The sequence below is a fragment of the Variovorax sp. J31P207 genome, assembly GCF_030316965.1.
Taxonomy (GTDB): domain Bacteria; phylum Pseudomonadota; class Gammaproteobacteria; order Burkholderiales; family Burkholderiaceae_C; genus Variovorax; species Variovorax ginsengisoli_B.
The window spans coordinates 1-194,247 of sequence record NZ_JASZYN010000012.1; the positions used below are offsets into that span (position 1 = coordinate 1).

Sequence of the window (194,247 nt, forward strand, 5' to 3'; positions counted from 1 at the left end):
TTCACCCACGGCACCAGCGCCCAGCGGCAGCGCTGGTTCGGCGCCGGTTTCAAGTCGGGGAACATGCAGGATTGCGACACTTTCGCAGCCAAATCGCTCTAGGGCCTGTTCGGGGGCCTGAAACGGCCGGTCACCGCGCTGTCACTGCCGTTTTTCGCCAAAGTGCGACAATAGAAGGCTTAATGACAAGCTCCTTCTCCAATCTTTCCCTGGCCGAACCCCTCGCGCGTGCCGTCGCCGAAATGGGCTACGAGACCATGACGCCGATCCAGGAACAGGCCATTCCGGTGGTCCTGTCGGGTCAGGACGTGATGGGTGCGGCGCAGACCGGCACCGGCAAGACGGCGGCCTTTTCGCTCCCGTTGCTGCAGCGGATGCTCAAGCACGAGAACAGCTCGACCTCGCCGGCGCGCCATCCGGTGCGGGCGCTGGTGCTGCTGCCCACGCGCGAACTCGCCGACCAGGTGGCGCAGCAGGTCGCGCTCTATGCCAAGTACACCAACCTGCGCAGCGCGGTGGTTTTCGGCGGCATCGACATGAAGCCCCAGACGCTCGAGCTCAAGAAGGGCGTCGAGGTGCTGGTCGCCACGCCGGGCCGGCTGCTGGACCACATCGAGGCCAAGAACGCGGTGCTGAACCAGGTCGAGTACGTCGTGCTCGACGAAGCCGACCGGATGCTCGACATCGGCTTCCTGCCCGACCTGCAGCGGATCCTGTCGTACCTGCCCAAGCAGCGCACCACGCTGCTGTTCTCGGCCACCTTCTCGCCCGAGATCAAGCGGCTGGCCGGCAGCTATCTGCAGAATCCGGTCACGATCGAGGTGGCGCGGCCCAACGAGACCGCCTCCACCGTCGAGCAGCGCTTCTACAGCGTCAGCGACGACGACAAGCGCCGCGCGCTCAAGCAGATCATCCGCCAGCGTGGCCTCACGCAGGCCTTCGTCTTCGTCAACAGCAAGCTGGGCTGCGCCCGGCTGGCCCGTTCGCTCGAGCGCGAAGGTCTCAAGACCACCGCCCTGCACGGCGACAAGAGCCAGGACGAGCGCCTGAAGGCGCTGGCCGCCTTCAAGGCCGGCGAGGTCGACCTGCTGGTGGCGACCGACGTCGCCGCCCGCGGCCTGGACATCAAGGACGTGCCGGCGGTGTTCAACTTCGACATCCCGTTCAACGCCGAGGACTACGTGCACCGCATCGGCCGCACCGGCCGCGCCGGCGCCTCGGGCCTGGCCGTGAGCTTCGCCAGCGGCGGCAACGACGTCCGCCTGGTGGCCGACATCGAGAAGCTGATCAAGAAGAAGATCGAGCTCGAGCCGGTCGAATTCGAGGAAGACCGCCCGCGCGGCCGCATCAACGACGGCCGCCGCCATTGGCGCGAAGAGGGCGAGGCGGGCGATGCCCGCGACGTGCTTGACACCCTCGACCGGCCGCGCGAGCGCGCCGAAGGCCGCCCGGTGCGCAGCACCCGTCCGCACCGCGCGCCGTCGGCGCCGCGCGATCCGTTCTTCGAGCAGCCCTACGAGGCGCCGGTCGAGCGCGAGGGCGCGCCGGCCTGGGAGGCCGCCGCCAAGGCCGCGCCGTCGCGCGGCATCTCGGCCAACATCAAGACCAAGCGCAAGGTGCCAGCGCTTTTCAAGGCCGCCGAACCCAGCTGATCCAGCGGATGCCCGGCGGCTCAGCCGGGTTTCTGGGACTGCGGGCAATCGACCTGGATCAATTCGCGGTCCTGCAGCGTGGGCCCGATGCGCACCGCGCTGAGGCAGCCGCCCCAGACGCAGCCGGTGTCGATCGACAGCAGGTCGGGCCGTGACTTCCAGCCCAGAGTCGACCAGTGGCCGAAAGCCACCGTCGCGACCGCAGTGGCCCGGCCGGGCACGTCGAACCAGGGCATGAAGCCCGCCGGCGGCGCCGCCGCGCCGTCCTTGCTGTCGAACTCCATCACGCCTTCGGCGCTGCAGAAGCGCAGCCGCGTCAGCGCGTTGACGATCACCCGCAGCCGGGCGCTGCCCGAGAGGGTGTCGTTCCATTGGGCCGGCGCGTTGCCGTACATGGTCTGCAGGAAATCGCCCAGCGACGGCCCGCGCAGCACCGATTCGAGCTCGGCCGCCGCCGCCAGCGTGTCGGCGACGCTCCATTGCGGCAGCACGCCGGCATGCACCATCAGCAGGTCGCCGCCGCCGAGGCGCCGGTGCAGCGCCATCGGCTGGTGGCGCAGCCAGTCGAGCAGCGCGCCGCGGTCGGGCGCATCGAGCACGTCGCGCAGCGTGTCCTTGCGGCCCGCCTTGCGTGCACCGTGGGCCACCCCCAGCAGGTGCAGGTCGTGGTTGCCCAGCAGGCTTTGCGCGGCGGCGCCGTAGCCCTGCACCCGCCGCAGCACCGCGAGCGATGCCGGTCCGCGGTTGACCAGGTCACCGAGCATGACCAGCGTGTCGCGGCTGGGGGAGAAGGCGATGTCGTCCAGCAGGCGCCGCAGGGGGTCGTCGCAGCCCTGCACGTCACCGATCAAGTAAAGTGCCATGATCCCCATTCTCACCCGCCTTCATGGATGTTTTTCTCCTGGCCTTGCTGACCACGCTCAACGCGTTGTTCGCAATGTCCGAAATGGCCCTGTCCACCAGCCGCCGCGCCCGCCTCGCGGCACTGGCCGAGACCGGCGATGCGGGCGCCGCGGCGGCGCTCAAGCTGATGGAGGATCCGACGCAGTTCCTGTCCAGCGTGCAGATCGGCATCACCTCGATCGGCATGCTGAGCGGCATCGTGGGGGAGGCGGCCTTCGCGGAGCCGCTGTCGGGGCAGATGCAGGCCTGGGGCCTGGGCGCCGGCACGGCCAGCGTCGCGTCGACCGCGGTGGTGGTGACCTGCATCACCTTCTTCACTATCATCTTCGGCGAACTGGTGCCCAAGCGCATCGGCCAGCTCTACCCCGAGCCGGTGGCGCGCTTCGTGGCCCGGCCGATGCGCGGACTGGCCACCGGCGCCAAGCCCTTCGTGCTGTTGCTGTCGGGCGCCACCGCCGCCACGTTGAAGCTGCTTCGCATCGACTCGAACGCCGCCCGGGTGGTGACCGAGGAAGAGATCTCCGCCAGCCTCGAGGAGGGCGTCGACGCCGGCGTGATCGAGATGCACGAGCACCAGATGGTGCGCAACGTGTTCCACCTCGACGACCGGCGGCTGGCCTCGCTGATGATCCCGCGGGCCGACATCGAATGGCTGGATGCCTCCTGGAGCGTCGCCCAGAGCCTGCAGAAGGTGTCGGCCGCCGGGGCGCTGAACCTGGTCCATTCCTGGTATCCGGTGTGCCGCAACTCGCTCGACGACGTGGTCGGCGTGATCAGCGTGGCCCACCTGCTGCGGCTCGGCCCGGACCACGAGGGATCGATCGAGCAGGCGGCCCAGCCCGCCGTGTTCGTGCCCGAGACCCTGACCGGCATGGAACTGCTCGAACAGTTCCGCTCGCACGCCGGCCGGCTGGTGTTCGTGGTCGACGAATACGGCGTGGTGCAGGGGTTGATGACGCCGCGCGACCTGCTGGAGGCGATCACCGGCGAGCTGCAGGTGGCCACCCATGCTGAAGCCTGGGCCCGCGAGCGGCCCGACGGTGTCTGGGAACTCGACGGCCTGATGCCGGTGTCGGAGCTGCGCGCCCGCCTGGGCATCCGCGAGCTGCCCGAGGAGGATCGCGGGCGCTACAACACGGTCGCCGGGCTGCTGATGTTCGTCTCGGGCCAGCTGCCCGAGGTGGGCGAGCGCATCGACTGCGCCGGCTGGTGCTTCGAGGTGGCGGCGCTCGAGGGCAAGCGGATCGATCGCGTGCTGGCCTATCCAGACGCCGGCGCCGCCGACCTGGCGCCCTGAGAGCCTGGGCGCGCGCCGGCCGCGGCTCCTATACTGGCCGCCCAGCCCGGAGACCCCCATGACACTGCCCGCCACCACCCTGCAGATCCGCTCGCTCGTCAGCCGCGACGGCCAACTCACCCTGTCGCTGGCCGAGGAGGCGATCGCCCAGCCGGCCGCCCACGAAGTGATCGTCCGCGTCGAGGCCGCGCCGATGAATCCGTCGGACCTCGGCCTGCTGTTCGGGGCCGCCGACCTGCGCACCGCCAAGGCGTCGGGTACGGCGTCCCGGCCGGTCATCACCGCCGACATCCCCGAAGCCGCGCTGAAGAGCATGGCCGGTCGCCTGGACCAGTCGATGCAGGTCGGCAACGAAGGCGCCGGCGTGGTCGTCGCCGCGGGTGCCTCGCCCGAGGCCCAGGCCCTGCTGGGCAAGACCGTGGCGGCCCTCGGCGGCGCGATGTACACGCAGTACCGCACGATCGCCGCCGCTCAATGCATGCCGCTGGCCGAAGGCCAGACGCCGGCCGAGGGCGCGTCCGCCTTCGTCAACCCGCTGACCGCGCTCGGCATGGTCGAGACCATGCGGCGCGAGGGCCACAAGGCGCTGGTGCACACCGCCGCCGCGTCCAATCTGGGGCAGATGCTGAACCGGATCTGCCTGCAGGACGGCATCCCGCTCGTCAACATCGTGCGCAAGAAGGAGCAGGAAGACATCCTTCGCGGCCTCGGCGCGAAGTACGTCTGCAACGCCACCTCGCCGACTTTCATGCAGGACCTGACCGACGCGCTGGTCGCCACCGGCGCCACCCTGGCTTTCGACGCCATCGGCGGCGGCAAGCTGGCCGGGCAGATCCTGACTTGCATGGAAGCGGCGCTGAACAAGACCGCCACCGAATACAGCCGCTACGGCTCCAGCACCCACAAGCAGGTCTACATCTACGGCGGCCTCGACCGTGGGCCGACCGAGTTCACGCGCGGTTTCGGCATGACCTGGGGCATGGGGGGCTGGCTGCTGTTCCCGTTCCTGCAGAAGATCGGGCCCGAGGGCGCCGCGAAGCTCAAGGCGCGGGTGGCGGCCGAACTCAAGACCACCTTCGCCAGCCACTACACGGCGGAACTCTCGCTGGTCGAGGCGCTGGACCTGGCGCAGATCGCCGTCTATTCGCGCCACGCGACCGGCGAGAAGGCCCTGCTCAACCCCAACAAGTGAATCGGCGCCCGCAGGGGGCGCCGAAAGGCTTCAGCCGAGGGCGAGCCGGTTGCCGCCGCCGGCGGTCTTGCGCACGCCATCGGGGCCGTAGAACAGCTGCACGCTCGATTGCAGGAAATGCAGCGCGCGCTGGGTGAAGTCGAGGTGCGTGTGGACCATCGAGCCGTTGCGCATGTTGCGCGCCTTGGCGTCCTCGGCCAGTGCCAGCAGGGCGGTCCAGGCCTGGCGCGTGGCTTCGCCGGCGGCCGCCGCTGCGGCTTCGGCGCCGGCGGGGCCGGGTTCGAAGCCCAGTGCGACCTGCGCGGTTTCGCGCTGGCGGTCCAGCGTGGCCATCCGGTCCAGCAGGGCGATCTTCTCGTCGGTGATCGCGGTCAGCTCGCTGAAGCGGGCGTTGGCCATGGCCTGTTCTTCCTGGTCGAGCACGGCGAGGAATTCCTCGACGCAGGTCTTCTCGGCATGCAGGTAGAGCAACATCGTGTTCATGGCTTGGCTTCCGGATCGAGCAGGTCGCGCACGCTGGCCAGCAGGCCGTCGGCGATGCGGTCGGGGTGGATTTGATAGCGGCCGGCGCGGATGTCCTCGCGGATCGCCGCGACCCGGGCTGCGTCGAAGTCGCCGCCCGGCGTGCCGGGCAGGGTGCGGACCTGGCCCATGGGCTGGGCACCGTCCGTGGCGGGCGCCGCAGCGCCATCGACACCGCTCGCGGCGGCGGCTTGCGCCTTGGTCGGGCGGCTCTGGGGCGTGGCCGGGAGGCCGGATGGATCGATTTTCAAGATGGTTCCTCAAAGGGCTGACCCGTATATCGGCGGACGCAGCCAGAACTTTAGGTCGGAGTTTGCACAATTCGCGAGCGGGCGCGCAGATGGAAAACCATGGGGGGCGGCAGCCCGGTGGCCCTATTGGGCGAGCCGGATCTGGCCGTCCTCGGTCGCAACGCCGGTCAGCAGGCGGCCGTCGCGGGTCTTGGCCTGGACGGTGGCGCCGACCTCGGCCCGGGTCAGGGCCTTGCCCTCGGTGCTGATCGTGAATCCGGGGCCCTGGGCCACCAGTTGCACGGTCTGGCCCTGCTGGATCGCGACCACGCCGCGCATCGACTCCTTGCGCAGCGGCGCGCCGGCGGCGATCCGGTTGGTGGCCACCACGCCCTGCAGCGCCGAAGCCTCCGTGACCACCGAGCGCGGCAGGTCGCCGAGATCGCCGCTGCGCTCGGCGACGTCGGCCTCGCCCAGGGTCTGGCCGGCCTCGATCGCGCGCGCCGCGATGTAGTAGCGGCCCTCGATGGCCACCTGGGCCGGCACGAAGCGGGTCCAGGGCTTGTCACCGCGGCAGCGCAGGCCGATGGAGATCCGGCCGCGGGGCGTCGCTCCGTTGGGCAGGAAGGCCTCGTAGTCGTCGCAGGGCGGCAGTGCGGCGGTGGCCTTGGTGCTGAAGCTGAGCTTGCCGGGCAGTCCGTTGGATTGCCTCTGCAGCAGGCCTTCGATCGCGACCCGGGCCGCTTCCGGCAACTGCTGCGCCGCGGCGCCGGTGGCGACCGCCATGGCCACCAGGGCGGGGAGTGCGATGCGCAGCAAGCGGGTGCTGGAGGAGCGGTGTTGCATTGGGGAGGCCTCGGCAAGCGCGGGTGGAAGACAGGAAGGGGGACGGACACCGGCGCCAGGAGATTCTAGGAATCGAGCCCACACCGCGAAGTCGCGAAGTGCTGGCGAAAACCCCCTTTGTTCAGCCCATTGCGAACGCGATGCATGCATAGACTCGCTTTCCATCTGTCGCCATGCCGTCTTGTGCGGACGCGACGTCAACCGATGGAACCCCATGATCGACAAGCTCGATGCGGCGCTCGCCTTCAACCGCGAAGCCCTCAATCTCCGGGCCCAGCGCCAGGAAGTGCTGGCGGCCAATATCGCCCACGCCGACACGCCGAACTACAAGGCGCGTGACTTCGACTTCGCCAGCCGGCTGACGCAGGCGGTGGAGCAGGGCCGGCAGTCGCAGTCCTTCGCGCTCGCCACGACCTCGTCGCGCCACCTGGCCGGCGAGTCGAAATCGATGCCCGACCAGGACCTGCTCTACCGAGTGCCGAGCCAGTCGAGCATCGACGGCAACACGGTCGAGATGGATGCCGAGCGCATCAACTTCGCCGACAACGCGCTGCGCTACGAGTCGAACCTCACGGTGATCAACGCCAAGATCAAGTCGCTGTTGTCGGCCGTGCAGCAGTAAACGGCAGCCACAAGAAAGAACCACATGCCGCTTCCCAGCGCTTCCATGAACATCTTCAACGTGGCGGGTTCCGCCATGGCCGCGCAATCGCAGCGCATGAACGTGACCGCCAGCAACCTCGCCAACGCCGAGAGCGTGGCCGGCCCCGACGGCCAGCCCTACCGCGCCAAGCAGGTGGTGTTCGAGGTCGCGGGCTCGGGCCGGCAGGACATCGGCGGCGTCAAGGTCGCCGGCGTGATCGAGGACGCCTCGCCCGCCAAGATGGTCTTCGACCCCAAGAACCCGCATGCCAACGCCGACGGCTATGTCGCGATGCCGAACGTCAACGTGGTCGAGGAGATGACCAACATGATCTCGGCCTCGCGCAGCTACCAGGCCAATGTCGAGGTCCTCAACACCGCCAAGACGCTGATGGTCAAGACACTGACCATCGGCCAGTAACAACACAGCAGAAAGATCCCATGGCCATCACCGACACCTCCTCGATCTCCGGCGCCAACGCGGCCAGCGCAGCGGCCAGCACCGCCAGCGTTTCCAACTCCGACAGCGAACAGCGCTTCCTGAAGCTGCTGGTGACTCAGCTCAACAACCAGGACCCGCTCAATCCGATGGAGAACGCCGAGCTGACCTCGCAGCTGGCGCAGATGAGCACGGTGAGCGGCATCGAGAAGCTCAACAGCACGCTGTCGGGCCTGGTCAGCCAGACCGGCTCCAACCAGGTGCTGCAGGCGGCATCGCTGATTGGCTACAACGTGCTGTCGCCCGGCAACACGCTCGCGACCAAGGCTGCGGAAGAGGGCAAGGACCCGGCCGTCCAGGCGTTCGCGGTGCAGCTGCCGGGGACGGCTGCCGATGTCGAGATCAAGATCGTCGACGCTTCGGGCAAGACCGTGCGCACGATCGAGGCCGGCGGCATGACCGAAGGCGTCAACGCCGTCACCTGGGATGGCAAGGACGACGCCGGCAACGTGGTGCCCGCGGGCAGCTACAAGTTCACTGTGGCCGCCAGCAACGGCGGCACGGCCGTGGAAGCCACGGCACTGACCTTCGCGCAGGTCGCGGCGGTCAAGCAGGGTGCGACCGGCGTCACGCTCGAACTGGCATCGGGCCAGAGCATCGCGCTGTCCGACGTGCGCATGTTCCTCTGAGGCGCAGCGCGCTTCTTTTCTTCATTGCTTCGAAACAAGGATTCATCATGAGCTTTTCCCAGGGCGTCAGCGGGCTCGGCGTGGCCGCCGCGAACCTCGATGTGATCGGCAACAACATCGCCAACTCCGGCACCATCGGCTTCAAGTCGGCGGCCGCGACTTTCCAGGACATCTATGCCGGCTCGCGCATCGGGCTCGGCGCCTCGGTGTCGGGCGTGGTGCAGAACTTCACGCAGGGCGTGACCCAGAGCAGCAGCCGTCCGCTGGATGTCGCGATCCTGAGCGGCGACGGCTTCTTCCGCATGGCCAGCACCAGCGGCGAGATCATGTACACCCGCAACGGCCAGTTCACCAAGGACAAGGACGGCTACATCGTCAACGCCAACGGCCTGCGACTGACCGGCTACGGCGTCAATGCCAGCGGCGGCATCAACGGCGGCACGCCGTCGGCGATCCAGATCCCGACCCAGGCCATGACGCCGAACGCGACCTCCGGCGTCGACGCCGAGTTCAATCTCGACGCGCGCCTCAAGGTGCCGACCAAGACGCCGTTCAACCCGACCGATTCGGACACCTTCAACTATTCCAACGCCGCCGGTCCGATCTACGACTCGCTGGGCAACGCGCACGACCTGTCGGTCTACTTCGTGAAGACCGGTGCCAACGCATGGGACGTCTACGCCACGGCCGACGGCGTGCCGCTCAATGGCGGCGCCCCGGTCTCGGGTGCCACGCCCGGCATGACCTTCGACACCAACGGCAACCTCACGGCGCCCGTGGGCGGCGCGATCACCCTGCCGGCCATGAACTTCGCGAACGGGTCGTCGCCGGTCAACGTCAAGGTCGACCTCTCGGGCACCACGCAGTTCGGCACCGCCAACGGCATGAGCAAGCTGAGCCAGGACGGCTACGCCTCCGGCGTGCTGACCTCGTTCTCGGTCAACCCGGACGGCACGATCACCGGCAAGTTCTCCAACGAGCAGTCCAAGCTGCTGGGCCAGGTGGTGCTTTCTTCCTTCGCGAACCCGAACGGCCTCGAGCCCAAGGGCGACAACATGTACGCCGAGACCCAGGCCTCGGGCGCGGCCCTTACCAGCACGCCGGGCGAAGGCACCAAGCAGGGCTCGCTGGCCGCGGGTGCGCTGGAGTCCTCCAACGTCGACCTGACCGCCGAGCTGGTCAACCTGATCGTCGCGCAGCGCAACTATCAGGCCAACGCACAGACCGTGAAGACGCAGGACCAGGTCATGCAGACGCTGATGAACATCCGCTGACGCGGGGTTCCGAGCAGACGCAGCCCTTCAACACCAGGAGCACACAGTGGATCGAATGTTGTATGTCGCCATGAGCGGCGCCAAGCAGGCCATGGAGCAGCAGGCCTCGGTCGCCAACAACATGGCGAACGTCTCGACCCCGGGTTTCCGGGCGCAGATCAACACCTTCCGCGCGGTGCCGGTGGTGGGCGAGGAGGCGCCGACGCGGGCCTTCGTCACCGCGACCACGCCCGGCGCCGACTTCTCGCACGGGCCCCTGACCGAGACCGGCCGCGACCTCGACGTCGCGGTGCGCGGCGAAGGCTGGCTGGTGGTCCAGGCGCCGGGCGGCGGCGAGGCCTACACCCGCGTCGGCAACCTGCAGGTCGGTGCCGACGGCCAGGTGACGACGATGGGCGCGCGGCCGGTGGTCGGCGACGGCGGCGCGCTGGTGATCCCGCCCGGCTCGACGGTGACGATCGCCTCCGACGGAACGATCGCCGCGCGCGGCGCCGGGGATCCGAACGTCGGCGTGGCCAACGTCGGCAAGCTGAAGCTGGTCAATCCGGACACCCGCGACCTGGTGCGCGGCGAGGACGGCCTGTTTCGCATGCGCGACGGCGTGCGCCCGCCCGAGGCCGACGCCAACGTGGTGGTCGCCGCCGGCATGGTCGAAGGAAGCAACGTCAATCCGGTCGAGGCCATGGTGGCCATGATCGCCAACGGCCGCAGCTTCGAGATGCAGATGAAGTCGATCCAGACCGCCGACACCAACGCCCAGTCGGCCAACAAGCTGCTGGCCTACGGCTGAGCCGCAAACCCTTCGCAGGAGTAATTCAATGATTCGTTCCCTCTACGTGGCCAAGACCGGCCTCGAAGCCCAGCAGACGCAGCTCGACGTCGTGTCCAACAACCTGGCCAACGTCGGCACCACCGGCTTCAAGCGCAGCCGCGCCGTGTTCGAGGACCTGATGTACCAGAACCTGCGCCAGGTCGGCGGCCAGACCTCCGACCAGACCCGCCTGCCTTCGGGCCTGCAGGTCGGCACCGGCGTGCACGTGGTCGCGACCGAACGCATCCATGCCCAGGGCAACATGACGAAGACCGACAACCCGAAGGATGTCGCGATCAACGGCTCGGGCTTCTTCCAGGTGCTGATGCCCGACGGCACCACCTCCTACACCCGCGACGGTTCGTTCCAGACCGACCGCGATGGCCAGCTGGTGACCGCCAGCGGCTTCACGATCCAGCCGCCGATCACGATCCCGCAGAACGCCACCAGCATGACGGTCGGCCGCGACGGCATCGTCTCGGTGACCCAGGCCGGCAGCACGGCCACGGTGCAGGTCGGCCAGCTGCAGCTGGCCACCTTCCTGAATCCGGCCGGCCTCGAGAGCAAGGGCGAGAACCTCTACACCGAGACCGACTCGTCCGGCGCGCCGAACCTGCTGAACCCGGGCCTCGACGGCGCCGGCATCCTGAGCCAGGGCTACACCGAGGCCTCGAACGTCAACGTGGTCGAGGAGCTGGTCAACATGATCGCGACGCAGCGCGCCTACGAGATCAACAGCAAGGCGATCCAGAGCTCCGACCAGATGCTGCAAAGGCTGGCCCAGCTGTGATCTCGTTCACGCGTCTTCTTCTGGCGGGGCTCGGCATCGCGCTGACCACGGGCTGTGCGCTGGTGCCGCGCGAGCCGCTGGTGCACCAGCCGATGACGGCGCGCGCCGATTCGATGAGCCCGCTGCAGCCGCGCGTGCCCACCGGCGCGATCTGGCAGGACAGCGCGCGCGGCGTCGCGCTGTTCGAGGACCGCCGCCCGCGCAACGTCGGCGACATCCTGACCATCGTCATCAGCGAGAAGGTCAACGCCAGCAAGAACTCCGGCGCCAACGCCAGCCGCGACGGCAGCACCGCGACGGCCTTCGCGACCATTCCGAAGTTCCTCGGCGGTCTGCTCGACGGCCAGGCCGCCAAGCTCTCGGGCCAGAACGCGCTCACCGCCAAGGGTGGCGCCAACGCCGCCAACACCTTCAACGGCGTGATCACCGTCACGGTGGTGGACGTGCTGGGCAACGGCAATCTGCTGGTCAGCGGCGAGAAGCAGATGGGCATCAACCAGGGCACCGAGTTCATTCGCTTCTCGGGCGTGGTGAACCCCCGCACCGTGACCGGCAACAACACCGTGCTGTCGACCCAGGTCGCCGATGCGCGCATCGAGTACACGGCCAAGGGCTACATCGACGAGGCCCAGCAGATGGGCTGGATGCAGCGAATCTTCCTGAACGTGATGCCGTTCTAGCATGAAAAACACCCCCTCTTCGCGCACTTCGTGGCGCTTCGCCAAGCCCCTTGCAGCGCTCGCCGCGGTTGGCGCGTTGCTGTCGGCCGTGCCTGTCCATGCCGAGCGGCTCAAGGAGCTCGCCAGCGTCCAGGGCGTGCGCGACAACCCGCTGATCGGCTATGGCCTGATGGTGGGCCTCGACGGCACCGGCGACCAGACGATGCAGACGCCGTTCACGACGCAGAGCCTGAACAACATGCTGCAGCAGCTCGGCATCACGGTGCCGCAAGTGGGCATCATGCAGCTCAAGAACGTGGCGGCCGTGATGGTGACGGCGCAGCTGCCCGCCTTCGCGCGGCCCGGCCAGACCATCGACGTCACGGTGTCCTCGATGGGCAATGCCAAGAGCCTGCGCGGCGGCACCCTGCTGATGACGCCGCTCAAGGGCTCCGACGGCGGGGTGTATGCCATCGCGCAGGGCAACATGGTGGTCGGCGGCGCGGGTGCCTCGGCCAACGGCAGCAAGGTCCAGATCAACCAGCTGAGCTCGGGCCGCATTCCGGCCGGCGGGACGGTCGAGCGCGCGGTCGAGGCCGCGGTCGGTGGCGAGGGCGCCGTCACGCTCGAACTCATGCGCTCGGATTTCGGCACCGCCCAGCGGGCGGTCGAGGCGATCAACCGGCAGTTCGGCAGCGGCCTGGCGGAGGCGGTCGACGGCCGCGTGATCCGCGTCCGGGCGCCCGAATCGCCGCAGGAGCGGGTCGGATTCCTGGCCCGGCTCGAAGGCCTGGAGATCACGCCGACACAGGCGGTGGCCAAGGTGGTCATCAATGCCCGCACCGGTTCGGTGGTGATGAACCAGGCGGTCCGGGTGAACGACTGCGCGGTCGCGCACGGCAGCCTGTCGGTGGTCATCAACACCGACCCGCTGGTGAGCCAGCCCGGCCCGTTCGCGAACGGCCGCACGGTGACCGCAGCGACTTCCGAGATCTCGATCAACCAGCCGGGCGGCGCGCTGCAGATGATCCGCGGCGGCGCCTCGCTGGCCGACGTGGTCAAGGGCCTCAACACGCTGGGTGCCAATCCGACGGACCTGGTGTCGATCCTCCAGGCCATGAAGACCGCCGGCGCCCTGCGCGCCGAGCTCGAGATCATCTGAGGCCCGGCATGGCGATTTCCGCAGCCAACACAGGGGCCGATCGCGCCGGTGCGCTCGACCAGCGCTTCGCGCTCGACGTCCAGGGCGTCGACGCCCTGCGGCGCACCGTGCGCGCCTCGCCCGAAGAAGGCCTCAAGCAGGTCTCGCGTCAGTTCGAGGCCATGTTCATGAACATGGTGCTGAAGAGCATGCGGGAGGCGACGCCTTCCAGCGGCCTGCTCGACGGCCAGAACGAGAAGATCTACACCTCGATGCTGGACCAGCAGCTGGCGCAGAACCTCTCCGGCCGGGGCCTGGGGCTGGCCGAGGCCATGCTGGCGCAGTTGCAGCGCTCGGCGGCTGCCGGCACCGACGAACGCGAGCCGAACCCGGCGGGCATGTCGCTGGCGCCGCGCGGCGGCCTTCCGCTGTCGCCGCAGGCGGGCATCCCGCTCGGCTCGGCGCCTTCCAGCCGCGTCGACCTCCGCGCCTACCAGGTCAACAACGACCGTTCGGGCGGCGCGGCGGGCGCCGTGGCCAACCTGCAGGGCCATGTCGACAGCTTCGTCAACCGCATGGGTGCCTCGGCGCAGGCCGCGAGCGCCGCCAGCGGCGTGCCGGCGCCGCTGATCCTGGCCCAGGCGGCACTCGAATCGGGCTGGGGCAAGCGCGAGATCCGCGCCGACGACGGCACCCAGAGCTTCAACCTGTTCGGCATCAAGGCCGACCGCAGCTGGCAGGGGCCGGTGGTCGAGACCACCACCACCGAGTACGTGGACGGCGAGCCGCAGCGCATCCGCGCCAAGTTCAGGGCCTACGGCTCCTATGAAGAGGCCTTCACCGACTACGCGCGCTTCATGACGCGCAACCCGCGCTACGCCAACGTGCTGGCGACGGACGACCCGACCGAAGCCGCGCACGGACTGCAGCGCGCGGGCTACGCCACCGATCCGCAATACGGACAAAAACTGGTCCGCATCATGCAGAAATTCGGCTGACTGCCGATATCCATCCGAACAACCTTCCCATCCGACTCCAAGGAACCCCATGGCAGAGATCTCGAGCCCTCCATCCCATGCGGCCGGCACTGCCGCCGCGAATGCGAACGCGAACCGCCTGGAGGTCGTCACCTTCACCCTGGGCGCGGAGGAATACGGCATCGACATCCAGAAGGTGCAGGAGCTGCGCGGCTACGACGCGGTGACGCGGATCGCGAACGCGCCGGACTACATCAAGGGGGTGGTGAACCTGCGCGGGATCATCGTTCCGATCATCGACATGCGGATCAAGTTCGCGCTGGGCACGCCGAGCTACGACGAGTTCACGGTGGTGATCGTGCTGAACATCGGCGGCCGGGTGGTCGGGATGGTGGTCGACAGCGTGTCGGACGTGATCACCTTGACGCCGGAGCAGATCAAGCCGGCGCCGGCGATGGGTTCGGTGCTGGACACCGACTACCTGATCGGGCTGGGCACGCTCGAAGAGCGGATGCTGATCCTGGTCGACATCGATCGCCTGATGTCCAGCGACGACATGGGGCTGATCGAGAAGTTGGCGGCCTGAAGCGGTCATCTGGAACAACGAAGCAATCGGAGACGCAATGAAAGACTGGAAGATCGGCACCCGGTTGGGTGGCGGGTTCGCGGTGATCCTGGCCCTGGTGGCCGCCATCGCCGGCATCGGCGTGCTGCGGCTGCAGGCGGTCGGCGATGCGACCCACGAGATGGCGAAGCGTTCGCTCGCCAAGGAGCGCCTGGCGGCGGGCTGGCTGCTGGGCACCAGCACCAACAGCGTGCGGACCTATGCGCTGTTGAACACCGATGACCCGCAGGTGCAGGACTACCTGCAGAAGGGCATGAGCAAGATCAGCGTCACGATCTCCGAGACCCAGAAGCAACTCGAGGAAATGCTGGACTCGCCGGAAGAAACCGCGCTGGTCGCCGACATCAAGAAGAAGCGCGCCGACTACATCGAGCTGCGCAGCATGCTTCTCAAGCTCAAGGCCGGGGGCCAGCATGACGAGGCGATGCGCATCGCCAGGGACAAGCTGGTGCCGACGCTCGACAGCTACGACGCCAGCATCCGCGCCATCCTGGCGCATGAACAGGCGCAGATCGACAAGTCGGCCGACGCGATCGATGCGCTCTACCGCTCGGGCCGCGTCAACCTGTTGGTGCTGGCGGCGATCGCGCTGGCGCTCGGATCGGTCCTGGCCTGGCTGCTGACGCGCAGCATCGTGCAGCCGATCGACGAGGCGCTGCTGATCGCCGACACCGTGGCCTCGGGCGATCTCAGCCAGGAGTTCGAGACCGATCGCGGCGGCGACTTCGGCCGGCTGCTGCGCGGCATGGGCGAGATGGAAGACACCTTGACCGATCTGGTCGGGCGCATCAAGACCGCGACCGATTCGATCGTGACCGCCTCGGGGCAGATCGCCGTGGGCAACCAGGACCTGTCCTCGCGCACCGAGCAGCAGGCCAGCTCGCTGGAGCAAACGGCCGCCTCGATGGAGGAACTCACCAGCACCGTCAAGCAGAACGCGGACAACGCGCGCCAGGCGAATCAACTCGCGGCTTCGGCCTCGGAAGTGGCAGTGAAGGGTGGCGAGGTCGTGAGCCAGGTGGTGGACACGATGGCGTCGATCAACGCATCGTCGAAGAAGATCGTGGACATCATCGGCGTGATCGACGGCATCGCGTTCCAGACCAACATCCTGGCGTTGAATGCGGCGGTGGAAGCCGCACGCGCCGGCGAGCAGGGCCGGGGCTTCGCGGTGGTGGCGTCTGAAGTGCGCAGCCTGGCGCAGCGCTCGGCAGCGGCGGCCAAGGAGATCAAGGGCCTGATCGACGACTCGGTGGGCAAGGTGGGCGCGGGCAGCGCGCTGGTGGCCGAGGCGGGCCACACGATGGAAGAGATCGTGGGCAGCGTGAAGCGGGTGACCGACATCATGGGCGAGATCACGGCGGCGAGCCAGGAGCAGACCTCCGGCATCGAGCAGATCAACCAGGCGATCACGCAGATGGACCAGGTGACGCAGCAGAACGCGGCGCTGGTCGAAGAGGCCGCGGCGGCCGCCGCATCGCTGCAGGAGCAGGCCGGCAACCTGTCGCAGATCGTCGGCACCTTCAAGCTCGACGACGGCGGACCGGCAGCGGTTGCTCCGCCGGCTCGTACGCCTGTCGCGGCAGCTGCGCCGAGCCGGGCGCCATCCAGGCCATCGCCGGCCCCGGCCCCAGCCCGATCGAAGCCGGCGCCCGCGTTGGCGACGGCCAGCGCGGCCGCGGGCGACTGGACCGAATTCTGAAACCCTCCCATCCACTCCTCGACGCCTTGTTGCCACCACCATGAACGCGCTTTCCAATCTGAAAATCGGCACCCGCCTGGGCATGGGCTTCGCCGTCGTGCTGCTGTTCCTGGCGGCGATCGTCGCACTCGGCCTGAACTCCCTCGGCGGCATCCAGGCGCGCCTCGACAGCATGGTCCATGACAACAACGTCAAGGTGGCGCTGGCCAACAAGATGCTCGATTCGATTCGTGACATCGCCGGCTTCGGGACTGAACTGGTGCTGCTGACCGACGAGGCGTCGATGCGCGAACAGATGAAGAAGATCGCGTCGGCGCGCGAGCTGTTCACCGAGACCAAGACCGCGCTCGCCAAGATCGTCGTGCGCCCGGAAGGCAAGGCCTTTCTGGCCAGGATCGACGAGACGCTGGCGGTGGCCGCGCCCCTGAACGCCCAGCTGATCGAACTGGCGCAGCAGAACAAGAACGTCGAAGCGACCGAACTCCTGATGAAGAAGTTCGCTCCCGCCGTGCGCGCCACGCTGGCCTCGGTGGACGAGATGATCCGCTACCAGACCCAGCGGGCCGAGGAGGCGAATGCCGCCGCGGCCGCCGAGTACCAACGTGCACGCGGCCTGATGCTGGGCCTCGGCCTGACGGCCGTGCTGCTGGGCGCTGCGATTGCCTGGTTCATCACGCGATCGATCACGCGGCCGATCGGTGAAGCCGTGAAGGTGGCCGAGACCGTCGCCGCAGGCGACATCAGCTCGCGCATCCACGTGGCCTCGAAGGACGAAACCGGCCAGCTGATGCAGGCGCTCAAGGAGATGAACAACAGCCTGGTGAAGATCGTGGGCGAAGTCCGCACCGGCACCGACACGATCGCGACGGCCTCGGGCCAGATCGCGACCGGCAACCAGGACTTGTCGTCGCGCACCGAAGAACAGGCGAGCTCGCTGGAAGAGACCGCTGCCTCGATGGAAGAGCTGACTTCGACGGTCAAGCAGAACGCCGACAACGCGCGCCAGGCCAATCAACTCGCGGTCTCGGCTTCCGAAGTGGCCGTCAAGGGTGGCAGCGTGGTGAGCCAGGTGGTCGACACCATGGGCTCGATCAATGCCTCGTCGCGCAAGATCGTGGACATCATCGGCGTGATCGACGGCATCGCGTTCCAGACCAACATCCTGGCGTTGAACGCGGCGGTGGAAGCCGCGCGCGCCGGTGAACAGGGCCGCGGCTTCGCGGTGGTGGCGTCCGAAGTGCGCAGCCTGGCGCAGCGCTCGGCAGCGGCGGCCAAGGAGATCAAGACCTTGATCGGCGACTCGGTGGAGAAGGTCGAGGAAGGCAGCAAGCAGGTCGCGGAAGCCGGCAAGACGATGGAAGAGATCGTCGACAGCGTCAAGCGGGTGACCGACATCATGGGCGAGATCACGGCGGCCAGCCAGGAGCAGACCTCGGGGATCGAGCAGATCAACCAGGCGATCACGCAGATGGACCAGGTGACGCAGCAGAACGCGGCACTGGTCGAAGAGGCCTCGGCAGCGGCGCAGTCGCTTCAGGAGCAGGCCGGCAACCTGTCGCAGGTGGTGAGCGTCTTCAAGATGAATCCGTCCGACGGGCGGGCGAGCTGAGCCGGCATACGACAAGACCCGCGGCGTTTCGGCGCCGATCCAATCGTTCGATGAAGTGAGGAAGTGTGTGATGAGTATGAAGAATCTGAAGATCGGCACCCGCCTGGGCATCGGCTTCGCCGCCATGCTGGTGCTGATGGCCCTTCTTTCGGCCACCGGCATGCTGCGGCTGGCCAACGTGGGCAACGCCACCGAAGAGATGGTCGAGAAGACCTTGGTCAAGGAGCGCATGGTCGGCGAATGGTCGACCTTGCTGGCGGCCAACATCGTGCGGACTTTTGCAATCGTGAAGGCCAGCGATGCCGCCACCGAAGCCTATTTCAAGAAGGAACTCGGCGGCGGCCAGGCACTCATCAATCCGCTGCAGAAGAAGCTCGAGGCGCTGCTGGTCTCGCCCGAGGAAAAGAAGCTCTACGGCGACGTGGCCGAGGCACGCCGCGTGGTGCTCGAACTGCTCGCAGCGCTCAACAAGCTCAAGGCGGCGAACGATGCGGACGGTGCCAACAAACTGGCCGACAACCAGTTCACGGTGGCGCTGGCGAACTATGGAAAGGCCGTCGATGCGCTGTCGGTGCATGAACGCGGGCTGATCGACGCGTCGGCCCACGCGATCGCGAAAGAGCACGACACCGGCCGGATGTCGCTGATCGTGCTGTCGATCGTTGCGTTGGCGGTCGGCGGGTTGTTCGCCTGGCGGCTGACGGTCGGCATCGTCCACCCGTTGGGCGAGGCCGTGAAGGTGGCGGAGACCGTGGCGGACGGCAATCTCGCCAGCCACATCGAGGTCGGGAGCCGCGACGAGACCGGCCAGCTGATGCAGGCGCTGAAGAACATGAACGACAGCCTCGCGAAGGTGGTGGGCGAAGTCCGCACCGGCACCGACACGATCGCGACGGCCTCGGGCCAGATCGCCACGGGCAACCAGGACCTGTCCTCGCGCACCGAGGAGCAGGCCAGCTCGCTGGAAGAAACGGCTGCCTCGATGGAAGAGCTGACTTCGACGGTGAAGCAGAACGCCGATAACGCACGCCAGGCCAATCAACTCGCGGTCTCGGCTTCCGAAGTGGCCGTCAAGGGCGGCAGCGTGGTGAGCCAGGTGGTCGGCACCATGGGCTCGATCAACGCCTCCTCGCGCAAGATCGTGGACATCATCGGTGTCATCGACGGCATCGCCTTCCAGACCAACATCCTGGCATTGAACGCGGCGGTGGAAGCCGCGCGCGCCGGTGAACAGGGCCGCGGCTTCGCGGTGGTGGCGTCCGAAGTGCGCAGCCTGGCGCAGCGCTCGGCAGCGGCGGCCAAGGAGATCAAGACCCTGATCGGCGACTCGGTGGAGAAGGTCGAGGAGGGCAGCAAGCAGGTGGCGGAAGCCGGCAAGACGATGGAAGAGATCGTCGACAGCGTGAAGCGGGTGACCGACATCATGGGCGAGATCACGGCGGCCAGCCAGGAACAGACCTCGGGGATCGAGCAGATCAACCAGGCGATCACGCAGATGGACCAGGTGACGCAGCAGAACGCGGCGCTGGTCGAAGAGGCCGCGGCCGCTGCCGGGTCGCTGCAGGAGCAGGCGTCGAGCCTGGTGAATTCGGTGAGCGTCTTCAGGCTCGGCGCCGGCCGCTGAGCGGAATTTCTCGCCAACCCTTCAGGACCCGACTCTGGCTGCCGATAGCAGGGTGGTCCATCCAACCCGCAGGCCCGCATGTCCCAGTTCCTGAACTTCCGCTCCATGACCATCGCGAGACGGCTCGGCATGCTCGTCTGCGCCGCGGTCCTCGGCGTATTCGCGTTGACCGGGCTCTTCCTGTATTCCGAGCAGAAACTCATCATGGAGGAGCGCGAGGCCAGCGTGCGGCAGGCCGTCGAGACCGCGCACGGCATCCTGGTGTACTACCACGGCCTGGCGCAGAAGGGCGTCCTGGGCGAGCCGCAAGCCAAGGAGCAGGCCATGCAGGTGCTGCGCAGCCTGCGCTACAGCGGGAACGAATATTTCTGGCTGAACGACATGACGCCGCAGATGCTGATGCACCCGATCAGCGCGGCGCTCGAGGGCAAGGACCTGTCGGACAACAAGGACAGCACCGGCAAGGCGATCTTCGCCGAGTTCGTGAAGACGGTGCAGGCCAGCGGTGCCGGCTTCGTTTCCTACGAGTGGGCCAAGCCGGGCAGCGAGACACCGGTGCCCAAGGTGTCCTACGTCAAGGGGTTCAAGCCCTGGGGATGGATCATCGGATCCGGAGTCTATGTGGACACGGTGCATGCCAGGATCGCCGGGCGGCTGCTCGGATTCTCGGCCTGCGCCCTGGGCCTGGCGGCCGTGCTCTTCGCAATCGGCTGGACCATTTCGCGCGGCCTGCTGAAGCAGCTCGGCGGCGAGCCGGCTGCCGCGACTGCCGTGGCCCGTCGAATTGCGCAGGGCGACCTGGCAGCGAGCGTGACGTTGAAGGCCGGCGACGCATCGAGCCTGATGCACGCGATCGAGCACATGCGCGGCAGCCTCTCCAAGGTGGTCGATGAAGTCCGCACCGGCACCGACACGATTGCGACGGCCTCGAGCCAGATCGCCACGGGCAACCAGGACCTGTCGTCGCGCACCGAAGAGCAGGCCAGCTCGCTGGAAGAAACGGCTGCCTCGATGGAGGAACTGACTTCGACGGTGAAGCAGAACGCCGACAACGCTCGCCAGGCCAATCAACTCGCGGTCTCGGCTTCCGAAGTGGCCGTCAAGGGTGGCAGCGTGGTGAGCCAGGTGGTCGACACCATGGGCTCGATCAATGCCTCGTCGCGCAAGATCGTGGACATCATCGGCGTGATCGACGGCATCGCCTTCCAGACCAACATCCTGGCGTTGAATGCGGCGGTGGAAGCCGCGCGCGCCGGTGAACAGGGCCGCGGCTTCGCGGTGGTGGCGTCGGAAGTGCGCAGCCTGGCGCAGCGCTCGGCGGCGGCGGCCAAGGAGATCAAGACCTTGATCGGCGACTCGGTGGAGAAGGTCGAAGAGGGCAGCAAGCAGGTGGCGGAAGCCGGCAAGACGATGGAAGAGATCGTCGACAGCGTCAAGCGGGTGACCGACATCATGGGCGAGATCACGGCAGCCAGCCAGGAGCAGACCTCGGGGATCGAGCAGATCAACCAGGCGATCACGCAGATGGACCAAGTGACGCAACAGAACGCGGCGCTGGTCGAAGAGGCCGCGGCCGCTGCCGGGTCGCTGCAGGAGCAGGCCGGGAGCCTGTCGCAAGTCGTGAGCATGTTCAGGCTTGAATCCGAATCCGAAAAGCACTGAGAGAGCATGCGAGTCAATCTACCCATCACCGTCCAGGAATACCCACTGCGGCAAGACGCGGCGCTGGTGTCGCGCACCGATCTGAAGGGGCGCATCACCTACGTCAACCCGACCTTCGTGGAGGTCAGCGGCTACACGCTCGAGGAGCTGATGGGCAAGGCCCACAACATCGTCCGGCATCCGGACATGCCGCCCGAGGCTTTCGCTGACATGTGGGACACGCTGGGACGCGGCCTGCCCTGGACCGGACTCGTCAAGAACCGCCGCAAGAACGGCGACTTCTACTGGGTGCAGGCGAACGTGACGCCGATCCACCGCAACGGAGTGGCCGAAGGCTACATGTCGGTCCGCAGCAAGCCCGAACGGTCGGATGTCGACGAGGCCGACGCGCTCTATCGAAGAATGCGCGAGGGCCTGGCCCGGGGCGTGTCGATCCGCCAGGGCGAGGTGGTCCGCAACGGGTGGTCCGACCCGATGGGCGGCCTGCGTCGCCTGCCGATCCGCGGCCGCGTGATCGCGGCGACGTTGACAGCCGCCGCGCTCTCGCTGGGCGTCGGCGCCGTCGGCTGGGTCGAGGCCACGCGGCTCGTGTCCGCGTCGGCCTCGCCCAGCTGGCTCCCCGGCCTGCTGGCCGCCGCCACCGTAGGCAGCGCACTCGCATGGATCGGCTTCGGGTGGTTCATGAGCCGCACCCTCTTCCGGCCGCTGGAGCAGGCGGTGGGCGTGGCGCAGGCGATCGCGGGCGGCGCACTGCTCAAGTTCGAGATCCGGCCGCAGGACGAGACCAAGAGCCTGCTGCGCGCGTTGAACCAGATGAGCGCCAACTTTCTCGCGATCGTCGCCGACGTCGGCAGCAACGTCACCGGCGTGATGACGACTTCCGGCCAGATCGCCAGCGGCAACCAGGATCTGTCGTCGCGCACCGAGCAGCAGGCCAGCTCGCTGGAGCAGACCGCGGCGTCGATGGAGGAACTCACCAGCACCGTCAAGCAAAACGCGGACAACGCGCGGCAAGCGAACCAGCTGGCGGTCTCGGCCTCCGAGGTCGCGGTGAAGGGCGGAGAAGTCGTCGGCCAGGTCGTCGACACCATGGCCTCCATCAACGCTTCTTCCCGCAAGATCGTCGACATCATCGGCGTGATCGACGGCATTGCCTTCCAGACCAACATCCTGGCGTTGAACGCGGCGGTGGAAGCCGCACGGGCCGGAGAACAGGGCAAGGGCTTCGCCGTCGTCGCCGCCGAAGTGCGCGGCCTCGCGCAGCGCTCCGCCTCGGCTGCCAAGGAGATCAAGGGCCTCATCGACGACTCGGTGGGCAAGGTCGATGCCGGCAGCGCGCTGGTCGGTGAAGCCGGCAAGACGATGGAGGAGATCGTCGGCAGCGTCAAGCGGGTGACCGACATCATGGGCGAGATCACGACCGCCAGCCAGGAACAGACCTCGGGCATCGAGCAGATCAACCAGGCCATCACGCAGATGGACCAGGTCACTCAACAAAACGCGGCGCTGGTGGAGGAAGCCTCCGCCGCGGCGCAGTCGCTGCAGGAGCAGGCCGAAAGCCTGGTCCACGCAGTGAGTGTTTTCAAGTCTTAAACAGGAGTCGACAAGATGAGCACAGTTCAATCGAAGCCCGCCGCCGATGGCGTGGCGAACCCGGCACGCGCGGACAAGCCGCTCGAGTTCCTCTCCTTCACGCTGGGCGCGGAGGAATACGGCATCGACATCCAGAAGGTGCAGGAGCTGCGCGGCTACGACGCGGTGACGCGGATCGCGAACGCGCCGGACTACATCAAGGGGGTGGTGAACCTGCGCGGGATCATCGTTCCGATCATCGACATGCGGATCAAGTTCGCGCTGGGCACGCCGAGCTACGACCAGTTCACGGTGGTGATCGTGCTGAGCATCGGCGGCCGGGTGGTCGGGATGGTGGTCGACAGCGTGTCGGACGTGATCACCTTGACGCCGGAGCAGATCAAGCCGGCGCCGGCGATGGGCTCGGTGCTGGACACCGACTACCTGATCGGTCTGGGCACGCTCGAAGAGCGGATGCTGATCCTGGTCGACATCGACCGCCTGATGTCCAGCGACGAGATGGGCCTGATCGAAGCCGTCGCGGCCTGAAACCAACCTCTTTTTGCGTCGAGTACCACCATGACCCTCCTGCCCAACGTCCGTATCGGAACACGCCTCGCCATCGGCTTCGCCATCGTTCTGGGCCTGACGATCGTCTCGACCGCCGCGGCCCTGGTCAGCGCGCGGAACAACGCCGAAGCCACCCGCCGCATGATGCAGAGTCCGTTGGCCAAGGAGCGATTGATCTCCGACTGGTACGTGCTGACCTATTCGGCCATCGCGCGTACGTCGATGATCGCCAAGACCACCGACGAGACGCTGCCCGTGACCTTTGCCGAAGTGATCGCCGACAGCGTCAAGCGGGGCAGCGAGACCATGGCGAAGGTCGAGGCGCTGCTGGTCACCGACGGCGAGAAGCAGACCTACAAGTCGATCGTCGAGCTGCGTGCGAAGTACCAGGCAGCGAAGGACGTCGTGGGCAAGGCGAAGGCCGGCGGCAATGCGGCGGAGACCGAGCGCGTCTTCAAGGACGCTTTCCTGCCGGCCGCGAAGGCCTATGAAAGCCGGGTGCTCGACCTGCTGTCGATGGAACGCCAGGCGATCGACGACATGAGCCGCGCCATCGATGCCGCCAACGCCCGCAGCTTCTCGCTGACGCTGGCCCTAGGCGTGCTGACGGTGCTCATCGGCAGTCTCTTCGCGTGGCTGATCTCGCGCAGCATCACGAGGCCGATCGACAAGGCGGTCAAGGTGGCGCAGACGGTGGCTTCCGGCGACCTCAGCGCGCGCATCGAGATCGAGAGCCGCGACGAGACCGGCCAGCTGATGCGGGCGCTGAAGGACATGAACGACAGCCTCGCGAAGGTGGTGGGCGAAGTCCGCACCGGCACCGACACGATCGCGACGGCCTCGGGCCAGATCGCCACGGGCAACCAGGACCTGTCGTCGCGCACCGAAGAGCAGGCGAGCTCGCTGGAAGAAACGGCTGCCTCGATGGAAGAGCTCACCTCCACAGTCAAGCAGAACGCGGACAACGCCCGCCAGGCCAATCAACTCGCGGTCTCGGCTTCCGAGGTGGCAGTCAAGGGCGGCAGCGTGGTGAGCCAGGTGGTCGACACCATGGGCTCGATCAATGCCTCGTCGCGCAAGATCGTGGACATCATCGGCGTGATCGACGGCATCGCCTTCCAGACCAACATCCTGGCGTTGAACGCGGCGGTGGAAGCCGCACGCGCCGGCGAGCAGGGTCGCGGCTTCGCGGTGGTGGCGTCGGAAGTGCGCAGCCTGGCGCAGCGCTCGGCGGCTGCGGCCAAGGAGATCAAGACCCTGATCGGCGACTCGGTGGAGAAGGTCGAGGAGGGCAGCAAACAGGTGGCGGAAGCCGGCAAGACGATGGAAGAGATCGTCGACAGCGTGAAGCGGGTGACCGACATCATGGGCGAGATCACGGCGGCCAGCCAGGAGCAGACCTCCGGCATCGAGCAGATCAACCAGGCGATCACGCAGATGGACCAGGTGACGCAGCAGAACGCGGCGCTGGTGGAAGAGGCCGCGGCCGCTGCCGGGTCGCTGCAGGAGCAGGCATCGAGCCTGGTGAAGGCCGTGGGTGTCTTCAAGCTGGATGCGGCCACCGGCGGACGCAGCGAACCGGCCTTCGGCCGACCCGCTGCCGTCGCGGCAGTGGCGCCCAAGGCCGTCCGAAGGACCCCTGCGCCGGCCATCGAAAAGAAGGGCGCCGGCGCGCCGCAGCTCGCCTCGGCCGCCAGTGCCGCGGGTGACTGGACCGAATTCTGAACTGGAAACACATGACTGGCCTCAAGGCCTCAACAGGGAATCAACATGAATGCGTTCTACAACCTCAGGATCGCGAGCAAGCTCCTGATCTCGTTCATCATCGTTCTCGCGCTGACAGTCTTCGTCGGCGTCTTTTCGGTGATGCAGCTGGCGAAGGTCAACCAGATGTCGACCGACATCACGACCAACTGGATGCCCGCCACGCGCTCGTTGCTCGAAATGAAGGGCCTGATGGCGCGCTATCGCTCGATGGAGCTGCAGCACATCCTGTCGAGCACCGAGGCCGACATGGCCGGCTACGAGAAGTCGATGACCGACGCCTGGGCCAGCCTGCAGAAGAGCCGCGGCGCCTACGAGAAGCTGATCTCCGAGCCGGAAGAAAAGAAGGTCTACCCGGAATTCGTCAAGGCGATGGGCCAGTACGCGCTGGAGCATGACAAGGTCATCGCCTTGTCCCGCGCCCAGAAGAACGAAGAGGCGGTCGCCATGGTCCGCGGCGAATCGCTGCGCCTGAATCTCGAACTGAGCAAGATGCTCGACACCCTGGCCGAAGTCAACGAGGTGGGTGCCCGGAAGGCGGACGAGACCGGCAACGCGGTCTATCAGGATGCCCGGCTCTGGGTCATCGGCAGCCTGCTGAGCAGCGTGGCGCTGGGCCTGTTGCTCGCGCTCTGGATCGCCCGCATCGTCGCCAAGCCGCTGGCCGAAGCCGTGAAGGTGGCGCAGTCCGTGGCCGCCGGCGACCTGACCAGCCGCGTCGAGGCACGCACGACGGACGAAACCGGCCAGCTCATGCAGGCGCTCAAGGAGATGAACAACAGCCTGGTGAAGATCGTGGGCGAAGTCCGCACCGGCACCGACACGATCGCGACGGCCTCGGGCCAGATCGCGACCGGCAACCAGGACTTGTCGTCGCGCACCGAAGAACAGGCGAGCTCGCTGGAAGAGACCGCTGCCTCGATGGAAGAACTGACTTCGACGGTCAAGCAGAACGCCGACAACGCGCGCCAGGCCAATCAACTCGCGGTCTCGGCTTCCGAAGTCGCCGTCAAGGGTGGCAGCGTGGTGAGCCAGGTGGTCGACACCATGGGCTCGATCAACGCCTCCTCGCGCAAGATCGTGGACATCATCGGTGTCATCGACGGCATCGCCTTCCAGACCAACATCCTGGCGTTGAACGCGGCGGTGGAAGCCGCACGCGCCGGTGAACAGGGCCGGGGCTTCGCGGTGGTGGCGTCTGAAGTGCGCAGCCTGGCGCAGCGCTCGGCGGCGGCGGCCAAGGAGATCAAGACCCTGATCGGCGACTCGGTGGAGAAGGTCGAGGAGGGCAGCAAGCAGGTGGCCGAGGCGGGTCGCACCATGGAAGAGATCGTCGACAGCGTGAAGCGGGTGACCGACATCATGGGCGAGATCACGGCGGCCAGCCAGGAGCAGACCTCCGGCATCGAGCAGATCAACCAGGCGATCACGCAGATGGACCAGGTGACGCAGCAGAACGCGGCGCTGGTCGAAGAGGCCGCGGCCGCTGCCGGGTCGCTGCAGGAGCAGGCGTCGAGCCTGGTGCAGGCGGTCAGCGTGTTCAAGATGGCCAGCGACGGCGAGGCCGCGCGGGTGATCGCGCAGGCGAAGTCGAAAGCGAAGGCGCAGCAGGTCGCCCGCAAGCCGGGCGCTTCGGCGCCGGCGCCGAAGCGCCCGGCGGAGTCGGCGGCTCGCAGCGAGCCGAAGCTGGCCTCGTCCGGCGACTGGACCGAGTTCTAACAGCCCGTGCGGCGTACGGCCGCCATCCTAGGAGCAGCAATGCAGTGGTTTCAAAATCTTCGCGTCACCGTCAAGCTGGTCTTGAGTTTCCTCGTGGTCGCGGCCCTTGGCGCGCTCGTCAGCGCGCTCGGCATCTTCCACATGGGGCGCATCAGCGCGTCGACCGAGAGGCTCTACACCCACGAGCTGAGCGCCCTGCAGGCCGTACAGCAGGCCAATATCGCGCTGCTCTATGCCAGCCGCTCGCAGATGACGCTGCTGTCGGCGGCCACCCGCGGTGAGCGCAACACCGGATCCAACGCGATCCGCCAATCGCTCGAGGGCCTCGAGGCGCGCACCGCCGAGGCCAAGCCGTTGTTCCTGGACAGCGAGGCCGGCACCAAGCTGTTCCGGCAATACGAGGCCTTGATGGCGCCGTTGAAGCTGCGCATGGCCGATTTCGTCACGCTGGTGGGCAAGCAATCGCTCGACAGTTCGCAATTCGACGGCCGGGTCGGTGACGACAGCACGCAGCTGCTGAAGGACTCGCGCGCGCTCGAGGAGGTCCTGGAGGCCATGGTGGCCCACGCCAACACGCTCGCCAAAGCCAGCGCCGAGCGGGCCGCAGAGACCTACCAGGGCTCGCGCTGGATGATGCTGGTGATTGCGGCTGTCGGCCTGCTGGCCAGCCTGGGCCTGGGCGCCGGAGTGGCTCGCTCGCTCGGGCGCCAGCTGGGCGGAGAGCCGGCCTACGCGGCCGAGGTGGTCGGCCGCATCGCGGCCGGCGACCTGGCGGTCGAGGTGGACACCGGCGCAGCCCGGCCCGGCAGCCTGCTGCATTCGATCCGGCTGATGCAGATCGAACTGACCGAGGTGGTCGGCAAGATCAAGGCCTCCAGCGACACGATCGCGACGGCCTCGAACCAGATCGCGGCGGGCAACCAGGACCTGTCCTCGCGCACCGAGCAGCAGGCCAGCTCGCTGGAGCAAACGGCCGCCTCGATGGAGGAACTCACCAGCACCGTCAAGCAGAACGCGGACAACGCGCGCCAGGCGAATCAACTCGCGGCTTCGGCCTCGGAAGTGGCAGTGAAGGGTGGCGAGGTCGTGAGCCAGGTGGTGGACACGATGGCGTCGATCAACGCATCGTCGAAGAAGATCGTGGACATCATCGGCGTGATCGACGGCATCGCGTTCCAGACCAACATCCTGGCGTTGAATGCGGCGGTGGAAGCCGCACGCGCCGGCGAGCAGGGCCGGGGCTTCGCGGTGGTGGCGTCTGAAGTGCGCAGCCTGGCGCAGCGCTCGGCAGCGGCGGCCAAGGAGATCAAGGGGCTGATCGACGACTCGGTGGGCAAGGTGGGCGCGGGCAGCGCGCTGGTGGCCGAGGCGGGTCACACGATGGAAGAGATCGTGGGCAGCGTCAAGCGGGTGACCGACATCATGGGCGAGATCACGGCGGCGAGCCAGGAGCAGACCTCCGGCATCGAGCAGATCAACCAGGCGATCACACAGATGGACCAGGTGACGCAGCAGAACGCGGCGCTGGTGGAAGAGGCCGCGGCGGCCGCTGCATCGCTGCAGGGCCAGGCCGGCGACCTGTCCGAGGTGGTGGGGGTGTTCAAGCTGCGGGAGTCAGGCGCCGTTCAGCCTTCAACTTTCGGCTGAAGCTGCCGATATAGACCCTGAAGGCATTGCAGCGGCGATGCCGCAAGCAACACCCACCCACACCCAACCAGGTAATCGATCCCATGTCAGGAAACTTGTTCTTCACGGGTCTGAGCGGCCTCAATGTCGCGCGAACCTCGCTGATGACGACGGCCCACAACACGGCCAACGTCTACACCACCGGCTACAGCCGGCAGGTCGCGGAAGTCGCCACCAACGCGGCGATCGCCACCGGCTCGGGCTATGTCGGCACCGGCGCCGGTGTCACCACGATCAGCCGCAGTTACGACCGCTACCTGACCGCGCAGCTCGCCACGGCCCAATCCTCCTCGGCGGCCTTGAATTCCTACGGCACCGAGATCAACCGCATCGACTCACTGCTGGCCGACAAGACCTCCGGCATCAGCGTGCTGATGCAGACCTTCTTCACCGCGGTGCAGGGCGTCGCCAACACCCCGGCCGACCCGGCCGCGCGGCAGCAACTCATCAGCTCGGCGCAGTCGCTGTCGAACAAGTTCCGCTCGACCGACCAGTACCTGAGCGACTTGAACGGGTCGGTCAACGACCAGATCTCGGGCAGCGTCTCGCAGATCAACACCTACTCGAGCAAGATCGCCAGCCTCAACCAGCAGATCAGCATGATGACCGCCGTCGCCGGCGGCCAGCCACCGAACGACTTGCTGGACCAGCGCGACCAGCTGGTCAGCGACCTGAGCCAGATCGTCGACGTCAAGGTGCTCGAGCAGGACAACGGCAAGTACAACGTGTTCATGGGCAATGGCCAGTCACTGGTGACCGGCGACCAGGCCGCGACCATGAAGGCGGTGCCCTCGGCCGCCGACCCGACCCGCACCACGGTGGCGCTGGTGGGCGTCGCCGGCAACGTGTCGGAGCTCGGCAGCGACGTCATCACCGGCGGCTCGCTGGGCGGCCTGATGAACTTCCGCACCCAGACCCTGATCCCGGCCCAGAACGCCATCGGCCGGCTGGCGATGGCGGTCTCGGGCGCCTTCAACGAGCAGCACGGCCTGGGCGTCGACCTCAACGGCGCGCTGGGCACCGACTTCTTCACCACCGCCACGCCCGGCGTGTTCTCGAATGCGAAGAACACCGGCAGCATGGTGCTGTCGGGTGTCGTGACCGACACCAACAAGCTCAGCACCAGCGACTACTCGGTGCAGGTCAGCAATGTGGCGGGCACGCTGAACTACTCGGTGACCCGGCTGTCGGACAAGCAGTCGATGGGCACCTTCACGAGCTTCCCGATCAGCTTCGACGGCGTGAGCCTGGCGCAGGCGAGCGGCACGGCGCAGGCCGGCGACTCCTTCCTGGTGCAGCCGACCCGCACCGGTGCGCGCGACATGGACGTGCTGGTGCTCGACCCGGCCAAGGTGGCGGCGGCCTCGCCGATCGTGACCGGCAACAGCGCCGGCAACCAGGGCAGCGGCAAGCTGGGCAAGGCGACCGTCGATCCGACCTACCCGGCGACGCCGCTGGCTGCCAATCTGACGCTGAGCTACGACTCCGCGACCGGTACGCTGTCGGGCTTTCCCGCCACCTCCGCCGTCACAGTGACGCTGGCCAACGGCACCGCGACCACCTACGCAGCCGGCGCCCCGGTGCCCTACACGGCGGGTGCCCAGATCAGCTTCGACGGCCTCAGCATGGCGATGACCGGCACGCCGGCCAACGGCGACACCTTCACCATCGGCAAGAACTCGGGCGGCGTGTCGGACGGCAGCAACGCGCTGCTGCTCGGCGCCCTGCAGCGCCAGAGCACGATGGGCAACGGCACCACCACCTTCAATGGCGCCTACTCGCAGCTGGTCAGCGAGGTCGGCAACAAGGCGATGGAGATCAAGGTCGCGACCAAGACGCAGGAGAGCGTGACCAGCCAGATCAAGGCCAGCCAGCAGTCGATCTCCGGCGTCAACCAGGACGAGGAAACCGCCAACCTGCTGATGTTCCAGCAGATGTACCAGGCCAATGCGAAGGTCATCCAGACCGCCTCGACCATCTTCGACGCGATCCTCGGCATCAGCAGCTGATCGCCCCGACCCCACCCAGATCCAAGGAGCCGTGATGCGTATCAGCACCAGTTCGTTCTACGAGCAGAACACCCTCGCGATGGGCCTGCAGCAGCAGAATCTCTTCAACGTCCAGCAGCGCCTGTCGGCGGGCACCAAGTTCCTGACCGCCGGCGACGACCCGGTGGGCGCGGCGCGGGTACTCGGCGTCGCCCAGACGCTGGCCGAGTCGGCCCAGTACGCCACCAGCCGCGAGCGCGCGACCCTGTCCCTCAAGCGCGAGGAAACCGCGCTCGACAGCACCACCGTCATCCTGCAGAACATCAAGACCCTGACCGTGCAGGCCGGCAACGGCACCTTGTCGGACGCCGACCGCGCTTCGCTGGCGACCGCGATCCAGAGCAATCTCGACCAGCTGGTGGGCATCGCGAACTCCGACGACGGCAACGGCCAGTTCCTGTTCGCCGGCTACAAGAGCTCCAGCCCGCCCTTCGCGGCCCAGGCCGGCGGCGGCGTGCAGTACATCGGCGACCAGGGGCAGCGCCTGATGCAGGTCGACGTGGCGCGCCAGCTGTCGACCTCCGACGACGGCCGCACCGTGTTCCAGTCGGTGCAGGGCGGCGCGGGCTACGTCACCTCGGGCGCCGCGGCCAACACCGGCACCGCCGTCTTCGGCGCGGTCAGCGTGGTCGATGCCACCGCGGCCAACTACGGCAAGGACTTCACGATCAGCTTCGCGGCCGGCAACTACACCGTGTCGACCAACGACACGCCCCCGGTGGTCGCCGCCAGCGGCGCCTTCACGGCCGGCTCGCCGATCGCCTTCGGCGGTCTGCAGATCAGCATGACGGGCACGCCGGCGGACGGCGACACCTTCAACGTCACGACCGCCAAGAACGCAGGCACCGACGTCTTCGCGACCATCGGCGAACTGGTCACGGCGCTGCGCACCCCGCTGACAGGCGGCGGCGCAGTGGCGCAGGCGAAGCTTCAGAACGCGCTGAGCACCGCCAACGTCAAGGTCACGAACGCGCACGACAACGTGCTCACCGTTCTGTCCTCGGTGGGCTCGCGCATGAACGAGGTCGACGCCCTCGACGACGGCGGCGCTTCGCGCGTGTTGATGGACAAGAGCTACATGTCCTCGATCGAGGACCTGGACCCGGCCAGCGCGATCTCGGAGTTCTACCAGCGGCAGACCTCGCTGCAGGCGACCCAGATGACCTTCGCCAAGCTGGCGTCGATCTCGCTGTTCAACTACCTTTGATCGACAACGGCCTGGGCGGCGGACGCGCCCGGGTCTCGTCCCCTCGGGGGCGGCCCGCTCCAACGGGCTTGGTTCGGCGTTAAAGTAGGTACAAAATCATTACATCGCTCAATTCTGGCGCGAGCATGAAACTTGTCCCGAACCATGGCGAACCTGGCCGATCTGGATCCATCGTTCTCGGTGCCCTGCAGGCGTTGTGCTGCCATGCTGCAGAAGGGGAACCGGTTTTGCCCCTTTTGTTTCGAGGATCAGCTGGCGCCGGACGATACCGGCGATGCCGAACCGCCGGCCGCGCCCGGGCGCGGGCTCTCCGTGGCCAAGGAGGTGCCGGCCCCGATGGTCATCGACTTCAGGGACACGGTGCAGCCGGATGCGGACGAAGTCATCCACATTCCCGGCCCCACCGGCACGGCCGGGCAGGAGGCCGACGCCGAGATCGGCATGGTCCGGCCGGGCGTCTTCTGGCAGACGGAAGTGCTCGGCGGCGGCGGCAAGTCGAACTGGCTGACTCGCTTCGCGACCCCCCAGCGCATGGTGGCGGGCATTGCGCTCGCGCTGGTCGTGGCCGGGCTCGCCGTCGTGGGGCTCGAACGGGTCTATGTCGGCGGTGAGAACGAGGCCAGCAGGGAACGCGCGTTCAGGGACGACGTCGAGCGGGTCCAGGGCGCCCTGAAGCGCGGCGACCTGGGCACTGCCGAGCAGGTGCTCGAGAGCCTGGACGCCGACCATTCGGACGATCCGGCGGTGCAGGCCCTGTGGCAGGCCTTCGACAAGCGAGCGCAGGCGCAGGCCGCCGACGGGGAGCCCCTTCCTGACGTTTCGCTGAAGGCGTCCAGGGCGATCCGGCTGGAGCAGGCCGCTGCGCCGCCGGCCGCCGCGCCCCCGGCCCCGGCCCCGGCGCGGCCGGAAGCGCCGGTTGCGTCCCCGCCTGCGCCGACCGCCGGTGCCGCCGGACCGCAGGACAAGGAGTGCAGCGAGGCGCTGGCGGCGCTGGCCCTGTGCTCGAAGAAATAGAGAGTGCGCGCAAGAATGAGCCAGGCATCTCCTGGCAGTGTCAGCAACCTTCGACGGAGCCAACATGCCAACAAGATTCCTGTCCATCGGGCTGTTGTGGATGGCCTTCCTCGCGTGCGCGGCCGCGGCGCCCCGGGCGGAGTACAAGATCGTCACCGCATCGAAAACCGGCACCTACATCCAGATCGGCCGGGACCTCGCGACCTGGATCGCGGACCCGGCCGACATCGATCTCGAAGTCCTCGAGTCGAAGGGGTCGGCCGAGAACGTCCAGCGCATGCGCTTCGAGCCGGGCGTCAAGCTGGCGCTGGTGCAGTCCGACGTCTACCAGGCCTTCCTGGACGAGGCGAAGGCGGGCAACGCCGACGCCGGCAACATCATCCGTCCGCTGCGCCTGATCATGCCGCTCTACGACGAGGAGATCTACTTCGTCGCCCGTGCCGACTCGCCGCTCAACAGCATCCACGAGATCAAGAACCAGAAGATCGGCGTCGGCCCGCTGGGCAGCGGCACCGCGCTGACCTCGCGCACGCTCTACCAGCTGATGTTCGGCGAGCCGCTGCCGCCTGCCAACGCGCAGTACCTGACCAATGAAGAGGCGCTGGCCAGGCTCACGGTCGACAAGTCGATCGATGTCGCGATCATCGTCGCCGGACAGCCGGCCAAGCTCTTCACGGACATGAAGGCCGAGGCGCGCAACTACATCAAGATCCTGAAGCTCGACGAGGCGGCGCCGGAGACGGCACAGGCGAAGAAGACCTACTTCCCGGCGGTGATCCGCGCCTCCAGCTACTCGACATGGCTCAAGGCCGACGTGCCCACGCTGACCGTGAAGGCCTACCTGGTCACCTACGACTACGGCCTGCAGTCGACGGTCGGCGCGCTGAGCCGCTTTGCCGATTCCCTCTGCACCAACTTCGACAAGCTGCAGGCCAATGGCCATCCCAAGTGGAAGCAGGTGCGCCTGGAACTGCCGCCCCTGAGCCAGGGGTGGCGCTACTACGGGCCGATGGAAAAGCGCCTGCGCAATTGCATCGCCCGCCGGACCGCCGTCGGCGCTACCGCGGCGGCGCCGCCGCCGCTGCCGCGCAACTGCACCGAGCAGGAGCTGGTGCTGGGCATCTGCAGGCGCTGAGCCCGGCCCGGCCAGTTGCCGGATCAGAGGGGTTGTTTCCCTTCTGATCTGCGCTTTGCTTCCTGGCGCCACCGCGAACAATCCAGGCAAGCGGGCGCCCCCATGGCGTTCTCGAAAACTCTCTCTTCATCGATGAACGCATTTCCTGCATCTCAGCAACCTGACGGCCCGAGCGACACGCCGGTGCTCGACGCCTTGGCTCACGCGCTGGACGAATCGCTGCGAATGGCCACGGATTTCCATCGGGGCGGGCAGTTGGAACATGCCGAGACGCTCTACCGCGGCATCCTGGACGCGCTACCGCAGCATGCCCAGGCGAATTACGGCCTGGGCCGGTTGGCGGTGCGTGCAGGCCAGGCGAGCGCAGCCCTGCCGCATTTCGTCGCGGCGCTGAAGGCGCAACCGGACAACCCGAAGTACCAGCTTGGCTGCATCGATGCCCTGATGCAGGCCGACCAGATCGACGCCGCACGGGACATGCTGGAATCGGCCCTGCAGGACGGCTTGCAGGGGGAGCTCGCGGAGGCACTGGCCCGGCAGCTGGAAGTCCGCACGCGCATCGCCCGCTCGATTCGCGATACCCAGGCGCCCGCCACGCTGGCGCCGGCGCCGCGGGTCCCGGCAGCGCCCGGCCTCGTCAGCCGCACGGCGCAACCGAGCCCCCGGGAACTTGGCCAGCTGACGACCCATTTCGCCCGGAAGCGCTATGAGAAGGTCAAGACGCTGGCGCGCTCGCTGACCCAGCGCTTCCCACGGCACCCGGCCGCCTGGAAGGCATGGGGTGTGGCGCTCTGCGCCGAAGGAGACCCTCGAGGCGCGTTGCAGCCATTGGAGAAGGCGGCAAGCCTGCTGCCACAGGATGCCGAGGCGCAATTCAACCTGGGCGTCACCCTGGCCGCCGTCGGACGCTACGACGAGGCCGAGCCGACCCTGCGCCGGGTCCTGGAGATCGATCCGATGCACGCCAAGGCACACAGCACCCTGGGGTGGATGCTGCAGGGGCAGACCCGGCTGTTCGAGGCCGAACTGCATTGCCGGCGCGCCTTGGAGATCGACCCCGCCTATGTCGATGCCCACCTGGAGCTGGGGGGCGTTCTCAAGCACATGCGGCGGCTGGGGGAGGCCGAGGCGAGCTACCGAAAGGCACTCGACATCGATCCGGCCAAGGCCACCGGCCACAACCAGCTGGGCCTGCTGCTGCTGGAGCAGGACCGATCGGCGGACGCCGAAGCCGCGTTCCGGCGTGCCGTGGCGGCGAATCCGGCGTTGGGCTATCTCTTTGCCAACCTTGGCGCGTCGCTCAGTGCCCAAGGTCGGCAAGCCGAAGCCGAAGCCAGTTTCCGTCGCGCCCTGCAGATCCAGCCGGACGAGACCAATTCGCACAGCGCGCTGCTGTTCAGCCTGACCCATGGCCAGACCCTGGATGCAGACGCCGTGTTCGCCGAGCACCGCCGCTTCGGCGAGCGCTTCGAGATGCCGCTGCGGGCCGCGTGGCGGCCGCATGACAGGTCGCGCGAACCCGGGCGGCCGCTGCAGATCGGTTTCGTCTCGGGCGACTTGTACAACCATGCCGTCGCTTCGTTCCTCGAGCCGGTGCTCGCGCATCTGGCGGGCGAACCCTCCCTGGTGCTGCACGCCTACTCGACCCGGCGCGCTGCGGAAGACCACGTGAGCCAACGCCTGCGCGGGCATGTGAATTCCTGGCACACGGTCGGGGGGCTCGGCGATGCCGAGTTGGCCGAGAAGATCCGCGCCGACGGGATCGACATCCTGATCGACCTCTCGGGCCACACCGCCGACAACCGGCTGCCGGTCTTCGCGCGCCGGCCAGCGCCGGTGCAGGTCACCTGGATGGGCTACCCCGGGACGACCGGCCTCGAAAGCATGGACTACTACCTGGCCGATCCCTTCATCCTGCCGCCCGGACGCTTCGACGGCCAGTTCACGGAGAAGCTCGCGTACCTGCCGGCGAATGCACCCTTCCAGCCGTCGGCCGAGGCGCCGCCGGTCAACGATCTGCCGGCACTCCGCGCGGGGCACCTGACCTTCGGCAGCTTCAACCGGCTGAACAAGATCAGCCGCGAGGTCGTCGCCCTGTGGTCGCGGCTGCTGCGCGCCGTGCCCATGTCGCGCATGCTGTTGGCCGGCCTGCCGCGCCATGGGGAGTACGAAGCGCTGATCGGCTGGTTCGACGGCGAAGGCATCGAGCGCAGCCGGCTGGACTTCCATCAGCGCAGCGCCATGTCGCACTATCTGGCGCTGCACCACCAGGTCGACGTGTGCCTGGACACCTTCCCCTACAACGGAGGGACCACGTCCCTGCACGCGGTGTGGATGGGGGTGCCCACGCTGACGCTCGCCGGCGCCACGATGGCCGGCCGCGCCGGTGCCAGCTTGCTCGGGCATGTGGGCCTGGATGAGTTTGTCGTGCAGGACGCCTCGGCGTTCGAGGCGCAGGGCGCGTCGTTGGCGCAACGCCTGCCCGAGCTGGCGCAACTGCGCGCCAGCCTGCGCGGTCGCCTGGCAGACTCGGCCATCGGCCAGCCGTCGCTGATCGCAGCCGCACTGGAACGTGCCCTGCGCACGATGTGGCGGCGCTGGTGCGCGGGCCTGCCCGCTGCATCCTTCGACGCCGGTCGCGGCCTGGGAGGCCGCGCATGACGGCATCGCGCACCGATCCGGTCTATGTGACGCAGCCTTACCTACCGCCGCTGGAGGAGTTCATCCCCTACCTGGAAAAGATCTGGGCCAACAAGACGCTGACCAACGGCGGTCCGTTCCACCATCAGCTCGAGCAGGCCCTGTGCGACTACCTGGGTGTCAAGCACCTGGCCCTCTTCACCAACGGCACCATCGCTCTGGTTACGGCGTTGCAGGCCTTGCGCATCACGGGCGAGGTCATCACCACGCCATATTCGTTCGTGGCGACTTCGCATTCGCTGCTGTGGAATGGCATCAAGCCGGTGTTCGCGGACGTCGACCCGGTGACCCTCAATCTCGATCCGGCCAGGATCGAGGCGGCCATCACTCCGCAGACGACCGCGATCATGCCGGTGCACGTGTACGGCCATCCATGCGACGTCGAGGCGATCCAAACGATCGCCGACAACTACAACCTCAAGGTCATCTACGACGCGGCGCACGCCTTCGGCGTCCAGGACGCCGGCGGCAGCATCTTGAGGCACGGTGATCTCTCGGTGCTGAGCTTTCATGCGACCAAGGTGTTCAACACCTTCGAAGGCGGCGCGATCATCTGTCCGGACGCCAAGACCAAGGTACGGATCGACCAGCTGAAGAACTTCGGCCATGTGGGCGAGGTCACGGTCGTCGCGCCCGGAATCAACGGCAAGATGAGCGAGGTCAATGCCGCGTTCGGGCTGCTGCAGTTGAAGTTCATCGACCAGGCGCTGGCGCGGCGCGCGCAGATCGATGCGCTCTACCGCAATCTGCTCGGGAACGTCGAGGGCATCCGCTGCCTCGGGGATGCCGGCGAACGGGTCGCCAACCACGCCTACTTCCCGATCCTGGTTGGGCCCGAGTACGCGCTCAGCCGCGACGCGCTCTACCAGAAGCTGCGCGACCACCAGATCTATGCCCGCCGCTACTTCTACCCACTGATCTCGGAGTTTCCGATGTACCGCGCCTTGCCCTCGGCGCATCGCGACAACCTGTCCGTGGCATCCGCCGCCGCGCAGCAGGTGCTTTGCCTGCCGATCTATCCCGACCTGCAGGACGCGCAGGTCGAAGCGATCGCCATGTTGATCGGCACGTGGGCCGCGACGGAAGCAATGCCGGAGGAATCGATCAAGGCACCTCTTGGGATGCTGATCGAGGCATTTGCATGAAGGTGGCCATCATGCAGCCGTATTTCATGCCCTACATCGGCTATTTCCATCTGATCAGATCGGCCGACCTGTTCATCGTCTACGACAACATCAAGTACACGAAGAAGGGCTGGATCAACCGCAACCGCATGCTGCAGAACGGCAAGGATGCGATGTTCTCGCTGCCGTTGAAAAGCGATTCCGACTTTCTGGACGTGCGCGATCGGATGCTGGCGACGGACTTCGACCGCGACAAGCTGCTCAACCAGTTCAAAGGCGCGTATCGGCATGCGCCGTACTTTTCGCAGGCGTTTCCGTTGGTCGAGCAGATCGTGTGCAACGAGGCCTCGAACCTGTTCGGCTTTCTGCACCATTCGATCGTCAGGACCTGCGAGTACCTGGGCGTTTCGACCGAGATCAGGGTCGCTTCAAGCATTGCCGCGGACCACGCGCTGAAGAGCCAGGACAAGGTGCTGGCCTTGTGCGCCGCAGTGGGCGCGAGCACCTACGTGAACGCCATCGGAGGCCTGGAGCTGTACTCCACTGAGGCCTTCCGCGAGCAGGGCATCGACTTGAAATTCATCAAGTCGATGCCATTCGAATATGCCCAATTCGAGAATGATTTCGTTCCCTGGTTGTCGATCATCGACGTCATGATGTTCAACCCCAGAGAGAGGATCGTTTCGGAGCTGATCGACAATTTTGAATTGGCTTGAGAGAAGAAATATCTCTGATGATCTACAGATAGATGAACATGGAAAACACCCTCGACAATCACGTCAAAGCCTATCAAGGCTCGAACATCTACGACTTCGACAACGTCATTCAGTTGAAATGGTATCCGAGGCGCGTGGTGCAGTCTGCCGAAGGCGCGAGCTCCCTGCTCGAGCTCGGACTCGGCCACGGGATCACGTCGAGCGTCTTTGAGCAGCACTTCAAGCGCCATGTCGTCATCGATGCGTCCCCGGCCGTCATCGCGAACTTTCGCCGGCAGTTTCCCGAGTCGAAGGTGGAAATTGCCGAATCGTATTTCGAGGAATTCGACACGTCGGAGCGTTTCGACGTGATCATGTTCGGCTACATCCTGGAGCACGTGGACGATCCTGTCGGCATCCTGCGGCACTTCCGGCAGTTCCTGGCGCCGGGCGGCAAGATGTTCGTCACCGTGCCCAATGCCGAGGTGTTGAACCGTAAGCTCGGCCACCTGGCCGGACTGCTTCCCGATATGCAGCAGCTGTCCGAGCATGACTTTCTCCTGGGACACAAGCGCTACTACACAGTCGATTCCCTGCGCGACGATATCCTCCAAGCGGGCTATTCCATCAAGCGCGTGGAAGGAATCTACCTGAAGCCGTTGACCACCCGGCAGATGATCGCGCTGAATCTGGACGAATCGATTATCGATGCGCTTTGCCAGGTCGCCATCGACTATCCCGAGCTGTCGTGCGGCATCCTCGCGGAGTTGACCCCGACGAACGACATTTGATTGCGTCATGGACATCGCCAAAAGGCATCGCGTGCTGGTATTTCCGGCCGGCTCGGAAATAGGACTCGAGATCCACGGCTCCCTGAAATACAGCCACCATGTGGAAATCTTCGGCGCTTCGGGCAAGAGCGACCACGCTTCGTTCATCTACGACGCGGACCACTACGTGGAGGACGATCTCTATGTTGATCGACCCGATTTCATCGGCCGCTTCAATCGCCTGCTCGACGCGCTGAGGATCGACTTCGTCTATCCGACGCACGACACCATCGCGAATTTCCTGGCAGCGCATCAGGATGAGATCAATGCCCGGGTCATGACTTCGTGCGCCGAGACGAATCGCGTCGCACGAATGAAAAGAGAGACCTACGAGCTGTTCCGGGCTTTCGATTTCTGCCCGACGGTGTTTTCGGAGCCCCATCGCGACATGCATTTTCCCGTGTTCCTGAAGCCGAACGACGGCCAGGGCGGAAAAGGAACGCACGTGGCAGAAAGCCAGGAGGACCTGGACTTCTATCTGAAGAAGGACCCCGGACTGCTGGTGACGGAGTTTCTTCCGGGCGAGGAGCTCAGCGTCGACTGCTTCACCACGCATGACGGCAAGCTCCTGTTCATCGGCCCGAGAACCCGCGAACGGATCCAGATGGGCATCTCGTTCCGCTCCACCGCGGTCGAAACCACGGTCGAAATCAAGCGGATGGCGCATTGCATCAACGAAACAGTGGCTCTGGATGGTGCCTGGTTCTTTCAGGTCAAGAAGGACCGTCACGGAAGGTTCAAGCTCATGGAATTCGCGCCGCGCCAGTCCAGCACCATGGGCCTGTTCAGGCACACCGGTGTGAACTTCGCGTTGCTCAGTCTCTTCAATGCACTCGGGATGCCCGTCGAAATTCTGCAGAACGACTACGCCGTCCAACTCGACCGATGCCTGCGCAATCGATTCAAGGCCGACCTGACCTTCCGTCGCGTGTACATCGATTTCGACGAAACGCTGGTGATCGGAAGGCACGTTCATGAATTTGCCATGGCTTTCCTGTACCAGTGCCGCAACCGCGGGATACAGGTGGTGCTGCTCACCAAGCATCGGTACGACCTGAGGGCGACGCTGCACGCCTGCGGCATCTCCGAGCACTTGTTCGCGGAGATCATCCAGATCTCGGACACCGAGGACAAGACGACGTTCATCGACCCGGAGGGATCGATCTTCATCGACAACTACTGGTTCGACCGGCGCGCGGTAAAGGCGAAACTGGGCGTCCCCGTTTTCGACGTGGACGGTATCGAGTGTCTGCTTCGTTGAAGCAACGAGTTGGAACTTCAGGGAATCAAACTATGCTCGAGTGGAAAAAATTAGGCAGGTTGTTCGATCCGCGAGATGTGTCAGGCGAATGCTGGATGAAGGAATTCGCGCAATCTCCGTCGGTGCTGGTGTACGAGAATTTCGTGAGGGTGTACTTCTGCTCTCGCCAGGCGCCCACGGCGGATGGCCAGTACCGGAGCTTCCTGTCCTTCATCGATCTCGACAGAGTCGATCTACTCAGGATTCTGGATGTCTGCAGCGCTCCTGTCCTGGGGCTTGGTGCCTGCGGGACGTTCGATGAATTCGGCACTAACCCGATCTCCGTGATCCGCGACGTCGAAGAAGTGCGGGTGTACTACGCGGGCTGGACCCGATGCGAGTCCGTCCCGTTCAATGGGGCCATCGGGGTCGCGACGAGTCGGGACGATGGCCGCACTTTCGTTCGAGTGGGTGCGGGTCCTGTTCTTCCGTACAGCCCGGACGAGCCATTCTTGCTGGGCAGCCCGCGAATCAGGAAGTTCGACGGGAGATGGCACCTGTGGTACGTGGCCGGAAAGAAGTGGCTGAAGACCGGCGACAAGCCGGAGCCCGTCTACAAGATTCGAATGGCGTCTTCCGATGACGGATTCAACTGGGTCAAACTGGGTGTCGACCTGATCGAAGACGTGCTGGGCGTGCATGAATGTCAGGCCTGTCCCGACGTGGTCTTCCGCGATGGCAAGTACCACATGTTCTTCTCGTACCGCCATAGCCATAACTACAAGGGCAAGGCAGGCGGTTACCGGATCGGCTACGCCTCTTCGTACGACATGGTCAACTGGACCAGAAAAGACGAGGTTGCCGGAATGCATGTCTCGGAAGATGGCTGGGATTCAGAAATGGTGAACTACCCGCATGTCTTTGAGGTGGATGGCGAGACCTACATGCTGTACCAGGGCAACGAGATGGGGCGATCGGGTATCGGCCTCGCGAAACTTCACAGTCTTCAGGATTGGGCCGAGCTATGAAATGGACGAAGCTGGGCAAGATATTCGACCCGACGGAGCATGCGCTGGCGAACAATTGTCTTGGGTTCGCGCAGGCGCCACAAGCATTGGTCATGGACGACCGTGTGCGCGTGTATTTTTCGACCAGGGAACGCGACAGCGTTGGCAAATACCTGAGCCATGTCGCCTTTGTCGACTTCGACAAGACCATGCGGAACGTCCTCGACGTCTCGCGCCACACCGTCATTGCGTTGGGCGACCTCGGGTGCTTCGACGAGCACGGGATCTTCCCGGTCCATGTGGTGAGGGATGGAGACAGGATTCTGGCCTATACGACGGGCTGGAACCGAAAAGTCTCTGTTTCCGCCGATGCCTCGATCGGCCTGGCCGTCAGCAACGACAACGGCTTGACCTTTCAAAAGCATGGACAGGGTCCGGTGCTGTCGGCTTCGCTGCACGAACCGTTCCTGATCGGCGACGCATTCGTGATGTTGCGCGAAGGGCTCTATCACATGTGGTACATCTACGGCACCGAGTGGAGGAAATTCTCGGACACCGAGCCACCCGATCGCGTGTACAAGATCGCGCATGCATGGTCCACCGATGCGATCAATTGGCATCGGGACGGCCGGCCGATCATCGCCGACAAGCTGAACGCGCATGAATGCCAGGCATTGCCGACGGTTTTTCAACTGAACGGCAGATACCACATGTATTTTTGCTACAGGCAAGCGCATGGTTTCAGGAAGCAGAGCGATAGCGCCTACAGGCTCGGCTATGCCTTTTCCAAGGACCTGGTCAATTGGGAACGCGACGACAGCCAGGCAGGTATCGATGTCTCCGACGATGGCTGGGATTCGCAGATGCAATGCTATCCGCATACCTTTCAGCTGGATGGAAAGGTCTACATGCTCTACAACGGCAACGAATTCGGCCGACTCGGATTCGGTCTTGCGGTGCTGAATGACTAGCGCAAGCAACCACAGAATGGACGGATGAATGACTGCGACTACAGCACGGAACTACAACGACGAACTGGATGACTCGAAGAACTCCAGCCATGAAAAATATGTCTATGGCTTCGACCTGGATGTGCTGCATCCCTACATGGTGAGGTCGTTCGAGCCGTTCCTGAACAAGGGGAGCCTGCTGGAACTGGGAAGCTACAAGGGCGACTTCACGAGTCGCTTGCTGCCCCATTTCGAAGACGTCACCTGCGTCGAGGCGTCAGAGATCGCCATCGAGGAGGCCCGCAGGAGACTGGGCGGCGGCGTGAAGTTCGTCAACTCGCTGTTCGAGACGGCTGTGTTGCCGAGGCGCTACGACAACATCGTCATGACGCACGTGCTGGAGCATCTGGACGATCCCGTGCGAGTGCTGAGACGCATCAATGAAGAATGGCTGGCGGAGAACGGGAGGTTTTTCCTGGTGTGCCCGAATGCCCATGCGCCTTCGAGACAGATCGCAGTCAAGATGGGGTTGATTTCCCACAATGCAGCCGTCACGCCGGCCGAGGCCGAACATGGGCATCGGCGCACCTACGCGCTCGACACGCTGGAGCGCGATGTTGCGGCGGCAGGGTTGAAGGTGGTGCATCGCTCGGGCATTTTCTTCAAGGCGCTGGCCAACTTTCAATGGGACCGACTGCTCTCGACGGACATCATCTCCAAGGAGTATCTGGAGGGGTGCTACCAGCTCGGGCAGCAGTACCCGGATCTGTGTGCCAGCATCTTCCTGATGTGCGAGGCGGGTCCGGCGGGGCGGCATCGACCCGCTTGATGTCGACCCTGGATGGCGGCCGGGATCGATCACATCGAGCCCGATCCGTCCAACTACTTCCTGCTGTCGTGGAACGCCTTTCTCAATCGCGGCATCGAGGTCGACATCTCGGCATTCAACGTCGCGGTGTCGGATCGGTTCTCGGCCGACAAGCTCTACATTCACAAGATGGATCTGGGGAGTCACGAGAAGATCGTCGGCGCGCCTGTTGCGGTGTTCGGTGACACCTTTGCGCCGCAGCACGTCCACGCGATCCAGCTGGTGCATTTCGACAGGTGGATCGAACAGATGGGTCTGCCGAGGCCCGAGTACGTCAAGATCGACGTCGACGGGCACGAGATGGCCGCGATCAGGGGCGCCATGGAATCGCTGCGCGGCTGCAAGGAGGTCTTCATCGAGATCGACGATGCGAAGCTCGACGAGATCGCCGGCACGTTGCGCCAACTCGGCTTCGCCATGATCGAGAAGCACCAGGTCCAGAAGTACGAGGGACTCTGGAACTGCATCTTCGCCCGCTGAGTCGTCGCGGCGAAAGGTCCGCCTCGGCCGTCACCGGGGCTGACGGCTTCAGGGACGCAGCATCCGGGCCATCCGGACCATCGCTTCCAGCCCCTGCGCGAATCGGGGCTCCAGGAACACCGCGAGGTGCGGCGTCAGCAGTTGCAGCATCCCGATCCCGGCCAGCAGCGTCAGCGGGAAGCCCACGGCGAAGATGCTGAACTGGGGCGAGGCGCGGTTCAGGATGCCCATCGCCAGGTTCAGGATCAGCAGGGCCGCCACCAGCGGCAGCGAGAGCATCATGCCGTTGGCGAAGATCTGGCTCGCGCCCGAGACCAGGAACATCCAGCCCTGCGCGGCCAGCGGCGCATCGGCGATCGGCAGGGCCTGGAAGCTCTCGGCCAGCGCGGCGATCATCAGCAGGTGGCCGTCGACCGCGATGAAGATCAGCATCGCCAGCATGTTCAGCAGCCGCGCCACCACCATCGTGGCGCCGCCGTTCATGGGGTCGAAGAAGGAGGCGAAGGACAGGCCCATCTGCAGGCCGATGTACTCGCCCGCTGCGAGCACGGCGGTGAACACCATGCGCATCGTGAAGCCCATGGCGACCCCGACCAGCACCTGCTGCATGATGATCCAGACGCCGCCGGCGGAGACCACCGGCACGTCGGGCATCGGGCCCAAGGTCGGCGCGAGCACCAGCGTGAGCATCGCCGCGATCGCCACCTTGACCCGGCGCGCCACCCACGTTTCGCCGAAGATCGGCGCCGTGCTGACCAGCGCCAGCATCCGCACGAACGGCCACAGGAAACCCACCAGCCAGGCGGTGAGCTGCGCCGAGGTGACTTCGAAGACGGGTGGCATCAGGCCGCCGCCGGGCCGCCCCAAGGCGGCCTGCGGCCCCCTCGGGGGGCAGTGACACACGAAGTGAGGAGCGTGGGGGTCATGTTCAGGCCGCCGCCGGGCCGCCCCAAGGCGGCCTGCGGCCCCCTCGGGGGGCAGTGACACACGAAGTGAGGAGCGTGGGGGTCATGTTCAGGCCGCCGCCGGGCCGCCCCAAGGCGGCCTGCGGCCCCCTCGGGGGGCAGTGACACACGAAGTGAGGAGCGTGGGGGTCACGTTCAGCCGATCAGTTGCGGGATGCTCATGAACAGGGCGCGGATGTAGTCCAGCATCTGGCCGAGCATCCAGGGACCGGCGATGACCATCGTCGCGAACACCGCCAGCAGCTTCGGGATGAAGGACAGCGTGGCCTCGTTGATCTGGGTCGCCGCCTGGAAGATGCTGATGACCAGGCCGACGACCAGCGCCACCAGCAGCAGCGGGGCGCCGAGCGCGAGCGACACCTGGATCGCCTGGTTGCCCATCGACATGATGGTTTCGGGGGTCATGACGGTTCCTTAGGTGTAGAAGCTCTGCGCCAGCGCGCCGATCAGCAGTTGCCAGCCATCGGCCAGCACGAACAGCATCAGCTTGAAGGGCAGGGCGATGCTGGCCGGCGGCACCATCATCATGCCCATCGACATCAGCACGCTCGCCACCACCAGGTCGATGATCAGGAACGGGATGAAGATGGTGAAGCCGATCTGGAAGGCGGTCTTCAGTTCGCTGATCACGAAGGAGGGCAGCAGGATGCGCAGCGGCACTTCCTCGGGGCCCTGCATGTCTGGCACCTTGGCCAGCTTCGCGAACAGCGCCAGGTCGTTCTCGCGGGTCTGGCGCAGCATGAAGGCCTTGAAGGGCTCGATGCCGCGTTCCAGGGCCTTGTCGGTGCTGATCTTGTTCTCGGAAAAGGGCTTGTAGGCCTCGGTGTAGACCTTGTCGAAGACCGGCGACATGACGAAGAAGGTCAGGAACAGCGACAGCCCGACCAGGATCTGGTTCGGCGGCGACGACTGGGTGCCGATCGCGGTGCGCAGCAGGCCCAGCACGATCAGGATCCGCGTGAAGCTGGTCATGCACAGCAGCAGGGCCGGCAGGAAGGACAGCGAGGTCAGCAGCACCAGCGTCTGGACGCTGAGCGACCAGGTCTGGCTGCCGCCGGGGCCGGGCGTGCTGATCAGCCCGGGCAGGCCCTGGGTCCAGGCGGCCATCGGCAGCGCAGCCGCGAGCAGCACCAGGCCGGCCTGCAGCCCCCGGCGAAGAGGCTTGTTCACCATGACGCGGGACGGGCCTTGCCGGTCAGCGATTCACGCAGCTTCTGCGCGAACAGGTCGACCGGGTTGCGGGCCATCGAAACCGGCTCGGCGGCGGCGCTGGCCACCGCCTGCGCGGGCAGCGAATGCAAGGTGTTGACCTGGCTCGCCGTGACGCCCAGCACCAGCCAGGTGCCCGCGACCTCGACCACCACCACCCGTTCGCGCTGGCCGACGCTGGCACTGGACACGACCTTGACCACCTGGCCGCCGCCGCCGAAGCGCTGCAGCCCGAAGCGGCGCGCCAGCCAGGCGCACCCGAAGATCAGGCCGAGCACCACCAGCATGCCGAGGCCGGCCTGCAGCAGGCCCGAGGCGCCGACTGCCGGCGCCATCTCGACCGCGTGGGAAGGCACCGTTGGAAGCGTCATGAGCGCGCCAGCTTCTGCATCCGCTCCGACGGCGTGATGATGTCGGTCAGCCGGATGCCGTACTTGTCGTTGACGACCACCACTTCGCCCTGGGCGATCAGGTAGCCGTTGATCAGCACGTCGAGCGGCTGGCCGGCCAGGCCGTCGAGCTCGACCACCGAGCCCTGCGACAGCTGCAGCAGGCTCTTGATGGTGATGCGGGTGCGGCCGATCTCGGCGGTCAGCTGCACCGGCACGTCCATCACGCGCGCGATGTCCACGGCGGAGACGCTGGCGGTGGCGGCCGGCTCCTGGATCTGCTGGAAGACCTGTGCCGTGGCGGGCGCCGGCACGGGTTCGGCTGCTGGTGCGGCAGGCGCGGCGGCGGTCTGCTCGGCCAGCGCGCTGGCCCAGTCGTCCGCGTCGCTGGCGGAGGAAATGTTGTCAGTCATGGTCGTTCTTCACATCGCTGTCTTGGTGGGAGATCATGTTTTGCACGCGCAGGGCGTAGCGGTCGTTCGAGGTGCCGAAGCCGCACTCCATCACCGGCACGCCGTCCACCCGGGCGATGACGGAGGACGGCAGCTCGATCGGCAGCACGTCGCCGACCTGGAGCTTGAGGACCTCGCCGATGGTCGAGGACATCTTCACGAAGTCCGCGGTCAGCTCGACGTCGGCGGCCTGCATCTGCCTGGACATCTGCTTGACCCAGCGCTTGTCGATCTCGACTTCGTCCTGGATCGGATTCGACAGCAGGTCGCGGATCGGCTCGATCATCGAGTAGGGGATGCACACGTGCAGGAAGCCGCCGATGGGGCCGAACTCGATCTGCAGCGTGGTGTTGATCACCACCTCGTTGGGCGCCACGATGTTGGCCAGCTTGCCGTGCATCTCGGCCCGCACGTAGTCGAAGTCGAGCGGGTAGACCGGCTGCCAGGCCTCGCCGTAGCACTGCAGCGAGAGGTCGAGCAGGCGCTTGATGATGCGCTGCTCGGTGCGCGTGAAATCGCGGCCCTCGACCCGCACGTGGTAGCGGCCGTCGCTGCCGAAGAGGTTGTCGACCACCAGGAAGACCAGCTTCGGATCGAACACGAAGAGCGCGGTGCCCCGCAGCGGCTTCATGTGCATCATGTTGATGTTCGCCGGCACCGGCAGGTGGCGCACGAACTCGCCGTACTGCTGGATCTGCACCGGCCCGACCGAGATGTCGGGGCTGCGGCGCATGAAGTTCAGCAGCGCGCTGCGCAGGCCGCGCGCGAAGCGGTCGTTGATGACCTCCAGCGTGTGCATGCGGCTGCGCACGACCCGGTCGGGCGCGCCGAGGTCGTAGGCCGGCAGACCGTCGGCAGGCGCGCGCGGCGTGGGCGTCTGGTCGACGCTGCCGCCGGTGACGCCTTGCAGCAGGGCATCGACCTCGTCCTGCGAGAGGACTTGTTCATAGGCCATGGGTGACTCGCCTGCTGGGGGTCACTGCACCACGAAGGTGTTGAAGGCGACGCTGGTGATGCCCTGCTCGGGCAGATCGGCGTTGAGCGGCCGGTTCAGCTCGGTGCGGATCTCCTCGGCCAGCTTGGCCTTGTCGTCGGGCGAGACCAGCGAGTCGGCGGTCCGGTTCGACAGCAGCATCAGGGCCCGGCTGCGCAGCTCGGGCATGAACTCGGTGATCTGCGCCTTCGACGGTTCGCCGCGCACCTTGAGCGCCATGCCGACGTGCAGGAACTTGGCGCGGCCTTCGCCCTGCAGGTTGACGGTGAACGGTTCCAGTGCCACGAAGATCGGCTTTTCGGGCGCCGGCTTGGCGGCTTCGGCCTGGTGCGCCGCGGCGGCCTTGGGGCCGAGGAAGACGTAGGCGACCGCGCCGGCGGCCAGCAGGCTGACCCCGATCAGGAGGCCGATCAGCAGCTTCGAGGAGCGAGGCGCGGCGGCGGTGGGAGCGTTGGGTGAGGTGGCCATGGTGAAGTTCGATTAACTTGTTCGGTCTATTCTTTGCGAACTGAAGGCTTGGCGAACGGTCGATCAGGGACGGAAAAGCGCCTCAGATCCGTTCATTGCCTTCTGATCGGTTGAGGACAGAGCAAAAACTGCTGCGCAGTTTGTTGGTCTGTCCCGCAAGGTCTCAGGAGGTCTCAGGCAAAGGTGTCCAGGCCGGCATTGGCCGCCCGCGAGGCACGGGCCGGGGCCACGGGCTGCGGCGCGGCCGAGGCGGCGTCGACGCCCTGTCCGGCACCGGGGTACGCCGGCTGGCCGGACGACCGTCCCGGGTTCTGCTGGGCGAACCCGCCTTGCGGCGAGGGCTGGCGGCTTTCGGCGCCGACCGAGGTATGGCCCAGGCTGATGCCCTGGTCCGCCAGGGTCGCGCGCAGCTGGGGCAGGGCGGCCTCGACCGCCTTGCGCACGCCTTCGTGCGCCGAGACGAACATCGCCTGGGCCTGGTTGTCGCCCATCGTCAGCGTGACCTTGAGCGGGCCGAGGCCGGCCGGGTTGAGGTTGAGCTCGGCCACCTGGTGGCCGCTGGCGCTCATCCGGATCATCTGCTCGCCGATCGCGGGACCCCATTCGTGGCTGCCCACGGGCGGGGCGACCGACAGCACGGGCGTGGCGTTCGAGGTGGCAGCGGCACGGTCGGCCGCGGCCGGCAGCGCCGAGGCGACCGGCTGCAGCGTCGGCGCGCTCGAAGCAGCGTCGGCGTCGAGCGGATCGGCGGCCTTGGGCTCGGCCGCGACGGCGGTCGAGGTCGCGGCGCTGGCGGCGGCCTGGACCGCGGCGGTCCTGGGCGTGTCGGTGGGCGCCGCGGCGGCTGCAGTCGCGGCCTCGCCGGCGCCCGGCGTCGCGGCCTTGGCGCCAGCCACCGGCGGCACGAACGAGGAGGTCACCGGGGTGGTGGCCGGCGGCGCGGCAGCCTCCGCTGCATCGGTGGCAGGCGGCGACAGGGCGGTCCGGTCGGCCGGATCGATCGCGCCGGCGGTCTTCGCCGCATGGCCGGCGGGCGGGGCATCGGCCTTCGCCTGCGCGTCAGCGGCCGGGGCCAGTGCCGCCGCTTCGGTGCCTTCGGCCTGCGAGGCGGCCGCGGCGTCAGCGGCGGTCAATGGGCTGGCCGACGCGGTCGTTGCGGCGCCGTCCGGCAGAACGCCGGCGAGGGCGCTGCCGGCGGCGGACGCCGCGTTGCCGGCGACCGGGCGGCCATCGGCCGGGCTGCCGACGATTGGCGCCGCAATCGGCGCGGCCAGCGGTGCCAGCATGGCCAGCACGTCGGCGGCGCTGAGTTCGCTCTTGCGCTCGCCGTCGCGGCCCGGCCGCCGCGTTGCGGTCGCCTCGGGTGCGGCATCGGCATCGGCCGCCGACCGGGTGCCGCCGGCGGCGCGCGAGCGGTCGAGCATGGCGCCGAAGCTGCGTCCGTCGGGCTCCTCGGCACCGCGGCCACGGGGCCCGGCCTGCGAGGCTTGGGGGCTGGCGAGATTGACGGAGGGCGAAATGAGTGTGGGCATGGGCGAATCCGGTCGGGATTTCAAAGGGTCGGATGGGCGGCGCGGTCGAAGAACTTCCGGGCTGCGCGTTCGTCGCTGTCGCGCTGCTCGCGCTTGGCCTGCAACAGCATTTCCTGGCGTCGCACACGCTCCGCCAGGGTGTCGAAGGAGTTGAGGCGGCGCTTGTGGTGCTGCCAGTCGCTGCGGCCGTGGTCCAGCCGGCTCTCGGCCTGGGCCACGATCGCGCGCTGCTGCTCGATGGCGCCGTCGAGGGTGCCGAGGAAGGCCTGGAAGTTGCGCCACTGCGCGGTCGGCAGGCCCTTGTTCATGAGCTGGTGCAGCTGGTCGTAGTAGTCCTGGCGGTACTGCAGCAGCAGCTCGAGCTTCTGGCCGGCCCCGAGCCGGGCGCCCTGCAAGGCGCCGAGGCGGCGCGCGGCGTCGTCGGTCTGGGTCCGTGCGAGATCGGTCAGCGTGTCGAGCGGGAGTTTCTGGGCCATCGGTGTCCTTCCTCAGGTGGGTTCGAACAGCTTCGTCATGCGCGCGATCGACGCCGGATAGTCGGTGGGCTCTTCCATCGACTGCTGCAGGAAGGCCTCGATGCGCGGGTACATCGCGATCGCCTGGTCCAGCTGAAGGTCGTGGCCTGGGGCGTAGGCGCCGACGCTGATCAGGTCGCGGTTGCGCTGGTAGCGCGACAGCATCTGCTTGAAGCGGCGCACGGTGTCGAACTGCGAGGGCGGGATCAGCGCCGTCATCGCGCGGCTGATCGAGGCCTCGATGTCGATCGCCGGATAGTGCCCGGCTTCGGCCAGCGTGCGCGACAGCACCACGTGACCGTCGAGGATGGCGCGGGCCGAGTCGGCGATCGGGTCCTGCTGGTCGTCGCCTTCCGAGAGCACCGTGTAGAAGGCGGTGATCGAGCCGCCGCGCCCGTCGGCATCCCGGGCACCGTTGCCGGCGCGCTCGACCAGCGCCGGCAGCTTCGCGAACACCGAGGGCGGATAGCCCTTGGTGGCCGGCGGCTCGCCGACCGCCAGCGCGATCTCGCGCTGCGCCATCGCATAGCGGGTCAGCGAGTCCATGATCAGCAGCACATCCTTGCCGAGGTCGCGGAAGTACTCGGCCAGGCAGGTCGCGTAGGCGGCACCCTGCAGCCGCAGCAGCGGCGAGTTGTCGGCCGGCGCGGCGACCACCACCGCCCGCGCCAGCCCTTCCTCGCCGAGTGTGTTCTCGATGAAGTCCTTGACTTCGCGGCCGCGCTCGCCGATCAGGCCGACCACGATCACCTCGGCGCTGGTGTAGCGGGCCATCATGCCCAGCAGCACGCTCTTGCCGACGCCCGAGCCGGCGAACAGGCCCATGCGCTGGCCGCGGCCGACCGTGAGCATCGAGTTGATGGCGCGCACGCCGACGTCCAGCACCGAATCGATCGGCGCCCGCGTGAGCGGATTGATCGGCGGCGACGACAGCGGCACCTTGCGGCTGATGTCGAGCGGACCCAGGCCGTCGAGCGGCCGGCCCACGGCATCGACCACGCGGCCGAGCATGCCCTCGCCGACCGGCAGCCGCTTGGTGTGGGCCTCGCCGGCCAGGCCCGAGCCGGGCGCGCCGCTGCGTGGAAACACCTTGGCCCCGGGCACCAGCCCGGCCACTTCGGTCTGCGGCATCAGGAACAGCCGGTCGCCCGCGAAGCCGACCACTTCGGCTTCGGCATGACGTTGCGGATGGCCGGGCGGCAGTTCGATCAGGCAGTCGCTGCCGACCGGCAGCTGCAGGCCGACGGCCTCCAGCACCAGGCCGACGGCGCGCGTCAGGCGGCCCGAATGGGCCGTCATCGCGCACTGGCTGACGTCGCTGCGGGCCTGCGCGAGCGTGCTCAGCCAGGACTTCAGGTGGGGATTGGCGGCCGCGGGTGCGTCGTCTTGCAGAAGGGGTGACATCCTAGTTGCTCCATCGCGCAGTGCGCGGCCCACGACCCACGAAACTGGCGCAGCCAAGTGCCAGGGATACCGCGGAACCGGCTTTGCCGGGCCGCTGGTATCGCCCCCCTCGAGGGGGGAGGCGCCGCAGGCGCTTCGGGGGGTGTTTCATTTCAGACGTCCTGGGCGTCGACGTCGCGGTGCAGGGCCGCGGTGACGCTCTTCCAGCGGGTTTCGAGGCTGGCGTCCATCTCGCCGGTGGCCGATTGCACGCGGCAGCCGCCGCGGGTCATCGTCTCGTCGGGCCGGACCTGCCAGCCGGCGGCCTGCAGCTCATTGCCCAGGCTGTTGCGCACCAGCGCCACGTCGTCCGGATGCAGCAGCAGGCGCGGCTCGCCCTGCAGCGCCGGTTCGGCGTGCAGCAGGTCCTGCACCATCGGCAGCACCCATTCGGGTTCGGCGCGCAGGGTGCGATGCACCACCTGGCGCGCGACGTCGAGCGCCAGCGTGAGCACCGCGTCGGCCAGCTCGCTGTCGGCGCGCCGCAGCGCGGCGGGCAGGCTGGCGGCCAGCGCGCGCAGTTGCTCGGCATGCGCGCTGGCCGCGGCCAGGCCGGCCGCCAGCCCTTCGGTGCGGCCCTGCGCGTAGCCTTCGGCATGGCCCTTGGCGTGGCCTTCGCGCCGGCCTTCGGCGTCGCCGGCGCTGCGCGCCTCGCGCCGCAGGCTCACCAGCTCGGCGGCATGCAGCAGCGCCACCGACGGCGGCGCTTCGACGGCCGGCGGGACGGTGCCGCGGCCGGCGGGGCCGGGGGCGGGGCGCGGGGCCGGGTCGTCCAGCGTGTCCATCTCCCAGCGCTGCCAGGCGGACAGCACCGGCTTGGCCGGCTTCGCGCTCGCGCTGCTGCGCACCGGCGGCGCGTAGGCGGTGGCCATGCGTGCCCGTGTGCCGAAGGGCGAAGGGGCCGCGGTGGAGGGGTACTTAGACGAAGTCATCGGTGCCTGGCGCAGCAATCACGATTTCGCCCGCTTCCGCGAGGCGGCGCGCGACCTGCAGGATCGCCTTCTGTTCGGTCTCGACCTGCGAGACGCGCACCGGTCCGCTGAGCTCCATGTCCTCGCGCAGCGTCTCGGCGGCGCGCTGCGACATGTTGGCCAGGAACTTGTCGCGCAGCTCCTGCGGTGCGCCCTTGAGCGCGATGATGAGCGAGTCGGATTCGATGTCCTTGAGCAGGCGCTGGATGCTGCGGTCTTCCAGGCTCAGCAGGTTCTCGAACACGAACATCTCGTCGATGATCCGCTGCGCCAGCGCCTCGTCGTGCTCGCGCACATGGGCGATCGCTTCCTCTTCCTGGGTGCTGTTCATCAGGTTGACGATCTCGGCCGCGGTCCGCACCCCGCCCAGGCGGCTGCGCTTCAGGCCCTGGCCCGAGAGCATCTCGGTCAACACGTCGGTCAGCTCGTGGAGCGCCGAGGGCTGCACGCCGCCGAAGGTGGCCACCCGCATGATGACGTCGTGGCGCAGTCGCGTCGGCAGCTTCTCGAGCACCTCCGATGCCTTCATGCGGTCCAGGTGGATCAGCACGGTCGCCAGGATCTGCGGATGCTCGTCGCGGATCAGCTCGGCCACTTCGCTGGCCTCGAGCTGGTTCAGCCGCTCGATGCCGCTGTGCGGCTCGTCGTTCTGCAGGATGTCTTCCAGCAGGTTGCTGGCGCGGTCGTCGCCGAGCGCCTTCTTGAGCACGGCGCGGATGTAGCTGCTCGAGCCCAGGTGCAGCGCCGACAGCTGCTCGGTCTCGTGGCGGAACTCGGACAGCACCGTGTTCAGCTCGTTCTTCGAGACCGAGGCGAGCTTCGCCATCGCGAGGCCGAGGGTCTGCACCTCGCTGGTGGCGAGGTGCGCCAGCGCCGCGGCGGCGCGGTCTTCACCGAGGGCCATCAACAGGATGGCGCTCTTGCGGGTTCCGGTTTCACTGATCATGGGTGTTCATCCAGTGCTGGATCAGCGTGGCGACCAGCTTGGGATCCTGCTCGGCGAGTTGATGGGCATAGTCGAGGTCGACCTTCTGGCGCAGCGCCTCGCGCTGGCGCAGGGCCTCTTCGGCGGAGATCGCCGGTTCGTCGGACTCGGCTGGCGGGTCGCCGGCGGCTTCGCCGTCGGCGCCGGGTTCGACCATGGCCGGTGCCGGAGCGGCTGGCGGCGCCAGGTGCTTGCGCAGCAGGGGCCGCAGCACCGCGAACCAGGCGAACAGGGCCAGGAAGGCGAGCAGCAGGTACTGGCCGAGGGTCTTGCCGAGATCGAGGTTGTCGCGGTCGCGCCAGAACGGCAGCGCGGCAGCGGTCGGCTCCTTGTTGTCGTCCGCGAAGGCGCTGTTCACCACGTTGAGCGAATCGCCGCGGTCCTGGCTGAAGCCCATCGCCTCGCGCGCCAGGTTGAGGATCTGTTCGATCTCGACCGGGGTCAGCGCCCGCGGGCTGCTCTTGCCGGCGCCGTCGGTCGCGTCCTTGTAGTTCACCACCACCGCCACCGACAGCCGCTTGATGCCGCCGGCACCCTGCTGCACGTGGCGGATCGAGCGGTCGAGCTCGTAGTTGGTCGTGACGTCCTTGCGCGTGTTGCTCGGCCCGGTGGCCACCGAGGTGGTCGTGCTCGCCGCGTTCGCGCCGCCTGGCGCCGCCGCCGGGGCGCCGGGCGTTCCGGGCCGGGGGGCGGTGGTGATCGGCGCGCTCGGGGTGCCCGGCGGCTGGTTCGACAGCGCCCCGGGGACGCCGCCGGGCGGCGTGCCGCCCTGCTGGTTCGACTCGCTCGACTGCTGGCTGCGCATCGCGGCCTTGCCGGGCTCCTGGTTGGGCTTGTACTTCTCGTCGGTGTGCTCCATCACCGAGAAATCGATGTCGGCCGCGACCTGGGCGCGCACGTTGTTGGCGCCGACGATCGGCTGCAGGATGGCCTCGATGCGGCGGATGTAGCCCTGCTCGATCTCCTGCACGTACTTGAGCTGGCTCACGTCCAGGCCACGGGCGCTGCTGTTGGCCGCCGACAGCAGGTTGCCGCGCTGGTCGACCACCGTGACGCTCTTGGGGTCGAGTTCCGGCACGCTGCTGGAGATCATGTGGACGATGGCGCTGACCTGGCCCTCGTCGATGCTGCGGCCGCGCTGCAAGGTCAGCACCACCGAGGCCGAGGGCTTCTTCTGCTCGCGCACGAACAGCGAGGGCTTGGGCAGCGCCAGGTGGACCCGCGCCGACTCCACCGTGCCGACCGATTCGATCGAGCGCGCGAGCTCGCCTTCGAGCGCGCGCTGGTAGTTGACCTGCTCGGCGAACTGGCTGGTGCCGAACTTCTGGTTGTCCATCAGCTCGAAGCCGACGCCGCCGGCCTTGGGCAGGCCCTGGGCCGCGAGCTTGAGCCGGACCTCGGGCACCTTGTCGCCGGCGATCAGGATCGCGCCGCCGCCCTCGGCGAACTTGTAGGGCACGTTCATCTGCTGCAGCGACGCGATGATCGCGCCGCCGTCGCGGTCCGAGACGTTGGTGTAGAGCACCTTGTAGTCGGGGCCGCGGTTCATCAGCGTGAACGCGGCCACGGCGGTCACCAGCACGGCGGCGCCGATGACGATCGGCAGCTTGGGCTGGGCCCGCAGGCGCTCGAGCATCGGCGGCAGCGAGGAGGCTTCGGGCGCGGGGATCGCGGGGGCGGTCGCACTCATTGTCGGATCCCCGCCATGGCCGGTGCGCCGGGACGGTGCTTGGTCATGCAGAGAGAGAAGATTTGTTGTTCAGAGGTCATGCCGTAGGCCGTGAAGTCGTCAGCGGGCTTGTCGTTTCGCGGTTGATTGTGAGCAGCCGTAACAAATTCGATGGACCGAACAGCGGTGGGTTTAGCCGTCTGTTGGCCGCTTTTATCGGGGTCTTCCCTTGCTACGCTGAAAGGACGACGGAGCGCCTGGGCGCTTCTATAGCAACACCAAAGTAAACAAAGGAAAGCCATGTCGATCACCGCCATCGAATCCGTCCTGCAGCAGATGCGGGCCACCGCCGTGCAGGCCGGGTTCTCGCCCGCCGCCGCCGCGCCCACCGAGGGCGGCGGCTTCGCGGCCGAACTCAAGCGCTCGCTGGACAACATCAGCGGCGCCCAGACCAAGGCCTACGGCCAAGCCGAATCCTTCGAACTGGGCAAGCCGGGCATCGCCCTGAACGACGTCATGGTCGACCTGCAGAAGGCCAACGTCGCGTTCCAGACCGGGCTGCAGATGCGCAACCGTTTGGTGAGCGCCTATCAGGAAGTGATGAACCTGCCGGCTTGAGCCGCGGGGTCGTGAACGGGGGTGGCGATTATTTGTGCCGGTCCCCTAAATGTTTCAAAGGGTGTGCCGATAACTGAACCAACGGTGGCCTGAGTCTCACGGCGAGAGAAGGTCCAACGTTACGGCCAGAGGCCGGAAGTAGTCCACAACCTTTGTAAACAGGAGTCGAGCATGACGTCAGTCATCAATACCAACAGTCTCTCGCTGCTCACGCAGAACAACCTCAACAAGTCGCAATCGTCGCTGAACACCGCGATCGAGCGTCTGTCGTCCGGCATGCGCATCAACAGCGCGAAGGACGACGCCGCTGGCCAGGCCATCGCGAACCGCTTCACGGCCAACATCAAGGGCCTGACGCAAGCATCGCGCAACGCCAACGACGGCATCTCGATCGCTCAAACGACCGAAGGCGCGCTGACCGAAGTGAACAACAACCTGCAGCGCGTTCGCGAACTGTCGGTGCAAGCCGCCACCGGCACGAACTCGCAGAGCGACCTGGACTCGATCCAGGGCGAAATCACGCAGCGCCTCGACGAAATCAACCGCGTCTCGGAACAGACCCAGTTCAACGGCGTGAAGGTGCTCTCGGCCGACGCCGGCAAGCTGACCGTGCAAGTCGGTGCCAACGATGGCGAAACCATCGACATCGACCTGCAAGAGATCAGCGCGAAGACGCTCGGCCTCGACGGCTTCAACATCAACGGCAAAGGCTCCGCCAACAAGACCGCGACCGAGTCGGACCTCCTGGTCGCAGGCTGGAACAAGGGCGCGACGACCAACGGCGCCACGGCCTACACGAAGGGCACCACCGCTGCGACGGCCAACGACGTGCTCGGCAAGATGCAGGACGGCGGTACTGTCGCGGTCGGCTCCGCCACCTACACCTACAGCGCCGCATCGAAGAGCTATACGGTCGCCGAAACGGGCCGCAGCGGCGCCGCGCTGACGAATTCGCTGAAGCCGCCGGCCGGCCAGAGCTACTCGGCCACCGTGACCCTCGGCGGCAAGTCCACCGACATCAAGATCGACAGCTCCGGCGGCATCACCGCGGCTGACGGCTCTGCGCTGTTCGTCGACGCCACCAACGGCAACCTGACGCCGACCGACAACGGCGGCACGGCCGCCGCTGCCACCGTCGCGTCGTTGACCGCCAAGATGGCGACTGCCGGCGACACGATCAAGCTGAACAACACGGGCACCGTGTTCACGGCCACGGCCGCGGCCGGCACGATGAACGTCAAGGGCGAGCCTGCAGCTGCCTCGACGGTCAACGCGCTGGTCAACACCTTCGCGGCAGCCGCCACGATCGATATCGACGGTGCTGGCACCACCACGGCCTACACCGTGGCCGCGAGCACGGGTGCCGTCACGAACGGTGCCGCGCAATTCGTCGACATCAGCGGCACGCTCACTGCCGCCACGTCCGAAACCATCACGATGCAGCAGAACGGCGTCGTGACCGACAGCAAGGCGAACACCGTCTACGCGGACTCGGCCAAGGTCGGCAAGCTGACCACCAACGCCGTCAGCAACACCACCGCGACGGTCGATCCGCTCAAGGCCATCGACGCCGCCCTGTCGAAGGTCGACAAGCTGCGCTCTTCGCTGGGTGCGGTGCAGAACCGTTTCGACTCGACGATCGCCAACCTCGGCACCACCATCACCAACCTGTCGTCGTCGCGCTCGCGCATCGAAGACGCGGACTACGCGGTGGAAGTGTCGAACATGACGCGCGCCCAGATCCTGCAGCAAGCCGGTACCTCGGTGCTGTCGCAGGCCAACCAGACCACGCAAGGCGTGCTGTCCCTCCTGCGTTGATCAACTAACGAATAACGAAAGGAATGCCAGGTCCCTCCCGCAAGGGATGGTCCTGGCGGCGCCAGGCCTCGCGGCCTGCGCTGTGCTCTGCGGCCATGCGCGATGGCAAGGCCGCAGAGCACAGCGAACCCCGCAACCAAGGTGGAAAAGATGTCGAACCCGCTTGCCCCGATTCCCGCGAAGGACAGCCCATGGACGCAACTGCTCGTCGGTCGCGCCGTGGGTGCTGCGGCCGCGGACGAGGCGGCGGAGCCGGTCGAGGAGGCGACGCCGGCGCAGGTCGAGACCGCGGTGCAGGCCGTCAACGCCTCGCTCGAAATGCGTTCGGTCAGCCTGCAGTTTGAGATCGACAAGGACACCGACAAGGTCATCGTCAAGGTGGTCGACCAGACCAACGGCGTGGTGATCCGCCAGATCCCGACCGAAGAAGTGGTTCGCATCGCGAAGGTCATGGGCAAGGCGCCCGGGATGCTGGTGAGCCAGCAGGCCTGAGCCGGGTCCTTTCTCTTCAAACGTAATTCAGGAAAGCAACAAGATGGCAACGATCACCAGCCTGGGCGTCGGCTCCAACCTCGATTTGGCGACCCTTCTCACCCAGCTCCAGACGGCCGAAAGCCAGCCGCTGGTGGCCCTCGATGCGAAGGCGAAGAGCTACACCAGCAAGCTGTCGGCCTACGGCACGGTGCAAAGCGCGCTCGGCGTGCTGCAGTCCGCGGCCAAGAAGCTTTCGGACCCGGCGCTGTTCCAGTCGGTCACCGGCACCCCGACCGTGAGCGGCATCCTGGCCGCCTCGTCCACCGATGCCAGCTCGGCCGGCAACTACAGCATCACGGTGTCGCAGCTGGCGCAGTCGCAATCGGCGATCGCGGCCGGGCAGGCGAGCACCACGACCGCGATCGGCAGCGGCAAGATCACGATCGACTTCGGCACCATCACCGGCGGCACGCTGGACCCGGCGACCGGCAAGTACAGCGGCGCCACCTTCGCCGCCGACGCCACCCGCGTCGCCAAGCCGATCACGATCGACGCCAGCAACAACACGCTGGCCGGCATCCGCGACGCGATCAACGGGGCCGATGCCGGTGTCACGGCCAGCATCGTCAACGACGGCAGCGGCACGCCCAATCGGCTGGTGCTGGTGTCGACCCAGACCGGTGAGGCGTCGAGCATGCGGATCTCGGTGGACGGCGACGCGGCCTTGCAGAACCTGCTGGGCAACGACCCCGCCGGTACCCAGAACCTGAAGCAGACCGTGGCGGCGCAGAACGCCAAGCTCACGGTCAACGGGATCGCGATCACCAGCGCCAGCAACACGGTCAAGGAAGCGATCCAGGGCAGCACGCTGACGCTGGTGAACACCGGCACCACCGGCCTGTCGATGAAGGCCAACACCAGTTCGGTGACGAGCGCGATCAACGATTTCGTCAAGGCCTACAACAGCCTGCAGAGCACGGCGACCACCCTGACCGCTTATGACGCCGACACCAAGACCGGTGCCGCGCTGATGGGCGACTCGACCCTGCGCAACCTGCAGACCCGCATCCGCCAGGCGCTCACGACGCCGCAGGCCGGCGGCACCGACGGCTTCAAGGTGCTGACCGAGATCGGCGTCAGCTTCCAGAAGGACGGCACGCTGGCGGTCGACTCGACCAAGCTCGACAAGGCGCTCGGCAGCAAGCTGGAAGGCGTCGCGAACCTGTTCGCCAGCGCCACCGGAAGCACCGCGGGCTACGGCAAGCAGATCGATGCCCTGGTGACCGACCTCAACAGCACCGGCGGCTCGCTGAAGGTGGCCTCGGACGGCGTCACGGCGACGATTAAGCAGCTCGACAAGCAGTACGACGCGATGCAGACCCGGGTCGACGACACGGTGGAGCGCTACCGCAAACAGTTCAACCAGCTCGACGTGCTGGTCAACAGCATGAACAGCACCTTGAGCTACCTGAAGCAGCAGTTCGATGCAATGAGCAGCTCCAGCAAGTAGAGCCCTTCACGGAAAGCCGACGATGTACACACCGCACACCTTCAGGACCGGCGCCGGCGCGTATGCGCGCGTCGGGGTGGAAACCGGCGCCATGAGCGCCTCGCCGCACCAGCTGATCTGCATGCTGTTCGATGGCGCCAGGTCGACCATCGGCATGGCCCGCCACCACATGTCGACCGGCGACATCGGCCCCAAGGGCCAGGCGATCTCCAAGGCGGTCGACATCGTGGACAACGGCCTCCGGGCGGTGCTCGACGCCAAGGCCGCGGGCCCCGAAGGCGAGGCCCTGGTGGCCAACCTGTCGGCCCTCTACGGCTACATCATCCAGCGGCTGCTCCAAGCCAATCTGCGCAACGACACGCAGGCGCTCGACGAAGCCGACGCGCTGCTCGAAAGCATCGCATCGGCATGGCGCGAGATCGACGCCGGCCCGGCGCACGCCTGACCGGCATCAAAAGAACCAAAGGGGAACACCATGGCAACCAGGAGTGAAGTTGTGCATTGCTACGGGCAACTGGCCTCGGGCGTTGCGCTCATGGCGGAACTGGCCCGCTCCAAGGAGTGGGGCCGGCTGCCGGCGCTCGAGGAGCAATGCGCCGCGATCGTCGAACGACTCAAGGTGCTGGTGCCGCTCGAAACGCTGGAGCCGAGCCAGTTAGAGGAGGCGCTGCGCCTGATCGAGCGCATCCGCCTCGACCAGGACGAGGTCTGCGGGCTGGTCAAGCCGCAGATCGATGAGCTGCTCTCCCGCATGGGTTACCTGCATCAGCAGCGCAACCTGGGCAAGGCCTACGGGCCGCCGCACTGAGACGCGAGGGAACTGGCCATGAGCGGACTCACCGGACTCATCGATGCGCTGCTGGCCGTCAAGGCTTCGCCGCGTCTGGATGTGCTCGCGATCAAGGCCGAGACCCGGATCGGTGCGCCCGGCGCGGTGGCGGAGGTGCTGAAGGTCGAGAACGATGTTCGCCTGCCTTCGAAGGCGGCGCTCGACCGGGTGCTGCCGGGCGGACCGTCGAGCCTGCCGCCGGCCGCCTCGGCGCGGCCAGCGCCCGAGGCGGAGCTGTCGGTGGCGGCGCGGGTCATCAGCGCGGTGCTGGCCGACCTCGAATCGGATGCCGGTCCGGTGCGTGGCGCCGCACCCGCATGGCCCTCGCGGCAGGCGCCCTCGGCACCGGCGCTGGCCGGCGCGCTGGCCCAGACCGTGGCCCAGAGCGGCTTGTTCTACGAATCCCACCTGCTCGAGTTCGCCGCCGGCGCGCGTCCGCTGGTCCAGCTGATGCAGGAGCCGCAGGCGCGCTGGGCGACGCCGCTGGCGGCGCAGCGCGCCGCCGAGTCGGCGCCTGCCGCCGCGGCCACTGCGTCCGGCGAGGGCGCACCCACCGCCGAAGAAGTCGTGCGTGCTGTCGCCGAGCCGACGCTGGACGAAGCCGGCGCCTTGCCGCGCAACGCCCAGCCCGCGGTCGCCGCGGCTGCCGGCAACGGCGCCGCGCCAGCGGCCGGCCCCGCGCCCTTGGGCGCAGCCGCCGCCGTCGACAACACCGCGCCGGACGCCGGCCCGGCGCCGACGCCCGACGCCGCCCGGCTGCAGGCGGCCTATGGACGCGGCGAGGCGACAGTCTCGGTGCCGGCAGCGGATGCACCGGCGGCCGAGCGCGTGGAGGAAGCCGGTGCCTCACACCACGCGGCCGCGTTCGCTCCCAAGGCCGCGGTCCCGCTGGCCGAAGTGATTCACCCCCAGGCCGTGAACCTGGTGCATCAGCAACTCGACTTGCTCGCCACGGCGGTGTTCCGCTGGAGCGGCGAGGCCTGGCCGGGCGTGGCGATGAACTGGACGGTCGAGAAGGAAGCCGCCGACCCGTCGGACGAAGAATCGGGCGACGACCCGCCGCAGCGATGGTCGACCACGGTCGCCATGAGCCTGCCGCGGCTCGGCCAGGTCGACCTTCGGCTGAGCCTGGCGGGCCCTGGCGTGCAGGCCCGGCTGGCGGCCAGCGAGGCCGGCACGGTGGCGACCCTGCGTGCCGACGGTGGCACGCTGGTGCAGCGGATGGAAGCCGCCGGCCTGCGCTTGCAGGATCTGCAGGTGGCGCCGATGGCGCCGGCAGGAGGTGCGTCGTGAGCACGCCCTTGGACGACCGGCACAGCGCGGTGGCGCTGTCGCATGCCGACAAGAACCGGGCACCGGTGGTCGTGGCCAAAGGCTATGGCGTGGTGGCCGAATCGATCATGCGCGAAGCCCGGCGGAACGGCCTTTATGTCCATGCCTCGGCGGGGCTGGTCAAGCTGCTGATGCAGGTCGACCTCGACCAGCAGATCCCGCCGCAGCTCTATCGCGCCGTGGCCGAGGTCATGGCCTGGATTCACGAACTCGAAGCCCGGGCGGATGTCGCCGGGGCCCCGCAGGCATGACGATGGCATCGCCGATGTTTTCTAAATGATACGTTTTGTTTCATCATCAATGAATATTCATTGGATTTTCGCGAACTTTAATGGTTAGTACTTTGTAGTTCAATTGAATTTTTAATACTTTTTAATCACCCAATTGCACGCGGCTGCCCATTTCTTCGTAAGTAGTTTGGACTACTTTTCATTGGACAAACCGACCGCTTGCAAGCCCGCTCCGACAGTACGTCAGAAAAGTCTCACTTTTCGGAATGAGTATCTTTAGGGTGGTGAAATTGTTAGAAATTGTGTATAGACTGCAGACTTGATTGAATGGAGTGCAGAGTGGAAATGGATATCGATGGCGGCGTAAATAATGGCGACATCTCGAAAGAGATCGGCGACATTAACCTGGCCTATATGCTGCTCGCTCAAAAGCTGGCCAAGCAGGATCGCGCCGCGGCAATGTACCGCCTCGGCGTCGGTCGTGAATTGGCAGATTTGCTGGCCAACATGTCCTTGACGCAGATTGTCAAATTGGCGACATCCAATTTCCTGCTCTGCAGCTTCCGGCTCGACGACCACCCGATGTTCGCGGTGTTCGGCGAAGGCAAGGACACCACGCTCCAGCAGGCCCACATGTCGATCCTGATGGCTGCCCGGCAGCTCCAGCCGCGCGACACGGATGCACTGGCATGAGCTCGAAAAGCGTCCTCGGCGAAGTCCGGCAGGTCCGGCTGGCGGTCGAATTGATCGAGCTCGGTGCCCGCCTTCAATTCCTGGAAGCGGAAGTCGAATTGAGCCGCGAACGGCTAATTCGCCTGTACAAGGAACTCAAGGGCGTCTCGCCGCCAAAAGGGCTGTTGCCGTTTTCGACCGACTGGTACATGACATGGCTGGCCAACATCCATTCGTCGATGTTCTACAACATGTACCGCTTCATGCTGCACGAAGCCAATGAGCCCAGGCTGCAGGCGCTGATCAAGGCCTATCGCCTTTATTCGGAGCAGATCGAGGCCCATGGTGGCGAAATCGTGCTGGATTTCACGCGCGCCTACACGATGGTCCGTTTTTTCGACAGCGACATGCTGCAACTCAGTGCCTGCAGCCGTTGCGGCGGGAATTTCGTCGCGCACGCGCATGACCACAAGCATGGCTATGTCTGCGTGCTGTGCCGCCCGCCGTCGCGCGCCGGCAAGGTGCGCGGTCCGAAACGCGTCGACGAGGCGGTCAAGGCGCCTCAAGTTGCGGCGGCTCCGATTCTGGCAGTGCATTCCGCGTTGGGCGCCAACGGAGTCCATTGAAAACGGCAATTTTTCGCTTATTCGGCAATTTCTTGATTTGATGCCTGCGGGCAAAAGGGGACGCGCGTGCTCGTGCTGGTTGGATACCTGGTAGTCATAGGGGCCGTTTTCGGCGGCTACGCCCTCATGGGCGGGCATTTCGGCGTCCTGTTCCAGCCGGTCGAGTTGCTGATGATCGGCGGCTCCGCGCTCGGCGCCTTCATCGCCGGCAACAACGGCAAGACGATCAAGGCGACGATGAAGGAGCTGCCGCTGCTGCTGCGTTCGTCCAAGCACAACCGGCAGCTCTACATGGACCTGCTGGCCCTGCTGTACGAGCTGCTCGCCAAGGCCCGCAAGGACGGCATGATGAAGCTCGAGAACGACGTCGAGAATCCGGCCGAGAGCGAGATCTTCGGGCGCTACCCCGCGCTCATGGCCGACCACGAGCTGATGGAGTTCCTCTGCGACTACCTGCGCCTGGTCATCAGCGGCAACACCGACCCGTTCGAGATCGAGGCCCTGATGGACCACGAGATCGAGACCATCCGCCATGAGGCCGCGGTGCCCCAGCACAGCCTGGCCGGCGTGGCCGATGCGCTGCCCGCGCTGGGCATCGTGGCCGCCGTGATGGGCGTGGTCCATGCGCTGGCCTCGGCCAACCTGCCGCCCGACGAAATGGGCGCGCTGATCGCGCACGCGCTGGTCGGCACCTTCCTGGGCGTGCTGCTGGCCTACGGCTTCGTGGCGCCGCTGGCTTCGCTGATCGGCCAGAAGGTCGAGGAAGCCATGAAGATCTACCAGTGCGCCAAGGTCACGCTGCTGGCCAGCCTGAACGGCTACGCACCCCAGCTGGCCGTCGAGTTCGGCCGCAAGGTGCTGTTCTCGACCGAACGTCCTTCCTTCACCGAACTGGATGACCATGTTCGGGAAGTCAAGGCCCGCTGAGTGCCGGGACCGCAACCATGAGCGCTGAAAAGCACCGCGTCGTCATCAAGCGGGTCGCCGCCCATGGAGGCGGCCACCACGGCGGCGCCTGGAAGATCGCCTACGCCGACTTCATGACCGCCATGATGGCCTTCTTCCTGGTCATGTGGCTGCTGGCGATCTCGACCCCGAAGCAGCGCGCCGGCATCGCCGAGCACTTCCGCATGCCGCTCAAGGTGGCGCTTACGGGCGGCGAGAAAAGCAGCCTCAGCAGCAGCATGATCCCGGGCGGCGGCGCTGACGTCATGGCGACCGAGGGCGAGGTCAAGAAGGCCGACCCGAGCGAGGAAGAGCTCGACGCCCAGCGGCTGGCCGACATGAAGCAGAAGCTCGACACGCTGATCGAGAACAGCCCGGTCTTCAAGCAGTTCCGCTCGCAGATCCTGATCGACATCACCACCGAAGGCCTGCGGCTGCAGCTGGTCGACAGCGACAACCGCCCGATGTTCGACCTCGCCAGCGCGCGCGTGGTGCCTCACATGCGCGCCATCCTGCGCGAGCTCGGACCGAAGCTCAACGAACTGCCGAACAAGATGACCTTGTCGGGCCACACCGATGCCATCGTCTACACCAATGGCGACAAGGCCTACGGCAACTGGGAGCTGTCGGCCGACCGCGCCAACGCCTCGCGGCGCGAACTGGTGACCGGCGGCATGTCGGAGTCGAAGGTGCTGCGCGTGGTTGGCCTGTCCGACAGCATGCACCTGGACAACGCCGATCCGCGCAATCCGATCAATCGCCGCATCAGCATCATCCTGCTGAATCGCCAGACCCAGGAACGCATCGAGCGCGAGAACAGCGGCGACGGTGCCGCGGTACGCGCCAGCGCGCTGAAGACCGGTGCCCCGGGCGCCACTGGCACCTCCGGCGCCAGCAGCGAGATGAAGCCGACATCCTTCAAGCCCACCAGCCCGACGCAGTAACCAACGACAGACCCAACGCCGGTGTTTGCAGCGCCGGCACCGGAACACACAGATGGACCTCAGCCAGTTTTCCCAAGCCTTCTTTGTCGAAGCGATCGAGCTTCTGGCGCAGATGGAGCAACTGCTCCTCGAGCTCGACGTCGACTCGCCGGACAGCGAGCAGCTCAACGCGATCTTTCGTGCGGCCCATTCGATCAAGGGCGGTGCGGCCACTTTCGGCTTCACCGCGCTGACCGAGACGACGCACGTGCTGGAAACCCTTTTGGACCGGGCACGCCATGGCCAGTTGCGCCTGAGCGGTCCGATGATCGATGCCTTTTTGGAAACGAAGGACGCCTTGCAAGAACAACTCACTGCCTACCAGGCGGGCAAAGAGCCTGAAGCCGAACGTGTCGCGCACATCTGTGGCGTGCTGCAGCAACTCGCGCGGGAGAACGGAGAGGGCGCCGCGGCGCCCGCACCCGCTGCGGCGCCGGTCGCGGTGGCCGTCGCCGCGCCCGCGCCTGCCGCCGCCACCCCATCGACCGGCGCCCTGCGCATCCGCTTCGCCCGCCTGTCGGACAGCGAATGCGAACTGCTCGCCGGCGAACTCGCCAACCTCGGCACGCTGAGCTCCCGCACCCGCAGCAACGACCAGCTCACGGTGATGCTGGAAACCACCTGCGACCCGGACGACATCATCGCCGTCTGCTGCTTCGTGATCGACGAGTCGCAGATCGACATCTCGCGCGAAATGCCCGAGGCGCAAGCCGCGGCCACGCCGGCAGCCGCACCGGCCGCAGCCCCCGCAGCCGAGCCGGCCGCCAAGGCCGCCGGGCCGGCCTCCGCGGCACCGGCCGCGGCGCCCGCGGCCGCCGCCAAGGAGTCGAGCTCGATCCGCGTCGATGTCGAGAAGGTCGACCAGCTCATCAACCTGGTGGGCGAACTGGTGATCACGCAGTCGATGCTGACCCAGGCCGCCACGATGCTCGACCCGGTCGTCTACGAGCGCTTCCTGAGCGGCCTCGGCCACCTGGAGCGCAACGCGCGCGACATGCAGGAGTCGGTGATGTCGATCCGCATGATGCCGATGGACTATGTGTTCAGCCGCTTCCCGCGGGTGATCCGCGACGTCAGCGCCAAGCTCGGCAAGCAGGTCCGGCTCGATACCTTCGGCAAGGAGACCGAGCTCGACAAGGGCCTGATCGAACGGATCATCGACCCGCTCACGCACCTGGTGCGCAACAGCCTCGACCACGGCATCGAGACGCCCGACATCCGGCTCGCCAAGGGCAAGGAAGCCACCGGCCAGCTGCTGCTGTCGGCGCAGCACCATGGCGGCAACATCGTGATCGAGGTCAGCGACGACGGCGCCGGCCTGAACCGCGAGAAGATCCTGGCCAAGGCGATGCAGCAGGGCCTGGCGGTGAGCGAGACCATGCCCGACGAGGAAGTCTGGCAGCTCATCTTCGCGCCGGGCTTCTCGACCGCGGAACAGGTCACCGACATCTCGGGCCGCGGCGTCGGCATGGACGTGGTCAAGCGCAACATCCAGGAGATGGGCGGCCACGTCGAGATCCAGTCGCGCGGCGGCCATGGCACGACCACCCGCATCGTGCTGCCGCTGACCCTGGCGATCTTGAACGGCATGTCGGTCAAGGTCGGCAGCGAGGCCTACATCCTGCCGCTGAGCTATGTGATCGAGTCGCTGCAGCCGCTCGCCGAGCATCTGCATTCGATCACCAGCGACGGCCACGTGATCAAGGTGCGCGGCGAATACCTGCCGCTGATCGAGCTGCACCGGGTCTTCGACGTGGCGGGCGCGCAGGTCGACCCGACCCAGGGCATCCTGGTGATCGTCCAGGCCGACGATGCGCGCTTCGCGCTGCTGGTCGACGAACTGCTGGGCCAGCACCAGGTGGTGGTGAAGAACCTCGAGACCAACTACCGCAAGGTGCCGGGCATCTCGGCCGCGACGATCCTGGGCGACGGCAGCGTGGCTTTCATCATCGACGTCGCCGCCATGCCGCGCATCCAGCGCGCACAGGCGGCCAGCACCGCGGCGCTGGCGGGCGCCGCCAGGCCCGCGGCGGTTGCCGCTTGAGCCCTGGGCACGCCATGCCGCGGACATTGCGTCGCGCTGAACGCTTGACCCGACCCTCAGACGGAGCCATCTGCTATGCGCTTTGACTTCTTTCGAACCTCGGGCGCCAGCGCCGCGAAAGGCAAGGGCGACGCCGGCATGCCGGCGCAATCCCGCGAGGAGCCGGTGGACGAGCTCGGCGGGCCGGGCGAGGCAAGCGGCTACGTGCGCCATGCGCTCCAGCTCGACCCGCAGCAGCGGGTCAAGGGCTATCGCATGGCCTGGCTCGCGACGCCGGGCGCCGCGCCGGTGCCCGATGCGTCCAGCCAGTTCATCGCGCTGCTCGACAACATCACCCGGCACCTGAATCCGCCGCGCACGGGCTGGCGGCTCGGGCGGCTGGTGCTGTTCCTCGACGTCACGGTCGACGGGCTGTTCCTGGCCGAGCTGCAGTCGCTGCCGCCGGAGAACGTGGTGCTGTGCATGGGCCTGGGCGATCTGAGCGATGTCGACACGCGCTCGATGCTGCTCTTCCTGCGCGAGCAGGGCTTCGGCTTCATGCTGAAAGATGCCGACGGCCTGCCGGCCGATCCGGAGCTGCGCGAGATCATCACGCACCTCGACGTCGGCGACGGCGACCCCGAGCGCGTGGCGCGGGTGCGCGCCGAGGAGCAGCCGGGCCGGGCGCCGGTGCAGCTGATGGCCTCGCGCATCGACACCTGGGCGCAGGCCGGGGCCTGCGCCGACCTGCGGCTGGACATCTTCGTCGACGGCACGCTCGCACACCCGCCGGTGAAGGAGGGCGGCGATGCACTGCAGCCCGAGTCGGTGATGATCGTGCGGCTGATGCACATGATCCAGCGCAACGAGAACGTGCGCAGCATCGAGTCGGCGCTCAAGCGCGACGCGGCCCTGACCTACCGGCTGCTGCGTCACATCAATTCGCCCGCCATCGGCGCGGGTGTCGAGATCCATTCCCTTCGCCACGCGGTGGCGATGCTGGGCTACGCGCCGCTGTTGCGCTGGCTGTCCGTGCTGCTGGCCACCAGCAACCGGGCCGCGGCGCCGTTCATGACCAAGAAGGCCATCACGCGCGGCCGCTTCGTCGAGCTGATGGGCCAGGGGATGCTGCCGCCCGGCGAGGCCGACAACCTCTTCGTGGTCGGCATGTTCTCTCTGATCGACCAGTTGCTCGGCGTGCCGATGACGGAGGTTCTCGCCAAGGTGCAGCTCGCGGGGTCGGTGCAGCAGGCGATCCTGGCGCGCGAAGGCGTCTACGCGCCCTTCCTCGCACTGGCGGAAGCCTGCGAGACCGACGCCGCCCAGGCCGCCCGGCTGTCGGAGGCCCTGTTCGTGGGATCGGGCCAGGTCAACGCAGCGCACCTGGCGGCGATGGTCTGGTCCCAGGAAGCCGACGCCCACGACGCAAGCTGATGCGGCGCGAGCAGCAAGGTATTTGTCCCGTTGATCGAACCATTGGAAAAGAGGCTCGCTATGTACATTGAGACCCAGGCACCGACGTCCACCGTGAGCACTGAATTTCTCTTCACCGACAGCGATTTCTCGAAGGTCCGCACGATGATCCATCGGCGGGCCGGGATCGCGCTGGGCGAGCAGAAGCGGCAGATGGTCTACAGCCGCCTGTCGCGCCGGCTGCGCGAACTGCGGATGCCGGAGTTCTCCTCCTACCTCGAGTTGCTGGAGTCGCGCCAGGACGGCGACGAGTGGCAGTCGTTCATCAATTCGCTGACCACCAACCTGACTTCGTTCTTCCGCGAGGCGCACCACTTTCCGGTGCTGGCCGAGCACGTGCGCAAGGCCAAGGAGCCGGTCACGATCTGGTGCTCGGCGGCCTCGACCGGCGAGGAGCCCTATTCGATCGCGATCACGCTGATCGAGGCGCTTGGCGACAAGGCCAACGCGGCCCGGGTGATCTCGACCGACATCGACACCGCGGTGCTGGCCAAGGCCCAGGCGGGTGTCTTCACCGCAGACCAGGTCAAGGCGCTGTCGCCCGAGCGGCTGCGCCGCTTCTTCAACAAGGGCACCGGGTCGAATGCCGGCAAGGTGCGCATCCGCCCCGAGGTTGCGCAGCTGGTGAAGTTCTCGCGCCTCAACCTGCTCGATCCGTCCTGGTCGGTCAAGGAGCCGTTGGATGCGATCTTCTGCCGCAACGTGATGATCTATTTCGACAAGCCGACGCAGAAGAAGGTGCTCGACCGCTTCGCGCCCCTGCTGAAGACCAACGGCCTGCTGTTCGCGGGCCATTCGGAGAACGCCTCGCTGGTCAACCAGACCTTCAGGCCGCTCGGGCAGACGGTGTACGAGCTGGCGCGCGCGAAGGGCAAGGCAGGGGTGCCATGAATGCTGTCGTGCCGGGGTCGCTGGCCAACCATCACTATTTCGACCGCGACGTCGGCAGCATGGCAGTCAAGCTGCTGCCTTCCGAGTACTTCGTGACCACCACCGACACGGTGCTGACCACGGTGCTGGGGTCGTGCGTGTCGGCCTGCATCCTCGACACCGACAACGGCGTCGCCGGCATGAACCATTTCATGCTGCCGGAAGAGGGCGATTCGGTCGCCCGCGACGCCACCGAGTCGATGCGCTACGGCGCCTACGCGATGGACGTGCTGATCCGCGAGCTGATCCGTTCCGGCGCCCGGCGCGAACGGCTGCAGGCCAAGGTGTTCGGCGGCGCCGCGGTGCTGGCCAACATGACGACCCTCAACATCGGCGACCGCAATGCCGATTTCGTGCTGCGCTACCTGAAGTCCGAACGCATCAGCGTCGCGGCCCAGGATCTGCGCGGCCAGCATGCGCGCCGCGTCTGCTTCATGCCGGCAAGCGGCAAGGCGGTGGTGCGCAAGCTGCGGGGACAGAACGACGTGCAGGCGATCCAGCGCGAGGAGGGCGAGCTGCTGCGCATGGCCCTGCCGCGACCGGCGATCGACCTGCGCAAACCCAACGGCCCGGTCGGCGAGAGCCCGCTGTGGGCCAGAAGCAAAGGAAGCTGGTGAGCGCAAACAAGATCAAGGTGCTGTGCGTCGACGACTCGGCGTTGATACGCAGCGTGATGACCGAAATCATCAACAGCCAGCCGGACATGACGGTGGTGGGAACGGCCGCCGATCCGCTGGTGGGGCGCGACCTCATCAAGGTCACCAACCCCGACGTGCTGACGCTGGACGTCGAGATGCCGCGCATGGACGGCCTCGAATTCCTCGAGAAGCTGATGCGGCTGCGGCCGATGCCGGTGGTGATGGTGTCGTCGCTGACCGAGCGCGGGTCGGAGATCGCGCTGCGCGCGCTCGAACTGGGCGCGATCGACTTCGTGACCAAGCCGCGGCTGGGCGTGCGCGACGGCCTGCTCAACTACACCGAGCTGATCGCCGCCAAGATCCGCACCGCTGCCAGTGCGCGGCTGCTGCCGTCGCGGCATGCCGCGTCGGCCCGGCCGGCGGGCGAACACGCGCCCGAGGCTCTGCTGCGCAGCCCGTTGCTGAGCACCGAGAAGCTGATCATCATCGGCGCCTCCACCGGCGGCACCGAGGCGATCCGCGAGGTGCTGACCCCGCTGCCGCCGGACAGTCCCGCGATCCTGATCGCGCAGCACATGCCCTCGGGCTTCACCAAGTCATTCGCCCAGCGGCTCGACGGCCTGTGCCGCATCACGGTCAAGGAAGCCGAGCACGGCGAGCGGGTGTTGCCGGGCTATGCCTACATCGCGCCGGGTGGCTTCCACCTGTCGCTCGGCCGCAGCGGCGCCAACTACGTGGCGCACCTCGACCAGGAGCCGCCGGTGAACCGGCACCGCCCCTCGATCGACGTGCTGTTCGACTCGGCGGCCAAGCACGCCGGCAAGAACGCGATCGGAATGATCCTCACCGGCATGGGCAAGGACGGCGCCGAGGGGCTGCTGCGCATGAAGCGCGCCGGCGCCCACACCTTTGCCCAGGACGAGGCGAGCTGCGTCGTCTTCGGCATGCCGAAGGAAGCCATCGCGATCGGCGCGGCCGACGAGGTGGCTCCGCTGGGCGAAATGGCGCGCCGCGTGCTGGCGCACCTGCGCACCTTCGGTGCGCGCACGAATCGGGTTTGACAACGAACTGTTTGAGTGGAGAGAAACGTGATTGACAAGAGCATCAAGATCCTGGTCGTGGATGACTTCCCGACCATGCGCCGCATCGTGCGCAACCTGTTGAAGGAGCTCGAGTTCCTCAACGTCGACGAGGCTGAGGACGGCGCCGCCGGTCTCGAGAAGCTGCGTGGCGGCAGCTTCGGCTTCGTGGTGTCGGACTGGAACATGCCCAACATGGACGGCCTGACCATGCTGCAGAACATCCGCGCCGATCCCGAGCTGGGCAAGCTGCCGGTGCTGATGGTCACGGCCGAAGCCAAGAAGGAAAACATCGTCGCGGCGGCCCAGGCCGGCGCGAACGGCTATGTGGTCAAGCCTTTCACGGCGGCCACGCTCGAAGAGAAGATCACCAAGATCTTCGAAAAACTGGCGAAGGGGTAAGGCCATGAGCAAGAACGCGTTCGACGCCGAACAAGGGAACACCGCTGAAGAGTTGCTGGGCCGCATCGGGCAGTTGACGCGTCAGTTGCGCGAAGGACTGCGCGAGCTGGGCCTCGACAAGGAAGTCGCCAAGGCGGCCCAGGCCATTCCCGATGCGCGCGACCGGCTGGCCTACGTGGCTGCGACCACCGAACGGGCGGCCCATCGCGCGCTCAACGCCATCGATGTCGCGCAGCCGCTGCAGGAAGGGCTGGCGAGCGACGCCAAGGGCCTGAGCAAGCGCTGGGACGAATGGTTCGCCGACCCGATCGAGCTCGACCATGCGCGCGAGCTCGTGATGGACACGCGCGGCTTCCTGCAGGACGTGCCGCAGAAGGCCAATGCCATCAACTCGCAGCTGATGGAGATCCTGATGGCGCAGGACTTCCAGGACCTGACCGGCCAGGTCATCAAGAAGATGATGGAAGTGGTCAACGATGTCGAGACGCAGCTGCTGCAGGTGCTGATCGACAACTCGCCGGCCGAGAAGCGGCAGGAGATCGTCAGCAACAGCCTGCAGAACGGCCCCCAGATCGTGCCCGGCAATCCGGATGCGGTGGCCGACCAGTCGCAGGTCGACGATCTGCTGGAGAGCCTCGGCTTCTGAGGCTTCGATCGAGCGAGAAGGAGGGCGATTGCGCTCTTGATCGGGCGATTGTTCCGGCCCTCCGAATCGAATAATCAGTCATGTGCAGGCGTTCCTCGCCTGCTGCTCCAGGAGCATGAATGGCTGAGGAAAGCGATCTCGAAAAAACGGAACCCGCCTCCGAGCGGCGCCTCGAAAAGGCGCGCGAGGAAGGCAATGTGGCCCGCTCCCGCGAGCTGACCACGCTGGTGATGCTGTCGACGGCCATCGGTGGGCTCTGGTTCACCGCCGAGTCGCTCGGCGGCACCCTCAGCGCCGCCTTGCGCCGCGGCCTGCAGTTCGAGCGCGGCATCGCATACGAGCCCCAGCAGATGCTGGCGCGCACCGCCTGGATGGTGATGCAGACGCTGCTGGCGATGGCCCCCCTGTTCGCCATGATGGTGGTGGCCGCGGTGGTGGCGCCGATGATGCTCGGCGGCTGGCTGCTGTCGGGCAAGGCGGTCTCGCCGAACTTCGGCAAGCTCGATCCGCTGGCCGGCATCGCGCGGATGTTCTCGACCCAGTCGCTGGCCGAACTGATCAAGGCGCTCGCCAAGTCGCTGCTGATCGGCGGCGTCGCCTATCTGGTCATCATGGACGACCTCGAGCATGTCATGGCGCTGCTCGGCCAACCCGAGTCGACCGCCCTGCCGCACACCATCATGCTGGTCGGGCGCAGCTGCGCCCTGATCGCGGCAGCGCTGGTGCTGGTGGCGCTGGTCGACGTGCCCTGGCAGCTCTGGACCTACTACAAGAAGCTGCGCATGTCGCGCGAGGACGTGCGCCAGGAGCACAAGGAGAGCGAAGGCGACCCGCACATCAAGGCCCAGATCCGCCGCCAGCAGCAGGCGATCGCCAAGCGCCGGATGATGGCCGAGGTGCCGAAGGCGGACATCGTGGTCACCAACCCGACCCATTTCGCGGTCGCGCTCAAGTACATCGACGGCGACATGCGCGCCCCGCGCGTGGTGGCCAAGGGCACCGACCTGGTGGCGCAGCGCATCCGTGAGATCGCGGCCGACAACAAGGTCGCGATCCTCGAGGCGCCGCCGCTCACGCGGGCGCTCTACAAGCACACCCGCCTGGGCGACGAGATTCCCTCGGGCCTCTACACCGCCGTGGCCGAGGTGCTGGCCTGGGTCTACCAGCTCAAGCGCTGGAAATCCGAAGGCGGCGAGGCGCCGCGCACGCCGACCGACGTCGCGGTTCCTGACGAACTTCAATACACCGTGCCTGCATGAACGCGATGACCAACCTGATGCGTCTGCCGACGCAGTTCTTCTCCGGCAACCAGTTCAAGGGACTGGCCGGGCCGATTCTCATCATCATGATCCTGAGCATGATGGTGCTGCCGCTGCCGGCCTTCCTGCTCGACCTGCTGTTCACCTTCAACATCGCACTGTCGGTGATGGTGCTGCTGGTCAGCATGTACACCATGAAGGCGCTCGACTTCGCCGCCTTCCCCGCCGTGCTGCTGTTCTCGACCCTGCTGCGGCTGTCGCTCAACGTGGCCTCCACCCGCGTGGTGCTGATGCACGGCCACACCGGCCCCGATGCCGCCGGCAAGGTGATCGAGGCTTTCGGCCACTTCCTGGTCGGCGGCAACTTCGCGGTCGGCGTGATGGTCTTCATCATCCTGGTGCTGATCAACTTCATGGTGATCACCAAGGGTGCGGGCCGGATCGCCGAAGTCGGCGCGCGCTTCATGCTCGACGCCATGCCCGGCAAGCAGATGGCGATCGACGCCGACCTCAACGCCGGGCTGATCGGCGAGGACATCGCCCGCAAGCGCCGCACCGAAGTCGCGCAGGAGGCCGACTTCTACGGCTCGATGGACGGCGCCAGCAAGTTCGTGCGCGGCGACGCGGTGGCCGGCCTCCTGATCATGGTCATCAACATCATCGGCGGCCTGGTGGTCGGCGTGGCGCAGCACGGGCTCGACTTCTCGACCGCCGGCAAGACCTACACGCTGCTGGCGATCGGCGACGGCCTGGTGGCGCAGATCCCGGCGCTGGTGATCTCGACCGCCGCCGGCGTGATCGTCTCGCGCGTGACCACCGACGAGGACGTCGGCAGCCAGCTCACGGGCCAGCTGTTCTCCAACCCGCAGGTGCTGTTCCTGACCGCCGGCATCATCGGCCTGATGGGCCTGATCCCGGGCATGCCGAACCTGGCCTTCCTGCTGATCGCCGGCGGCCTCGCCTGGCTCGGCCACAACCTGCTCAAGCGCAAGCCGAAGCAGGCGGCCGAGAAGGCCGCCGCCGCCGCCCAAGCTGCGCTGCCGGCGGCGCCCGAGGCGGCCGAAGCCAGCTGGGACGACATCGCGCTGGTCGATCCGCTCGGCATGGAGGTCGGCTACCGGCTGATCCCGCTGGTCGACCAGTCGCAGCAGGGCGAGCTGCTCGGCCGCATCAAGAGCATCCGCAAGAAGATCGCGCAGGAGATCGGCTTCCTGGTGCCGGTGGTCCACATCCGCGACAACCTCGAGATCAAGCCGAACACCTATGTCATCAGCCTGAAGGGCGTGGAGATCGGACGCGGCGAGGCCTTCCCGAACCAGTGGATGGCAATCAACCCGGGCCAGGTCACGGGCAGCCTGCCCGGCACGCCGACCCAGGACCCGGCGTTCGGCCTGCCGGCGGTGTGGATCGACGGCAACCTGCGCCAGCAGGCGCAGATCCACGGCTACACGGTGGTCGATGCCTGCACCGTGATGGCGACCCACCTCAACCACCTGATCCAGACCCATGCCGCCGAGCTGCTGGGCCGCCAGGAAGTGCAGCAGCTGCTCGACCAGATCGCCAAGACGGCGCCGAAGCTGACCGAGGACCTGGTGCCGAAGCTGATCTCGCTGAGCACGCTGCACAAGGTGCTGCAGAACCTGCTCGAGGAAGAGGTGCCGATCCGCGACATGCGCACCATCCTCGACGTGCTGGCCGAGCATGCGCCGACCGTCAAGGACGCGACCGAACTCACGACGCTGGTCCGCCTGGCCCTGGGCCGCGCGATCACCCAGCAGCTGTTCCCGGGCGATGCCGAGCTGCAGGTGATCGGGCTCGACGGCTCGCTCGACAGCGTGCTGCAGCAGGCCATGACCAGCAGCAGCGGCATCGAGCCCGGCCTGGCCGACAACCTGCTGCGCCAGGCGCAGGCCGCCATCGTGCGCCAGGAGCAGATGGGCCTGGCGCCGGTGCTGGTCGTCCAACACGCATTGCGCGTGCTGCTGTCGCGCTTCCTGCGCCGCAGCCTGCCGCAACTCAAGGTGCTCTCCCATGCGGAGATCCCTGACTCTCGCAACATCAAGATCACCGCCACCATCGGAGGAAGAGTTTGAACATGTCTACAGACGTGCGGACCACGGCCCGCAAATTCGTCGCGGCGACCAGCCGCGAAGCCCTGCGCATGGTCCGCGAGGCACTCGGTGCCGAAGCCATCGTGCTGAACCATCGCGCGACACCCGAGGGCGTCGAGATCGTCGCGATGGTCGAGGGCGAGATGACGCAGGCGGTGGCGAGTGCCGCGCCGGTCGTGCCTGTCAGGGCGCCGCTGCCGGCAGCGCCGGTTGCGCCGCTGATGCCGGTCGCCCCGGTGATGCCGGCGGTTCCGGCAATGGCAATGCCTGTGGCCGCCCCGGCCGTCGCGCCGGCGCCCGCCGCCCCGGTGGCCCGCGCGCCCGCCGCTGCGCCCGCACCGGCCGCGCCGCCCGCACCCGCCGACATGGTCATGAACGAACTCCATTCGATGCGCGGCATGCTCGAGGAGCAGCTCGCCAGCGTGGTCTGGAACGACCGCCAGCGCCAGGACCCGGTGCGCGGCCGCCTGCTGCGCACGCTGCTAGGTGCCGGCTTCAGCGCCAAGCTGTCGAAGGCCATGCTCGAGAAGCTCCCGACCGGCCAGAGCTATGCCGAAGGCATGGCCTTCGCGCGTGCCGAACTGATTCGCGCGGTGCCGGTGCACGAGGACGAGGACGCCCTGCTCGCGCAAGGCGGCGTGTATGCGCTCATGGGACCGACCGGGGTCGGCAAGACCACCACCACCGCCAAGCTGGCGGCGCGCTGCGTGATGCGCTTCGGCGCGGACAAGCTGGCCCTGGTGACCACCGACAGCTACCGCATCGGCGCCTACGAGCAGCTGCGCATCTACGGCCAGATCCTCGACGTGCCGGTGTTCGCGGTCAAGGATGCGGCCGACCTGCACCTGGTGCTGCAGGACCTGCGGGACAAGCACATGGTGCTGATCGACACGGTCGGCATGAGCCAGCGCGACCGTTCGGTGTCGGACCAGATCGCGATGCTGTGCAACAGCCACCGTCCGGTCAAGCGGCTGCTGCTGCTCAACGCCACCAGCCACGGCGACACCCTCAACGAGGTGGTGCATGCCTATCGCAACGGCGGTGGCGGCAACGAGCTGGCGGGCTGCATCTTCACCAAGGTCGACGAGGCCACCCATCCCGGCGCGCTGATCGACACCGTCATCCGCCACCGGCTGCCGGTGCACTACATCTCCAGCGGCCAGAAGGTGCCCGAGAACCTGATGCTGGCGGACCGCGCGCAGCTGGTCGACAGCGTGTTCCAGCCGCGCCGCCACAACCCCCTGTTCGTGCCGGCCGAGGTCGACATGCAGGACGAAGCCGCGGGCGCGGCGCCGTCGGCCCAGGTCGTGCAGGCCCAGGCCGAGGCCGAGCGGCTGCGGCTCCAGTACCAGAACCTGATCCGCGCCATGGCGCACGATGCCCAGGAACTGGCGACCGCGGCCGGCGCGCTGGCCGGTGCGCAGATCGGCTTCGAGGGCGCACGCCGGCTGTGGCGCAACGCGGGTGACGAGGCGGTCGGCCAGAAGGCCGTGCTGGAGGACCTGATGGTGCAGGCGCGCAGCGAGGTCGCGGCCGGCTGCGAGACGCATGTGCTGGCGCTTTCGGGCCAGGTCGGCCTGCGTTCCAACGAGGGCGGCGACGCCTACGAATGCCAGGGCAGCCTGCTGCTGTCGGACCGCAGCGGCCTGCCGCTGGCGGCGCCCAACCAGTGGCTGTCGACGGCGGCGGTGGCCGGGGGCGCGGAGACGCGGCGCAAGCCGGGGCTGCGCCAGGTCCAGTGGCTGCGCCAGCAGTCGCTCGGCCGCACGCTGGTGCACGTGCTGCCGCGCCTGCCGATGCCCGAGGCGATGGTCGAGTGGCAGGCCCAGGGCCAGCGCTGGCTGGCGCGCGCGCCCGGCTCGACCGCGGTGCTCGACCCCGTGACCGAAGCGCCGGGCAAGCTGGCGCGGCTCGGCCTCGAATTCGGCCCGGCGCGTCCCGTGAGCTTTCGCGGCAAGCCGGCGCTGCAGTGCGAGGCACAGGCCGAGGTGCGCTTGCGCCTCGGTGCCTCGGCGACGATCGACCGGCACGCGCTGCCGGTGCTGCGCTGCGTCGTCACCCGCGTCCTCGATGCACGCGGCCAGAAGATCCTGGCCCAGAGCTACCTGCTGTCGAATCTCGGCAGCGAGGTGAGCGCGCAGCAGCTCGCGCAATGGCAGGGCTGGGCGGCCGAGGCCGACCCCTGCTTCCGCCTGCTGCGCCAGGGCGTGCAGCTGATCGGCGGCATGGGCGAACTGGGCGATCCGGACATGATGAAGCGGCTGCTGATCGCCGGCCAGGTGGGCACCACCGTGTGGCGGCTGCTGCAGGCCAGGGGCGAGTGGGCCGACCGCACGCGGGTGCTGCTGAACCAGCTCTCGGGCCGCCCGGCGCGCTCGAGCCGGCCGCTGACCGGCAACGCGCTGTATGTCGGCGTGGGCAAGCTCTTCATGCTGCTCGAGGCCCTGGGCACCGAGTCCACCGCGCCGACGCAGCCGGCCCGGGCGCTGGAGCCGCAAGGTTGAGGAGCCGCACATGACCAAGCTGATTGCAGATCAGGCCGACGGATTGCGGCGCCTGCTGGCCCATACGCCCACGCGAGTCGTCGCGGTCGCGGCCATGGGCCCCGGCGGCGGCGCCACGGAGGCCGCCATGAACCTCGGCGCGGCCCTTGTCCAGCAGGGCAGGGACGTGCTGGTGCTCGACGAACACGGCGGGACGGCAGCGGCGATCTGCGCCGCCTGGGCCATCGATCCGCTCGGCGACCTGGCCGACGTGGCCGACCGGCGGCTGACCTGCGAGGGCGCGATCGCCCGGGCCGGCTGCGGTGTCGGCGTGCTGCCGGCGCCGCTCGGCGACCGGCATGCCGAGATCGATCCGCGCCTGCTGTGCCGCGGCGGCGTGGTGCTGATCGCCGCCCGGATCGACGGCGAAGGCCGGCTGTCGGCGCTGGCCCAGGCGGCCGACGAGCTGCTGCTGGTGCTGCAGCCGAACGCCGCGTCGATCACTTCGGCGTACGCGGGCATCAAGCGCCTGCACTATGCGCATGGACTGAAGCAGCTGCGCTTCCTGGTCGACGGCGTGGCCGGGCCCGAGGAGGCCCAGCAGATCACCACCAACCTCGCGAGCACCGGCAGCCGCTACCTCGCCGTGTCGCTGGAAGCGGCCGGGTGGGTGCGCGCCGATCCGCACCTGGCGGACGCCCGGCGGCTGCGCCAGAGCGTGGTCGAGGCCTTCCCGGCCAGCGCGGCGGCTGTCGACTTCCGCCGCGTCGCGGTCGACATGGGCGGCTGGCCCTGGCGCACGCGTGCGCCCGCGGCCCGTCCCGCCCGCGCCGTGGCGCCGTCATCGCACGGGCCGCGGGTCGAGCTGCCGCGGGCCCGTGCGCTGGCCGCGGCGCGCTCCGCCATCGCCTGAGCCGGCGAACCGAACAACCGACATGCAACGAAGGAGCGCACGTGTACACCGCACAGGGCACCATTGAGAAGTCTCACCTGCTGGAGCAGCATCAACCGCTGGTCCGGCGCATCGCGCTGCAGATGATCGCCAAGCTGCCCGCGAGCGTCGAGCTCGACGACCTGATCCAGGCCGGCATGCTGGGTCTGCTGGACGCATCCAGCCGCTACCAGGACAACAAGGGCGCGCAGTTCGAGACCTTCGTGAGCCAGCGCATTCGCGGCGCCATGCTCGACGAGCTGCGCGCGAGCGACTGGGGCTCGCGCGGGCTGCGCCAGTCGGCGCGGGCGGTCGAGAAGGCGGTCCATGCGCTCGAGCACCGGCTCGGCCGGGCGCCCACCGAAGGGGAGATCGCGAAGGAGATGAAGATCGAGCTCGAGGCCTACCAGTCGCTGCTGCAGGAGATCCAGGGCTGCCAGCTGGTCTATGTCGAGGACTTCGCCAAAGGCGAGGCCGAGAACCCCTTCCTCGACCTGCATGCGCAACAGGCGCGCAAGGGCCAGGGCGCGAGCGACGACCCGCTCGAACAGCTGATGGAGAGCGGCTTCCGCCACCAGCTGATCGATGCCATCTCGGCGCTGCCCGAGCGCGACCAGCTGCTGCTCAACCTGTACTACGAGGAGGAGCTGAACCTGCGCGAGATCGGCGCCATCCTCGAAGTGAGCCAGAGCCGGGTCTGCCAGCTGCACAGCCAGGCGATCAGCCGGCTGCGGGCCCGCCTGAAGGACATTCTCTAGGCCACGGGCCCGCATCCCTCGTCTATCATCGCCGCCGGAGTGGGTGCGCAATGCGCAGAGGAGCAGCCCAATGAAGAGAGCCAGTCTTGCGGCCATCGCGGGGAGTGCCTTGTGCGCCTCGGGAGCGGCCTTCGCCCAGGCCAGCCAGGTGCAGGGCCCGGTCACCGGCAGCAGCGTCACGCTGTTCGGCGTGGCCGACGCGGCGGTGGCCTACGGCAGCGGCAGCATCGCCACCAAGACCCAGCTGATCAGCAGCGGCAACACCGCCTCGCGCATCGGCTTTCGCGGCATCGAGGATCTGGGCGGCGGCCTGGGCGCGGGCTTCTGGCTCGAATCGGGCGTCAGCGTGGACACCGGCACCGGCGTCGCGGGCAACACCAACAACCAGGCGAGCGGTGCCACCTCGGCCGACGCCTTGAGCTTCAACCGGCGCTCCACGGTCAGCCTGATCGATCTCTGGGGCGAGCTGCGGCTGGGCCGCGATTTCACGGCCCACTACCGCAACCGCACCGACGTCGATCCCTTCGACAACAACGGCGTCGGCACGATCCAGCCGCAGGCCGGCTCGATCGCCGGGCCGACTTCGCCCCGGGCCTCGAACATGGTCGGCTATTTCCTGCCGCCGGGCCTGGGCGGCTTCTTCGGCGAAGTGCAGTACTTCATGGGCGAGAACCAGAAGCACACGCCGGCCGCCGACGACGGCACCGGCGTCAGCGGCCGCGTGGGCTGGCGCTCGGGCCCTTTCGGGATCGCGGTCGCGACGGCCCGCACCGACTACCAGCAGACCGCGACCAACGGCGACATCCGATCGACCAATGTCGGCGCCAGCTACGACTTCCAGATCGTCGAAGTCTCGGCCGGCTACTACCGCGACAAGGTCGAGAGTTTCCAGCCCGTCACCGCGACCGGCTATGCGGTCGGCGTCATCGTGCCGGTCGGCTTCGACCAGATCAAGTTCGCCTGGTCGCGCTACGGCACCGACGCCATCGGCGATCCGGCGGCGCGCAAGCTGTCGCTGGGCTATGTCTACAGTTTCTCGAAGCGCTCGGTGGCCTATGCGACCTACTCCTACCTGAGCAACAGCGGCGGCTCGGCGGTCGGCCTGAACGGCTCGATCACGGCGCCCGATCGCAGTTCGTACGGCTACGACCTCGGGTTCCGCCACAGCTTCTGATCGGCGCTGGTTGCGTCCGGGCCGCGGGGAGCCGCCAGCCAGTTGCTGTCACTAGGAAGTTTGTTACGATATGTTGCATTTAGCAACATAACAACACAACTTGGTGGAGACCAGCGAATGAGAAAGTGGAACCTTGCCGCAGGCATTCTGGCTGCGGTGGCTTTGGCATCGTGTGGCGGCGGTGGAGGCGGCGGCGGCCTGGCGGGCGTTGCCGCCAAGCCGGCCTTGACCACCTCGGTGAAGATCAACGGGCAGGCCGCGACGGCCCAGAGCGCGGACCTGTACGCCGTGAAGCCCGGCGACAAGGTGGAGATCACGCCCAGCCAGAACGTCTCCTGGACCAGCAGCAGTGCGCCGGCCGGCATCACCGCCAACGCCCTGGCCAGCACGCCCACCCAGTGGAGCGCGCAGTTGGTCAACGAGACCGCCTCGGCGGCCACCTACACGGTGACCGCGTCGGCAAGCGCCGATGCGGCAAGCACCAGGTCGCTGCAGTTCGCCGTGTCGGGCGGCGATGCGCGCAACGGAAGCTACAAGGCCTTCGCCACCAACGGCACCCGGCAGACCCTCGCGCTCAACTTCGACACCGGCGCCTACAACTGGACCGACAGCAACAACGCCGTCCTCAGCGGGAGCTTTGCCGCGGATGCGAATGAGGCTGGCACCTATGTGTTCCAGTCCGCCCGGATCGCCACGGCGGCGAACACCGCGCGCTTTCATCTCAACCAGGACACCGTGATCGGCGCATTTCCTTTCGCCGTGACCCAGTCGGCGAACGAGGCCTTCGCGATCCAGCCCTTCGTGGCTTCGCGGGCGCTCGAAACGCAGCAGGCGGCGCTGGACGGCGTCTACAACCGCTTCGGCATCGACGTCGGCCCGACGACCCAGACCTCCGACATCTCGCAGTTCGAGATCTCGGCAGGGGGAACGAAGCTGGTGCGCTGCAACGACGCCAGCATCTCCCGGATCGAGCTCTGCCAGCCCGCTGACCAGCAGACCTGGCTGATCTCCCCCGGCAGCGCGAGTGGCATGTGGACCATGACCGAAGCGGCTTCGCCTTCGAACACCGCCAACATCGCGCTCGCGCGCATCGGCAACCAGAAGATCTTCCTGATCGCGGGCAAGTCCGCGAGCGATCCGCGTACTGCCGTGTTCCGGATCGGCGTGCCCGAGGGCACGGCCTGGCCTGCCGGCACCGGCTATGGTTCTGCCACGCCGGGCTCGTGGGGCCGCGTACAGGTCGCGGCCAACAACACGTCGACGCGCAACGGCGTGGCGACCGATGGCAGCGCGGTGCAGACCTTCAACACCTTCTATCCGATGAGCGCCAGCCAACCGAATGGAATGCGCCTGCTGCCCAACACGACCACCGGCGCGACCTACTTCGCCATGCAGGGCGCCAAGCTCTTCGCCATCATCGGCGCCAACAATCCCGCGCATGGCACCAATGGCTATCTGCAGCTCAGCTTGATGGACTGAGGCCGCGCGAGCGGCTGCTTCAGCGCATTCGCCGTGCCCGATCGCTTCGCACGCCGCGGCCTGGCCTGGCCTCCAGGCGCGCGAGCTCGCCGGCCGCATTCGCAAAGCTCGCGCGGATGAAGTCGAACGCCCGCGCAGCTGCCGGCACCAGCGTGCGGCCGGCGCGATGGACGATCCCGAGCGTCAAGTCCAGATCGAGCCGCGGCGTCACGTCGATCGGCACCACGACGCCGGCCCTCAGCGGATCGAGCACGGCGATGGCGGTCGATGGCGTGACCGCATCGCTGGATGCCAGCAGCGCGTGGACGGTACCGAGATCGCTGGTGCTGAGCGCGAAGTGGTTGCCGATCGGCATGCCGAGGCCATACAGGTCCGCGATCCTGCGTTCGACGGACGCGTCGGCATAGCCCGCGGCAATGAGCGGATAGGCAGAAAGATCGGCCATCGTGACGTTGCGCCTGGCCGAGAGCGGATGCGCCGCGCGCGCGAACCAGCCGAAGGTGCACGGGTAGATCGGCTCGGTCACCATGTCGCGCTCGCGCCCGGCGATGCGGACGTCGCCGATGAAGAAATCGAGTTGCTCCTTGCGCAAGGCCTCGTGCAGCACGTCGGTGCTCTGGACCATGGCGCTGACACGCAGCCCCGGCGCCTTGTCGAGCATCTCCAGCATCAGTGGCGCGAGCAGGAACCTGGCGATCGACGAGCCCATGCCGAGCGCCAGCGATCCGAGTTCTCCTTCGCGCATGAGCGCCAGGGAGCGCGCCCCCTCGGTGTCGTCGAACACGATCCGCCGCGCGCGCTCCACGTAGGCGAGGGCATAGGGCGTCGGGCGCAAGCGCCGGTCCTGCCGGTCGAACAGCGGCACCCGCAGGACGTTCTCGAGCGCGCGCAGGCTGCGCGACAGCGCAGGTTGGCTCAGGTGCACCGCCTCGGCGGCGGCGCTCAGGGAGCCGAGGTCGATGACGGCCAGGAAATGCCTCAGTTGCCGGATGTTCATTTCAGCCTTGGCTTGCAGATTCTGCAAGTTGAAGCTGAATATTATGCAATTTACGCAAGCTCGGTGAATTCCTAGACTGCCTTCCGCAGCCCAGCCATTCGCCATGAAAAACCTCCCACATCCGTCCGCCAGCCTGCGACCCGTCGTCGTCATCACGTCCGACCGGGTCGAGCGCCACGGCCATCCGGCGCATGCCGCCCTGCACGGCTACGTTCACGCCGTCGGCGAAGTCTCGCGCGCGCTCCCGCTGGTGCTGCCCGCCGTGGCGGGCGGACAGCTGGCCGCCACGCTGGCGGCGACGATCGACGGCATCGTCCTCACCGGCAGCCCTTCCAATGTGGCGCCGGCGCGCTATGGCCTGCCGCTGCCCCACCGCGAGATGCTGCTCGACCATGACCGCGATGCCGCCATCCTGCCGCTGCTGCCGGCGCTGGTCTCGGCCGGCGTGCCCGTGCTGGCCGTGTGCCGCGGCTTCCAGGAGATCAATGTCGCCTGGGGCGGCACGCTGGAGCCCGCCGTGCACGAGCAGATCGGCAGGCTCGACCACCGCGAAGGCGATCACGATCGCCCGATCGAGCGCTGGTACGACGACAGCCACGACCTGCACCTGGTCGAAGGCGGCCTGCTGGCCCGCTTGGCCGGCAGTACCCGGACCCGGGTGAATTCGCTGCACCACCAGGGCATCGACCGCCTGGGCGCCGGCTTGCGTGTCGAGGCCAGGGCGCCGGACGGACTGGTCGAAGCCTTCTCCATTGCAGGCGCTGCCCAGTTCACGCTCGCCGTCCAATGGCATCCCGAGATGCGCGTCGGCGACAGCGCGTTCGCGCGCGCCATCTTCGAGGCCTTCGGCGACGCCTGCCGGCTGCGACAGCAGCAGCGCTTGGCCCCTTCCCCCTGACCCCCACACAAACCGACGGAGACATATGAAAAACGACGCCTGGATCGACGGGCTCTTCAGCCACAGCTATGCCGAAGCACGGCAGAAATTCCTGACCGCCGCAGCGCGGCGCGGCCTGCAGGTCGAGTCCCATGAACTGGAGTTGGCCGGCGCCGACGGCGAAACGCTGGCCACGGACGTCGTCCTGGACGGCCCGGCCGATGCATCGAGGATGCTGCTGGTGATCAGCGGCGTCCATGGCGTCGAGGGCTTCTGCGGCTCGGCCGTCCAGACCGGGATGCTGCTGCGCGCCCGCGAAGGCGTCGATGCCTTGCGCGACACGGCGGTGCTGCACGTCCATGCGATCAATCCCTTCGGCTTCTCGCATCTGCGTCGGGTCACGCAGGAGAACGTCGACCTCAACCGGAACTTCGTCGACTTCGCCAAGCCCTTGCCGGTCAATCCCGGCTATGCGGAGATCCACGAACTCCTGCTGCCGGCCGTGTGGCCGCCGGAGGCCGACGTCGAATCCGCGCTCGCGGCCTACCGCGACCGGCATGGCGCGCGTGGCCTGCAACGCGCCATGAGCCTGGGCCAGCACACCTGCGCCGACGGCATGTTCTTCGGCGGCCATCGGCCGACCTGGAGCAACGACACCTTCCGCCGCATCCTGAAGCGTCATGCGCCGAAGGTGCGCCAGCTGGCCTCGATCGACATCCATACCGGGCTCGGCGCCTACGGCGTCGGCGAGCGCATCTTCGCGAGTTTCGACGAAGACCCGGCCGTGCTCGCGCGGGCCGAGCGGTGGTGGGGCGAACTGACCTCGGTCACGACCGGCACCTCGACCAGCATCCCGCTGACCGGACCGATCCAGACCGCGATCACCGAAGAGTGCCGCGGCGCGCAGCATGTGGGCATCTGCCTGGAGTACGGCACCTGGCCGAGCGAGCGTGTCACCGGCGCATTGCGTGCCGAGCACTGGCTGCACCGGCACGGCGACACCGATGCGGCGCGGTCCGCCGCCATCAGGCAGGCGCTCAAGGATGCGTTCTATCCCGATGCCGCCGACTGGAAGCTCGCCGTATGGCAACAGGCTTCGCAAGCCTGCCTGCGCGCGCTCGAAGGCTTGCAGGAAGACGCGTCCCAGGCCATGCTGGCCTGACGCGCGTCCGTTCTCGATCCCGACCCCGAACGAACCACGGAACACCCCATGAACGCGTCCACCCTGAATCCCGCCGGCCTGCCCCAGGCCGCGACGGCTGCGCGCAGCGCGCACCCTGCCCCCAAGACCGCCATCAGCCGCAAGGCGGTCGCTGCCGCCGTCGCGGGCAATGCCCTCGAGTTCTACGACTTCGTCATCTACGCCTACTTCGCCGTCTACATCGGCCGCACCTTCTTCCCGGTCAGCGGGGAGTTCGGCAGCTTGCTGGTGGCGGTGGCCACGTTCGGCGTCGGATTCTTCACGCGGCCGCTGGGCGGCGTGTTGATCGGCGCCTTCGCCGACCGGGCCGGGCGCAAGCCGGCCATGATCCTGACGGTGGCGCTGATCACCGTCGGCACGCTGGGCCTGGCCGCGACGCCCAGCTATGCGAGCATCGGCATCGCCGCACCGGTGATCGTCGTGTTCTGCCGCCTGCTGCAGGGCCTGGCGCTCGGTGGCGAGGTCGGGCCGGCCACCGCGCTGCTGCTCGAAGCGGCGCCGCCCGGACGGCGCGGCTTCTATTCGAGCTGGCAGATCGCCAGCCAGGGGCTCGCCGTCGCGGTGGGCGGGACCTTCGGCGTGGCGCTGTCGCTCGTGCTCACGCAGGAGCAGCTCTCGTCGTGGGGCTGGCGCGTGCCGTTCCTGTTCAGCCTGGTGCTCATTCCCATCGCGCTCTACATCCGCCGCAGCCTTCCCGAAACCCACGAAGGCAGCGGCGATCGCACCGGCGCGCAGATCGTCGGCTCGGTGTTCAGCAAGCACCGCCGCGTGCTGGTGCTGGGCGTGCTGCTCACGGCAGCGACGGCGGTGGCGTCGCAGGTCGGCAACTACATGGTCACCTACGCGGTCCAGGTGCTGAAGCTGCCGCCGGCGCTGGCGCAGGGCAGCGTGCTGATGGGCGGCGTCATGACCTTCGCCTTCGCCCTGGTCGGTGGCCTCCTGTGCGACCGCTACGGCAGAAAGGTCACCAACCAGCTGCCCCGCATCGTGCTGATGTTGTCGATCGTGCCGCTGTTCATGTGGCTGTCGGGTGCACCCGGCGCCACCACGCTGCTGGTGGTGTCCGCGATCCTGGCCGCGCTGACGGCGATGTTCGGCGCCGCGGGGCTGGTGACCGTTCCGGAACTCCTGCCCATTGCGGTGCGAAGCACGGGCCTGTCGCTGGTCTACGCGATCGGCACCTCGGTGTTCGGCGGCACCACCCAGTTCGTCGTGACGTGGCTGATCGCCGTGACGCGAAATCCGATGGCCCCGGCCTACTACGTGGTTGCGATGTGCGCGATCAGCGTGGTCGCCATGTGGATGCTGCCCGAGTCGCGCGATGTCGATGTGACGAAGTAGCGGCTGTCGGTCTGGCGCCTTCGTCAGGCCGCCAGGAAGCGCTCGGTCAGCAGCGCCCAGTAGGCCGAGCCGATCGCCACGTTGTCGTCGTTGAAGTCATAGCCCGGGTTGTGCACCATGCAGGCGCCGGCACTGTCGCCGTCGCCGTTGCCGATGAACAGGTAGCTGCCCGGCAGCTTCTCGAGCATGAAGGCGAAGTCCTCGCTGCCCGGCAGGGCCGGGCCCTGCAGCGTGACCTGGTCGGCCCCCACCAGTTCCAGCGCCACCTCGCGCGCGAAGGCGGTCTCTTCGGGCGTGTTGACGAGCACCGCATAGCCCGGCCGCCAATCGACTTGCGCCCTGACGCCGAAGCTCTCGGCCTGCGCGGCGATCAGTGCCTTCACGCGCCGTTCGAGCGTGGCGCGCACCTCGCGGTCGAGCGCGCGGATGCTGATCTCCAGCGTGGCCTGCTGCGGGATCACGTTGTTGGCCTTGCCGGCGTGGATCGCGCCGACCGTGACCACCGCCATCTGCAGCGGATCGACGTTGCGCGACACCACGGTCTGCAGAGCCATCACGATGCTGGCCGCGGCGACCACGGGGTCGGCCGCCCGGTGCGGCATCGCGCCATGGCCGCCGACGCCCGTGAGGGTGACCGTGGCGTAGTCCGACGAGGCCATCGTCGGGCCCTCGCGCAGCACCAGGCGGCCCTGCGGCATGCCCGGCATGTTGTGCATCGCGAAGATGGCGTCGCACGGGTATTTGTCGAACAGGCCGTCTTCCATCATCTTGACCGCGCCGCCGCCGCCTTCCTCGGCCGGCTGGAAGATCAGGTTCAGGGTGCCCGAGAATCGGCCCCGCTCGGCGAGATGGCGCGCCGCGGCCAGCAGCATCGCGGTATGGCCGTCGTGGCCGCACGCATGCATCACGCCGGCATTGCAGCTGGCATAGCCGAGCCCGGTGGCCTCGTCGATCGGCAGGGCGTCCATGTCGGCGCGCAGGCCGAGGCGGCGCCGTCCGTCGCCGCGCACCAGGCGGCCGACGACGCCGGTGCCGCCGAGCCCGCGCTCGACCTCGTAGCCCCAGGCCTGCAGCTTCTCGGCCACCAGGGCCGAGGTGCGGTGCTCGTCGAAGGCGAGCTCGGGGTGGTGGTGGATGTCGCGCCGCAGCCCGATGAATTCATCCGACTGGCTGTGCATGTGATCGAGGAGTGCGCTCATCGGGGCCTCATTGCGGTTGCAGGTTGATCGACTTGGCGATCGCACGATAGCGCGCGGTCTCGGCTTCGTAGAACTTGGCCGCTTCGGCCAGCGTCATCGGCGGCGCTGCCAGCTGGGTCTGGGCCGCCAGCTGCGCGCGCACGCCCGGGTCCTTCAGGGTGGCGCCGATGGCCTTGTGCAGGCGCTGCACCACGTCTTCGGGCGTGTTCTTCGGCACCATGAAGCCGCTCCAGATCTGGAACGCGAAATCCTTCAGTTCCTTGCCTTCGCTGACCGTGGGCACGTTCTTCAAGAGCTCCGAGCGCTGGGCGCCGAGCTGGCCGATCACCTTGAGCCGGCCCTGGTCGGCCATCGCGCCCATGCCGGCACTGTAGACCAGCACCGCGAAGTCGACCTGGCCGCCGCCGATGTCGGTCAAGAGCGGCGCGTTGCCCTTGTACGGCGCATGGATCAGCTGGATGCCGGTGCGTTTCTGGACATCCTCGAGGATCAGGTGGTAGAGCGAGCCGATGCCCACGCTGCCGTAGGTCAGCGGCTTGTCGGCGTTCTTGCGCGCCAGCGCGATCAGCTCGTCGATGTTGTTGGCCGGCAGGTCCTTGCGCGCGACCACCACCATCACGGCGTCGGTCACCGGATGGACCAGGCGGAAGTCCTCGGCCTTGAGCTTGACCGCGGCGTTGGCCAGCGGTGCCAGGATGACCTCGTTGGGGGAGCCCTGGAACAGGTAGTAGCCGTCGGCGGGCGCCGCGAGCACCTTCTGCGCCGCCAGCGCGCCGGACACGCCGCCGAGGTTGTCGACGATCACCTGCTGGCCCAGCTCCTTGCCCAGCGGCGCGGTGAAGATCCGGGCGGCGGCATCCGAAGGGCCACCCGCGGGGTACGGCACCATCAGGCTGATCGGCTTGCTCGGGTAGTTCTGGGAGAACGCGGCGCCTGCGGCCAGCAGCAACAGGCCGGCGATCGAACGTTGGAAGAAGGTCTTCATGGGGTTCCTGTTGACGATGGGCTGTGGGGCCGTCCCTCGGAGCGGGGACGCGCTTGCATCGTAGGAGCGCCGCGTGAGAACATCCAATGCATTGTTGTCCGCCAAATGATTACTTCAATGCATGCATCCCGCGGGGCCGCCCGATGACATTGGTCCAGCTCAGGCACCTGCTCGTGCTGGCCGAGAGCGGTTCGTTCAGCAAGTCGGCGCAGGCGATGTGCATCACGCAGCCGGCCTTCAGCCGCAGCATCCGCGCGCTCGAGGACGAACTCGGCATGCCGCTGTTCGACCGGATCGGCCGCCGCAGCGAGCTCACGCCTTTCGGCCGCGACGTGGTGCTGCGGGCCCGCCAGCTGGTGTCCGAGGCCGGCGAGCTGCGCGACAGCGGCCGGCAGATGCGCGAGGGGCAGGGCGGTGCGATCCGCATCGGCATGGGTTCGGGGCCGGGCGCCATGCTGATGACGCCGCTGCTGATGCACATGGCGACTCACCATCCGAAGGTGCGGGTGGTGGTGGCGCGCGGCGGCACCGAGCTGCTGGCGCAGGCATTGCGTGCCCGCACGCTCGACGCGCTGGTGCTCGATGCGCGCTCGCTGGCGCCCGGTGCCGACCTCGAGGTCAGCATGCTGCGCGAGATGCGCGGGGTCTTCATGTGCCGGCGCGGCCATCCGCTGGCGCACAGGCGCAACGGCGTGGATTTCGAGGCGGTGCAGCGCTATCCGATCGCCTCGACGCCGCTGAGCGACGAGGTGGCGCGCAGCCTGATCGAGACCTACGGGCCCGAGGCCCATCCGGCGCAGTGCGTGACCTTGCAATGCGAGGAGGTCGCCAGCCTGGTCGAGGTGGCGCGCCAGACCGATGCGGTGCTGCTGGCGATCCGTGCTGCGGCGCCCGACCTGGTCGAACTCAAGATGAACCCGCCGATGGAGCGCAGCGCGCGCTTTGGCCTGGTCACGCTGCGCCGGCGCACGGAGGCGCCGGGGCTGGCGATCGTGCGCGCGCTCATGCAGGAGCTGCTGCACGACTGAACGGCGCGGCACCCGGGGCCGCCGCGCCGTCTCGGTCGATCAGGGAGGGCAGGCGCCGCCGGGGCTGTTGACGATGAGGTTGCGCAGGGCGGCGGTGCTCGCCGTCGTGTCGTCGATGCCGATCGTGTTGTTCGTGAAGGCACAGCCATAGGTCGTCGCGGCCACGGTCGCCGGCGTGACCACATCGTCGCCTGCGGGCTTGGGTCCGCCGCCTTCCCACTTGATCATGGCGTCGAAGGCGGCGACCTGCTCGGCCACCGTGAAGTCGCAGTGGGTGGCGCCGCGGATGGCGCGCTGCACCAGCCAGTTGCCGTTGCCCTTGGCGGCCACGCGCTTCTGGTAGATCTGCTCCATGCTGAAGGGCACGTAGAGATCGCCCAGCGTGTGCAGCGTCACGACCGGGATCTTGAACTCGCCGTTGGCCTTGGGGATCCAGCGCAGGCCGTCGGTGCGCAGCCGGTTGGCATCGGCCACGGCCGTGAGCTTGAGCACCGAGGCGTTGATCTGGTTCGACGTCGCCGCATCGCCGTCGACGGTGTAGGTGAAGCGGTTGGTATCGATCACGCTCTTGTTGAGGATGCCGGTGATCGTGCCGTCGCCGCCGAACACGCCCCACACGGCCGAGAACGAGCCGCCGTAGGCAAGGCCGAGGTTGAAGATCGGCCGCGGGCCGCCGGTGAGGTTCTGGATCACCGAGGCGTATTTGACGCCGGTCGGCGTCAGGGTGACCGGCGTGGCCATGCTGGTGAACAGCGCGCCCGTCACCTGCGCCGAAATGTCCGACCAGTTGATGAACGGATACTTCGGCACCCCGGCCAGTGCCTGCGCCGTGACCTGCGCGGCGGCGAAGTAGTCGAACAGCTCGGTGTCGCCGACCACGCCGCACATCGGCACCGCGCCGTTGTACCGGACCTTGTGGTTGGCGGTGGCGTAGGCCTCGTCCTCGATCGCCGCGGCCGTGATGTGGCCGCCCATCGAGTGGCCGGTGATGAAGATCTTGCTGGGCGCTGCCAGCGTGCGGCCGGCGGCGGCGGCGATCTTGTTGAACTCCAGCGCCAGCGCGTTGGTGTCCTCGACACCGACCCGTACGTCGTAGTAGTTCTTGCTGTAGCTGGATGCGGCCCAGGCGTAGCCGTTCTGGATCAGGTAGCGGCGGATCGACGGATTGCTGACGCCCAGCGCGTTGCCGGTGCCGGCGTAGCCGTGGGCGTACATGACGAGCTTGCCGTTCCAGTTGGCGGGCACTTCGACCCGGTACGCGGCACCGCCCAGCACGCCGGCCCAGCGGCTGGTCGTGGCAGGGTCGTACGCCGGGGTGGCCGGGTCGGCCGCCATCGCCGCGAAGGTGGTCGCGCTCGGGTCCGCGGGCACGAAGCTGTTGCGGTTGTCCTGCTCGCGCTTTTCTTCCGCCACGGGCGCGGGCGCCGGGGCGGGTGCAGCGGCAGGCGCCGCCGCCGGCGCGGGCGCCGCGGCGATGAACGGGACGGAATTGCCGCCACCGCCGCAAGCGGCGAGGCTCAAGGTGGTGGCCAAGGCCAGGAACTGGACACGACTGGGTTGCATGGGGATTTGTCTCCGGGATTTCTTGGTTGATTTGTTGGCAAACACGGGGGACACGAAACGCCGGCGCGCCTTCGACCTGGACCGAGCGACATCACCGGCGGTCGCAGCGTAGGGGCGCGCGCCGGCACGGCGCTGCGGAGTTACCCGCGACCGCTATCACATTGGCGACAGGCGCATCCGGGTCAGAATCCGATGGCGCCATGGTCGGCGCGGAGGCTCCAGGTGGCGATATTCATTGACCAGTGCAAGCGGCTGGAGGCGGCGACGGAGATGGCGTCCGGCGGCTCCATGCTGTCGACCTTGATGGCTTGGCTCCAGTTCGTCTTCTTCCTGCCCGCCAAGCTGGCGATGCTGATTCCCGACGGCAACAGCGCCCTGGGGCGCTACTTCGAGCTCGACTGCAGCAGCGGCACGCACTGGGGCGGCGCGCTGTTCTCGGGCGTGGTCTGGGTCGCTTTGCTGGTCGGCGTTTCGTTCGCCTGGGACGGGCGGGGGGCGAGGCGCTGACCCCGTGGGGCGCCCGCACAAGCAGATTGATATTGACGCGGTAAGGAAATTTCCTTACCATCGAGCATTCCTCATTCCTATCTGGAGTGCCCTCATGCCCGAAATCCATGAAGTCGCAACGCTGACCTCCAAGGGTCAGATCACGCTGCCCAAAGCCATCCGGCAGGCGCTTGGCGTGGACACCGGCGGCAAAGTGGCATTCGACCTTCGTGGCGGCGAGGTCGTCGTGAGCCGAGCCGAAGGCGGCGTCCACGATGACCCGGCCATTGGTGCCTTCCTGGAACTCTTGGAGTCCGACATTCGGGCCGGGCTGCATGTCAGATCCCTGCCGGAGGACTTGGCACGTGCCATGCTGGCGAATGCGCGGCATGCGGTGAACGTCGATGAGGACATCGACGGCGACGTGGCGCTCTGATGCAACGCAACGGTTGGGCGCTCCTGTTTCACGAGGGAGTGATCGCGCAGTTGCGCAAGCTGCACGCAGCTGCGCAACGGGCCGAGCGCAACGACCTGCAAGGGTTCGAGAGCAACGCCAACGTCAAGCTGTTCCGGGCATTGAGTCAGTTGATCATGGACATCGTGCCGAGCGATCCTTCGCGCGACGAGTTCCGCCAGGGCAACACCTTGGGGCCGGCCTATAGGCATTGGCGGCGCGCGAAGATCGGACGTCGGTTTCGTCTGTTCTTCCGCTATGACTCCAGAGCCAAGGCGATCGTGTACGCCTGGGTCAACGACGAGCAGACCTTGCGGTCGGCAGGCGGCCACTCAGATCCCTACGCGGTGTTCCAGAAGATGTTGGTTCGGGGCAATCCTCCGGACGACTGGGCCGCATTGTTGGCGGCCTGCAAGAGAGATTGGTCGACAGACGATCCTTGAGTTCCCATCCCGGTGCGACATGAAAGGCCATCCCGGGGCGCGCAGGCGCCGTGCTCGGCGGCCTCAGTTCGATGCCGCCAACGGGTCGTTGACCAGCGCCTGGGCCCGGGCCGCCAGCTGGGTCCGGTTCTCGACCCGCAGCTTGCGGAAGGCGTTGGCCAGATGGAAGCGCACAGTCGGCAGCCCGACCGCCATGCGCTTGGCGATCAGCTTGTCGGGGCAGCCCGAGAGCACCAGCGCAGCGGCTTCGGCTTCGCGCTGGCTCAGGGCCGAGCGTCGCTGCAGTAGCTCGGTGACGCTCTCGCGGGCCTGCGGCGACAGCAGCGGGTCGGCCTCCCACTGGAAGCGCGCCAGCGCCGCCGCGAAGGCGGGCTCGACCAGGCGCAGCGCCTCGATCTCGTTGTTGTCGAAGTTGCCGCGCTCGCGCCGCCGCCAGATCCGCATGTCGCCGGTGCATTCGCCATGGGCGAAGACATAGACGTTGACGCCCCAGTGCATGTGGTCGCGGGCCAGGAAGTCGTTGAAGAACTCGGTCCGCGCCAGGTCGCTCTGGCACAGGATCTGGGTCGCGAGCGTCGGATGGCGGCGCTCCATCATCGGGAAGGTGAGCGGATCGACGAAGCGGTAGTACTCGTCCCAGCTGCGCAGGTTCTCGAGCGACATGTTGAGCGCCTTCACGCGGTCGAAGCGCTGGGCGATCCGGTCCCAGGTGAAGGAGACGTAGGTGTCGGCCCGCAGCAGGTCGAGCATGGGCAGCGCGAGGTCGCCGCGCAGGGCATCGGGGTCGGTGGCCTCGGCCAGCAGACGCATGACGTCACCGAGCGCGCGGGTCTGTGCCGTGGCGAGATACATGGCGTGGGTAAAGCAAAGACCGTGCAAAGGGGGCGGACGGCGATGCTAGCCCGCCGTGCGCCGGCCGGTATATCGGTGCCGACCCGTAGGGCCCCTATCAATCGTGATAGGTGTGCGTGCCGCCTGCGCTTCCTAGCATTCGCTGACTCGACCAAGGAACAGGCCATGAAGCTCACACAACTCGGTGTCGCCGAACTGCGGCGCCAACTCCAGGCGGGCGCCGTCACCAGCGTGGCGGTCGCCGACGCCCTGATCGCCCGCACCGAAGCCCATGCCGCGCTCAACGGCTACGTCGCCTTCGACGCCGAGGCGCTGCGGGCCCAGGCCCGGGCCGCCGATGCCCGCATCGCGGCGGGCGAAGACCTTCCGCTGCTCGGCGTGCCGGTGGCGCTCAAGGACAACATCGACGCCGTCGGGCTGCCCAGCGGCGCCGGCACCGGCGCCCTGCACGGCCTGCATCCGGCCCGCGACGCCGAAGTGGTGCGCCGCCTGCGCGCTGCCGGTGCGCTGGTGGCCGGCAAGACCAGCATGCACGAGCTGGCCTTCGGCATCACGACCAACAACAGCGTGACGGGCGCGGCGCGCAATCCCTGGGACCCGTCGCGGATTCCGGGCGGCAGCAGCGGCGGCTCGGGCGTGGTGGTGGCCGCCGGCCTGGTGCCGGCCGCGATCGGCACCGACACCGGCGGATCGGTGCGGGTGCCGGCCGCCCTGTGCGGCGTGGTCGGCCTGCGGCCGACGGTGGGGCGGGTGCCGGGGCAGGGGATCGCGCCGATCTCCGCCACCCGCGACACCGCCGGCCCGATCGCCCGCAGCGTCGCCGATTGCGCGCTGCTCGACGGCGTGCTGGCCGATGGCGGCGCGCCGCTGGACCCGGTGGCGCTCGCGGGGCTGCGGCTGGGCCTGCCGCGCGCGCCGTTCTGGGAGACGCTCGAGCCCGGCGTGCAGGCCGTGGCGGACGCCGCCGTCGAACGCCTGCGCGCCGCCGGCGTGCAGTTGGTCGAGGTGGCGCTGCCGGGGCTGACTGAACTCAACGGGGCGGCCGGATTCCCGATCGCGCTGTTCGAATTCGTGCGCGACATGGGCCGCTATTTGCGCGACGCCGGCCGCGGCATCGACCTCCAGCAGCTCGTCGACGGTATCGGCAGCCCGGACGTCGCCGCCATTGCGCGGCCCCTGCTGGCCGGCGGCGCGGTGCCCGAGGCCGCCTACCGCGAAGCCCTGCTGGCGCGCGTGAAACTGCAGGCGCTCTATGCCGATGCCTTCGCCGCCTCTGGCGTGCACGCCCTGCTGCTGCCGACCACGCCCCTGACCGCGGCGCCGGTGGGCGACGACGAGACGGTGCTGTTCAACGGCCAGCGCTGCCCGACCTTTCCGACCTTCATCCGCAACACCGACCCGGGCAGCAACGCCGGCATCCCGGGCGTCACGCTGCCGGCGGGGCTGGCGGCGGGCCTGCCGGTCGGGCTGGCGCTCGACGGCCCGGCCGGCAGCGACCGCCGGCTGCTGGCGGTCGCCGCGGCGATCGAGGCCATCCTGCCCACCGAGCCCTCCGCCCCCTGGCTGCGCTGAAGACGCGGCAGGCACCACCCCCGATCACAACAGAGGAGTTCTCATGGATCGTCGTACCTTTCTTCATGGCGCCGCGGCTGCCGCGGCCCTGGGCAGCGCGGGCGTGCGCGCGCAGTCGGCACTGAACGTGGCCGTGATGCTGCCGCTGAGCGGACCCGCGGGCCTGTTCGGCCCTTCGGCCAAGGCCTGCGCCGAGCTCGCGGTGCAGACCCTGAATGCGAAAGGCGGGGTGCTGGGCCGCAACATCAACCTGCTGGTCGGCGACGCCGGGCTGCCGCCCGCCGAGGCCTCGCAGGCGGCGCTGAAGCTCTGGAAGGGCTCGGGCGCGCAGGTGGTGATCGGCATGCACGACAGCGCGGTGCGCGGCGCGCTGGTGGGGCTCTTCAAGGGCCAGGTGCCGTACTTCTACACACCGGTCTACGAGGGCGGCGAATGCGCCAAGGGCACCTACGTCAACGGCGAGACGCCGGCCCAGCAGCTGGCGCCCGTGATCCCGTGGCTGGCCTCGGAACGCAAGCCGAAGAAGTGGTACATGATCGGCAACGACTACATCTGGGGCCGCAACACCAATGCCGCGGCCAAGGGCTACATCACCCAGACCGGCGCCCAGGTGGTGGGCGACGAATACCTGCCGTTCACGGTCGACAATTTCGATTCGAGCCTGGCCCGGATCCGCGACAGCGGCGCCGACGCGGTGCTGGTGTCGCTGGTGGGCGGGGCCTCGGTCGGCTTCAACAAGGCCTTCGCGAGCTTCGGACTGGCGGACAAGGCGATCCGCCTCGGCACGCTGATCGAGGAGAACACGCTGGCCGGCATCGGCGCGGCGAACGCGCGCAACCTCTATTCGAGCGCGGGCTATTTCGCCAACATCCAGACCCCGGCGGCCAAGGCTTTCTCGGAGGCCTACTTCAAGAAGTTCGGTGCCCAGGCGCCGGCCCTCAACGGCCTGGCCGAATCGGTGTACGAGGGCTTCCTGATGCTGGACGCAATCAGCGCCAAGGCCAAGTCGCTCGAGGTCGCGAAGATGGACCCGGCCAGCGAGGGCGCGAGCTACAACGGCCCGCGCGGCGCGGTCACGATGCATGCGCGGCACGTCGAGCAGGACATCTACCTGGCCGACGTCGACGACAAGGGCTTCCGGGTCGTCAAGACCTTCCCCCGCATCGCGTCGGGCCAGACCTGCAAGGTGTAGCGCCGAGATGGACACCAGCTGGCTGCTGCATGCGCTGAACCTGGCCTACGAACTCTCGACCTTGGCGCTCACGACGCTGGGCCTGGCGGTGGTGTTCGGTCTGCTCGGCGTGATGAACATGGCGCATGGCGAGTTCGTGATGCTGGGCGCCTACGCGGTGGTCACGGTGCAGGCCTGGGGCTGGCCGATCGCCACCGCGATGCCGCTGGCGATCGTTGTCTGCGGCTTGCTGGGCTGGGTGGTCGAGCGCTGGCTGATCCGCCCGCTCTATGCCCGGCCCTTCGACACCCTGCTGGCGACCTGGGGCCTGGCGATGGTGCTGCGCAAGCTGGTCGAGGCGATCTACGGCCGCGGCTACCGCAACGTCGAGAGCAGCCTGGCGACGCCGGTCACGCTGGCCGGCGTGCAGTACCCCGGGTACCGGCTGGCGCTGATCGCCTTCGCGGTCCTGCTGATGATCGGCCTGGCCTTCTGGTACCGGCGCAGCGTCATGGGCCTGCGCGTGCGGGCGATGACCGGCAACCCGATGCTGGCCCAGGCGCTGGGCATCGACACCCGCCGCCTGGCCTCGCAGACCTTCGTCATCGGCGTGGTGCTGGCGGGCGCAGCGGGCGTGCTGCTGGCGCCGCTGGTGCGCATCGAGCCCGGCATCGGCGTCGACTACCTGCTCGACGCCTTCTTCGTGCTGGTGGTGGGCGGCCTCGGCACGCTGGGCGGCTTCGCCGGCGGTGTCGGCGTGATCGGCGGCAGCCAGGCGGTCGTCAGCAGCCTCGCCGGCCAGACCAGCGGCTACGCGGTGGTGCTGATCCTTTCGATCCTCTTTCTCTGGCTGAAGCCGAATGGACTCCTTGGACGCCGTTGAACACCCTCCCTGCGCGGCCCTGCGCCGGCCGGCCCGACGCTGGCGCCTGCCGGGCAGCGAAGCGCTGTGGCTGGGCGCCGCCCTGGTGGTGCTGCCCTTCGCCAGCAACGACTTCGTCGCCTACCAGATCGCGCTGTTCCTGATCTACGGCATCGCGACCCAGGGCGTGGCGCTGTGCTGGGGCCGGCTGGGCTTCCTGCCGCTCGGGCATGCGCTGTTCTTCGGCCTCGGCGCCTACCTGGCGGGCGGCACGCTGAAGGCGGCGCAGCAGCAGCCGCTCTGGTATTTGGCGCTGCCGCTGGCGCTGCTGCTGCCCGCGGCCGTCGCCTATGTCACGGCGCGGCTGGTGTTCGCGCGCAGCCATCGCAGCGGCCCCTTCTTCTCGCTCATCACGCTGGCGATGACGATGCTGGGCTTCCTGGCGGCGCAGCAATGGAGCGCGGTCACCGGCGGCTTCAACGGCATGGCCGACATCCCCGAGCTGCCGGGCACCGAGCGCTACAGCAGCTTCTACTGGGTGGTCGCCGCCTGCGCGGTCGGCAGCACCGCCTTGCTGGGCCTGGTGCTGCGGCGGCCGTTGGGCATGCTGTGGAGCGCGGTGGCGCAGAACGAAGACCGGCTGCAGCTCTTCGGCTATGCGACCGACCGCATCAAGGCCTTCGCCTTCGGCTTCTCGGCGCTGCTGGCCGCCGCCGCGGGTGCGCTGTTCGCGCTGCACCAGGGCATCGTGACGCCGCTCACCATGGGCTTCGTGCTGTCGACCGAATTCGTGATCTGGGCGGCGGTCGGCGGCAAGGCCAGCCCGCTCGGGGCGCTGCTCGGCGCCGTGTTCATCGGCTATGCCTCGTCGGAGCTGCGTGACCATTTCGCCTATTGGGAGGTCGCGGTGGGTGCGATCTTCATCGTGGTGGTGCGCTTCCTGCCCGAAGGTCTGGCGGGGCTGGGCCGGCCCTTGTGGCGGCGCGGGCCCGCCGCGGCGCCTGGCGTGCCGGCCACCGACGCGCCTGCGCGGCACGCACCGGACGGGCGCATCGGCCTGGCCTTGGAGCAGGTCCATGCCGCGCAGGGCGGCGTGCGGATCCTCGATGGCCTGGCGCTGGCGCTCGACGGCCCCGGGCTGCGCTGCGTGATCGGCCCGAACGGCGCCGGCAAGACCTCGGCCTTCAACGTCATGACCGGCCGGCTGCCGCTGCGTTCGGGGCGCATCCTGCTCGACCGTGCGGACATCTCGGGCGCGACCGCCTGGCGGGTGGCGCGGCGCGGCGTCGGGCGCAAGCTGCAGATTCCGTCGGTATTTTCCGAGCTCAGCGTGAGCCAGAACCTGGACGTGGCGCTGTGGGCCGGGCGGCTCGGCCCGGCGATGTCGCTGGCGCGGGCGCCGCTGGGATGGCGCAGTCCGCTGCGGGACGAACTGCTCGACCTGTTCCCGGCGCTGCGCGAGCAGCTCGCCACCCGTGCGGGCAGCCTCTCGCAGGGCCACCGCCAGGCGCTGGAGTTCGTGATGACCGTGCTGCCGCAACCCCGCCTGGTGCTGCTCGACGAGCCCTGCGCCGGCCTGTCCCCCGCCGAGACCCACCACATGATCGATGCCATCAAGACCGTCATCGACCGGCTGGGCGCGGCCGCGCTGGTGATCGAGCACGACATCAGCGCCGTGGCCGCGATCGGCGGCGACGTCTACGTGCTGCACCAGGGCCGGCTGCTGGCCCAGGGGACGCTGGCCGAGATCCAGGGCGATCCGGCGGTGCGGGCGGTGTATGCGGGGGCGCGCAAATGAACGGCTCGTTGAAGTTTGATGCCTTGGTGTGCGGCTACGGCGACACCATGGTGCTGCGCGGCCTGAGCGGCAGCGCGGGCCCCGGCCGGGTGCTCGGCGTGCTCGGCCGCAATGGCGTCGGCAAGACCACGCTGATGCGCGCGCTGGCCGGCTTCCTGCCGCTGCGCGAAGGCACGATGACGCTCGGCGGGCATGACCTTTCGCAGGTGGCGCCGCACCAGCGGCTGGCGCGCGGCATGGCCTACGCGCCGCAGGAGGACGTGGTGTTCGGCGACCTCAGCGTGAAGGAGAACCTGTGGCTGCACCTCGACGACCGCGACCCGCAGCGCTACGCGGCCTGCCTGCAGGCCTTCCCGCGCCTGGGCGAGCGCATGGCGCAGCGCGCCGGCTCGCTGAGCGGCGGCGAGCGCAAGCTGCTGTCCTTCACGCGCACCATGGGCCTGCGCGCCGCGCTCAGCCTCCTCGACGAGCCGACCGAAGGCGTCCAGCCCGAGAACATCGAGCGCATGGCGGCGCTGTTGCGGGCCCGCAAGGCCGAAGGCGCCGGGTTCGTGATCGTCGAGCAGAATCTGGAGTTCCTGCTCGCGGTGGCCGACGACCTGATGGCGATCGACCACGGCGAATGCCTGCTGAAAGGGGCGGCATCGGAGTTCGGTCGCGCGGCGCTGGAGGCCCACCTGATGGTCTGATGCTGCGCGCCGTTCCAGGCAAAAGAACACAGAAGACATGACCCACCTGGACCTCAACCTCATCCGCGTCTTCGTCGCCATCTACGAGACCCGCAGCGTCACGCAGGCGGCCGAGCGGCTCGACGTCACGCAGCCGACCATCAGCTACGGCCTGGCCAAGATGCGCGAGGTCTATGCCGACCGGTTGTTCTCGCGCGGCGCAGCGGGGCTGGTGCCGACCGGCCTGGCCGAGCAGTTGTTCGAGCGCTTCCGCGACGCGCTGGCCACGGTCGAGAGCACGCTGGAGCAGCAGCGCCTGTTCGACCCGGCGCTGTCGACCCGGCGCTTCCGGCTCGCGATGTCCGACATCGGCGTGCTGTACTTCGTGCCGCCGCTGTTGCGCCGCTTCCAGGAGTCGGCGCCGCGCATCGAGATCGACATCGTGCAGATCGCCGAAGCCGTCGGCGAAGACCTCGCAGCCGGACGGATCGACCTCGCCATCGGCCACATTCCCGCGCTGTCGCCGCAGATCCGCAGCGCGCTGCTCTTTCGCGAGCACTACGTGTGCCTGATGTCGTCCGCCCATCCCACCATTGGCAGCACGATGAGCCTGAAGGAGTTCGCCGCGGCGCGGCACGTGATGGTGTCGTCGCCGCGCACCGGCCACTTCCTGGTCGACGAGGCGCTGGCCCAGCGCGGCGTCAACCGCAACATCGTCGCCCGGGTGCCGCAGTTCACGGTGCTGCCGCCGCTGCTGTCGCAGAGCGACCTGCTGGTGCTGCTGCCCTCGCGCGTGGCCGAGCTCTATGTCTCGCAGGGCGGCCTGAAGGCGCTCGACCTGCCGGTCGAACTGCCGGACTTCCAGGTCCAGGCGTACTGGCATGTGCGGCACGAGTACGGCGCCGCGAACCGCTGGCTGATCGACGAGACCGTCCAGACCCTCAGCAAGCTCTGACTTCGAAGCGGCGCACCGCCTTCTCGTTCCAGGCGATGCCGGTGCCCGGCTGCGGCGGCGCGATGGCGCCGCCGTTCTCGAAGGCCAGCGGCTCGGCCAGCACCGGGCCCGCCAGGTCCATGCGTTCGAGCAGGTGGCAGGTCGGCGTGACCGCCAGCAGGTGCACGCTGACCTCCTGGAAGATGTGGCTGGACATCGGCAGGCCGCGGGCTTGTGCCAGCGTCGCTGCGCGCAGCCAGCCGGTCACGCCGCCGATCTTCATCGCGTCGGGCATCACCAGGTCGCAGGCGCCGGCCTCGAGCGCCTTGGCCATCTCGTCGGGCCCGCACCAGTTCTCGCCCATCTGGATTGGCAGCCGCACCTGCGCCCGGATGCGCGCGTGGCCCGCGTAGTCTTCCTGCAAGGTCGGTTCTTCGACCCAGCCGATGCCTTCGCCTTCGAGCGCGTGGATGCGGCGCACCGCCTCGGGCCCGGCCAGGCCCTGGTTGTAGTCGACCAGCAGCTGGGTGTCGTCGCCGATGGCCTGGCGCAGGGCGCGCACCACGCGCAGGTCTTCGGCCAGCGTGGCGTAGCCAACCTTGGTCTTGATGGCGCCGAAGCCCTGCGCCACGGCGCGCTCGGCGCGCTGCACGCCCAGTTCGACACCGTCCAGGCTGTGGCTGTCGTAGGCCGCAATCGGCCGGCGTCGGCCACCCAGCAGTTCGACCAGCGGCAGGCCGCGCGCCACGGCCAGCGCGTCCCAGGCGGCCATGTCGAGGCCGGCGCAGGCCATTCCCGCGAGGCCGGTGCGGCCGAGCAGCCGCAGGCGCTGGGCCAGCAGCCGGTCGAGGTCGAAGGGCGCCAGCGGCTGGCCCTTCAAGACCTCGCCGAGCGCCGTCACCATCTGCCGGGTGGCTTCGAGCGCCAGCGGCGTGTAGGTGAAGAGGTAGGCGCGACCGATGCTGCCGTCGCTGGCGTGGAGGTCGATCAGCACCAGCGGCGCGGTGGCGACCACGCCGACGCTGGTGCGAACCGGGAATTCGAGGGGGACGTTGACGGCGCGGGCTTGGACGGCGGCGATCAGGATCGAGGGGTCTGTCGGGTGGTTCATGGCATGCCTTTAGTCAGTTGAGGACAGAGCAAAAACTGCTGCGCAGTTTGTTGGTCTGTCCCGCAAGGTCTCAGGAAGTCGAGGACAGAGCAAAAACTGCTGCGCAGTTTCTTGGTCTGTCCCGCAAGGTCTTCATATGTCTCCTCACAGTCCCAGATACGCGGCCTTGATCCGCTCGTCCCGCAGCAGTTCGCCGGCCGGCCCGCCGAGCGCGATGCGTCCGGTCTCCAGCACGTAGCCGACATCGGCCACCGACAGCGCCGCATGCGCATTCTGTTCCACCAGCAGGATCGGGATGCCCTCGGCCTTGAGCCGCGCGATGACCGCGAAGATCTCGCGCACCAGCAGCGGCGCCAGGCCCATCGATGGCTCGTCGAGCAGCAGCACCTTGGGTTCGCTCATCAGGGCGCGGGCGATCGCCAGCATCTGCTGCTGGCCGCCGGAGAGCGTGCCGGCGGCCAGCAGGCGCTTTTCCTTCAGCACCGGGAACAGCGCGTACATGGCGGCTAGCCTTTCGTCGCGGCGCTCGGGGCGGGTGTAGCTGCCCAGCAGCAGGTTGTCCTGCACCGACATCGGGCCGAATACCTGCCGGCCCTCGAGCACCTGCGACAGCCCGGCCCGCACGCGCGCGTCCGCGCTGTCGCGCACGATCTCGCGGCCGAACAGGCAGACGCTGCCGCTGGCCTTGATGAGGCCCGAGACCGCGCGCAGCAGCGTGGTCTTGCCGGCGCCGTTGGCGCCGACCAGCGCCACCAGCTGGCCCCTGCCGACGGCCAGGTCGATGCCGTGCAGGGCCTCGATGCGCCCGTAGCCGGCGACCAGGCCGCGCACCTCCAGCACGTTGACTTCTTCGCTGCTGCTCATGCCAAAGCCTCCTCGGCCACTGCCTCGGTGCCCAGGTAGGCCGCGATCACCTGCGGATTGGCCCGCACCTCGGCGGCGCTGCCCTCGGCCAGCTTGCGGCCGTAGTCGAGCACCAGAATGTGGTCGGAGATGTTCATCACCAGCTTCATGTCGTGTTCCACCAGCAGCACCGTGATGCCCGAGGCCGCGATGCTGCGGATGAGTTCGGTGATCTCGTGGGTCTCGGTGTCGTTGAGACCGGCCGCGGGCTCGTCCAGCAGCAGGATGCGCGGCTTGCTGGCGAGCGCCCGCGCGATCTCGAGCCGCTTGAGCAGTCCGAAAGAGAGCTGGGTCGCGTGGGCATGCGCATGGTGGCCGACGCCGACGTAGTCGATCAGCCGCAGCGCCTCCTCGCGCAGCGCCGCATCGGCGCGGCGGGTGGCGCCCAGCATGCCGCCCAGCAGCGAACTGCGGCTGTGCAGGTGGGCGCCGAGCATGACGTTCTCGCAGGCCGTCATGTTCATGCAGACCTGCAGGTTCTGGAAGGTCCGGCTCATGCCGCGGCGCGCCAAGGCGTCGGGCGAACGGCCGCCGACGCTTTCGCCGTCGAGCAGGATCTCGCCGCGCGTGGGTTCGTAGACGCCGCTGATCAGGTTGAACAGCGTGGTCTTGCCGGCGCCGTTGGGGCCGATCACGGAGTGCACCGAGCCGCCGCGCACCGTGAAGCTCACGCCCTGCATCGCATGCACGCCGCCGAAGGACTTCGAGAGGTTCTTGACTTCTAGCATGTCAGGTCTTGTTGGGGTGCGGGGGCGGGGTCGGGGTCATGTTCGGGGCGCGTGCCGAGGGCACCGGGTGGCCCCCTCCGCTCATGTCCCCCGCCTTCGGCTCCTCCTTTACTTCGCTGCGGGGGCCACCCGGCGCCCTCGGCACGGGTAGCAGGAGGTGGATCCAGCCGATGAACGATGGCCGTGATGGCGCACGCCGATGGCGTGCTCTGCGCAGCGAAATAAAGGAGGAGGCCGAAGGCCGGGGGACATTCGCGGAGCAGAGTACGCCGTCGGCGTGAGCCCGCCCCACCTCGCATCGAAGAAGCTTCATCTCAGCCCTTCCTTCTCAACTTGAGTGCGATCGACGGCACCAGCCCCTTCGGCAGGAAGATCATCGTCAACATCAGCACCAGTCCGAAGAACACCATCTCGTAGCCGTGCAGCCCGCCCAGCAATTGGGGTAGCGCAGTCATCAGCGCCGCGCCCAGCACCGCGCCGAAGGTCGAGGCCATGCCGCCGAGCACCACCATCGTCGCCAGTTCCACCGAATGCGTGAAGGCCGCGATCGAGGGGCTGATGAAGCCGAGGTAGTGCGCCGTCAGGCTGCCCGAGGCCGCCGCGAACACGGCCGAGGCGACGAAGGCCCGGACCTTGAAGCGCGCCACGTCCACACCCATCACGCGGGCCGCGACCTCGGAGCCGTTGAGCCCGCGCAGCGCGCGGCCGGCTGGCGATTGGTACAGGTTGAGCGACAGCAGCACCGCCAGCCACAGCAGCACCGCCGCCAGCGCATACCAGTGCCGCACCTTGGCGAAGGCGAAGCCGGCCACCTCCAGCGGCGGCACCGGCATGCCGTCGGGCCCGCCGGTCCAGTCGACCTCGTTGATCAGCACGATGTTGACGATCACGCCCAGGCCCAGCGTGGCCATGGTCAGCGAGTGGCCCTTGAGGCGCAGGATGGGCTTGGCGATCAGCCAGGCCACCACGGCGGCGCCGACCGCGGCGCCAACGATGGCGGCCAGCGGCGGCCAGCCGAAGCGCGCGGTGACGATGCCGCTGACATAGGCGCCGATGGCGACGAAGGCCGCATGGCCGATGCTGATCTGGCCGGCGAAGCCCATCAGCAGGTTGAGCCCGATGGCCGCGATCGCGGCCAGCGCGATGCGCACGGCGATGTCGACCACGTAGTTGTTCGGCAAGGCGAAAGGGAGCAGCGCCAGCACCAGGGCCAGCGCCAGCAGGGAAGGGCGGAACAGGGCCTTCATACGCGGTCCGAGGTCTTGGCGCCGAACAGCCCGTGCGGCATGACCAGCAGGATCACGACGATCATCACGAAGGGCACGGCGTCCTTGTAGGCCGACGAGATGTAGCCGGCCACCAGCGCCTCGAGCAGGCCGACGATCAGGCCGCCGACCACCGCGCCGAGCCCGCTGCCGAGGCCGCCCAGCGTGGCCGCGACGAAGCCCTTCATGCCAAGCATCAGGCCGAGGTCGTAGACCGTGGTGGTGACCGGTGCCGCCACCACGCCGGCCACCGCGCCGAGCAGCGCCGACAGGCCGAAGGACAGCTGCAGCACCCGCGCCGTCGGAATGCCGACCGCGCGCGCCGCCAGCGCGTTGGCGGCCACGGCCAGCATCGCCTTGCCGATCATCGTGAAGCGGAAGAAGCCGAAGCACAGCGCCACCAGCACGGCGGCCGTGCCGAGCACCCACAGGCTCTGCGGCAGCACGTAGGCGCCCATGATCTGCAGCGCGCGGTCGCCGCTGAAGGGCGGGAGGGTCTGCTGGTTCTTGCCGAGCACGATCTGCACCACGCCCTGTATGAAGATCGAGGCGCCGATCGTGATGATGATCAGCGACACAACGCTGGCCTCGCCGGCCGGCTGGATCGCCAGCCGGTACAGCAGCAGGCCGACGATGACCGTGGCGGCCACGCCGCCGACCATCGCCAGGCCGTAGGGCATCTGGTGGGCCAGCAGCGCGGCCGTGACCATGCCGCCCAGCATCAGGAAGTCGCCCTGGGCGAAATTGATGACGCCGCTGGCGTTGTAGATCAGCGAAAAGCCCAGGGCCGCCAGCGCGTAGATCGCGCCGGTGGTCAGCCCCGAGAAGACGAACTGCATGAAGTCAGACAAGGCTGCCTCCTGGAAGGATGGAACGCGCCGCCAGGTGGTCGGCGCAGACGTCGGCGGCGCTGTCGGCGCCGATCAGGATCTGGGTGCGCGCGACCTCGTCGCGCAGGGTCGCGAGCACGCTGCGGCAGCCGGCCTCGGCGCCGCTGGCCATGCCCCAGACCGCGGCCCGTCCGACGAAGGCCGCGGTGGCGCCGCAGGCCAGCGCCTTGACGACGTCGCTGCCGCGGCGGAAGCCACTGTCGACCAACACCGGCATGCGGCCTGCCACGGCATCGACGATGCGCGGCAGCACCGAGATGGTGGAGGGCGCCGCGTCGAGCTGCCGGCCGCCGTGGTTCGACACCACGATGCCGTCGATGCCGCTGCGCGCCGCGCGCTCGGCATCGGTCGGATGCAACACGCCCTTGAGCAGCAGCGGACCGTCCCACAGACGGCGCAGCCAGTCCAGCTGTTCCCAGGCCAGTGTGCGGTCCATCGCGCGCGACAGCAGCGCGGCCTGCAGCTGCGCCGATTGGCCGCCGCCTTCCGTTTCGCTCAGGTTCACGAAGGAGGGCGAACGGCCCTGCCGCGCCATCGACAGCGACCAGGCCGGATGGCGCGCCAGGTCGAGCAGGGTCGAGGGCGTGAACCGGAACGGCAGCTTGAAGCCGTTGCGCACGTCGCGCTCGCGCATCCCGCTGACCGCCACGTCGACCGTCAGCACCAGCGCGCCGAAGCCGGCGCTGCGGGCGCGCCGCACCAGCTGCTCGGCGATCGCGCGATCGGACATCACGTAGAGCTGCAGCCACTGCTGGGCCTGCGGGTTGCGTTCGAGCCCGGCCGCGCGCACCGCTTCGAGCCGGTCGTTGGAGGCAGTCGACAGCACGAAGGGCACGCCTTCGGCCGCCGCCGCACGCGCCAGCAGCAGGTCGCCGTGCGGCCGCACCAGGCCTGAGAAGCCGATCGGCGCGATGCCCGCCGGCATGGACCAGCGCTGGCCGAAGACCATGATCGAAGTGTCGGCGTTGCGCGTGTCGCGCAGCACCTGGGGCAGCAGGTGCAGCGTGGCCAGGTCGTCGCCGTTGCGGCGCAGGCAGCGTTCGTCTTCCGCGCCGCCATCGACATAGTCGTAGACGAAGCGCGGCAGGCGCCGGGCGGCGTGGCGCCGGTGGTCGTGGGTGTTCAGGTTCATGCGTTCCTCCGGGGCCGGGGCGGCCGCCGGCTCAACGCACTTCCTTGAAGGCGCCTCCCTGGACTTCCACCATCCGGAAGGCCGACACGTCCAGGCCCATGTGGTCGGTCGGCGACATCTTGTAGATGCCGCTCACGCCGACGAAGCCGCTGGTCGCCTCGATGGCGTCGCGCAGCTTCTGCTTGTCGGTGCCGCCGGCGCGCTTGACCGCGTCGACCACCATGAACAGCGCGTCGTGCGCATAGCCGCCGAAGGTCGACACGTCCATCTTGGCCAGGGTCTCGAACTCCTTGGCGTAGTCGACGCTGACCTTCTTCTGCGGATCGGCAGCCGGCAGCGCGGACGCGATCAGCAGTGCGGGCGAAGGCATGCGGATGCCCTCCGAGGACTTGCCGGCGATCCGGATGAACTCGGTCGAGGCCTGCCCGTGGGTGGTGTAGAGCGGCTGCTTCATCGCCAGCTGCTGGTAGTTGCGCGCCACGATCGCCGGCGCCTGGCCGGTGCCGAAGACCAGGATCGCCTGTGCCGGCGAGGACTTGATCTTGGTCAGCTGCGGCGTGATGTCGGTGTCCTTCTCGCCGTAGGTCTGGTCCTCGACCGCCTTCATGCCCATGGCCTCGGCCAGCTTGAGGGTCTCGGTGCGGCCCGACTTGCCGAAGCCGCCGGTGTCCGACAGCAGCGCGAACTGCGTGAAGCCGCGCGCCTTCATCTCGGCGAGCACCTTCTGCGCCGCCATGCGGTCGGAGTGCGGCATCTTGAACACGTAGGGCTTGACCGGCTCGACGATCACCGAGGCGGCGGCCAGCGAGACCAGCGGCACCTTGGCCGTCTCGGCCTGCGGCGCCATCGCCATCGTGGAGCCGGTGGTCGATGCGCCGAGGATCACGTCGACTTCGTCCTGCATGATCAGGCGGCGCGTGAAGGCGTTGGCCTTGTTGGCGTCGCTGGCGTCGTCGTAGAGCACCAGTTCGATCTTGCGGCCGAGCACGCCGCCGCCGTCGTTGATCTTCTTCACGTACATCTCGAGCGTCTTCTGCTGCGGGTCGCCCAGGAACGAGGCCGGGCCGGTGGCCGAGACCACCGCGCCGATCTTGATCGGGTCGGCGGCCAGCGCGCCGCTTGCCAAGGGCAGCAGCGCGGCGCCGGCCAGCCAGGCGGTGGCGGCGCGGCGGCCGATACGGAAGCGGGAAGTGCTTTGGGCTTCGAGTTTCATCTTGTCTCCTGTGGTTCTTGCTTGAGTGAAAACTGGGGCGTTCAGCCGGCGGGCTTGCGTCGGACGATGCGGATCGGATGGGACTTCGGCTCCGGTGGCGCGAGCCCCAGCGCGCGTGCCAGCGTGCGGCCTTCGGGGTCGTCCAGGGCTGCCGCGCGGGCCGAGCGCACACGCGCCGCCGCGTCGTCGAGCGAAGGGTCTTGCGGTGCGCGTGCGAGCGCCGGCTGGATGTCGTCGAGCAGGGCCGCCAGGTTGCGGTGACCGCGTTCGCTGGTCTCGCCGTAGCCCTTCACGAGATTGCCGCACAGCGCGAGCTCGTAGCCCAGGCGCGGGCTGATCGCGAGCGCGCGGCGGACCGCATCGAGCCAGCGCTCGATCATGGCCTGCTCGGCCGTGAAGCGCGAGGTGCGCCGGCGCAGCGGCCGCAGTGCGCGCAGGCCGCACAGCATGGCGAAGCCCAGCACGGTGTCGGTCCGCATGTGCAGGCCGACATTGAGCTTGTGCGCCTTGTGGCCCAGGCGGCGGCGCAGCCAGTGCGCGGCCGGCGTCGGCAGCACCGAGCAGATCTCGTCGAGGCCCGGCTTGAGGTATTCGGTCAGCCGCAGCGGCTCGCCGGCCTTGGCGCCGACTTCCTGGCGCACGCGCTGCAGGCGGTCGCTGCGGGTCTTGAGGTCGGCCACGCGAATCACGTCCTCATAGCTCATCCAGAGTGCGAGGTAGCGCGCGGTCTCGCGCGTCACCGGGAAGTCGCCCTCGGTTGCGCGCTCGATGTCGTGCAATGCAATGACCCGCGACAGGAACAGCTCGGCGTAGCGCGCGTCCTGGTAGTCGGCCACCTGCCGCAGTCCGCTGCCGACGATCGCGCGCAGCGGCTCGGGCAGCGCCCGCACGCGGGCGTCGGCCGACGCCTTGGCTTCGGCGTCCCGCGGATGTGCTGCCGGCGCGCCCTGGCCCGCCACATGCTCGAAGCCGGCCGCGAAGCCCTTCAGGCTGGCCTCGACCGCCTTGCCCGATGCGCGGATCGCCTGCTCGCAGGCTTCGCGCGAGAAGGGCAGCGCGCCGCTTGCGGCCATGGCGCCGAACATCACGGTGTTGATCACGGTGCCGTGCTTCCAGGCCAGCGAGCGCATGTCGAACAGGAAGGCGTGCCGGGCGAGTTGCTGCGCCGCTTCGACGACCCGCTGGCCTTCGTAGCGGCCGTCGCCCATCGCGGTCTTCTCGGACACCGCGTACTCGCGGTGCAGCGAGGCCACCAGCGTGGTACGGCGCGGATGCACGAAGCCGCCTTGCAGCACGCGCCCCGCTTCCACCAGTTCGGAGGCCGCGACGATGTCGACGTCGCCCGGGTTCGGCGTCAGCGAGAACACCGGCTGCGCGCCGGCCAGCTCCGCACGCGCCACCGGATAGATCTCGATGTAGTAGTTGGTCGCGCCAGTGCGCTGCGCCACGCCCGGCACCGAGGTGCTCTGCACCGGGAAGTCCTGCGCGGCCGCGGCCGAGATCAGCCAGTCGGCCAGCACGCCGCCCCCTTCGCCGCCCATCGCGGCCACCAGCACGGTGACGATGCGCGGGCCCTGGCCGGCGCCGGCGGAAGTCGAATCGCTCATGCCGCCACCGCCTCGAAGTCGTTGCGTGCCTTGCCGGCCATCATCCCGATCACGCCGTTGCGCAGCCGGTGCAGCAGCCGCTCCCAGGTGCCGGCGTTCTGCACGATCTCGGCCTTGTAGAACGAGGGGCAGAGGATCGCGGCATGGGCGTTCTCGCCGCACAGGCCGCAGCCGACGCAGCCCTGGTTGACCGTCGCCACCGGGTCGGTGCGCAGCGGGCTCGGGTTCGGCTTGACTGTCAGCGACGGGCAGCCCGACAAGCGGATGCACGAGTGGTCGCCGGTGCAGACATCGTCGTCGATGCCGAAGCGGGTGCGCACCACGCGCTCGCCGCGCTTGAGTTTCGCGGCATTGACCGGCTTGATGCGGCGCTGGCGCTCGAGCTGGCATTCGCCGTCGGCGATGATGACCTTGAGCCCGCCTTCGGCAGTCGTCATCGCCTCGTTGAGCGTCTCGCGCATGCGGCCGACGTTGTAGCTCGGCACCTTGCGCATCCAGCCCACGCCGACGCCCTTGAGCGCGGCCTCGATGTCCAGCGTCAGCGGCTTGGCCGCGGGCTGGGTCGGCGACGACGGGATCGCCTGCGTGCCGGTGGCCGAGGTGTAGCCGTTCTGGAGGATCACCAGCACCGAATCCTGCGCGTTGTAGACCGCGTTCACGATGCCGCTGGTGAAGCCGTTGTGCCAGAAGCCGCCGTCGCCCATGATGCTGACGACCCGGTTGCCCATCAGCGGCCCGACGCCCGACGAGCTCGCGAGCCCGAGGCCGTATCCCAGCACCGTGCTGCCGACGTTGAAGGGCGGCAGGGTGCCGAAGGTGTGGCAGCCGATGTCGGCGCTGACGTGGATCGCGCCCAGGTCCTTCTGGATCAGCTTGATGGCGGCGAAAACCGGCCGTTCGGGGCAGCCGATGCAGAAGCCCGGCGGCCGGTTGGGGACCGGCATGCCGAGGGCTTCGATCGCCTGCGGCTTGAGCGCGGCCAGTGGCGCCGCGGCCTTGCCGACCTGGGCCACGCCCTCGGCCGCGAGCGCCGCGGGCGCCGCGCGCCGCACGAACTCGGCCAGCGCGCGCACCAGCACTTCACCGGTGTATTCGCCGGCCATCGGGAAGATGTCCTTGCCGTGCAGCGTGGTGTCGCTGCCGGCGCGCCGCAGGATCGCGTGCAGCGCGTCCTCGATGTAGTTGGGCTGGCCTTCCTCGATCAGCAGCACCGCGCGCTTGCCGGCGCAGAAGTCCACCAGCTCGTCGGGCACCAGCGGGTACACCACGTTGAGCACCTGCAGCGGGATGCGGCTGTTGCCGAAGGCGTCGGCAAGGCCCAGCTGCTGCAGCGCCCGCAAGGTGCCGTTGTAGAGGCCGCCCGGCAGCACCAGGCCGATGTCGCTGCAGTCGCCGTCGAAGCGCTCGTTGAGGCCCTCGCGGCGGATGAATTCGAGCGCCGCCGGCCAGCGCGATTCGATCTTCATGCGCTCCTGGGCGTAGATCGAGGGCGGCAGGTTGATGGTGCCGAAGTCGAACACGGGCCGCTCGATGAGGTCGCGGGTCGACACCGCAGGCGCGCGGTTGTCCTTGCACACGAAGCTGCCGTGCACGTGGCAGGCGCGGATGCGCAACTGCAGCATCACGGGCGTCTGGCTGGCCTCCGACAGCTCGAAGCTGCGCTCCACCGCGTCGACGATCGATGTCAGGTTGGGCCGTGGGTCCATCAGCCACATCTGCGACTTCATCGCGAAGGCGTGGGTGCGCTCCTGGATGATGCTGGAGCCTTCGCCGTAGTCTTCGCCGAGGATCACCAGCGCGCCGCCCTTGACACCGGCCGAGGCCAGGTTCGACAGCGCATCGGAGGCGACGTTGGTGCCGACGGTGGACTTCCAGGTCACGGCACCGCGCACCGGGTAGTTGATCGAGGCGCCGAGCATCGCGGCCGCGCCGGCCTCGGAGGCGCTGTTCTCGAAGTAGATGCCCAGCTCGTCGAGCAGGCCACGGGCATCGCCCAGCACGTCGATCAGGTGCGAGACCGGGGCGCCCTGGTAGCCGCCGATGTAGCTGACGCCCGACTGCAGCAGCGCCTTGGTGACGGCGAGGATGCCCTCGCCGTGGAATACCTCGTCGGCGCCCAGCGAAAGGCGTTTGACTTCTTCGGCGAATGATCGCTCCATCTCTTCGTGTCTCCGTGGCTGGCTTGTTGGCTGGCGGACGAAGAATAGGAGCGGAGTCTTAGTTATCCAATCGATGCAGCCTGCGTTACATATAGATGGATTCGATGGCGCCTGACCTGCGGCGGGCCGCCCGGGGAGAACGGCGGACGACCGTCGCCAGCAGCGAGGCGGCGACGATCAGTGCGCCGCCGGCCCAGGCCGCCGCGGAGATCCGCTCGCCCAGCCACAGGCAGGCGAACAGGGCGCCGAAGGCCGGCTCGCTGCCCATCAGCAGCGAGACACGCGTCGGGCTGCTGCGTCGGACCGCGTGGTTCTGGGCGAAGAAGGCGAACAGGGTGCAGGCCAGCACCAGGTAGAGCACGCAGGCCCAGAACGCGGCATGGCCTGCCGGCGATGGCAGCGGCGGCCAGGCCGGCGGCGCGGCCGCCCAGGCCAGTGCCGCGCAGCCCGCGGCGACCACGCCCGACTGCGCGGCGGTCAGGGCCAGCGGCGACAGGCCCGGGCGCTGCATGAGGCGCCGGGTCGCGCAGACGTTGACCGCACGCAGCAGCGCGGCGAGCAGGATCAGGCCGTCGCCGGCATTGAAGGCCAGCCTGCCGCCGCCGGCCAGCAGCCAGGCGCCGGCCAGCGAGAGCAGCACGGCGGCGCCCTCGACCCTGGTGGGCCGGCGCCCCAGCCAGAGCCACTCGACCCAGGGCGTGAGCATCACGCAGAGGCTGATGAGGAAGGCCGCGTTCGCGGCGCTGGTCAGCAGCACGCCGTAGGTCTCGCACACGAAGATGCCCAGCAGCAGCACGCCGGTGCCGAACACGCCGCCCAGCGTGCGCGCGCCGGCGCCGCCCAGCGAGCGCAAGGCCGGCGCGAGCAGCACGAAGGTGAGGCCGAAGCGCAGCGTCAGCAGCCCCAGCACCGGATAGAACGCCAGGGCGCTCTTGACCACGCCGTAGCTGCTGCCCCAGACCGCCGCGACGGCGAGCAGCATCAGGTCGGACAGCAGGAGCAGACGGGCGGGGCTGGACATGGCAGCGATCTTCGGGCTTTGCGTTCACATCGATAATGCGGTCGACTTGCAAAGCATTCATGTCGTAGATGCACTAATAAATTCATGAGCCCCATCGACCTCTTCGCGCTGCTGCCGGACATGGCCGTGTTCGCGCGGGTGGTCGATACCGGCAATTTCTCGCTCGCCGCGCGCCAGCTCGGCAGCACGCCGTCGACGGTCAGCCGCCAGATCAAGCGCCTCGAGGAGGCCCTGGGCACCCGGCTGCTCGAGCGCTCGACACGCAAGGTCCGCGTGACCGAGTCGGGCGCGCAACTGCTGCGCCACTGCCGCGACGCGGTCGCCGCGGCGTCGGGTGCGGTGGACGCGGCGGGCCGCTCGATCGGCAAGCCGCAGGGCAAGGTCAGGCTCAGCGCGCCGACGGACTTCGCCATGGCCGAGATCCATCCGCTGGTGCCGGGCTTCCTGCGGGCCTTTCCGGAGGTCGACCTGCAGCTGCTTTTCACCGACGACGAGGTCGACCCGCTCGCGCAGGACCTCGACCTCGTGATCCGGCTGACCGACGCGCCGCCGCCGGGCCTGGCGGGGCGGCGGATCGGCGCGGCGCGCTGGGTGCTGGCGGCGTCGCCCGCCTACCTGCAGCAGCGCGGCGTGCCCGAGAGCCCGGCCGACCTGGCGCAGCACGACTGCCTGTACCTCGGCGAGACCGTCGACGACAACCGCTGGCGCTTCCACGACGGCGCCCGGACCCAGACCGTCGCGGTGCGCGGCCGCTACATCGCCAATCACGCGGGCGCGCGCCTGGAGGCCGCACTGCAGGGTCTGGGCATCGCCACGCTGCCCGACTTCGCGGCCGTCGATGCGCTGCGCAACGGGGCGCTGGTGCAGGTGCTCGCCGGCTGGGAGCTGGAGGCCCGGGCCTACCGGGGCGGCGTCTGGCTGCTGTATCCGCCGAACCGCTTCCTGCCGCCCAAGGTCAGGGCCTTGATCGACTACCTGGTGGAAAACAGCCGTCAGGGTCCGGAGAAGAAATCGGCCACCACCTGATCGACAGCCGGCCTCACCGCGCCGCCCGCGCCGCCTCCGCCACGCGCCGCGGCACCCGCACCGTCGCATCCAGCAGCATCTGCGCCATGCCCTTGCCCAGCGGGTCCATGCGCATCGACGACGGGCCGCCGCCATCGAGCGCATCGTGCAGCAGCAGGTTCATCGATGCGATGCCGGGCAGGTGGAAGCGTTCGACCTTGCCGTGCACCAGGTGGGCGAAGTAGTCCCCCACGAACTGCGGCGTGACGCGCGACCACAGCAGCGGCAGCCACTCCGGCCGGCGCGCGATCAGGCCGATGTTCGACAGGTTGCCCTTGTCGCCGCTGCGGGCCCAGGCGAGCTCGATGAGGCGAACCTCGACCTGCTCGCCGCCGTCCTCCTCGAAGGGCGGCGGCTCGGTGGCCGGCGAGGCCGCCGCGCCGTCGACATCGGCAGGGATCTCCACCGCATGCCGTTCGCCCCCGAGCACGAAGGCCACCGGCACCGCGGCCTTGGCCAGCGTGAACGAGAAGGGCTTGATCAGTGGCGACACCGCCGGTCGTCCGCCGCCGGGACTGGTCGTGCCCGGTGCCCACGAGGTGCCCGACGGCGCGATCTCGCGCGCGAACATCGCCAGCGCCGCCTTCTGCGGATGGTTGGCGACCACCCGCATCGTGACCTCGCGCACTTGCCGCGTGCGCGAGTGCGGGCCGTACAGCCATTCGGAGCCGATCACTTCGATGTAGGTCGAGGTGAAGGGTGGCAGGCCCATCTGCTGCAGGATCTCGCCGGTGCGCTCGATGATCGCTTCGGCCGTGCGCACCGCCTTCTTCTCGGCGTCGATGCCGACGAAGACCATGCTGCCGGCGCAGCGGAAGCCGTCGAGCTGCGTGGCCGAGACCTTGTAGCTGGGGGAGGGCGCGCGTCCGCGCGCCGGGCCCACCCGCACGCGGTCGGCGCCGAGCTGCTCGATCACGACCTCGCGGAAATCGCAGCTGACGTCGGGCAGCAGGTAGGCCCCGGGGTCGCCGATTTCGTAGAGCAGCTGCTCGGCCACATTGGCGCGGATCACCTTGCCGCCGGTGCCCTCGGGCTTGGTGACGACGAAACTGCCGTCGGCATGGCATTCGACGATCGGATAGCCCATGTGGGCCCAGTCGGGGATGTCTTCCCAGTCGGTGTGCAGGCCGCCAGTGGCCTGGCAGCCGCATTCGATGATGTGGCCTGCGAGGCTGCCCGAGGCCAGCAGGTCGTGGTCGCCGGGCTGCCAGCCGAACTCGTGCATCAGGGGCCCGAGCGTGACCGCGCTGTCGACGCAGCGCCCGGTGATGACGACGTCGGCGCCGGCCGCCAGCGCAGCTGCGATCGGCAGGGCGCCCAGGTAGGCGTTGGCGCTCAGCACCTTCTCGGGCAACGCCTCGTCGGTGAACATGTCGCGGGTGCCGGCCTCGCGCAGCTGCGGCATCTGCGCGCTGACATCGTCGCCCTCGACCACCGCGATGCGCAGCGCCACGCCTTCGGCCTCGGCCAACGCCTGCAGCGCGGCGGCGCAGCCGTGCGGGTTGATGCCGCCGGCATTGCTCACCACCTTGATGCCCTGGCGCTTGACCTCGGCCAGCACGGATTTCATCGCGATGTCGACGAAGTCGGTGGCATAGCCGAGTTCGGGTTTCTTGGCCCGGGCCGAGGCCAGGATCGACATCGTGGTCTCGGCCAGGAAGTCGAACACCAGGTAGTCGAGCCGGCCGAGCTTCACGAGCTGCGGCGCCGCCACCATGCTGTCGCCCCAGAAGCCGGAGGCGCCTCCGATGCTGACGGTTTTCTGCGGGGTCGGTGGGGTGGTCATGGCGGTCTCGCTCCTCGGTGTCGACGGGGTGTCGCTGGAGCAGGGAGCTTAGCCAGCCGCTGCGCCCGAGGCTTGCGCCAACTCGCTGACGAGGCGCAGCCATTGCGCGCAAGACGGGCGCTTCCCGTCGATGGCATCATCGACGCACCTGCCATGCCATTGCCGCCTTCTTCCGCCGAACGTACCGAGGTGCACGCCCGCACCATCACCATCCGAGGCCATCGCCGTGCCGATGGCCTCTGGGACGTCGAAGGCCACCTCGAGGACGTGCGCGCCCACGACTTTCGCTTTCCGGGCGGGGAGCGTCGTGGCGGGGCGCCGATCCATTCGATGTGGTTGCGGCTCACGGTCGATGCCACCGCGCTGATCGTCGATGCGGTGGCCGCCACCGACGCGGCGCCGTTCGAGGAGGTCTGCGGCAGGATCGCGCCCGACTATGCGGCGCTGGTCGGGCTGCGTGTGGGGCCAGGCTTCAACCGCGCCGCGGTGCGGCTGTTCGGCGGCGTGCGCGGCTGCACCCACATGTCGGAGCTGCTGCGGACCATGGCCACCGGCGTGCTGCAGACGCTGGCGGGCGCCGACCTCGCGGTCTCGCAGACCCAGAAGCCCTTCCAGCTCGACGGCTGCCACGCATTGGCCACCGATGGGCCGCAGGTGGCCCGGTTCTATCCGACCTGGTACCGGGCCAAGGACGAGGACGGGCAGCCGTCCTGAGTCGGGTCAGGCCCGCACGAAGGTGAGTCGCGCCTCGTGCGCCAGGCCGTCGCGAACGATGTCGCGGGCCTCGTCGTCGGCGAAGTCGAAGAGGGCGTCGGGAATCTCGTCTTCCTCGAGCGCGAAGAGGATCTCGATCGCCTCCTGCTGGGCTTCGGAAAAGGTCTTGCCCTGGGCCAGACGATCGAACTTCGCGGCGGTCTCCTTCGGTGCCAGCTGCCGCAGCTCGAGCAGCTCGAGCACGAGCTTGATCTGCGACGGCGTCAGGGGCTTGGGGGCGGCGGCGGAAGGCTTCATGGCGTTCGATCCTTTTCGGTGGGGCAAGGGACTTTTCCTTTGCCTCGGAACCAGTCTCTTCGTCGATCCTTAAGCGTGGCTGAAAAGGGTGCCGAAGTGCATTCCCGCGCGCCAAAACATCGCCTGCGCGTGAGGAAAGTCTCGGGTTGTCCGATCGGCCGTCGTCATGGATGCGACACCTGCGGGGCCGGCACCGGGCTGCCCGCTGGATGGATATCGGCGGCGGGCGCGCGTTTTGTAGGGCGAACAGCGTCCTAGGCCGCGGCCTCCGGCGGGGCCAGCAGGCCGGCCACCTTGGTGGGTACATCGCGGATCAGGTCCAGCGCCTCCTGGTTGCAGCTGCGCAGCCGGTCCTCGGCGTCGAGGTCCTTCTCCATCGACGCCCGCAACGCCGCATAGGTGTTGCCGCCCAGGGCGATCACCTGCCCGATGTAGGGTGTGACCCGGGCGTAGAGCGCGTGGTCGAGCGCCGCGAGCTGCATCTGGGCGCTGACCAGGGTCGCCACCTCGCCGTGGAACTCGACCTCGAAGGAGGCCAGCGCCTCGCGGCTGGCCTTGCCCGAGGTCAGAACCTTGAAGGTGGCCCACATCATCGAATGGGCGGTGGAGGCCAGCGTGCGGGCCACGGTCGCCACCGCCTCCCGCGTGTCGCTGCGATGCTGGTCTTCGCGCGAGCGCGACCATTTCTCCAGCGCCAGCTTCGACTGGCGCCAGGCCGCGAGCGCGCCGCCCACGATGCCGGCGAGGGCGCCGACGGCCACGCCGAGGACGACGGCAAGGGAGGCGTCGAGCGTCATGACTCGCTCCGGGGCGAGGTCGGCTTGCGGGAGGCCGGCGCAAACGTGGCCGGCCGGGAATTGCGGGTTCTTGCCATCACGGGAATTTAAAGGAGGTTGTGTCTGCTTGTATCCCGATTCTGACGGAAGAGCGGGCTGCACACGGCAGCGGTGCAGCCAGTCGGCGCAAGACCATACCCGTCCGCGCCGCTAGCCTCGTGGCAGACAGGAGACACCATGGAATTCCTCGAGGCACCGCCGCTGCCCTTCTATTTCACGCCCGAACACGAACAGTTTCGCGCCACCCTGCGCGAATTCATCTCGCGCGAGATCACGCCCTTCGTCGCCGAGTGGGACGAGGCCGAGACCTTCCCGCGCGAACTGTACGCGCGCGCCGCTGAGCTCGGCGTGCAGGGCCTGGGCTACCCGGAGGCCTACGGCGGCACGCCGGCCGACGTCTTCTTCCAGCTGATCGTGGCCGAGGAGTTCGCGCGCTGCGGCGGCGGCGGGCTGCAGGCCTCCCTGAACTCGCACAGCATCGCACTACCGCCGATCCTGCACGCGGGCAGCGACGCGCTCAAGCAGCGGGTCATTCCGCCGGTGCTGGCCGGCGAGAAGATCGCGGCGCTGGCGGTCACCGAGCCCTCGGGCGGCTCTGACGTGGCGGCGCTCAAGACCACCGCGGTGCGCGATGGCGACCACTATGTCGTCAACGGCGAGAAGACCTTCATCACCTCGGGCATGCGTGCCGACTTCATCACCACCGCGGTGCGCACCGATCCGGCCATCAAGGGTGCGGGCGGCATCTCGGTGCTGCTGATCGACGGCGACACGCCCGGCCTCACGCGCACCGCGCTCAAGAAGATGGGGTGGTGGAGCTCCGACACCGCGCACCTGCGCTTCGACAACTGCCGGGTGCCGGTCGCCAACCTGGTCGGGATCGAGAACAAGGGCTTCAAGACCTTCATGAACAACTTCAACACCGAGCGGCTGTTCATGTCGGCGCTGGCCTGCGGCTTTGCCGAGGTCTGCCTGAAGGAAGCGGTCGACTGGACGCGCCAGCGCGTCTCCTTCGGCATGCCCCTGTCCGAGCGCCAGGTGGTGCGCCACAAGCTGATGGACATGACCATGCGCATCGATGCATCGCGCACGCTGGTCTACGACCTGGCCTACCGCATCGAGCACAAGCTGGCCGATCCGGCGCGCCTGGTGGCGCGCGTCTGCCTGGCCAAGGTGCAGGCCACGCAGGCGATGCAGTTCTGCGCCGACCAGGCGGTGCAGCTGCTTGGCGGCATGGGCTTCATGCGCGGCACGCAGAGCGAGCGCATCTACCGCGAGGTCAAGGTGATGATGATCGGCGGCGGCTCCGAGGAGGTCATGAAGGACCTCGCGGCGCGGCAGCTGGGCCTTTGAGACCACGAAGCAGGAAGCACGATGAAAGACACCGCCGACGACCTGCGCGCCGAGTACCGCGAACTCGCCGACCTCTGCCGCAGCCTCACGCCCGCGCAATGGCGCCTGAAGAGCGACTTCTACGGCTGGACGCCCTGGGACGAGGTGGCGCACCTGTGCTACTTCGACCAGACGGCGACCCTCTCCGCAACCGACGCCGAGGCCTTCGCGCGCGACACCGCGGCGCTGACCGAGGTGCTGGCCACCGGCAAGGAGATCAGCGCCATTGCACGCGAGAAGTACGGCCACCTCGACGGCGCCGCGCTGCTCGCGCACTGGGAGCCGATCGCGATGCGGCTCACCGACCTGCTCGCCGCGCTCGATCCGAAGGCGCGGCTGCCCTGGTACGGGCCGACCATGAGTGCGCGCTCGTTCGCGTCGGCGCGGCTGATGGAGACCTGGGCGCATGGGCAGGACGTGTGGGACGTGGTCGGCCGCGAGCGCGCCGGCACGCCGAGGCTCAAGCACATCGCCCACATCGGCGTCACCACCTTCGGCTGGAGCTTCGTCAACCGCAAGCTGCCGGTGCCGCCGGTGGTTCCGTTCATCTCGCTCGATGCGCCCGGCAATGACAGCTGGCACTGGGGCGATCCCGCCTCGCCCGAATTCGTGCGCGGCAGCGCGCTCGATTTCTGCCTGCTCGTCACGCAGCGGCGCAACCTGGCCGACACCGGGCTGCGCTACAGCCAGGGCTCGGCCCGCGAGTGGCTCTCGATCGCCCAGTGCTTCGCGGGGCCCCCGGCGGATGCGCCCGCGCCGGGCGTGCGCAAGGTGGCTCGCGCGCCTGCATGAGCGGGTTGCCGCTCACGCTGGCGCTGCGGGAACCGATCGAAGAGGCGCTGCTTCGGCTGCGCGAAGGCAGCGCCGAGCATTGCCTGTCGGACCATGCCTTCGCCAACCTCTATCTTTTTCGGGACGCGCACGACTACCGCTACCTGCCCGGCGACTGGCCCTGCATCTCGGGCCGAGCCTACGACGGCACGCGGCACCTGATGCCGCTGTTCGCCTTGCACGACGCGCCGCTCGACGTGCTGCTCCAGTTGCTCGACGGCCACGACTGCCTGTACCCGATCGCGCAGCGTCACGTCGAAAGGCTCTCGCCGTCGCAGTTCCGCCACTGGACTTCGGCCGACGATGCCGACTACCTGTTCGAGGCCCGGCAGTTCAGCGACTATCCGGGCCGCGCTCTCGCCAGGAAGCGCAACCAGGTCCGGCAACTGCTGGCGACCTGCGTGCCGCGCAGCGTTCCATTCGAGATGGCAGCGGCCGAGGCGGCGCAGCAGGTGCTGCGGGGCTGGATGGCGCAGAAGGGCAAGGCCCACGGCGAGGCCGACGAGTCCGCCTGCCTCGAGGCCATTGCCGAGGCCTCGACCTTCGGCCTCGAAGGCTTCATCCATTTCGCGGGCGACCAGCCGCTGGGCTTCGTGTTGGCGCAAGAACTCCAGCCCGGTGTCTTCGTGATGCGCTTCGCCAAGGGGCTGGACAGCCACGTCGGCATCTATCCCTTCATGTTCCAGCACTTCTGCCGCAGCTTCGCGCGCCCGGTGCGATGGCTAAACTTCGAGCAGGACATGGGGCTGGCAGGGTTCCGGCGCAGCAAGCGCTCGTATGGGCCCGCGGGGCTGATTCCGAAGCTGCGGGTGGCGTTGCGGGCGTGAGGCGCGGGCCGGTCAGCTCAGCGCAGGCCGCCCGCCGCCGCACACCGTGCGCCAGACGTTCGGGAGCGAGGCGGCGCTGTCCGACAGCTAGCCCCGCTTGTTCCGTATCGGCAGCTTGATCTCCGACGCCGGAATCTCCCGCACCAGTTCGAGGATGTCCCACTCGTCCCCCTGCTGCGCCCGCTTCTTCATCTTGAAGTGGTACATCGGCATCATCGCCTGGTGGTCTTCCGCACGGAAGGTCATCGTGCCCTTGGGGGTCTCGAAGTCCATGCCCTCCATCGCCGCGATCAGCTTCTCGGTGTCGGTCGAGCGGGCCTTGCGGATCGCGGTCACGACCGCGCTGGCGGCCGAGAAGCCGCCGCAGACGAAGAAGTCCGGCGGCATCTTGTAGCGCTTCATGTGCTCGGTCACCAGCCAGTCGTTGGCCTTGTTGCGCGGGAACTTGTAGTGGTAGTAGGTGCCGCCCTCCAGGCCCTCGAACTCGCGCCAGGTCTGCATCACGCTCAGCAGCGAGCCGCCGGGCGACAGCTCGATGCCGAAGCGCTCGGGATTCATGCCGGCCAGCTTGCGGATCGGGTGCTCGCCGCCCCACGGGATCACCAGCACCTTGCGCCCGGTCGCGCCCTTGAGCGAGTCGGCAATGCGCTGGAACGGCGCCGTGAAGTCGGTCGTGCCCTGCGGCACGAATTCCTCGTGGCCCATCCTGGCCTGCGGATTGAGCCGCGCGAAGGCCTCCTTGTAGGCCGTGACGTTGTCGCGGCCGAAGACGTTGTCCTGGGCCAGGAAGGCTACCGTCACCGGTCCGCCGAAGGCCGACACCGAGGCGGTGGCGTCCAGGCTGGTGGTGCGCGCGACGCGGAACACGTAGCGGTTCCACTTGTCGCCGGTGATCGAGTCGGCCGCAGACGGCTCGACGATCAGGATCTTCTTGTACTCCTCGGCGATCGGCAGCGCCGCGACCGTACCCGACGATCCGCCGGCGCCGACCGCGATGTCGACCTTGTCGTCGGCATAGGCCTCGGCCAGCAGCGCCTTCGACAGGTCGGGCCGCAGCTGGTCGTCCTTGACGATGATCTGCACCTTGCGGCCGTCGATCGCCATGCTGCCGCTGGTGAGGTATTCGAGCCCCATGCGGAAGCCCAGCTCGTCCTGCTTGGCGTAGGCCTCGAAGGGGCCGGTCTTGGCGACGATCAGCGCCACCTTGATGTCGCCGGTCTGGGCGAGCAGGGTGCCGCCCGCGGACAGCAGCAGGCCGGCGGCGGTCGCCTGGCTGAATCTTCTTCTCGAAATCATGCGTGTTGTCTCCTGGTGAATGAGCGGTCAGCCGACCGTGCTGCGCACCTGCAGCGCGAGGCCGGCGCAAAGTTCGGCCACGCGGGCGCGTGCGGCCTCGTCGGCCACCCCCACCACGGCGACGACGCCGTGCGTGCGGTCGTCGCGCACCTCGATACCGGCGTGCTGCAGATCCCCTTCGGCAAACAGCTCGCGCAGAGTGCGCGCAATCGCTTGCTTGCGCAGCGTCGGCTTGAAGATCTTGCCGACGGCCGTGACCGGCATGGTGTCGATGCACTCGACCCAGCTGGGCGCGGCGGCGCGCTCGGTGACATGCGCCTTGGCAAAGGCCTTGAGTTCTTCCGCATCGGCGCGTGCGCCGTCGCGCAGCTTGACGTAGGCGACCGGCAGCTCGCCCGCATAGGCATCGGGGCGGCCGACCGCGGCCACCAGCTCGACCTCGGGGTGCCTGGCCAGGGCTTCTTCGATCATCGACGGATCGATGTTGTGGCCGCCGCGGATGATCAGGTCCTTGGCCCGCCCCACCAGCCAGAAGTAGCCGTCGGCATCGCGCCGGCCGAGGTCGCCCGAATTGAGCCAGCCGCCCGGCAGCCACAGGCCGGCGTCGTGCCGCGGGTCGCGGTAGCCCGGCGTCAGGTGCGGCCCCAGGATCGCGACCACGCCGATCTCGTCGGTGGCGGCTTCGCGCACATAGGCGCCGCGCTCGTCGAGGATCACGGTCTTCATGCGGCCATAGGGCACCGGCAGGCCGATCGAGCCGACCCGGCGCTCGCCGTCGCGCGGGTTCACCGAGGCGCAGGCGGTGGTCTCGGTCATGCCGAAGCCTTCGAGCAGCCGGATTCCGGTGGCGCTCTCGAAGCGCCGGGACAGCTCGACCGGCATCGGCGCCGCGCCGCAGATGCCGAAGCGCAGCGAAGAGACGTCGGCGCCCGCGAGCGGCACGTTGAGCAGCGCCGCGTAGACGGTCGGCACGCCCGAGAAGGTGGTGACGCCGAAGCGCTCCACCAGCCGCCAGAAGCCGGCCACCAGTTTCGGGTTGCGAAACCCCTCCCGGCCCGCGAGCAGCACGCGCGCGCCGTGCATGAAGGGCGCGAGCCCGGTGACGACCACGCCGTTGACATGGAACAGCGGCAGGCCGCAGACGATCACGTCGCTGGGCCGGATGTCGAACATCTCGCCCAGCATCCAGCTGTTGACCACCAGCGCGCGGTGCGAGAGCTGGGCGATCTTCGGCGTGCCGGTGGTGCCGCCCGTGTGGAAGCAGGCGGCCAGGGCGGCCGGGTCGCGCAGGGGCTCGAACACGGGCTCGGCGGGTTGCGCGGCGAGGGCGTCGTCGAAGCGGCGCACGCCCGGCGGCAGGGCGGCCGGATCGGCGGCGCCGACCCACAGCGTCTCGCGCAGGCCCGGCAGTCCGGCCAGCACCGGCCCGAGCTTGGCCCACAGCGCCGGCGCTTCGGCGGGCGAGGCGGTGACCACCACCCGGGCGTCCAGCGCCCGGAGCAGGTCGGCGATCTGCGCCGGCTCCAGGAAATGGTTGACTGCCGCCACCCGGCAGACGGCCTGGGCGCCCCAGATGCAGAAATGCGCCTCGGGCAGGTTCGGCAGCAGGTAGGCGACGCAGTCGTCGCGCCGCAGCCCGAGGGAGGCCAGGTGGTTGGCGGTGCGGACGATGCGCTCGTGCAGCCGGGCGTAGCTGACGTCGACCGACGCGGCCTCGGCGCTGCCGTCGGGAACGAAAGTCAGCGCCGGGCGATCGGGCCAGGCTGCGGCGGCGAGGCGAAAGACGTCGAGGGTCGAGTCGATGCCGGCGAAACGCGCGTCGAGTCCGACCGACTCGCGCGCCAGCAGGTCGGCGCCGTCGCGTACCGGCATGCGCGTCGGCCGTTGGTCGGAGGGGTGGGGAAGGATGGACATGGCTTTCGATTCGGGCCCGCGGGGGTGCCGGTGAAGGCTAGCGGGCGGGGGCGCGGAACGCTTGCGTCCAGGCGCTGAATGACGGTTCGGGGCAGGCCGCGTGCGCAGCGAGTTTGCGCAAGACCTCGCCGTGGCCGATGCCTAAGCTTGCCGGACATACACCATCGACCCGCTCCAGCGCGGCGGGCAAAGCGCACATGGCAACCATCGAATCGACCATTTCCCCCGGCAGCGAGGCCTTCCAGGCCAACCGCGACGGCATGCTCGCGCTGATCGAGCGCGTCCACGGCTACGAGCGGCGCAGCGTCGCCACCTCGGCCAGGTCGCGCGAGCGCTTCGAGAAGCGCGGCCAGCTGCTGCCGCGCGAGCGCCTGTCGCTGCTGCTCGACCCGGGCACGCCGTTCCTCGAGATCTCTTCGCTGGCGGGTCTGGGCCTCGACAACCCCGACCTCGAGAAGAGCGTGCCGGGCGGCGGCGTGATCGGCGGCATCGGCTGGGTCTCGGGGGTGCGCGTGATGATCAACGCCTCCGACTCGGGCATCGACGCCGGGGCGCTGCAGCCGATGGGCATCCCCAAGCAGCTGCGCATGCAGGAACTGGCGCTGGAGAACAAGCTGCCCTACATCCAGCTGGTCGAGAGCGCCGGCGCCAACCTCATGACTTACAAGGTCGAGGAGTTCGTGACCGGCGGCAACCTGTTCCGCAACATCGCGCGCATCTCGGCGGCCGGCCTGCCGGTGCTCACGGTCACGCACGGATCGTCCACCGCGGGTGGGGCCTACCAGACCGGGCTGTCGGACTACATCGTGATGGTGCGGGGCCGCTCGCGGGCCTTCCTGGCCGGCCCGCCGCTGCTCAAGGCCGCGACCGGCGAGATCGCCACCGAGGAGGAACTCGGCGGCGCCGTGATGCACACCTCGATCTCGGGCCTGGGCGACTACCTGGCCGAGGACGACCGCGACGCGATCCGCATCGCCCGCGAGATCATGGCCAACATCGACTGGAACCGCGATCTGCCGGCCGAGGCGCCGCGCCGCTTCAAGCCGCCGCGCTACGACGCCGAGGAGTTGCTGGGCATCATGCCGATGGATCACAAGCGCCCGGTCGACATGAAGCAGGTCATCGCCCGCATCGCCGACGACTCCGAGTTCCTCGAATTCGGCGAGAACTACGGTGGGGCCACCGTGGTCGGCCACATCAAGATCGAAGGGCTGCCGCTGGGCATCGTCACCAACAACGGCCCGATCGACCCGGCCGGCGCCACCAAGGCGACCCACTTCATCCAGGCCTGCTGCCAGTCGAAGACGCCGATCCTCTATCTCAACAACACGACCGGCTTCATGGTCGGGCGCGACTACGAAGAGGCCGGCATCATCAAGCACGGCTCCAAGATGATCCAGGCCGTGACCAACGCCACGGTGCCACAGATCACCATCTATTGCGGCGCCTCCTTCGGCGCCGGCAACTACGGCATGTGCGGCCGCGGCTTCCATCCGCGCTTCTGCTTCTCGTGGCCGAATGCCAAGACCGCGGTGATGGGCGGCGAGCAGGCTGCCAAGACCATGGTCATCGTCACCGAGGCCGCAATGAAACGAAAGGGCGAGGTCGACCAGGCCAAGCTCGATGATCTGGAGCGCCGCATCATCGACCGCTTCGACAGCCAGATGAGCGTTTTCACGACCAGCGCGCGCCTGCTCGACGACGGCGTGATCGACCCGCGCGACACCCGTGCCGTGCTGTCCAAGGTGCTGTCGATCTGCCGCGAGGCCGAGCTGCGCGAGCCGCAGAAGATGCAGTTCTCGGTCGCCCGCCCCTGAGGTCCACGGCATGCAACTCACCCCCGAACACGAGGCCCTGCGCGACACGCTCAACCGCTTCATCGACAAGGAGATCAATCCCCATGTCGACGAATGGGAGCGCGAGGAGATCTTCCCGGCCCACCAGGTCTTCCGGCAGCTCGGCGCGCTCGGCCTGCTCGGCCTGACCAAGCCGGTCGAGAACGGCGGCTCGGGCCTCGACCATTCCTACGGCGCCGTGCTGGCCGAGGGCCTGGCGCGGATGAACTGCGGCGGCATCCCGATGGCCATCGGCGTGCAGACCGACATGGCGACGCCGGCGCTCGCGCACCGCGGCAGCAAGGAACTGCGCGACGAATTCCTGGCGCCGGCGATCAGCGGCGAGTACGTGGCCTGCCTCGGCGTCTCGGAAGTCGGCAGCGGCTCCGACGTGGCCTCGATCAAGACCACGGCGCGCAAGGACGGTGGCGACTACGTCATCAACGGCGGCAAGATGTGGACCACCAACGGCACCCAGGCCGACTTCTGCTGCGTGCTCGCCAACACCTCCGACGGCGCAGCCCACCGCAACAAGTCGCTGATCATCGTGCCGATGAAGACCCGGGGCGTGACGGTGGCGCGCAAGCTGCGCAAGATGGGCATGCATGCATCGGACACCGCCCAGCTGCACTTCGACGACGTGCGCGTGCCGCAGCGCCACCGCATCGGCGAGGAGGGCATGGGCTTCATCTACCAGATGGAGCAGTTCCAGCTCGAGCGGCTGTGGGGTGCGTTCAACACCGCCGGCATGGCGCAGCGCGCGATCGACACCACCATCGACTACACCCGCGACCGCCAGGCCTTCGGCCGCTCGGTGCTCGACAACCAGTGGGTGCACTACCGGCTGGCCGAGCTGCAGACCGAGGTCGCCTGCCTGCGCGCGATCTGCTGGCAGGGCGTGGACGAGGTCACGGCCGGCCAGGACGCGACCCGCACCGCCACCATGGCCAAGCTCAAGGCCGGCCGGGTGATCCGCGAAGTGGCCGACAGCTGCCTGCAGTTCTGGGGCGGCATGGGCTTCATGGACGAGAGCCCGATCTCGCGCATCTTCCGCGATGGCCGGCTGACCTCGATCGGCGGCGGCGCCGACGAGGTGATGCTGCAGATCCTCAGCAAGTTCATGGGCATCTTTCCCCAGCCGGCCTGAACGCAGGCCTTCATCCGGATCCACTCTCATGACTGCCAAGACTGTTTCTACCCCTTCCGCCACGCCTTTCCACAAGGTGCTGGTCGCCAACCGCGGCGAGATCGCGCTGCGCGTGATCCGCAGCGCGCGCGCCATGGGCTACCGCACGGTGGCCGTGTATTCCACCGCCGATGCCGGCGCCCGCCATGTGCAGGAGGCCGACCAGGCGGTCTGCATCGGCGAGCCGCTGCCGGCCCAGTCCTACCTGCGCATCCCGGCGATCGTCGAAGCCGCGAAGCTCAGCGGCGCCGACGCGGTGCACCCGGGCTACGGCTTCCTGGCCGAGAACGAGGATTTCGCGCAGGCCTGCAAAGACGCGGGGCTGGTCTTCATCGGCCCTTCGGCTGAAGCCATCGTGTCGATGGGCAACAAGGCCGGCGCCAAGACCTTGATGCAGGCGGCCGGCGTGCCTTGCATCCCGGGCTACCAGGGCGAAGACCAGAGCGAGAGCCGACTGGCCGAGGAGGCCGCTCGCATCGGCTTCCCCGTGATGATCAAGGCCACCGCCGGCGGCGGCGGCCGCGGCATGCGGCTGGTGCCTTCGGCGAAGGAGTTTCCCGAGTTGCTGCGCAGCGCGAGGTCCGAGGCGCAGAGTGCCTTCGGCGACCCGGAGGTGATCCTCGAGCGCGCCATCGTCGAGCCGCGCCACATCGAGATCCAGATCTTCGCCGACCGCCATGGCAACGCGATCCATCTTGGCGAGCGCGACTGCTCGGTGCAACGCCGGCACCAGAAGCTGATCGAGGAGGCGCCGTCGCCCGCGGTCGATGCCGCCCTGCGCGAACGCATGGGCGCGACCGCGGTGGCGGCCGTGAAGGCGATCCGCTACGAAGGCGCCGGCACGCTCGAATTCCTGCTCGACCGCGAAGGCAATTTCTACTTCATGGAGATGAACACCCGCCTGCAGGTCGAGCACCCGGTGACCGAGGCCGTGACCGGCCTCGACCTGGTCGAACTGCAGCTGCGGGTGGCGGCCGGCGAGGCCTTGCCGCTGACCCAGGCGCAGGTGCGCTTCGAGGGCCATGCGATCGAGGTGCGGCTGTGCGCCGAGGATGCCGACCAGGGCTTCATGCCGCAGAGCGGCACGGTGGCGCTGTGGAAGATGCCGGCCCAGCTGCGGGTCGAGGACGCGCTGCGTTCGGGCGCCGAGATCCCGCCGTACTACGACTCGATGATCGCCAAGATCATCAGCCATGGCCGCACCCGCGACGAGGCGCGGCGCAAGCTCGCGGCCGGCCTGGAAGACGCGGTGGCGCTCGGCGTCACGACCAACCAGGCCTTCCTGCGCAGCTGCCTCGCGCATCCGGTGTTCGCCGCTGGCGGCGCCACGACCGCGTTCATCGGCCAGCATCAGGAAGCCTTGCTGGCGCCCGATGAGGCCGTGCAGGCGCGTGCCGCGGCGCTGGCGGCCGTGCTGCTCTACGAGACCACGGGCGAGCGCCGGCAGCGCGCGGCGGGCCGGCGCCTGTCGCACAACCTGCCGATCTCGCTGCGCTTCGACATCGGCGGCAAGACGCAGAACGCGAGCGTGACCTTGCCGCGCCAGCACCACTTCGAGGTCGCGCTCGGGGAGCGCAGTTTCGCGATCGATGTGGTGGCACTCGGCTCCGACACGGTCCGCTTCGTCTGCGATGGCCTGCAGGAGCACGCGACCTGGTTCCGCGACGGGGCGACCCTGCTGCTGCAGTACCGCGGCCTGGCGCTGCGCGTCGAGGACAAGACCCGCGCCGCCTCGGCACGGCAAGGCGAATCGGGTGGCGACGGAAAACTGCGCGCCTCGATGAACGGCCGCGTCGTCGCGGTGCTCGCGGCGGTCGGCGACATGGTGGAGGCGGGGCAGCCGATCGTCACCCTGGAGGCGATGAAGATGGAGCACGTGCATGCGGCGCCCGTCGCCGGGCGGTTGACGGCTGTGCATGTGTCGAACGGGGAGCAGGTGGCGGCCAGCCGCGTGGTGGCTGAGATCGAAGTGGTCGTGGCTGGGCTTGCGTGATCCGATGGTGATGCTGTTCTCCCATGGAAAGGCGCCCGGCAAGCGGTGCGGGCCGAGCGACCCCACTGCGCCGGCCCCTCGGGCTGCCTTCCGGTGCTCGCTCCAGGCGGGGTCCACGCGAAACTCGCTTCGCTCAAACACGCGCGGCCCTTATCCGCCTGAAGCTGCGCTCCTCAGCGGCGCAGAGGGGATCGCCCGACCCGCACCGCATGCCGGGCTCAGGGGTGTGCGAGCCATCCCGGCGTCTCCAACGTCGATGCGACCCCATCGCCGCCAACGTCCGCAACAAGAATCAAGGAGACATCAATGACCGAACCCAATACGTCCGTGCTGCACGAGAAGCGCGACAGAGCCTTCTGGATCACCATCAACCGCCCCGACAAGCGCAACGCGATCAACAAGGACGTGATCGAAGGCATTCGCGAGGGCTACCGCCGTGCCCATGCCGACCCGGAGGTGCGCGTGATCGTGCTCACGGCCGCCGGCGACAAGGCCTTCTGCGCCGGTGGCGACCTGCAGCCCGGCGCGGGCTTCGCCTTCGACCTGTCGCGGCCCAACATCGACTACGCCGACATGCTGCGCGAGGCGCAGGATTCGACCTTGCCGAGCATCGCGCGGATCAATGGCGTCTGCATGGCCGGCGGACTCGGCCTGCTCTGCATGACCGACATGGCGATCGCCGCCGATCATGTGCAGTTCGGCCTGCCCGAGGTCAAGATCGGGCTGTTCCCGATGCAGGTGCTGAGCCTGCTGCAGCGTATCGCGCCGCGCCGCACGGTGCGCGAATGGTGCCTGTCGGGCGAACCCTTCGACGCGGCCGAAGCCCAGGCCAATGGCCTGCTGAACCATGTGGTGCCGGCCGCCGAACTCGACGCCAAGACCCAGTGGCTGATCGACCGTCTCGCCAACAAGTCCCCGACCGCGATCCGCCGCGGCAAATACGCGATGCGCGCCCTCGAAGCCATGTCCTTCGACGAAGGCATCGCCTACACCGAGAGCCAGATCGCGCTGCTCGCAATGACCGAGGACGCCAAGGAAGGCCTGGCCTCCTTCAACGAAAAGCGGAGGCCGACGTGGACAGGGCGCTGACCGGCGCGCCCACCGACCGCAGCGCCCATGCGGTCGGCCTGCACGAATGGCTCTCGCGCCGCGCGGGGAGGGTGCCTGATCGGCCGGCGCTCAGCTGCGGCGAGGTGCGCTGGAGCTACGGCGAACTGCAACGGCGCATCGAAGCCATGTCGGCGGTGCTGGCAGGCGGCGGCGTCGCGGCGGGCGACCGGGTCGGCTACCTGGGCCTGAACGACCCGATGTTCGTGGTCGTGATGTTCGCGACCTCGCGGCTGGGCGGCGTCTTCGTGCCGCTCAACTTTCGCCTGAGCGGCCCCGAGCTGGCCTGGATCATCGGCGACGCCGGCATCCACACGCTGGTCGCGGGCGAGGAGCACGTGCCGGTGATCGACGGCGTGCGCGCCACGCTGGCCTGCCAGAGGTTCATCCACCGGGCGGCCGGCGCGCCGGGCTGGGAGCCCGCCGATGCGTTGATGGCCCAGCCCGGCACGGTGCCGGCCGCGGTGCCGGCCACCGCCGATGCGCTGGCCGTCATCATGTACACCTCGGGCACCACCGGCCACCCGAAAGGCGCGATGCTCACGCACGGCAACTTCTGGGCCAACAACCTCAACGAGATGCTGTTGTGGGACATGGTCTCGACCGACGTCACGCTCAATTTCGCACCGATGTTCCATGTCGGCGGCCTGCTGTGCGGCAGCCTCTCGACGCTGCTGGCGGGCGGCCACCTGGTGCTGCAGCGCGCCTTCGACGTCGCCGCGGTGCTGCAGGCGGTGCGCGAACACCGCATCACCGTCAGCTTCGCGGTGCCTGCGATGCTGCTGTTCATCAGCCAGCACCCCGACTTCGCCGAGGCCGACCTGAGTTCGCTGCGGTTGATCGCCGTCGGCGGCGCGCCGATGCCCGAGCCCCTGCTGCGACTCTATGCGGCCCGCGGCATTCCGGTGCACCAGGGCTACGGCATGACGGAGACCGCCTCGATGATCACCTTCCTGAGTCCCGACCGGGCGACCGACAAGCTCGGATCCAGTGGTACGCCGCCTCTCTTGACCGAGATCCGGTTGATCGACGCAGTGGGCGATGCGATCACCGAGCCCGGTGTCGCCGGCGAGGTCTGCGTGCGTGGCGCCAACGTCATGGCCGGCTACTGGAGGCAGCCCGAGGCCACGGCCGCGGTGTTCACGCGCGACGGCTGGTTCCGCAGCGGCGACGTCGGCTATCGCGACGCCGAGGGCTTCCTCTACATCTGCGACCGGCTCAAGGACATGGTCATCAGCGGCGGCGAGAACATCTACCCGGCCGAGGTCGAGAGCGTGCTCTACGACCACCCCGACATCGCCGAGGTGGCGGTGATCGGTGCGCCCGACGAACGCTGGGGCGAACGCGTGGTGGCGGTGGTCGCCGCCAAGCCGGGCAGGGCGATCACGCTCGAAGCCTTGCAGGCCTTCGCCGAGACGCGACTCGCGCGCTACAAGCTGCCGCGGGAACTGAGGATCGTGGATGCGCTGCCGCGCAATCCGACCGGCAAGGTGCTCAAGGCCAAGCTGCGGGCTCCCAAGGAGGGCACCTGACATGGCCGGCCCCGACGCAGCCTTCTGGCAAACCCGCTTCGAGACCGGCACCACGCCGTGGGACCGCGGCGCCGCCAGCCCGCAACTGCTGCGCTGGCGCGACGAGGGTGTCTTCATGGCGGGCAGCACCGTGCTGGTGCCTGGCTGCGGCAGCGGCTGGGAAGTGGCCGAACTGGCGGCGGCCGGTGTAGCCGTCACCGGCCTGGACTACGCTGCGGCGGCGGTCGATCGCAGCAAGCAGCATCTGGCCGAGCGCGGCCTGCAGGCCCGGGTGCTGCAGGCCGACGTGCTGCAGTGGTCGCCGGAGGCGCCGGTCGATGCGGTCTACGAGCAGACCTGCCTGTGTGCGCTGCATCCCGACCACTGGACCGCCTATGCGGCGCAACTGCATGCCTGGCTGAAGCCCGGCGGCCAGCTGCTGGCGCTCTTCATGCAGGCCGCCGCGGCGGGTGCGCCCGACGGCTTCGTGACCGGGCCGCCGTACCACTGCGACATCCACGCCATGCGGGCGCTGTTTCCGTCATCGCGCTGGTCATGGCCCAAGCCGCCCTACGCGCGCGTCAACCACCCGCTGGGCGCACACGAACTCGCGCTGGCTCTGACACGCCTCTGAGCAAGGACACCCGATGGACTTCACCCATTCCGAGCGCTCGCTGGCGCTCCAGCGGCGCGTCGAAGACTTCATGCAGCAGCATGTCTACCCGGTCGAGAACGCCTACTACGACGAGGTGCGCGAGAGCAGCCATCCGTACCGCACGCCGCAGGTGCTGCAGGCGTTGAAGGCCAAGGCGCGCGATGCCGGGTTGTGGAACCTGTTCCTTTCGGGCGCGCACGGCAGCGGCCTCAGCAACCTGGAATACGCGCCGGTCAAGGAGCTCATGGGCCGGGTGCTGTGGGCGCCCGAGATCTTCAACTGCTCGGCGCCCGACACCGGCAACATGGAGGTGCTGGCCAACTACGGCACCGAGGCCCAGCAGGCACAGTGGCTGGCGCCGCTGATGGCCGGCACGATCCGCTCGGCCTTCTCGATGACCGAGCCGGCGGTGGCGTCGAGCGACGCGACCAACATCCAGTGCGAGATCCGGCGCGACGGCGACGACTACGTCATCAACGGCCGCAAGTGGTTCACCTCGGGCGCGCTCAACGAGGACTGCACCTTGCTGATCGTGATGGGCAAGTCGGCGCCCGACCATCCCGAGCGGCACAAGCAGCAGTCGATGATCCTGGTGCCCAAGGCCACGCCGGGGGTGCGCATCGTGCGCGACATCACGGCCTTCGGCTACGACGACGCGCCGGTCGGCCACCCCGAGATCGTCTACGACAACGTGCGCGTTCCGGCCTCGAATATCCTGCTCGGCGAAGGCCGGGGCTTCGAGATCGCGCAGGGCCGGCTCGGGCCCGGGCGCATCCACCACTGCATGCGGCTGATCGGCTGCGCGCAGCGCGCGCTCGAGCTGATGTGCCAGCGCGCCAGCACGCGCGTGGCCTTCGGCAGGACCCTGGGCGAGCAGGGCTCGGTGCGCGAGGACATCGCGCATTCGTTCTGCGAGATCGAGCAGGCCCGGCTGCTGACGCTGAAGGCGGCCGACAAGATGGACCGCGAGGGGAACAAGGCGGCGCGCGACCTCATCGCCGCGGCCAAGATCGTGGTTCCGAGCATGGCGGCGCGCGTGATCGACCGCGCGATCCAGGTCTTCGGCGGCGCCGGCGTGTCGCAGGATACCTTCCTGCCGCGGGCCTACGTCTATGCGCGCTTCATCCGCATCGGCGACGGGCCGGACCAGGTGCATCTATCGGCGGTGGGCAAGCAGATGCTGCAGCGGCACGGCGCGCAGCGATGACCCACGCCGTCGTCAGCGCACCGCCGCTGGACCTGGATCGGCTGGGCGCCTGGCTGCAGGCCCAGGTGCCCACCTTCCACGGCCTGCGGAACGCGCAGCGCCTGGTCGGCGGCAACTCGAATCCGATCTGGCAGCTGCGCGCCGACAGCGGCCGCTACATCCTGCGCACCCAACCGGCCGGCGAGTTGCTGAAGTCGGCGCATGCGCTGGACCGTGAATTCCGGCTGCTGACGGCGCTGCATGGCGGCGCGGTGCCGGTGCCGAAGATCCATGTGCTGTGCAATGACCTCGAGGTGGTCGGCGTGCAGTTCTACCTGATGGACTTCATCGAGGGCGTGGTGCATCGGCACGTGGCACTGCCCGAACTGCCGATCGGGTGTCGCCGTGCGGTCTATGGCGCGGCCATCGATGCGCTGGCTGCGATTCACTGCAGCGATATCGATGCCCTCGGCCTGGCCGACTTCGGCCGGCCCGGCAACTATTTCGAGCGCCAGTTCCATCGCTGGCGCCAGCAGTACCGCACCGCCATGCCAGAAGGCGACGCCGAGATGGAGCGGTTGATCGCCGCGCTCGAGCGCACGATGCCGCACGGCGGGCATCCTGTGGTGCTGCTCCATGGCGACTCGCGGCTCGACAACCTGATGTTTGCTGCCGACGTCGAGGCCGCGCCGCGCGTGATCGCGGTGCTCGACTGGGAACTGTCGACCCTGGGCCATCCGCTGGCGGACCTGGGCCAGTTCCTCGCGGTTCAGGAACTGCCGGCCGACTACCTGCTGCCCGGCCTGGCCGGCGTGGACCGTGCGGGGCAGGGCCTGCCGAGCGAGGCCGAACTGCGCGAGCGCTACTTCCGGGCCATGGGCGAGAGCCCGGTGGCCGACCTGCGCTTCTTCAAGGCCTTCGCGATGTTCCGCCAGGCCGCGATGTCGGCCGGCCTGCGCCGTCGCGCTGCGCTGGGCACCGCGGTGGCCGAGAGCGCGCTGCACTTCGGCAACACGATGGCGGTGTTTGCGCGCGTCGGGCTCGACATCCTGGACCGCCCGGACTGAATCACAAGCAAGGAAACGCGAATGCCCGCTCCCGCCACTCCTTTCGACCTGCACGGCAAGGTCGCGCTGGTCACCGGCTCCACGCACGGCATCGGTGCCGCCACGGCCCGCGTGCTGGCCCAGGCCGGCGCCCACGTGCTGGTCAGCAGCCGCAAGCCCGACGAATGCGAGCAGGTGGCCCAGGCCCTGCGCGACGAGGGCCTGAGCGCCGAGGCGCGGGCCTGCCACATCGGCCGCATGGAGGATATCGCGGCGATGTCGGCGCACTTGCTGGCCTCCCATGGAGGCCTCGACATCCTGGTCAACAACGCGGTGCTGAGCCCCTGGCGCAGCATCGACGACACCGACCCCGCGCTGTTCATGAAGACCGTCGAAGTCAACCTGCGCGGCTACTGGTACCTGTCGGTGGAAGCGACCCGGCTCATGAAACCGCTCGGCGGCGGCAGCATCGTCAACATCTCGTCGCTGTCGGCCTGGCATCCGGAGAAGATGCTGGGCTTGTACGGCACGCTCAAGACCGCGCTGCTCGGCATGAGCCGGGTTTTCGCGCTCGAATACGGCGAGTTCGGCATCCGTGCCAACACCGTGCTGCCGGGCGTCATCGACACCCGGCTGGCGCAGGCCTTCGACGGCGAGGCGCGCGAGCGCATCCTGAAGAAGACGCCGGTGCACCGGCTCGGCCTCCCAGAGGAGATCGGCTACGCCGTGCTGTACCTGAGCTCGCCGGCCGGCGCCTTCGTCACCGGCGCCAGCCTGGCGGTCGACGGCGGCATGTCGATCTCGATGATCTGAACCCACCTCCTCCAAGGAATCCCGCCATGAAAGCAGTGCTCGCAAAGCGTCACGGGCCGCCCGAATCGCTCGTGTTCGAAGAAGTCGCCTCGCCGGTGCCCGGCCCCGGGGAGGTCCTGGTGTCGGTGCATGCCAGCGCGGTCAATTTCCCCGACACGCTGATCATCGAGAACAAGTACCAGTTCAAGCCGGCGCTGCCGTTCTCTCCGGGCGGCGAGGTGGCTGGCACGGTCAAGGCGGTCGGCTCGGGGGTCGAGGGCTACGCGCCCGGCGACCGCGTGATCGCCGTCTGCGGCTGGGGCGGCTACGCCGAGGAGGTGCTGACCGACGCCCGCAAGCTGGTGCGGCTGCCGGCCGGCATCGCGATGGAAGCGGCCGCGGCGCTGGTCATCACCTACGGCACCTCGCACTACGCGCTCAAGGAGCGCGCCGACATCCGGCCCGGCGAGACGCTGCTGGTGCTCGGCGCGGCCGGTGGCACCGGCATCTCGGCGATCGAACTCGGCAAGCTGATGGGCGCGCGCGTGATCGCGGCGGCCTCTTCCGACGAGAAGCTCGCCCTGTGCCGGCAGGCCGGCGCCGACGAGACGATCAACTACGCCAGCGAAGACCTGCGCGAGCGGCTCAAGGCGATCACGGGCGGACGCGGCGTCGACGTCGTCTACGACCCCGTGGGCGGCCAGTACACCGAGCCGGCGCTGCGCAGCATGGCCTGGAAGGGCCGCTACCTGGTGATCGGCTTCACCACCGGCGAGATCCCGCGGCCGCCGCTCAACCTGGCGCTGCTCAAGGGCTGCGCGATCGTCGGCGTGTTCTATGGCGGTTTCGCACAGGCCGAGCCGAAGCGCTACGACGAGTTGATGCAGGAGCTGCTGGGCTGGCTGGCCGAAGGCCGCATCCGGCCGGTGATCACCGGGCGCTATCCGCTGGAGCGCGCGGCCGAGGCGCTGCGGCTGGTGGCCGACCGGCGGGCGACCGGGAAGATCATGCTGACGACGGCGCTGGGGCGGGCGTCTTCACAAGCCTGAGGAAGGAAGCGATTTGTCTAAAACTAGACTATAATGTGTCTCTTTATAGACGAAGGATCTGCCATGTCCGCTCCCAGTGTTCTCGTCTATCGCAGTGCCGATGGCGTCGATGCCTACGTGCGCGCCGTCTCCAGTGCCACGCCGATGGAAATCGTCGAGATCGAGCGCCTGGGCGTGCAGGGCAGCTTCATCAAGGACCTGTCCAAGCGGATGGATGTGGCGACCTCGCGGTTCTTCACGATCCTGGGCGTGCCCAAGGCCACGGCCGAGAAGAAGGCCGCGGCCGGCGAACGTGTGACCGGACGTGGTGGACAGGCGGCGGTCGGCATGATCAAGCTGCTTGGCATCGCGCAAGCCATTGCCGACAACAGCATGGCGCCGGAAGCCAAGGGCTTCGATGCCGCGCACTGGCTGGGCCAATGGATCGAACGGCCGCAGCCGGCCCTCGGAGGCCGCAAGCCCGCGGACCTGATCGACACGCCCACCGGCGTGGAAGTCGTTGCTCGCCTGTTGGGTTCCATCGAGAGCGGCGCCTACCAGTGAAGCTGTGGCGCATCGCGGCCGACACGCGCAACTACCGTGCAGATGATCTCAGCGGCGCCGGAGCCGCGAAGAACCCCGGGCGCTGGAACGACGCTGGCGAGCCGGTGCTTTACACGGCACCCACCATCTCCCTTGCCGTGCTCGAAACCGCCGCGCACATCGACGACGGCGGACTGCCGTTGAACCGATATCTTCTCGAGCTCGATGTGCCGGGCGATGTCTGGGCTCGCCACGAAGAAATCGACATCGCCACGCTGCCGCCCACTTGGTCGGCCATCCCGGCAGGGCGCGCGAGCGTGAAGCTGGGCTCGGCCTGGCTGGCATCGCTGCGCTCGCCGATCCTGCTGGTGCCTTCGGTGGTGGTGCCGGAGGAGCGGGCGGCGCTCGTCAACCCTTCGCATCCGCAGTGCCATCGGATCACCTGCCGCGTGATCCGGGCCTTCGAATACAACCGGCTCTTCAGGTCGTAGTCGAAGAGCTCGTCACGATCAGCCTTCCATTCAGTCCAACGCACCCTGCCAGCGCCGCATCCCCCGCAGCCAGCGCTCGGGATCGGCCGCCTTGCGCTGCATCTGCTCGCGGATGAAGTCCTGCGGCAGGATCAGGAAGCGCTCCTCGCGCAGGCCATCGACCACTGCTTGGGCCACCGCCTCGGCGCTCACGATGCCTTCGGCCATCAGCGCGCGGCGTTCCGGCGTCTCGGCGTCGAGCAGCGGCGTGTCGACGCCGCCCGGGCACAGGCAGCTGACGCCAATGCCGCGCCCGCCGTAGCTGATCGACAGCCATTCGGCGAAGGCCACCGCCGCGTGCTTGCTGACCGCATAGGGCGCATCGAACTGCGACAGCAGCCCGGCTGCCGAGGCGGTCTGCAGCAGGTAGCCGTCGCCGCGCGCGAGCATGCGCGGCAGCAGCGCGCGGGCGGCGTGCACATGGGCCATCAGGTTGACGTCCATCACGCGCAGCCAGTCGGCGTCCGGCAGTTCGGGGCCGCCGCGCGCCGTGATGCCGGCGTTGGAACAGAACAGGTCGATAGCGCCGTGCCGGGCCTCGGTCTGGTCGATCAGGCGCAGCAGCTCGGCCTCGACCGTGACGTCGACTTCGGCCGACTGGCCGCCGATGGCGGTGGCCAGCGCGGCGGCCTGCGCACCATGACGGTCCGCCACCACCACGGCGCGGGCGCCTTCCTGCACGAAGCGCCGCGCCATCGCCGCGCCGATGCCGCTGGCGCCGCCGGTGACGACCACCACCTTGTCCTTCAGTTCCATCCGCCGAGCCTAGGCGGGGCAGGGTGGCCTCGTCTTGCGTCCAGCGGCTGCACGTCAGCGGCTGGACGCAAGAAAGTTACCGCCGGCGCCACCAGACTGCGGCCATGTCCGACCGCTTCGAAAACCCCGCCGCATGAAAGCCGCCGTCTTCCGCGGCACCGATCGCCTGCTGGCGATCGAGGACCTGCCGCTGCCCCAGGCCGGCCCCGGCGAACTGGTGCTGCGCGTGCACTACTGCGGCGTCTGCGGCTCCGACCTGCACGCCACCCATCCGGGCCTGTTCACAGTGAAGGAAGGCACGGTGCTGGGCCATGAGTTCGCCGGCGAGGTGGTGGAAAGCGGCGCCACCGCCTGGAAGGTCGGCGAGCGCGTCACGGCGCTCCCCAACAACGCCTGCCGCGCCTGCACCGACGAGGGTTTTCACGAATGCCGCGACGGCCTCGGCATGATCTGCCCGAACAACCGCCTGACCGGCTTCAGTCCGAACCGCCCCGGCGCCCTGGCCGAATACGTCAAGGTGCCGGCCGGCCAGGCGATCCGCCTGCCGGGCGCGGTGAATGCCCGCGAAGGCGCCATGATCGAGCCGCTGGCCGTCGGGCTGCACGCGGTGCAGTCGGGCCAGGTCGGCCTCGGCAGCAAGGTGCTGGTGATCGGCTCCGGGCCCATCGGCCTGGCCGTGACCGCTTTCGCGCGCCAGGCTGGCGCCACCCGGGTGGCGGTCAGCGAACGGGCACCCGGCCGGCGCGAGGTCGCCGCACGCTTCGGCGCCACGGCGCTGATCGATCCGGCGGCGGAGGAGGTCGGCCCGGCCTTCGCGCGCCACGCCGGCGGGCCGCCGGACGTCATCTTCGAATGCGTGGGCGTGGCCGGCCTGATCCAGCAGTGCATCGAACTGGCGCCGCCGCGCGGGCGCATCGTGGTGGTGGGCGTCTGCGCCACGGAGGACCGGGTCGTGCCGCAGCGCGCCATGGCCAAGGAATTGAACCTCCAGTTCGTCATGGGCTACGCCAAGGCCGACTGGCGGCGGGTGCTGGACCTGCTCGACGCCGGCCGGGTCGACCCGTCAGCGATGCTGACCGACGTCGTGGGCCTGGCACAGCTGCCCGCCGCCTTCGAGGCGCTGCGGCGTCCCACCACGCAGATCAAGCTGCTGGTGGCGCCGGGCGGCGACCTCCCGGTCAGCCTGTAGACGCAAGAGATTTGAATGCCCCTTTGCTACCTTCGGCTGACTCCTCGACCCTCCCGAACGCACCACCAGACGCCATGAACTCCCCCGTGACTTTGAACCGCCATGGCGACATCGCGCTGCTGCGCATCGACAACCCGCCGGTCAACGCGCTGTCGCCTGCGGTCGTGGCCGGCCTGGTGGCCGCCATCGACGCCTTCGAGGCCGACGCCAGCTGCAAGGCCCTGCTGCTGCATGGCGAGGGCCGCACCTTCGTCGCCGGCGGCGACATCTCCTCTTTCGACCTGCCGGACTTCACGACCCAGCCCTTCAACGGCACGCTGGCACGGATCGAGGCGCTGGGCCGACCAGTGGTGGCGGCGCTGCACGGCACGGTGCTCGGTGGCGGCCTGGAACTGGCGCTCGCCTGCCATTGGCGCGTCGCCCATCCCAAGACCCAGCTGGGCCTGCCCGAGGTCAAGCTCGGCATCCTGCCGGGTTCGCTGGGCACGCAGCGCCTGCCGCGCGTGGTCGGCGCCGAACTGGCACTGGACATGATCGCCAGCGGCCGCAGCATCGGCGCCGCCGAGGCGCGGGAACTCGGGCTGGTCGACGAACTGAGCGATGCCGCGCCGTTGGAGGCCGGCATCGCCTTCACCGAGGCGTTGCTCGCGCGCGGCGCCGGCCCGCGCCGCATCAGCGAGCGCGCGGTCGCGACCGAATTGCTGGCACCGGACTTCTTCGATCGCGCGCTGGCCGACGCGGCACGCCGCAAGCCCTTCCATCCGTCGGCGCGAAACATCGTGCGCGCGGTGCAGGCCTCGTTGCTGCCTTTTGCCGAGGGCGAGGCGGCCGAGGCACGCCTCTTCGAGGAACTGCGCGTCTCGCCCGAATCGAAGGCGATGCGTCACCTGTTCTTCGCCGAGCGGCTGGCCTCCAAGATTCCCGGGCTGCCGCGCGACACGACGCTCAGGCCGGTGCGCACGGTCGGCGTGCTCGGCGCCGGCACCATGGGCGGTGGCATCGCGATGAACTTCGCCAATGCCGGCATCCCGACCGTGCTGGTCGAGACCTCGCAGGCGGCGCTCGATCGCGGCCTGGGCATCATCCGCGCCAACTACGAGGCCAGCGCCGCCAAGGGCCGGCTCACGACCGAGCAGGTCGAGGCGCGCATGGCGCTGCTGCGCGGCTCGCTGGACGACGCGGCATTGGCCGATTGCGACCTCGTGATCGAGGCGGTGTTCGAGAACATGGACCTCAAGAAGCAGGTCTGCGCCCGGCTCGGCGCGGTCTGCAAGCCCGGCGCCATCATCGCGACCAACACCTCGACCCTCGACGTTGACGTGCTGGCCGAGGCCACGGGCCGGCCAGCCGACGTGGTCGGCATGCATTTCTTCAGCCCCGCCAACGTGATGCGCCTGCTCGAAGTGGTGCGCGGCGCGAAGACCGCGCCCGAGGTGCTGGCCACCGTGATGCAGCTGGCCCGCACCATCCGGAAGGTGGCGGTGGTCTCGGGCGTCTGCTATGGCTTCATCGGCAACCGCATGGCCGAGGTCTACATGCGCGAGGCCGAGTTCCTGATGATGGAAGGCGCCAGCCCGGCGCAGATCGACGGCGCGGTCGAGGCGCTCGGCATGGCGATGGGCCCCTGCCGCATGCTCGACATGGCCGGCATCGACGTCGGCGCCAAGACCGTCATCGAGTACGGCAAGGCCGGCGGCCTGCCGCCCGACGACAGCTACCGCGCGGTGGTGCGCAAGATGTTCGAGCTCGGCCGCTTCGGCCAGAAGACCGGCGCCGGCTATTACCGCTACGACGGCCGCAAGCCGGTCGACGATCCCGAGACCGCGCGCATCGCCGCCGAACTCGCGGCGCAGCACGGCATCGCGCGGCGCGACGACATCCCGCCGCAGGAGATCGTCGAGCGCCTGCTGTATCCGCTGATCAACGAGGGCGCGCGCATTCTCGAGGAGGGCATCGCCTACCGGCCCGGCGACATCGACATGGTGTGGGTCGCGGGCTACGGCTTTCCCGACCATCGCGGCGGCCCGATCCACATGGCCGATGCGATCGGCCTGCCGCAGATCGCCGCGCGCTTGGCGCACTACGCGAAGACGCGCGGCAATCCGCACGGCTACTGGACCATTTCGCCGCTGCTGGCCTCGCTGGCCGTGCAGGGCAAGCGCCTGTCCGACTGGCAAGCCGCCTGAACCCTCTCACTGGACACCCCATGAAAGAAGCCGTCATCGTCTCCACCGCCCGCACGGGCATCGGCCGCGCCTACAAGGGCGCGCTCAACCACACCAAGTCGCCGACCCTGCTGGCGCACGCGATCGCCCATGCGGTGCAGCGCGCCGGCGTCGACGGCGCCGAGATCGAGGACGCGGTGATCGGCTGCGTGCTCTCGGCCGGCACCGCCGGCATGAACCTGGCGCGCAACGCGGTGCTGGCCGCGGGCCTGCCCGACACCGTCTCGGGCCAGACGATGGACCGGCAATGCGCCTCGGGCCTGATGGCGATCGCCACCGCGGCCAAGCAGGTGATGGTCGACGGCATGGACGTCGTGATCGCCGGCGGGCACGACAACATCACGGCGGTGCAGGAGGCCTACATGGGCTGGGTCGCGAAGGAGAAAGACCCGAACGTGATCGCGCGCGCTGCCCACGCCTACATGCCGATGCTGCAGACCGCCGAGTTCGTGGCGAAGAAGTACGGCATCAGCCGCGAAGCGCAGGACCGCTATTCGCTGGCCTCGCAGCAGCGCACAGCCGATGCCCAGCAGGCCGGCCGTTTCGACGCCGAGATCGTGGCCTTCGAGACCACCATGGCGGTGGTCGACAAGAACACCAAGGAGGTCTCGTTCAAGGACGTGACGCTGACGCGCGACGAAGGCAACCGCCCCGAGACCACGCTCGAAGGCCTGGCCTCGCTCAAGCCCGTGATCGAAGGCGGCATGGTCACCGCCGGCAACGCGAGCCAGTTGTCGGACGGCGCCTCGGCCTGCGTGATCATGGAACGGGGCCTGGCCGAACGCCGCGGCCTGGCGCCGCTGGGCATCTACCGCGGCATGGCGGTGGCCGGCTGCGCGCCCGAGGAGATGGGCATCGGCCCGGTCTATGCGATTCCCAAGCTGCTGAAGCAGCATGGCCTGAAGGTCTCGGACATCGGCCTGTGGGAACTCAACGAGGCCTTCGCCTGCCAGGCGATCTATTGCCGCGACCACCTGGGCATCGATCCGGCGATCTACAACGTCGACGGCGGCGGCATCTCGATCGGCCATCCCTACGGCATGACCGGCGCCCGCGTGGTCGGCCATGCGCTCATCGAAGGCAAGCGCCGCGGCGTGAAATACGTGGTGGCGACGATGTGCGTCGGCGGCGGCATGGGGGCCGCGGCTTTGTTCGAAGTGGCATGAACATGGACGACCGCACACTGATCGACAGCCTGCGACGCCAGCTGCGCGAGCGCCCCGACGCGCTGGCCTACCGCCGCGGCGGGCGCAAGCTCACGTTCGCCGACGTGGAGCGCGCCACCAACCGCATCGCCAACGCACTGGCCGCGATGGGCGTGGGCCGCGACAGCCGTGTCGCGGTGCTCACCAAGCACCACATCGAGACCTTACTGCTGACCCTGGCCGCCTGCAAGCTCGGCGCGGTCTGCATGCCGGTCAACTGGCGGCTGGCGGCGCCCGAGATCGCCTACATCCTCACGAACGGCGAAGCGCCTTTCCTGATGGCCGACCAGGCCTTCATCGCCACCGTGCGGGCCGCGGGACTCGACAGCGTCCGCACGCTGGTCTGCACCGAGCAGGCGCACGATGGCCTGGAGTCCTTCGAAGACTGGTACGCGGGCCACGACGACAGCTTCAGGCCGGTCGAGGCCGACACCCACGACGCCGCGCTGCAGCTCTATTCATCCGGCACCACCGGCCTGCCCAAGGGCATCGTGCTGAGCCATGCCGGGCTGCTGTCGACCTCGCGCGTGGTGTCGAAAGAGTGGGCGTTCGACCAGCGCCACGTGCTGGGCAACCCGCTGCCGGTGTTCCACGTCGCCGGCATGACGATGCTGCTGCTGACGCTCTATACCGGCGGCCAGACCAGCGCGTACTCCGAATTCGATCCGGCCGGCTACATCCGCGCCATCGGCGAGCACGGCATCACCCACACCTTCATCGTGCCGGCGATGATCCTCTTCATGCTGCAGTCGCCCGAGGTGAAGCGCGGCGACTACAGCCGCCTGCAGCTGATCGCCTACGGCGGCTCGCCGGTCAGCGAAACCACCCTGCAGCAGGCCTTCGAGACCTTCGGCTGCCAATTCCTGCAGGTCTACGGCCTGACCGAGGTCTCGGGCCCGGCCACCTTCCTGATGCCCGCGGACCATCGCGCAGGCGATGCCGAACTGCTGCGCTCGGCCGGCCGGCCGATCGGCGGCGGTCGTCTGCGCATCGTCGACCCGGTGACGCTGCAGGACCTGCCCGAGGGCGAGGTCGGCGAGATCTGGATCGAATCCGACCGCAACCTGAAAGAGTACTGGCGCAACCCCGAAGCCACGGCCGCGGCCTATCCGGAGGGGCGCAACGCCAACGGCGGCTGGTTCCGCTCGGGCGACGGCGGCTACCTCAAGAACGGCTATCTCTACATCAACGACCGCATCAAGGACATGATCCTCTCGGGCGGCGAGAACATCTACCCGGCCGAGGTCGAGAACGTCCTGATGAAGCACCCGGCCGTGGCCGACGGCGCCATCATCGGCGTGCCCGACGCCACCTGGGGCGAGGCGGTCAAGGCCTGCGTGGTGCCGCGCCCCGGCATGGCCATCACCGAGCGCGAGATCATCGATTTCATGCGCGCCAACCTGGCGCACTACAAGTGCCCGAAGTCGGTCGACCTCGTCGCCGAGCTGCCGCGCAACCCGAGCGGCAAGGTGCTCAAGCGCCTGCTGCGCGAACCCTACTGGCGTGGCCGCACGCGCGCCATCGCCTGAATTTTCGAAACCGAGAAACGACCCGGCGAGGTCGTCCCGCCCCATCCACCTGGAGACATGACATGCCTTTGAAGAAACTGATCGCCGCCGCCTTCGGCGCCCTCGCATTGCTGGGAGTGGTGTCCGCCGTGCAGGCGCAGGACAAGCCCATCAAGATCGCGCTGATCGCGAGCAAGACCGGGCCGTCGGAAGCCTATGCGCGCGATACCGAGCGCGGCCTGCGGCTGGGCCTCGAATACCTCACGCAAGGCTCGATGACCGTGCTCGGCCGCAAGATCGAGGTGATCGTCAAGGACGACCAGATGAAGCCCGAGCTGTCGAAGGCGATGCTCACCGAGGCCCTGTCCGACGACAAGGCCGACATCGCGGTCGGCACCTCGTGGTCGGGCGGCGCGCTGTCGATGGCGCCGGTGGCCGAGGAATACAAGAAGCTGCTGATGGTCGAGCCCGCCATCGCCGACTCGCTCACCGGCTCGGCCTGGAACCGCTACCTGTTCCGCGCCAGCCGCAACTCCTTCCAGGACGCGCTGGCCAGCGCGGCCGGCCTGAAGGAGGGCGACAACCTGGCCTTCCTGGCACCCGACTATGTCTACGGGCGCGACGGCGTCAAGGCCTTCAAGGACGCGATGGCCGCGACCCAGAGCAAGGCCAAGATCCTGCACGAGGAGTTCATCCCGCTCTCGACCACCGACTTCACGGCGCCGATGCAGCGCATCTTCGACGGCATGAAGAACGCCACCGGCCGCAAGTACCTGGTCGTGATCTGGGGCGCGCCGAACCCGATCCGCAAGATCTCCGAGCTGAACCCGGGCCGCTACGGCATCGAGTTCCTGTCGATCGGCGGCGCCAACCTCGAGAACACCAAGCCCTGGAAGGGCCTGGACGTGACCGGCGGCACCTTCTACTACTACGGCTTCCCGAAGAACCCGATGAACGACTGGCTGGTGACCGAGCACCAGAAGCGCTTCAAGATGCCGCCGGACCTGTTCACCGCGGGCGGCTTCGTGACCGCCAGCGCGATCATCGCGGGCCTCAAGAAGGCCGGCTCGGCCGACTCCGAGAAGCTGATCGCCGCGATGGAGGGCATGGAGTTCGACACCCCCAAGGGCAAGATGACCTTCCGCAAGGAGGACCACCAGGCGATGCAGGCCCAATACCAGTTCAAGATGAAGAAGGCGCCCGCCAGCGAGTGGGACCTGCTCGAACTGGTGCGCGAGATCCCGGCGTCGGAGATGCCGGTGCCGATCACCGTAAAGCAGTGAACATGGCGGCGACCCGCGCGCCGGTGCTGTCGAGCACCGGGCTCAGCATCCAGTTCGGCGGCCACGTGGCGGTCAACGCGGTGACGACGCAGTTCGACGCCGGCAGCTTGACGGCCATCGTCGGCCCCAACGGCGCCGGCAAGACGACCTACTTCAACCTGCTGTCGGGCCAGCTGCGCGCCAGCGCCGGCAGCGTGCACTTCAAGGGCGAGGACATCACGCGGCTGAGCGCGCCGCAGCGCACCAGCAAGGGCATCGGCCGCGCCTTCCAGCTGACCAACCTGTTCCCGAAGCTCTCGGTGCTCGAGAACGTGCGCCTGGCGGTGCAGAGCCGCCACAGCGCTGGTTTCAACATGCTGGCCGTGTGGCGCAGCCGCCGCGACCTGATCGACCAGGCCGCGCACTACGTGACGCAGGTCGGGCTGGCGGCACGCGCCGGCGACCTCGCGGCCAAGCTGCCGCACGGCGACAAGCGCAAGCTCGAGGTCGCGATCCTGATGGCGCTGGAGCCCGAGATCCTGATGTTCGACGAGCCCACCGCGGGCATGAGCGTGGACGAGGTGCCGGTCATCCTCGAACTGATCGGCCGACTCAAGAAGCAGGGCGACAAGACGATCCTGCTGGTGGAGCACAAGATGGACGTGATTCATTCCCTGGCCGACCGCATCATCGTGCTGCACAACGGCCGGCTGGTGGCCGACGGCCTGCCGGTCGAGGTGATGGCCTCGCCGATCGTCCAGGAGGCCTACCTGGGCAAGCGCAGCGCGCCGCGGGCGGCGAAGGCGGTGGCCCATGCCTGAGCCAGCACGCAACGATGCCGGCGGCATGCTGCTGACGCTCGCCGGCGTCCACACCCACATCGGCGAATACCACATCCTGCAGGGTGTCGACCTGCAGGTGCCGCGCTCGGGACTCACGGTGCTGCTGGGCCGCAACGGTGCCGGCAAGAGCACCACGCTGCGCACCATCATGGGCCTGTGGCATGCGAGCGCCGGGCGCATCGTGTTCGATGGCCATGACATCACGGCGGCCGAGACGCCGGCGATCTCGCGCAGCGGCATCGCCTTCGTGCCCGAGGACATGGGCATCTTCTCGGGCCTCACGGTGCAGGAGAACCTGCGCCTGGCGGCCATCGGCGGCGCCTTCGACGAGAAGCGGCTCGAATGGATCTTCTCGCTGTTCCCGGCCCTCAAGCGCTTCTGGCTGCGGCCGGGCGGCACGCTGTCGGGCGGCCAGAAGCAGATGGTCGCGATCGCCCGCGCCATCATCGAGCCGCGCAAGCTGCTCCTGATCGACGAGCCGACCAAGGGCCTCGCGCCCTCGATCGTCGACAACCTGGCGCAGGCCTTCGAAGAACTCAAGGCGCGCGACACCACCATCCTGCTGGTCGAACAGAACTTCAACTTCGTGCGCTCGCTCGGCGACCACGTGGCGGTGATGGACGACGGGCGCATGGTGCACAGCGGGTCGATGGAAGAACTGTCCGAGGACGAGGGCCTGCAGGCGCGCCTGCTCGGCCTGCATGCAGGAGCCGTGCATTGAACGCCGCCACCCATCCCATCCCCCCGCCGGCGGCCGAAGGCACGCCGGCTCCCGAAGCGCTGGAGGCGCTGCCGGGCCGCCGGCGCGACCTCGTGCCCGGCTTGCTGATCCTCGCCTTCATCGGCCTGGCGCTGCCGGTCATCGGCAGCTTCCCGACCTGGGTCACGCTGACCGTGGCCGCGCTGGCCATGGGCATGATGCTGTTCATCATGGCCAGCGGCCTGACGCTGGTGTTCGGCCTGATGGACGTCATGAACCTCGGCCACGCCGCCTTCGTGGCGGTCGGCGCCTACACCGCCACCTTGCTGGTCGGTCCGCTCAAGGGACTGCTCGAATCCGAATCGGTGTGGGCCAGCCTGGCGGCCATCACGGCGGTCATCGCGCTCTCGATGGCCGTCACGGCCGCGCTCGGCTGGGTCTACGAGCGGCTGTTCGTGCGGCCGGTCTACGGCGACCACCTCAAGCAGATCCTGATCACCATCGGGGCGATGATCATCATCGAGCAGATCGTGCTGGTGCTGTTCGGGGCCAACCAGATGATGCTGCCCATGCCCGAGGCGCTGCGCGGCTCGCTGCTGCTCGGCGACGTCGCGATCGAGCGCTACCGGCTGGTGGCGGTGGCGGTGGGCCTCGTGGTGTATGCCGGGCTCACGCTGCTGCTGACGCGCACGCGGGTCGGCCTCTTGATCCGCGCCGGCGTCGAGAACCGCTCGATGGTCGAGGCCCTGGGCTACCGCATCCGCAACATCTTCGTCGCGGTCTTCGTCGGCGGCTCGGCGCTGGCCGGCCTGGGCGGCGTGATGTGGGGCTTCTACCGCGAGCAGTTCACGGTCGCCATCGGCGCCGAGGTGCTGGTGCAGATGCTGATCATCGTCATCATCGGCGGGCTCGGCTCGGTCACCGGCTGCTTCGCCGGCGCGATGCTGATCGCGCTCAGCACCAACTACGTGAGCTTCCTGCTGCCCGACATGGCGCTGGTCTCCAACATCCTCGTGATGATGGCGGTGCTGCTGTGGCGGCCGCAGGGCCTCTATCCGGTCAACAAGCACTAGGCGGGCGCGATGTTCAATTCGATTCTCTCGGGCGACCTGCCGCGCAGCCGATGGCTCACGGCGCTGCTGGTGCTGGTGGTGGCCTACCTCGCCACCGCGCCCTTCCTGTTCTCGGGCGCCCGCTCGCTCAACGTGGCGGCGACCATCTGCGTCTTCGTGGTGCTGGTGGCTTCGTTCGATCTGCTGCTGGGCTACTGCGGGGTGGTGTCCTTCGCGCACGCGATGTTCTACGGCATCGGCGCCTACGGCATCGCGATCGCGATGTACAAGCTCGGGCCGACCTGGACCGCGATGCTGGTCGGCGCCCTGTCGGGACTGGGCCTCTCGCTGGTGCTGTCGCTGCTGATCGCGCTGGTGTCGCTGCGCGTGAAGGCCATCTTCTACACCATGATGACGCTGGCGGTGGCGGCCGCCTTCGGCGCGCTGGTGACCCGCATGAGCGGCCTCACCGGCGGCGACGACGGCCGCACCTTCAAGCTGCCAGAATCGCTGTCGCCGGGCTTCCGCCTGTTCGAGAACGACATCCTCGGCACCACGGTCAACGGCAAGGTGCTGGCCTACTACCTGGTCTTCGCGAGTGCCGTGCTGCTGTTCCTGCTGATGCTGCGGGTGGTCAACTCGCGCTTCGGCCGCGTGCTGGAAGCCATCCGCGAGAACGAATTCCGTGCCGAGGCGATCGGCTACCGCACGCTCTACTACCGGGTCGCGATCAACTGCCTGTCGGCCGCGCTGGCCACCTGCGCGGGCATCCTGATGGCGCTGTGGTTGCGCTACGTCGGGCCGCAGACCACGGTCGGCTTCAATGTGATGCTCAACATCCTGCTGATGGCGGTGATCGGCGGCCTCGGCACGGTCTACGGCTCGGTGGTCGGGGTGGCGCTGTTCGTGGTCGCCGAGAACTACCTGCAGAGCCTGATGGGCGGCATGAGCGGTTCGCTCGGCGGGGTGCCGCTGCTCGCCGCGCTGTTCCATCCCGACCGCTGGCTGCTGTGGTTCGGCATGGTCTTCGTGCTGTCGGTCTATTTCTTTCCGAGCGGCATCGTCGGCAAGCTGCGGGCGTCCACCAGGGAGGCGGCGTGAATCCGCCGGTGGTGCTCGTCAGCGTGCAGGGGGCGGTCCAGGTCATCACGATCAACCGGCCGGCCGTGCGCAACTCGATCAACAAGGAGGTCGCGGTCGCGCTGGCGGCGGCGCTGATCGAACTCGATGCGCGGGCCGAACTGCATGTCGGCATCATCTCGGGCGCCGGAGGCAACTTCTGCGCGGGCATGGACCTGAAGGCCTTCGCGGCCGGCGGCGACGAGCCGATCGTCCAGGGCAGGGGCTTCGCCGGCCTGTGCGAAGCGCCGCCGCGCAAGCCGCTGATCGCGGCCGTGGAGGGCCATGCGGTGGCCGGCGGTTTCGAGATCGCGCTGGCCTGCGACCTGATCGTGGCGGCGCGCGGGGCGAGCTTCGGCCTGCCCGAGGTCAAGCGCGGCCTGGTTGCGTCGTCGGGTGGCCTGATGCGGTTGCCGCATCGCGTGTCGCGCAATCTCGCGATGGAGATGGCGATCCTCGGCGACCCGATCTCCGCCGAGCATGCGGCGGCTTGCGGCCTGGTCAACCGGCTGGTCGAGAACGGCGGCGCGCTCGATGCGGCGCTGGAACTCGCCCGCCGCATCGACGCCAATGCGCCGCTCGCGGTCGCGGCCAGCAAGCAGATCGTGGATGCCTCGCGCACCTGGACCGACGACGATATGTTCGAGCGCCAGCGGCCGCTGGCGCGGGCGGTCAACGGTTCGGCGGATGCGCGCGAAGGCGCGACGGCCTTTGCGCAGAAGCGCGCGGCGGTCTGGCAGGGGCGCTGACGGGCCGCCTTCAGAGCAGCGAGAAACTGCTCATCCGCGGCAGCGTGCGTTCGCCGCTCTTCTGCAGATGGCGCCGCATGCGGCTCTCCGCCTTGGCCTCGTCGCCTTCGAGGATGGCCTCGGTGATCGCGCGGTATTCGGCCACCATCGCCTTCAGGTCGGCCGTGGTCAGCGAGTGATAGAACTGGGCGCGGAACAGATGCGCCCGCGCCTGCGGCAGCACGCGGTTCAGCTCGCTGCTGTCGGCGATCTCGAACATCACCTTGTAGTAATTGGCCCGCTCGTCGAGCACGCGGTCCAGCGCCTCGGGCGTACGCGCGCTGACCAGCTTCTGCGCCGCCGCCTCGAAGCGCTTCGCATTGCCCTCGCGGTGGATGTTGGCGGCCGCCAGCCGCGCGGCCAGGCCCGACAGCACCTCCAGCACCCCGAGCAGGCTGGCCGCGTCCTCGCGCGTCAGCGAGCGGATCACGGCGCCGCGGTGCGGCGTGAGGTCGACCACACCACTCGACGCCAGGATGCGCAGCGCCTCGCGCACCGTGCTGCGGCTGACGCCGAGGTCGCGCGTGAGGTCGGCCTCAATCAGCCGCTGGCCCACCGTGAAGCGGCGCATCAGGATGCCCTTGCTGATGGCGTCGGCCACGCGGTCGGGCGTGCTGCGCGGGTGGCGCGTTTCCGGCGTTTTCGACGCAACGGTCTTGGTGGTGGTCATGCGGGTTCGCGCGCTCGGGAAGGGCCCGGAATTGTTGACGTTATTGTCAGGCAATTTTGCAGTCCCGAAACGCTCCGGCATCGGGTTCAACCCTTGAAAGCCCAAAGTCGCAGCTTGTTGGCACAAGACGATCGGCGGGACCTTGCCTACGCTCGGCCATCGTCGCAACAAGGTTCCGAATGTCCGACTCCGTACTGCTGGAGCGCGCAGGCGCCGTCGCGCTGCTCACGCTCAACCGTCCCGACAGGGCCAATGTGCTCGACCTCGAGACCGGCCATGCGCTGGTCGGCTGCATCGAGCGGCTGGCCGCCGACACCGGCGTGCGTGCGGTGCTGCTGCGGGCCCGCGGCCGGCAGTTCTGCGCCGGCGGCAACATCGCCGACTTCGTCGAATCGCGCGCCGACCTGGCCGGGCTGCTCGACCGCACGATCCCGCCGCTGCACCGGGCGATCCAGACGCTGGCCACCTTGCCGGTGCCGGTGGTCAGCGCGCTCAACGGGCCGATCGGCGGCGGCGGCATCGGCCTCGCGCTCTGTGCCGACATCGTGCTGGCGGCCGAGTCGATGAAGCTGCGCGGCGGCTATTCGGCCATCGGGCTGACGCCGGACGCCGGCTCGTCCTGGCTGCTGGCGCGCCGGGTCGGCGCGGCGCGCGCCAAGGAGATCTTCCTGACCAACGAGCCGCTGAGCGCGCGCGAATGCCTGGCGATCGGCGCGGTGTCGCGCGTCGTCGCGGACGACGCACTCCAGGCCCACGCCCTATCGCTGGTGGAGGCGCTGGCCGCGGGCGCCTCCGCCGCGCTGGGCCGCACCAAGGCACTGCTCGACGGCGTGGCCGGCCGTTCGCTCGAAGCCCAACTGGAATTCGAGCATCGCGGCATGGTCGCCTCGGGGGCGACCGCCGACGCGGTCGAGGGCGTCACGGCTTTCCTCGAGAAGCGGAAACCCATATTTATCGGGCGATAGTGTCGGACAAACCCTGATGTATTGTCAGACAATGTGGCCTACGATGGGCCGCATGCAAGGACTTGTCCCGTGAGTGCAGCGCTTCCCGAAACCGCCCCGCCGCCCCTGGACACGGGTCGCCTTTCCGAGTGGCTTCAGGGCCGGATTCCCGGCCTCCGCGGCCCTCTGTCCGCCCTCCGGTTCCAGGGCGGGCAGTCCAATCCGACCTATCAGCTGACCGACGCCGGCGGTGAGCGCTACGTGTTGCGCAAGCAGCCCGACGGCGCGCTGTTGCCCTCGGCGCATGCGGTCGACCGCGAGTACCGCGTGCTGCACGCCCTGGGCGGCACCGAGGTGCCGGTCGCGCAGGTGCATTGCTTCTGCGACGACCCGCAGGTCATCGGCACGCCGTTCTACGTGATGGCCTTCGTCGAGGGCCGCGTCCTGTGGGACCCGGCGCTGCCCGGCATGCAGGTGCCTGAACGCACGGCCGTCTACGAGGAGATGAACCGCGTCGTCGCCGCGCTGCACGGCGTCGACTTCCGCGCCGTCGGCCTGGCCGACTACGGCCGGCCCGGCGCCTTCTTCGAGCGCCAGATCGCGCGCTGGACCCGCCAGTACCAGGCAACGGTGGCCGGGCCCGACGGCGTCGCGCCGATCGCCGCGATGGAGCGCCTGATCGAATGGCTGCCGGCGAACGTTCCGGCCGGGGACGAGACCTGCCTCTTCCACGGCGACCTGCGCATCGACAACATGATCTTCCACCCGAGCGAGCCGCGCGTGCTGGCGCTGCTCGACTGGGAACTGTCCACGCTGGGCCATCCGCTGGCCGACTTCGCCTACCACGCGCTGCCCTGGCGCCTGGGGGCGCAGCAGTTCCGCGGCATGGCCGGCGCCGACTTCGCGGCACTCGGCATTCCCGGCGAGCGCGCCTACCTCGATGCCTATTGCCGCCGCGTCGGCCGGGCGCCGGTGGACCCGTCGCACTGGGAGTTCTACCTGGCCTATGCGATGTTCCGGCTCGCCGCCATCCTGCAGGGCATCCTGAAGCGCTCGCACGACGGCACGGCATCGAGTGCGCAGGCGCGCGAGACCGGCGCCCGCGCGAAGCCGATCGCGGAGGCCGCGTGGCGCCAGGTCGAAGCCCACTTCCCCAGGACCGCGCGCTAGTTGCGGCTCTCATCCATTCCAACCGAAAGTCACCCGTGTTCGAGTTCTCCCCCAAGGTCCAGGACCTCCAGCAACGCCTCGCCGCCTTCATGGACGAGCACATCTACCCGAACGAGAAGCGCTACTACCGCGAAGCCGAGGAACTCGGCCCGTGGAAGGTGGCGCCGGTGCTCGAAGAGCTCAAGCCCAAGGCGCGGGCGGCCGGCCTGTGGAACCTGTTCCTGCCCGAGTCCTCGCACGGCGCCGGCCTGACCAACTTCGAGTACGCGCCGCTGTGCGAGATCATGGGCCGCTCGCACCTCGCGCCCGAGGTCTTCAACTGCTCGGCGCCCGACACCGGCAACATGGAGGTGCTGGCCCGCTACGGCACGCCCGAGCAGCAGGCCCGCTGGCTGGTGCCGCTGCTGGCCGGCGAGATCCGTTCCTGCTTCGCGATGACCGAACCCGACGTGGCGTCCAGCGATGCGACCAACATCGCGTCGAGCATCGTGCGCGACGGCGACGACTACGTCATCAACGGCCGCAAGTGGTACACCACCAACGCCACCGACCCGCGCTGCAAGATCTGCATCTTCATGGGCAAGTCCGATCCCGACAATCCCGACCGCCACAAGCAGCAGTCGATGATCCTGGTGCCGCTCGACACGCCGGGCGTCACGGTGGTGCGGCCGATCGCGGTGTTCGGCTTCTACGGCGTGCCCGACCGGGCATCGGAAGTCACCTTCGAGAACGTGCGCGTGCCGGCCTCGAACATGCTGCTCGGCGAGGGCCGCGGCTTCGAGATCGCCCAGGGCCGGCTCGGCCCGGGGCGCATCCACCACTGCATGCGGCTGGTGGGCCTGGCCGAGAAGATGCTCGAGCTGATGTGTCAGCGCAGCCTCTCGCGCGTGGCTTTCGGCAAGACGGTGGCGCAGCAGGGCGTGACGGTCGAGCGCATCGCCGAGTCGCGCATCCTGATCGAGCAGGCCCGGCTGCTGACCTTGAACGCGGCGCATCGCATGGACACCGTGGGCAACAAGGTCGCCAAGGCCGAGATCGCGATGATCAAGGTGGCGGCGCCGAAGATGGCCTGCCAGGTGATCGACTGGACCATCCAGGCCTTCGGCGGCGGCGGCACCAACAACGACCACGGCATCGCCTCGGCCTATGCCACGGCGCGCCTGCTGCGGCTGGCCGACGGCCCGGACGAGGTGCACCGCAACCAGATCGGCCAGCTGGAGCTCAAGAAGTACCGCTAGGCAGGACACGAACCGCCGCCGCCCAGGGGGCATCCCGGAATCGACAGAACAGACGCAAGGAGACAACCGTGCACATCGAACTCGACCCTTCCGCATCTTCCATCGCCTTGCCCGCCCAGGCGCCGGTCCGGCACGAGCCGCTGATGTGGCTCAACGCCGATCGCGTGCTGTACGTCGGCTTGCTCGGCGCGCCCTCGGTGCGCACCTTCGGCGCCTATTCCATCTACCTGTCGCTCAGCAAGCCGCACCGCATCAGCGTGGCCGGCGGTGCCTGGCAGGAGGCCGAGGTGTCGGTGGTGCCGCCCAGCGTGCCGCACCGCATCGCGGCCGGCGAACGCATGATCTGCAACATCCTGATCGAGGCCGACAGCGTGGCGCCCGGCCGGCTGCCGGACTACCTCGCCCGGGGTTGCGGCGAGGTGCGCGACGAGGCAGTGCTGCGGGGCCTGCGCGCCGCGCTCGACCGCTTCCGCTGCAGCGGCACCCGGCAGTTTCCGCAGACCACCGACTTCGACCGCAGCTTCTTCGGCGAGCCCCTGGTGCCGCGGGCCATCGACCGCCGCATCCGTGCCAGCCTGGCGCGCATCAAGGACGATCCCAACAGCCACACCTCGGCCCAGGATTGCGCCGACGCGTCACACCTGTCGGTGTCGCGCTTCCTGCATCTGTTCAAGGCCGAGGTGGGCACGCCGTTCCGCAGCTTCCGCACCTGGCAGCGAGCCCGCAGCGTGCTCTATTACGTGACGCAGAACGCCAACCTCGCGAACATCGCGCTCGACGTCGGCTACCCCGACTCGACCCACTTCAGCCATTCGATCCGGCAGGTCTATGGCCTGACGCCGAAGTCGATCTTCGCCGGCAGCCGCAGGCTCGAGCTCTACGGCCGGGCGGCCGCGGGCTCGCCGCGCTATCAGTTCGCCTGATTCTTTCTCGAGGACCCATGCAAGTAGATTTCGATTTCACAGGCAAGCACGTGGTGGTGTTCGGCGGCACCACGGGCATCAACTTCGGCATTGCGCAGGCCTTCGCGCGGCAGGGTGCGAAGCTCACGGTGGCCAGCCGCAAGCTTGAGAACGTCGAGGCGGCCGTGGCCGAACTGCACCGCCACGGCGGCGAGGTGCATGGCGTCTGCGCCGATGTGCGCGACTTCGACGCGGTGGGCCGCGCCCTGCAGGCATCGGTCGAGCGCTTCGGCGCCATCGACGTGCTGGTGTCGGGCGCCGCCGGCAACTTTCTCTGCGAGGCCGCGGACATGTCCTCCAACGGCTTCAAGGTGGTGGTCGACATCGACCTGGTCGGCAGTTTCCACGTGCTGCGCCACGCCCATGCGCACCTGCGCAAGCCGGGCGCTTCGGTGATCAGCATCACGGCGCCGCAGTCCTTCGTTCCGATGCGCTACCAGGCCCATGCCTGCGCAGCCAAGGCCGGCGTCGACCAGCTCACGCGGGTGCTGGCGCTCGAATGGGGCGGCGAGGGCGTGCGCATCAACTCGATCTCGCCCGGGCCGATCGACGGCACCGAAGGCTTCCGCAAGCTGATGGCGCCTTCGGCCGCCGAACGCGCATCCGCGCAGGACGCGGTGCCGCTGAAGCGCTTCGGCAGCCTGGACGACATCGCCAACCTGGCGCTGTTCCTGGCCTCGCCCTATGCGGGCTACATCTCGGGCGCGCTGATCCCCTGCGACGGCGGCGGCGCGTTCGAGAGCGTCAAGCCGGCGCTGGAAGCGGCCGGGCAGGCCATGGCGGCGGCAGGCGCCAGCTAGCGCCGCGCGGGGCGCCGCCCGCGCAGCGGCTTCGCCCGCAGCTCCTCCGGGCGCAGGAAGTAGCGGTCGTTGCCGGTCAGCCGCTCGGCTGCGAGGTCGATGAAGGCCCGCACGCGCGCCGGCTGGGCGACCCGGCTGCCGTAGTACACGTAGAGCCCGAGGTGATCGGCGACGTGCTCGGTCAGCAGCGGCACCAGCTGGCCCGAGCGCACCAGCGGCGCGGCGGTGGCGCCCACCAGCTGGCCGACGGCCTGCCCGGCCACCACGGCCAGCGCCTCGAGGTCGACATCGTTGGTGCACAGCGCCGGTGCGAAGGCACGCGAGACGATCTCCTGGCCGCGCTTGAATTCCCAGGGCATCACCTTGCCCGAGGTCGGGTGCCGGAAGCAGCTGCAGCGGTGGTTCGACAGGTCGTCGATGCTCGACGGCACGCCGAAGCGCGCCAGGTAGGCCGGCGCCGCGCACACCACCAGCTGGACCGGCATCAGCCGGCGTGCAATCAGCCCTTCCTCGGGCGCCGCGCCGACGCGGAAGCCGACGTCGACCCGATCCTCGACCCAGTTGCCGATGCGGTCGTCGAGTTGCACGTCGGGCTCGACCTGCGGATGCAGGCGGCAGAATTCTTCGAGCACCGGCCACAGCACCTGCAGCATCGTGGCCCGCGGCGCGACGATGCGCAGCGGGCCGGCGATCTCCTCGCGCCCGCGGCGCGCGCCCTGCAGTGCGCGCTGCAGCGTGGCCAGGCCCGGCTGCGCGGCCTCGAGGAACTGGCTGCCTTCCTCGGTGAGGCTCAGGCGCCGGGTGGTCCGGTGGAACAGCCGCACGCCCAGGTGCGCTTCGAGCTGACCCAGCGCCTGGCTCGCGGCCTGCGGGGTGATCGCCTGGGCGGCGGCGGCCTGGCGCAGGCTGCCGAGCTCGGCCGCCTGGATGAAGGTGGAGATCGCGCGCAACTGGTTGAAGGCCATGCGCGGATTATCACGAATAACTTGTGAATGAATAAGGCGATTGTTGGCTAGTGCAATGCCGGTGCAAAACCTACATTGCATCCACCGCAAGGCATTCATCCACTTCCATTCAAAGGAGCAGCACCATGACTCAACCCCACGACTTCAAGCGCGTCTGGTTCATCACGGGCGCATCGCGCGGCATCGGCGCGCGCATCGCCGAGGCGGCCCTGGCCCAGGGCGACGCGGTCGTCGCCACCGCCCGCGATCCGGCCTCGCTGGCGCAGCGCCTCGGCGACACGCCGGCGCTCCTGGCCGTGGCGCTCGACGTCACCAGCGAAGCCCAGGCCGCCGCCGCGGTCGAGGCGGCGCTCCAGCGCTTCGGACGCATCGACGTTCTCGTCAACAACGCCGGCTTCGGTCTGCTCGGCGCCATCGAGGAGGCCACGGGCGACGAAGTGCGCAGGCTCTACGAGACCAACGTCTTCGGCCTGCTCAACGTCACGCGCGCGGTGCTGCCATCGATGCGGGAACGGCGCCGGGGCCATGTGATCAACGTCTCGTCGCTGGGCGGCTACCAGTCGGGTGCCGGCTTCGGCGTCTACTGCTCGACCAAGTTCGCCGTCGAGGGCCTCACCGAGGGCCTGCATGCCGAACTCGCGCCGCTCGGCATCCATGCGACGGTGGTCGAGCCCGGCTATTTCCGCACCGACTTCCTGGACGGCGCATCGCTCGGCATCTCGCCGCGCGTGATCGAGGACTACGCCCCCACTGCGGGCCGCGTGCGCGAAGCCGCGAAGCAGATCAGCCACAACCAGCCCGGCGATCCGCGACGCCTGGCGCAGGCCGTGATGGCGCTGGTCGAAGCGCCGCGGCCGCCGCTGCGGCTGCCGCTGGGCACCGACACGCTGGCGGTGATCCGCAACAAGCACGTCTTCGTCGAGCAGGAGACGGCGGCCTGGCAGGCGCTGGCCGCGTCGACCGATTTCCCGCCGGGCGAATGAAGCCCTGTCGATGCGGCCGCCGCGGATTGTCGAGACAACCGGGAGAAGTTGCATTTCCCGCCTGACGGAGTAGAAGAGCTCTCCGGACCGGACGGGGCGCTGGTTCGCCCGGCCGTTCCGACCGGTTTCGCTTCCGCCTCGATTTCAAGGAAATGGAGACGCGTATGCCGACCTACATGACGTGCTTCAGCTACAACACCGAAGGCTGGCAGAAGCTGGCGAAGAACCCCGAGGACCGCAGCGTGCCGGTCAAGGCGCTGATGGAAAAGCTGGGCGGAAAACTGGTCTGCATGTACTACATGGCGGGCGACTACGACGGCTTCATCGTCTACGAGGCGCCCGACGCCAAGGTGGCGGCCACCGCCATCGTCGCGGTCGAGCTCGCGGGCCATATCCGCACCCTCAAGACCTCGCAGCTCTTCACCGTGGCCGAGACGATGGAGGTGCTGGGCAGCGCCGGCAAGCTGGCCTATCCCGCGCCCAAGGGCTGAGCCCGGCGGTCAAGCCGCCGTCTTGCCCCGGGCGGCCTTCCTGGGGCTCTCCGGCACCGCCGTGGCAGCGCCGGCGCCCGCCTGGTCGAGCCACAGCAGGGTGTCGACATACGCCATGAACCGGTTGAGGTACTCGGGCGACAGGTCGCGCATCAGGGTCAGCGATCGATGCACGAGGTGGTGCGAGTTGAGGGGGCCGGCGTTTTCCGGCATCTTGGCCAGTGACTGCGTCAGCCGCCGCTCGGCGCTGAGCTTCGCCCAGGTGCTGCGGAAGTAGCCGAGCGTCTTCAGCTCGCCGGCCGCCGGGCCGTCGCCCGTGGACGTTGTCTGCCGGGCCACCTGCTCGACCAGCAGCGCGAGCGGGCCACGACCTGCCGGCAGCTTCCCGGTCGGCAGCGCCGCGTCGCCGTTGGCACCCTGGGCGGCTGCCAGCGCCGCGCCATAGTCCGCTACCAGCCTGGCGACACGGTCGTCGAGGAGGCGGCGCGCCTCGCCGTCGTGGGCGGCCGAGCGTCCGGCCAGCGCCTCGATGAAATGGAAGTGCACGGGATCGAAGCGGTGGTCGCCGCTTTCGCGCCAGGCGGCGATCCGGGCGCCGGCTTCGCTGTCGCTAGCCACGGGGTCGGGCCTGCGCGTTGGACGGCCTCGGCGTGGGCGACATCTCGACGCGGCGGTTCTTCGATCGGCCATCGGCATCGGCGTTCGACGCCACTGCCTGCTCGGAGCCGAAGGCCGCGGCGAACACCGACGAAGAGGGCAGGCCTTCTTCGATCAGCGCCCGCGTCACCGTCAGGGAGCGCTGGGCCGACAGCTCCCAGTTGTCGGCGAAGCGGCGCGCACCGTCGCGCATCTGGCGGTCGTCGGTGAAGCCGCTCACCATCAGGATCTCGTCGCGGGCCCGCAGGTAGGCGGCCAGCGGGGCGGTCAGGCTGCGCAGCAGCTGCCGGCCCTCGGGCTGCAGCTCGGCCGAGTTGAAGGCGAACAGCACGCTGCCGCTGATGCCGATGCGCCCGTTGTTCAGGGTCACGCGGCCGGCGGCCAGGGGACCGGCCAGGGCCTGTTCGAGCGTCTGCAGCCGTTGCGCGGCTTCCTGCCGCTGCTTGACCTCGGCTTCGAGCTGGCTCGCGAGATCGATCTGCATGCCGAGCACGCAGACCAGGATCAGCACGAAGGCGCCCAGCAGCCCCGACATCAGGTCGCCGAACACGGCCCACACCGGCACCGTCGGCTCCATGCCGCCGTCGAGCTCTTCGGTCGTCACGCTTCGCTGCCTTCGGTGGCGCGCTGGCTGGCGATGCGCTGCAGGTCTTCGACGATCTGCTTCTGCGACATGATGCTCAGGTCGATGACCTCACGCGCCTGTGCCACGTAGTACTCCAGCTGCTCGTCGCTGCGTGCGATCGACTTGCTGAGCGCGCCTTCGACGCGCTGCAGGTGGGCCGCCAGCTTGTCGTTCGACTGGCTGAACAGCTGCACGCCGGCGCCGAAGGCCTCGCCCAGGCTCGCGACCTCGACCGCACTGCCGGTGACCTGGGCGGCGATGCCGGCCATCTTGCCGGCTTCGGCGTCGACCGTTTCGGTGAAGCGCGTGCCGACGCGCTCCAGCAGGTCGGCCGAGGTGGCGACCAGGGCGTCGATCGCGCCGCGCTGTTCGGTGGACGCATGGTTCACGGCGCCCAGCAGCGTGTCGAGCGTCGCCAGGATGCGGCTGCGTTCGTCGAGCATCGCGTTGTCGCGCGCCATGCTGTCGGACAGCTTCTGGCGCAGCTCGGCGATCACTTCGGCGGCGGCGCGAGGGGCTTCGGCGGCGGTCTGCATGAGCCCGGCGATCTCGGCGATCGTGCCCTTCGCGTGTGCTTCGGTCTGCGCCGAGATCTCGCGCGCGGTCTCGGCCAGGGTCCGGCAGATCGCCTGCTGCTGCTGCTCGCTGCGGGCGCCGGCCTGCTGCCATTCCTGCTGCAGCGCGGCGGCCATGGCCTCCAGCGCCTGGGTCCAGGCCGACAGCCGCTGCTGGTCGCGCGAGGCGATCTCGGCCTGCAGCCCCGCATGCGCCTGGGCGACCGTGCCCAGCAGCGAAGCGGCGTGATGCTCGAAGGTGGCGGCCGCCGCTGCGAGCGCGCCCTGCGTGTCGTCCGACAGCTTTTCGCTCACGCGCTGCTGTTGCGCCAGGGCGCCGCTCCAGCCCTCCGATAACTGGCCGACCGTGCTTTCCAGCCGGCCGGCGACGCCGTCGACGAGCGCGGCCGATCGTTGTTCGAAGGTCTGGGCGAACCGGTCGAGCGCAGCGCGTAGGTCATCGGACTGCGCCTCGCTGGCGCGCTGCTGTCCGGCGAGCGCGCCCTGCCAGAGTTCGGCCACGGTGGCGGTGCTGGCCTCGAAGCGGCTCGACAGCCCGTCGAGCTGCCGCTGCACGCCGTGCTCGACCGTCTGGTGCAGCGCGGCCGCCTCGCGGGCGATCCCGGCCATGGTGGCCTCGACCACCGGCTGGATCGTGGCGCTGGCGGCGCGGGCGCTTTCGATCAGGCTCTGCTCCAGCGAGCGGCCGACCGTGGCGGCGAGGCCGGCATAGGCGGTCTCGGCCTTGCCGTGGAATGTGTCCTGGCCGGCGGCCAGCCGTTCGTGCAGGGCCTGGCTCTGGCGCTCCATCGTCGCCATCATGGCCTGCAGCCGGTCGACCAGCTGGGGCATCGCCTCGCTCTGGCGCTGCAGCAGCTGGAAGGATTGCTCGCGCTGATGAGCCTGCGAGAAGACCCGCAGGCTGGTCGCGATCCGTGTGTCGAGCCGCTGGCCGGCCTGCAGCCGGTCGCGGCGACACAAGGCCGACAGGAGGCCCAGCATCGCCGACGCCGCCACACCCGCGAGCGAGGTGCCGAACGCCAGTCCCAGGCCCTTCACCGGGGCCGCCAGCGAAGAGCGGATCGCCTGCAGGTCCGATGCGCTTTCCAGCGCCGTGCCGGTGCCGCTCAAGGTCACCACCATGCCGAGGAAGGTGCCGAGCATGCCGAGCAGCACCAGCAGGCCCGTGAGGTAGGGCGTCAGGGCCGGGCCGGGCAGGGCGACGCGTTCGCCTTCGACCCGCAGGCGCACCGCGTTCTGCAGCGAAGGGTGGAGCGTGTCCAGCCACGGCCCCAGGCTCGCCGGCGGCGCCGACAGGCCCGCCACGGCGCTCGCCAGGGTGGCGGTGGCCTGGTGGTAGCGGCGCAGTTCCAGCGCGCCCATCAGATAGAAGGCGCCGATCAGCAGCGTGATCGCCAGCGCCAGCGGGTTCGAGCCGATGTAGCCGGCACCCACCCAGCACACGGCGGCGAGGCCGACGAAGAAGGCGGCGTAGTGAAGAAATCTGGTCATGAAGGCCTGTCAGCGGTCAGCTCTTGCGAAGGGCGTCGAGCAGCCCTTCGATCGGTTGCAATCGAATATCCAGTTCGGCCAGCAGCACGCCCTGCATGTCGCGGCAGAAAACATCCAGCCAGGCGCCGGGTGCGGCGCCGCCGTCGCTCGCGTCGGCCGGCCGCTCGGCCGCCTGGCGCAGGCGCTCGAAGTGCTTTTCGAGCAGCCCGGGCACGGTCGCGAGCAGGCGGTGCTCCTGCGACCCGAGCACCTGCTCCATGACCACGTCCACCGCGGCCAGCCGGGCCATCTCGGGCGACGCGGCCGCGAGCTTCGCGCGCAACCGGCCGCGCAGGGGACCGATGGCGGTCTCCATGGCCTGTTGCCGGGCGAGGTAGCGTCGACGGTGCGATGCGAAGTCGGACGCAAAGGCGCCGCGTTCGGCGATGGCTTTCGCCAATGCCGCCCGCACGCCATCGACTTCGCGTCGTTCGGCGTCGGCCGGGCCGCGCGCGCGCCTGGGCGCCGCCGCCGGACTGCCATCCAGCGCCGCCGAGAGCGAAATGGCGTCGGTCCAGCCGCACCACTGACTCAAGCGGTCCGCGAAGCCCTGGCGGGATTCGGGAACGGTGATGTCGGTCAGTCGAGCGAGCAAGCGAACCAGCGCCGAGTCGGTGAAACCTGTGCGCCTTGACACTTGCACCTACTGGAAAAACCGTCGATTTTACATCGGTGCCCGCAAAGCGGATCCCCACATCAGCCCGCCATGAGCCCGATGACGACGGCGTTGACCAGGTCGATGAAGAAGCCGCAGACCAGCGGCACCACGATGAAGGCGCGCGGCGCGGCACCGTGTTCGCGCGTGACGGCGCTCATGTTGGCGATGGCCGTGGCGGTCGAGCCGAGCGCGATGCCGCCGAAGCCGGCCGAGACCACCGCCGCCTCGTAGTCGCGGCCCATGCAGATATAGACCACGAACACGGCGAAGGCGATCGCCATCAGGATCTGCAGCGACACGGCCGTCAGCACGAAGACCGCCACGCCATGCATCTGCCACAGCTGCAGCCCCATCAGGGCCATGGTCAGGAAGACGCCGAGGCAGATGTCCGAGAGCAGTGCCACGCCGGCCTGCATGCGCTCCCAATGCCACAGCTGGCCCTTCTGCTTGGTGAACAGCGCGCTGACGTTGCGCAGCACGATGCCGGCGATCAGGGCGCCGACGAATCCCGGCAGGCGCAGGCGGGTCAGCGCGATGGCGTCGCTGACGACCCGGCCCAGGATCAGCGCCAGGTTGAGCCAGAGCAGCGCCAGCAGCACGCTGTTGTAGTCCAGGCGGCTGCGGTTCTCGTCCTCGTAGTGGGCGCCGGCCGGGAGCGCCGCTTCGGCCGACGACTTGAGCCGGTGCCGGCGCATCAGGTAGGCGGCGATCGGGCCGCCGATCGCGCAGGCCGAGATCAGGCCCGCCATGTTGCTGGCCAGGCCGATGGCCTCGGCGTTGGCGATGCCCAGCTGCACGAAATGCGGCGCCCAGGCCAGCGTCGTGCCGACCCCGCCGGTGAGCGAGACCGAGCCGGTCAGCAGCCCGGCGCGGCGGTCGAGACCGAAGCCGCTGGCCACCGCCATGCCGGCCAGGTTCTGCAGCACCATGAAGCCGGTGGCCAGCGCGACTAGGATCACCAGCGGCCGGCCGCCCTGACGCAGCGTCCGGACGTCGGAGCCGAGCCCGATGGCGGCGAAGAAATAGAGCAGCAGCACGTCGCGCACACCGAGCTGGAAGTCCACCTTGAGCCCGAACACCAGGTAGAGCGTGCTGACCACCACGATGCTGACCAGCCCGCCGATGACCGGCTCGGGAATGCTGTAGCGGCGCAGCAGCTCGAAGCGGCGGGTACAGGCCTTGCCGACGAACAACAGCAGGATCGCCAGCGTGAAACTGACGTAGGCGTCGAGGTGCAGGTCGTGTTGCATCAAGGCGGTGGTTCCGGTGGAGGGGAGGGGGCGCCGGCCAGAGCATAACGGTCCGGTTACGTAATTCCCCTCACCCGGGCGTCAGATTCCGATCAGCGAGCAGGAAACAACATCGGGTTGTCCCAGCAACCCTGCATGGGGCGGAAGGCGGTCCGGCAGCGGGCCGCTTTCACGACCGGAAACAAACCATCTTGCGCGTATGAATAGAAATCTAGTCCGAGGCCTGTTCCTCGTGGCGATCTCGCTGGCCTTCGGCCTGCAGGCGCTGCGATATCCCATTGGTGACTTCAGCCGCGCGGGGCCGGGATTGTTTCCCGCCATGGTGAGCGGCATCCTGCTCGTGATCGGCGCCGCGACCGTGGTCCGCTCGTTCTTCGTCGAGCGCGTGCGGCTCAGCATCAACTTCCGGAACATCGCGATCATCCTGGGCAGCCTCTGCGGCCTGGCGCTGATCTCGACCTACGTGAACATGATCGCCGGGATCGTCTTCATGGTGTTCTTCTCCGCCTTGGCCAGCAGTTCCGGTTATTCGTGGGTGCGCAACGTCAAGGTGTCCCTCGGGCTGGTCGCGATGGCCCTGGCTCTTCAGAAACTTCTCGGCCTGAACCTGCCGCTCTACTGACCATGGATGCCTTGAACAACCTGGCGTTTGGGTTTTCCCACGCCCTGACCCTCTCGAACCTGATGTACTGCGCCATCGGCTGCACGGTGGGCACGCTGGTCGGCCTGCTGCCCGGCCTGGGGCCGCTGGCCACCATCAGCCTGCTGCTGCCGCTGACCTATTCGATCCCGACCACCGGTGCGCTCATCATGCTGGCCGGCATCTACTACGGCGCGCAGTACGGCGACAGTGTGAGCGCGATCACGATGAAGATCCCGCACGCCAGCAGTATCGTGGCCTGTATCGACGGCTATGCGATGACGCTCAAGGGCCAGACCGGCCTGGCGCTGTTCACGGCGGGCTTCTCCAGCTTCATCGGCGGCACGGTCGCCATCCTGGTGCTGACCTTCCTGGCGCCCATGCTGGGCGAGGTGGCCTTCCTGTTCGGGCCCGCCGACTACGTCGCCATGATGCTGGTCGGCTTCGTGTGCGTGAGCTTCGTCACCACCGGCAGCCTGCTCAACGGGCTGGCCATGTGCATGATCGGCGTGCTGCTCGGCACCATCGGCACCGACGTCAACAGCGGCGCGCAGCGCTTCACGATGGACATGCCCTTCCTGGTCGACGGCGTCGGCATCGTCAGCATCGCGCTGGGCTGCTTCGGCATCGCCGAAATCACCAAGAACCTCGATTCGCGTGAAGAGCGTTCGCCCTTCAACGGCAAGATCAACCTGATCCCGACCTGGTCGGAGTTCAAGCGGATCATCCCGAGCGCCCTGCGTGGCAGCGTGGTCGGCTCCTTCCTCGGCATCCTGCCGGGCGGCGGGCCGACCATCGCGCAGTTCGCGGCCTACGCGATCGACAAGAAGGTCAGCAAGTACAAGAACGAGATCGGCACCGGCTGCATCGAGGGTGTGGCCGGCCAGGCCGCGGCCGACGAAGCGGCAGCGCGCACCAGCTTCATCCCGCTGATGAGCATCGGCATCCCCGAGAACGCCGTCATGGCGCTGATGCTGGCGGCCTTCATCATCAAGGGCATCCAGCCGGGCCCGAACATGATCGCCAGCCACCCCGAACTGTTCTGGGGCCTGGTGGCCAGCATGTGGATCGGCAACGTCTTCCTGCTGGTGCTGAACGTGCCGCTGGTGCGCTACTGGCTGTCGGTGTTCAAGATTCCGTACGCCGTGCTGTTCCCGTCGATCCTGTTCTTCTGCTGCATCGGCACCTACAGCGTCAACAACAACCTCGAGGACATCTACATCACGGCGGCCTTCGGCTTCCTGGGCTACATGTTCATGCGGCTGGAGCTCGATGCGGCGCCCTTGATGCTCGGCTTCATCCTCGGGCCGATGCTGGAAGAGAACTTCCGCCGCGCGCTGCTGATCAGCCGGGGCAGCTTCGGCACCTTCGTCACGCGGCCGATCAGCGGCACCCTGCTGAGCCTGATCGCGGTGTTCATCGTCTGGCAGCTGCTGGCCTTCGGCCTCAAGGTCTGGAGGCGCAACGCGCCGCAGGCGCAGGCGGCCTGAGCCAGCTGCACGGCGGCCCGGTGCGCTGCCTTTTTGGCAGGCACCGTGTCGCAGGCCGCGCCAGTCAACGATTCCGCTCGCAATCCGGGCGGTTTTCCCCAAGGTTGTCCCCCGTCGACAGGGAGAACTTCGGGGCTTTGGCGTTTCTGGCGCTTTAGTCCAAAGAGATGTTGCGGTACTCGGCCAGCATCGTGCGGCGGAACTCGGTCACCGGGATGACGCGCTCGCCCAGATCCGGAAAAAGGGCGCGGACATAGGATTTCTCGCGAATCCAGCAGCCATTCGAAGTGCCGCCATCCCTGAAGGTCAGGTAGCACACGCGCCGAGGGGCCGGACAGCCCTGCTCGGCGTCGGTCAGCTGCAGCATCTGGAACGGGTTGCTTTCGGTCACGAACAGCACGTCTGGTTGCACGTCGCAGCCAAGAAGAGGGGTGCAGAGGGTGACGACTGCCATGATGGACAACGTCTTCATGCCTGCCTTCCTGGACGCTTTCGGGAGCTTCAATTGAGCTCTTTAGTATTACCTGCGTCAACTCCCAAAGAGGGGGTGACGGGCCCATCGTCGAGGCGCACGACGGGCCGCGGCAGGTGAGTTGCCGCTCGCATCGCGCTGTGGAAAAGATCGAGACGACGCACCAAGCTGGCGTGCCGCGTTTTTCGGGCCGGACGCACCGAAGGTGTGCTGTTCCCAATGAGCGAGGCCGTTGTGCACTGCACCAAAACACGAAAGTCAAGGCCCTGTTTTCCCCTTGGGCGGTGCATGACTCTGTGGATAACCGAGTGGGCAACCGGTCGGAGCCGCATCCTGCTTGGGCTCCATTGCGATGCTCATGGAACGGGCAGTCGGTCATGGCCGCCAGGTTTATTTGCCGGCTCGGCGGCCGGCTCGCCGACTCAATGGCTGGCGTCGCTGGTTGGGCTTTCGCCCTTGCGCATGGTGATCACATGGAAGGGACAGGCGACGGCGCAGTCGCTGCAGCCCGTGCACCGAAGTGCGTCGTGCAGCACGGCGTGCTTCTTCCATTGCGCGACCTCGAGGCTGAGCAGGTGGGAGTCGCAGGCGGCGACGCACCAGCCGCAGCCGGTGCAGCGCGAGATGTCGATGGCGGGCGTCCAGCCGGGGCGGGGGCGCCCGGTGGGCCGGAGCGGCGTCACCAGAATCGCCACCACGGCCGACGGCGCAGGCGCAACGCCAGCGGGCGGGTGTCGAGCCGGTCGAGGATGCTGGCGGCCGCGCCGAATCGGCTCTCGGGGTCGGCGGGCGAGCACGTCGCCGTCCGGGCCCGGTCGTCCGCAGGCATGCCGTCGCGCGGCTGGCGGGTCGGCGCGGGGGCATTGCTGGCAGGGAGGGCGCCATAGTCGGTCATGGGGCTGATTCTGGCGGTATTCGGGCTTGGGGTGCGCGGCGGCGGGAAAAGCCCGTCGGCGGCGTGGGCGGGATTTTGCTGTCGGACGGAGGCACCGTGATCGGCCGGCGCCGATCGAATTGAGGAATTCGATCAGGCGCCAGTGCCTGGCCACAGGCGAGCGAAGTCGAACGAAAGCTGGCGATGGTGGCGGATCGACAGCAGGTACACCGTGGCGTCGGCCTCCGCGGCCGCGTAGAGCATCAGGTAGTCGCCATGCAGGTATTCGCGCAGCGCGTGCGGAGCACCGGCCGGAAGTGCGGCCAACTGGGCCAGTGCTTCGGCGGACTGTGGGGGGGTGGCCAGGTAGCGCCGGCCGATGCGGGGGAAGCGCTTCAGGTTGGGAATGACCGTGGACCGCAACTCCGACAGCAGAGCGTCGAAGGCGAAGCCCGCATCGGCTTCCACCAGGAACGTTTCGATGGCGTCGAGGCGTTCCAGGAAGCTCAGGGTCAGCTCGACTCGGTACAGCTTGTCAGCCACGCTTCTGGGCTGGCTTCCCGGGGCGGACTGCCTTGGTGGATGCGGTGCGACGATGCTGAAGCCGGGCGATCGCGGCATCGGCCTCGAAGGTGCGGCCGGCGGCGATGTCGGCCAGACCGCGCTGTGCATCGGCGATGAGCATCAGGTGAATCCGCTCGCGCTCCAGCTGGTGGTAGTAGTCCAGACGGTCGGCGTCGATCAGAGCGACGTAGCTCTCGCCGTTCTTCGTGATGATCTTCTCGGCGCCCGCCTTGGCCTGATCGGCCAGCTCGGAGAGGTTGGCGCGCGCCTGCGTGAACGGCACTACATCTCTGACTGAAAAGCCCATGGCCGACTCCTCGATCGGGGTGACAGAATTCTGTACAGTCTACTTCGGTCGTCGGTAGTAGTGTCTGTTGAGCCTCGGATGCCAATGCGACGGTCGCCGTTCAAAGCAAAAAAGCCCGCCGTCTTTCGACAGCGGGCTTCTTCACGTTTGGTGCCGGAGAGATGAATCGAACACCCGACCTTCTCATTACGAATGAGCTGCTCTACCGACTGAGCTACACCGGCTAAGCCTTCGATTATAGCGGATCGTGATAGCTGGTCAGCCGCTCGACCTCGTTTTTCGACCCCAACACAACAGCCACGCGCTCATGCAGCTTGGTCGGCTGCAGGTCCATGATGCGCTGGCGCCCGTTGGTCGACGCGCCGCCGGCCTGCTCGACCAGCCAGCTCATCGGGTTGGCCTCGTACATCAGGCGCAGCTTGCCGGCCTTCTCGGGCTCGCGCTTGTCCCAGGGGTACATGAAGACGCCGCCGCGCATCAGGATGCGGTGCACGTCGGCCACCATGCTGGCGATCCAGCGCATGTTGAAGTCCTTGCCGCGCGGACCCTCTTTCCCGGCCAGGCATTCGTCGATGTAGCGCTTCACCGGGGCGTCCCAGTGGCGCATGTTGCTCATGTTGATCGCGAACTCCTTGGTGTCGGCCGGGATCTGGATGTCCTCCTGCGTCAGCATGAAGGAACCCTGCTCGCGGTCGAGCGTGAACATCGCGACGCCGGCGCCCACGGTCAGCACGAGCGTGGTCTGCGGGCCGTAGATGCAGTAGCCCGCCGCCACCTGCTTGGCGCCGGCCTGCAGGAAGTCGGCCTCCTGCACGCCGGGCGTGTCGTCGGGCTTCTTCAACACGCTGAAGATGGTGCCGATGCTGACGTTGACGTCGATGTTGCTCGAGCCGTCGAGCGGGTCGAAAAGCAGCAGGTATTCGCCCTGCGGGTAGCGGTTGGGCACCACATGGATGCTTTCCATCTCCTCGCTGGCCATGGCCGCCAGGTGGCCGCCCCATTCGTTGGCCTCGATCAGCACCTCGTTGGCGATGATGTCGAGCTTCTTCTGGATCTCGCCCTGCACGTTCTCGCTCTCGGCCGTGCCGAGAACGCCGCCGAGCGCGCCCTTGTTGACGGCCTGGCTGATGCTCTTGCAGGCGCGCGCGACCACTTCGAGCAACAGGCGCAGCTGGCCGGGGATCAGGCCGTCGGCGCGTTGCTGCTCCACCAGGTAGCGGGTGAGGGATATCTTGGGTTGGGCCATGAAGTTCGGGGTCCTTGCGGGTTCAGATCGACAGCGCGCGGGTGACCACCTCGTGCGTGTCCTTGCTCAGGTCGGGCCGCGCGGCGACGCGGGCGATCGCCTCGCGGGCGGCGCTGCGGTAGGGCTCGGCCAGCTTGCTCCAGCGGTCGAGCGCGCGCGCCAGGCGGGCCGCGACCTGCGGGTTGATGGCGTCGAGCTCGATCACGCGGTCGCTCCAGTACACGTAGCCGGCGGCGTCGGGGCGGTGCAGGGCGCCGGGGTTGGCGCTGCAGTAGCTGAAGATCACGCTGCGGGCGCGGTTCGGGTTCTTGATCGAGAAGTCCGGGTGCTTCATGAGCTGCTTCACCAGCGGCAGGATGTCGCCGCCGCGGTCCGGCGCGCCGGCCTGCAGCGAGAACCACTTGTCGATCACCAGCGCTTCGTTCTTGAAGATCTCGTGGAAGCGCGCCAGCGCCTGCGCCGCCAGCGCATGGCCCGACGACACCAGCGCGCTGAGCGCATTGAAGCGGTCGGTCATGTTGCCCGCGTCCTTGAAGCGCTGCAGCGTCTTGCCCGGCCACACGGTGTCGCCCGAAGCCCGCGCCGCCAGGCACAGGTGGGTGAGGGCGATGCCCGCCAGCGCCCGGCGGCCCGAGGAGACCGGGTCGGGCGTGTAGGCGCCGGTGTCGCGGTTCTGCTCGTAGGCCTGCTCCCAGTCGGCGAACAGCGCGGTCGCGAGCTGCGCCCGCATGGTCTCGCGCACCGCGTGCACGCGCTGCGGGTCGACCACCTCGAGCTGCTCCGCGATGTAGGTCTCGGAGGGCAGGGTGAGCACCAGTTCCTTGAAGGCGGCGTCGAGCTGCGGATGGCGCAGCACGCTGCGCATCGCGTCGACGAAGGCCTGGTCCAGCGGCTGCTCGCCGGCCAGGGCGGGCTCGGTGATCGCGCGGATGGCCGCCCGCAGCGCCAGGCGCTGGCCGGCTTCCCAGCGGTTGAACGGGTCGGGGTCGCTGGCCAGCAGGGTGAGCAGCTGGGCGTCCGAATAGGCGTAGTCGAGGATCACCGGCGCGCTGAAGCCGCGCAGGATTGACGGCACGGGCTCGGCGTCGAGGCCGACAAAGGTGTACTGCTCACCGGCGCGCGTGAGCACCAGGGTGCGGGTGCCTGGCGTGCCCTCGGCCTCGCCTTCGAGCTGCACCGGCAGCTCGCGGCCGTCGGCGCCGAGCAGGCCCAGGTTGACCGGGATCACGAACGGATCCTTGGTCGCCTGGCCCGGGGTGGGCGGGCAGCTCTGCACGAAGCTCAGGGTGTAGCTGCGCGATGCCGCGTCGTACACGCCGTGGGCCGCGAGGCGCGGCGTGCCGGCCTGGCTGTACCAGCGCTTGAACTGCGGCAGCAGGCGTGCCAGCTCGGTGTCGGGGTTGGCATCGGCGATGGCCTGGGCGAAGTCGTCGCAGGTCACGGCCTGGCCGTCATGGCGCTCGAAGTACAGCGTGATGCCGCGCTCGAAGCCCTTGCGGCCGACCAGCGTCTGCATCATGCGCACCACCTCGGCACCCTTCTCGTAGATGGTGACGGTGTAGAAATTGCTGATCTCGATGTAGCTGTCGGGCCGCACCGGATGCGCCATCGGGCCGGCATCTTCCGGGAACTGGGCGGTGCGCAGCACGCGCACGTCCTCGATGCGCTTGACCGCGCGCGCCGACGCATCGGCGCACAGGTCCTGGCTGAACTCCTGGTCGCGGAAGACCGTCAGGCCTTCCTTGAGCGACAGCTGGAACCAGTCGCGGCAGGTGACGCGGTCGCCGCTCCAGTTGTGGAAGTACTCGTGGCCGACCACGCTCTCGATGTTGCTGTAGTCGGCATCGGTCGCGGTGGCCTGGTTGGCCAGGACGTACTTCGTGTTGAAGATGTTCAGGCCCTTGTTCTCCATCGCGCCCATGTTGAAGTCGCTGGTGGCGACGATCATGAAGCGGTCGAGGTCGAGCGGCAGGCCGAAGCGGGCCTCGTCCCACAGCACCGAGTTGATCAGCGAGTTCATCGCATGCTCGGTCTTGTCGAGGTCGCCGGCGCGCACATACACCTGCAGCAAGTGTTCGCGGCCGTTGCGGGCCTTGATGTGCTGTTCGCGCGCCACCAGCTTGCCCGCGACCAGCGCGAACAGGTAGCTGGGCTTGCGGAACGGGTCGACCCACTTGGCGAAGTGGCGGCCCTCGGGCAGGTCGCCGTGCTCGACCAGGTTGCCGTTCGACAGCAGCACCGGGTAGGCTGCCTTGGTGGCGCGCAAGGTCACCGTGTAGCTGGCCATCACGTCCGGGCGGTCGAGGAAGTAGGTGATGCGGCGGAAGCCCTCGGCCTCGCACTGCGTGAAGAAGGTGTCCTCGCTCACGAACAGGCCCATGAGCTTGGTGTTCTTGACCGGGCAGCAGGTGGTGAAGATCTCCAGCTCGAAGGCGTCGGGCAGGCTGTCGATCACCAGCTGGTCGCCCTCCATGCGGAACGACGCGCCCTGGCCGTCGACCAGCACGCGGGCCAGGTTGAGTTCGTCGCCGTCCAGGCGCAGCGGCTCGGGCGCGACTTCGGGATTGCGGCGCAGCCGCATGCGGTTGAGGACCCGGGTCTTGGCCGGGTCGAGGTCGAAGGTCAGCTCGACCGTGTCGATCCAGTAGGCCGGCGCGCTGTAGTCCTCGCGACGGATCGCGATCGGTTGGCCTTGGGCATCACGCAGCAGCATCGAGTGTCTCCAGGAAGTTTGAGTTGGCTAGTTCGTTGTAGTCACGCACGGCCGCGATCACGTGCGGCCCCGCGAGTTCGCTGGCGCTGTGGGTGGTGCAGACCGCCACCGCCAGCATGCCGCCGCGGCGGGCAGCCTCGATGCCGAATGGCGCGTCCTCGAACACGATGCAGCGCGATGGCGCGACGCCGATGCGGCGTGCGGCTTCGAGGAAGATGGCCGGCTGCGGCTTTCCGGGCAGGCCCTCGTCGCCGCCGACGATCGCCAGCGGCGCGGGGTCCGGACGCAGATGGGACATCGTGAAGGCGATGTTGTGCTTGTCGCCGGCGGTGCCGACCGCGACCTTCAGCCCGCGCGCGACCGCGGCCCGGTTGAAGGCGCCGAAGCCCGGCACTTCGCGGAAATGGGCGCCGAAGAGCTCGCGGTAGATCGATTCCTTGTGGTGGGTGATCTCGGCGCTCTCGGCCTCGCTCACCTCGCGGCCCATGAGCTCGCAGGCGCACTCGAAGGCCGTGCGGCCGGTGGTCTGCCGCATGAACTTCGGGATGTCGATCTCGACCCCGTGGCGGATGCCGTACTCGATCCATGCCTTGGCGTGCCAGGGCATGGAGTCGACCATGGTGCCGTCCATGTCGAAGATCAGGGCTTCCACCTTGCGGGTCGCGGCCTGCATCAGACGCCCTGCTTCAAGGACGCTTCGATGAAGGCATCGAGATCGCCGTCGAGCACCTTCTGCGTCGCCGAGATTTCGACGTTGGTGCGCAGGTCCTTGATGCGGCTGTTGTCCAGCACGTAGCTGCGGATCTGGTGGCCCCAGCCGACGTCGGTCTTGCTGTCTTCCAGCTTCTGCTGCTCTTCCTGGCGCTTACGCATCTCGTGGTCGTACAGGCGCGAGCGCAGCCGTTTCCAGGCGACGTCGCGGTTGCTGTGCTGGCTGCGGCCGTCCTGGCACTGCACCACGATGCCGGTCGGGATGTGCGTCAGCCGCACCGCCGAGTCGGTCTTGTTGATGTGCTGGCCGCCGGCGCCGCTGGCGCGGAAGGTGTCGGTGCGCACGTCCGACGGATTGATGTCGATCTCGATCGAGTCGTCGATTTCCGGGTAGACGAAGATGCTCGCGAAGCTGGTGTGGCGACCGCCCGAGGAGTCGAAGGGCGACTTGCGCACCAGCCGGTGCACGCCGGTCTCGGTGCGCAGCAGGCCGAAGGCGTAGTCGCCCTCGACCTTGATGGTCGCGCCCTTGATGCCCGCGGTATCGCCCGGGGTCTCGTCCTCGATCTGGGTCTTGAAGCCCTTGCGCTCGGCGTACTTCAGGTACTGGCGCAGCAGCATGCTGGCCCAGTCGCAGGCCTCGGTGCCGCCGGCGCCGGCCTGGATGTCGACGAAGGCGTTCAGCGGATCGGCCGGGTTGTTGAACATCCGGCGGAACTCGAGCTGCTTGATGTCGGCTTCGAGCTTGGCGGCGTCATCGGCGATGGCCTGCAGGCCGTCCATGTCGCCGTCTTCCTTCGACATCTCGAACAGCTCGGTGTTGTCCGACAGGCCGCTGGTGAGCCGGTCGAGCGTGACCACGACGTCGTCTAGCGCCTTCTTTTCCTTGCCCAGCTCCTGGGCTTTCTTGGGGTCGTTCCAGACGTTCGGGTCTTCGAGCGACGCGTTGACTGTCCTCAGTCGTTCAGCTTTGGCATCGTAGTCAAAGATACCTCCGTAAATCGACCGTGCGGGCGCTCAGGTCCGCGAGAGTTGCGCCGATTTGGTTGATTTGCTCTGCATCCATGGGGTGTCCTGACGGTGTTCGGGGGAAACCGCGTATTTTCTCATGCCCGGCATGGCCGGGTCCGGGGCAGGGGGAGCGCGCTCAGCCGGCGGTGAATTCCTCGATCAGGCGGGCCACGGCGGCCGGCTGGTCGTGGTGCAGCATGTGGCCGGCGTCCTCGACCCGGGCGATGCGCGCATCGGGGACGCTTTTCAGGCGCTCGTGGTACTCGTCCAGCGTGTAGCGGCCCTTCCACCATCGGCCGAGGCTGTCGTCCGACGCCTCGACCGCCAGCAGCGGCGCCCGGATGGCGGCGTACAGCGCCAGCATCTCGTCGACCCGGAACAGGTTGGCGTTGATGATCTTGTGGGCCGGGTCGCCGAGGATTTCCCAGCGCTGCTCGCCCTCGGCGGTCGGCCGCGCCGCCGACCAGTGGGCGGCCAGCCAGTCGGCCTTGTCCTGGCTGAGGCGGGGGTTGGTCTTCATGAGCCGGCGCGCCACGCCGTCGACCGCCGGGTAGGCGGCCAGCGCCATCTCGCCCCGGTGCAGGCGCTTGATCTCGTCGATCCACTTGCCGAAGCGCTCGGGCGCCTGCTCGGGCTTCAGGACCGGCATGCCGAAGCCTTCGAGGTTGACCAGCCGACGCACGCGCTGCGGCCGGACGCCGGCGTACTGCATGACCGCGTTGCCGCCCATGCTGTGCCCGACCAGGTCGACCGGGGTGTCGCCGGCGTAGTGGTCCAGCAGCCAGTCGAGATCGGCCAGGTAGTCCGGCATCCAGTAGTTGTCGACCGTCCCGCCGTCGGTGAGTCCGAAGCCGCGCCAGTCGGCCGCGACCACGAAGCGGTCTTCGGACAGGGCGTCGACCACGAACTGCCAGGAGGCGGCGACGTCCATCCAGCCGTGCATCATGACCAGCGGCGGCCGGTCGGCCGAGGGCTGGCCCCACAGGCGCACGTGGTAGCTCAGGTGGCGGACCGGGACGAATTCGCTGCGGGAGGGGCGGAGGGCTTGGTACATCGAATCCGATGATAAGGACCCCGGGCGGGCGGCGCAGTCGACTGCAAGACAGGCGTTGCATCCACCCTGTAGCATTTCGGCCATGCAAAAAATCCAACTCGGTCAAAGCGACCTCCATGTCACGCCGATCTGCCTCGGCACCATGACCTTCGGCGAGCAGGTGGACGAGCCCACCGCCCACGCGATCCTCGATCGTTCCCTGGAGCGCGGCGTCGACTTCATCGACACCGCCGAGATGTACGCCGTGCCGGCGCGCAAGGAAACCTTCGGCGCCACCGAAACCATCATCGGGAACTGGTTCGAGAAAAACCCCGGCGCGCGCCAGAAGCTCGTGCTGGCCACCAAGGTCGCGGGCCCGTCGCGCGGCATGCCGTGGGTGCGCGAGGGCAGCGGCATGACGCCGGCCGACATCGCCGCCTCCTGCGAGGCCAGCCTCAAGCGCCTGAAGACCGACGTCATCGACCTCTACCAGATCCACTGGCCCGAGCGCCATGTGCCGGCCTTCGGCCAGCTCTACTACGACCCCAAGCGCGAGACCTCGACCACCCCGATCCACGACCAGCTCGAAGCGCTGGGCAAGCTGGTCAAGGCCGGCAAGGTGCGCGCGATCGGTCTGTCGAACGAGACGCCCTACGGCGTGCACGAATTCGTGCGGCTGGCCGAGCAGCACGGCCTGCCGCGCGTGGCGACGGTGCAGAACGTCTATTGCCTGATCAGCCGCGCGGCCGAGAACGGGCTCGACGAGACCATGCACCGCCTGGGCGTGTCGCTGCTGGCCTATTCGCCGCTGGCTTTCGGCCTCCTGACCGGCAAGTACGACCTGGGCGGCACCGAAGGGCCGGACGCGCCCAGGGGCGCCCGCATCTCGAGCTACGAATCGGTGCGCAAGCAGCGCTGGGGCCGTCCCGATGCGCTGAAGGCGGCACGCCGCTACAACGCGCTGGCCCGCGAGCACGGCCTGACGCCCGCGCAGATGGCGCTGGCCTTCTGCTACACCAAATGGCAGGTCGCGAGCACCATCATCGGCGTCACCTCGGTGGCCCAGCTGAACGAAGACCTGGACGCCTGGGGCACTACGCTGTCGCCGGAGCTGCTGGCCGAGATCGACAAGATTCGGTGGGAAATGCGGGATCCCGCTGCGTAAGCGTGTGAGCAAGAAGACGCACGTCTCCGAAACCCCCGCCACCCAGCTGCTGCGGGCGAACGGCATCGCCTTCACCGAGCATCCCTACGAGTACCTCGAGCACGGCGGCGCCCAGCACAGTGCCGAGGTGCTCGGCCTCGACCCCTTCACGGTGGTCAAGACGCTGGTCATGCAGGACCAGGACGCCAAGCCGCTGATCGTGCTGATGCACGGCAACCGCACGGTGTCGACCAAGAACCTGGCGCGCCAGATCGGCGCCAAGTCGGTCGAGCCCTGCAAGCCCGAGGTCGCGAACCGCCACAGCGGCTTCCTGGTCGGCGGCACCTCGCCCTTCGGCACGCGGCGCGCGATGCCGGTCTACATCGAGTCGACCATCCTCGACTTGCCGCGCATCGCGATCAACGGCGGACGGCGCGGCTATCTCGTGGGCATCGACCCGCAGGTGTGCCTCCAGCTGCTCGGCGCCCGGCCGGTGCAGTGCGCGCTGGCAGAATAGCCGGCTGCCTCGAACGGAGGCGCCCGGAGAAACCGTGAGTTCCTACATCCCCTCGTTGATCGCGATCGTCCTGTCCTACCTGGTCGGCTCGCTCTCGTTTGCCGTGATCGTCAGCAAGTCGCTCGGCATGGCCGACCCGCGCAGCTATGGCAGCAAGAACCCGGGCGCGACCAACGTGCTGCGCTCGGGCAACAAGGGTGCCGCGCTCGCGACCCTTCTGCTCGACGCGCTCAAGGGCTGGCTGCCGGTGTTCCTGATCCACCACTTCGGCGCCGGCCTGGGCCTCGGCGCGGGCACCGCCGCGGTGGCCGGCCTGGCGGCCTTCCTGGGCCACCTCTATCCGGTGTTCTTCGGTTTCCAGGGCGGCAAGGGGGTGGCGACCGCCGCCGGTGCGCTGGTCGGCATCGAGCCGCTGCTGGGCCTGGCGACCGGCGTCACCTGGCTGATCATCGCGGTCTTCTTCCGCTACTCGTCGCTGGCTTCCATCGTGGCCGCGTTCTTCGCGCCGGCCTACTACCTGATCGGCGGCCAGATCGCCTGGCCGCTCGACCTCGCGGTGCTGCTGGTGCTGGTGTCGATCAGCCTGCTGCTGGTCTGGCGCCACCGAGAGAACATCCGCCGACTGGCGGCCGGTACCGAGTCCAGGCTCGGTTCAAAGAAAACATAGCAACAAGGACACATCCCATGGCGACCCTCCAGCGCTTTCACGTCGGTCCGCGCCTCAGCGAGACCGCGGTCCACAACGGCACGGTCTACCTCGCCGGCCAGGTGGCCGACGACCTGTCGCAGGACATCCGCGGCCAGACCGCGCAGGTGCTGGCGATGGTCGACCGCCTGCTGGCCGAGGCCGGCAGCGACAAGTCGCGTCTCCTCATGGTGCAGATCTTTCTTTCGGACATCACCGACATCGTTTCGATGAACGAAGTCTGGGACGCCTGGATCCCGGCCGGAAACACGCCGCCGCGCGCCACCGTGCAGGCCGCGATGGCCAAGCAGGGCTACAAGATTGAAATCGTGGTGACGGCAGCCGTGAACTGAGCCCGGCTTGGGGGCCGCGCTAGAAGCGTTTCTCGAGCACCATCTGGTCGGCATCGCGCCGCATCGAGAAGCGGCTGATGAAGCTGTTGCCGAGCAGGATGTAGGGCATGGGCTCCGGCGAGACGATGGCGTCGACGTCGTAGACCTCGACGTCGCCAACCCGGACCGAACCGAGCTTCACCCGATAGCCCTGTGACACGCCGTTGGCCGTGTTCATGCGCACCGGCTGGCCCTTGCTGAAATCGAGCCCGATGCGCTGCGCGTCGGCGGCCGAGAGTGCGATGGTGGTGGCGCCGGTGTCGAGCATGAAGTTGACGGACTTGCCGTTGATGGCGCCCTGGGCCATGAAGTGCCCGCCGCTCGACGCCGGCAGCACGATGCGGGTGCCGCCGCCTGCAGACCCGCCGCCGCCGATGCTCACCGGCGTGTCCATGCGCAGCGCGACCCGCTTGCCCTCGGCCTCGACCGTGGCCTGTTCGCCCTGCAGCGAGACCAGCTTGACGCCCTGGAAAGTCTCGCCGACAGCCAGCGTCTTCGGTGCGCCGCCGTTCACGATCAGGATCGCGCGGCTGCCGATGGTGCCGGTCAGCGTGACCGACTGGGCCTGCGCCAGGGCGCAGGCTGCCGCGAACAAGAGCGCGAGGAGCGGCTTTTTCATGGCGAGCGCGTCAGTCTCTGAAGTTGTTGAAGCTGAGCGGCATGTCGGGCACGTCCTTCTTGATCAGTGCCATCGCGGCCTGCAGGTCGTCGCGCTTGGCGCCCGTGACGCGCACCGCGTCGCCCTGGATCGAGGCCTGCACCTTGAGCTTGCTGTCCTTGATCAGGCGCTGGATCTTCTTGGAGGTCTCGGTCTCGATGCCGCTCTTGACCTTGATGACCTGCTTGACCTTGTCGCCGCCGATCTTCTGGACGTCGCCCTTGTCGAGGAAGCGGACGTCGACGCTGCGCTTCGTCAGCTTGGCGCGCAGGATGTCTTCCACCTGCACCAGCTGGAACTCGGCGTCGCCGATCATGGTGATTTCCTTGTCCTTGAGCTCGACCGAGGCCGCCGTGCCCTTGAAGTCGAAGCGCGTGCCGATTTCTTTCGCGGTGTTCTCGACCGCATTCTTGACCTCGGGCAAGTTGGGTTCACAAACGGTGTCGAAGGACGGCATGGATGAAAGGCTCCGGCAGCAACAAAAAAGAAGGAAAGGGGGCCGCGCACGGGTTCGCGCGGTGTGCGAATGCGACAATTCTCCCATGATCGTGGAGCACAACGTACCGCTGCAGCAGCACAACAGCTTCGGCATCGTCGCGCGCGCCCAGCACCTGGTGCGCATCAGCGGCGAAGCCGACGTCGCGGCGCTGCTGGCCGACGCGCAGTGGCGCGACGCGCCCAAGTTCGTGCTCGGCGGCGGCAGCAACATCGTGCTGACCGGCGACGTCAAGCCGCTGGTGCTGAAGGTCGAGATCAAGGGCCTGCGGCTGGTCGACGAGACACCCCGGGCCTGGATCGTCGAGGCCGGCGCCGGCGAGGTCTGGCACGACACGGTGCGCTGGACCCTCGAGCAGGGCTTCCCCGGCCTCGAGAACCTGGCGCTGATCCCCGGCACGGTCGGCGGCTCGCCGGTGCAGAACATCGGCGCCTACGGGGTCGAGCTGCAAGACCGCTTCGAGTCGCTCGACGCCATCGACCTGCAAACCGGCCGCGTCTTCACGCTCGATGCCGCGCAGTGCGCCTTCGGCTACCGCGATTCGGTGTTCAAGCACGCCGCCAGCGGCGGCAACGATTTCGGGCTGGCGGGCAGGGCGCTGATCACGCGGGTGCGGTTCCGGTTGCCACGGCCCTGGAAGCCGGTGCTGGGCTACCTGGACCTCGAGCGAAAGATGGACGAGACCGGCAATTTCCAGCCCGAGGCGATCGAGGTCTTCGACTGGATCTGCGCCATCCGCCGCGCCAAGCTGCCCGACTGGCGGGTGCTCGGCAATGCCGGCAGCTTCTTCAAGAACCCGACCGTGACGCCCGAGCAGTGCGCCGACATCATCGCCCGCGACCCGAAGATCGTGCACTACCCGATGGCCGACGGCAGCATCAAGCTGGCGGCCGGCTGGCTGATCGATGCCTGCGGCTGGAAGGGCAAGTCGGTCGGCAATGCCGGCGTCTACGAGCGCCAGGCGCTGGTGCTGGTCAACCGCGGCGGCAGCGCCAACCCGGTGACCGGCGGCGAGGTCATGACGCTGGCCAAGGCGATCCAGACCAGCGTCTACGAGCGTTTCGGCATCCGGCTGGAACCGGAGCCGGTCGTGGTCTGACGACCACGACGGCCCGACTCACTTCGTTTCGTCGTTCTTCAGTTGGGGCAGCGACGCACCTTGCGTCGACGACAGCAGCCCGGTCTGCGTGTAGATCGCCAGCTTGGCGCGGGTGTCGACGATGTCCAGGTTGCGCATCGTCAGCTGGCCGATGCGGTCCAGCGGGCTGAACGGCGCGTCCTCGACCTTTTCCATCGACAGGCGCTCGGGCGCGTAGGTCAGGTTGGGGCTCACGGTGTCGAGGATCGAGTAGTCGTTGCCGCGGCGCAGCTCGACCGTGACCTCGCCCGTGACCGCGCGCGCGACCCAGCGCTGGGCCGTCTCGCGCAGCATGATGGCCTGCGGGTCGAACCAGCGGCCCTGGTAGAGCAGGCGGCCGAGGCGGCGGCCGTGGTCGCGGTACTGCTCGATCGTGTCCTCGTTGTGGATGCCGGTCACCAGCCGCTCGTAGGCGATGAACAGCAGCGCCAGGCCGGGCGCCTCGTAGATGCCGCGGCTCTTGGCTTCGATGATGCGGTTCTCGATCTGGTCGCTCATGCCCAGGCCGTGGCGGCCGCCGATGCGGTTGGCTTCGAGCAGCAGGTCGACCAGGCTGGCGTACTCGACGCCGTTGAGGGCGACCGGACGGCCTTCCTCGAAGCGGATGCGGACCTCTTCGCGCTTGACTTCCACCTCGTCCTTCCAGAAGGCGACGCCCATGATCGGCTGCACGATCTTCATGCCGCTGTTCAGGAACTCGAGGTCCTTGGCCTCGTGCGTGGCGCCCAGCATGTTCGAGTCGGTCGAATAGGCCTTCTCGGTCGACATCTTGTAGGCGAAGCCGGCCTTCTGCATGAACTCCGACATCTCCTTGCGGCCGCCGAGCTCGTCGATGAAGGTCTGGTCGAGCCAGGGCTTGTAGATCTTCAGCGCCGGGTTGGTCAAGAGGCCGTAGCGGTAGAAGCGCTCGATGTCGTTGCCCTTGAAGGTGCTGCCGTCGCCCCAGATGTGGACGTCGTCTTCCTTCATGGCCGACACCAGCATGGTGCCGGTGACCGCGCGGCCCAGCGGCGTGGTGTTGAAGTAGGTCAGGCCGGCCGTCGTGACGTGGAAGGCGCCGGCCTGCAGCGCGGCGATCCCTTCGGCGGCCAGCTGGGTGCGGCAGTCGACCAGGCGCGCCTTCTCGGCGCCATAGAGCATCGCCTTGCGCGGGATCTCGTCGTAGTCGGGCTCGTCGGGCTGGCCGAGGTTGGCGGTGTAGGCGTAGGGAATCGCGCCCTTGTTGCGCATCCAGTGCAGCGCGGCGCTGGTGTCGAGGCCGCCGGAGAAGGCGATGCCGACCTTCTGGCCGGCGGGAACGTTCTGGAGGATGGTGGAGGACATGCGCTGGATTCCGTTCAGCCGAAGTGGCAGATGTAGCTGTAGGGCTCGCCGCTGACGCGGATCTGGAAGCTGGAGTTGCCCGGCACGCTGAACTTCTGGCCGGCGCCCGAGGCCACCCATTCCGTGCTGCCCGCGAGCAGGTACTCGCACTGGCCGCCGGCACCTTCCATGGTTTCGGGCGCGCCGGTGTTGAAGGTCAGGGTCGACGGCAGGATCACGCCGACCGACTTCTTGCTGCCGTCGGCGAGCGTGAGGTTGTGGCTCACGCATTTGCCGTCGAAGTACACGTTGGCCTTGGTCGAGACCGTGGCGCTCAGGAGGGATTCGGTAGTGCTCATGGGTAGAAGGGCCTGGCATTGCCTGCGTCGCGGCAAGCAAAAGGCGCGTTCTGAGGAAACGCGCCCGGTTGGGTTGGCAAAGCCGTTGATTTTAGGCTTGCCGGCCGGCCTTCCGGCCCAAGGCAGGGATCAGCGCCAGCGGCCGCCCCAGCCGCGCGAGTAGCCGAAGCCCAGCGAGATGCCGATCGGCGGGTAGGCGTAGGCGGGTGCCGGGTAGTACGCCGGAGCCGGGTAGTACACCGGTGCCGGCTGCACGTAGACCGGTGCCGGCGCATAGACCGGGGCCCCCTGGGCGTAGAGCGGGGCCGGGGCGGGCGCGCCGCCGCCCGACACCACCAGGCCCGGTTCGGGCACGACGTTGCTCCAGTCCTGCGGTTGCTGTTGCTGCTGTAGCCCGTACTGTTGCTGCCCGTACTGCTGCGGCGCCTCGAGCGGACCGGCCGCCATCTGCGGCTGCGGCGCCACCGGCGAAGGGGTGGCGATGCCATAGGCGCTCGAATCGACCCAGATGCTGGCGCCGGGCGGGTTGCTGACGCGGGTGTTGTACTGGCGGCCTGCGTATTCGTAGGTCACGTTGTAGCGGATGACACCGTTCGATTCGGTCACCGGCGAGCTCGTGATCACCCGTGCCTGCACCTGTTCGGCCTGGGCCAGCGTGCCGAAGCCGGCCAGTGCGGCCAGCAGCGACAGGGCGGTTGCGGTGCGTGCGCTTGTCTTGTTCATTTCAAATCTCCTGGATTCCCGGGGGGCGGGGCGCCCTCGCCAAAACGTTGGAGGCGTTCGGGCCTCCGCGGTTCCAACCCTTTACAAAGCGTGGCTTTTCCACTGGGCGGCGTCGAATCCGGTTGTAACGTCGCGGCCCGATCCCCAGTTGACCACCGGTCGCTTGATCAGGCTCGGGTTGGCCAGCAGCACCGCGCGGGCCGAGGCGGCGTCGACCACCGCGGTGCGGGTGGCGTCGTCCAGCCGCCGCCAGGTGGTGCCGCGGCGGTTGACCAGCGCCTCCCAGCCCGGCGCGGCCAGCCAGCGGTCGAGCTCGGCCTCGGGCACGCCGGCCTTCTTGAAGTCGTGGAAATCGTAGGCGATGCCATGTTCGTCGAGCCAGGCGCGGGCGCGCTTGACGGTGTCGCAATTCGGGATGCCGTAGAGGGTTGTCATGCGGCGATGATGCCCGCGGCGCCGGTCGGCGACAATTCCGGGCTCCATGAAAACCCTAGAAGACTGGTTGGCGCACGCCGAGCGCCTGCATCCCAAGAACATCGAGCTCGGCCTCGACCGGGTCCGCGCGGTCGCGCAGCGCCTGGGCCTGGCCTTCGACTGCCCGGTCATCACCGTGGCCGGCACCAACGGCAAGGGCTCGACCTGCGCCATGCTCGAGTCGATCCTGACCCATGCCGGCTACCGCACCGCAGTGTTCACCTCGCCGCACCTGGTGCGCTTCGAAGAGCGGCTGCGGCTGGTCGGCGAAGCGGTCGATGCCGGCGTGCTGGCGCCGTTCTTCGAGCAGGTGGAGCAAGGCCGGGGCGACGTCGCGCTGACCTACTTCGAATTCACCACGCTGGCGATCCTGCTGTGCATCGCCGCCAGCAAGCCCGATGTCGCGATCCTCGAGGTCGGGCTCGGCGGGCGGCTCGACGCGGTCAACATCGTCGATGCCGATTGCGCGGTCATCACCAGCATCGACCTCGACCACATGGAATTCCTCGGCAACGACCGCGAAGCCATCGGCTTCGAGAAGGCCGGCGTGATGCGCCCGGGCCGGCCGGCGATCGTCAGCGATCCGGTGCCGCCCCAGAGCGTTGTCGACCATGCCGAGGCGATCGGCGCCGACCTCTGGCGCGTCGGCCGCGACTTCAACGTCATGGGCGACCAGCAGCAATGGGGCTGGAGCGGCCGCGGCCGGCGCTACAGCGGGCTGGCCTACCCGGCGCTGCGCGGCGCCAACCAGCTGGTCAACGCGGCCGGGGTGCTGGCGGCGCTCGAGTCGCTGCGCCAGCGGCTGCCGATCACGGCCCAGGCGGTGCGCAACGGGCTGGCGATGGTCGAGCTGCCGGGCCGCTTCCAGATCGTCCCGGGCGAGCCGGCGTTGGTGCTCGACGTTGCCCACAACCCGCATGCGGTGGCGGCACTGGCCGAGAACCTCGACGCGATGGGCTTCTATCCGACGACCCATGCGGTGTTCGGCGTCATGGCCGACAAGGACCTGGCGCCGATGTTCGCGCGCATCGGGCCGATGATCGACCGCTGGTACTTCACCGACCTGCCGACCGCGCGGGCCGCCAAGGCCGACGACCTGATCGTGCGCTGGCAGGCCCAGAACAAGCGCAGCGACGTCTCGGCCAGCGTCCACGGCGCACCCATGGAGGCGCTGCAGGCGGCCATCGATCGCGCGGACCCCGCTGATAGAATCGTGGTCTTCGGATCGTTCTTCACCGTGGGTGGTGTGCTCGAGCACGGAACACCCCGTCTGGGCGCCAGGCACCTGGCTCCCGGCTCCTGAAACAGCCTGATTTCCGGCGCCTCCTGCTTCCGATTCTTCTCGTTTCAACCGCACGCTGCACCCCTCAGGAAAACGAATTTCATGGCGTTCTTCAAGTTCCGCACCCGCGGTCCTCAAGGCAACGAAGGGCGAAACACCGTCGCCGCCGCGCCGGCTGAGAGCATCGAGGCGATGCGCCGCCGGGCACGCCACCGGCTGCTGGGCGCGGCCGTCCTGGTGCTGATTGGCGTGGTCGGTTTCCCGCTGCTGTTCGACACCCAGCCGCGCCCGATCTCGGTCGACATCCCGATCGACATTCCCGATCGCAACAAGGTCAAGCCGCTGGCCCTGCCGACGCCCGCGACCACCGCCGCACCGGGCACCGACAAGCCGGTCGCCGCCGCGCCCGCCACCGCGGGCTCCGGCGGCATGATCACCGAGGCGGCCGACGGCAGCGAGATCCCGCCGGGCAAGCTGGCTGCGGCGACGCCGGCCGCCGAAGCCGCGCCGGAGCCCAAGACGGCCCCCAAGGCCGAGGCTCGGCCGGACCCGAAGCCCGAACCCAAGCCGAGGCCTGAAGCCAAAGCCGAGCCCAAGCCCGAGCCGAAACCCGAACCCAAGCCCGCCGCGCCGAAGCCGGCCGCCGCTGCCGACGACGCTGCCCGGGCCCGGGCGCTGCTCGAAGGCAAGCCGTCCACCGTGGCCGCGGCCGCCGCCGCGGCCACCAAGCCCGCCGACGACAACGGCCGCTTCGTGGTCCAGGTCGGCGCCTTCGCCGATGCGGACAAGGCCCGTGAAGTGCGCCAGAAGCTCGAAAAATCCGGCCTCAAGACCTACACCAGCGTCGCGAAGACGGCCGATGGCGAACGCACGCGTGTGCGTGTCGGCCCCTTCGCCAGCCGCGCCGAGGCCGACCGGGCCGCGGCCAAGGTCAAGGGCTTGTCTTTGTCGGCCGCCGTCCTCAGCTTGTAGGCTCGCGCAGCGACGTGGCCACGCTCGACTGGATCGCCGTCGCGCTGCTCCTGGTGTCGATGCTGCTGGGCCTGGTGCGCGGATTGGTGTTCGAGGTGATTTCGCTGGCCGGCTGGGTCGTGGCCTTCGTGGCGGCGCAATGGCTGGCCGAGGACGTCGGGCGCTGGCTGCCCTTCGGCGATCCGGCCGCGAGCTGGCGCTATGCGGCCGGCTTCGTGCTGGTGTTCGTCGGCGTGGCGTTCAGCGTCGGCTTGCTGGCGGCGCTCACGCGCAAGCTGGTCGCCGCGATCGGCTTGCGGCCGGTGGACCGGATCCTCGGCGGCGTGTTCGGCGTGGCGCGCGGCGCGGTGGCGATGCTCGCCGTCGCGGTGGTTGTTCATTTGTTGGCGTTGAGCGACAGTGCCTGGTGGCACGGATCGCGCAGCGCCATTGTTCTCGATGCGGCATTGCAGGGCCTGAAACCCGCCTTGCCAGATAAGTTGGCAAGCTACCTGCCCTGAGAGGATCGCTTCATGTGTGGAATCGTCGGCGTTGTCAGCAACGCTCCCGTCAATCAACTGCTCTACGACGCCTTGCTGCTGCTGCAGCACCGCGGCCAGGATGCCGCCGGCATCGTGACGCTGCTCGAGCGCAAGTTCTTCATGCACAAGGCCAAGGGCATGGTGCGCGACGTCTTCCGCACCCGCAACATGCGCGGCCTGCCGGGCGACGTCGGCCTGGGCCAGGTGCGCTACCCGACCGCCGGCAACGCCTACAGCGAGGAAGAGGCCCAGCCCTTCTATGTCAACGCGCCCTTCGGCATCGTGCTGGTGCACAACGGCAACCTGACCAACGCCCATGCGCTGCGGACCGAGCTGTTCTCCACCGACCACCGCCACACCAACACCGAGAGCGACTCCGAAGTGCTGCTCAACGTGCTGGCGCACGAACTCGACCGCGCCACCCGTGGCGGCCTGCTCAACTCGGCCACCGTGTTCGAGGCGGTGCGCAACACGCAGCGCCGCCTGCGCGGCTCCTACGCGGTGGTGGCGCTGATCGCCGGCCACGGCCTGCTGGCCTTCCGCGACCCCTACGGCATCCGGCCGCTGGCCATGGGCCGCGGCGCCGACGGCACGATCATGGTGGCCAGCGAATCGGTCGCGCTCGAGGGCTCGGGCCATGTGTTCGAGCGCAACATCGCGCCGGGCGAGGCGGTCTTCGTCGACCTGCAGGGCCAGGTGCATTCCGAACAATGCGCCGACTCGCCGACGCTCAATCCCTGCATCTTCGAGTTCGTCTACCTGGCGCGCCCGGATTCGGTGCTCGACGGGATCTCGGTCTACCAGGCGCGCCTGAACCTTGGCGAGACGCTGGCCAAGCGCGTGGTCTCGACCGTGCCGCCGAGCGAGATCGACGTCATCATCCCGATCCCCGAATCGAGCCGGCCCAGCGCGACGCAGTTGGCGCACCTGCTGGGCGTTCCTTACCGCGAAGGCTTCGTCAAGAACCGCTATGTCGGCCGCACCTTCATCATGCCGGGGCAGGGCGTGCGCAAGAAGTCGGTGCGCCAGAAGCTCAACGTGATCGCCAGCGAATTCAAGGGCCGCAACGTGCTGCTGGTCGACGACTCGATCGTGCGCGGCACCACCAGCCGCGAGATCGTCCAGATGGCGCGCGACGCCGGTGCCCGCAAGGTCTACCTCGCGAGCGCGGCGCCGCCGGTGCGCTACCCCAACGTCTACGGCATCGACATGCCGACCAAGGACGAACTGGTCGCGCACGACCGCACGGTCGAGCAGATCCGCGAACTGATCGGCTGCGACGCGCTGATCTACCAGGACGTCGACGCCATGAAGCGCGCCATCGGCTCGCTGAATCCGAAACTCGACGGCTTCGATGCCTCCTGCTTCGACGGCGTGTACGTCACCGGCGATATCGACACCGAAGCCATCTCGCGCATGAACGGCAACCGGCCGCGCATCGAGGAGACCGGCGAAGACTCGTCGCGCCTCGCGCTGCCCAACCTCGCCGAGTGAACCCGTGACGACCGATCGATCCCTGCCCCCCGGACTGCACCGCGACACGCTGGCGGTCCGCACCGCGCTCGAGCGCAGCCAGTACGGCGAGAACTCCGAGGCGCTGTTCCTCACCAGCAGCTTCGTGCAGCCCGACGCCGAGACCTCGGCGCGCCGCTTCGCCGGCACCGAGGAAGGCTTCACCTACACGCGCACCTCGAACCCGACCGTGGCCAGCTTCGAGCAGCGCTTGGCCGCGCTCGAAGGCACCGAGGCCGCGATCGGCGCCTCGAGCGGCATGGGCGCGATCCTCATGATGTGCATGGGCCTGCTGCGTGCCGGCGATCACGTCGTGTGCTCGCGCTCGGTGTTCGGCTCCACCTTGAACCTGATCGGCCGCGAGTTCGGCAAGTTCGGCGTCGAGACCACCTTCGTCTCGCAGACCGATGTCGCCGAATGGAAGGCGGCGATCCGCCCGACCACCAAGCTGCTGTTCGCCGAGACGCCGACCAATCCGCTGACCGACGTCTGCGACATCCGCGCGCTGGCCGACCTAGCGCATGGCGCGGGCGCGCTGCTGGCGGTCGACAACTGCTTCTGCTCGCCGGCCCTGCAGCGGCCGACCGAACTCGGCGCCGACCTGGTCATCCACTCGGGCACCAAGTACCTCGAAGGGCAGGGCCGCGTGCTGGCCGGCGCGATCTGCGGCTCGGCCAAGCTGATCAACGAAGTGTTCGGGCCGGTGGTGCGCACCGCCGGCATGGCGCTGTCGCCGTTCAACGCCTGGGTCGTGCTCAAGGGCCTGGAGACGCTGGGCATCCGCATGCAGGCGCATTGCGCCGGTGCATTGGCGCTGGCGCAGTGGCTCGAGACGCAGCCCGGCGTGGCACGCGTGTACTACCCCGGCCTGGCCTCGCATCCGCAGCACGAACTGGCGATGCGCCAGCAGTCGGGGCTGGGCGGCGCGGTGGTGTCCTTCGACGTCGAAGGCAGCGGCCCGGAGGCTTCGCGCACCAACGCATTCCACGTGATCGACAGCACGCGCGTGCTGAGCATCACGGCCAACCTCGGCGACACCAAGACCACCATCACCCATCCGGCCACCACCTCGCACGGGCGCCTCACTGAAGCGCAGCGGCAGGCGGCCGGCATCGGCCAGGGCCTGATCCGCGTGGCGGTGGGCCTGGACCATATCGACGACATCAAGGCCGACCTCCTGCGCGGCCTGAGCACCCTCGCATGACACAGAAGACCCGCACCCGTTTCGCACCGTCCCCGACCGGATTCATCCACCTCGGCAACATCCGCTCGGCCCTCTATCCGTGGGCCTTCGCGCGCTCGACCGGCGGCGACTTCATCCTGCGCATCGAGGACACCGACGTCGAGCGTTCGACGCAGGCCGCGGTCGACGTGATCCTCGAAGGCATGCAGTGGCTGGGCCTGGACCACGACGAGGGCCCGTTCTATCAGATGCAGCGCATGGACCGCTACAAGGCGGTGCTGGCCGAGATGCAGGCAGCGAACCTGGTCTACCCCTGCTACATGAGCATGGCCGAGCTCGACGCGCTGCGCGAGAAGCAGATGGCCGCGAAGGAGAAGCCGCGCTACGACGGCACCTGGCGGCCCGAGACGGGCAAGACGCTGCCTCCGGTTCCCGAGGGCGTGCAGCCGGTGCTGCGCTTCCGCAATCCGCAGGGCGGCGCGGTGGCCTGGGACGACAAGGTCAAGGGCCGCATCGAGATCGGCAACGACGAACTCGACGACCTCGTGATCGCGCGCCCCGACGGTACGCCGACCTACAACTTCTGCGTCGTCGTCGACGACATCGACATGGCGATCACGCACGTGATCCGCGGCGACGACCACGTCAACAACACGCCGCGCCAGATCAACATCTTCCGCGCGCTCGGCAAGGAGCCGCCGGTGTATGCGCACCTGCCCACCGTGCTCAACGAGCAGGGCGAGAAGATGAGCAAGCGCAACGGCGCCAAGCCCGTGACGCAGTTCCGCGACGAGGGCTTCCTGCCCGAGGCGATGGTGAACTACCTCGCGCGCCTGGGCTGGAGCCATGGCGACGACGAGATCTTTTCGCGCGCGCAGTTCGTCGAGTGGTTCAACCTCGACCACCTGGGCCGCAGTGCGGCGCAGTTCGACGAGACCAAGCTGCGTTGGGTCAACGCGCAGCACCTGAAGGCGATGGCCGACGATGCGCTGGCACCGCTGGTGGCCGCCCAGCTGCACCAGCGCGGCATCACGGCCGACGAGCGCCTGCCGGCGATCTGCGGACTGTTCAAGGACCGCTGCGACACGACCGTTGCGCTGGCCGGATGGGCTGCTGCGTTCTATGCCGACGTGACCGTGAGCGATGCCGATCGCGAACAGCATATTTCTGCTGCGGTGCGCCCGGCAATCGCCGAACTTGCGGATAAACTATCGGGCGTCGCTTGGGACAAGGCAGCGATCGCATCAGCCATCAAGGAAGTGCTGGTTGCGCAAGGTCTCAAGATGCCGGCATTAGCCATGCCGGTGCGAGTGCTCGTGATGGGCACGCCGCAGACGCCTTCTCTCGATTCGGTCCTCGCGCTCTTTTCTCGCGAAACTATTTTGAAGAGATTGAAGGAGGCCTGATTTTCAGGCTATAATTTGAGGCTCGACACCCAGGGGGGTATAGCTCAGCTGGGAGAGCGCTTGCATGGCATGCAAGAGGTCAGCGGTTCGATCCCGCTTACCTCCACCAACATGGTGTCGAGTTGAAAGTTTTGAAGTAAGTAACAAGCGCTGATCGCAGCGCGGTTCCTAAGGTTTTGACCCTATCGTCTAGAGGCCTAGGACACCACCCTTTCACGGTGGCTACCGGGGTTCGAATCCCCGTAGGGTCGCCAGTTTCACTGCAAGGTGAAGCAGGCACAAGTCGCAGCACTTGGCTCCTGTTTGGAGTGAACGTTGTCTACCAGGAGTGGTAGTTCAGTTGGTTAGAATACCGGCCTGTCACGCCGGGGGTCGCGGGTTCGAGTCCCGTCCACTCCGCCAGAAAGCAGAGAAGCCGTTGCAAGTCATTGATTTGCAACGGCTTTTTTCATTTTTGCCATGAAGTTGAAGTACAAAAAGGTACAAAGACAGGGTACGAGCAGCCTCGGTCCAACTGGACAGAACATGCCTCAGTACCTCGCCCGCAAGGGCAACACCTACTATTTCCGCCAAGCCGTTCCGGCCGAGCTCCGCCACATCATCGGCAAGCGCGAGGTCAAGAAGACGCTCGGGAGTGACTTCGATGCGGCCAAGCGCGCCTGCAAGCAGAAGGCCGTCGAGGTCGACTGCCTCATCGCAGACGCTCGAGCGGCGCTCGATTCCATGGATCTGCCGTTCGATTCACGCGCCAACATCCAGAGGACCAAGCGCATACGCCTTGCCACGCTATCGGCGGACGTGGAGCGAAAGTTCAGCAACCAGCTGCGCGAGTCCTTGCTCGACACCGACCGGCGCCGGCGGATTGACGGCTTTACGGCCGAAGACTTTGCCGCCTACGAGCGCGAGGTTCGCGATCTGCTGGACGTCCTGCGCCGGCAGCTTGCGATGGGACGGGTAGAGCCCATGATCGAGTCAACCGCGGCGCATCTCCATGGTCTTGGCTATGACGCTGAGTTTTCGGAGGCCGAATGGCGCAGGCTCGCTTTCGTGGCTACGGAGGCGACGCTCCAGGCGTACGAAGGCGTGCTCGCGAGGCAGGCCGGCGCGGTTGTTACAACTGGCGGACAAGAGGTGCTGGCCAACCAGTTCGTCGTTCAAGCCGTGGGGCGTCCCATGGTGGCGCTTGGAGTGCCGACCATCGAATGGCGACACTTGTATGACGTCTGGGCCGCAGAGGTTGTGCGGCCGCAGCGCACCAGGGACTCCTACCTGGCTGCATTGAATCTGTTTCGTGAACTCCGCCCGCAGGTGACGCCCACGACGGCGACCCGCGAGGATGCGCTTGCGTTCCGAGACCATTTGCTTGTCACCGTGGGCTTGCACGCGAACACCGTGGCAAACAAGATTGGTTTCATCGGCACCATCGTGAACGCTGGGCGGAACAGTACCCGATACGCGAAGCATCTCAGCTCGAATCCGTTCGAGAACATCAAGATCAAGAAGGAGATTCGCGGCATCATGAACTCGCAGCGACTTCCCTTCAGCGACGCCGACCTACTGCGCATCTTCAGTTCAGACGTCTATACGAAGGGCGACCGACCACTAGGTGGAGGAGGGGAGGCCGCGGCCTGGGTTCCGGCCATCGCTTACCTGAGCGGTGCAAACCTTGAAGAGATTGCCGTGCTCCGCGCAGAGCAGTTTGATGTTGATGCGCAAGGGAATCCCTATTTCCAGATTGGGGACAGCAAGAACTCGAACCGGGCGAATCGACAGGTTCCCATACATCCTGCGCTGGTCGAAGCTGGCTTCCTGGACTTCGTTCGATCGCGCCACGGCAGACTCTTTCCGAAGGTCACCAGTCAGCGAGAGGAACAGAGTGCCGCGTTCTCGAAATGGTTCGGACGTCACCTGGACAGTTTGAGAATCACTGAGAAGAGCAAGGTCTTTCACAGCTTCCGACACCTGTTCAAGGACCTTTGTCGGAATGCGGGCCTCGACGATTCAGCTATCGATCAAATCTGCGGTCACGAACCCGGAACGGTCGGTGGGAAGTACGGCGCCGGACGTCGAATAGACGTTCTTGCCGGACTGCTGTCCCAAGTCGTGCCGCCGGTGCCCCTTCCGCGCATCTACCAAGCTGGATGATGATCGGCACCTCAGGAGGTCGATTCTCGCGGCTGGTCTCACCACACTGAAGTGATCTTCAAACTGCCGCGCCTGGTCGGTCAATTGCGCCGCCTTGTTGACCGAAGGGCTCCGCCTCATGTTTGCCTTCCGAGTGGCAACGAGGACGTTGTCGCACCAACGCAACGAAGCAACCGTGCGAGCATGATTTTTCTATCGTCGCGGCTCTCGATTGAATGAGCGGGCAATGAGTTGGCATTCTCAAAATTTCGCGATATAGGTTATCTCCGGCGCGCGCCGGATTGACCTCATACGCGAAACACAGAGCCGACAATCAGCGTCTGACTGCCTGCGCAAGGCACACTCGCGGGGTTGAGTCCCTCGCGCAGGCATGCAACGATGTGCCATGACGATCGCGCAGGCACATCAGATTCCGTCGGACTTTCCTCGGGCCACAGAGCCGGGCGCGGTTTCGGGCCACCAGAGAAAGCTCGCCGTCAGAATGGTTGAAGGTCGGTTCGTCGAGGGGCTCACCGACGAAGAGCACATGGAGCGGTTCCTTGCTTGCCAAGATCTGGTTGAACAGTTGGAGATCTACTGCAAACGGAAGCTTCATGAGAACAACGCGCTCGACATCCCGTCACTATTGCCGCGCGTCCGTCAAGGCGTGATCCACAAGGACTGGGACCTTGCGCCCCGGGAACTCGACTGGATCATGAGTCGCGTGAGCGATCGGCTCACCAAACAACGTTCTCCGCCGCAAGGCGGACGAACATGAACGAATCAGAACCGCGCAGGCAAGGGCTGGACGCCTACGAGGGCCACGTGGGTCAACTTGTGGTGTTCGTCCGGCGGATGGTGGAGGAGTCCGGAGAGCCTGAAGGATTCGACGCGTCTGCATGGATTGCGACCTGGCTGGCTCACCCGTGTTATGCCCTGGGAGGGCGGATGCCAAAAGAACTCATGACGAGTGTGTACGGCCGAGAACTGGTCGCAAGACTTCTGGCGCGGATGCGAAGCGGCGCCTATCCTGATCCGGGGAAACACAATGAAGCCGCGAATCCCTGACTATCACATCAGGTCTGATTGGCAGATGAAGACTGAGGCCGAACTGTTCGTCCGCTATGAAGAGAATGTGCAATTGCTGGAGCATCTGGTCGCGTATAGCCAGTGCAAGCTGATGGAAAATCCTTCGTGGAAGATCGACTGGCTCGGCAGGACGCTGCTCGGAAGAGTTCGTCGCAAGGGTTGGGACCTGGATCGGCAAGAAATCAGGTGGCTTGTGACGAAGGTCAAGCAGCGCTTGCAGTCAAGCAGCTGACGGTGGTAACCCCCCCTGTGAAGCAATCCGTCGTCCCCCCATCGGACGAGTCGGTGCGCATTCAAATCGTGTCCGACCTGCACTTGGAGCTCCTAACGTCGCGCATCCGTGTTGGTTGGCACGGAATACCCGCGAGTCCCGCGGCAGACCTGCTCGTGCTTGCCGGAGATATCGGTTCGATCGACGACGTGCTGCGAATGTTTGGAAGGTGGCCAGTGCCGGTGCTCTATGTGCTGGGCAATCATGAGTTCTATCACCAGGAAATGACTGCGTTGCGGCGCCATGCTCGCAGCCTGGCGCAGGGCACATCGGTGCTGATCCTCGACAACGACGAGGTCGGCCCAGTCCAGTTTTTGAAGTTTTCGAATTGGTATGAGCCTCGGAAGGAACGGCTTGCTGGACTGAGAGCCTTCGGGGCCACGCTGTGGACAGACTACGACTACGCTGATGGCGTTGCAATGCAGGACTGGCGGCAGATGCGAATGGGCGAGGCAGGGCGACGCCTCAACGACCACCGTTTAATCAGCTTCGGCGAGAGCGTCTTCAAACCAGGCCACGCCCTAGCCGAGCATCAGGCGTCAGTGGGCTGGCTCGCAGATGCGCTCTCGACACCATTTGATGGACGAACCGTGGTCATCACGCATCATGGCCCCCACGCGAAGTCGGTACACCCGCGCTTTCGGGGTGATCTCTTGAACTGTGCGTTTGTGTCGGACCTTTCGAGCCTCCTGGCTCGCGCTGACCTCTGGGTTCACGGCCATGTTCATGACAGCTTCGACTACCAGGTGCGGGGTTGCCGCGTTGTCGCAAATCCCCGTGGCTATCCCCGCAACGCGGGTCTGGTCGAGAAGCCAGAGGAGTTGATCTTCGAGAATCCTTGGTTTGATCCGAGCTTGGTCGTTGTGGTGTGATCGTTGTGAGCTTCTCCACGTGGTTTTGCGAACCGTGGATGTCGCAGATGGGCCCGTTGCCGTCCTTTGAGTTCTCGCTTCGAATGTCAGCAAGGCACGCGGGAGCGGTCGCGGGCCCGCACAACCGAAAAAACCAGCGGGGATGGAGTCGCGCGAGAGGCT

General features: G+C 68.1%; 188 protein-coding genes, 4 tRNA genes and 1 pseudogene. 130 read left to right on the forward strand and 63 right to left on the reverse strand.

The features are described 5' to 3' along the window. The coding region (locus QTI68_RS30445; RefSeq protein WP_286527146.1) for a neutral zinc metallopeptidase at positions 1-102 on the forward strand (102 nt) is incomplete at its 5' end. Between the two features lie 80 nt (positions 103-182). Next, complete coding sequence (locus QTI68_RS30450) at positions 183-1,652, forward strand: DEAD/DEAH box helicase (RefSeq protein WP_286526938.1); 1,470 nt, start codon at positions 183-185, stop codon at positions 1,650-1,652. A 20-nt stretch (positions 1,653-1,672) separates the two neighbouring features. On the opposite strand, the gene QTI68_RS30455 is transcribed toward QTI68_RS30450, so the two are convergent. Beyond that, positions 1,673-2,515, reverse strand: a complete 843-nt coding sequence (locus QTI68_RS30455) for a symmetrical bis(5'-nucleosyl)-tetraphosphatase (protein ID WP_286526939.1) — start codon at positions 2,513-2,515, stop codon at positions 1,673-1,675. Positions 2,516-2,538: 23 nt separating this feature from the next. Between QTI68_RS30455 and QTI68_RS30460 the strand changes: the two genes are divergently transcribed. Next, on the forward strand, positions 2,539-3,852 hold the full coding sequence (locus QTI68_RS30460) for a hemolysin family protein (RefSeq protein WP_286526940.1): 1,314 nt from the start codon (positions 2,539-2,541) through the stop codon (positions 3,850-3,852). A 58-nt stretch (positions 3,853-3,910) separates the two neighbouring features. Next, positions 3,911-5,044, forward strand: coding sequence for a zinc-binding dehydrogenase (locus QTI68_RS30465; protein WP_286526941.1), 1,134 nt, complete (start codon positions 3,911-3,913; stop codon positions 5,042-5,044). 30 nt (positions 5,045-5,074) lie between these two features. On the opposite strand, the gene QTI68_RS30470 is transcribed toward QTI68_RS30465, so the two are convergent. The 3 genes from QTI68_RS30470 to flgA form a co-directional block, all read right to left on the reverse strand. Then, positions 5,075-5,527 (reverse strand): flagella synthesis protein FlgN, encoded by a 453-nt coding sequence (locus tag QTI68_RS30470; protein WP_286526942.1) that lies wholly within the window; start codon positions 5,525-5,527, stop codon positions 5,075-5,077. Further along, positions 5,524-5,817: a flagellar biosynthesis anti-sigma factor FlgM gene (gene flgM, locus QTI68_RS30475; protein ID WP_286526943.1), complete on the reverse strand. Its 294-nt coding sequence runs from the start codon at positions 5,815-5,817 to the stop codon at positions 5,524-5,526. The genes QTI68_RS30470 and flgM overlap by 4 nt, the downstream gene beginning before the upstream one ends. Positions 5,818-5,940: 123 nt before the next feature. Continuing rightward, positions 5,941-6,642 (reverse strand): flagellar basal body P-ring formation chaperone FlgA, encoded by a 702-nt coding sequence (flgA, locus tag QTI68_RS30480; RefSeq protein ID WP_286526944.1) that lies wholly within the window; start codon positions 6,640-6,642, stop codon positions 5,941-5,943. 214 nt (positions 6,643-6,856) lie between these two features. Between flgA and flgB the strand changes: the two genes are divergently transcribed. The 32 genes and pseudogenes from flgB (at position 6,857) to QTI68_RS30640 (ending at position 43,895) form a co-directional block, all read left to right on the forward strand. Continuing rightward, a complete protein-coding gene (flgB, locus tag QTI68_RS30485; RefSeq protein ID WP_286526945.1) occupies positions 6,857-7,264 on the forward strand; it encodes a flagellar basal body rod protein FlgB in 408 nt (135 codons plus the stop codon). A 24-nt stretch (positions 7,265-7,288) separates the two neighbouring features. Next, entirely contained in the window at positions 7,289-7,705 is a 417-nt protein-coding gene (flgC, locus tag QTI68_RS30490) for a flagellar basal body rod protein FlgC (RefSeq protein WP_286526946.1), read from the forward strand. A 20-nt stretch (positions 7,706-7,725) separates the two neighbouring features. Continuing rightward, positions 7,726-8,412 (forward strand): flagellar hook assembly protein FlgD, encoded by a 687-nt coding sequence (locus tag QTI68_RS30495; RefSeq protein ID WP_286526947.1) that lies wholly within the window; start codon positions 7,726-7,728, stop codon positions 8,410-8,412. Positions 8,413-8,459: 47 nt separating this feature from the next. Continuing rightward, positions 8,460-9,686 carry a flagellar hook protein FlgE gene (gene flgE / locus QTI68_RS30500; protein ID WP_286526949.1) on the forward strand — a complete coding sequence of 409 codons (1,227 nt, stop codon included), beginning with the start codon at positions 8,460-8,462 and terminating at the stop codon, positions 9,684-9,686. A 46-nt stretch (positions 9,687-9,732) separates the two neighbouring features. Then, the gene (locus tag QTI68_RS30505) at positions 9,733-10,476 is read left to right on the forward strand and encodes a flagellar basal body rod protein FlgF (protein ID WP_286526950.1); all 744 of its coding nucleotides are present in this window, start codon (positions 9,733-9,735) and stop codon (positions 10,474-10,476) included. A 28-nt stretch (positions 10,477-10,504) separates the two neighbouring features. Beyond that, positions 10,505-11,287 carry a flagellar basal-body rod protein FlgG gene (gene flgG, locus QTI68_RS30510; protein WP_286505120.1) on the forward strand — a complete coding sequence of 261 codons (783 nt, stop codon included), beginning with the start codon at positions 10,505-10,507 and terminating at the stop codon, positions 11,285-11,287. Then, positions 11,284-11,967, forward strand: a complete 684-nt coding sequence (locus QTI68_RS30515; RefSeq protein ID WP_286526951.1) for a flagellar basal body L-ring protein FlgH — start codon at positions 11,284-11,286, stop codon at positions 11,965-11,967. The genes flgG and QTI68_RS30515 overlap by 4 nt, the downstream gene beginning before the upstream one ends. Position 11,968: 1 nt before the next feature. Further along, the gene (locus QTI68_RS30520; RefSeq protein WP_286526952.1) at positions 11,969-13,108 is read left to right on the forward strand and encodes a flagellar basal body P-ring protein FlgI; all 1,140 of its coding nucleotides are present in this window, start codon (positions 11,969-11,971) and stop codon (positions 13,106-13,108) included. Positions 13,109-13,116: 8 nt separating this feature from the next. Next, complete coding sequence (gene flgJ / locus QTI68_RS30525) at positions 13,117-14,085, forward strand: flagellar assembly peptidoglycan hydrolase FlgJ (RefSeq protein WP_286526953.1); 969 nt, start codon at positions 13,117-13,119, stop codon at positions 14,083-14,085. A gap of 49 nt (positions 14,086-14,134) precedes the next feature. Further along, on the forward strand, positions 14,135-14,650 hold the full coding sequence (locus QTI68_RS30530) for a chemotaxis protein CheW (protein WP_286526954.1): 516 nt from the start codon (positions 14,135-14,137) through the stop codon (positions 14,648-14,650). Between the two features lie 37 nt (positions 14,651-14,687). Further along, entirely contained in the window at positions 14,688-16,391 is a 1,704-nt protein-coding gene (locus QTI68_RS30535) for a methyl-accepting chemotaxis protein (RefSeq protein WP_286526956.1), read from the forward strand. Positions 16,392-16,431: 40 nt separating this feature from the next. Continuing rightward, entirely contained in the window at positions 16,432-18,000 is a 1,569-nt protein-coding gene (locus tag QTI68_RS30540) for a methyl-accepting chemotaxis protein (protein ID WP_286526957.1), read from the forward strand. A gap of 70 nt (positions 18,001-18,070) precedes the next feature. Next, positions 18,071-19,624, forward strand: coding sequence for a methyl-accepting chemotaxis protein (locus QTI68_RS30545; RefSeq protein WP_286526958.1), 1,554 nt, complete (start codon positions 18,071-18,073; stop codon positions 19,622-19,624). Between the two features lie 78 nt (positions 19,625-19,702). Then, positions 19,703-21,286 carry a methyl-accepting chemotaxis protein gene (locus QTI68_RS30550; RefSeq protein WP_286526959.1) on the forward strand — a complete coding sequence of 528 codons (1,584 nt, stop codon included), beginning with the start codon at positions 19,703-19,705 and terminating at the stop codon, positions 21,284-21,286. 6 nt (positions 21,287-21,292) lie between these two features. Beyond that, entirely contained in the window at positions 21,293-22,879 is a 1,587-nt protein-coding gene (locus QTI68_RS30555; protein ID WP_286526960.1) for a methyl-accepting chemotaxis protein, read from the forward strand. 15 nt (positions 22,880-22,894) lie between these two features. Then, positions 22,895-23,407, forward strand: a complete 513-nt coding sequence (locus tag QTI68_RS30560) for a chemotaxis protein CheW (RefSeq protein WP_286511327.1) — start codon at positions 22,895-22,897, stop codon at positions 23,405-23,407. Positions 23,408-23,437: 30 nt separating this feature from the next. Next, positions 23,438-25,153, forward strand: a complete 1,716-nt coding sequence (locus QTI68_RS30565) for a methyl-accepting chemotaxis protein (protein WP_286526961.1) — start codon at positions 23,438-23,440, stop codon at positions 25,151-25,153. A gap of 45 nt (positions 25,154-25,198) precedes the next feature. Further along, positions 25,199-26,911, forward strand: coding sequence for a methyl-accepting chemotaxis protein (locus tag QTI68_RS30570; protein WP_286526962.1), 1,713 nt, complete (start codon positions 25,199-25,201; stop codon positions 26,909-26,911). 39 nt (positions 26,912-26,950) lie between these two features. Further along, positions 26,951-28,558 carry a methyl-accepting chemotaxis protein gene (locus tag QTI68_RS30575; RefSeq protein WP_286526963.1) on the forward strand — a complete coding sequence of 536 codons (1,608 nt, stop codon included), beginning with the start codon at positions 26,951-26,953 and terminating at the stop codon, positions 28,556-28,558. A gap of 83 nt (positions 28,559-28,641) precedes the next feature. Further along, positions 28,642-30,606, forward strand: coding sequence for a flagellar hook-associated protein FlgK (flgK, locus tag QTI68_RS30580; RefSeq protein ID WP_286526964.1), 1,965 nt, complete (start codon positions 28,642-28,644; stop codon positions 30,604-30,606). Positions 30,607-30,640: 34 nt separating this feature from the next. After that, positions 30,641-31,852, forward strand: coding sequence for a flagellar hook-associated protein FlgL (flgL, locus tag QTI68_RS30585; RefSeq protein ID WP_286526965.1), 1,212 nt, complete (start codon positions 30,641-30,643; stop codon positions 31,850-31,852). A 144-nt stretch (positions 31,853-31,996) separates the two neighbouring features. Further along, entirely contained in the window at positions 31,997-32,866 is an 870-nt protein-coding gene (locus tag QTI68_RS30590) for a hypothetical protein (protein ID WP_286526966.1), read from the forward strand. A 64-nt stretch (positions 32,867-32,930) separates the two neighbouring features. Next, positions 32,931-34,001 carry a TAXI family TRAP transporter solute-binding subunit gene (locus tag QTI68_RS30595; RefSeq protein ID WP_286526967.1) on the forward strand — a complete coding sequence of 357 codons (1,071 nt, stop codon included), beginning with the start codon at positions 32,931-32,933 and terminating at the stop codon, positions 33,999-34,001. 132 nt (positions 34,002-34,133) lie between these two features. Then, the gene (locus QTI68_RS30600; RefSeq protein WP_286526968.1) at positions 34,134-36,662 is read left to right on the forward strand and encodes a tetratricopeptide repeat protein; all 2,529 of its coding nucleotides are present in this window, start codon (positions 34,134-34,136) and stop codon (positions 36,660-36,662) included. Continuing rightward, positions 36,659-37,765 (forward strand): annotated as a pseudogene (locus tag QTI68_RS30605) (DegT/DnrJ/EryC1/StrS family aminotransferase); the annotation flags it as partial. The gene QTI68_RS30600 and the pseudogene QTI68_RS30605, both read left to right, overlap by 4 nt. 77 nt (positions 37,766-37,842) lie before the next feature. Continuing rightward, positions 37,843-38,541, forward strand: a complete 699-nt coding sequence (locus QTI68_RS30610; RefSeq protein ID WP_286526969.1) for a WbqC family protein — start codon at positions 37,843-37,845, stop codon at positions 38,539-38,541. A gap of 38 nt (positions 38,542-38,579) precedes the next feature. Continuing rightward, positions 38,580-39,311: a class I SAM-dependent methyltransferase gene (locus QTI68_RS30615; RefSeq protein ID WP_286526970.1), complete on the forward strand. Its 732-nt coding sequence runs from the start codon at positions 38,580-38,582 to the stop codon at positions 39,309-39,311. A gap of 7 nt (positions 39,312-39,318) precedes the next feature. After that, a complete protein-coding gene (locus QTI68_RS30620; RefSeq protein ID WP_286526971.1) occupies positions 39,319-40,611 on the forward strand; it encodes an ATP-grasp domain-containing protein in 1,293 nt (430 codons plus the stop codon). Between the two features lie 95 nt (positions 40,612-40,706). Further along, positions 40,707-41,618, forward strand: a complete 912-nt coding sequence (locus QTI68_RS30625) for a glycoside hydrolase family protein (protein WP_286526972.1) — start codon at positions 40,707-40,709, stop codon at positions 41,616-41,618. Further along, a complete protein-coding gene (locus tag QTI68_RS30630; protein ID WP_286526973.1) occupies positions 41,615-42,568 on the forward strand; it encodes a glycoside hydrolase family protein in 954 nt (317 codons plus the stop codon). The genes QTI68_RS30625 and QTI68_RS30630 overlap by 4 nt, the downstream gene beginning before the upstream one ends. Before the next feature lie 28 nt (positions 42,569-42,596). After that, positions 42,597-43,376 carry a class I SAM-dependent methyltransferase gene (locus QTI68_RS30635; RefSeq protein ID WP_286526975.1) on the forward strand — a complete coding sequence of 260 codons (780 nt, stop codon included), beginning with the start codon at positions 42,597-42,599 and terminating at the stop codon, positions 43,374-43,376. Positions 43,377-43,388: 12 nt separating this feature from the next. Then, entirely contained in the window at positions 43,389-43,895 is a 507-nt protein-coding gene (locus QTI68_RS30640; protein ID WP_286526976.1) for an FkbM family methyltransferase, read from the forward strand. A gap of 48 nt (positions 43,896-43,943) precedes the next feature. Here the strand turns inward: QTI68_RS30640 and fliR are convergent, their stop codons facing one another. The 14 genes from fliR to QTI68_RS30710 form a co-directional block, all read right to left on the reverse strand. Continuing rightward, the gene (gene fliR, locus QTI68_RS30645; protein ID WP_286526978.1) at positions 43,944-44,738 is read right to left on the reverse strand and encodes a flagellar biosynthetic protein FliR; all 795 of its coding nucleotides are present in this window, start codon (positions 44,736-44,738) and stop codon (positions 43,944-43,946) included. Positions 44,739-44,995: 257 nt separating this feature from the next. Next, the gene (fliQ, locus tag QTI68_RS30650) at positions 44,996-45,265 is read right to left on the reverse strand and encodes a flagellar biosynthesis protein FliQ (RefSeq protein WP_286526979.1); all 270 of its coding nucleotides are present in this window, start codon (positions 45,263-45,265) and stop codon (positions 44,996-44,998) included. A 9-nt stretch (positions 45,266-45,274) separates the two neighbouring features. Then, a complete protein-coding gene (gene fliP / locus QTI68_RS30655; protein ID WP_503011764.1) occupies positions 45,275-46,033 on the reverse strand; it encodes a flagellar type III secretion system pore protein FliP in 759 nt (252 codons plus the stop codon). Next, positions 46,027-46,440 (reverse strand): flagellar biosynthetic protein FliO, encoded by a 414-nt coding sequence (gene fliO, locus QTI68_RS30660; RefSeq protein WP_286526980.1) that lies wholly within the window; start codon positions 46,438-46,440, stop codon positions 46,027-46,029. The genes fliP and fliO overlap by 7 nt, the downstream gene beginning before the upstream one ends. Further along, on the reverse strand, positions 46,437-46,871 hold the full coding sequence (gene fliN, locus QTI68_RS30665) for a flagellar motor switch protein FliN (RefSeq protein WP_286526982.1): 435 nt from the start codon (positions 46,869-46,871) through the stop codon (positions 46,437-46,439). The genes fliO and fliN overlap by 4 nt, the downstream gene beginning before the upstream one ends. Then, positions 46,864-47,865, reverse strand: coding sequence for a flagellar motor switch protein FliM (gene fliM / locus QTI68_RS30670; RefSeq protein ID WP_286526983.1), 1,002 nt, complete (start codon positions 47,863-47,865; stop codon positions 46,864-46,866). Before fliM ends, fliN begins: the two co-directional genes overlap by 8 nt. A gap of 21 nt (positions 47,866-47,886) precedes the next feature. Next, complete coding sequence (fliL, locus tag QTI68_RS30675) at positions 47,887-48,372, reverse strand: flagellar basal body-associated protein FliL (RefSeq protein WP_286526984.1); 486 nt, start codon at positions 48,370-48,372, stop codon at positions 47,887-47,889. 173 nt (positions 48,373-48,545) lie between these two features. After that, positions 48,546-49,904, reverse strand: coding sequence for a flagellar hook-length control protein FliK (locus QTI68_RS30680; RefSeq protein ID WP_286526985.1), 1,359 nt, complete (start codon positions 49,902-49,904; stop codon positions 48,546-48,548). Between the two features lie 20 nt (positions 49,905-49,924). After that, positions 49,925-50,380 (reverse strand): flagellar export protein FliJ, encoded by a 456-nt coding sequence (gene fliJ, locus QTI68_RS30685; protein ID WP_286526986.1) that lies wholly within the window; start codon positions 50,378-50,380, stop codon positions 49,925-49,927. A 12-nt stretch (positions 50,381-50,392) separates the two neighbouring features. Then, positions 50,393-51,823, reverse strand: a complete 1,431-nt coding sequence (fliI, locus tag QTI68_RS30690) for a flagellar protein export ATPase FliI (protein WP_286526987.1) — start codon at positions 51,821-51,823, stop codon at positions 50,393-50,395. A 152-nt stretch (positions 51,824-51,975) separates the two neighbouring features. After that, positions 51,976-52,734, reverse strand: a complete 759-nt coding sequence (fliH, locus tag QTI68_RS30695; protein ID WP_286526988.1) for a flagellar assembly protein FliH — start codon at positions 52,732-52,734, stop codon at positions 51,976-51,978. Between the two features lie 46 nt (positions 52,735-52,780). Continuing rightward, complete coding sequence (fliG, locus tag QTI68_RS30700) at positions 52,781-53,779, reverse strand: flagellar motor switch protein FliG (protein WP_286526989.1); 999 nt, start codon at positions 53,777-53,779, stop codon at positions 52,781-52,783. Next, entirely contained in the window at positions 53,769-55,508 is a 1,740-nt protein-coding gene (gene fliF / locus QTI68_RS30705; RefSeq protein WP_286526990.1) for a flagellar basal-body MS-ring/collar protein FliF, read from the reverse strand. Before fliF ends, fliG begins: the two co-directional genes overlap by 11 nt. Beyond that, a complete protein-coding gene (locus tag QTI68_RS30710; RefSeq protein WP_286526991.1) occupies positions 55,505-55,804 on the reverse strand; it encodes a hypothetical protein in 300 nt (99 codons plus the stop codon). Before QTI68_RS30710 ends, fliF begins: the two co-directional genes overlap by 4 nt. Here QTI68_RS30710 and fliE point away from each other — a divergent pair. The 26 genes from fliE (at position 55,788) to QTI68_RS30840 (ending at position 82,910) form a co-directional block, all read left to right on the forward strand. After that, entirely contained in the window at positions 55,788-56,105 is a 318-nt protein-coding gene (gene fliE, locus QTI68_RS30715) for a flagellar hook-basal body complex protein FliE (RefSeq protein WP_286526992.1), read from the forward strand. The genes QTI68_RS30710 and fliE overlap by 17 nt on opposite strands. Before the next feature lie 171 nt (positions 56,106-56,276). After that, the gene (locus QTI68_RS30720; protein WP_286526993.1) at positions 56,277-57,923 is read left to right on the forward strand and encodes a flagellin N-terminal helical domain-containing protein; all 1,647 of its coding nucleotides are present in this window, start codon (positions 56,277-56,279) and stop codon (positions 57,921-57,923) included. Between the two features lie 150 nt (positions 57,924-58,073). Continuing rightward, complete coding sequence (locus QTI68_RS30725) at positions 58,074-58,415, forward strand: flagellar protein FlaG (protein ID WP_286526994.1); 342 nt, start codon at positions 58,074-58,076, stop codon at positions 58,413-58,415. Between the two features lie 43 nt (positions 58,416-58,458). Further along, the gene (gene fliD / locus QTI68_RS30730) at positions 58,459-59,907 is read left to right on the forward strand and encodes a flagellar filament capping protein FliD (protein ID WP_286526995.1); all 1,449 of its coding nucleotides are present in this window, start codon (positions 58,459-58,461) and stop codon (positions 59,905-59,907) included. Between the two features lie 22 nt (positions 59,908-59,929). Next, the gene (gene fliS, locus QTI68_RS30735) at positions 59,930-60,352 is read left to right on the forward strand and encodes a flagellar export chaperone FliS (protein ID WP_286526996.1); all 423 of its coding nucleotides are present in this window, start codon (positions 59,930-59,932) and stop codon (positions 60,350-60,352) included. A gap of 30 nt (positions 60,353-60,382) precedes the next feature. Beyond that, positions 60,383-60,715, forward strand: a complete 333-nt coding sequence (locus tag QTI68_RS30740; RefSeq protein ID WP_286526997.1) for a flagellar protein FliT — start codon at positions 60,383-60,385, stop codon at positions 60,713-60,715. 18 nt (positions 60,716-60,733) lie between these two features. Next, positions 60,734-62,029, forward strand: a complete 1,296-nt coding sequence (gene fliK / locus QTI68_RS30745) for a flagellar hook-length control protein FliK (RefSeq protein ID WP_286526998.1) — start codon at positions 60,734-60,736, stop codon at positions 62,027-62,029. Further along, positions 62,026-62,319, forward strand: coding sequence for an EscU/YscU/HrcU family type III secretion system export apparatus switch protein (locus QTI68_RS30750; RefSeq protein ID WP_286526999.1), 294 nt, complete (start codon positions 62,026-62,028; stop codon positions 62,317-62,319). The genes fliK and QTI68_RS30750 overlap by 4 nt, the downstream gene beginning before the upstream one ends. Positions 62,320-62,643: 324 nt before the next feature. Beyond that, positions 62,644-62,991 (forward strand): flagellar transcriptional regulator FlhD, encoded by a 348-nt coding sequence (flhD, locus tag QTI68_RS30755; RefSeq protein ID WP_286504516.1) that lies wholly within the window; start codon positions 62,644-62,646, stop codon positions 62,989-62,991. Further along, positions 62,988-63,596, forward strand: a complete 609-nt coding sequence (flhC, locus tag QTI68_RS30760) for a flagellar transcriptional regulator FlhC (protein ID WP_286527000.1) — start codon at positions 62,988-62,990, stop codon at positions 63,594-63,596. Before flhD ends, flhC begins: the two co-directional genes overlap by 4 nt. A gap of 66 nt (positions 63,597-63,662) precedes the next feature. Further along, the gene (gene motA, locus QTI68_RS30765; RefSeq protein ID WP_286503669.1) at positions 63,663-64,523 is read left to right on the forward strand and encodes a flagellar motor stator protein MotA; all 861 of its coding nucleotides are present in this window, start codon (positions 63,663-63,665) and stop codon (positions 64,521-64,523) included. Positions 64,524-64,540: 17 nt separating this feature from the next. Beyond that, entirely contained in the window at positions 64,541-65,485 is a 945-nt protein-coding gene (gene motB / locus QTI68_RS30770) for a flagellar motor protein MotB (RefSeq protein ID WP_286527001.1), read from the forward strand. A gap of 52 nt (positions 65,486-65,537) precedes the next feature. Next, the gene (cheA, locus tag QTI68_RS30775; RefSeq protein ID WP_286527002.1) at positions 65,538-67,568 is read left to right on the forward strand and encodes a chemotaxis protein CheA; all 2,031 of its coding nucleotides are present in this window, start codon (positions 65,538-65,540) and stop codon (positions 67,566-67,568) included. A 75-nt stretch (positions 67,569-67,643) separates the two neighbouring features. After that, the gene (locus QTI68_RS30780; RefSeq protein WP_286527003.1) at positions 67,644-68,981 is read left to right on the forward strand and encodes an EAL and HDOD domain-containing protein; all 1,338 of its coding nucleotides are present in this window, start codon (positions 67,644-67,646) and stop codon (positions 68,979-68,981) included. Positions 68,982-69,041: 60 nt separating this feature from the next. Next, on the forward strand, positions 69,042-69,911 hold the full coding sequence (locus QTI68_RS30785; RefSeq protein WP_286527005.1) for a CheR family methyltransferase: 870 nt from the start codon (positions 69,042-69,044) through the stop codon (positions 69,909-69,911). Further along, positions 69,908-70,567 (forward strand): chemoreceptor glutamine deamidase CheD, encoded by a 660-nt coding sequence (cheD, locus tag QTI68_RS30790; protein WP_286527006.1) that lies wholly within the window; start codon positions 69,908-69,910, stop codon positions 70,565-70,567. Before QTI68_RS30785 ends, cheD begins: the two co-directional genes overlap by 4 nt. Beyond that, entirely contained in the window at positions 70,564-71,649 is a 1,086-nt protein-coding gene (locus QTI68_RS30795) for a protein-glutamate methylesterase/protein-glutamine glutaminase (protein WP_503011765.1), read from the forward strand. Before cheD ends, QTI68_RS30795 begins: the two co-directional genes overlap by 4 nt. Positions 71,650-71,679: 30 nt before the next feature. Next, the gene (cheY, locus tag QTI68_RS30800; protein WP_286371658.1) at positions 71,680-72,069 is read left to right on the forward strand and encodes a chemotaxis response regulator CheY; all 390 of its coding nucleotides are present in this window, start codon (positions 71,680-71,682) and stop codon (positions 72,067-72,069) included. Positions 72,070-72,073: 4 nt separating this feature from the next. After that, entirely contained in the window at positions 72,074-72,715 is a 642-nt protein-coding gene (gene cheZ / locus QTI68_RS30805; RefSeq protein WP_286527009.1) for a protein phosphatase CheZ, read from the forward strand. 119 nt (positions 72,716-72,834) lie between these two features. Continuing rightward, positions 72,835-73,974, forward strand: a complete 1,140-nt coding sequence (gene flhB, locus QTI68_RS30810) for a flagellar biosynthesis protein FlhB (RefSeq protein ID WP_286527010.1) — start codon at positions 72,835-72,837, stop codon at positions 73,972-73,974. After that, on the forward strand, positions 73,971-76,067 hold the full coding sequence (gene flhA, locus QTI68_RS30815) for a flagellar biosynthesis protein FlhA (protein WP_286527011.1): 2,097 nt from the start codon (positions 73,971-73,973) through the stop codon (positions 76,065-76,067). The genes flhB and flhA overlap by 4 nt, the downstream gene beginning before the upstream one ends. A 2-nt stretch (positions 76,068-76,069) precedes the next feature. Next, a complete protein-coding gene (gene flhF, locus QTI68_RS30820) occupies positions 76,070-78,589 on the forward strand; it encodes a flagellar biosynthesis GTPase FlhF (RefSeq protein WP_286527012.1) in 2,520 nt (839 codons plus the stop codon). Positions 78,590-78,599: 10 nt separating this feature from the next. After that, positions 78,600-79,481 carry a P-loop NTPase family protein gene (locus QTI68_RS30825; RefSeq protein WP_286527013.1) on the forward strand — a complete coding sequence of 294 codons (882 nt, stop codon included), beginning with the start codon at positions 78,600-78,602 and terminating at the stop codon, positions 79,479-79,481. A 41-nt stretch (positions 79,482-79,522) separates the two neighbouring features. Next, on the forward strand, positions 79,523-80,257 hold the full coding sequence (locus QTI68_RS30830; protein WP_286527014.1) for an RNA polymerase sigma factor FliA: 735 nt from the start codon (positions 79,523-79,525) through the stop codon (positions 80,255-80,257). A 70-nt stretch (positions 80,258-80,327) separates the two neighbouring features. Then, on the forward strand, positions 80,328-81,431 hold the full coding sequence (locus tag QTI68_RS30835) for a porin (protein WP_286527015.1): 1,104 nt from the start codon (positions 80,328-80,330) through the stop codon (positions 81,429-81,431). Between the two features lie 117 nt (positions 81,432-81,548). Continuing rightward, entirely contained in the window at positions 81,549-82,910 is a 1,362-nt protein-coding gene (locus tag QTI68_RS30840) for a hypothetical protein (protein WP_286527017.1), read from the forward strand. Positions 82,911-82,929: 19 nt separating this feature from the next. Here QTI68_RS30840 and QTI68_RS30845 read toward each other — a convergent pair whose 3' ends face one another. Next, a complete protein-coding gene (locus QTI68_RS30845) occupies positions 82,930-84,012 on the reverse strand; it encodes a LysR family transcriptional regulator (RefSeq protein WP_286527019.1) in 1,083 nt (360 codons plus the stop codon). Between QTI68_RS30845 and QTI68_RS30850 the strand changes: the two genes are divergently transcribed. The 3 genes from QTI68_RS30850 to QTI68_RS30860 are packed head-to-tail and all read left to right on the forward strand — an operon-like array spanning position 84,011 to position 87,326. Continuing rightward, positions 84,011-84,805: a gamma-glutamyl-gamma-aminobutyrate hydrolase family protein gene (locus tag QTI68_RS30850; protein ID WP_286527020.1), complete on the forward strand. Its 795-nt coding sequence runs from the start codon at positions 84,011-84,013 to the stop codon at positions 84,803-84,805. The two genes, QTI68_RS30845 and QTI68_RS30850, sit on opposite strands and share 2 nt — an antisense overlap. A 25-nt stretch (positions 84,806-84,830) precedes the next feature. Further along, positions 84,831-85,946, forward strand: a complete 1,116-nt coding sequence (locus QTI68_RS30855; protein WP_286527022.1) for a M14 family metallopeptidase — start codon at positions 84,831-84,833, stop codon at positions 85,944-85,946. Between the two features lie 48 nt (positions 85,947-85,994). Next, entirely contained in the window at positions 85,995-87,326 is a 1,332-nt protein-coding gene (locus tag QTI68_RS30860; protein ID WP_286527023.1) for an MFS transporter, read from the forward strand. 23 nt (positions 87,327-87,349) lie between these two features. Here the strand turns inward: QTI68_RS30860 and QTI68_RS30865 are convergent, their stop codons facing one another. Both QTI68_RS30865 and QTI68_RS30870 read right to left on the reverse strand, forming a co-directional pair. Then, complete coding sequence (locus QTI68_RS30865) at positions 87,350-88,525, reverse strand: M20 aminoacylase family protein (RefSeq protein WP_286527025.1); 1,176 nt, start codon at positions 88,523-88,525, stop codon at positions 87,350-87,352. A 7-nt stretch (positions 88,526-88,532) separates the two neighbouring features. Beyond that, positions 88,533-89,510, reverse strand: coding sequence for a tripartite tricarboxylate transporter substrate binding protein (locus tag QTI68_RS30870; RefSeq protein WP_286527026.1), 978 nt, complete (start codon positions 89,508-89,510; stop codon positions 88,533-88,535). Between the two features lie 143 nt (positions 89,511-89,653). On the opposite strand from QTI68_RS30870, the gene QTI68_RS30875 reads away from it, so the two are divergent. Next, positions 89,654-90,538, forward strand: a complete 885-nt coding sequence (locus QTI68_RS30875) for a LysR family transcriptional regulator (protein ID WP_286527027.1) — start codon at positions 89,654-89,656, stop codon at positions 90,536-90,538. 39 nt (positions 90,539-90,577) lie between these two features. On the opposite strand, the gene QTI68_RS30880 is transcribed toward QTI68_RS30875, so the two are convergent. Beyond that, positions 90,578-92,101, reverse strand: coding sequence for an alpha/beta hydrolase family protein (locus QTI68_RS30880; RefSeq protein WP_286527029.1), 1,524 nt, complete (start codon positions 92,099-92,101; stop codon positions 90,578-90,580). Between the two features lie 222 nt (positions 92,102-92,323). On the opposite strand from QTI68_RS30880, the gene QTI68_RS30885 reads away from it, so the two are divergent. The 3 genes from QTI68_RS30885 to QTI68_RS30895 all read left to right on the forward strand — a co-directional run bounded on the left by QTI68_RS30885 (position 92,324) and on the right by QTI68_RS30895 (position 93,484). Next, a complete protein-coding gene (locus QTI68_RS30885) occupies positions 92,324-92,608 on the forward strand; it encodes a hypothetical protein (RefSeq protein WP_286527030.1) in 285 nt (94 codons plus the stop codon). A gap of 94 nt (positions 92,609-92,702) precedes the next feature. Further along, complete coding sequence (locus QTI68_RS30890; protein ID WP_286527031.1) at positions 92,703-93,023, forward strand: type II toxin-antitoxin system PrlF family antitoxin; 321 nt, start codon at positions 92,703-92,705, stop codon at positions 93,021-93,023. Beyond that, positions 93,023-93,484 carry a type II toxin-antitoxin system YhaV family toxin gene (locus QTI68_RS30895; RefSeq protein WP_286527032.1) on the forward strand — a complete coding sequence of 154 codons (462 nt, stop codon included), beginning with the start codon at positions 93,023-93,025 and terminating at the stop codon, positions 93,482-93,484. The genes QTI68_RS30890 and QTI68_RS30895 overlap by 1 nt, the downstream gene beginning before the upstream one ends. A gap of 63 nt (positions 93,485-93,547) precedes the next feature. On the opposite strand, the gene QTI68_RS30900 is transcribed toward QTI68_RS30895, so the two are convergent. Further along, entirely contained in the window at positions 93,548-94,336 is a 789-nt protein-coding gene (locus QTI68_RS30900) for a helix-turn-helix transcriptional regulator (RefSeq protein ID WP_286527033.1), read from the reverse strand. Between the two features lie 165 nt (positions 94,337-94,501). Between QTI68_RS30900 and iaaH the strand changes: the two genes are divergently transcribed. The 6 genes from iaaH to QTI68_RS30930 are packed head-to-tail and all read left to right on the forward strand — an operon-like array spanning position 94,502 to position 101,362. Beyond that, positions 94,502-95,908: an indoleacetamide hydrolase gene (gene iaaH / locus QTI68_RS30905; protein WP_286527034.1), complete on the forward strand. Its 1,407-nt coding sequence runs from the start codon at positions 94,502-94,504 to the stop codon at positions 95,906-95,908. A 43-nt stretch (positions 95,909-95,951) separates the two neighbouring features. Beyond that, on the forward strand, positions 95,952-97,100 hold the full coding sequence (locus tag QTI68_RS30910) for a substrate-binding domain-containing protein (RefSeq protein WP_286527035.1): 1,149 nt from the start codon (positions 95,952-95,954) through the stop codon (positions 97,098-97,100). 7 nt (positions 97,101-97,107) lie between these two features. Further along, a complete protein-coding gene (locus QTI68_RS30915; RefSeq protein WP_286527037.1) occupies positions 97,108-97,962 on the forward strand; it encodes a branched-chain amino acid ABC transporter permease in 855 nt (284 codons plus the stop codon). Beyond that, complete coding sequence (locus QTI68_RS30920; RefSeq protein WP_286527038.1) at positions 97,940-99,739, forward strand: branched-chain amino acid ABC transporter ATP-binding protein/permease; 1,800 nt, start codon at positions 97,940-97,942, stop codon at positions 99,737-99,739. Before QTI68_RS30915 ends, QTI68_RS30920 begins: the two co-directional genes overlap by 23 nt. Positions 99,740-99,747: 8 nt before the next feature. Beyond that, positions 99,748-100,428, forward strand: coding sequence for an ABC transporter ATP-binding protein (locus QTI68_RS30925; protein WP_286527039.1), 681 nt, complete (start codon positions 99,748-99,750; stop codon positions 100,426-100,428). Between the two features lie 37 nt (positions 100,429-100,465). Beyond that, positions 100,466-101,362: a LysR family transcriptional regulator gene (locus QTI68_RS30930; RefSeq protein ID WP_286527040.1), complete on the forward strand. Its 897-nt coding sequence runs from the start codon at positions 100,466-100,468 to the stop codon at positions 101,360-101,362. On the opposite strand, the gene QTI68_RS30935 is transcribed toward QTI68_RS30930, so the two are convergent. The 10 genes from QTI68_RS30935 to QTI68_RS30980 all read right to left on the reverse strand — a co-directional run bounded on the left by QTI68_RS30935 (position 101,349) and on the right by QTI68_RS30980 (position 113,370). Next, on the reverse strand, positions 101,349-102,452 hold the full coding sequence (locus QTI68_RS30935) for an enolase C-terminal domain-like protein (protein ID WP_286527041.1): 1,104 nt from the start codon (positions 102,450-102,452) through the stop codon (positions 101,349-101,351). The genes QTI68_RS30930 and QTI68_RS30935 overlap by 14 nt on opposite strands. A gap of 144 nt (positions 102,453-102,596) precedes the next feature. Continuing rightward, entirely contained in the window at positions 102,597-103,316 is a 720-nt protein-coding gene (locus tag QTI68_RS30940; protein ID WP_286527042.1) for an ABC transporter ATP-binding protein, read from the reverse strand. Then, positions 103,313-104,083 carry an ABC transporter ATP-binding protein gene (locus tag QTI68_RS30945; RefSeq protein ID WP_286527044.1) on the reverse strand — a complete coding sequence of 257 codons (771 nt, stop codon included), beginning with the start codon at positions 104,081-104,083 and terminating at the stop codon, positions 103,313-103,315. The genes QTI68_RS30940 and QTI68_RS30945 overlap by 4 nt, the downstream gene beginning before the upstream one ends. A 314-nt stretch (positions 104,084-104,397) precedes the next feature. Beyond that, positions 104,398-105,330, reverse strand: coding sequence for a branched-chain amino acid ABC transporter permease (locus tag QTI68_RS30950; protein ID WP_286527046.1), 933 nt, complete (start codon positions 105,328-105,330; stop codon positions 104,398-104,400). After that, on the reverse strand, positions 105,327-106,199 hold the full coding sequence (locus tag QTI68_RS30955; RefSeq protein ID WP_286527048.1) for a branched-chain amino acid ABC transporter permease: 873 nt from the start codon (positions 106,197-106,199) through the stop codon (positions 105,327-105,329). Before QTI68_RS30955 ends, QTI68_RS30950 begins: the two co-directional genes overlap by 4 nt. Beyond that, positions 106,192-107,370: an alpha-hydroxy acid oxidase gene (locus QTI68_RS30960; protein ID WP_286527050.1), complete on the reverse strand. Its 1,179-nt coding sequence runs from the start codon at positions 107,368-107,370 to the stop codon at positions 106,192-106,194. The genes QTI68_RS30955 and QTI68_RS30960 overlap by 8 nt, the downstream gene beginning before the upstream one ends. A gap of 31 nt (positions 107,371-107,401) precedes the next feature. After that, entirely contained in the window at positions 107,402-108,583 is a 1,182-nt protein-coding gene (locus QTI68_RS30965; RefSeq protein ID WP_286527051.1) for an ABC transporter substrate-binding protein, read from the reverse strand. A 41-nt stretch (positions 108,584-108,624) separates the two neighbouring features. Beyond that, on the reverse strand, positions 108,625-110,190 hold the full coding sequence (locus QTI68_RS30970) for an indolepyruvate oxidoreductase subunit beta family protein (protein WP_286527052.1): 1,566 nt from the start codon (positions 110,188-110,190) through the stop codon (positions 108,625-108,627). Continuing rightward, the gene (locus QTI68_RS30975; protein WP_286527053.1) at positions 110,187-112,349 is read right to left on the reverse strand and encodes a thiamine pyrophosphate-dependent enzyme; all 2,163 of its coding nucleotides are present in this window, start codon (positions 112,347-112,349) and stop codon (positions 110,187-110,189) included. The genes QTI68_RS30970 and QTI68_RS30975 overlap by 4 nt, the downstream gene beginning before the upstream one ends. Positions 112,350-112,434: 85 nt before the next feature. Further along, positions 112,435-113,370 carry a DMT family transporter gene (locus tag QTI68_RS30980; protein WP_286527054.1) on the reverse strand — a complete coding sequence of 312 codons (936 nt, stop codon included), beginning with the start codon at positions 113,368-113,370 and terminating at the stop codon, positions 112,435-112,437. An 84-nt stretch (positions 113,371-113,454) separates the two neighbouring features. Here QTI68_RS30980 and QTI68_RS30985 point away from each other — a divergent pair, with 84 nt between their 5' ends. Further along, positions 113,455-114,396, forward strand: a complete 942-nt coding sequence (locus QTI68_RS30985) for a LysR family transcriptional regulator (RefSeq protein WP_286527056.1) — start codon at positions 113,455-113,457, stop codon at positions 114,394-114,396. A gap of 13 nt (positions 114,397-114,409) precedes the next feature. Here the strand turns inward: QTI68_RS30985 and QTI68_RS30990 are convergent, their stop codons facing one another. After that, entirely contained in the window at positions 114,410-116,221 is a 1,812-nt protein-coding gene (locus QTI68_RS30990) for an acyclic terpene utilization AtuA family protein (RefSeq protein ID WP_286527058.1), read from the reverse strand. A 153-nt stretch (positions 116,222-116,374) separates the two neighbouring features. Between QTI68_RS30990 and QTI68_RS30995 the strand changes: the two genes are divergently transcribed. Next, positions 116,375-116,935, forward strand: coding sequence for a DUF2889 domain-containing protein (locus tag QTI68_RS30995; protein ID WP_286527060.1), 561 nt, complete (start codon positions 116,375-116,377; stop codon positions 116,933-116,935). A gap of 6 nt (positions 116,936-116,941) precedes the next feature. On the opposite strand, the gene QTI68_RS31000 is transcribed toward QTI68_RS30995, so the two are convergent. Next, complete coding sequence (locus QTI68_RS31000) at positions 116,942-117,232, reverse strand: hypothetical protein (protein WP_286503702.1); 291 nt, start codon at positions 117,230-117,232, stop codon at positions 116,942-116,944. Positions 117,233-117,486: 254 nt separating this feature from the next. Continuing rightward, positions 117,487-118,029 carry a hypothetical protein gene (locus QTI68_RS31005; RefSeq protein ID WP_286527062.1) on the reverse strand — a complete coding sequence of 181 codons (543 nt, stop codon included), beginning with the start codon at positions 118,027-118,029 and terminating at the stop codon, positions 117,487-117,489. Positions 118,030-118,245: 216 nt separating this feature from the next. Here QTI68_RS31005 and QTI68_RS31010 point away from each other — a divergent pair, with 216 nt between their 5' ends. From QTI68_RS31010 to QTI68_RS31020, 3 genes are read left to right on the forward strand one after another with little or no spacing between them, the layout of a single operon-like run. Next, on the forward strand, positions 118,246-119,421 hold the full coding sequence (locus tag QTI68_RS31010; protein WP_286527063.1) for an acyl-CoA dehydrogenase family protein: 1,176 nt from the start codon (positions 118,246-118,248) through the stop codon (positions 119,419-119,421). A 21-nt stretch (positions 119,422-119,442) separates the two neighbouring features. Then, positions 119,443-120,252, forward strand: coding sequence for a TIGR03084 family metal-binding protein (locus QTI68_RS31015; protein ID WP_286527064.1), 810 nt, complete (start codon positions 119,443-119,445; stop codon positions 120,250-120,252). Then, positions 120,249-121,118 carry a phosphatidylglycerol lysyltransferase domain-containing protein gene (locus tag QTI68_RS31020; protein ID WP_286527065.1) on the forward strand — a complete coding sequence of 290 codons (870 nt, stop codon included), beginning with the start codon at positions 120,249-120,251 and terminating at the stop codon, positions 121,116-121,118. The genes QTI68_RS31015 and QTI68_RS31020 overlap by 4 nt, the downstream gene beginning before the upstream one ends. Before the next feature lie 87 nt (positions 121,119-121,205). On the opposite strand, the gene QTI68_RS31025 is transcribed toward QTI68_RS31020, so the two are convergent. Both QTI68_RS31025 and QTI68_RS31030 read right to left on the reverse strand, forming a co-directional pair. Further along, on the reverse strand, positions 121,206-122,414 hold the full coding sequence (locus QTI68_RS31025; protein WP_286527066.1) for a substrate-binding domain-containing protein: 1,209 nt from the start codon (positions 122,412-122,414) through the stop codon (positions 121,206-121,208). 27 nt (positions 122,415-122,441) lie between these two features. Next, a complete protein-coding gene (locus tag QTI68_RS31030) occupies positions 122,442-124,328 on the reverse strand; it encodes an acyl-CoA synthetase (protein WP_286527067.1) in 1,887 nt (628 codons plus the stop codon). Positions 124,329-124,525: 197 nt separating this feature from the next. Here QTI68_RS31030 and QTI68_RS31035 point away from each other — a divergent pair, with 197 nt between their 5' ends. The 12 genes from QTI68_RS31035 to QTI68_RS31090 all read left to right on the forward strand — a co-directional run bounded on the left by QTI68_RS31035 (position 124,526) and on the right by QTI68_RS31090 (position 137,701). Beyond that, positions 124,526-126,145, forward strand: a complete 1,620-nt coding sequence (locus QTI68_RS31035) for an acyl-CoA carboxylase subunit beta (protein WP_286527068.1) — start codon at positions 124,526-124,528, stop codon at positions 126,143-126,145. 10 nt (positions 126,146-126,155) lie between these two features. After that, positions 126,156-127,310: an acyl-CoA dehydrogenase family protein gene (locus tag QTI68_RS31040; RefSeq protein WP_286527069.1), complete on the forward strand. Its 1,155-nt coding sequence runs from the start codon at positions 126,156-126,158 to the stop codon at positions 127,308-127,310. 28 nt (positions 127,311-127,338) lie between these two features. Continuing rightward, entirely contained in the window at positions 127,339-129,342 is a 2,004-nt protein-coding gene (locus QTI68_RS31045; protein ID WP_286527070.1) for an acetyl/propionyl/methylcrotonyl-CoA carboxylase subunit alpha, read from the forward strand. Between the two features lie 306 nt (positions 129,343-129,648). Next, complete coding sequence (locus QTI68_RS31050) at positions 129,649-130,431, forward strand: enoyl-CoA hydratase/isomerase family protein (RefSeq protein ID WP_286527072.1); 783 nt, start codon at positions 129,649-129,651, stop codon at positions 130,429-130,431. Beyond that, positions 130,416-131,981 (forward strand): acyl-CoA synthetase, encoded by a 1,566-nt coding sequence (locus QTI68_RS31055; RefSeq protein ID WP_286527073.1) that lies wholly within the window; start codon positions 130,416-130,418, stop codon positions 131,979-131,981. The genes QTI68_RS31050 and QTI68_RS31055 overlap by 16 nt, the downstream gene beginning before the upstream one ends. Before the next feature lies 1 nt (position 131,982). Then, the gene (locus QTI68_RS31060; protein ID WP_286527074.1) at positions 131,983-132,594 is read left to right on the forward strand and encodes a methyltransferase domain-containing protein; all 612 of its coding nucleotides are present in this window, start codon (positions 131,983-131,985) and stop codon (positions 132,592-132,594) included. Between the two features lie 13 nt (positions 132,595-132,607). Continuing rightward, positions 132,608-133,822, forward strand: a complete 1,215-nt coding sequence (locus tag QTI68_RS31065) for an acyl-CoA dehydrogenase family protein (protein ID WP_286527075.1) — start codon at positions 132,608-132,610, stop codon at positions 133,820-133,822. After that, complete coding sequence (locus tag QTI68_RS31070) at positions 133,819-134,868, forward strand: phosphotransferase family protein (RefSeq protein ID WP_286527076.1); 1,050 nt, start codon at positions 133,819-133,821, stop codon at positions 134,866-134,868. Before QTI68_RS31065 ends, QTI68_RS31070 begins: the two co-directional genes overlap by 4 nt. Positions 134,869-134,889: 21 nt before the next feature. Further along, a complete protein-coding gene (locus QTI68_RS31075; RefSeq protein WP_286527078.1) occupies positions 134,890-135,660 on the forward strand; it encodes a glucose 1-dehydrogenase in 771 nt (256 codons plus the stop codon). Positions 135,661-135,686: 26 nt separating this feature from the next. Further along, positions 135,687-136,688 carry an NADPH:quinone oxidoreductase family protein gene (locus QTI68_RS31080; protein WP_286527079.1) on the forward strand — a complete coding sequence of 334 codons (1,002 nt, stop codon included), beginning with the start codon at positions 135,687-135,689 and terminating at the stop codon, positions 136,686-136,688. A gap of 63 nt (positions 136,689-136,751) precedes the next feature. After that, the gene (locus QTI68_RS31085) at positions 136,752-137,231 is read left to right on the forward strand and encodes an MbcA/ParS/Xre antitoxin family protein (protein WP_286527080.1); all 480 of its coding nucleotides are present in this window, start codon (positions 136,752-136,754) and stop codon (positions 137,229-137,231) included. Then, positions 137,228-137,701, forward strand: a complete 474-nt coding sequence (locus tag QTI68_RS31090; RefSeq protein ID WP_286527081.1) for an RES family NAD+ phosphorylase — start codon at positions 137,228-137,230, stop codon at positions 137,699-137,701. Before QTI68_RS31085 ends, QTI68_RS31090 begins: the two co-directional genes overlap by 4 nt. Positions 137,702-137,731: 30 nt before the next feature. Here the strand turns inward: QTI68_RS31090 and QTI68_RS31095 are convergent, their stop codons facing one another. Beyond that, entirely contained in the window at positions 137,732-138,496 is a 765-nt protein-coding gene (locus tag QTI68_RS31095; protein WP_286527082.1) for an SDR family oxidoreductase, read from the reverse strand. A gap of 133 nt (positions 138,497-138,629) precedes the next feature. Here QTI68_RS31095 and QTI68_RS31100 point away from each other — a divergent pair, with 133 nt between their 5' ends. The 10 genes from QTI68_RS31100 (at position 138,630) to QTI68_RS31145 (ending at position 150,347) form a co-directional block, all read left to right on the forward strand. Continuing rightward, positions 138,630-139,685 (forward strand): zinc-binding dehydrogenase, encoded by a 1,056-nt coding sequence (locus QTI68_RS31100; RefSeq protein WP_286527083.1) that lies wholly within the window; start codon positions 138,630-138,632, stop codon positions 139,683-139,685. 74 nt (positions 139,686-139,759) lie between these two features. Continuing rightward, positions 139,760-141,871: a 3-hydroxyacyl-CoA dehydrogenase NAD-binding domain-containing protein gene (locus QTI68_RS31105; protein WP_286527084.1), complete on the forward strand. Its 2,112-nt coding sequence runs from the start codon at positions 139,760-139,762 to the stop codon at positions 141,869-141,871. A 20-nt stretch (positions 141,872-141,891) separates the two neighbouring features. Further along, positions 141,892-143,076 (forward strand): acetyl-CoA C-acyltransferase, encoded by a 1,185-nt coding sequence (locus QTI68_RS31110; protein ID WP_286527086.1) that lies wholly within the window; start codon positions 141,892-141,894, stop codon positions 143,074-143,076. A 2-nt stretch (positions 143,077-143,078) separates the two neighbouring features. Continuing rightward, positions 143,079-144,644: a long-chain-fatty-acid--CoA ligase gene (locus QTI68_RS31115; RefSeq protein ID WP_286527087.1), complete on the forward strand. Its 1,566-nt coding sequence runs from the start codon at positions 143,079-143,081 to the stop codon at positions 144,642-144,644. Positions 144,645-144,712: 68 nt separating this feature from the next. Beyond that, entirely contained in the window at positions 144,713-145,906 is a 1,194-nt protein-coding gene (locus QTI68_RS31120) for a substrate-binding domain-containing protein (protein ID WP_503011768.1), read from the forward strand. A 2-nt stretch (positions 145,907-145,908) separates the two neighbouring features. After that, positions 145,909-146,706 (forward strand): ABC transporter ATP-binding protein, encoded by a 798-nt coding sequence (locus QTI68_RS31125; RefSeq protein WP_286527089.1) that lies wholly within the window; start codon positions 145,909-145,911, stop codon positions 146,704-146,706. Next, positions 146,699-147,448: an ABC transporter ATP-binding protein gene (locus QTI68_RS31130; RefSeq protein WP_286527090.1), complete on the forward strand. Its 750-nt coding sequence runs from the start codon at positions 146,699-146,701 to the stop codon at positions 147,446-147,448. Before QTI68_RS31125 ends, QTI68_RS31130 begins: the two co-directional genes overlap by 8 nt. A gap of 17 nt (positions 147,449-147,465) precedes the next feature. Next, a complete protein-coding gene (locus tag QTI68_RS31135) occupies positions 147,466-148,500 on the forward strand; it encodes a branched-chain amino acid ABC transporter permease (protein ID WP_503011769.1) in 1,035 nt (344 codons plus the stop codon). Positions 148,501-148,509: 9 nt separating this feature from the next. Next, a complete protein-coding gene (locus QTI68_RS31140) occupies positions 148,510-149,580 on the forward strand; it encodes a branched-chain amino acid ABC transporter permease (protein ID WP_286527091.1) in 1,071 nt (356 codons plus the stop codon). Further along, positions 149,577-150,347 carry a crotonase/enoyl-CoA hydratase family protein gene (locus tag QTI68_RS31145; RefSeq protein ID WP_286527092.1) on the forward strand — a complete coding sequence of 257 codons (771 nt, stop codon included), beginning with the start codon at positions 149,577-149,579 and terminating at the stop codon, positions 150,345-150,347. Before QTI68_RS31140 ends, QTI68_RS31145 begins: the two co-directional genes overlap by 4 nt. A gap of 10 nt (positions 150,348-150,357) precedes the next feature. Here QTI68_RS31145 and QTI68_RS31150 read toward each other — a convergent pair whose 3' ends face one another. Next, entirely contained in the window at positions 150,358-151,056 is a 699-nt protein-coding gene (locus QTI68_RS31150) for a GntR family transcriptional regulator (protein WP_286527093.1), read from the reverse strand. 179 nt (positions 151,057-151,235) lie between these two features. On the opposite strand from QTI68_RS31150, the gene QTI68_RS31155 reads away from it, so the two are divergent. The 5 genes from QTI68_RS31155 (at position 151,236) to QTI68_RS31175 (ending at position 156,170) form a co-directional block, all read left to right on the forward strand. Then, a complete protein-coding gene (locus QTI68_RS31155) occupies positions 151,236-152,021 on the forward strand; it encodes an enoyl-CoA hydratase-related protein (protein ID WP_286527094.1) in 786 nt (261 codons plus the stop codon). 69 nt (positions 152,022-152,090) lie between these two features. Continuing rightward, entirely contained in the window at positions 152,091-153,170 is a 1,080-nt protein-coding gene (locus QTI68_RS31160; protein ID WP_503011766.1) for a phosphotransferase, read from the forward strand. 35 nt (positions 153,171-153,205) lie between these two features. After that, the gene (locus QTI68_RS31165) at positions 153,206-154,408 is read left to right on the forward strand and encodes an acyl-CoA dehydrogenase family protein (protein ID WP_286527096.1); all 1,203 of its coding nucleotides are present in this window, start codon (positions 153,206-153,208) and stop codon (positions 154,406-154,408) included. Positions 154,409-154,476: 68 nt separating this feature from the next. Next, positions 154,477-155,331, forward strand: coding sequence for a helix-turn-helix transcriptional regulator (locus QTI68_RS31170; RefSeq protein WP_286527098.1), 855 nt, complete (start codon positions 154,477-154,479; stop codon positions 155,329-155,331). Positions 155,332-155,348: 17 nt separating this feature from the next. Further along, on the forward strand, positions 155,349-156,170 hold the full coding sequence (locus QTI68_RS31175; RefSeq protein WP_286527099.1) for an SDR family oxidoreductase: 822 nt from the start codon (positions 155,349-155,351) through the stop codon (positions 156,168-156,170). On the opposite strand, the gene QTI68_RS31180 is transcribed toward QTI68_RS31175, so the two are convergent. Then, the gene (locus QTI68_RS31180; protein WP_286527100.1) at positions 156,167-157,135 is read right to left on the reverse strand and encodes a LysR family transcriptional regulator; all 969 of its coding nucleotides are present in this window, start codon (positions 157,133-157,135) and stop codon (positions 156,167-156,169) included. The two genes, QTI68_RS31175 and QTI68_RS31180, sit on opposite strands and share 4 nt — an antisense overlap. A gap of 125 nt (positions 157,136-157,260) precedes the next feature. On the opposite strand from QTI68_RS31180, the gene QTI68_RS31185 reads away from it, so the two are divergent. Next, on the forward strand, positions 157,261-158,118 hold the full coding sequence (locus QTI68_RS31185; RefSeq protein WP_286527101.1) for an oxidoreductase: 858 nt from the start codon (positions 157,261-157,263) through the stop codon (positions 158,116-158,118). 164 nt (positions 158,119-158,282) lie between these two features. Then, positions 158,283-158,609: a GYD domain-containing protein gene (locus QTI68_RS31190; RefSeq protein ID WP_286527102.1), complete on the forward strand. Its 327-nt coding sequence runs from the start codon at positions 158,283-158,285 to the stop codon at positions 158,607-158,609. A 9-nt stretch (positions 158,610-158,618) separates the two neighbouring features. Here QTI68_RS31190 and QTI68_RS31195 read toward each other — a convergent pair whose 3' ends face one another. Genes QTI68_RS31195 through gltS form a run of 5 tightly spaced genes read right to left on the reverse strand, consistent with a single transcriptional unit; the run spans position 158,619 to position 163,904 of the window. After that, positions 158,619-159,227, reverse strand: coding sequence for a DUF2894 domain-containing protein (locus QTI68_RS31195; RefSeq protein ID WP_286527103.1), 609 nt, complete (start codon positions 159,225-159,227; stop codon positions 158,619-158,621). Next, on the reverse strand, positions 159,220-159,843 hold the full coding sequence (locus QTI68_RS31200) for an OmpA family protein (RefSeq protein WP_478141177.1): 624 nt from the start codon (positions 159,841-159,843) through the stop codon (positions 159,220-159,222). The genes QTI68_RS31195 and QTI68_RS31200 overlap by 8 nt, the downstream gene beginning before the upstream one ends. Before the next feature lie 23 nt (positions 159,844-159,866). Continuing rightward, positions 159,867-161,957 carry a DUF802 domain-containing protein gene (locus QTI68_RS31205; RefSeq protein ID WP_286527105.1) on the reverse strand — a complete coding sequence of 697 codons (2,091 nt, stop codon included), beginning with the start codon at positions 161,955-161,957 and terminating at the stop codon, positions 159,867-159,869. A gap of 16 nt (positions 161,958-161,973) precedes the next feature. After that, positions 161,974-162,639, reverse strand: coding sequence for a DUF3348 domain-containing protein (locus tag QTI68_RS31210; RefSeq protein WP_286527106.1), 666 nt, complete (start codon positions 162,637-162,639; stop codon positions 161,974-161,976). A 53-nt stretch (positions 162,640-162,692) separates the two neighbouring features. Then, a complete protein-coding gene (gltS, locus tag QTI68_RS31215; RefSeq protein ID WP_286527157.1) occupies positions 162,693-163,904 on the reverse strand; it encodes a sodium/glutamate symporter in 1,212 nt (403 codons plus the stop codon). Between the two features lie 199 nt (positions 163,905-164,103). Between gltS and QTI68_RS31220 the strand changes: the two genes are divergently transcribed. Then, positions 164,104-164,526, forward strand: a complete 423-nt coding sequence (locus tag QTI68_RS31220) for a tripartite tricarboxylate transporter TctB family protein (protein ID WP_286527107.1) — start codon at positions 164,104-164,106, stop codon at positions 164,524-164,526. 2 nt (positions 164,527-164,528) lie between these two features. Further along, positions 164,529-166,034, forward strand: a complete 1,506-nt coding sequence (locus QTI68_RS31225; RefSeq protein ID WP_286527108.1) for a tripartite tricarboxylate transporter permease — start codon at positions 164,529-164,531, stop codon at positions 166,032-166,034. Positions 166,035-166,188: 154 nt separating this feature from the next. Here the strand turns inward: QTI68_RS31225 and QTI68_RS31230 are convergent, their stop codons facing one another. From QTI68_RS31230 to QTI68_RS31280, 11 genes are all read right to left on the reverse strand, one after another. Then, a complete protein-coding gene (locus QTI68_RS31230; protein WP_286527109.1) occupies positions 166,189-166,506 on the reverse strand; it encodes a hypothetical protein in 318 nt (105 codons plus the stop codon). Between the two features lie 422 nt (positions 166,507-166,928). Further along, positions 166,929-167,189 (reverse strand): ATP-binding protein, encoded by a 261-nt coding sequence (locus QTI68_RS31235; protein WP_286527111.1) that lies wholly within the window; start codon positions 167,187-167,189, stop codon positions 166,929-166,931. Then, a complete protein-coding gene (locus QTI68_RS31240; RefSeq protein WP_286527112.1) occupies positions 167,186-167,401 on the reverse strand; it encodes a hypothetical protein in 216 nt (71 codons plus the stop codon). Before QTI68_RS31240 ends, QTI68_RS31235 begins: the two co-directional genes overlap by 4 nt. Before the next feature lie 132 nt (positions 167,402-167,533). Next, complete coding sequence (locus tag QTI68_RS31245) at positions 167,534-167,923, reverse strand: type II toxin-antitoxin system RelE/ParE family toxin (RefSeq protein ID WP_286527113.1); 390 nt, start codon at positions 167,921-167,923, stop codon at positions 167,534-167,536. After that, a complete protein-coding gene (locus tag QTI68_RS31250; RefSeq protein WP_286527115.1) occupies positions 167,916-168,251 on the reverse strand; it encodes a type II toxin-antitoxin system Phd/YefM family antitoxin in 336 nt (111 codons plus the stop codon). The genes QTI68_RS31245 and QTI68_RS31250 overlap by 8 nt, the downstream gene beginning before the upstream one ends. 148 nt (positions 168,252-168,399) lie before the next feature. Then, positions 168,400-168,475, reverse strand: a tRNA-Thr gene (locus tag QTI68_RS31255). An 11-nt stretch (positions 168,476-168,486) separates the two neighbouring features. Then, positions 168,487-169,497: a class 1 fructose-bisphosphatase gene (locus tag QTI68_RS31260; protein WP_286527116.1), complete on the reverse strand. Its 1,011-nt coding sequence runs from the start codon at positions 169,495-169,497 to the stop codon at positions 168,487-168,489. 22 nt (positions 169,498-169,519) lie between these two features. After that, a complete protein-coding gene (pepN, locus tag QTI68_RS31265; protein WP_286527117.1) occupies positions 169,520-172,210 on the reverse strand; it encodes an aminopeptidase N in 2,691 nt (896 codons plus the stop codon). Further along, complete coding sequence (locus QTI68_RS31270) at positions 172,197-172,883, reverse strand: HAD family hydrolase (protein WP_286527118.1); 687 nt, start codon at positions 172,881-172,883, stop codon at positions 172,197-172,199. The genes pepN and QTI68_RS31270 overlap by 14 nt, the downstream gene beginning before the upstream one ends. Next, positions 172,883-173,987 (reverse strand): peptide chain release factor 2 gene (gene prfB / locus QTI68_RS31275; RefSeq protein ID WP_286503760.1). Its coding sequence is split into 2 segments (ribosomal slippage): positions 172,883-173,905 and positions 173,907-173,987, totalling 1,104 coding nucleotides; the frame shifts between segments, so codons are not numbered across the junction. Before prfB ends, QTI68_RS31270 begins: the two co-directional genes overlap by 1 nt. Positions 173,988-174,068: 81 nt before the next feature. Then, on the reverse strand, positions 174,069-174,986 hold the full coding sequence (locus tag QTI68_RS31280) for an alpha/beta fold hydrolase (RefSeq protein ID WP_286527119.1): 918 nt from the start codon (positions 174,984-174,986) through the stop codon (positions 174,069-174,071). 82 nt (positions 174,987-175,068) lie between these two features. On the opposite strand from QTI68_RS31280, the gene QTI68_RS31285 reads away from it, so the two are divergent. From QTI68_RS31285 to QTI68_RS31300, 4 genes are read left to right on the forward strand one after another with little or no spacing between them, the layout of a single operon-like run. Continuing rightward, positions 175,069-176,130 carry an aldo/keto reductase gene (locus tag QTI68_RS31285; RefSeq protein WP_286527121.1) on the forward strand — a complete coding sequence of 354 codons (1,062 nt, stop codon included), beginning with the start codon at positions 175,069-175,071 and terminating at the stop codon, positions 176,128-176,130. Positions 176,131-176,134: 4 nt separating this feature from the next. Next, positions 176,135-176,626: an aminoacyl-tRNA deacylase gene (locus QTI68_RS31290; RefSeq protein ID WP_286527122.1), complete on the forward strand. Its 492-nt coding sequence runs from the start codon at positions 176,135-176,137 to the stop codon at positions 176,624-176,626. Between the two features lie 34 nt (positions 176,627-176,660). Then, the gene (gene plsY / locus QTI68_RS31295; RefSeq protein WP_286527123.1) at positions 176,661-177,293 is read left to right on the forward strand and encodes a glycerol-3-phosphate 1-O-acyltransferase PlsY; all 633 of its coding nucleotides are present in this window, start codon (positions 176,661-176,663) and stop codon (positions 177,291-177,293) included. A 17-nt stretch (positions 177,294-177,310) separates the two neighbouring features. Next, entirely contained in the window at positions 177,311-177,664 is a 354-nt protein-coding gene (locus QTI68_RS31300; RefSeq protein WP_286527124.1) for a RidA family protein, read from the forward strand. Positions 177,665-177,683: 19 nt separating this feature from the next. On the opposite strand, the gene QTI68_RS31305 is transcribed toward QTI68_RS31300, so the two are convergent. Further along, positions 177,684-178,322 (reverse strand): retropepsin-like aspartic protease family protein, encoded by a 639-nt coding sequence (locus QTI68_RS31305; protein WP_286527125.1) that lies wholly within the window; start codon positions 178,320-178,322, stop codon positions 177,684-177,686. Between the two features lie 10 nt (positions 178,323-178,332). After that, a complete protein-coding gene (locus tag QTI68_RS31310; RefSeq protein ID WP_286503767.1) occupies positions 178,333-178,818 on the reverse strand; it encodes a YajQ family cyclic di-GMP-binding protein in 486 nt (161 codons plus the stop codon). 85 nt (positions 178,819-178,903) lie between these two features. Here QTI68_RS31310 and murB point away from each other — a divergent pair, with 85 nt between their 5' ends. After that, on the forward strand, positions 178,904-179,956 hold the full coding sequence (gene murB / locus QTI68_RS31315; protein WP_286527126.1) for a UDP-N-acetylmuramate dehydrogenase: 1,053 nt from the start codon (positions 178,904-178,906) through the stop codon (positions 179,954-179,956). Positions 179,957-179,974: 18 nt separating this feature from the next. Here murB and argG read toward each other — a convergent pair whose 3' ends face one another. From argG to QTI68_RS31335, 4 genes are all read right to left on the reverse strand, one after another. After that, positions 179,975-181,318 carry an argininosuccinate synthase gene (argG, locus tag QTI68_RS31320; RefSeq protein WP_286527128.1) on the reverse strand — a complete coding sequence of 448 codons (1,344 nt, stop codon included), beginning with the start codon at positions 181,316-181,318 and terminating at the stop codon, positions 179,975-179,977. Positions 181,319-181,332: 14 nt separating this feature from the next. Next, the gene (ppnP, locus tag QTI68_RS31325) at positions 181,333-181,656 is read right to left on the reverse strand and encodes a pyrimidine/purine nucleoside phosphorylase (protein WP_286527130.1); all 324 of its coding nucleotides are present in this window, start codon (positions 181,654-181,656) and stop codon (positions 181,333-181,335) included. A gap of 129 nt (positions 181,657-181,785) precedes the next feature. Continuing rightward, on the reverse strand, positions 181,786-182,379 hold the full coding sequence (locus tag QTI68_RS31330; protein ID WP_286527131.1) for a hypothetical protein: 594 nt from the start codon (positions 182,377-182,379) through the stop codon (positions 181,786-181,788). A gap of 81 nt (positions 182,380-182,460) precedes the next feature. Beyond that, positions 182,461-182,814, reverse strand: a complete 354-nt coding sequence (locus tag QTI68_RS31335) for an ArsC family reductase (RefSeq protein ID WP_286527132.1) — start codon at positions 182,812-182,814, stop codon at positions 182,461-182,463. A 34-nt stretch (positions 182,815-182,848) separates the two neighbouring features. Here QTI68_RS31335 and folC point away from each other — a divergent pair, with 34 nt between their 5' ends. From folC to QTI68_RS31405, 14 genes are all read left to right on the forward strand, one after another. Beyond that, a complete protein-coding gene (gene folC, locus QTI68_RS31340; protein ID WP_286527159.1) occupies positions 182,849-184,156 on the forward strand; it encodes a bifunctional tetrahydrofolate synthase/dihydrofolate synthase in 1,308 nt (435 codons plus the stop codon). Between the two features lie 81 nt (positions 184,157-184,237). Beyond that, positions 184,238-185,107: an SPOR domain-containing protein gene (locus QTI68_RS31345; protein WP_286527133.1), complete on the forward strand. Its 870-nt coding sequence runs from the start codon at positions 184,238-184,240 to the stop codon at positions 185,105-185,107. 14 nt (positions 185,108-185,121) lie between these two features. After that, a complete protein-coding gene (locus QTI68_RS31350) occupies positions 185,122-185,607 on the forward strand; it encodes a CvpA family protein (protein WP_286527134.1) in 486 nt (161 codons plus the stop codon). Positions 185,608-185,619: 12 nt separating this feature from the next. Continuing rightward, positions 185,620-187,122, forward strand: a complete 1,503-nt coding sequence (purF, locus tag QTI68_RS31355; protein ID WP_286527135.1) for an amidophosphoribosyltransferase — start codon at positions 185,620-185,622, stop codon at positions 187,120-187,122. Between the two features lie 4 nt (positions 187,123-187,126). Beyond that, a complete protein-coding gene (locus tag QTI68_RS31360) occupies positions 187,127-188,344 on the forward strand; it encodes an O-succinylhomoserine sulfhydrylase (RefSeq protein WP_286527137.1) in 1,218 nt (405 codons plus the stop codon). After that, entirely contained in the window at positions 188,341-189,729 is a 1,389-nt protein-coding gene (gene gltX, locus QTI68_RS31365) for a glutamate--tRNA ligase (RefSeq protein WP_286527138.1), read from the forward strand. Before QTI68_RS31360 ends, gltX begins: the two co-directional genes overlap by 4 nt. Positions 189,730-189,762: 33 nt before the next feature. Then, a tRNA-Ala gene (locus QTI68_RS31370) sits at positions 189,763-189,838 on the forward strand. A gap of 69 nt (positions 189,839-189,907) precedes the next feature. After that, positions 189,908-189,983: transfer RNA gene (locus tag QTI68_RS31375), tRNA-Glu, on the forward strand. Positions 189,984-190,054: 71 nt separating this feature from the next. Next, positions 190,055-190,131, forward strand: a tRNA-Asp gene (locus QTI68_RS31380). Positions 190,132-190,254: 123 nt separating this feature from the next. After that, complete coding sequence (locus QTI68_RS31385) at positions 190,255-191,874, forward strand: site-specific integrase (RefSeq protein WP_286527139.1); 1,620 nt, start codon at positions 190,255-190,257, stop codon at positions 191,872-191,874. 385 nt (positions 191,875-192,259) lie between these two features. Beyond that, positions 192,260-192,631: a hypothetical protein gene (locus QTI68_RS31390; protein ID WP_286527140.1), complete on the forward strand. Its 372-nt coding sequence runs from the start codon at positions 192,260-192,262 to the stop codon at positions 192,629-192,631. Then, the gene (locus QTI68_RS31395; RefSeq protein WP_286527141.1) at positions 192,628-192,921 is read left to right on the forward strand and encodes an MbcA/ParS/Xre antitoxin family protein; all 294 of its coding nucleotides are present in this window, start codon (positions 192,628-192,630) and stop codon (positions 192,919-192,921) included. The genes QTI68_RS31390 and QTI68_RS31395 overlap by 4 nt, the downstream gene beginning before the upstream one ends. A gap of 25 nt (positions 192,922-192,946) precedes the next feature. Then, the gene (locus QTI68_RS31400; protein ID WP_286527143.1) at positions 192,947-193,174 is read left to right on the forward strand and encodes a hypothetical protein; all 228 of its coding nucleotides are present in this window, start codon (positions 192,947-192,949) and stop codon (positions 193,172-193,174) included. A gap of 68 nt (positions 193,175-193,242) precedes the next feature. After that, positions 193,243-194,085 carry a metallophosphoesterase gene (locus QTI68_RS31405; protein ID WP_286527144.1) on the forward strand — a complete coding sequence of 281 codons (843 nt, stop codon included), beginning with the start codon at positions 193,243-193,245 and terminating at the stop codon, positions 194,083-194,085. The last annotated feature ends 162 nt before the right edge of the window (positions 194,086-194,247 follow it).

What these genes read in the sequence shown, in the direction of transcription:
- QTI68_RS30450 (WP_286526938.1), top strand. Translation starts at nt 183, where the DNA reads ATGACAAGCTCCTTCTCCAATCTTTCCCTGGCCGAACCCCTCGCGCGT.
- QTI68_RS30455 (WP_286526939.1), bottom strand. Translation starts at nt 2,515, where the DNA reads ATGGCACTTTACTTGATCGGTGACGTGCAGGGCTGCGACGACCCCCTG.
- QTI68_RS30460 (WP_286526940.1), top strand. Translation starts at nt 2,539, where the DNA reads ATGGATGTTTTTCTCCTGGCCTTGCTGACCACGCTCAACGCGTTGTTC.
- QTI68_RS30465 (WP_286526941.1), top strand. Translation starts at nt 3,911, where the DNA reads ATGACACTGCCCGCCACCACCCTGCAGATCCGCTCGCTCGTCAGCCGC.
- QTI68_RS30470 (WP_286526942.1), bottom strand. Translation starts at nt 5,527, where the DNA reads ATGAACACGATGTTGCTCTACCTGCATGCCGAGAAGACCTGCGTCGAG.
- flgA (WP_286526944.1), bottom strand. Translation starts at nt 6,642, where the DNA reads ATGCAACACCGCTCCTCCAGCACCCGCTTGCTGCGCATCGCACTCCCC.
- flgB (WP_286526945.1), top strand. Translation starts at nt 6,857, where the DNA reads ATGATCGACAAGCTCGATGCGGCGCTCGCCTTCAACCGCGAAGCCCTC.
- flgC (WP_286526946.1), top strand. Translation starts at nt 7,289, where the DNA reads ATGCCGCTTCCCAGCGCTTCCATGAACATCTTCAACGTGGCGGGTTCC.
- QTI68_RS30495 (WP_286526947.1), top strand. Translation starts at nt 7,726, where the DNA reads ATGGCCATCACCGACACCTCCTCGATCTCCGGCGCCAACGCGGCCAGC.
- flgE (WP_286526949.1), top strand. Translation starts at nt 8,460, where the DNA reads ATGAGCTTTTCCCAGGGCGTCAGCGGGCTCGGCGTGGCCGCCGCGAAC.
- flgG (WP_286505120.1), top strand. Translation starts at nt 10,505, where the DNA reads ATGATTCGTTCCCTCTACGTGGCCAAGACCGGCCTCGAAGCCCAGCAG.
- QTI68_RS30520 (WP_286526952.1), top strand. Translation starts at nt 11,969, where the DNA reads ATGAAAAACACCCCCTCTTCGCGCACTTCGTGGCGCTTCGCCAAGCCC.
- flgJ (WP_286526953.1), top strand. Translation starts at nt 13,117, where the DNA reads ATGGCGATTTCCGCAGCCAACACAGGGGCCGATCGCGCCGGTGCGCTC.
- QTI68_RS30530 (WP_286526954.1), top strand. Translation starts at nt 14,135, where the DNA reads ATGGCAGAGATCTCGAGCCCTCCATCCCATGCGGCCGGCACTGCCGCC.
- QTI68_RS30535 (WP_286526956.1), top strand. Translation starts at nt 14,688, where the DNA reads ATGAAAGACTGGAAGATCGGCACCCGGTTGGGTGGCGGGTTCGCGGTG.
- QTI68_RS30540 (WP_286526957.1), top strand. Translation starts at nt 16,432, where the DNA reads ATGAACGCGCTTTCCAATCTGAAAATCGGCACCCGCCTGGGCATGGGC.
- QTI68_RS30545 (WP_286526958.1), top strand. Translation starts at nt 18,071, where the DNA reads ATGAGTATGAAGAATCTGAAGATCGGCACCCGCCTGGGCATCGGCTTC.
- QTI68_RS30550 (WP_286526959.1), top strand. Translation starts at nt 19,703, where the DNA reads ATGTCCCAGTTCCTGAACTTCCGCTCCATGACCATCGCGAGACGGCTC.
- QTI68_RS30555 (WP_286526960.1), top strand. Translation starts at nt 21,293, where the DNA reads ATGCGAGTCAATCTACCCATCACCGTCCAGGAATACCCACTGCGGCAA.
- QTI68_RS30560 (WP_286511327.1), top strand. Translation starts at nt 22,895, where the DNA reads ATGAGCACAGTTCAATCGAAGCCCGCCGCCGATGGCGTGGCGAACCCG.
- QTI68_RS30565 (WP_286526961.1), top strand. Translation starts at nt 23,438, where the DNA reads ATGACCCTCCTGCCCAACGTCCGTATCGGAACACGCCTCGCCATCGGC.
- QTI68_RS30570 (WP_286526962.1), top strand. Translation starts at nt 25,199, where the DNA reads ATGAATGCGTTCTACAACCTCAGGATCGCGAGCAAGCTCCTGATCTCG.
- QTI68_RS30575 (WP_286526963.1), top strand. Translation starts at nt 26,951, where the DNA reads ATGCAGTGGTTTCAAAATCTTCGCGTCACCGTCAAGCTGGTCTTGAGT.
- flgK (WP_286526964.1), top strand. Translation starts at nt 28,642, where the DNA reads ATGTCAGGAAACTTGTTCTTCACGGGTCTGAGCGGCCTCAATGTCGCG.
- flgL (WP_286526965.1), top strand. Translation starts at nt 30,641, where the DNA reads ATGCGTATCAGCACCAGTTCGTTCTACGAGCAGAACACCCTCGCGATG.
- QTI68_RS30590 (WP_286526966.1), top strand. Translation starts at nt 31,997, where the DNA reads ATGGCGAACCTGGCCGATCTGGATCCATCGTTCTCGGTGCCCTGCAGG.
- QTI68_RS30595 (WP_286526967.1), top strand. Translation starts at nt 32,931, where the DNA reads ATGCCAACAAGATTCCTGTCCATCGGGCTGTTGTGGATGGCCTTCCTC.
- QTI68_RS30600 (WP_286526968.1), top strand. Translation starts at nt 34,134, where the DNA reads ATGAACGCATTTCCTGCATCTCAGCAACCTGACGGCCCGAGCGACACG.
- QTI68_RS30610 (WP_286526969.1), top strand. Translation starts at nt 37,843, where the DNA reads ATGAAGGTGGCCATCATGCAGCCGTATTTCATGCCCTACATCGGCTAT.
- QTI68_RS30615 (WP_286526970.1), top strand. Translation starts at nt 38,580, where the DNA reads ATGGAAAACACCCTCGACAATCACGTCAAAGCCTATCAAGGCTCGAAC.
- QTI68_RS30620 (WP_286526971.1), top strand. Translation starts at nt 39,319, where the DNA reads ATGGACATCGCCAAAAGGCATCGCGTGCTGGTATTTCCGGCCGGCTCG.
- QTI68_RS30625 (WP_286526972.1), top strand. Translation starts at nt 40,707, where the DNA reads ATGAAGGAATTCGCGCAATCTCCGTCGGTGCTGGTGTACGAGAATTTC.
- QTI68_RS30630 (WP_286526973.1), top strand. Translation starts at nt 41,615, where the DNA reads ATGAAATGGACGAAGCTGGGCAAGATATTCGACCCGACGGAGCATGCG.
- QTI68_RS30635 (WP_286526975.1), top strand. Translation starts at nt 42,597, where the DNA reads ATGACTGCGACTACAGCACGGAACTACAACGACGAACTGGATGACTCG.
- QTI68_RS30640 (WP_286526976.1), top strand. Translation starts at nt 43,389, where the DNA reads ATGGCGGCCGGGATCGATCACATCGAGCCCGATCCGTCCAACTACTTC.
- fliR (WP_286526978.1), bottom strand. Translation starts at nt 44,738, where the DNA reads ATGCCACCCGTCTTCGAAGTCACCTCGGCGCAGCTCACCGCCTGGCTG.
- fliQ (WP_286526979.1), bottom strand. Translation starts at nt 45,265, where the DNA reads ATGACCCCCGAAACCATCATGTCGATGGGCAACCAGGCGATCCAGGTG.
- fliP (WP_503011764.1), bottom strand. Translation starts at nt 46,033, where the DNA reads ATGGTGAACAAGCCTCTTCGCCGGGGGCTGCAGGCCGGCCTGGTGCTG.
- fliO (WP_286526980.1), bottom strand. Translation starts at nt 46,440, where the DNA reads ATGACGCTTCCAACGGTGCCTTCCCACGCGGTCGAGATGGCGCCGGCA.
- fliN (WP_286526982.1), bottom strand. Translation starts at nt 46,871, where the DNA reads ATGACTGACAACATTTCCTCCGCCAGCGACGCGGACGACTGGGCCAGC.
- fliM (WP_286526983.1), bottom strand. Translation starts at nt 47,865, where the DNA reads ATGGCCTATGAACAAGTCCTCTCGCAGGACGAGGTCGATGCCCTGCTG.
- fliL (WP_286526984.1), bottom strand. Translation starts at nt 48,372, where the DNA reads ATGGCCACCTCACCCAACGCTCCCACCGCCGCCGCGCCTCGCTCCTCG.
- QTI68_RS30680 (WP_286526985.1), bottom strand. Translation starts at nt 49,904, where the DNA reads ATGCCCACACTCATTTCGCCCTCCGTCAATCTCGCCAGCCCCCAAGCC.
- fliJ (WP_286526986.1), bottom strand. Translation starts at nt 50,380, where the DNA reads ATGGCCCAGAAACTCCCGCTCGACACGCTGACCGATCTCGCACGGACC.
- fliI (WP_286526987.1), bottom strand. Translation starts at nt 51,823, where the DNA reads ATGTCACCCCTTCTGCAAGACGACGCACCCGCGGCCGCCAATCCCCAC.
- fliH (WP_286526988.1), bottom strand. Translation starts at nt 52,734, where the DNA reads ATGGCCACCGCCTACGCGCCGCCGGTGCGCAGCAGCGCGAGCGCGAAG.
- fliG (WP_286526989.1), bottom strand. Translation starts at nt 53,779, where the DNA reads ATGATCAGTGAAACCGGAACCCGCAAGAGCGCCATCCTGTTGATGGCC.
- fliF (WP_286526990.1), bottom strand. Translation starts at nt 55,508, where the DNA reads ATGAGTGCGACCGCCCCCGCGATCCCCGCGCCCGAAGCCTCCTCGCTG.
- fliE (WP_286526992.1), top strand. Translation starts at nt 55,788, where the DNA reads ATGTCGATCACCGCCATCGAATCCGTCCTGCAGCAGATGCGGGCCACC.
- QTI68_RS30710 (WP_286526991.1), bottom strand. Translation starts at nt 55,804, where the DNA reads ATGGCGGTGATCGACATGGCTTTCCTTTGTTTACTTTGGTGTTGCTAT.
- QTI68_RS30720 (WP_286526993.1), top strand. Translation starts at nt 56,277, where the DNA reads ATGACGTCAGTCATCAATACCAACAGTCTCTCGCTGCTCACGCAGAAC.
- QTI68_RS30725 (WP_286526994.1), top strand. Translation starts at nt 58,074, where the DNA reads ATGTCGAACCCGCTTGCCCCGATTCCCGCGAAGGACAGCCCATGGACG.
- fliD (WP_286526995.1), top strand. Translation starts at nt 58,459, where the DNA reads ATGGCAACGATCACCAGCCTGGGCGTCGGCTCCAACCTCGATTTGGCG.
- fliS (WP_286526996.1), top strand. Translation starts at nt 59,930, where the DNA reads ATGTACACACCGCACACCTTCAGGACCGGCGCCGGCGCGTATGCGCGC.
- QTI68_RS30740 (WP_286526997.1), top strand. Translation starts at nt 60,383, where the DNA reads ATGGCAACCAGGAGTGAAGTTGTGCATTGCTACGGGCAACTGGCCTCG.
- fliK (WP_286526998.1), top strand. Translation starts at nt 60,734, where the DNA reads ATGAGCGGACTCACCGGACTCATCGATGCGCTGCTGGCCGTCAAGGCT.
- flhD (WP_286504516.1), top strand. Translation starts at nt 62,644, where the DNA reads ATGGATATCGATGGCGGCGTAAATAATGGCGACATCTCGAAAGAGATC.
- flhC (WP_286527000.1), top strand. Translation starts at nt 62,988, where the DNA reads ATGAGCTCGAAAAGCGTCCTCGGCGAAGTCCGGCAGGTCCGGCTGGCG.
- motB (WP_286527001.1), top strand. Translation starts at nt 64,541, where the DNA reads ATGAGCGCTGAAAAGCACCGCGTCGTCATCAAGCGGGTCGCCGCCCAT.
- cheA (WP_286527002.1), top strand. Translation starts at nt 65,538, where the DNA reads ATGGACCTCAGCCAGTTTTCCCAAGCCTTCTTTGTCGAAGCGATCGAG.
- QTI68_RS30780 (WP_286527003.1), top strand. Translation starts at nt 67,644, where the DNA reads ATGCGCTTTGACTTCTTTCGAACCTCGGGCGCCAGCGCCGCGAAAGGC.
- QTI68_RS30785 (WP_286527005.1), top strand. Translation starts at nt 69,042, where the DNA reads ATGTACATTGAGACCCAGGCACCGACGTCCACCGTGAGCACTGAATTT.
- cheD (WP_286527006.1), top strand. Translation starts at nt 69,908, where the DNA reads ATGAATGCTGTCGTGCCGGGGTCGCTGGCCAACCATCACTATTTCGAC.
- cheZ (WP_286527009.1), top strand. Translation starts at nt 72,074, where the DNA reads ATGAGCAAGAACGCGTTCGACGCCGAACAAGGGAACACCGCTGAAGAG.
- flhB (WP_286527010.1), top strand. Translation starts at nt 72,835, where the DNA reads ATGGCTGAGGAAAGCGATCTCGAAAAAACGGAACCCGCCTCCGAGCGG.
- flhA (WP_286527011.1), top strand. Translation starts at nt 73,971, where the DNA reads ATGAACGCGATGACCAACCTGATGCGTCTGCCGACGCAGTTCTTCTCC.
- flhF (WP_286527012.1), top strand. Translation starts at nt 76,070, where the DNA reads ATGTCTACAGACGTGCGGACCACGGCCCGCAAATTCGTCGCGGCGACC.
- QTI68_RS30825 (WP_286527013.1), top strand. Translation starts at nt 78,600, where the DNA reads ATGACCAAGCTGATTGCAGATCAGGCCGACGGATTGCGGCGCCTGCTG.
- QTI68_RS30835 (WP_286527015.1), top strand. Translation starts at nt 80,328, where the DNA reads ATGAAGAGAGCCAGTCTTGCGGCCATCGCGGGGAGTGCCTTGTGCGCC.
- QTI68_RS30840 (WP_286527017.1), top strand. Translation starts at nt 81,549, where the DNA reads ATGAGAAAGTGGAACCTTGCCGCAGGCATTCTGGCTGCGGTGGCTTTG.
- QTI68_RS30850 (WP_286527020.1), top strand. Translation starts at nt 84,011, where the DNA reads ATGAAAAACCTCCCACATCCGTCCGCCAGCCTGCGACCCGTCGTCGTC.
- QTI68_RS30845 (WP_286527019.1), bottom strand. Translation starts at nt 84,012, where the DNA reads ATGGCGAATGGCTGGGCTGCGGAAGGCAGTCTAGGAATTCACCGAGCT.
- QTI68_RS30855 (WP_286527022.1), top strand. Translation starts at nt 84,831, where the DNA reads ATGAAAAACGACGCCTGGATCGACGGGCTCTTCAGCCACAGCTATGCC.
- QTI68_RS30860 (WP_286527023.1), top strand. Translation starts at nt 85,995, where the DNA reads ATGAACGCGTCCACCCTGAATCCCGCCGGCCTGCCCCAGGCCGCGACG.
- QTI68_RS30865 (WP_286527025.1), bottom strand. Translation starts at nt 88,525, where the DNA reads ATGAGCGCACTCCTCGATCACATGCACAGCCAGTCGGATGAATTCATC.
- QTI68_RS30870 (WP_286527026.1), bottom strand. Translation starts at nt 89,510, where the DNA reads ATGAAGACCTTCTTCCAACGTTCGATCGCCGGCCTGTTGCTGCTGGCC.
- QTI68_RS30875 (WP_286527027.1), top strand. Translation starts at nt 89,654, where the DNA reads ATGACATTGGTCCAGCTCAGGCACCTGCTCGTGCTGGCCGAGAGCGGT.
- QTI68_RS30880 (WP_286527029.1), bottom strand. Translation starts at nt 92,101, where the DNA reads ATGCAACCCAGTCGTGTCCAGTTCCTGGCCTTGGCCACCACCTTGAGC.
- QTI68_RS30890 (WP_286527031.1), top strand. Translation starts at nt 92,703, where the DNA reads ATGCCCGAAATCCATGAAGTCGCAACGCTGACCTCCAAGGGTCAGATC.
- QTI68_RS30895 (WP_286527032.1), top strand. Translation starts at nt 93,023, where the DNA reads ATGCAACGCAACGGTTGGGCGCTCCTGTTTCACGAGGGAGTGATCGCG.
- QTI68_RS30900 (WP_286527033.1), bottom strand. Translation starts at nt 94,336, where the DNA reads ATGTATCTCGCCACGGCACAGACCCGCGCGCTCGGTGACGTCATGCGT.
- iaaH (WP_286527034.1), top strand. Translation starts at nt 94,502, where the DNA reads ATGAAGCTCACACAACTCGGTGTCGCCGAACTGCGGCGCCAACTCCAG.
- QTI68_RS30910 (WP_286527035.1), top strand. Translation starts at nt 95,952, where the DNA reads ATGGATCGTCGTACCTTTCTTCATGGCGCCGCGGCTGCCGCGGCCCTG.
- QTI68_RS30915 (WP_286527037.1), top strand. Translation starts at nt 97,108, where the DNA reads ATGGACACCAGCTGGCTGCTGCATGCGCTGAACCTGGCCTACGAACTC.
- QTI68_RS30920 (WP_286527038.1), top strand. Translation starts at nt 97,940, where the DNA reads ATGGACTCCTTGGACGCCGTTGAACACCCTCCCTGCGCGGCCCTGCGC.
- QTI68_RS30930 (WP_286527040.1), top strand. Translation starts at nt 100,466, where the DNA reads ATGACCCACCTGGACCTCAACCTCATCCGCGTCTTCGTCGCCATCTAC.
- QTI68_RS30935 (WP_286527041.1), bottom strand. Translation starts at nt 102,452, where the DNA reads ATGAACCACCCGACAGACCCCTCGATCCTGATCGCCGCCGTCCAAGCC.
- QTI68_RS30940 (WP_286527042.1), bottom strand. Translation starts at nt 103,316, where the DNA reads ATGAGCAGCAGCGAAGAAGTCAACGTGCTGGAGGTGCGCGGCCTGGTC.
- QTI68_RS30945 (WP_286527044.1), bottom strand. Translation starts at nt 104,083, where the DNA reads ATGCTAGAAGTCAAGAACCTCTCGAAGTCCTTCGGCGGCGTGCATGCG.
- QTI68_RS30950 (WP_286527046.1), bottom strand. Translation starts at nt 105,330, where the DNA reads ATGAAGGCCCTGTTCCGCCCTTCCCTGCTGGCGCTGGCCCTGGTGCTG.
- QTI68_RS30960 (WP_286527050.1), bottom strand. Translation starts at nt 107,370, where the DNA reads ATGAACCTGAACACCCACGACCACCGGCGCCACGCCGCCCGGCGCCTG.
- QTI68_RS30965 (WP_286527051.1), bottom strand. Translation starts at nt 108,583, where the DNA reads ATGAAACTCGAAGCCCAAAGCACTTCCCGCTTCCGTATCGGCCGCCGC.
- QTI68_RS30970 (WP_286527052.1), bottom strand. Translation starts at nt 110,190, where the DNA reads ATGAGCGATTCGACTTCCGCCGGCGCCGGCCAGGGCCCGCGCATCGTC.
- QTI68_RS30975 (WP_286527053.1), bottom strand. Translation starts at nt 112,349, where the DNA reads ATGGAGCGATCATTCGCCGAAGAAGTCAAACGCCTTTCGCTGGGCGCC.
- QTI68_RS30980 (WP_286527054.1), bottom strand. Translation starts at nt 113,370, where the DNA reads ATGTCCAGCCCCGCCCGTCTGCTCCTGCTGTCCGACCTGATGCTGCTC.
- QTI68_RS30985 (WP_286527056.1), top strand. Translation starts at nt 113,455, where the DNA reads ATGAGCCCCATCGACCTCTTCGCGCTGCTGCCGGACATGGCCGTGTTC.
- QTI68_RS30990 (WP_286527058.1), bottom strand. Translation starts at nt 116,221, where the DNA reads ATGACCACCCCACCGACCCCGCAGAAAACCGTCAGCATCGGAGGCGCC.
- QTI68_RS30995 (WP_286527060.1), top strand. Translation starts at nt 116,375, where the DNA reads ATGCCATTGCCGCCTTCTTCCGCCGAACGTACCGAGGTGCACGCCCGC.
- QTI68_RS31000 (WP_286503702.1), bottom strand. Translation starts at nt 117,232, where the DNA reads ATGAAGCCTTCCGCCGCCGCCCCCAAGCCCCTGACGCCGTCGCAGATC.
- QTI68_RS31005 (WP_286527062.1), bottom strand. Translation starts at nt 118,029, where the DNA reads ATGACGCTCGACGCCTCCCTTGCCGTCGTCCTCGGCGTGGCCGTCGGC.
- QTI68_RS31010 (WP_286527063.1), top strand. Translation starts at nt 118,246, where the DNA reads ATGGAATTCCTCGAGGCACCGCCGCTGCCCTTCTATTTCACGCCCGAA.
- QTI68_RS31015 (WP_286527064.1), top strand. Translation starts at nt 119,443, where the DNA reads ATGAAAGACACCGCCGACGACCTGCGCGCCGAGTACCGCGAACTCGCC.
- QTI68_RS31020 (WP_286527065.1), top strand. Translation starts at nt 120,249, where the DNA reads ATGAGCGGGTTGCCGCTCACGCTGGCGCTGCGGGAACCGATCGAAGAG.
- QTI68_RS31025 (WP_286527066.1), bottom strand. Translation starts at nt 122,414, where the DNA reads ATGATTTCGAGAAGAAGATTCAGCCAGGCGACCGCCGCCGGCCTGCTG.
- QTI68_RS31030 (WP_286527067.1), bottom strand. Translation starts at nt 124,328, where the DNA reads ATGTCCATCCTTCCCCACCCCTCCGACCAACGGCCGACGCGCATGCCG.
- QTI68_RS31035 (WP_286527068.1), top strand. Translation starts at nt 124,526, where the DNA reads ATGGCAACCATCGAATCGACCATTTCCCCCGGCAGCGAGGCCTTCCAG.
- QTI68_RS31040 (WP_286527069.1), top strand. Translation starts at nt 126,156, where the DNA reads ATGCAACTCACCCCCGAACACGAGGCCCTGCGCGACACGCTCAACCGC.
- QTI68_RS31045 (WP_286527070.1), top strand. Translation starts at nt 127,339, where the DNA reads ATGACTGCCAAGACTGTTTCTACCCCTTCCGCCACGCCTTTCCACAAG.
- QTI68_RS31050 (WP_286527072.1), top strand. Translation starts at nt 129,649, where the DNA reads ATGACCGAACCCAATACGTCCGTGCTGCACGAGAAGCGCGACAGAGCC.
- QTI68_RS31060 (WP_286527074.1), top strand. Translation starts at nt 131,983, where the DNA reads ATGGCCGGCCCCGACGCAGCCTTCTGGCAAACCCGCTTCGAGACCGGC.
- QTI68_RS31065 (WP_286527075.1), top strand. Translation starts at nt 132,608, where the DNA reads ATGGACTTCACCCATTCCGAGCGCTCGCTGGCGCTCCAGCGGCGCGTC.
- QTI68_RS31070 (WP_286527076.1), top strand. Translation starts at nt 133,819, where the DNA reads ATGACCCACGCCGTCGTCAGCGCACCGCCGCTGGACCTGGATCGGCTG.
- QTI68_RS31075 (WP_286527078.1), top strand. Translation starts at nt 134,890, where the DNA reads ATGCCCGCTCCCGCCACTCCTTTCGACCTGCACGGCAAGGTCGCGCTG.
- QTI68_RS31080 (WP_286527079.1), top strand. Translation starts at nt 135,687, where the DNA reads ATGAAAGCAGTGCTCGCAAAGCGTCACGGGCCGCCCGAATCGCTCGTG.
- QTI68_RS31085 (WP_286527080.1), top strand. Translation starts at nt 136,752, where the DNA reads ATGTCCGCTCCCAGTGTTCTCGTCTATCGCAGTGCCGATGGCGTCGAT.
- QTI68_RS31095 (WP_286527082.1), bottom strand. Translation starts at nt 138,496, where the DNA reads ATGGAACTGAAGGACAAGGTGGTGGTCGTCACCGGCGGCGCCAGCGGC.
- QTI68_RS31100 (WP_286527083.1), top strand. Translation starts at nt 138,630, where the DNA reads ATGAAAGCCGCCGTCTTCCGCGGCACCGATCGCCTGCTGGCGATCGAG.
- QTI68_RS31105 (WP_286527084.1), top strand. Translation starts at nt 139,760, where the DNA reads ATGAACTCCCCCGTGACTTTGAACCGCCATGGCGACATCGCGCTGCTG.
- QTI68_RS31110 (WP_286527086.1), top strand. Translation starts at nt 141,892, where the DNA reads ATGAAAGAAGCCGTCATCGTCTCCACCGCCCGCACGGGCATCGGCCGC.
- QTI68_RS31115 (WP_286527087.1), top strand. Translation starts at nt 143,079, where the DNA reads ATGGACGACCGCACACTGATCGACAGCCTGCGACGCCAGCTGCGCGAG.
- QTI68_RS31125 (WP_286527089.1), top strand. Translation starts at nt 145,909, where the DNA reads ATGGCGGCGACCCGCGCGCCGGTGCTGTCGAGCACCGGGCTCAGCATC.
- QTI68_RS31130 (WP_286527090.1), top strand. Translation starts at nt 146,699, where the DNA reads ATGCCTGAGCCAGCACGCAACGATGCCGGCGGCATGCTGCTGACGCTC.
- QTI68_RS31140 (WP_286527091.1), top strand. Translation starts at nt 148,510, where the DNA reads ATGTTCAATTCGATTCTCTCGGGCGACCTGCCGCGCAGCCGATGGCTC.
- QTI68_RS31150 (WP_286527093.1), bottom strand. Translation starts at nt 151,056, where the DNA reads ATGACCACCACCAAGACCGTTGCGTCGAAAACGCCGGAAACGCGCCAC.
- QTI68_RS31155 (WP_286527094.1), top strand. Translation starts at nt 151,236, where the DNA reads ATGTCCGACTCCGTACTGCTGGAGCGCGCAGGCGCCGTCGCGCTGCTC.
- QTI68_RS31175 (WP_286527099.1), top strand. Translation starts at nt 155,349, where the DNA reads ATGCAAGTAGATTTCGATTTCACAGGCAAGCACGTGGTGGTGTTCGGC.
- QTI68_RS31180 (WP_286527100.1), bottom strand. Translation starts at nt 157,135, where the DNA reads ATGGCCTTCAACCAGTTGCGCGCGATCTCCACCTTCATCCAGGCGGCC.
- QTI68_RS31185 (WP_286527101.1), top strand. Translation starts at nt 157,261, where the DNA reads ATGACTCAACCCCACGACTTCAAGCGCGTCTGGTTCATCACGGGCGCA.
- QTI68_RS31190 (WP_286527102.1), top strand. Translation starts at nt 158,283, where the DNA reads ATGCCGACCTACATGACGTGCTTCAGCTACAACACCGAAGGCTGGCAG.
- QTI68_RS31200 (WP_478141177.1), bottom strand. Translation starts at nt 159,843, where the DNA reads ATGGAGCCGACGGTGCCGGTGTGGGCCGTGTTCGGCGACCTGATGTCG.
- QTI68_RS31205 (WP_286527105.1), bottom strand. Translation starts at nt 161,957, where the DNA reads ATGACCAGATTTCTTCACTACGCCGCCTTCTTCGTCGGCCTCGCCGCC.
- gltS (WP_286527157.1), bottom strand. Translation starts at nt 163,904, where the DNA reads ATGCAACACGACCTGCACCTCGACGCCTACGTCAGTTTCACGCTGGCG.
- QTI68_RS31220 (WP_286527107.1), top strand. Translation starts at nt 164,104, where the DNA reads ATGAATAGAAATCTAGTCCGAGGCCTGTTCCTCGTGGCGATCTCGCTG.
- QTI68_RS31225 (WP_286527108.1), top strand. Translation starts at nt 164,529, where the DNA reads ATGGATGCCTTGAACAACCTGGCGTTTGGGTTTTCCCACGCCCTGACC.
- QTI68_RS31230 (WP_286527109.1), bottom strand. Translation starts at nt 166,506, where the DNA reads ATGAAGACGTTGTCCATCATGGCAGTCGTCACCCTCTGCACCCCTCTT.
- QTI68_RS31240 (WP_286527112.1), bottom strand. Translation starts at nt 167,401, where the DNA reads ATGACCGACTATGGCGCCCTCCCTGCCAGCAATGCCCCCGCGCCGACC.
- QTI68_RS31250 (WP_286527115.1), bottom strand. Translation starts at nt 168,251, where the DNA reads ATGGGCTTTTCAGTCAGAGATGTAGTGCCGTTCACGCAGGCGCGCGCC.
- QTI68_RS31260 (WP_286527116.1), bottom strand. Translation starts at nt 169,497, where the DNA reads ATGGCCCAACCCAAGATATCCCTCACCCGCTACCTGGTGGAGCAGCAA.
- pepN (WP_286527117.1), bottom strand. Translation starts at nt 172,210, where the DNA reads ATGCTGCTGCGTGATGCCCAAGGCCAACCGATCGCGATCCGTCGCGAG.
- QTI68_RS31270 (WP_286527118.1), bottom strand. Translation starts at nt 172,883, where the DNA reads ATGCAGGCCGCGACCCGCAAGGTGGAAGCCCTGATCTTCGACATGGAC.
- QTI68_RS31280 (WP_286527119.1), bottom strand. Translation starts at nt 174,986, where the DNA reads ATGTACCAAGCCCTCCGCCCCTCCCGCAGCGAATTCGTCCCGGTCCGC.
- QTI68_RS31285 (WP_286527121.1), top strand. Translation starts at nt 175,069, where the DNA reads ATGCAAAAAATCCAACTCGGTCAAAGCGACCTCCATGTCACGCCGATC.
- QTI68_RS31300 (WP_286527124.1), top strand. Translation starts at nt 177,311, where the DNA reads ATGGCGACCCTCCAGCGCTTTCACGTCGGTCCGCGCCTCAGCGAGACC.
- QTI68_RS31305 (WP_286527125.1), bottom strand. Translation starts at nt 178,322, where the DNA reads ATGAAAAAGCCGCTCCTCGCGCTCTTGTTCGCGGCAGCCTGCGCCCTG.
- QTI68_RS31310 (WP_286503767.1), bottom strand. Translation starts at nt 178,818, where the DNA reads ATGCCGTCCTTCGACACCGTTTGTGAACCCAACTTGCCCGAGGTCAAG.
- murB (WP_286527126.1), top strand. Translation starts at nt 178,904, where the DNA reads ATGATCGTGGAGCACAACGTACCGCTGCAGCAGCACAACAGCTTCGGC.
- argG (WP_286527128.1), bottom strand. Translation starts at nt 181,318, where the DNA reads ATGTCCTCCACCATCCTCCAGAACGTTCCCGCCGGCCAGAAGGTCGGC.
- ppnP (WP_286527130.1), bottom strand. Translation starts at nt 181,656, where the DNA reads ATGAGCACTACCGAATCCCTCCTGAGCGCCACGGTCTCGACCAAGGCC.
- QTI68_RS31330 (WP_286527131.1), bottom strand. Translation starts at nt 182,379, where the DNA reads ATGAACAAGACAAGCGCACGCACCGCAACCGCCCTGTCGCTGCTGGCC.
- QTI68_RS31335 (WP_286527132.1), bottom strand. Translation starts at nt 182,814, where the DNA reads ATGACAACCCTCTACGGCATCCCGAATTGCGACACCGTCAAGCGCGCC.
- QTI68_RS31345 (WP_286527133.1), top strand. Translation starts at nt 184,238, where the DNA reads ATGGCGTTCTTCAAGTTCCGCACCCGCGGTCCTCAAGGCAACGAAGGG.
- purF (WP_286527135.1), top strand. Translation starts at nt 185,620, where the DNA reads ATGTGTGGAATCGTCGGCGTTGTCAGCAACGCTCCCGTCAATCAACTG.
- gltX (WP_286527138.1), top strand. Translation starts at nt 188,341, where the DNA reads ATGACACAGAAGACCCGCACCCGTTTCGCACCGTCCCCGACCGGATTC.
- QTI68_RS31385 (WP_286527139.1), top strand. Translation starts at nt 190,255, where the DNA reads ATGCCTCAGTACCTCGCCCGCAAGGGCAACACCTACTATTTCCGCCAA.
- QTI68_RS31390 (WP_286527140.1), top strand. Translation starts at nt 192,260, where the DNA reads ATGACGATCGCGCAGGCACATCAGATTCCGTCGGACTTTCCTCGGGCC.
- QTI68_RS31395 (WP_286527141.1), top strand. Translation starts at nt 192,628, where the DNA reads ATGAACGAATCAGAACCGCGCAGGCAAGGGCTGGACGCCTACGAGGGC.
- QTI68_RS31400 (WP_286527143.1), top strand. Translation starts at nt 192,947, where the DNA reads ATGAAGACTGAGGCCGAACTGTTCGTCCGCTATGAAGAGAATGTGCAA.